This is a genomic window from Edaphobacter dinghuensis (assembly GCF_014640335.1).
In the GTDB taxonomy this organism is placed as follows: domain Bacteria; phylum Acidobacteriota; class Terriglobia; order Terriglobales; family Acidobacteriaceae; genus Edaphobacter; species Edaphobacter dinghuensis.
The window spans coordinates 230,687-454,838 of record NZ_BMGT01000004.1; the positions used below are offsets into that span (position 1 = coordinate 230,687).

At 56.4% G+C, this 224,152-nt stretch carries 180 protein-coding genes and 6 tRNA genes (1 of these 186 only partly in view); 107 read left to right on the plus strand and 79 right to left on the minus strand.

Annotation, left to right across the window (positions count from 1 at the left end):
- The 3 genes from IEW09_RS17270 to IEW09_RS17280 form a co-directional block, all read left to right on the plus strand.
- Positions 1-846: the 3' portion of a bifunctional 5,10-methylenetetrahydrofolate dehydrogenase/5,10-methenyltetrahydrofolate cyclohydrolase gene (locus IEW09_RS17270; protein WP_188555675.1), read on the plus strand. Its footprint begins 102 nt before the window's first position; only the last 846 of its 948 coding nucleotides appear in the window; its start codon lies beyond the left edge, outside the window; it ends in the stop codon at positions 844-846.
- A 4-nt stretch (positions 847-850) separates the two neighbouring features.
- Positions 851-1,504 carry a dephospho-CoA kinase gene (coaE, locus tag IEW09_RS17275; RefSeq protein WP_188555506.1) on the plus strand — a complete coding sequence of 218 codons (654 nt, stop codon included), beginning with the start codon at positions 851-853 and terminating at the stop codon, positions 1,502-1,504.
- A gap of 104 nt (positions 1,505-1,608) precedes the next feature.
- Positions 1,609-2,829 (plus strand): S1C family serine protease, encoded by a 1,221-nt coding sequence (locus IEW09_RS17280; RefSeq protein WP_188555676.1) that lies wholly within the window; start codon positions 1,609-1,611, stop codon positions 2,827-2,829.
- A gap of 9 nt (positions 2,830-2,838) precedes the next feature.
- Here IEW09_RS17280 and purN read toward each other — a convergent pair whose 3' ends face one another.
- Together purN and purM are read right to left on the minus strand one after the other, a co-directional pair.
- The gene (purN, locus tag IEW09_RS17285) at positions 2,839-3,447 is read right to left on the minus strand and encodes a phosphoribosylglycinamide formyltransferase (RefSeq protein WP_188555507.1); all 609 of its coding nucleotides are present in this window, start codon (positions 3,445-3,447) and stop codon (positions 2,839-2,841) included.
- Between the two features lie 101 nt (positions 3,448-3,548).
- A complete protein-coding gene (gene purM / locus IEW09_RS17290) occupies positions 3,549-4,742 on the minus strand; it encodes a phosphoribosylformylglycinamidine cyclo-ligase (protein ID WP_188555508.1) in 1,194 nt (397 codons plus the stop codon).
- 140 nt (positions 4,743-4,882) lie between these two features.
- On the opposite strand from purM, the gene hemL reads away from it, so the two are divergent.
- A complete protein-coding gene (gene hemL / locus IEW09_RS17295) occupies positions 4,883-6,175 on the plus strand; it encodes a glutamate-1-semialdehyde 2,1-aminomutase (protein WP_188555509.1) in 1,293 nt (430 codons plus the stop codon).
- Positions 6,176-6,262: 87 nt separating this feature from the next.
- The gene (locus IEW09_RS17300) at positions 6,263-7,669 is read left to right on the plus strand and encodes a glycerate kinase type-2 family protein (protein ID WP_188555510.1); all 1,407 of its coding nucleotides are present in this window, start codon (positions 6,263-6,265) and stop codon (positions 7,667-7,669) included.
- Between the two features lie 59 nt (positions 7,670-7,728).
- Here IEW09_RS17300 and IEW09_RS17305 read toward each other — a convergent pair.
- A tRNA-Ile gene (locus tag IEW09_RS17305) sits at positions 7,729-7,804 on the minus strand.
- A 180-nt stretch (positions 7,805-7,984) separates the two neighbouring features.
- The gene (locus tag IEW09_RS17310; protein WP_188555511.1) at positions 7,985-9,004 is read right to left on the minus strand and encodes a LacI family DNA-binding transcriptional regulator; all 1,020 of its coding nucleotides are present in this window, start codon (positions 9,002-9,004) and stop codon (positions 7,985-7,987) included.
- A 393-nt stretch (positions 9,005-9,397) separates the two neighbouring features.
- On the opposite strand from IEW09_RS17310, the gene IEW09_RS17315 reads away from it, so the two are divergent.
- From IEW09_RS17315 to IEW09_RS17370, 12 genes are all read left to right on the plus strand, one after another.
- Positions 9,398-12,913 carry an outer membrane beta-barrel protein gene (locus tag IEW09_RS17315; protein WP_229739412.1) on the plus strand — a complete coding sequence of 1,172 codons (3,516 nt, stop codon included), beginning with the start codon at positions 9,398-9,400 and terminating at the stop codon, positions 12,911-12,913.
- Positions 12,914-12,923: 10 nt separating this feature from the next.
- The gene (locus IEW09_RS17320) at positions 12,924-14,111 is read left to right on the plus strand and encodes an outer membrane beta-barrel protein (protein WP_444542334.1); all 1,188 of its coding nucleotides are present in this window, start codon (positions 12,924-12,926) and stop codon (positions 14,109-14,111) included.
- Positions 14,112-14,422: 311 nt separating this feature from the next.
- The gene (locus IEW09_RS17325; RefSeq protein ID WP_188555514.1) at positions 14,423-17,218 is read left to right on the plus strand and encodes an SLBB domain-containing protein; all 2,796 of its coding nucleotides are present in this window, start codon (positions 14,423-14,425) and stop codon (positions 17,216-17,218) included.
- Between the two features lie 11 nt (positions 17,219-17,229).
- Positions 17,230-18,402, plus strand: coding sequence for a GumC family protein (locus IEW09_RS17330; protein WP_188555515.1), 1,173 nt, complete (start codon positions 17,230-17,232; stop codon positions 18,400-18,402).
- Between the two features lie 6 nt (positions 18,403-18,408).
- A complete protein-coding gene (locus IEW09_RS17335; RefSeq protein WP_188555516.1) occupies positions 18,409-19,713 on the plus strand; it encodes a hypothetical protein in 1,305 nt (434 codons plus the stop codon).
- A gap of 76 nt (positions 19,714-19,789) precedes the next feature.
- Positions 19,790-20,914: a dTDP-glucose 4,6-dehydratase gene (gene rfbB / locus IEW09_RS17340; protein WP_188555517.1), complete on the plus strand. Its 1,125-nt coding sequence runs from the start codon at positions 19,790-19,792 to the stop codon at positions 20,912-20,914.
- The gene (rfbA, locus tag IEW09_RS17345; RefSeq protein ID WP_188555518.1) at positions 20,911-21,786 is read left to right on the plus strand and encodes a glucose-1-phosphate thymidylyltransferase RfbA; all 876 of its coding nucleotides are present in this window, start codon (positions 20,911-20,913) and stop codon (positions 21,784-21,786) included. The genes rfbB and rfbA overlap by 4 nt, the downstream gene beginning before the upstream one ends.
- Positions 21,786-22,721 (plus strand): dTDP-4-dehydrorhamnose reductase, encoded by a 936-nt coding sequence (gene rfbD, locus IEW09_RS17350; protein WP_188555519.1) that lies wholly within the window; start codon positions 21,786-21,788, stop codon positions 22,719-22,721. The genes rfbA and rfbD overlap by 1 nt, the downstream gene beginning before the upstream one ends.
- Positions 22,722-22,853: 132 nt before the next feature.
- Positions 22,854-23,762 (plus strand): glycosyltransferase family 2 protein, encoded by a 909-nt coding sequence (locus IEW09_RS17355; RefSeq protein WP_188555520.1) that lies wholly within the window; start codon positions 22,854-22,856, stop codon positions 23,760-23,762.
- Positions 23,763-23,807: 45 nt separating this feature from the next.
- On the plus strand, positions 23,808-24,623 hold the full coding sequence (locus tag IEW09_RS17360) for a 2OG-Fe(II) oxygenase (protein ID WP_188555521.1): 816 nt from the start codon (positions 23,808-23,810) through the stop codon (positions 24,621-24,623).
- Between the two features lie 104 nt (positions 24,624-24,727).
- Positions 24,728-25,795, plus strand: a complete 1,068-nt coding sequence (locus IEW09_RS17365; RefSeq protein WP_229739413.1) for a glycosyltransferase family 9 protein — start codon at positions 24,728-24,730, stop codon at positions 25,793-25,795.
- The gene (locus IEW09_RS17370) at positions 25,792-26,340 is read left to right on the plus strand and encodes a D-glycero-alpha-D-manno-heptose-1,7-bisphosphate 7-phosphatase (RefSeq protein WP_188555522.1); all 549 of its coding nucleotides are present in this window, start codon (positions 25,792-25,794) and stop codon (positions 26,338-26,340) included. The genes IEW09_RS17365 and IEW09_RS17370 overlap by 4 nt, the downstream gene beginning before the upstream one ends.
- Before the next feature lie 10 nt (positions 26,341-26,350).
- On the opposite strand, the gene IEW09_RS17375 is transcribed toward IEW09_RS17370, so the two are convergent.
- The 6 genes from IEW09_RS17375 to IEW09_RS17400 all read right to left on the minus strand — a co-directional run bounded on the left by IEW09_RS17375 (position 26,351) and on the right by IEW09_RS17400 (position 30,747).
- Complete coding sequence (locus IEW09_RS17375; RefSeq protein ID WP_188555523.1) at positions 26,351-27,076, minus strand: polysaccharide deacetylase family protein; 726 nt, start codon at positions 27,074-27,076, stop codon at positions 26,351-26,353.
- Between the two features lie 33 nt (positions 27,077-27,109).
- The gene (locus IEW09_RS17380) at positions 27,110-27,592 is read right to left on the minus strand and encodes a peroxiredoxin (RefSeq protein ID WP_188555524.1); all 483 of its coding nucleotides are present in this window, start codon (positions 27,590-27,592) and stop codon (positions 27,110-27,112) included.
- Positions 27,593-27,650: 58 nt separating this feature from the next.
- The gene (locus IEW09_RS17385) at positions 27,651-28,652 is read right to left on the minus strand and encodes an ACP S-malonyltransferase (protein ID WP_188555525.1); all 1,002 of its coding nucleotides are present in this window, start codon (positions 28,650-28,652) and stop codon (positions 27,651-27,653) included.
- A 132-nt stretch (positions 28,653-28,784) separates the two neighbouring features.
- On the minus strand, positions 28,785-29,645 hold the full coding sequence (locus tag IEW09_RS17390; RefSeq protein WP_188555526.1) for an FkbM family methyltransferase: 861 nt from the start codon (positions 29,643-29,645) through the stop codon (positions 28,785-28,787).
- Between the two features lie 121 nt (positions 29,646-29,766).
- Complete coding sequence (locus IEW09_RS17395) at positions 29,767-30,036, minus strand: hypothetical protein (RefSeq protein WP_188555527.1); 270 nt, start codon at positions 30,034-30,036, stop codon at positions 29,767-29,769.
- Between the two features lie 63 nt (positions 30,037-30,099).
- Positions 30,100-30,747: a DUF4230 domain-containing protein gene (locus IEW09_RS17400; protein WP_188555528.1), complete on the minus strand. Its 648-nt coding sequence runs from the start codon at positions 30,745-30,747 to the stop codon at positions 30,100-30,102.
- 236 nt (positions 30,748-30,983) lie between these two features.
- Here IEW09_RS17400 and IEW09_RS17405 point away from each other — a divergent pair, with 236 nt between their 5' ends.
- Positions 30,984-32,450 carry a metallophosphoesterase family protein gene (locus IEW09_RS17405; RefSeq protein ID WP_188555529.1) on the plus strand — a complete coding sequence of 489 codons (1,467 nt, stop codon included), beginning with the start codon at positions 30,984-30,986 and terminating at the stop codon, positions 32,448-32,450.
- Between the two features lie 40 nt (positions 32,451-32,490).
- Here the strand turns inward: IEW09_RS17405 and pyrG are convergent, their stop codons facing one another.
- Complete coding sequence (pyrG, locus tag IEW09_RS17410) at positions 32,491-34,131, minus strand: CTP synthase (protein WP_188555530.1); 1,641 nt, start codon at positions 34,129-34,131, stop codon at positions 32,491-32,493.
- A 93-nt stretch (positions 34,132-34,224) separates the two neighbouring features.
- Positions 34,225-35,040, minus strand: coding sequence for an AraC family transcriptional regulator (locus tag IEW09_RS17415; RefSeq protein ID WP_188555531.1), 816 nt, complete (start codon positions 35,038-35,040; stop codon positions 34,225-34,227).
- Between the two features lie 82 nt (positions 35,041-35,122).
- Between IEW09_RS17415 and IEW09_RS17420 the strand changes: the two genes are divergently transcribed.
- The 11 genes from IEW09_RS17420 to IEW09_RS17470 all read left to right on the plus strand — a co-directional run bounded on the left by IEW09_RS17420 (position 35,123) and on the right by IEW09_RS17470 (position 50,963).
- Positions 35,123-36,748, plus strand: coding sequence for a DHA2 family efflux MFS transporter permease subunit (locus IEW09_RS17420; protein ID WP_263369209.1), 1,626 nt, complete (start codon positions 35,123-35,125; stop codon positions 36,746-36,748).
- Positions 36,749-36,750: 2 nt separating this feature from the next.
- A complete protein-coding gene (locus IEW09_RS17425; RefSeq protein ID WP_188555533.1) occupies positions 36,751-38,589 on the plus strand; it encodes a hypothetical protein in 1,839 nt (612 codons plus the stop codon).
- A gap of 20 nt (positions 38,590-38,609) precedes the next feature.
- Entirely contained in the window at positions 38,610-39,077 is a 468-nt protein-coding gene (locus IEW09_RS17430) for a YraN family protein (RefSeq protein WP_188555534.1), read from the plus strand.
- The gene (locus IEW09_RS17435; protein ID WP_188555535.1) at positions 39,068-39,559 is read left to right on the plus strand and encodes a DinB family protein; all 492 of its coding nucleotides are present in this window, start codon (positions 39,068-39,070) and stop codon (positions 39,557-39,559) included. The genes IEW09_RS17430 and IEW09_RS17435 overlap by 10 nt, the downstream gene beginning before the upstream one ends.
- A 69-nt stretch (positions 39,560-39,628) precedes the next feature.
- Positions 39,629-40,099 (plus strand): hypothetical protein, encoded by a 471-nt coding sequence (locus IEW09_RS17440; protein ID WP_188555536.1) that lies wholly within the window; start codon positions 39,629-39,631, stop codon positions 40,097-40,099.
- A 129-nt stretch (positions 40,100-40,228) separates the two neighbouring features.
- A complete protein-coding gene (locus IEW09_RS17445; protein ID WP_188555537.1) occupies positions 40,229-42,904 on the plus strand; it encodes a glycoside hydrolase family 2 protein in 2,676 nt (891 codons plus the stop codon).
- A gap of 9 nt (positions 42,905-42,913) precedes the next feature.
- A complete protein-coding gene (locus IEW09_RS17450) occupies positions 42,914-44,221 on the plus strand; it encodes an MFS transporter (RefSeq protein ID WP_188555538.1) in 1,308 nt (435 codons plus the stop codon).
- Positions 44,222-44,428: 207 nt separating this feature from the next.
- Entirely contained in the window at positions 44,429-44,905 is a 477-nt protein-coding gene (locus IEW09_RS17455; protein WP_188555539.1) for a MarR family winged helix-turn-helix transcriptional regulator, read from the plus strand.
- A 79-nt stretch (positions 44,906-44,984) separates the two neighbouring features.
- Entirely contained in the window at positions 44,985-46,796 is a 1,812-nt protein-coding gene (locus IEW09_RS17460) for a chloride channel protein (protein WP_188555540.1), read from the plus strand.
- 133 nt (positions 46,797-46,929) lie between these two features.
- Positions 46,930-48,744, plus strand: a complete 1,815-nt coding sequence (locus IEW09_RS17465) for a chloride channel protein (RefSeq protein ID WP_188555541.1) — start codon at positions 46,930-46,932, stop codon at positions 48,742-48,744.
- 461 nt (positions 48,745-49,205) lie between these two features.
- The gene (locus IEW09_RS17470) at positions 49,206-50,963 is read left to right on the plus strand and encodes a class I mannose-6-phosphate isomerase (protein WP_188555542.1); all 1,758 of its coding nucleotides are present in this window, start codon (positions 49,206-49,208) and stop codon (positions 50,961-50,963) included.
- An 8-nt stretch (positions 50,964-50,971) separates the two neighbouring features.
- Here IEW09_RS17470 and IEW09_RS17475 read toward each other — a convergent pair whose 3' ends face one another.
- Positions 50,972-51,796, minus strand: a complete 825-nt coding sequence (locus tag IEW09_RS17475) for a DeoR/GlpR family DNA-binding transcription regulator (RefSeq protein WP_229739414.1) — start codon at positions 51,794-51,796, stop codon at positions 50,972-50,974.
- Positions 51,797-52,093: 297 nt separating this feature from the next.
- Between IEW09_RS17475 and IEW09_RS17480 the strand changes: the two genes are divergently transcribed.
- From IEW09_RS17480 to IEW09_RS17505, 6 genes are all read left to right on the plus strand, one after another.
- Complete coding sequence (locus IEW09_RS17480; RefSeq protein ID WP_188555543.1) at positions 52,094-55,489, plus strand: TonB-dependent receptor; 3,396 nt, start codon at positions 52,094-52,096, stop codon at positions 55,487-55,489.
- A gap of 91 nt (positions 55,490-55,580) precedes the next feature.
- Positions 55,581-59,138, plus strand: a complete 3,558-nt coding sequence (locus IEW09_RS17485) for a glycoside hydrolase family 38 N-terminal domain-containing protein (RefSeq protein ID WP_188555544.1) — start codon at positions 55,581-55,583, stop codon at positions 59,136-59,138.
- 143 nt (positions 59,139-59,281) lie between these two features.
- Positions 59,282-61,048: a CRTAC1 family protein gene (locus IEW09_RS17490; RefSeq protein WP_188555545.1), complete on the plus strand. Its 1,767-nt coding sequence runs from the start codon at positions 59,282-59,284 to the stop codon at positions 61,046-61,048.
- Between the two features lie 19 nt (positions 61,049-61,067).
- Entirely contained in the window at positions 61,068-62,273 is a 1,206-nt protein-coding gene (locus IEW09_RS17495) for a tetratricopeptide repeat protein (protein ID WP_188555546.1), read from the plus strand.
- A gap of 101 nt (positions 62,274-62,374) precedes the next feature.
- Positions 62,375-63,067, plus strand: coding sequence for a GntR family transcriptional regulator (locus IEW09_RS17500; RefSeq protein WP_188555547.1), 693 nt, complete (start codon positions 62,375-62,377; stop codon positions 63,065-63,067).
- A gap of 80 nt (positions 63,068-63,147) precedes the next feature.
- Complete coding sequence (locus IEW09_RS17505) at positions 63,148-65,295, plus strand: DUF5054 domain-containing protein (protein ID WP_188555548.1); 2,148 nt, start codon at positions 63,148-63,150, stop codon at positions 65,293-65,295.
- Between the two features lie 74 nt (positions 65,296-65,369).
- Here IEW09_RS17505 and IEW09_RS17510 read toward each other — a convergent pair whose 3' ends face one another.
- The 4 genes from IEW09_RS17510 to IEW09_RS17525 all read right to left on the minus strand — a co-directional run bounded on the left by IEW09_RS17510 (position 65,370) and on the right by IEW09_RS17525 (position 69,087).
- Complete coding sequence (locus IEW09_RS17510) at positions 65,370-66,398, minus strand: L-rhamnose/proton symporter RhaT (RefSeq protein ID WP_188555549.1); 1,029 nt, start codon at positions 66,396-66,398, stop codon at positions 65,370-65,372.
- Complete coding sequence (locus IEW09_RS17515) at positions 66,395-67,498, minus strand: mannonate dehydratase (protein WP_188555550.1); 1,104 nt, start codon at positions 67,496-67,498, stop codon at positions 66,395-66,397. Before IEW09_RS17515 ends, IEW09_RS17510 begins: the two co-directional genes overlap by 4 nt.
- Positions 67,499-67,507: 9 nt before the next feature.
- Positions 67,508-68,284, minus strand: a complete 777-nt coding sequence (locus IEW09_RS17520) for an SDR family NAD(P)-dependent oxidoreductase (RefSeq protein WP_188555551.1) — start codon at positions 68,282-68,284, stop codon at positions 67,508-67,510.
- A 110-nt stretch (positions 68,285-68,394) separates the two neighbouring features.
- The gene (locus IEW09_RS17525; RefSeq protein WP_188555552.1) at positions 68,395-69,087 is read right to left on the minus strand and encodes an RraA family protein; all 693 of its coding nucleotides are present in this window, start codon (positions 69,085-69,087) and stop codon (positions 68,395-68,397) included.
- Positions 69,088-69,367: 280 nt separating this feature from the next.
- Between IEW09_RS17525 and IEW09_RS17530 the strand changes: the two genes are divergently transcribed.
- Positions 69,368-70,342, plus strand: coding sequence for an ROK family protein (locus IEW09_RS17530; RefSeq protein WP_188555553.1), 975 nt, complete (start codon positions 69,368-69,370; stop codon positions 70,340-70,342).
- Positions 70,343-70,560: 218 nt separating this feature from the next.
- Here the strand turns inward: IEW09_RS17530 and IEW09_RS17535 are convergent, their stop codons facing one another.
- Together IEW09_RS17535 and IEW09_RS17540 are read right to left on the minus strand one after the other, a co-directional pair.
- The gene (locus IEW09_RS17535; RefSeq protein ID WP_188555554.1) at positions 70,561-76,095 is read right to left on the minus strand and encodes a DUF7948 domain-containing protein; all 5,535 of its coding nucleotides are present in this window, start codon (positions 76,093-76,095) and stop codon (positions 70,561-70,563) included.
- A gap of 176 nt (positions 76,096-76,271) precedes the next feature.
- A tRNA-Pro gene (locus IEW09_RS17540) sits at positions 76,272-76,348 on the minus strand.
- A gap of 312 nt (positions 76,349-76,660) precedes the next feature.
- Here IEW09_RS17540 and cysD point away from each other — a divergent pair.
- The 3 genes from cysD to IEW09_RS17555 are packed head-to-tail and all read left to right on the plus strand — an operon-like array spanning position 76,661 to position 79,932.
- Entirely contained in the window at positions 76,661-77,593 is a 933-nt protein-coding gene (gene cysD, locus IEW09_RS17545) for a sulfate adenylyltransferase subunit CysD (protein WP_188555555.1), read from the plus strand.
- Entirely contained in the window at positions 77,594-79,240 is a 1,647-nt protein-coding gene (gene cysN / locus IEW09_RS17550; RefSeq protein ID WP_188555556.1) for a sulfate adenylyltransferase subunit CysN, read from the plus strand.
- Positions 79,237-79,932 (plus strand): phosphoadenylyl-sulfate reductase, encoded by a 696-nt coding sequence (locus IEW09_RS17555; protein ID WP_188555557.1) that lies wholly within the window; start codon positions 79,237-79,239, stop codon positions 79,930-79,932. The genes cysN and IEW09_RS17555 overlap by 4 nt, the downstream gene beginning before the upstream one ends.
- A gap of 266 nt (positions 79,933-80,198) precedes the next feature.
- Here the strand turns inward: IEW09_RS17555 and IEW09_RS17560 are convergent, their stop codons facing one another.
- Positions 80,199-81,101, minus strand: coding sequence for an OmpA family protein (locus IEW09_RS17560; RefSeq protein ID WP_188555558.1), 903 nt, complete (start codon positions 81,099-81,101; stop codon positions 80,199-80,201).
- Between the two features lie 245 nt (positions 81,102-81,346).
- The gene (locus tag IEW09_RS17565; RefSeq protein ID WP_188555559.1) at positions 81,347-81,919 is read right to left on the minus strand and encodes a DUF2393 family protein; all 573 of its coding nucleotides are present in this window, start codon (positions 81,917-81,919) and stop codon (positions 81,347-81,349) included.
- Between the two features lie 171 nt (positions 81,920-82,090).
- Here IEW09_RS17565 and IEW09_RS17570 point away from each other — a divergent pair, with 171 nt between their 5' ends.
- On the plus strand, positions 82,091-82,261 hold the full coding sequence (locus IEW09_RS17570; RefSeq protein WP_188555560.1) for a hypothetical protein: 171 nt from the start codon (positions 82,091-82,093) through the stop codon (positions 82,259-82,261).
- A gap of 77 nt (positions 82,262-82,338) precedes the next feature.
- On the opposite strand, the gene pelA is transcribed toward IEW09_RS17570, so the two are convergent.
- Complete coding sequence (pelA, locus tag IEW09_RS17575) at positions 82,339-83,649, minus strand: pectate lyase (protein WP_188555561.1); 1,311 nt, start codon at positions 83,647-83,649, stop codon at positions 82,339-82,341.
- 59 nt (positions 83,650-83,708) lie between these two features.
- Positions 83,709-85,094 (minus strand): CCA tRNA nucleotidyltransferase, encoded by a 1,386-nt coding sequence (locus tag IEW09_RS17580; protein WP_188555562.1) that lies wholly within the window; start codon positions 85,092-85,094, stop codon positions 83,709-83,711.
- On the opposite strand from IEW09_RS17580, the gene tsaD reads away from it, so the two are divergent.
- Positions 85,093-86,310, plus strand: coding sequence for a tRNA (adenosine(37)-N6)-threonylcarbamoyltransferase complex transferase subunit TsaD (gene tsaD, locus IEW09_RS17585; protein ID WP_229739415.1), 1,218 nt, complete (start codon positions 85,093-85,095; stop codon positions 86,308-86,310). The two genes, IEW09_RS17580 and tsaD, sit on opposite strands and share 2 nt — an antisense overlap.
- A 110-nt stretch (positions 86,311-86,420) precedes the next feature.
- A complete protein-coding gene (gene cysS, locus IEW09_RS17590) occupies positions 86,421-87,902 on the plus strand; it encodes a cysteine--tRNA ligase (RefSeq protein WP_188555563.1) in 1,482 nt (493 codons plus the stop codon).
- 12 nt (positions 87,903-87,914) lie between these two features.
- Here the strand turns inward: cysS and IEW09_RS17595 are convergent, their stop codons facing one another.
- The 5 genes from IEW09_RS17595 to IEW09_RS17615 all read right to left on the minus strand — a co-directional run bounded on the left by IEW09_RS17595 (position 87,915) and on the right by IEW09_RS17615 (position 93,472).
- A complete protein-coding gene (locus tag IEW09_RS17595) occupies positions 87,915-88,598 on the minus strand; it encodes a MarC family protein (RefSeq protein WP_188555564.1) in 684 nt (227 codons plus the stop codon).
- Between the two features lie 79 nt (positions 88,599-88,677).
- On the minus strand, positions 88,678-89,640 hold the full coding sequence (locus IEW09_RS17600; protein WP_188555565.1) for an EamA family transporter: 963 nt from the start codon (positions 89,638-89,640) through the stop codon (positions 88,678-88,680).
- A 171-nt stretch (positions 89,641-89,811) separates the two neighbouring features.
- Entirely contained in the window at positions 89,812-90,261 is a 450-nt protein-coding gene (locus IEW09_RS17605; protein ID WP_188555566.1) for a MerC domain-containing protein, read from the minus strand.
- Positions 90,262-90,400: 139 nt separating this feature from the next.
- Entirely contained in the window at positions 90,401-92,965 is a 2,565-nt protein-coding gene (locus IEW09_RS17610; protein ID WP_229739416.1) for a TonB-dependent receptor, read from the minus strand.
- 141 nt (positions 92,966-93,106) lie between these two features.
- A complete protein-coding gene (locus tag IEW09_RS17615; protein WP_188555568.1) occupies positions 93,107-93,472 on the minus strand; it encodes a DUF2946 family protein in 366 nt (121 codons plus the stop codon).
- Between the two features lie 146 nt (positions 93,473-93,618).
- On the opposite strand from IEW09_RS17615, the gene IEW09_RS17620 reads away from it, so the two are divergent.
- A complete protein-coding gene (locus IEW09_RS17620; RefSeq protein ID WP_229739417.1) occupies positions 93,619-94,677 on the plus strand; it encodes a hypothetical protein in 1,059 nt (352 codons plus the stop codon).
- A 327-nt stretch (positions 94,678-95,004) separates the two neighbouring features.
- Here the strand turns inward: IEW09_RS17620 and IEW09_RS17625 are convergent, their stop codons facing one another.
- The 7 genes from IEW09_RS17625 to IEW09_RS17655 form a co-directional block, all read right to left on the minus strand.
- On the minus strand, positions 95,005-96,084 hold the full coding sequence (locus IEW09_RS17625) for a GGDEF domain-containing protein (RefSeq protein ID WP_188555569.1): 1,080 nt from the start codon (positions 96,082-96,084) through the stop codon (positions 95,005-95,007).
- Positions 96,085-96,179: 95 nt separating this feature from the next.
- Complete coding sequence (moaA, locus tag IEW09_RS17630) at positions 96,180-97,202, minus strand: GTP 3',8-cyclase MoaA (protein ID WP_229739431.1); 1,023 nt, start codon at positions 97,200-97,202, stop codon at positions 96,180-96,182.
- A gap of 198 nt (positions 97,203-97,400) precedes the next feature.
- Positions 97,401-98,372, minus strand: a complete 972-nt coding sequence (locus IEW09_RS17635; RefSeq protein WP_188555570.1) for an electron transfer flavoprotein subunit alpha/FixB family protein — start codon at positions 98,370-98,372, stop codon at positions 97,401-97,403.
- Positions 98,369-99,133, minus strand: coding sequence for an electron transfer flavoprotein subunit beta/FixA family protein (locus IEW09_RS17640; protein ID WP_188555571.1), 765 nt, complete (start codon positions 99,131-99,133; stop codon positions 98,369-98,371). Before IEW09_RS17640 ends, IEW09_RS17635 begins: the two co-directional genes overlap by 4 nt.
- Positions 99,130-101,127 (minus strand): (Fe-S)-binding protein, encoded by a 1,998-nt coding sequence (locus tag IEW09_RS17645; protein WP_229739418.1) that lies wholly within the window; start codon positions 101,125-101,127, stop codon positions 99,130-99,132. The genes IEW09_RS17640 and IEW09_RS17645 overlap by 4 nt, the downstream gene beginning before the upstream one ends.
- Positions 101,128-101,206: 79 nt before the next feature.
- Positions 101,207-101,491: a hypothetical protein gene (locus IEW09_RS17650; RefSeq protein ID WP_188555572.1), complete on the minus strand. Its 285-nt coding sequence runs from the start codon at positions 101,489-101,491 to the stop codon at positions 101,207-101,209.
- 169 nt (positions 101,492-101,660) lie between these two features.
- Positions 101,661-101,933, minus strand: a complete 273-nt coding sequence (locus IEW09_RS17655) for a hypothetical protein (protein WP_188555573.1) — start codon at positions 101,931-101,933, stop codon at positions 101,661-101,663.
- A 113-nt stretch (positions 101,934-102,046) separates the two neighbouring features.
- Between IEW09_RS17655 and IEW09_RS17660 the strand changes: the two genes are divergently transcribed.
- The 8 genes from IEW09_RS17660 (at position 102,047) to IEW09_RS17695 (ending at position 107,773) form a co-directional block, all read left to right on the plus strand.
- The gene (locus IEW09_RS17660; RefSeq protein ID WP_188555574.1) at positions 102,047-102,229 is read left to right on the plus strand and encodes a hypothetical protein; all 183 of its coding nucleotides are present in this window, start codon (positions 102,047-102,049) and stop codon (positions 102,227-102,229) included.
- Positions 102,226-102,951: an SIMPL domain-containing protein gene (locus IEW09_RS17665; RefSeq protein ID WP_188555575.1), complete on the plus strand. Its 726-nt coding sequence runs from the start codon at positions 102,226-102,228 to the stop codon at positions 102,949-102,951. Before IEW09_RS17660 ends, IEW09_RS17665 begins: the two co-directional genes overlap by 4 nt.
- A gap of 25 nt (positions 102,952-102,976) precedes the next feature.
- Entirely contained in the window at positions 102,977-103,774 is a 798-nt protein-coding gene (locus IEW09_RS17670) for an acyltransferase (RefSeq protein WP_188555576.1), read from the plus strand.
- A 39-nt stretch (positions 103,775-103,813) separates the two neighbouring features.
- Complete coding sequence (locus IEW09_RS17675; protein ID WP_188555577.1) at positions 103,814-104,113, plus strand: BrnT family toxin; 300 nt, start codon at positions 103,814-103,816, stop codon at positions 104,111-104,113.
- On the plus strand, positions 104,097-104,393 hold the full coding sequence (locus IEW09_RS17680; RefSeq protein ID WP_188555578.1) for a hypothetical protein: 297 nt from the start codon (positions 104,097-104,099) through the stop codon (positions 104,391-104,393). Before IEW09_RS17675 ends, IEW09_RS17680 begins: the two co-directional genes overlap by 17 nt.
- A gap of 37 nt (positions 104,394-104,430) precedes the next feature.
- Complete coding sequence (locus IEW09_RS17685; protein WP_188555579.1) at positions 104,431-105,132, plus strand: site-2 protease family protein; 702 nt, start codon at positions 104,431-104,433, stop codon at positions 105,130-105,132.
- Between the two features lie 84 nt (positions 105,133-105,216).
- On the plus strand, positions 105,217-106,800 hold the full coding sequence (gene trpS, locus IEW09_RS17690) for a tryptophan--tRNA ligase (protein ID WP_188555580.1): 1,584 nt from the start codon (positions 105,217-105,219) through the stop codon (positions 106,798-106,800).
- Between the two features lie 10 nt (positions 106,801-106,810).
- Positions 106,811-107,773 (plus strand): segregation and condensation protein A, encoded by a 963-nt coding sequence (locus IEW09_RS17695; protein WP_188555581.1) that lies wholly within the window; start codon positions 106,811-106,813, stop codon positions 107,771-107,773.
- A 65-nt stretch (positions 107,774-107,838) separates the two neighbouring features.
- Here the strand turns inward: IEW09_RS17695 and IEW09_RS17700 are convergent, their stop codons facing one another.
- Positions 107,839-108,747, minus strand: coding sequence for a DMT family transporter (locus tag IEW09_RS17700; RefSeq protein WP_188555582.1), 909 nt, complete (start codon positions 108,745-108,747; stop codon positions 107,839-107,841).
- Between the two features lie 158 nt (positions 108,748-108,905).
- On the opposite strand from IEW09_RS17700, the gene IEW09_RS17705 reads away from it, so the two are divergent.
- The 11 genes from IEW09_RS17705 to IEW09_RS17755 all read left to right on the plus strand — a co-directional run bounded on the left by IEW09_RS17705 (position 108,906) and on the right by IEW09_RS17755 (position 125,802).
- Positions 108,906-111,218 (plus strand): TonB-dependent receptor, encoded by a 2,313-nt coding sequence (locus tag IEW09_RS17705; RefSeq protein WP_188555583.1) that lies wholly within the window; start codon positions 108,906-108,908, stop codon positions 111,216-111,218.
- Between the two features lie 263 nt (positions 111,219-111,481).
- Entirely contained in the window at positions 111,482-112,888 is a 1,407-nt protein-coding gene (locus IEW09_RS17710; protein WP_188555584.1) for a multicopper oxidase family protein, read from the plus strand.
- A 59-nt stretch (positions 112,889-112,947) separates the two neighbouring features.
- Positions 112,948-114,042, plus strand: coding sequence for a c-type cytochrome (locus IEW09_RS17715; RefSeq protein ID WP_188555585.1), 1,095 nt, complete (start codon positions 112,948-112,950; stop codon positions 114,040-114,042).
- A 48-nt stretch (positions 114,043-114,090) separates the two neighbouring features.
- Complete coding sequence (locus IEW09_RS17720) at positions 114,091-115,650, plus strand: acido-empty-quinoprotein group A (protein ID WP_188555586.1); 1,560 nt, start codon at positions 114,091-114,093, stop codon at positions 115,648-115,650.
- Positions 115,651-115,846: 196 nt separating this feature from the next.
- Positions 115,847-117,106, plus strand: coding sequence for an efflux RND transporter periplasmic adaptor subunit (locus IEW09_RS17725; protein WP_188555587.1), 1,260 nt, complete (start codon positions 115,847-115,849; stop codon positions 117,104-117,106).
- A 22-nt stretch (positions 117,107-117,128) separates the two neighbouring features.
- On the plus strand, positions 117,129-117,845 hold the full coding sequence (locus IEW09_RS17730; protein WP_188555588.1) for an ABC transporter ATP-binding protein: 717 nt from the start codon (positions 117,129-117,131) through the stop codon (positions 117,843-117,845).
- Positions 117,846-117,858: 13 nt separating this feature from the next.
- Positions 117,859-120,261, plus strand: a complete 2,403-nt coding sequence (locus IEW09_RS17735; protein ID WP_188555589.1) for an ABC transporter permease — start codon at positions 117,859-117,861, stop codon at positions 120,259-120,261.
- Positions 120,262-120,375: 114 nt separating this feature from the next.
- The gene (locus IEW09_RS17740) at positions 120,376-121,080 is read left to right on the plus strand and encodes an ABC transporter ATP-binding protein (protein WP_188555590.1); all 705 of its coding nucleotides are present in this window, start codon (positions 120,376-120,378) and stop codon (positions 121,078-121,080) included.
- Positions 121,081-121,082: 2 nt separating this feature from the next.
- Complete coding sequence (locus IEW09_RS17745; protein WP_188555591.1) at positions 121,083-122,957, plus strand: TolC family protein; 1,875 nt, start codon at positions 121,083-121,085, stop codon at positions 122,955-122,957.
- Positions 122,958-122,972: 15 nt separating this feature from the next.
- A complete protein-coding gene (locus tag IEW09_RS17750) occupies positions 122,973-124,370 on the plus strand; it encodes a sigma-54-dependent transcriptional regulator (protein WP_188555592.1) in 1,398 nt (465 codons plus the stop codon).
- Positions 124,371-124,671: 301 nt separating this feature from the next.
- Positions 124,672-125,802, plus strand: coding sequence for a sensor histidine kinase (locus IEW09_RS17755; protein WP_229739432.1), 1,131 nt, complete (start codon positions 124,672-124,674; stop codon positions 125,800-125,802).
- 34 nt (positions 125,803-125,836) lie between these two features.
- On the opposite strand, the gene IEW09_RS17760 is transcribed toward IEW09_RS17755, so the two are convergent.
- Positions 125,837-126,892, minus strand: coding sequence for a hypothetical protein (locus IEW09_RS17760; RefSeq protein WP_188555594.1), 1,056 nt, complete (start codon positions 126,890-126,892; stop codon positions 125,837-125,839).
- A gap of 76 nt (positions 126,893-126,968) precedes the next feature.
- Between IEW09_RS17760 and IEW09_RS17765 the strand changes: the two genes are divergently transcribed.
- Positions 126,969-129,026 (plus strand): C1 family peptidase, encoded by a 2,058-nt coding sequence (locus IEW09_RS17765; protein ID WP_188555595.1) that lies wholly within the window; start codon positions 126,969-126,971, stop codon positions 129,024-129,026.
- Positions 129,027-129,091: 65 nt separating this feature from the next.
- Positions 129,092-129,400 carry a protease inhibitor I42 family protein gene (locus tag IEW09_RS17770; RefSeq protein ID WP_188555596.1) on the plus strand — a complete coding sequence of 103 codons (309 nt, stop codon included), beginning with the start codon at positions 129,092-129,094 and terminating at the stop codon, positions 129,398-129,400.
- Positions 129,401-129,561: 161 nt separating this feature from the next.
- Here the strand turns inward: IEW09_RS17770 and IEW09_RS17775 are convergent, their stop codons facing one another.
- Positions 129,562-130,743, minus strand: a complete 1,182-nt coding sequence (locus IEW09_RS17775) for a glycoside hydrolase family 27 protein (RefSeq protein ID WP_188555597.1) — start codon at positions 130,741-130,743, stop codon at positions 129,562-129,564.
- A 122-nt stretch (positions 130,744-130,865) separates the two neighbouring features.
- Here IEW09_RS17775 and IEW09_RS17780 point away from each other — a divergent pair, with 122 nt between their 5' ends.
- On the plus strand, positions 130,866-131,345 hold the full coding sequence (locus IEW09_RS17780; protein WP_188555598.1) for a DUF4188 domain-containing protein: 480 nt from the start codon (positions 130,866-130,868) through the stop codon (positions 131,343-131,345).
- 10 nt (positions 131,346-131,355) lie between these two features.
- Here IEW09_RS17780 and IEW09_RS17785 read toward each other — a convergent pair whose 3' ends face one another.
- Positions 131,356-132,021, minus strand: coding sequence for a Dph6-related ATP pyrophosphatase (locus IEW09_RS17785; protein ID WP_188555599.1), 666 nt, complete (start codon positions 132,019-132,021; stop codon positions 131,356-131,358).
- A gap of 414 nt (positions 132,022-132,435) precedes the next feature.
- Between IEW09_RS17785 and IEW09_RS17790 the strand changes: the two genes are divergently transcribed.
- From IEW09_RS17790 to IEW09_RS17810, 5 genes are all read left to right on the plus strand, one after another.
- Positions 132,436-132,732 (plus strand): YXWGXW repeat-containing protein, encoded by a 297-nt coding sequence (locus tag IEW09_RS17790; protein WP_188555600.1) that lies wholly within the window; start codon positions 132,436-132,438, stop codon positions 132,730-132,732.
- Between the two features lie 127 nt (positions 132,733-132,859).
- Positions 132,860-133,063 carry a cold-shock protein gene (locus IEW09_RS17795; protein ID WP_020712649.1) on the plus strand — a complete coding sequence of 68 codons (204 nt, stop codon included), beginning with the start codon at positions 132,860-132,862 and terminating at the stop codon, positions 133,061-133,063.
- 501 nt (positions 133,064-133,564) lie between these two features.
- Positions 133,565-134,146 (plus strand): KdsC family phosphatase, encoded by a 582-nt coding sequence (locus IEW09_RS17800; protein WP_188555601.1) that lies wholly within the window; start codon positions 133,565-133,567, stop codon positions 134,144-134,146.
- Between the two features lie 72 nt (positions 134,147-134,218).
- Positions 134,219-138,610 (plus strand): DEAD/DEAH box helicase, encoded by a 4,392-nt coding sequence (locus IEW09_RS17805; RefSeq protein ID WP_188555602.1) that lies wholly within the window; start codon positions 134,219-134,221, stop codon positions 138,608-138,610.
- A gap of 2 nt (positions 138,611-138,612) precedes the next feature.
- Positions 138,613-138,783, plus strand: coding sequence for a C1orf53 family protein (locus IEW09_RS17810; RefSeq protein ID WP_188555603.1), 171 nt, complete (start codon positions 138,613-138,615; stop codon positions 138,781-138,783).
- Here the strand turns inward: IEW09_RS17810 and IEW09_RS17815 are convergent.
- From IEW09_RS17815 to IEW09_RS17830, 4 genes are all read right to left on the minus strand, one after another.
- Entirely contained in the window at positions 138,780-139,691 is a 912-nt protein-coding gene (locus tag IEW09_RS17815) for a tetratricopeptide repeat protein (protein ID WP_188555604.1), read from the minus strand. The two genes, IEW09_RS17810 and IEW09_RS17815, sit on opposite strands and share 4 nt — an antisense overlap.
- Before the next feature lie 64 nt (positions 139,692-139,755).
- Complete coding sequence (locus tag IEW09_RS17820; protein ID WP_188555605.1) at positions 139,756-141,972, minus strand: VWA domain-containing protein; 2,217 nt, start codon at positions 141,970-141,972, stop codon at positions 139,756-139,758.
- 49 nt (positions 141,973-142,021) lie between these two features.
- Positions 142,022-145,402: a TonB-dependent receptor gene (locus tag IEW09_RS17825; RefSeq protein ID WP_229739433.1), complete on the minus strand. Its 3,381-nt coding sequence runs from the start codon at positions 145,400-145,402 to the stop codon at positions 142,022-142,024.
- Positions 145,403-145,584: 182 nt separating this feature from the next.
- Entirely contained in the window at positions 145,585-146,364 is a 780-nt protein-coding gene (locus IEW09_RS17830; RefSeq protein ID WP_188555606.1) for a DUF5666 domain-containing protein, read from the minus strand.
- A gap of 142 nt (positions 146,365-146,506) precedes the next feature.
- Between IEW09_RS17830 and IEW09_RS17835 the strand changes: the two genes are divergently transcribed.
- The 3 genes from IEW09_RS17835 to IEW09_RS17845 all read left to right on the plus strand — a co-directional run bounded on the left by IEW09_RS17835 (position 146,507) and on the right by IEW09_RS17845 (position 149,839).
- Positions 146,507-147,232 carry a VIT1/CCC1 transporter family protein gene (locus IEW09_RS17835; protein WP_188555607.1) on the plus strand — a complete coding sequence of 242 codons (726 nt, stop codon included), beginning with the start codon at positions 146,507-146,509 and terminating at the stop codon, positions 147,230-147,232.
- Positions 147,233-147,364: 132 nt separating this feature from the next.
- Positions 147,365-148,681: an ergothioneine biosynthesis protein EgtB gene (gene egtB, locus IEW09_RS17840; RefSeq protein ID WP_188555608.1), complete on the plus strand. Its 1,317-nt coding sequence runs from the start codon at positions 147,365-147,367 to the stop codon at positions 148,679-148,681.
- A 102-nt stretch (positions 148,682-148,783) separates the two neighbouring features.
- Complete coding sequence (locus IEW09_RS17845; RefSeq protein WP_188555609.1) at positions 148,784-149,839, plus strand: cytochrome P460 family protein; 1,056 nt, start codon at positions 148,784-148,786, stop codon at positions 149,837-149,839.
- A gap of 8 nt (positions 149,840-149,847) precedes the next feature.
- Here the strand turns inward: IEW09_RS17845 and IEW09_RS17850 are convergent, their stop codons facing one another.
- Positions 149,848-150,531, minus strand: coding sequence for a DsbA family protein (locus tag IEW09_RS17850; RefSeq protein ID WP_229739420.1), 684 nt, complete (start codon positions 150,529-150,531; stop codon positions 149,848-149,850).
- A gap of 231 nt (positions 150,532-150,762) precedes the next feature.
- On the opposite strand from IEW09_RS17850, the gene egtD reads away from it, so the two are divergent.
- Positions 150,763-151,776, plus strand: coding sequence for an L-histidine N(alpha)-methyltransferase (egtD, locus tag IEW09_RS17855; protein ID WP_308420568.1), 1,014 nt, complete (start codon positions 150,763-150,765; stop codon positions 151,774-151,776).
- Between the two features lie 5 nt (positions 151,777-151,781).
- Here egtD and moaC read toward each other — a convergent pair whose 3' ends face one another.
- The 10 genes from moaC to IEW09_RS17905 form a co-directional block, all read right to left on the minus strand.
- Positions 151,782-152,264, minus strand: coding sequence for a cyclic pyranopterin monophosphate synthase MoaC (gene moaC, locus IEW09_RS17860; protein WP_188555610.1), 483 nt, complete (start codon positions 152,262-152,264; stop codon positions 151,782-151,784).
- Positions 152,265-152,292: 28 nt separating this feature from the next.
- Positions 152,293-153,516: a molybdopterin molybdotransferase MoeA gene (locus tag IEW09_RS17865; protein WP_188555611.1), complete on the minus strand. Its 1,224-nt coding sequence runs from the start codon at positions 153,514-153,516 to the stop codon at positions 152,293-152,295.
- Positions 153,517-153,602: 86 nt separating this feature from the next.
- Positions 153,603-154,784, minus strand: coding sequence for a tetratricopeptide repeat protein (locus IEW09_RS17870; protein ID WP_229739421.1), 1,182 nt, complete (start codon positions 154,782-154,784; stop codon positions 153,603-153,605).
- Between the two features lie 111 nt (positions 154,785-154,895).
- A complete protein-coding gene (gene queC / locus IEW09_RS17875) occupies positions 154,896-155,591 on the minus strand; it encodes a 7-cyano-7-deazaguanine synthase QueC (RefSeq protein WP_188555612.1) in 696 nt (231 codons plus the stop codon).
- Positions 155,578-155,871, minus strand: coding sequence for a putative signal transducing protein (locus IEW09_RS17880; RefSeq protein ID WP_188555613.1), 294 nt, complete (start codon positions 155,869-155,871; stop codon positions 155,578-155,580). Before IEW09_RS17880 ends, queC begins: the two co-directional genes overlap by 14 nt.
- 11 nt (positions 155,872-155,882) lie before the next feature.
- A complete protein-coding gene (locus tag IEW09_RS17885) occupies positions 155,883-156,632 on the minus strand; it encodes a DUF3108 domain-containing protein (protein ID WP_229739422.1) in 750 nt (249 codons plus the stop codon).
- A gap of 78 nt (positions 156,633-156,710) precedes the next feature.
- The gene (locus IEW09_RS17890; RefSeq protein WP_188555614.1) at positions 156,711-157,271 is read right to left on the minus strand and encodes a methyltransferase family protein; all 561 of its coding nucleotides are present in this window, start codon (positions 157,269-157,271) and stop codon (positions 156,711-156,713) included.
- 9 nt (positions 157,272-157,280) lie between these two features.
- Positions 157,281-158,360 carry a glycosyltransferase family 9 protein gene (locus IEW09_RS17895; RefSeq protein ID WP_229739423.1) on the minus strand — a complete coding sequence of 360 codons (1,080 nt, stop codon included), beginning with the start codon at positions 158,358-158,360 and terminating at the stop codon, positions 157,281-157,283.
- 127 nt (positions 158,361-158,487) lie between these two features.
- On the minus strand, positions 158,488-159,522 hold the full coding sequence (gene lpxK / locus IEW09_RS17900; protein ID WP_188555615.1) for a tetraacyldisaccharide 4'-kinase: 1,035 nt from the start codon (positions 159,520-159,522) through the stop codon (positions 158,488-158,490).
- Complete coding sequence (locus IEW09_RS17905; RefSeq protein ID WP_188555689.1) at positions 159,519-160,829, minus strand: 3-deoxy-D-manno-octulosonic acid transferase; 1,311 nt, start codon at positions 160,827-160,829, stop codon at positions 159,519-159,521. Before IEW09_RS17905 ends, lpxK begins: the two co-directional genes overlap by 4 nt.
- A 64-nt stretch (positions 160,830-160,893) precedes the next feature.
- On the opposite strand from IEW09_RS17905, the gene IEW09_RS17910 reads away from it, so the two are divergent.
- Both IEW09_RS17910 and IEW09_RS17915 read left to right on the plus strand, forming a co-directional pair.
- A complete protein-coding gene (locus tag IEW09_RS17910) occupies positions 160,894-161,583 on the plus strand; it encodes a hypothetical protein (protein WP_188555616.1) in 690 nt (229 codons plus the stop codon).
- 48 nt (positions 161,584-161,631) lie between these two features.
- A complete protein-coding gene (locus IEW09_RS17915; RefSeq protein WP_188555617.1) occupies positions 161,632-162,132 on the plus strand; it encodes a GNAT family N-acetyltransferase in 501 nt (166 codons plus the stop codon).
- An 80-nt stretch (positions 162,133-162,212) separates the two neighbouring features.
- Here the strand turns inward: IEW09_RS17915 and IEW09_RS17920 are convergent, their stop codons facing one another.
- On the minus strand, positions 162,213-162,983 hold the full coding sequence (locus IEW09_RS17920) for a PEP-CTERM sorting domain-containing protein (RefSeq protein WP_188555618.1): 771 nt from the start codon (positions 162,981-162,983) through the stop codon (positions 162,213-162,215).
- 379 nt (positions 162,984-163,362) lie between these two features.
- Between IEW09_RS17920 and trmFO the strand changes: the two genes are divergently transcribed.
- Both trmFO and IEW09_RS17930 read left to right on the plus strand, forming a co-directional pair.
- Positions 163,363-164,841 carry a methylenetetrahydrofolate--tRNA-(uracil(54)-C(5))-methyltransferase (FADH(2)-oxidizing) TrmFO gene (gene trmFO, locus IEW09_RS17925; RefSeq protein ID WP_188555619.1) on the plus strand — a complete coding sequence of 493 codons (1,479 nt, stop codon included), beginning with the start codon at positions 163,363-163,365 and terminating at the stop codon, positions 164,839-164,841.
- Between the two features lie 43 nt (positions 164,842-164,884).
- Positions 164,885-165,769 (plus strand): PEP-CTERM sorting domain-containing protein, encoded by an 885-nt coding sequence (locus tag IEW09_RS17930; RefSeq protein WP_188555620.1) that lies wholly within the window; start codon positions 164,885-164,887, stop codon positions 165,767-165,769.
- Positions 165,770-165,797: 28 nt separating this feature from the next.
- On the opposite strand, the gene der is transcribed toward IEW09_RS17930, so the two are convergent.
- Positions 165,798-167,603: a ribosome biogenesis GTPase Der gene (der, locus tag IEW09_RS17935; protein WP_188555621.1), complete on the minus strand. Its 1,806-nt coding sequence runs from the start codon at positions 167,601-167,603 to the stop codon at positions 165,798-165,800.
- 126 nt (positions 167,604-167,729) lie between these two features.
- Here der and yoaA point away from each other — a divergent pair, with 126 nt between their 5' ends.
- Positions 167,730-169,802 carry a DNA repair helicase YoaA gene (yoaA, locus tag IEW09_RS17940; RefSeq protein ID WP_188555622.1) on the plus strand — a complete coding sequence of 691 codons (2,073 nt, stop codon included), beginning with the start codon at positions 167,730-167,732 and terminating at the stop codon, positions 169,800-169,802.
- A gap of 12 nt (positions 169,803-169,814) precedes the next feature.
- Here the strand turns inward: yoaA and IEW09_RS17945 are convergent, their stop codons facing one another.
- A complete protein-coding gene (locus IEW09_RS17945) occupies positions 169,815-171,248 on the minus strand; it encodes an MFS transporter (RefSeq protein WP_188555623.1) in 1,434 nt (477 codons plus the stop codon).
- Positions 171,249-171,302: 54 nt separating this feature from the next.
- Between IEW09_RS17945 and IEW09_RS17950 the strand changes: the two genes are divergently transcribed.
- From IEW09_RS17950 to IEW09_RS17960, 3 genes are all read left to right on the plus strand, one after another.
- On the plus strand, positions 171,303-171,551 hold the full coding sequence (locus IEW09_RS17950; protein WP_188555624.1) for a hypothetical protein: 249 nt from the start codon (positions 171,303-171,305) through the stop codon (positions 171,549-171,551).
- A 120-nt stretch (positions 171,552-171,671) separates the two neighbouring features.
- Positions 171,672-172,049: a 6-carboxytetrahydropterin synthase QueD gene (queD, locus tag IEW09_RS17955; protein WP_188555625.1), complete on the plus strand. Its 378-nt coding sequence runs from the start codon at positions 171,672-171,674 to the stop codon at positions 172,047-172,049.
- An 11-nt stretch (positions 172,050-172,060) separates the two neighbouring features.
- Positions 172,061-172,744, plus strand: a complete 684-nt coding sequence (locus IEW09_RS17960) for a 7-carboxy-7-deazaguanine synthase QueE (RefSeq protein WP_188555626.1) — start codon at positions 172,061-172,063, stop codon at positions 172,742-172,744.
- A 12-nt stretch (positions 172,745-172,756) separates the two neighbouring features.
- Here IEW09_RS17960 and IEW09_RS17965 read toward each other — a convergent pair whose 3' ends face one another.
- From IEW09_RS17965 to IEW09_RS17975, 3 genes are all read right to left on the minus strand, one after another.
- Positions 172,757-173,245, minus strand: a complete 489-nt coding sequence (locus IEW09_RS17965) for a DUF1440 domain-containing protein (RefSeq protein WP_229739424.1) — start codon at positions 173,243-173,245, stop codon at positions 172,757-172,759.
- Between the two features lie 195 nt (positions 173,246-173,440).
- Positions 173,441-174,007 carry a hypothetical protein gene (locus tag IEW09_RS17970; protein WP_188555628.1) on the minus strand — a complete coding sequence of 189 codons (567 nt, stop codon included), beginning with the start codon at positions 174,005-174,007 and terminating at the stop codon, positions 173,441-173,443.
- Positions 174,008-174,061: 54 nt separating this feature from the next.
- On the minus strand, positions 174,062-174,844 hold the full coding sequence (locus IEW09_RS17975) for an enoyl-CoA hydratase/isomerase family protein (RefSeq protein ID WP_188555629.1): 783 nt from the start codon (positions 174,842-174,844) through the stop codon (positions 174,062-174,064).
- A gap of 44 nt (positions 174,845-174,888) precedes the next feature.
- On the opposite strand from IEW09_RS17975, the gene ribH reads away from it, so the two are divergent.
- Positions 174,889-175,773: a 6,7-dimethyl-8-ribityllumazine synthase gene (ribH, locus tag IEW09_RS17980; protein ID WP_188555630.1), complete on the plus strand. Its 885-nt coding sequence runs from the start codon at positions 174,889-174,891 to the stop codon at positions 175,771-175,773.
- A complete protein-coding gene (gene nusB / locus IEW09_RS17985; RefSeq protein WP_188555631.1) occupies positions 175,773-176,195 on the plus strand; it encodes a transcription antitermination factor NusB in 423 nt (140 codons plus the stop codon). The genes ribH and nusB overlap by 1 nt, the downstream gene beginning before the upstream one ends.
- A 57-nt stretch (positions 176,196-176,252) precedes the next feature.
- Here nusB and IEW09_RS17990 read toward each other — a convergent pair whose 3' ends face one another.
- The gene (locus IEW09_RS17990) at positions 176,253-177,938 is read right to left on the minus strand and encodes a S53 family peptidase (RefSeq protein ID WP_188555632.1); all 1,686 of its coding nucleotides are present in this window, start codon (positions 177,936-177,938) and stop codon (positions 176,253-176,255) included.
- 268 nt (positions 177,939-178,206) lie between these two features.
- On the opposite strand from IEW09_RS17990, the gene IEW09_RS17995 reads away from it, so the two are divergent.
- The 5 genes from IEW09_RS17995 to fucP all read left to right on the plus strand — a co-directional run bounded on the left by IEW09_RS17995 (position 178,207) and on the right by fucP (position 184,006).
- Positions 178,207-179,505, plus strand: coding sequence for a DUF3863 domain-containing protein (locus IEW09_RS17995; protein ID WP_229739425.1), 1,299 nt, complete (start codon positions 178,207-178,209; stop codon positions 179,503-179,505).
- Between the two features lie 64 nt (positions 179,506-179,569).
- A complete protein-coding gene (locus tag IEW09_RS18000; protein ID WP_188555634.1) occupies positions 179,570-180,634 on the plus strand; it encodes a YVTN family beta-propeller repeat protein in 1,065 nt (354 codons plus the stop codon).
- A 116-nt stretch (positions 180,635-180,750) separates the two neighbouring features.
- Positions 180,751-181,587, plus strand: a complete 837-nt coding sequence (locus IEW09_RS18005; RefSeq protein WP_188555635.1) for an amidohydrolase family protein — start codon at positions 180,751-180,753, stop codon at positions 181,585-181,587.
- A gap of 53 nt (positions 181,588-181,640) precedes the next feature.
- Positions 181,641-182,642, plus strand: coding sequence for a zinc-binding alcohol dehydrogenase family protein (locus IEW09_RS18010; protein ID WP_188555636.1), 1,002 nt, complete (start codon positions 181,641-181,643; stop codon positions 182,640-182,642).
- Positions 182,643-182,677: 35 nt separating this feature from the next.
- Positions 182,678-184,006 carry an L-fucose:H+ symporter permease gene (gene fucP, locus IEW09_RS18015; protein WP_188555637.1) on the plus strand — a complete coding sequence of 443 codons (1,329 nt, stop codon included), beginning with the start codon at positions 182,678-182,680 and terminating at the stop codon, positions 184,004-184,006.
- Between the two features lie 65 nt (positions 184,007-184,071).
- Here fucP and IEW09_RS18020 read toward each other — a convergent pair whose 3' ends face one another.
- The 4 genes from IEW09_RS18020 to IEW09_RS18035 form a co-directional block, all read right to left on the minus strand.
- Entirely contained in the window at positions 184,072-184,800 is a 729-nt protein-coding gene (locus IEW09_RS18020; protein ID WP_188555638.1) for a hypothetical protein, read from the minus strand.
- Between the two features lie 82 nt (positions 184,801-184,882).
- Positions 184,883-186,097: a hypothetical protein gene (locus IEW09_RS18025; RefSeq protein ID WP_188555639.1), complete on the minus strand. Its 1,215-nt coding sequence runs from the start codon at positions 186,095-186,097 to the stop codon at positions 184,883-184,885.
- A 100-nt stretch (positions 186,098-186,197) separates the two neighbouring features.
- A complete protein-coding gene (gene treS, locus IEW09_RS18030; protein WP_188555640.1) occupies positions 186,198-189,575 on the minus strand; it encodes a maltose alpha-D-glucosyltransferase in 3,378 nt (1,125 codons plus the stop codon).
- Entirely contained in the window at positions 189,572-191,617 is a 2,046-nt protein-coding gene (locus IEW09_RS18035; RefSeq protein WP_188555641.1) for an alpha-1,4-glucan--maltose-1-phosphate maltosyltransferase, read from the minus strand. The genes treS and IEW09_RS18035 overlap by 4 nt, the downstream gene beginning before the upstream one ends.
- Positions 191,618-191,778: 161 nt before the next feature.
- Here IEW09_RS18035 and IEW09_RS18040 point away from each other — a divergent pair, with 161 nt between their 5' ends.
- The 5 genes from IEW09_RS18040 to IEW09_RS18815 all read left to right on the plus strand — a co-directional run bounded on the left by IEW09_RS18040 (position 191,779) and on the right by IEW09_RS18815 (position 202,577).
- On the plus strand, positions 191,779-193,596 hold the full coding sequence (locus tag IEW09_RS18040) for a glycoside hydrolase family 15 protein (protein WP_188555642.1): 1,818 nt from the start codon (positions 191,779-191,781) through the stop codon (positions 193,594-193,596).
- A 101-nt stretch (positions 193,597-193,697) separates the two neighbouring features.
- Positions 193,698-196,409: a malto-oligosyltrehalose synthase gene (gene treY, locus IEW09_RS18045; RefSeq protein WP_188555643.1), complete on the plus strand. Its 2,712-nt coding sequence runs from the start codon at positions 193,698-193,700 to the stop codon at positions 196,407-196,409.
- Positions 196,402-198,150 carry a malto-oligosyltrehalose trehalohydrolase gene (gene treZ, locus IEW09_RS18050; RefSeq protein ID WP_188555644.1) on the plus strand — a complete coding sequence of 583 codons (1,749 nt, stop codon included), beginning with the start codon at positions 196,402-196,404 and terminating at the stop codon, positions 198,148-198,150. Before treY ends, treZ begins: the two co-directional genes overlap by 8 nt.
- 246 nt (positions 198,151-198,396) lie before the next feature.
- Complete coding sequence (locus IEW09_RS18055; RefSeq protein WP_229739426.1) at positions 198,397-199,581, plus strand: DUF5666 domain-containing protein; 1,185 nt, start codon at positions 198,397-198,399, stop codon at positions 199,579-199,581.
- Between the two features lie 98 nt (positions 199,582-199,679).
- Entirely contained in the window at positions 199,680-202,577 is a 2,898-nt protein-coding gene (locus tag IEW09_RS18815; protein WP_188555645.1) for a TonB-dependent receptor, read from the plus strand.
- Positions 202,578-202,644: 67 nt separating this feature from the next.
- Here the strand turns inward: IEW09_RS18815 and IEW09_RS18065 are convergent, their stop codons facing one another.
- Complete coding sequence (locus tag IEW09_RS18065; protein ID WP_188555646.1) at positions 202,645-204,024, minus strand: NAD-dependent succinate-semialdehyde dehydrogenase; 1,380 nt, start codon at positions 204,022-204,024, stop codon at positions 202,645-202,647.
- Between the two features lie 125 nt (positions 204,025-204,149).
- On the opposite strand from IEW09_RS18065, the gene IEW09_RS18070 reads away from it, so the two are divergent.
- Complete coding sequence (locus IEW09_RS18070; protein ID WP_188555647.1) at positions 204,150-204,623, plus strand: nucleoside deaminase; 474 nt, start codon at positions 204,150-204,152, stop codon at positions 204,621-204,623.
- 3 nt (positions 204,624-204,626) lie between these two features.
- Positions 204,627-205,937 carry a homoserine dehydrogenase gene (locus tag IEW09_RS18075; protein ID WP_188555648.1) on the plus strand — a complete coding sequence of 437 codons (1,311 nt, stop codon included), beginning with the start codon at positions 204,627-204,629 and terminating at the stop codon, positions 205,935-205,937.
- 111 nt (positions 205,938-206,048) lie between these two features.
- On the opposite strand, the gene IEW09_RS18080 is transcribed toward IEW09_RS18075, so the two are convergent.
- The 5 genes from IEW09_RS18080 to IEW09_RS18100 all read right to left on the minus strand — a co-directional run bounded on the left by IEW09_RS18080 (position 206,049) and on the right by IEW09_RS18100 (position 210,776).
- On the minus strand, positions 206,049-207,632 hold the full coding sequence (locus IEW09_RS18080) for an ArnT family glycosyltransferase (protein ID WP_188555649.1): 1,584 nt from the start codon (positions 207,630-207,632) through the stop codon (positions 206,049-206,051).
- A gap of 127 nt (positions 207,633-207,759) precedes the next feature.
- Positions 207,760-208,983, minus strand: a complete 1,224-nt coding sequence (gene moeB / locus IEW09_RS18085) for a molybdopterin-synthase adenylyltransferase MoeB (protein WP_188555650.1) — start codon at positions 208,981-208,983, stop codon at positions 207,760-207,762.
- A gap of 100 nt (positions 208,984-209,083) precedes the next feature.
- The gene (locus tag IEW09_RS18090; RefSeq protein WP_188555651.1) at positions 209,084-209,365 is read right to left on the minus strand and encodes a MoaD/ThiS family protein; all 282 of its coding nucleotides are present in this window, start codon (positions 209,363-209,365) and stop codon (positions 209,084-209,086) included.
- Between the two features lie 11 nt (positions 209,366-209,376).
- The gene (locus IEW09_RS18095; RefSeq protein ID WP_188555652.1) at positions 209,377-209,835 is read right to left on the minus strand and encodes a M67 family metallopeptidase; all 459 of its coding nucleotides are present in this window, start codon (positions 209,833-209,835) and stop codon (positions 209,377-209,379) included.
- A 5-nt stretch (positions 209,836-209,840) separates the two neighbouring features.
- A complete protein-coding gene (locus IEW09_RS18100) occupies positions 209,841-210,776 on the minus strand; it encodes a PLP-dependent cysteine synthase family protein (protein WP_188555653.1) in 936 nt (311 codons plus the stop codon).
- 87 nt (positions 210,777-210,863) lie between these two features.
- On the opposite strand from IEW09_RS18100, the gene IEW09_RS18105 reads away from it, so the two are divergent.
- Positions 210,864-211,277 carry a hypothetical protein gene (locus IEW09_RS18105; RefSeq protein ID WP_188555654.1) on the plus strand — a complete coding sequence of 138 codons (414 nt, stop codon included), beginning with the start codon at positions 210,864-210,866 and terminating at the stop codon, positions 211,275-211,277.
- Between the two features lie 113 nt (positions 211,278-211,390).
- Here IEW09_RS18105 and IEW09_RS18110 read toward each other — a convergent pair whose 3' ends face one another.
- The 3 genes from IEW09_RS18110 to IEW09_RS18120 all read right to left on the minus strand — a co-directional run bounded on the left by IEW09_RS18110 (position 211,391) and on the right by IEW09_RS18120 (position 214,299).
- Positions 211,391-212,236 (minus strand): SGNH/GDSL hydrolase family protein, encoded by an 846-nt coding sequence (locus IEW09_RS18110; RefSeq protein ID WP_188555655.1) that lies wholly within the window; start codon positions 212,234-212,236, stop codon positions 211,391-211,393.
- A gap of 83 nt (positions 212,237-212,319) precedes the next feature.
- Positions 212,320-213,189, minus strand: a complete 870-nt coding sequence (gene rsmI, locus IEW09_RS18115) for a 16S rRNA (cytidine(1402)-2'-O)-methyltransferase (protein WP_188555656.1) — start codon at positions 213,187-213,189, stop codon at positions 212,320-212,322.
- Complete coding sequence (locus IEW09_RS18120; protein WP_188555657.1) at positions 213,190-214,299, minus strand: CBS domain-containing protein; 1,110 nt, start codon at positions 214,297-214,299, stop codon at positions 213,190-213,192. It abuts the gene before it with no gap.
- A 38-nt stretch (positions 214,300-214,337) separates the two neighbouring features.
- Between IEW09_RS18120 and rsmD the strand changes: the two genes are divergently transcribed.
- Complete coding sequence (gene rsmD / locus IEW09_RS18125) at positions 214,338-214,940, plus strand: 16S rRNA (guanine(966)-N(2))-methyltransferase RsmD (RefSeq protein WP_188555658.1); 603 nt, start codon at positions 214,338-214,340, stop codon at positions 214,938-214,940.
- A 6-nt stretch (positions 214,941-214,946) separates the two neighbouring features.
- Here the strand turns inward: rsmD and IEW09_RS18130 are convergent, their stop codons facing one another.
- Genes IEW09_RS18130 through thiL form a run of 3 tightly spaced genes read right to left on the minus strand, consistent with a single transcriptional unit; the run spans position 214,947 to position 217,657 of the window.
- A complete protein-coding gene (locus IEW09_RS18130) occupies positions 214,947-215,504 on the minus strand; it encodes a hypothetical protein (RefSeq protein WP_188555659.1) in 558 nt (185 codons plus the stop codon).
- On the minus strand, positions 215,501-216,622 hold the full coding sequence (locus tag IEW09_RS18135; RefSeq protein WP_188555660.1) for a cystathionine gamma-lyase: 1,122 nt from the start codon (positions 216,620-216,622) through the stop codon (positions 215,501-215,503). The genes IEW09_RS18130 and IEW09_RS18135 overlap by 4 nt, the downstream gene beginning before the upstream one ends.
- A gap of 30 nt (positions 216,623-216,652) precedes the next feature.
- Positions 216,653-217,657, minus strand: a complete 1,005-nt coding sequence (gene thiL / locus IEW09_RS18140; protein ID WP_188555661.1) for a thiamine-phosphate kinase — start codon at positions 217,655-217,657, stop codon at positions 216,653-216,655.
- Positions 217,658-217,916: 259 nt separating this feature from the next.
- Between thiL and IEW09_RS18145 the strand changes: the two genes are divergently transcribed.
- Entirely contained in the window at positions 217,917-218,939 is a 1,023-nt protein-coding gene (locus tag IEW09_RS18145; protein ID WP_229739435.1) for a M23 family metallopeptidase, read from the plus strand.
- A gap of 117 nt (positions 218,940-219,056) precedes the next feature.
- On the opposite strand, the gene IEW09_RS18150 is transcribed toward IEW09_RS18145, so the two are convergent.
- Positions 219,057-220,058 carry a hypothetical protein gene (locus tag IEW09_RS18150; protein ID WP_188555662.1) on the minus strand — a complete coding sequence of 334 codons (1,002 nt, stop codon included), beginning with the start codon at positions 220,056-220,058 and terminating at the stop codon, positions 219,057-219,059.
- A 141-nt stretch (positions 220,059-220,199) separates the two neighbouring features.
- Between IEW09_RS18150 and IEW09_RS18155 the strand changes: the two genes are divergently transcribed.
- On the plus strand, positions 220,200-221,084 hold the full coding sequence (locus tag IEW09_RS18155) for a Dyp-type peroxidase (RefSeq protein ID WP_188555663.1): 885 nt from the start codon (positions 220,200-220,202) through the stop codon (positions 221,082-221,084).
- 9 nt (positions 221,085-221,093) lie between these two features.
- Here IEW09_RS18155 and IEW09_RS18160 read toward each other — a convergent pair whose 3' ends face one another.
- The gene (locus IEW09_RS18160; RefSeq protein WP_188555664.1) at positions 221,094-221,909 is read right to left on the minus strand and encodes a TIGR03435 family protein; all 816 of its coding nucleotides are present in this window, start codon (positions 221,907-221,909) and stop codon (positions 221,094-221,096) included.
- Between the two features lie 140 nt (positions 221,910-222,049).
- Between IEW09_RS18160 and IEW09_RS18165 the strand changes: the two genes are divergently transcribed.
- From IEW09_RS18165 to IEW09_RS18195, 7 genes are all read left to right on the plus strand, one after another.
- A complete protein-coding gene (locus IEW09_RS18165; protein WP_188555665.1) occupies positions 222,050-222,652 on the plus strand; it encodes an HAD family hydrolase in 603 nt (200 codons plus the stop codon).
- 146 nt (positions 222,653-222,798) lie between these two features.
- Positions 222,799-222,874: transfer RNA gene (locus IEW09_RS18170), tRNA-Thr, on the plus strand.
- Between the two features lie 194 nt (positions 222,875-223,068).
- Positions 223,069-223,155, plus strand: a tRNA-Tyr gene (locus IEW09_RS18175).
- A 254-nt stretch (positions 223,156-223,409) separates the two neighbouring features.
- Positions 223,410-223,484, plus strand: a tRNA-Thr gene (locus IEW09_RS18180).
- 45 nt (positions 223,485-223,529) lie between these two features.
- Positions 223,530-223,604 (plus strand) — tRNA-Gly (locus tag IEW09_RS18185).
- Between the two features lie 32 nt (positions 223,605-223,636).
- Positions 223,637-223,954: a hypothetical protein gene (locus IEW09_RS18190; RefSeq protein ID WP_188555666.1), complete on the plus strand. Its 318-nt coding sequence runs from the start codon at positions 223,637-223,639 to the stop codon at positions 223,952-223,954.
- A gap of 75 nt (positions 223,955-224,029) precedes the next feature.
- The coding region (locus IEW09_RS18195) for a GTP-binding protein (protein ID WP_229739126.1) at positions 224,030-224,152 on the plus strand (123 nt) is incomplete at its 3' end.

Consider the following 224,152-nt stretch of genomic DNA (forward strand, 5'->3'; position numbering starts at 1 on the left):
GGAATCACGCCGGGGCTGGCAGTAATTCTTGTTGGCGAGGTGCCTGCCTCTCAGATTTACGTTCGCAGCAAGGTAAAAACCTGTGGCGAGCTGGGAATCTACAGCGAAATGCTGACTCCGCCGGAGAGCATCACGACAGACGAGATGCTTGCCCTGGTTGCCGAGCTGAACGCGCGTGAAGACATCGACGGCATTCTCATCCAGTTGCCTCTGCCCAAGCACGTCGACACCAAACGCCTGCTCGAAGCCGTATCTCCCGACAAAGATGTCGATGGCTTTCACCCCGTAAATGTAGGCCGTCTGCAAAGTGGCCAACCCGGCCTGGCACCCTGCACTCCCGCCGGAATCATCGAGATACTGAAGCGCAGCAACCTGCCTGTAGCCGGACAAAATGCTGTGGTTGTGGGCCGTTCCGACATCGTAGGCAAACCCGCAGCGATGATGCTGCTCAACGCTTCGGCTACGGTGACGGTCTGCCATAGCAAGACGAAGAACCTTGCCGAGTTCACGCGCGAGGCTGATCTTCTGGTCGCGGCGATTGGCCGCCCAGGCTATGTCACCGCAGAGATGGTGAAGCCGGGAGCGACGTTGATCGACGTAGGCATCAATCGTGTAACCGATGTCGCCGAAGTCGAAGAGTTTTTCCCCGGCGATGCAGCGCGAGCGGCCACCTTGGCCAAACGCGGCTCGGTTGTCGTCGGCGACATCCATCCGGCAGCGTTCGCCATCTCTGGAGCGTACACGCCGGTTCCGGGAGGCGTAGGAGCGTTGACCATCGCGATGCTGATGAAGAATACGGTCACAGCAGCGAAGCTGCGCCGTGGCCTCTCGGCAGAGAAGGACTAGCGATATGCTGCGCGTTGGTCTCACCGGTAGCCTGGGAAGCGGCAAATCAACTGCTGCAAAGTTATTTGCCGCGCACGGCGCGCAGGTGCTGCACTCCGATGCAATCGGGCGCGAACTGATGGCGCCGGGGCAGGCTGTCTACGCAGAGATTATTGCTCACTTCGGTAACAGTGTGGTGCTACCCGATGGGCGGCTCGATCGCCCGGGACTGGCGCGTCTTGCCTTTGCCGAGGGTAGAGTCGACGAGTTAAATGCAATCATCCACCCGGCGGTGATCGGGCATCAGCGAGAGCTCATTGAAGATATTGCGCGGCGCAATCCTGCTGCGGTTGTTATGGTCGAATCGGCATTAATCATCGAGGCCGTGCACGGCGACGGTGCGGACTGGCAACGGCGATTTGACCGTCTGATCCTTGTGACTGCCCCCGAAGAAGTGAAGATTGCGCGATTCGTACGCCGGTGCGTCGGCGATACAAAGGCGACCGACGAACAGATCGCGGAGTTCGAGGAAGAAGCCCGGCGAAGACTGGCTCGCCAGATGCCGGACGAGCAAAAGATGGCCCTATGCGATTACGTTCTCACTAACGATGGCGCTGTCACCGAGTTGGAGTGGCAGGTCGACCAACTGTGGCCTATTCTCCGCATCGCCGCTCGCTGAAGATATATCGCACCGATCACAAGTTGCGCTGAACCAGCCGCGCCTAGCTACAATGACAGCAGACGGCCGATATGCTCGGCATTAAGGATTCAAGGGTCTCCATGATGAAACTGCGTCCCGTTCTTCTGGTCATTTTGTTGCTCTCCGGCTTCTACTACCTGACGACGCACCTTGCGCCCTCCGGGACCTTCGCGCCGTGGGTGCACCACGTCTTCACCAGAGCGACTGCGCCCGACGTGAGCCCGTCCACGGTGCGAGGACCCATGGGGACGCTCGAGTTGACGGAGGCTGCCGCAGCTCCGGCCTTCGATAGTGAAGAGCAGCAGAACATCGCCGTCTACAAAAAAGCCCTGCCGTCCGTCGTCAACATTACTTCCACCGCGGTCGCCTTCGACTTCTTCTACGGTGCAGTCCCACAACAGGGCCAGGGTTCAGGCTTCGTCCTCAACAAAGACGGCCTGATCATCACCAACTACCACGTCATCAGCCTGAATCCTCAGCGAGTCGAGGTGAAGCTCTCAAACAAGCACACCTACAAGGCCAAAGTCCTCGCAGTCGACAAAGGGCACGATCTGGCTTTGCTGAAGATCGACAATGCACCCAATTTGGTCCCGGCAACGCTCGCCTCTTCGCAGGGATTGGTCGTCGGGCAGCGCGTCTATGCCATCGGCAACCCGTTTGGCCTTCAAGGAACGATGACGCGGGGAATCATCTCCGCTATCCGCTCCATTCGCGGGCCGGAGCAGAATCCGATTGAGGACGCCATTCAGACCGACGCTTCCGTCAATCCCGGCAACTCAGGCGGTCCGCTGCTGAACTCACGCGGCGAGGTCATTGGAATCACCACCATGATCGCAAGCAACGGCGCGGATCAAAGCTCCGGTGTCGGCTTTGCCATTCCCATCGATACGGCAAAGGCGGTGCTCAGCGATTTTGAGAAATACGGCTATGTACGCCGTCCTTCGCTTGACATCGTGACCTTGCCCATCGGTCCCGATATCGCTCAGCAACTTGGCCTGCCTGCGGACTACGGCATCCTCATCGACCACGTCTTGCCCGGTGGTGCGGCAGCACGTGCAGGACTTCGCGGAGGCAATCAGCGCGCCTATATGGGCAACATCCCGGTAATGATCGGCGGCGATCTGATTGTAGGTATGGATGGGCAGGACATCGCCAACGCGCAGGATCTCTCCGCCGCAATGAATAGCCATCACGCCGGAGATGTCGTCACGCTGACAATCTTCCGTGGTCAGAAGCGCATGGATGTCAAGGTCACCCTAAGCGACGCAAAAGACCAGCAGACTCAGCAGGGCCAACAAGCGTAACCGGCAGCCCTATTTGTTGCGATGAAGGTAACGCCGCTCGCTGATGGCGTATTCGCCGCTGAGCACGCGCGCAATTGCCTCAGGATACGCAGCATGTTCCTGCTGGAGCACCCGCGCCGACAACGTCTCGACAGTGTCCTCGTCTTTGACGGGCACGGTCTTTTGCAGAATGATGACACCGTGATCCACCGCCTCGTCGACGAAGTGCACGGTGCAGCCCGCGACCTTCGCGCCGTACTCCAGCGCCTGTCCCTGCGCATCGAGCCCCGGAAACGCAGGCAGAAGCGACGGGTGAATATTCAAGATACGGTCAGGAAAGGCGCGCACGAAGTCCACTGTCAGCACGCGCATGTAGCCTGCCAAACAGACTAGATCGACCTTGTGCTGATGCAGCCGCGCCACCATCTCTGCATCATGCTCGGCCCTTTTGCGCCCGGCTGAAGGAACGCAAAACGCCGGAATCTTCAGTTCACGCGCCGCATCCAGCCCACCTGCATCTTCGCGGTTCGAGAGCACCACGGCGATCTTCGCACCCAACAGGCGATGGTCGTTGATGGCCTTTGCAATCGCGAGAAAGTTCGACCCACGTCCGGATAGCAAGATTCCAAGCCGCTTCACTCCAAGCCCCTTTTATCTGGTTGCGCTGCGTAACGGACAATGCAAGGCAACTACACCTATAACGTTGGATGCCGCTCCCTGTGCCTGCGCTGTACTCAACCCTAGTTGTAGCTGACCTTACGTTCGCCGCGAACGACGCGCCCGATGATGACATGACGCTCGTTGGCGCGGTTCAGAATCGCCTTCGCCTTCTTGATCTTCTCCGCCGGAATCACGGCAATCAGGCCAATGCCCATGTTGAACGTGCGCAGCATCTCGTCCTGATCGACATTGCCCAGCGCCTGCAAATGCTCGAACAGCGGTGGCACCTGCCACGAAGCCAGATCGACGACAGCGCCCATCCCCTTCGGCAGAATGCGTGGCAGATTCTCTGTAATGCCGCCGCCGGTGATGTGGGCCATGCCGCTAACAACCTCGGCTCCCGTCAGCTTCTTGATGATCGCAAGATAGCTGCGATGAGTGCGCATCAGCGCCGCTCCTGCCTTGTCCTTCAATTCGTTGACATAGTGGTCGGGCGCGTACTTTGCCACTTCAAACAGCAGCTTGCGCGCCAGCGAATAGCCATTAGTATGCAGTCCATTGGACGGCAGTCCCACCAGCACGTCTCCCACTTGAATCGTGTCGCCGGTAATGATCTTGTCGCGGTTCACCGCGCCGATAATCGTTCCTGCCAGATCGTACTCGCCGTCGGCATAGAAGCCTGGCATCTGTGCCGTCTCGCCGCCGATCAGGGCGCAGCCATTGGCGCGGCACGCCTCGCTGATGCCTTGTACCACGGTCTCGATAATGGCGTTGTCGAGCTTTCCGGTGGCGAGGTAGTCGAGGAAGAAAAGCGGCGTCGCGCCCTGCACAGCAATGTCATTCACGCAGTGATTGACAAGGTCCTGCCCTACCGTGTGGTGAATGCCCAGTTCAAAGGCAACCTTGAGCTTGGTGCCCACGCCATCGGCACTCGATACCAACACCGGATTGGGGTACTTTGCCAGATCGAGTGCGAACAGGCCGCCGAAGCCACCAATCTCGCTGAGCACCTGCCGGTTGAAGGTCTTGCGCGCCAGCATCTTGATGCGCTGCTTGCTGCGCTCGGCGCTGGTGATGTCGACACCCGCATCGGCATAGCTGACGCTCTTCTTCGCCGTCGAGATGCGCTTGCCTGCGACGTCTGTCCCTTTGGCGGATTTCTTTGAGGTCGTGCCTCGCTTGTTGTCTGTTGCGGCTGAGGCAGAAATTTCGTTTGCCTGGTCCGCTGAGCGCTGGTTCGGCGCGGTTGCATCCGTTAGTTTTGTGGCGTGCATAGGGAAAGTCTCATCCTGCAAAGTCATGCTCCATGAATATTATCGCTTGAATAAGAAGAGTTTCAGTCTAGCAGGATGAGGATAAGTCCCCGTAAACGGCCTTTATTTCCTCCTCCGATTTGGCTTTTATACTGAAGCAGATGCCCCTTTCTCACGCCAAATCCCGCCAGTTGCAGCAACGAGCAGAAAAACTTCTCCCCGGCGGCGTCGATTCGCCCGTCCGCGCCTTTCGCGCCGTAGGCGGCGAACCTCCCTTCGTCACTCGTGCCGAAGGCGCTTATCTCTTCGACGCCGACGGCAACCGCTACCTGGACTTCTTCGGCTCCTGGGGCCCGATGATCCTCGGCCACGCCTTTCCGCCGGCGGTCGAAGCCATCCAGCAGGCAGCAGCCCGCGGGGCCAGCTTCGGCGCGTCCACAGCGGCGGAGGCCGATCTGGCCGAGCTGGTCACGCAGTGCTTCCCCTCAGTCGAAAAGCTGCGCTTTGTCAGTTCCGGCACCGAGGCCTGCATGTCCGCCATACGGCTGGCAAGAGGATTTACCAGGCGTAACTTCATCATCAAGTTCGAAGGCTGCTACCACGGCCACTCCGACGCCATGTTGGTCAAGGCCGGCTCCGGGGTAGCGACGCTCGGCATTCCCGGCTCCGCAGGCGTCCCGGCAGAGACGGTACAGCATACGTTGGCGCTGCCTTTCAATAATCTGGCTGCGGTCGAAACCGCGTTTGCTGCATATCCCGATGCCATCGCCTGCGTCATCGTGGAGCCGGTCGTCGGCAACGCCGGAACCATCGCCCCGGCACCGGGCTACCTCGAAGGCCTGCGAGCGCTGACCAGCAAATACGGCGCGCTGCTCATTCTCGACGAGGTGATGACAGGCTTCCGCCTCTCACTCGGCGGAGCGCAGCAGCTTTACAACATTACGCCCGACCTCACCACCCTGGGCAAGATCATCGGCGGCGGCCTCCCCTGCGGAGCCTTCGGCGGCCGCGCCGACATCATGAACTATCTCGCACCCCTCGGCCCGGTCTATCAGGCCGGAACCCTCAGCGGAAATCCGCTGGCAATGGCAGCCGGAATTGCCACTTTGCAGCAGCTGATCGCAAAGAAAGATTCGATCTACCCATTGCTCGAAAAAACCACAGCCGCCATCGCCGAAGGCGTCGCCGCCATCTCACACGAAGCCGGGATCTCGCTCACCGTAAATCGGGTAGGCTCGATGTTCACCTGGTTCTTCACGCCGAACCCCGTCACCGACTTCGCCAGCGCGGCAACCTCCGACACCGAAGCCTTTGGCCGTTTTCACCGAGCCATGATGGAGCAGGGAATCTGGCTGCCGCCCTCGCAATTTGAAGCGGCATTTCTCTCCACTGCTCATGACGAGGCGGAGATTGCCATGACATTGGCGGCAGCCCGCAGAGCGTTTGGTCTTTAGGATAGTTCAGGGTTTGTCGGGATATCTCTGAGAGCTTATCTGGTGTCCGGCAGCTGTTCTTATCAGCTTCGAGGGAGCTTTTCTAACGTGACGAACTCAAGGTTGCGAGATAACGCCCAGGAGATCTTCCGGCAATCGCTTGCGGACTGCAGCATTGAGAGTGCTTTTACGAGGGCTATTCATGTCAGCAATGAAAAGGGCTCTCCCCGGCTGGTGATTCATGGGATCGAACCAATTGAGCTCATTTCTCTAAAACATATTCGAGTTGTCGCTGCCGGTAAGGCTGCAGGGGCCATGCTGTCTGCGTTGCTGAGATGCCTGGAGCCGTGTGGCCAGCATGATGTGTCCGGCGTGCTGATCGCTGCCGAACAGCCATCAGCTATACCGCCGGGCTTCCAGTTCTTTCAGGGCGGTCATCCGCTGCCGAATGAAGCTTCCTTGGCCGGAGCACAGGCGGCATTCGATATGCTGGGGGATTTGCAGGAGGATCAAACTGCCGCCACTGAGACCCTGGTTGTCTTCCTCATCAGCGGCGGCGCTTCTGCCATGATGGAGCTTCCTCTCGATCCATCTATCTCACTGGAGGATCTAAGGAACTTCTACCGCGAGCTTGTTCACAGCGGCGCGTCCATCGCTGAGATCAATTGCATTCGTAAGCATTTTTCGGCAGTAAAGGGAGGACGGCTCGCTTTGGCAGCGCGAGGAATTGCAAGTCTTTCGATGCTGATCTCAGATGTTCCGCCCGAACATCTGGACGCTCTCGCCTCAGGCCCAACTCTTCCTGATACCTCGACCGTCGAGCAGTGCCGCGAGATTTTGGCTCGGTATGAGCTGCAAAACCGGTTTTCTCCATCCGTGCGGCGATTTTTTGAGCGCCCGGATCTTCCAGAGACTCCAAAGCCTGGAAGCTTTACTGCAAGGACAATCACCCTGCTGACCTCAGACCATCTAGCCGAAGCTGCGCGGAAACGAGCGGAAGAGCTGGGATTTCACGTAGCTATCGATAACACTTGCGACGATTGGGACTATCGCAAGGCGGCAGAGTATCTGATCGATCGCGTTCGCAGCCTAAGGAGTATTTATCCGCGTGTCTGTCTGATCTCTTCCGGAGAGGTAACGGTAAAGCTGCCCAGCGCGAATGTCTCGGCCAAGCTAGATTCATCCGGGATTGGCGGGCGTAACCAGCACTTCAGCCTCTATGCGGCAACTCTGCTGGAGGAGGCAGACGCTTCAATGGTCGTTCTCTCGGCAGGATCGGATGGCATCGATGGCAATAGTCCGGCGACGGGAGGCGTCGTGGACGAGCAGATGCTGAGATGCCAGACGCAGACGCGGAATTGCGATGTGTCTGAAGAAGTGAGGGATGCGGCGATGAAGTCATTACAGAAATTCGACTCGTATACCTTTTTGGAGAGTATGGGAGCGACGATTGTGATAGGCCCAACCGGTAATAATCTCCGCGATTTACGAATTCTGCTTAACGTAACCAACTAAAGGAATCATTCGTTGCTTAGAAATGATGGTAGCGGATGTCTATGATCTGTCAGGCGTTATGGTGGGCCCGGAGGGATTTGAACCCCCAACCAAGGGATTATGAGTCCCCTGCTCTAACCGTTGAGCTACAGGCCCCAGTTCCAGACGCGCGGAAACAAGTCTAAGCCCAGGCAGGCTTCGGTTTCTGCGTTGGATAGCAGGGTGGTTTTGGCACTACTCCTGTGATGTCCAGTGGTGCAGTGCCTCTTTAGTCTCGCATATCAGTTCGTAGACGACCAGTTGGTGAAGCGGGGTAGGAAATTCTTGAGTTTGGTATTAGCTTCGGTGACATCCACAGGACTCGCGAACCATCAGGGTGACCGGAAGAACGGTTCTGGCGCTGGAGGTAGAAGACGTGCTCCTGATCTTTTGCAGAAGGAGACGTGCGGAGGTGCGTCCTAGCTCAGCGGCCGGCTGGCGAATCGTGGTTACGGGAGGATTGAGCAGCGTATAAAAGTCGACATCGTCGAAGCCAACCAGCAGCACGTCCTTGGGGACCTCAATTCCTAACGTTCTGAGGGTCTTAATAACGCAGATAGTGCAGGCGTTATTTGCGGTGAACAGTGCGTCCGGGCGATCGGGAGAATCGAACAGTGCCGACAAGACCTTTTGTGCGGTAGCTTCATCCGATAACGTTACTTTTCTGCGAGGCAGATTTGCATGTCTTAAGCACTCCTCGTACCCGGCAATTCGCTGCCTGACGGGCTGCAGGTGAGAGTTCATCACCATGCAGGTAATCTTTTTGCAGCCGTGACTTATGAGGTGTTCGACTGCGATTCGGGCACCTGCCCGGTTTTCGACCTCGACTGAGTCCGTCACGGCTCCCTCAATGGGGCGGTCAATCGTGACAAGCGGCGTCGATCCGGTGGCAACGGTCTTTAAGTACTTGCTTTGGCTGTTGGCCGGGACAAGCAGGATGCCATCGACGGGATGGTGCGTCATCTGCTCGATTTGGGCCTCTTCAATGGATGGATCGCCATTCGAGGCCGCCAGCCATGCCAGATATCCGGCCTCGCGGGCGGCTTCCTGGACGGCGTGGCTGACGACAGAGAAAAAGGTGTCTGCCAGGTCTGGAACGATGAGGCCGATCGCCTTTGACAGTTGGCCGGTTAAGATTCGGGCTGCGTGGTTTGGACGGTATCCCAGTTGACGGATCGCCGCGCGAACTTTTTTCGCGGTTTCGTTGGCTACATAGGGGTGGCCGTTGATTGTGCGGGAGACGGTCATGGGGCCGACACCGGCTGCCCGTGCCACGTCTTCCAAAGTCGCTTTTTTCTTCGGTAGTAGCTTGCTCACGTGCACCTTTTTGACCGTGTTTTATGAGAGGGCTAACACATTATTCACAATACTCAGTCTCAATATAGTTCAGCCATAACATCTTTTTGGTTGACAGGTAAAATTTGATAGCGTAAATCTGGTTCGCATTGTGATAGCGCAATCACGCTCAGTTGAAAGTTGAACAATAAATCAAAAGTTTAAAGATAAAGATTCCCCCCAACTTTGAAGGAGTCCGAGATGCTAACAGATAAATTCAAATATCCAGCCCGTTACAAAACTGAGAATCCAACTTCATCGGAAATATGCGTTGTGAAGTTTGACGCGCCTTCGCCACGTCTTGTTTCACGCCCGTTTTTGTTTCATTTGGCAGTAATATGGATGTTTTTGAGACATTACCCCTTGAGGACGCTTGTGTTGAGGACGCTTTTTGCAGCCTCACTGGCAATTCCACTTGCGATCACCTTCGCTCCAGTCAGTGCTATCGCTCAGTCTGACAGTTCCGCAGTATCGGGTACGGTTACCGACCCATCCGGCGCTGTGGTGGCCAATGCGCAGATCATCCTGCGCAACGAAGGCACCGGCGTCGAGAACACGGTTACCAGCAATGAGAGCGGCCAGTACACTGTTCCTAACGTTCGCCCTGGCACCTACACCGTGACGGTGGAAGCCGCGGGATTCCAGACGTACAAGACCAGCGGCGTACAGGTGGACCCCTCGATCGCCAAGCGCGTCGATGCGCCGATGAAGGTGGGCAATACCTCGAGCAGCATCGTTGTAGAGGCAAACTCCAACTCGGTGCAGACGGAGAGCGCTGTGCTCGGTCAGCTCGTAACCCAGGAGCAGGTCAAGAGCATTCAGCTCAACGGCCGTAATCCGATGTACCTGGCCCAGATGGAGCCGGGCGTCGTGCGTAATGCTCCGATGGCAAACTTCAACTTTGGCCTGGACAACGGTCTGAACATCGGCGGCTCGCGCAGCCAGGAGAGCCTGCTGACACTCGACGGCGCTCCGATGGTGCGTACCCGTTCCAACGGTACCAGCGTCGGTGTGGCTGACGTGGACACGACCAGCCAGGTACAGGTGCTGACTGGCAGCTACCAGGCCGAGTACGGACGCTCCGACGGCGGCCAGGTTCGCATGGTACCCAAGAGCGGCACCTCCGACTTCCACGGAGCGGCGTACGAGTATCTCCGCAACAACTTCTTCAACGCCAATGAGTGGTATCGCAAACTTCCATCTAATCCGATCGCGACTCAACAGCACCCCCAGGCGTTCCGCTACAACCAGTTTGGTTGGAATATCAATGGCCCCGTCTATATCCCGGGTCACTGGAACAAGAACAAGGAAAAGCTCTTCTTCCTCTTCGGACAGGAGTGGGTGAAGTACAACGTAGGTGACGTCGTAACACGTGTTGTGCCCTCCGTCGCCATGCGTAACGGTGACTTCAGCGAGTTGCTTGGCTCTAATGCCGGTCTGTATGGCTATGCTGTCGGGACCCAGGTGTATCACCCCGGCACCACTACACCGTATGCTGGCAATATCATCCCGAAATCAGATCTGAGCGCGAACGGAGTTGGCCTGCTGAATGCTTTCCCGGTGCCGAACGCGGCAACCGCCAGCTACAACTGGATCGATACCGCTCCGGCTCCGCAGACCCAGCGCAAGGATACGATTGTGGTGGACTGGGTTCCAGCCGATGCTCACCGCATCCGTCTGACCATCCTGAACTATACGTTCCACCAGACGTCGCCGCACAATGGCAACTTCAACCTGTTGCCGCAGAAGTGGAGCCGTCCGAACCAGGTTGCCGTTCTGCACTACTCGTGGAACATCAACCCAACGATGGTAAACGAAGCGATTGCCTCCGCTGCCTCCGACCACGTGACCATCGGTGTAGATACCTCCAGCGGTCTGTATGACCGCACCAAGTACGGCATCAATTATCCCTACCTGTACGGCGCTGCAACCAAGGACCTGCCGAACAAATACCCAACCATTCAGCTTCCGGGCAGCTTCAGCTTGCTGGACGGCACACCGTATCCGTCGAAGTCCGGCGGTATTGTGTTCACCTTCGCCGACAACCTGACCAAAGTATGGGGTAACCACACGGTGAAGGTCGGTGTCTCCGCTGAGTATTCCGGTGAAAACAATAAGGACCAGATCACCGTTTCGAACACGCCCGGTTCCACCAATAACCAGAACGGAAAGTTCGTGTTCACCGATCAACGCATTGGAGGTGCTACTTCCAAGGTGGGTGTCGCCAACGCAGCCCTGGGTCTGTTCGATACTTACGGTGAGATCGGTCAGCGCTCCTACACACTGTATCGCGCCTGGGCTTACGAAGGGTTTGCGCAGGATAGCTGGCACGTAACGCCAAACCTGGTGATCGAAGCCGGCATGCGTTACAGCTTCTACAATCCGTACTACGCCAAGTGGGGCAACCAGTCGGTCTTCAGCCAGAAGGACTACAACGCCGGCAGTGCGGCCGTCGTAAGCCCGATCAATGGAACCGTAAGCGGCACCCCAGAGCAGTTGTTGAACGGCGTGGTCATCCCAGGCAGCGGCTTCCCCTCGAGTGCAAAGGGCCACGTAAGCTCGGACATTCTGGCGAATGGGTACTCCTTCCTGTTCCGCGGATATGACCGTCAGTACTCACCCACCATCAAGACGAACTTCCAGCCCCGCGTCGGCATCACCTACCAGGTAAGGCCGGGAACTGTGCTTCGTGCAGGTGGTGGCCGCTACATTCAGCGTCTCGGCATTACGGACAACGTCTTCACCGGCGGCAACACGCCGTTCCAGCCTTCGTCTTCCGTAGCGCTGGGCAACGTAGACAATCCGGGCGGCGCCGGTACCTCCGCGAACTATCCGTTGCTGTACTCCTCGCAGGCCTATAACTATCCCAGCCCCGAGTCGTGGAACTGGAATGTGACGGCGGAGCAGGAGCTGAAGAGTGTGGGTATCCTTACCATCTCTTATGCCGGCCGCAAGGGTGTGCATCTGGAAGAGCTGTTGAACATCAACCAGCTTCAACCCGGAACGTTGTTTCAGCCGCAGAACCTGGGCGTGAAGTATGCGGATACGCTGCGTCCTTACCAGGGTTTCTACGCCATCAATCAAGCAACGAACGGAGGCGGATCTATATATCACGCACTGCAGGTTAATCTCCGTCGCCGCTTGGTGAAGGGGTTGCTGTTCGGTGTGGCTTATACCTGGTCCAAGTCGGAGGACTTCGGCTCCAGCAACGGCACCAAGCTGCCCAACACATTTGACAGGAACATTATGTGGGGACCGAGCGACTTCGATCACCGTCATGTGTTCGTGACAAACTTCGTTTACAATATCGACCAGTTCAACCACTCTCCGAATATGTTCAGCCGTGCCACCTTGGGCCACTGGCAGGTCTCCGGAACCTTACAGGCACAGACCGGCAGTCCTCTGAGTGTCACCACGGGCACAGACTACGCGGGTGTAGGCCCGGGTTCGGGAGCCCAGTATGTCTGGATGAAGCATGCCACGAAGACTAATAAGTCGTTTGCAGGTCAGACTGGTACTTCGAAGTGGTTTGATACTTCAGCCTATGTCACTTCGGACAGCGTGCTGACCACAACCTACGCGGGCAAGTTCCAGGCCCGTGGAGCTCGTGGTGTGATCACAGGCCCTGGTTTTCAGAGCTATAACGCGGCTCTCAATAAGAGCTGGGTTCTGATTCCAGGCCACGAGAACACGGCACTCACCTTCCGTGCTGAGGCGTTCAACTTCCTCAACCACCCCACGCCGGACAACCCCAACCTGACATACACCTCTAGCCAATTTGGTCTGAGTACAACCAAGGGTGGCGCAAACGGGAATGGTGGCGGGCAGTCAGCCGGAAACGGCTATGAAGCGGCCCGTCAGTTCCAGTTCAGTCTGCGAGCGTCCTTCTAACCTGAAACAAATGCTGCAACCCTCACGGGCTCCGCTTCGGTGGAGCCTGTTTCCTTGTGCTCAAAAGCATGGGACATTCCGATGGTTGAGCGGGTTTTCCATTGCGCAGCCTCGCGCCCCAGGCAACCTGACTTCATTGGTTGATAATCCAGGAGCTGCTTTGAACGCAACTGTTGCCGCTCCTTTGACTATCACCACACTGGATAAACATCTGAAGTCGCCGGTGAGGTGGAACTGGAACGTGACGGTTCAGCAGGAGCTTCCTTTTAGCTCCACGTTGTCAATCGCCTATGTCGGAGGTCGGGGTCTTCACAATTGGAGAACCTTTGATATCAATCAGCCGACTGTCGCCGCTTTGCAGGCGAACCCTCATATAAACGTCAATTACCTCCGCCCCTACCGCGGCTTTGCTGCGATTCAGCAGGAGAAGAGCGACGGCAAGTCCAACTACAACTCGCTGCAGGTGGCGTGGAACCGGCGGTTTTTGAAGGGGCTCATGGCTGGCTTTAGCTATACCTTTGCCAAGAGTATGGATGACAGTTCAAACTACCGAGACATCGTTCCCGATACCTATAACACCAGCAACCTCTGGGGTCCTTCAGAGTACGACACCCGGCACGTTGTGGTTATTAACTACCTCTACGCGTTACCGTTCTTCCCCAACCAAAATGCGCTTACCGGAAAATTGCTTGGTGGTTGGCAGTTGAGCGGCAATACTCAATTTCAGACTGGCACACCCTGTGGAATCGGAACGAATAACGACTCGGCAGGCGTCGGAGAGGTTGGCAGCTTTGGGTGCGGATCGGAAGGTCAGTTCTACGTAAAGAATGGAACTCCAAGGATCCTCAAGCAATTTGCTGGTTACCCCGGCCACACAGGACAGTACTTCGCAACAACAAACCCGGATGGTTCGTCAGTCTTCACGGTACCGACCGCTGGCACCTTCAACCTTCAGAAGGGCGTGCGCGACTCTATCTACCAGCCCGGTTTCCAGAACTGGAACTTGTCCATGAAGAAGAAGTTCCCGATCAATGAAAGAGCCGGTTTTGAGTTCAACGCTGATGCCTACAACTTCATCAATCATCCAAACTGGTCGGGGCCGAACCTTAGCCCAACCTCGGGTCAGTTCGGACAGGTAACTGGAAAGTCAACCAGCAACCCGAGGAACATCCAGGTTGGATTGCGGCTGTTGTTCTAAGTATTTGAATATTCAGAGCCCCGCCCATAGTCTATGGAAGGGGCTCTGGGCATTAAAGAAGGTCTCATCATCTTTCCCTCAGATTAATCTGATAGCCATCGCTGATCGATAATCAGAGATCCTGAAGATATTCGGTTTGGTCTTTCAAGCCGTCCAGTGTCGGTTCACGTCTATCGCTATAGCTATATATGTTGTTAAAGTGCTCATTGGAGCGCCTGAGCAGGTCGCAGCCTCTTTTTCGGCAAATTGGCGTAAAGTCCGGTAAGCTGTAGTGAGATTTGTAGATCTGCGACAGAGTGTTTCAGTTTCCTATGAGCAAAGACGAGAAGGGCGAAAGACTTACAGGCGTGAAAACAGCATTTGTGAAATATCCTCTTATCAAGATTGGCCGTTGGCCTGTCAGCCTTCTGATTCTTACTCTTCTCTTTGCAGGTAGTGGAGTACGGTACGGTGTTGGGCAGGAACAAGGGACATCCACGGATCAGGGACAGACGCCTGACTTGATGCCGCAATTGTTTCCTCTGAATACTTCCACTGGTTCTACCGGTTCAGCTTCTTCCGTTGTCACATCGACTGGCTCATCGGTAAATACAAATAATGGCGACCTGAACAGCCCATCAAATACCAGTACCACGCAAAATTTGACTCAAGCGCAGCGGATTCAACAGGAAGCACTTCGAAATCAGCAACGTCTTTTGAGGCTACGGCAAAAGCCAGCCCTGACAGAGTTTCAACAGATGGTGGCAGCTACAACTGGACGAACGCTGCCGATCTTTGGAGCCTCAGTCTTCCGAAATGCTCTTCCTTCGACCTTCTCTCCGGTTAGTGATGTACCTGTCACGCCTGACTATGTGATCGGTCCAGGAGACGAGTTGCGTTTGCAGATCTGGGGTCAAGTCAATTTAAAAAGCTCCTTTATCGTGGATCGAACTGGATCGATCGCGTTACCTGGGGCAGGTACGATTCATGTTGCTGGAATACGGTTTGATCATTTGACCGATTTTTTGCGTTCACAGCTCGAAAGGGTTTACCGCAATTTCGATCTGAATGTAAATATGGGTCAACTACGGTCGATCCAGGTGTTCGTGGTAGGCGAAGCGAATATGCCCGGTAGCTATATAGTAGGCTCGCTAAGCACCTTATTGAATGCTCTGTTTTATGCGGGAGGGCCGAAGCCTCAAGGAAGTCTGCGCGATATTCAATTGAAGCGTGGCGGAAAGACCATCCTTCATTTTGATTTGTACGATGTGCTGTTGCATGGAGATAAAACTAATGACGTGCAGCTTGCATCGGGAGACGTCGTTTTCATTCCGCCTGCTGGGAAACAGGTTGCGGTCGTCGGCAGCGTTAACAATCCTGGAATTTATGAACTGCGGAATGAAACAACGATTGAACAGGTTCTTCAGCTGGCTGGCGGTCGAACAAGCATAGCTGTGAATTCCAAAGCGCGTGTGGAACGCATTTACGACCATGCAGTGCGCAGCATTATGGAAGTGAATCTGTCGGAGCCTAGCGCCTTTCAAGTGCAGGACGGCGACATTGTTACGGTCAATGCCATTGTCGATCGCTTCAAAGATGCTGTGACTTTGCGCGGGAATGTCGCCAATCCTGGAAGGTATACCTGGCATCCCGGAATGCGGGTGAGTGATCTGATCCCAAACAAAGATGCACTGATCACACGAAGCTACTGGCAACACGAAAACGATCTCGGGCACATGACCATGAACTACGAACCCGAGCCCGAGCGAGATGCTCGAGGGGTGCTACAACGGCCATATAATCCATACAATTCATATAGTCCGTACAGATCATCGACTCAAGCTGGTTCTATGCAGAACTTGAATGGCACAGGGCTGCAGCAATCGAATGGATCGCAGACTCAGGCTGGCATGAATCAGGATCAATATGGCAACGAGCTGGAGCAATATGGTGCCGTGCAAGACCAGTCCAGCCTTGATCAATATGGTGCTTTCCAAGGACAATCCAGTACTGCTCCAGATCAATCGCAGACGACTGGAGGACAACCCTCTTCTTCGTCAACCACAACGCCGACAGGGGGTACAGCACAGGCATCTTCAGATACGAGCGCTGGAGGAAATTCGGTTGGGGCGGCCTTGACTGGCAGTATTGGCCGATTCCCCATCAAAACAACCGTGGTCCTGAGTGCTCCGGATATTGATTGGAGCTACGCCGTGATCGAGCGGCAAAATAAGGAGACTCTAAAGACCTCGCTCCTGCCATTTAATTTAGGCAAAGTTATTTTGGATGGCGATCAATCGCAAAATCTCGAATTGCTTCCTGGCGATGTCGTAACCATCTTTTCGACTGCTGATATTCGGGTACCAATCTCACAGCAAACCCGATTTGTGCGGCTGGAGGGTGAGTTCGTGGGGTCTGGAGTATATAGCGTGAAACCCGGAGAGACCCTGAGACAGTTGTTGAGGCGTGCTGGCGGTTTTACCCCTGACGCTTATCTCTACGCATCGGAGTTTACAAGAGAATCTACGCGCCGGGTTCAGCAGCAAAGATTGAATGAGTACGCAGATCAATTGGAGATACAAGCGGCGGCGGCGGCTGCCGCTGGTAATGCAGCAGCGGTTAATGCTCAGGATGCGGCTGCAGCTACTGCTGCTGCTTCGGCCGCGCAGGCCTCGATTACCCAATTGAGACGGGCGCGACCTAATGGCAGGATTGTGCTCCAGTTGAAGCCGGATAGTCGTGGGATTGACAGTGTTCCAGATTTACCCCTTGAGGACGGCGATCAGTTTGTAGTGCCGAAGGTTCCAGCAACCGTTAGCGTAGAGGGAGAAGTTTATAGTGCAAACGCCTTCATCTTTAGGCGCGGAGAACGTACGATTGATTATCTTCGCGAAGCAGGCGGCCCTGACCGGCAGGCAGATATGAAGCATGCATTTGTACTGCGGGCTGACGGATCGGTTTATAGCCAGCAGTATGGAAATATCAAGAAGGCTACGATCTTTCCAGGGGACACAATTGTGATTCCGCCGCAGCTTCAGAAGCTTTCAATTATGCGTCAGCTAATCGATATTGGGACAGTGGTAAGTCAATTCGGTATAGGTATCGCAGCAGTCAATCTCTTAAAATAATGAGTAGCTCAGTGACCGCAAGAGTTTCAGAAAATCCATTGCCTCCTGTCCATGATGAGAGTATTGACTTGCTCAAGCTCGCGGCTACTTTTTTAGCGGAGTGGAAGCTAGGATTTATTGTCGCAATCATTGTTTTTTTGTTGGGCTTGATAATCACGTTTTCAATGACTTCGCTTTTTGAAGCTACGGCTAGCTTGCTTCCTCACGAAAGTATGGTGCAGACAAATAGTCTTGCAGCGATGTTTTCTGCAAAGAGCCCTGAAGATATGTACCTCGGTTTGCTGGAGAGCCGAAGTGTTGCCGATCAAGTAATCGATCGAACGGATCTTATGCGCATCTTTCATGCAAAGAACCGCACTATGGCTCGTGCAAAGTTGAAGGATGCCAGTAAGTTCACCATCGGAAAAGAAGACACTCTTGTCCATATACGCGTCAGAAATGCAGATGCTAAGAAAGCAGCTGATATTGCGAATGCCTATATTGATGCTTTGCAGAGTCAGCAAGAGTCAATGTCCGAATCGCAAGCGAGGATCCGGCGCATTATTTTTGAAAAGGAGATGGAAGAAGAGAAAGAAGCCCTTACCTCTGCCGAGATTGATTTAAAGAAAGATCAAGAAGCATCTGGTCTTGTGCAGATCACATCTCAAACAGAGCTTGGGTTGACTGCGATTGCAAGCGTAAGAGCCCAACTAACAAGTTTGCAAGTTCAACTGGCGGCACTTTTGACGAGCTATACAGAAGACAGCCCTCAAGTAAAGACGCTAAGGTCGCAAATCATGCGACTAACCGAGCATGAACGCGAATTGGAATCGGGAGCAAACAATGTGGTAGGAGCTGCCTTGCCGACGGGTAAAATGCCGGAAGCCAACCTTGAGTATCTACGGAAATACCGTGAAGTTAAATATCACGAGGCACTTTTAACTGCGCTAGCAACTCAATATGAGACTGCTCACTTTGCCGAAGATAATTCGATTACACAATTCCAAGTAGTTGATCGAGCTGCTGTCCCCGAACGAAAATCTTGGCCGCCGCGGCTAATTTTTCTTTTTCTTTCCTTGATTTTTGGTGGAATTATAGGTTCAGGTGCAATTGTGCTGAGAATATTAGTCCGTCGAATATATGCGGATCCTATTCAGCGTCAACATCTCCATGCCATTCGAGAAAGTTTTCGTTTTGCTAAATAAGATCGTATGAGGTTATCGATCGGTATTCGACGGCATCCGATTGCAGCAGTAGTGTCCTGGCTATTGCTTACCTTTCTTGTCCTCTTGCCAAAAGGGGGAGTCAAAGCGGGAGATACGCCGCTAACGTGGGGATATCTTATCCTTGGTATCACAGCGGTTCCGCTGTGCCTTGTACGATTACTCACCTCACCGCTTAAATTCTCGCCGCGAGTAATTTTTGCGATGGCATCGATTGTGCCATTTCAGGCCGTATACATTTTCAGTTACTTCGTAAATGGCGTTGATGATCTTGGATACGCGATTAGTATCTTTGTTAGTTTTTTTGTGCTTCCTGGAGTTTTCTTTTTCATCTATCCACCATTTCTTCCTTGTATCGATCGATCGCGGTTTGAAAGATATCTGCGCACTTGCATCTTATGGGCTGCGATTTATGGTATTTTTTTGTTCTTTTGGCATCCTCTCACAGGCAATTTTATAGAGATACCCTATCTAACGATTAATGCTGCTGATTACGGCCTTCTTGAGACAACTAAAAACATCGCTCGTGGTGATTTTTTCAAATTAATTGCCACCTATAACAATGGCAATCTTTATGGCGTTGCTACTCTGATTCTGTTACCGCTTTATAATTTGTTAGAGCCTAAGCTCTGGCGGCGGAATGTGATGAAGGTTGCCCTTGTCTTAACGCTCTCCCGCACAGTGTGGGCTGGTCTCATCGTCGATCAAGTTCTGTCACTCCTTTGGTTGCTTCGAAAGAATATATTTACGTTTCCACGTCTTTATCTTCAAGGTGCCGTGGCTCGTGTTGCAGCTGTGGTGGTCATGATAGGGACAGTACTTTCGGCGTTGCTCTTTAATGCAAAAACGATTGCCTTTTTGTTCGATCCCACTTTGGGTGGGCGTTCGGGGGAATCGGCTGCATTTCTACATCCGACCTTTCTACCCGATATGCCAGTGGCAGGATTTGCCGAGATGCTCTATAGCTCTGCTCTAACGGATTATGGGATTATTGGGTTTCTTTCGATTCTGCTCATATTTTTGGGGCCGATTTTACTTTTTGTGACAGACACACGAATCGTAAACTCGCCTGTTCGAATGGCAGCCTTGAAGGGACTAATTTTGTATGCTATTGTCGCTACGATCGATGGAGCTACGAATCTAATTCCAGTGATGGCATTTTACTGGTTCGCTTATATGACATTTCTTTTCGGGTTGCCTGGGAAGAGCCCGGAGATAGTTTTAAATGGAAAGCAGGAAATGCCTGAGACGAAAGCATCCATTAATAATAACGAACGATTAGTGTGTGATTAATTTACTCCACTCAAGCGGACGGCAACAGATGTTCCTTGATTTCATGCATTGATTGACAGACAGAGAGGGTTATATTTTGAGCGAACTGCAACCCATTTTGATTAGTGGCGGAGTTGGATTTATTGGCTCGAATTTTGTGCAGCATTGGTTCTCGAAAGGTTTCGGACCAGTGGTCAATCTGGATAAGTTGACCTATGCGGGAAACCCCGAAAATCTGGCTTCGATAGAAGGTGATCCAGCTTACACCTTTGCGCATGGCGATATCTGCGATGCGAAGTTAGTAGCCCAGTTGATGAAACAGCACCACCCGCGTGCAGTGGTTCATTTTGCGGCTGAAAGCCATGTTGATCGTTCTATCGCAGGCCCAGAAGCGTTTCTAAGAACAAACATCGATGGCACATTTACATTACTGCAGGCTGCGCGCGAATATTATGCGACCTTGACTGGCTCCGAACGAGAGAGTTTTCGCTTTCTTCATGTGTCAACCGATGAGGTGTACGGAACTCTCAACCCGGATGATCCTGCATTTCATGAAGAGACACCTTATTCGCCGAATAGTCCTTATGCTGCATCCAAGGCGGCAAGCGATCACCTGGTGCGCGCCTGGGTGCACACTTACGGTTTGCCGGCGATCATTACAAATTGCTCGAATAACTACGGGCCGTATCAATTTCCTGAGAAACTTATTCCACTCATGATTGCGAATGCGCTTCAAGGAAAGCCTCTTCCCATCTATGGAGATGGTCAGCAGGTAAGAGACTGGCTTTTTGTGCTGGACCATTGCCGGGCTCTTCAAACTGTTCTAGAACGAGGTCGTGTTGGGGAGACATATAACGTTGGTGGAGGAAATCAACGAAGCAATCTGGAGGTCGTGACGACACTTTGCGCTTTGTTGGATGAGTTGGTTCCCGAGTCGAAGTTCAAGCCACATTTCCAGCTCGTAAAGTATGTCACTGACAGGCCGGGGCATGATCGACGCTATGCCATTGATGCGCGAAAGCTCGAGACGGAGCTTGGCTGGCGGGCGGAAGAGAGTTTTGAAACCGGGCTAAGGAAGACGGTCGAATGGTATCTTGCGAACTCGGCTTGGGTGCAAAATGTCACCAGCGGCGCTTATCAGCAATGGGTCGCGCAGAACTATGACAGTCGAGCTGTGTCAGAGAACCCGGCAAGCAGGACAACGGCCAAGGAGGCTCTGTGAAGGGGATTATTCTTGCAGGTGGGTCCGGTACCAGATTGCATCCGGTAACGCAGGTGGTCTCAAAACAGCTTTTACCGGTCTACGACAAGCCGATGATTTACTATCCGCTATCGGTGTTGATGCTTGCAGGCATTCGTGAGATATTGCTCATCTCCACTCCGGAAGATACGCCTCGCTTCAGGCAGCTCCTGGGATCGGGGGAACAGTGGGGTATCAAGATCGAATATGCCGTACAGCCTTCGCCCGATGGATTAGCGCAGGCGTTTCTGATTGGCAAAGAGTTTCTTGCCGGAGATGGATGTTGCCTCGTGTTGGGTGACAACATCTTTTATGGGCACGACTTTGCGGCAACGCTTCAGCAGGCGGCTGCGGGTGGACCGGGTGCAACCGTTTTCGCTTATCCGGTACTGGATCCGGAGCGATATGGCGTCGTGGAGTTTGATAAAGAGGGGCGAGCCATATCCCTTGAAGAAAAACCGCTTAAGCCGAAGTCGCGATATGCGGTGACAGGAATCTATTTTTACGATGCTCAGGTAGTTGGCATCGCCGAGGGGCTTAAGCCCTCTCCGCGTGGCGAGCTTGAGATTACGGATGTCAACCGATGGTATCTGGAACGCGGGCAGCTGCGAACTGAGCTTCTAGGCCGCGGAATGGCATGGCTGGACACGGGCACGCACGATTCATTATTAGAAGCGGCGACGTTTATCCATACGATTGAGCAACGCCAGGGTCTGAAGGTGGCATGTCCTGAAGAGATTGCCTATCGTCTTGGTTACATCGATGCAGAACAGATGAAAGCGCTCGCGGCGAAGATCGCAAAGAGCACTTATGGACAATACTTGCTGCGTCTGCTCGAAGATACGGTGTATTGATGCACGCCGAAGCTGCTTCTAAGGTAGATGGGCCGATTCTTGTCACTGGAGGAACAGGGCAGGTTGGCGGCCAATTGGTAAAGATGCTTGCACCGTGGGCAGAGGTGGTTGCCCCTGGACGAGCTGAGTTGGATCTCACGAGTGCCGAAAGCATACGCAGCGTTATTCGAGCGATACAGCCTCGTTGGATTGTGAATCCTGCGGCATATACGGCAGTGGATAAAGCAGAAAGCGAGCCAGAACTTGCCTACGCCATCAATGCTGAAGCAGTGCGCGTGCTCGGCGAGGAAGCACGGCAGATCGGTGCGGCAGTAATCCATTTTTCAACGGACTATGTCTTCGATGGGGTAGGTTCTGCTCCATATAAGGAGACGGATACAACGACTCCGGCAAGTGTATACGGAGCGAGCAAGCTGGCAGGAGAGCAGGCACTCGTGAACAGCGGCGCTGCCTACATGATTTTTCGTACTAGCTGGGTGTACGGATCGCAAGGCAAGAACTTCTTGCTGACGATCTTGAAGCTGGCACGCGAGAAGGAGACGTTGCGTGTGGTTGCCGACCAGCATGGCGCACCGACCTGGAGCCGCGATCTGGCAGAGATGACGGCTCATGTAATTCGTCGTTGTGAGGAGAGAGCTGGTCAGAACCGCAAGCAGCCGCTCGAAGCATTAGCCCGGTGGGGAGGTCTTTACCATGCAGCGGGCTCAGGCGAGACCACATGGCATGGATTTGCTCAGGAAGCGGTTCGGTTGCAGCAGATGCAGGAACCTGAAAAGAAGTTTGCAGAGATCGTAGCGATCTCGACGGCCGAGTATCCTACTCCTGCACGTCGTCCGGCAAATTCGCGTCTGAGTTGCAGTAAGTTACAAGAAAATCTTGGATGGCGGATGATGGATTGGCGTGAGTCTTTGCAAAAGGTGATGACTGAGCTGTAGTGCAGCGACTAGGCGCATGCATATACATTAGGTGCCGTGTCTAAGGGGTAGTGCGACAGGAATAAACATTTAAGCTTCGAGATCTAAAAAGAGACTTGTAGACTCTAGATGTGCCGTTCGTTAAAGGATGCTGTGACCGAGCTCTCCATGTTGGGAAGTGCTGCTGAGATGAATCCCCGGGTCATTTGTGTGGTGGTGAACTGGAATGGCTGGCAGGATACGATAGAGTGTCTTTTTTCATTGCGTCAGCAGGATTATGACAGGTTGGAAGTTCTCGTCGTTGACAACGGTTCCACAAATGATTCATCCCAACGGATTTTGGATGCTCATCCTTGGGTTACGTTGATTCAACTGAAAAACAATGTCGGTTTCCCTTCGGGCTGCAATGCGGGTACTCGATTGGCAATACAAAGAGGTGCCGATTATGTTTGGCTACTGAACAACGATACGATTGTTCCCGCAGATACTGTTCGAAAACTTTTGCGTGTAGCTTTATCTAATCCTCAAGCTGGAGCAGTTGGTGCGGTTCTGTATTATATGTACAGTCCGACTAAGGTGCAGGCTTGGGGTGGTGGACGTATCAATGTTTGGACGGGCTTTGTCACGCATTTTGAACAGGCAACCAGTTTTGAGGGGAATACATATTTAACGGGAGCGTGCATGCTTCTGCCTCGAAAGGTATGCCAAGAGGTCGGCATATTTTACGAAGGATTTTTTATGTATTGCGATGACAGTGATTTTTGTCTTCGTTTACGTAGTGCGGGGTATGAACTGTCTATCGCTAAAGATACCGCGATCTTGCACAAGGAAGGTGCAAGTAGTCCGAAACGCAGCCCACTCATTGACCGCTTTGCAACCACATCGGGGATGCGGTTGCTCAAAAGACATGCTCCCCTGCCATTTATCTCCATTACGCTTTTTCTTCTCCTCCGAATGGCAAATCGTGTGCGCCGGATTGAATGGAAAAATCTGTACGCTGTATGGCAGGGCATTGTGGTCTATCTGAAGGAGAGGCATCTCAAGTTTACGGATCAAATTTGACCAAGCTTCCATTATCTTGTTGTCAACGGATAGAATGCTGATGTCATGTCACTTATCTCTCCTCTTAGTTCTCCTTCGGTTTTTGATACGTTAGTTTCTCAATTTCGCGCTGCCGAACCCTTCCATCATGTTGTTGTCGATAATTTTCTTTCCGCTGAGGTTGCAGAAGCAGTGGCTAGCGAATTTCCGGCGTTCGATGGATCTGTGTGGAACGAGTACAACAACGCTATCGAGATAAAGAAGGCTTGCAATCACTGGGATCGCTTTCCACGAGCGACATATCAGTTGTTCCGTTATCTCAATTCCGAAGAGTTCGTGGGTGAAATGAGTAAGTTGGCAGGTGAGCAGCTTTATGCGGACCCAGGATTACACGGTGGTGGCTGGCATTCACATGCAACCGGTGGCAAACTCAACATGCACTTGGACTACTCAATACATCCTAAGACCGGCTTAGAGCGGCGGTTGAATCTGATTATCTACATGCAGCCAGGGTGGCAGTTAGAATGGGGCGGCGCTTTGGGGTTCTGGAAGCATGACGAAGCAAAGAATGCTCCAGGAGAACTAGTCACCCAAATTCCCTGCCTGTTTAATCGTGCTGTTATTTTTGACACGTCGCAGAATTCCTGGCATGGCCTGCCTGACCCTGTTGCATGCCCTCCCAATAAGCCTCGTAACAGCCTTGCTATTTATTACCTTTGCAAGCCACGGCAGTTTGCTGCTGAGAGGGGACGTGCTCTATTTGCACCAAGCAGTGAACAGGCGAATGATCCAGAGGTACTGGAGCTCATCAAATTGCGCAGTCAGGTTCAAACTTCAGGTTCGGTTTACCGGCAAGAAGATAATCATAGACACAAGAAATAGTCTGTAACTATTGTTAGGTTGCCTTCTGTTGTGTGGAATGATACATGTGACTGTTCCTCAGAACATTTAAGCTGTGTTTCACGGGGACAGATGCTTGGTCGCGCATGATGCAACGAGTTCTTATCATTAAATTTGGAGCTATTGGCGATGTCGTCATGGCGGTTCCCGCTGCATACGCATTGCACCTTGGCGGTGCCGAGATTGATTGGGTATGTGGGCCAGCGGTTGTTCCTCTATTACAGTGCTACCCGTGGATACGAACGATTCCTGTAGACGATCAGGCAATGTTCAGCGGAACGATAACTGAAAAATTGATCGCGCTGGCCGCGTTGTGGCGGGCGATCGGTTGGAAAAAGTATGATCTTTGCGCAACGCTTTATTATGATGCGCGTTACCGAGTCGTAATGTTGCCAGTGCATGCGCGCCGGAAAATAATGCTATCGCGAAAGAATCGAACGTGGATGCTCTTGGCGGGACGGCATCACACAGATGAGTATGCGCGGATTCTACTGCGACTGGAGGATGGAGAGCGTCCCTTAGGATTGGCTCCGGTGCGTCCAGAGAACTTGCCTGAGTCTCCACTGATTCGAGTAGATACACGTTCGCGAGTGGTGTTGGTTCCGGCAGGAGCCAAAAATATGATTCGTGACGATGCGCTGAGACGTTGGCCGGTAGAGAATTACGTTGCCTTGGCGTCGGCTCTTATAGAGCGTGGTGTGGAAGTGATACTCGCTGGTGGCCCAGGAGATAGATGGGCCATTCCTTTCTTTGAAGGAATGGCAGTTACCAATCTGATTGGAAATCTTGAACTGCCTGAGATGCTTGCATTGCTGGACGACAGCGATGTGATCGTGACGCATGATACAGGCCCTTTGCATCTTGCGGGAGTTACGAAAGTAGGTATCGTGAGTATCTTTGGACCAACAGACCCCCGAGGACGATTGCCACAGCGGACGAATACGGTGGCGTTATGGGGTGGTGAAGGATTTGCTTGCAGGCCTTGCTATGACGGACGGGACTTTGCTCCATGTCTGCATAATGGATGCATGAGGCAGGTTTCGGTGGAGATGGTGCTTCGTGAGGTGTATGCCGTGCTGGAACAGCGGCAATCGGGACGATCGATGCCACCGCGGATTATAACTCCAGTGAGTACGGTGGTAGCAGAGTTATGAGCCGACGTGCATTATTTTTAGACCGGGATGGGGTGATCAATCACGAGGTAGGGTATCTGCACCGGGTGGAGGACGTGCGGTTTGTGGATGGCATCTTTTCTCTTTGCCGGACGGCCGCCGGGCTGGGTTATCGATTGATTGTGGTGACGAATCAGGCTGGAATTGCACGAGGTTTTTACTCGGAGGCGGACTTCGACGCTTTAATGGTTTGGATGAAAGACGCTTTCCGAGCTGAAGGAGTGGAGTTAGATGCGGTGTATCACTGTCCTTTTCACCCCGAGCATGGAGTCGGTGAATATAAGCGGGAGCATGAAGACCGCAAACCAGGAACGGGCATGTTGCGCCGTGGGGTGCGGGAGTTTGGAATTGAGCTGGACGCGAGCGTCATGGTAGGTGATCGCTGCAGCGATATTGCAGCCGCAAATACTGCGGGGTTGCGGCAGGCTTTTTTAATCAGTGGGACGGAGACCGAGAGATGCAGCGGCGAATATCTCGCGGTGGACGGACTGATCGAAGTGGAACAGTGGCTGACCGAGCGCGACTAACGCAAATAAGTCAGGCCCACTTGGCTACTGTGACGAATCGCATTCCGATGGGTTTGTAGCGCTGCAACAGAAGATCAGTGGCTTCGACCGAAGGCATACGAGGCTGGCCGATACCAAGATGTCCGCCATCGTGGAGCAGGACGTTAGAAGAGCGCTTACGGTTATGGTTGTGTTCGATACCACGCGTAATGTTGCTCAGAATTTCCGCTGCGGAAATAGGGTTCCAGTCGAACGCTGTGATGTTCCACTGAACGGCGGTGATGCCGAGTTCGCTCGCGATCCGTAAGACAACCGGACGGCGGGCGCCATGTGGCGCGCGGAAGAAGCGGACCGGTGCTCCCAGCGTATCTTCAAGCACGGCGTTGCAGCCTGCAAGCTCCTGGCGAATGCGTGCCGTCGACTGCCACGAGAGCCATGGGTGAGTCATCGTGTGATTGCCAACGACATGACCGGCAGCAGCAATCGACCGCACCAGCGCTGGTCGCTGGCGAACAAAGTCGCCGATCAGAAAAAAAGTAGCGTGTACCTCGTGGCGGGCAAGAACTTCAAGCAAACGTTCGGTAGCGGTGTCGTTGGGGCCGTCGTCGTAGGTAAGAGCGATTTCATTTGAATCGGAGCCTGCAACCAACACGCGTCCAAAGAGCTGAGACTGCGGCCAAAGAGCTGCATAAGCGGCAGCTCCGGCAACGGCGGCGGTGGTAAGAGCAGCAGCGGCAGCCAGTTGGATTGATGTCATCTTCCGTCCCTCTCTGGCCGTCGCTCGGCTGGCTTAGGCGTGGGTCGGCGTGGCGTGCAGCAGTTCCAACACCTCTTCGGCGTGGTTCTCTGGCTTCACCTTGGGAAAGATGTGCAGCAGGCGCTGGCCGGAGCCGGTGTCAGGACTGATGATTAACGTAGTTCTCTCGACGCCTTTGACCAGCTTTCCGTACATGCTCTTGGGGCGGAGCAGGTCATAGCGCTTAATGAGGATCATCTCCGGGTCGGCGAGCAGATCATATGGAAGGTTGTATTTTCGCTGGAAGTTCTTCTGTGCCTTTGGTGTATCACGCGAGACGCCGAGTACAATGACTCCGGCCTGTTGAAGCTTCTGGAAAGCATCGCGGAAGCCGCAGGCCTCGATGGTACAGCCTGAGGTATTGGCGCGAGGGTAGAAGAACAGTACAACCGGCTTGTCGGCGAAGTCGGTGAGATTGACGGTCTGTCCGTCCTGGTTCTGGAGGGTAAAGTTTTCTACTTTATCGTTGATCTGCATTGCAATCCTCTGGCGAATTTTAATGAACAGCTCACGGTCTTTGGCGTGATAAATACAGTCATGAAGCGATCAAGGCATCGATGGTCTTCTCAAGCGATGCCGAATCCTCGACGTTGAGTGTGCTCTGGCTGCGGTCGATCTGGCGCATGAGGCCTGTAAGTACCTTGCCGGGGCCAACCTCGATGAAGTGGGTGGCGCCCTGAGCGATCAAAAGCTGAATGCACTCGACCCAGCGAACAGAGCCGGTGACCTGGCGGACGAGGCAGTCGCGGGCTTCGGCACGACGGGTAATGAGTCGGGCATCGACGTTGCAAGCGATCGGGAACTGGGGATCGTTGAAGATAAGGGCCTCGAGATCGGTAGCGAGCGCCTTCTGTGCGGGTTGCATAAGGGCGCAATGGAAGGGGGCGCTGACGGCAAGCATAACGGTGCGCTTAGCTCCCGCTTGCTTGCACAGATCGGCGACGCGATGGACAGCCTCAGTTGCGCCCGAGATGACGGTCTGATCGGGAGAGTTCAGGTTGGCCGGTGAGACGACGGCGCTGTTGGGCGAAAAGGCCTGCGCTTGGGGGCTGGTGATATTGGCGGTGGGTAGCGGGGTGAGATCGTCGGAGACCTGGGCGCAGATATCGTTGATCAGGTCTGCGGACATCCCAAGAATGGCAGCCATCGCGCCCTCGCCCGGAGGGACGGCCTGCTGCATATAGCGGCCACGATTACGGACGGTGCGGACGGCATCGGCAAATGAGAGGGTTCCGGCGACAACGTGAGCGGAGTACTCGCCGAGAGAGTGGCCGGCGGCAAAGGCCGGCATGATGCCCTTGCCTGCAAGGATGCGCGCAGCAGCGACGGAGACGGTGAGGATGGCGGGCTGCGTGTGCTCGGTAAGTTTGAGCTGATCTTCCGGTCCTTCGAAGATGAGTTTGGAGAGAGAGAAGCCGAGGGCTTCATCCGCTTCGTCGAAGATGGCCCGGGCGGCGGGAAAGTTTTCGTAGAGATCTCTGCCCATGCCGACAGATTGGGACCCTTGGCCGGGGAAGAGGAACGCTGTTTTCGTCATTGGACTTAATGGTAAATCAACCGAGGCCTGAGAGTTGATTGCAGGCAAAGACATTTGGAGGGTTTCGCCGGTGGCTTGAGGAAAGATCGGACCGCCCTAGATGTCAGTTCTCGCTTCTTCGAGGCGTTCTGATTATCCCAGAGAGGATTGGGACTGAGAGATTTCTTTGAAATTAATGGAGGCGATATTCTCGTCCTTTATGCAGAACTCCCTTCCGCTTGCACTATGAAAGCGGAAGAAGGGAAGCGACGAGCCCTGCCCCGGCAAAAGCCAGTCGTGAGGTTCCATAATAATGAGAGGAAAGCGGTTAATGTCAGAACAGTCACCAGAGAATAACGATTCTTCGCCGCCTTCGACATCGATTTTGAGAATAAAAGGAACGAAGCGATCTTCGGGTTTCGAGGCGAGCAGACTTGCCATGGTCACCATGGCGATCTCGGGGCCCTGTTCGGTCTCTACTGTCCGGTAAGCCATGGTGCCCCAGCCGGCGTCGGCAAGATGTGAGATACCGTCGGTAGCGCCAATCCCGGCCTTCCGGAGATCTACATCTAGCCCGGTGCAATTTCTTTGCAATAGCGAAAAGTTATCTGGTGCAGGCTCGACGGCGAGCACGTGAGCCTCGGGGTACCGGGCCGTAAACCAGATCACGCTGGCCCCGATGTTGGCTCCGCAATCGATGATTAAGGGCCGCTTCCCCGAGGTAAGAATCTTCTGGTAAAAACGCTCAATCAGAACGCCATGATCTCGTCCGGGCATGTCGTACTGATTCTGCTCGAAGCATTGGCTGATCGCGGTCTTATCGGCATAGGTGCGCCTGTGGAAGATCGCTAGGCTTTTGCCGCGGAAGGTGACCTTGCAGACGCCAAGACTTGTGGGAATGCTGGGATGGACGATTTTGCGGGTTAGGTGCAAGGTTCGGCGAGCTGCCTGATAAGCAATCCGACCGAGAGAAGTCGAGTTCAGTGTTTCAGTGGCTTCAGCTTGAAAGCTCATGGGAAATGCCCCAGTAACTAAGTCAGTCCGATTGAACCTCAGAACATATCACGCACAACTGTAGGTTCACATCCTTTATATGAATCAGATGCATATTTTCCAAGGCTGAATGCCTCGGATGCTAGATGCCGAGGCCGAAGTCTACGTCTTCCTCATCGCCGGCGTGGGCGTAGAAATCGTAGGGAGTGCGATGGTTGAACTTGTAGCGGAGACGAAGTTCGCGGCCCACAAACAGACCCAAGGCTACGGCCCCAAGACCGGCCGAGATCCAGCCGATGGTCTTGATGAGTGCCGATTCCTGCTCATCTGCAGCTACGACATCCTCGGCAGCAGGGGATGAAACCTCTGCGGGATTCTTGCTAACGCTGCGGGAGTGAGAACTGAACCTCATATTGTGGATGATAGCGCAGGTTTGCCACGGATGGGAGGGGGGTATTGAATTGGATGCCATTGGTTACATTACCTCGACATGTTGAAAACCTAGACCGTACAGCAGGGTGGTAATCGTTGCGCAGGCATTCTTGCGAGCGGCGTCGAGGATGCCGTCACTGAGAGCATCTTTCTGCAACTGGTCCTGAGCGTGGGCACGCGTCTCGGACTCCAGATTCTGGTCGGCTGAGGTGAGCAGGCCGGTGGAACGTGCATAGACCCGGGTGTGTTGATTGTCGATTGTTGTGACGAAGAGTTCAGAGGGCGGAAGGGTGACGCGGATTGATCGGCCGTCGATGTGGACGTCTTCGGGATGGAGCTTGGAGAGGTCGACTCCGGCGATGGACTGGCCGTGAACGATTAGCAGGATGCGATCGCCGGCGAGAAGGTCAGGCAAAACTGCGCTTGACTTCGAACCTTCGACGACGGTATCGAGCGAGTAGACGACGGTTTCGAGGCGATCGAGGCGCTGGATCTTCTGAACGATGGCAGGGACCGAGGTGTCGAACGTTGTCGTCGTACGGCCGGTCATCGCGGTAGCAAGCTGGGAGAGCACTCCGGTAGTGGCATGGCGGAGGAAGACAACCATCACCAACGCTCCCAAAAACAAGGCGAAGAGGAAGACAAGAATAGCGCCGGAGAAGCTGCGGCGGGAGTTATGTTCAGTCGTCATAAAAGATTGGATGCCGACCGAAGGCAGATCAGCATCCACTCTAGCGCAGAGAGGTGCAGAGGGATTGCCTCGTAAATATTAGTTTCATCTCCAACCGAAATGGTAGACCGGCTACCCCGTTTTTGGGAACTATTTTTCTATTGATATAGCGATGAAGAATTCATTATGCAATGGCAAATATATGGGAGTTGATATCGTGATATCAGTCGGAAGTGATTGAGGAACAAGGTGAAGCGATGATTCTGCAGAGAGCCGCTTTGATTTGTGGGGTGCTGGCAATCTTCTGCATCTCTGCGGTGCATTCCGCTATCGGTCAATCGCCCCGTGCGCAGTCGGGGCATACAGCTTCTGCTCTTCTGATCAGCGATATTCACTTTGATCCGTTCCATGATCCGGGCAAGGTGGCGAAGCTGGTGAAGTCTCCTGCGAGCGAATGGGAGAGAATCCTGGAGGAGCCAGCCTCGGCGGATCAGCCGACGGCGTTTGCTGCCTTGCAGCAGCGATGCGGTGTGCGTGGCGTCGACACTCCTTACGAATTGTTTCGCTCTAGTTTGCAGGCAGAACGGGGCGAAGCACCTAATGCAAAGTTCATTACCTTGAGCGGAGATCTGGTGACCCATGGATTCAGTTGCAAATATGCGGCGCTGGTCTCTGCGAAGACGCTGAGCGACTATGTTGCCTTTGTCGCCAAAACGGTGGAGTTTGTGACGGGCCAGTTGCGTAAGACTTTTCCGGGGATGCCCCTCTATGTGGCGTTGGGCAATAACGACTCGGGCTGCGGCGACTACCGATTAAATGAAGCAAGCGATTTTTTAAAAGCGACAGCAAAGAGCGTGATAGCAGGATTGCCGAAGTCCGCGGATCGAAAGAAGGCTCTGGCGGACTTTATGGCTGGCGGTTACTACAGCGTGATGATGGCTACCCCGATGAGCAATACGCGGCTGATTGTTCTGGACGATATCTTCATGTCGCAGAAGTACGCGACCTGTGGCGGCCAGAGAGATGCTGCTGCCGCGGTAGCGCAGATCGCATGGCTGCAAAAGGAATTGGCCGAGGCCAGACAGCATCGGCAGAGAGTCTGGGTCATGGGGCATATTCCACCGGGAGTCGATATCTACTCGATCTTTATGAAGATGCGGAATGTCTGTGCAAACGATAAGCCGGAGATGTTTCTCTCTTCCGACCAATTAGGCGATGCGCTTGTGAAGAACGCCGATGTGATACGGCTGGGGATTTTTGCCCACACACACATGGACGAGCTGCGTTTGCTGGAGCCTGAGCATGGCACCGAGGGTAATGGCGAGGTTGCGATCAAGATGGTCTCGTCGATCTCGCCCATCAACGCGAACAATCCATCCTTTACCGTGGCCAGCATCGATGTTGCTGCGGCCACGCTGGCAGACTATCAGGTCTTTGCCGCTTCGAATCTGACTGGCGTGAATGCCTCGTGGTCAAAGGAATATGACTTTGCGCAGTCTTATGAGGAGACGGAATTTTCCGCTGCTACGGTAAAGACGCTGATTGAGGAGTTTCGCGTCGACCCGGATGCAACGACCAACGCGAGTCGATCGTATATCGGCAATTTTTTTCCAGGCGACCACTCATCTTTAATCAAGCCGCTTTGGCCGCAGTATGTGTGCGCTTTATCGCACTACACAGCCGAAGGGTTTGATCGTTGCGTGTGCGACATGGCAAACAAATAAACTGGCCGGACGATATGCGAAACATCCGGCCAGTCGAGGTTTATTCGCTCTTGGCGGCTACAGCCTCGCTGCCGACTGGCTGGGCAATACGATTGCGGTAGCTGGCGGCGACAAAGTCGCGGAAGAGCGGATGTGGCTCCAGTGGCTTCGATTTGAACTCGGGGTGGAACTGGCAGCCGAGGAAGAATGGGTGGCCGGGAATCTCCACGATCTCGACATAGGTAGCGTCGGGGGTGGTTCCGGTGATGCGCAGGCCAGCTCCCGTGAGTAGGGCTTCGTACTCACGATTGAACTCGTAGCGATGACGATGGCGCTCTGAAATTTCAGTTGTCCCGTAGGCCTGAGCCGCCAGAGAGCCAGCCTCCATCACGCAGTCCCATGCCCCAAGGCGCATGGTGCCACCCATCTCCTCCACGCCCGTAAGCTCGCGGAGCTTATAGATGATGCGGTGCGGTGTGGCAGGATCGAACTCGCCGGAGTTAGCCTCTTTGAGGCCGCAGACGTTGCGGGCATACTCGATGCAGGCGGTCTGCATGCCGAGGCAGATACCGAAGTACGGTGTGCCGCTCTCGCGTGCATAGCGAATAGCGTTCAGCATACCTTCGATGCCGCGCTTGCCGAAGCCGCCGGGGACGAGGATGCCGTCGAAGTCCTCAAGCTGTGTCGCATAGTCGTCGGATTCAAGGCCTTCAGCTTCGATCCAAGTCACCCGAAGCTTCAGATTGTGCGCGAGCGCGCCATGAACCAGAGCTTCCTTCAGAGATTTATAGCTGTCCTCATACTCGACGTACTTGCCGACGATGCCGATGGAGACCTCATCCTTGGGGTTGTAGGCGCGGTGAACAATGTCCTGCCACTTGGAGAGGTTAGGCTCCTTGGCGTCGATGCGGAGGTATTTCAGCGCAAGAGCGTCTACCCCTTCTGCGGCGAAGGTCAACGGAACCTCATAGATGCTGGCGACGTCGCGTGCTGCAATGACAGCAGGCTCTTCGACGTTGCAGAAGAGGGCAATCTTGCTGCGCATCTCGCGGGGGACTGGGCGATCGGAGCGGCAAAGCAGAATGTCAGGCTGGATACCGATGGAGAGCATCTCCTTGACGGAGTGCTGGGTGGGCTTGGTCTTAAGTTCCTGAGCAGCGGCAATCCACGGGATTAACGTGACATGCACGAAGACGGTATTGTCGCGGCCAAGGTCCTGGCGCATCTGGCGGATCGCTTCGAGGAAGGGAAGCGACTCGATATCGCCCACCGTTCCGCCGATTTCTACGATGGTCACCTCGGTGTCGGCGGCGACCTTGCGCATGGCGTTCTTGATCTCGTTGGTGACGTGGGGAATGACCTGCACCGTCTTGCCGAGATAGTCACCGCGGCGCTCCTTGGTGATGATCTGCTCGTAGATGCGGCCCGTGGTGAGGTTGTTGTCGCGGGTCAGCTTAGCGTGGGTGAAGCGCTCGTAGTGGCCAAGATCGAGGTCGGTCTCTGCGCCGTCGTCGGTGACAAAGACTTCGCCATGCTGGAAGGGCGACATGGTGCCGGGATCGACGTTGAGATAGGGGTCAAACTTCATGAGGTTGACCTTGATGCCGCGGGCCTCAAGAAGGCAGCCAATAGAAGCTGCGGCGAGACCTTTACCAAGGCTGGACACAACTCCGCCGGTAACAAAGATGTACTTTGCTGACATTAATGCGACCTCTTCAATTGTTCGTGATGGGCGTGCTCGGTGTGCACAATCAAGTATCGCAGGGTTAGGGGCATCGAGGCAACTGGAACATTTTTAACGCGATGATTGGCTGTCTGGGCGAAGATTTCTAAGATAATGCGAGGGCGGAATGCCCAGCGATTTGCGAAACATCGCTGAAAACGCCGCGTGGCTGTCGTAACCGAGGGCCTTTGCAATGCGCGAGCTAGACTGTCCCTGCGCCAAGCGAATCTGCGCTTCAAGCAGCAACAATTGAAGCCGCCACTCCTGGAAGCTCATCTTCAACTCTTTGCGAAAGAGCCTCGACAGTGTGCGGCTGCTGATGCCCATCTCTGCGGCCCAGAAGTCCATGCTTCCGGTGAGGCTCGGCCTTCTCTGCATCGCCTCGCATATCTTTCGTAGTCCTGGGTCTTTCGGCCAGGGAAGATGCAGAGGCAGCGTGTGGGTAAAGCGCAGTTCATTGCAGATGAGAGCGGCCAGATGCGCGGCGCGGCCATCGGGTGGATAGGCTCGCGGTTCGCTCAACATGCTCACGATGAGCTCGCGCAGGAGCGGTGACACCTCGACGACGGCGCAGCCCTTCGCCGGTCCGGCAACGGTGTCGTCAAAGTAGGCCGAACGCATCCGCAGTCTGCTCCGCATGCGTATCGAGTGCCGCATCTTTGCCGGTACCCATATCGCGCGAGTCGGCAGCAGAACCCACTGGCCCTCCTGCGTAGTCACCGTCATGGTGCCTTCGATGGCGTAGATCAGCTGTGCCTTGGCATGCTCGTGCATCGGGATGCGATCCCCAGCGTCATAGTCGTAAGCCAGCAATGCGACGGGACGATCTACATTGAGGCACTCTTTTAATGCTGCATCTGTCCGCTTATCGATAGGTTCTGTCTGCATATCGCTTTCATGACACTCTAGCCTCCCACTATAAGGGAGGAAAAGAACGATTTTACGGAAGCACAACATATGGTTTATCGCGATTGCCGCGATTATCGCTCCTTTTATGGAGGTGCTCGACACTTCCATTGCGAACGTCGCCCTTCCTTATATTGCGGGCAACCTGTCCTCGTCCCTGGATGAGTCGGTTTGGGTGCTCACTTCCTATCTGGTGGCGAATGCCATCGTCCTGCCAACCAGCGGATGGATCTCCGGAAGAATCGGGCGAAAGCGCTTCTACCTGATCTCAATCTTTCTCTTCACCCTCAGCTCGTTCTTCTGCGGCATCGCGCCCAACCTTACGGCGCTGATCTTCTTTCGTATCCTTCAGGGGTTGGGCGGTGGCGGGTTACAGCCAACAACACAGGCGATCCTTGCCGACGTCTTCCCCAAAGAACGCATTGCCTCTGCCTTCACTCTGTACTCCATCGTCATCGTGCTTGCCCCCACGCTTGGCCCGGTTTTGGGCGGATGGCTCAGCGACAACTGCGGTTGGCGCTGGATCTTCTTTCTCAACATCCCCTTCGGCATCGCAGCTTATTTTATGAACCGCGAGCTACAGCCGGAGACGGAGATCGTTCAGCCCAGGGGCAGCCAGATCGACTACCTCGGGCTCTCCGGTGTGGCACTCGGTCTTGGCTGTCTGGAGTACGTGATGGACCGCGGCGAGCGCTCCGACTGGTTCGCCTCGCCTGCCATCACCGTCTGCGCAATTATCTCCGGCGCGGCATTAACTCTGTTGGTCTATCACCAGCTCTACCGGTCGAAACATCCGATCCTGCAACTTCGCCTGCTGGCGAACAGAAATTTTCTGCTGGCAAATGTCATGATCTTCTTCACTTACTTTGCCCGCTACGCCAGCACCACGCTGCTGCCGGAGTTTACGCACGGAATGCTGAACTACACCGCGACCGACAGCGGCCTTGTGCTCTCTCCCGGCTCGTTCGTTCTGCTGCTGTTCCTGCCCCTGGTGACGTGGCTCATGAAGCACGTCGATCTTCGCATACTGATCTTCAGTGGCCTTATGGTGACTAGTTTTTCCTTCTACCGCTTGAGTTCACTCTCTCTCGCTGTGGACTATTCGATAATCGTTAAATTCCGCATCTTAGAGAGTTCAGGAGTTGCGCTTTTTCTAACGCCGGTAAGCGTCCTTGCCTACTCGCAACTGAAGTCAGGCAAGAATGACGCAGCGGCTTCGTTATACGGTCTGTTCCGTAATCTCGGATCGGCGATTGGTATCTCCACCGTAAACACCATGCTCGTGCGCAGGGCACAGGTTCACCGAGTCTACCTCGGTGCCAACATCACTTCAGGTTTGCCGATGCTTCGAGAAGCATTCGCTGCTCCGCTTTGTATCTTGCAAACTCATGGCGGAGATAGCTTCAGCACTGCGGCCATGCGATCGTTGGGCTTGCTCAATGAAGAACTGAATCGGCAAGCGACCATACTCACCTATATGGACTGCTTTCGGTTGTTGATGTGGATTTCGATATGTCTGTCTCCGGTGGCGCTATTTTTCACAATTCAAAGGAAGCAGAAGCCAAAGAGCCCATCCAGAGTCTTTTCAGTGAAGCGGGCGTATCGATTTGAAGATACGAATAACGAAAAAATGAAGACGAGACATACACTGGAGGAATTACCCGAAGAAGAGACTCTAGAGGGAGTTTGAAGATGAAGTCTGGTGATTGGCTGCTGGGAGCGTTGATTCTGCTCTTGAATGTTATCTCTGGAGTCGCTCAGGTAGACGTATTGACGCAGCACAATAACCTCGAGCGGACCGGCGCAAATCTGCACGAGACCGTTCTGACGCACGAGAACGTCAACGTGAAGCAGTTCGGCATGCTCTTCAAGCGTGTGGTAGACGATCAGGTTTATGGCCAGCCGCTCTATGTATCGCACGTAAAAGTGGGCGGCGGTTTTCACGATGTGGTCTACGTGACGACTGTGAACAATAGCGTCTATGCCTTCGATGCCAATGACGCGGGTGCATCGACTCCAATTTGGCATGTAAACTTCGGCGCACCGGCGGACTTGCATGACGCAAAATTCGGCTGCCTCGATATCAATGGCAAGATGGGGATCATCGGAACTCCGGTGATCGATCGCCAGAGCGGTACGTTCTATGTTGTGGCGCTCACGCGCGTGGGTGGTGGTTTCATGCAGCGGCTTCATGCTCTGGATATTGCGACCGGCGCGGATATGCCGGACAGCCCTGTGACTATCACGGCGAAAGACTTTGATCCGCTGATGGAGAATCAGCGACCTGCTCTTCTGCTCTCGCATGGGGTGGTGTATGTGGGCTACGCCTCGCACTGCGATAAGGAGCCGTACCACGGCTTTCTGATGGGTTACGATGCGAAGACCCTGCACCAGACGGCTGTGCTGAACACATCACCGACAGGCTCTGAGGCGAGTATCTGGCAGTCTGGCCAGGCGCCGGCCGTAGATGCGGAGGGCAATATCTATGTGGTTACGGGGAACGGTTCGTGGGACGGCAAAGTTAACTTCAGCGAGAGCTTTCTGCGGCTCAGCCCGGAGTTGAAGCTGCTGGACTGGTTTACCCCGACCAATCACCTTGAGCTGGATGCGAAGGACATGGACCTTGACTCCTCCGGTGCGACGCTCATCCCCGGAACAAACCTTGTGCTGGGCGGCGGCAAGCAGGGCGTTCTGTATGTTCTCGACAAGCGGCACCTTGGACATCTCGGTGATGAAAATGCGTTACAGCACTTTCAGGCTGGTAAATCGCACCTGCACAGCTTCGTTTACTGGAAGAGCGACAGCAAAGGCTCTCTGCTCTACCTGTGGGGACAAACTGACCGATTACGCGTCTTTGGATTGAACGGAGATAAAGTAACCGAAACTCCAGTGATGACAAGGTCTGAGGTAAACCAGGGACATCCAGGTGCCATGCTGTCGATTTCGGCTAACGGCGGCAAAGAAGGAATTTTATGGGCTGCCATTCATGCGACCGGAGATTCATGGCACGAGTCCCGGCCCGGAGTTCTTCATGCCTACGACGCTGACGATATCAGCCATGAGCTTTGGAACTCGCTTGAAGACCCTGCGCGCGACGACTGCAACAACTACTCAAAGATGGCTCCTCCTACGATTGCGAACGGCAAGGTATACCTCGCCAGCTTTGGCACGGAAAACATAGGAACGGGACAGTTCTGCGTCTATGGGTTACTGCCGGATGGGCCACCTCCCGCAGCTCCCGAGGGGCTTCGTGCCAGTGTGCAGGATGGTGTAGTCTCGCTCACCTGGGTTGCTGTGTCGGGAGCGAGAACTTATACCGTAAAGGCTTTGAATACCGCCAACGGCGAACCGAACACGCTTGCCACGGGCTTAGTCTCAACAGGATTTACCGGAATTACGCCATACGAAGGAACGTCTACTTACGTCGTCACAGCATTGAACTCAAATGGCGAGAGCATTTCTTCCAAGCCTGTTACCGTTGATCTGCGACACGCTGCCGCCGTTCAGCGAAGCCATGTAATGATGCACTGATGTTCAAGGGGACGCGCACCATGAGAACCGCTATCGGACTCGATTTGCAGGTATGGGCCCTGCGGCGTATGGACACACTGAACAGGCGGTTCCGGCGCACGCCGTCCACGGCAGAGCATCTTGCCACAGGCCTGCGTGGCGAACGGGAAGCACTCTTTCATCTGCGAACTCTCGGCTACACCGTCGTAGCGCGACGATGGAAGAGCGCAAAGCTACGCGGTGACGTCGACCTGATCGGCTGGGATGAGGACTGGCTCTGCTTCATTGAAGTTAAGACGAGGACAGGAAGAGATCCGCTGGCGCCTGCCGAGTTTGCCGTAGACGCCGACAAGCAGGAGATGTTGCGAAAGATGGCACGCGCTTATCTGCGCAGTTTTCCCGAGAAGTTACGGCGTGAGGTTCCAGTGCGTTTCGATATCGTTTCGGTGTATTTGCAACAGGCTACGGTCGAGTTCGACGTATACAAAGGAGCATTCGGATGGGAGTGACTTACACGCAGGGAACTAAGTTAGAACTGCTCGATCCAATTGAGCTGGGTAAGCAGGTGACAGCGGTAGTGCGGCAGGCTCTGCCATGGCTGCAAACACTTACAGAAGCTTCGGCCAGTCGTCCCGAAAAGACAGGTAAGTGGTGTGCGAAAGAGGTTATTGGTCACCTGACCGATTCGGCGATCAACAATCACGCAAGGGTGATGAGGTTGCAGATTGAGACCGAACCAAACCTGCGCGGCTATGAGCAAATGGCCTGGGTCGATCTGCAGCGCTATGCGGACCGGGAATGGAGCAAAGTGCTTGAGAGTTGGGCCATGTTAAACGAGCATTTTGCCTGGGCGGTCAGCCACGTTGACAAGGCGCACCTGACAAATATGGGAACGATAGAGGGAGACGAACTGACCCTCGGGTTTTTGATCGAAGACTATATCGCGCACATGGAGCACCATCTGCGTGCATTGAAAACCTGGACGATATAGCGAGTCCATGCAACATCCATTTTTGCGGCGGCGGTGTCTAATATAGGTGGATACCGAGGTGAAGAGACGATGACGCTGCTGAATGCTCCGCAATATAACGCCCACCGCGAGGCGCGAAACCGTAATTTATTGGTAGGTGGCGGAGTTTTGATCGTGGTATTGGTAGTGCTCTACTTGGGTGGCTATATGCTGGGGCACGGATGGTTCTTCTCGAACCTTCCGGTCGAGCACAAGATCAATACGTTTATGACCGATCTCCAAAATAAGGATTACAAGACGGCATATGGCATCTGGATGAATGACCCCAAATGGGAGCAGCATCCGCAGAATTACGATTACAAGTTGCAGCGGTTCATCGAGGATTGGACGACCGCCAGCGACTGGGGTCCCATCACATCGCATCACGTAGACATCTCCAAGCGTGACGGCTCTGGCATCATCATCGCGGTGACCGTGAACAACAGCCCCAAGAAGTTGTTTCTTTGGTACGAGCGATCGAACGGAACGTTGACCTACTCGCCGCGCGAACTACAGTATTAGCGCGGCTCCGGCGTCACTGCGTGCAATGCGAAACGAAGACCATGTAAAGTTCTCCTACGCTCTTTTTAAAGAAAAGTCGGGGAGATCAGTCCATTGCGTATACGATTTCAGCGGTCAGTACTATCCTGCATGGTTGCCGGAGTTTTAGCTTTGTTCAGCACGCCTCCTGCCTCGGCAAGTTCTGCTCTCCCCGCGCCTGTCGTGGTCTCTTCCGGCTGGCAGTTGCAGGATGCCGCTAAAGTCTCGCAATCCGGAGACGCCGTCTCACTCCCTACCTTCACTCCGCAGAACTGGTATGCCGCAACCGTCCCCGGTACAGTGCTCACCAGCCTCGTCAATAATGGCGTCTACCCCGAGCCGCTCTACGGCGAAAACAACCGTCCCGACAAAATTCCCGAGAGCCTCTGCCGCACACCCTATTGGTATCGCGCCGTCATCACTGTGCCGAAGTCTTACGATCACCATCAAACGTGGCTCAACTTCGACGGCATCAACTACGCCTCTCAAATCTGGCTGAACGGCAAACAGATCGGCACCACCAAGGGTGCCTTCATCCGTGGAACCTTCGACATCACATCGCTCGTCAAGCCGGGCAAGCAAGCTGTACTGGCAGTGCTCGTCTCGCCGCAGCCACATCCCGGCGTTCCACACGAGCACACCATCCGCAACGGCATGGGGCTGAACGGCGGCATCACTGCCATCGATGGACCGACATTTCTCTCCACCATCGGCTGGGATTGGATTCCTGCTATTCGCGACCGCGACACCGGTATCTGGCGTAAGGTCTACCTCTCTGCAAGTGGGCCTGTCGTTATCAAAAATCCCCGAGTAGAAACCGACTTGCCTCTGCCCAAGTTAGATTCGGCGGATGTCTCTATCCAGACCACCGTCGAGAACACGAGCGATCAACCCCAAAAAGGCAGCCTCAAAGGCAGTTTCGGCGGCATCAACTTTCAGACAGAGGTAGAGCTTGCACCGCACGCCTCAACGCTCGTTGCGCTCGACCCAAAAAACATGCCGGTGCTGCGCGTCAGCAATCCGAAGCTCTGGTGGCCAAACGGCTACGGCCCGCAAAATCTCTATAACCTTCACCTCAGCTTCCAGATCAAGAAGCAGATCTCCGACACGAGCGATGTCAGCTTCGGCATCCGCAAGATCACCTACTCTGTTCCCGACTCTGAAAACCTCACCGTCTCCGTCAACGGTGTTCGTATCTTCATCCGCGGAGGCGACTGGGGCCTCGACGAGGCGATGAAGCGCATTCCCCGCGAGCGCCTCGAAGCTGAGATTCGCATGCACAAAATGGCCAACATCAATCTCATTCGCAACTGGGTCGGCCAAAGCACGAACGAGGACTTCTACGAGCTATGCGACAAGTACGGCATCCTTCTCTGGGACGAGTTCTTCCAGCCCAACCCCAGCGATGGCCCCAACCCTACCGACCTGCCAACGTACATGGCCAACGTCCGCGACAAGATTCTCCGTTTCCGCAACCATCCCTCCATCGCAATCTGGTGCGCGCGCAACGAAGGCTATCCACCTAAGGAGATCGATGATCTGCTGCGTCCTATGATGGCAGAGCTCGATCCCAACCGCCTCTATCAGCCCAGCTCCACCGCAGGCCACGGTGTCTTTTCGAGCGGTCCGTACCATTGGCGCACACCGCGCGAGTTCTACGACTTCAAGCATGCCTTCAAGACCGAGATCGGCAGTGTCTCCATTCCTACGCTCGAGTCCATCCACGGCATGATGCCGCAGAAGGACTGGGAGATCATCAACGACGACTGGGCCGAACATGATTTCGCCCGCGGCGCCTCCGGCGGCGATACCTACCGCAATGTGATCGAGGCTCGCTACGGCAAGCTGGCCAATCTCGCCGACTTCGTTCGCAAGGCCCAGCTCGCCAACTACGAGGCCTTCCGCGCCATGTATGAGGGCCGCAACGCCAAGCTCTTCAACCCCAGCACCGCCATCATTACGTGGATGAGCAATCCGGCGCAGCCGAGCTTCGTCTGGCAGCTCTATCACCACGACCTCGAGCCCAACTCGTCTCTCTTCGCCGTTGAGAAGGCAGGCGAGCTCCAGCACATCCAACTGAACGAGAGCAACGGCGACGTTCAGGTCATCAATAATCTCCCCATCGCATTGACGGGTGTCACCGCGCACATCTCCATCTATAACCTCGACGGCTCCATCCCTTATCAGCACGACTTTAACGTCACCGCTCCACCCAGTGTCGCCACCAGTCTTGGCATAGTGCCGTGGCCTGCGAACCTGTCGGCCGTCCACTTCGTCAAGCTCGACCTGCACGACGCCTCCGGCAAACTTCTCTCCACCAACTTCTACTGGCGCGCTCTGCCCGAGCATCAGGACGACCTCACCGCTCTCAATCAGTTACGCACCGTTACTCTAGACGCCAAGGTTGAGCGCCACGACGCCGACGGCAAATGCCTGCTCACGGTCACGCTGCACAACCCCGGTTCACAGGTAGCGTTGATGGCTCACCTGCAACTGCGTCGCCAGCACTCAGGCGAGCGCGTCCTTCCCGTCTTCTATAGCGACAACTACGTCTCGCTCGTTCCTAACGAGACCAGGACCATCTCGATTGAAGCCAGCGCAGCCGATCTCAAGGGCGAGACGCCGTTGGTTGTCCTCGATGGTTGGAACATCGCAGTCACGCCATCCTCATCATCCGCTGCCGCCATTGCACTCAACGTCGATGCCCAGGTCAATCACTGGCCCGTCACCGGCATTCCCATGTACGTTCCGCCTCCGGTACCCGCGGCCTCGGGACAGACAAACTAAAGTGGAGTAATGGTGCAGGCAGTGGAATCAGTTAACGGCAGGGAAGTCTACGCGAAGATCACGCTGCGGCTTATCCCGTATCTCTTCCTGCTCTACATCGTGGCGTATCTTGACCGCGTCAATGTCGGCTTCGCCGCCATGGACATGCAGCGCGAGCTGCACTACAGCAACACCGTCTACGGAACCGGCGCGGGCATCTTCTTTATTGGCTCCGCGCTCTTCGATCTTCCCAGCAACCTCATGCTGGCCCGCGTCGGCGCAAAGGTCTGGATCGCACGCATCATGATCTCGTGGGGCATCATCTCCACCTGCATGATGTTCGTGCGCTCGCCCGAATCGTTCTACATCCTTCGTTTTCTTCTCGGAGCCTGCGAGGCCGGATTCTTTCCCGGCATGATCTTCTATCTCACCTACTGGTACCCTTCGCACGAGCGCGCCCGCGCCGTAGCCAAGTTCATGACCGCAACTTCGCTTGCCGGTGTAGTTGGCGGCCCGCTCTCCAGCGCCTTGCTGCGCCTCGACGGCTTCAAAGGATTGGCGGGCTGGCAGTGGCTCTTCCTCTCCGAAGGCATACCAACCATCCTGCTCGGCATCTCCGTACTCTTCCTGCTAAAGAACAAGCCCGAAGAAGTTCATTGGCTCAAGCCGGAAGAGAAGGCATGGCTCGCCGACGAGTTGCAGCGCGACCGCATCCGCTACGGCGCAGCGGAGCATCACGCCCTGCGCGACGCCATCCGCCTGCCCATGCTCTGGCTGCTCGCCGGAGCCTACTTCGTCAGCCAGGTCGGTGTCTACATCGTCAACCTGTGGATGCCGCTCATCCTCAGCACGTTCTCCGGTGGCGCGCATACGGCCAGCGTCATCGCACGTTATGCCACGCTGCCGTATCTCGCTGCAGCCATCTTTACCGTGATCGTAGGCTGGAACTCCGATCGCACCACCGAGCGCCGCTGGCACATCGCCGGCTGCCTGCTACTCGCCGCAACCGGCTTCGCGTGGACGGCGGTTGCGCACAACATCGTGGTCGCCATTGTCGCCATGACCTTCGCCGCCATGGGCCTGTGGAGCATGATGGGCCCCTTCTGGACGTTGACCACCAGCGTCCTCGGCGACGCAGCAGCAGCGGCAGCCGTTGCCATTCTCACTACCATCGGCGGTGTAGGCGCCTTCCTCGGCCCATACTCCATCGGCAGAATCCGCGACATCACCCACAGTTTTCAAGGCGGCCTCTACGCCATGAGCGCACTGGCAGTCGGCGCCGCGTTGCTGGCTCTTGCCGCAAGATCAGGGAAACAGTCGCCCAAGACAAAATCCTGATTTTCAGAGTGGTCGAATGTAATGAAATGGTTTAGTTCTAAATAGTTGAATGAGTAAATAGTTTAGTATCGAACTATTTGCTCATAGGCAAATGCTGATTCCTTGCGTTCCATTTTTGACATTCCGTAGTCCATTTCGATGTTTCTGCGGTCATTTAATACATCATGTTGAGATGTAAATTGAATCTCGTTGCGATATACTATATTCATGACGCCGCAATCTTCCTACGAGGCGCTTCCATCCGCTACGGCCCAGACTCAAGCCGATGATGCGATTCGGAACCTTGCATGGTTTCGCTATAACCTCCGCAAATTTTTGCGATTCAGCGAGAAGGCTGCGCGGCAATGCGGAGTCACGCCGCAACAGCATCAACTGATGCTGGGTGTTGCCGGATACACCGGACGAGGAACTGCGACCGTTTCAGAGCTGGCCGAATTCCTGCAGGAGCGTCACAACTCTGTAGTGGGATTGGTGGAACGTGCTGCACAGCGCGGCTTGGTCCGTAAGGAGCATGACACGCAGGATCGCAGGTTTGTCCTGGTTTCGTTGACTCCGCAAGGAGAACAGATTCTTGCACGGCTGACGGAGCTGCACAAGGAAGAGGTAAAAGCTGCGCGAGAGGCCCTGGTCAAGGTGCCGAAGGTGCCTGCACAGGTACTTGAAGTAAAGAAAAAGGCCGTGTGACGCGAAGATCGCTCACAATGGCTAGGTTTCGAAAATATCCAACAATCTTGGAACGGCAAAGGCAAAGACAGTCGATCAAATGGACCGGACGCAAACCATCAAGACGAGAAGAGATAACTGGGTGCTGAGGCATCCTTTGTTACGCAAGTACATGCCGCTGGTGCATGAAGATCTTACCGCGACGTATTCGCGCGACCTGCATAAATGGCTGATTATTGCTCCTATCATCGGCGTAACCACTGGGTTGGCCATTACCTCGATCGCTATTGTCGTGTTGGGCAAGGTGTGGCCGGTTGTTCTGGGCTACTATCTGGGGCATCACTGGGCGATTGTGCCCGGACTGGTGGCCGCTTTTGCGGTGACTGGTTTGATCATGCAGTTTCTGACACCCGATCCGGATGAGCATTCCACCGAAGAGGTCATTCGGTCTTATCACGAGCATCAGGGTGACATTAACATGCGGCCGTTTCTGCCGAAGCTGCTGGCGGCCATTACAACGGTGGCCTTTGGAGGCAGCACCGCGCTGGAAGGACCAAGTATCTATGGCGGTGCGGCGATTGGCTCGTGGCTATGGGCTAAGCTGCGGTGGCTGCGTTTGGATAGCCGAGATCGTCGCGTCATGCTGATCTGCGGCGCAGCGGCAGGTATGTCGGCGGTCTTCCGCGCGCCTTTGACTGGTATCGTCTTTGCGCTGGAGATGCCTTATAAGGACGATCTGGCGCACGAAGCTCTGGTGCCGTCGCTGATCGCCTCGGTGATCTCCTACATCACGCTTAGCTCATTTCTTGGCGGAGCGCCGCTGTTCGACTTTGCCAGTTCGACATCGTTCACCGGGCGGGACCTTGTGTGGTGCGCCTTGCTTGGACTGGTAATCGGGCTCATCGCAATGGCATTTGTAATTACCTTCCGCCGGATGCGCGTGTTCTTTGTGAAATCTTCTCTTCCGCACTGGGTGAAGATGGCGATCGGCGGGTTGTTGACTGGTCTTTGCGGCCTGACCTTCCTGTACTTCTATCATGGGACGCTGGTTCCGATCGGTCCCAATTATGAAGCTGTAGGAATGATTCTCGGCATACACCACAGCACGCTCGAGCTGGTGACCTTTGGTGTCCTTAAACTTGCGGCCAGCGCATTTACGCTGGGTGTTGGTGGCGTCAGCGCTCTGTTCGTTCCGTTATTTTTGTCGGGCGGCAGCTTTGGCGTAGCCTTTGCACAGGCTGTTGTTCATAGCTCTTCGATTGAATTGTATGCAGCGGTGGGCATGGCTGCATTTATCGCTGCGGGTTATAAGACGCCGCTGGCGGCAGTGGTGTTCGTTGCTGAAGCTACTGGTGGCCATGCGTTCATTATTCCTGCGCTGATCGGCTCGGCGGTGGCATATGCGGTGTCCGGAGATGCATCGGCATCAGGAGATCAGCGGATACATGAAGGCGTCAGGGTGCAGGAACTGCGGCATGTGATTGTTGGCAGCGTGATGCAGCAGAAGGTGATATCAGTGCAGGCATCATTGACGCTGAGCGAGTTTACCGAGTTGCTCTCTCCTCACTATCATCACTCGACGTTTCCGGTGTTCGAAGAGGATGAGCTGCTTGGGACTGTCGATGTATGGTCGGTCGCGAAGGTGCCCACACAAAAATGGCAGACAATGCGGATCCGAGAGCTTACGGACCGGCACATTGCGCGGATTCCTTTTGACTGCGATGTGACGGAAGGTCTGCGCCTGTTGATGAGCGAGCACCCGCAACATATGTTGCTGGTGACCTCCGCTGCCGGCAAGCTGGAAGGCATCGTGACGAAGACGGATATTTTGCAGGCCTTGAAGACGCGCAGAGATGCGCCGACGCAAGCAAGTCTTGAGACGGTATCGAGGGAGCCGAGCTTGGTGGAGTGACATCGCGATAGGATTTTGAGATCGTGCCGCCGAGAACCTGGCTGGTCATCAGGGCTGCTCTCTGCATAAGAGTTTTGCCGGATCGATGCAGTGATCGATCCGGGATGCTTGAGACGAAGTGCGGAGGTTTCCGATGGCCGATTATCCATTCACGGAAGTGACGACGCCGAACCCTGATAGCAAGCCTCAGAAAAAAGGTCAATTTGGTGTAGCGCTCGAGCCGGAGGTCATTAAGATATGCGGCTATGCATTGCTGATTGGACTCATCGGCGGCCTGGTGGCGGAAGGCCTGCTGGAGCTAATTTACCTCTTCACCAATTTATTTTTCTATGGCAAGGTCTCGTTTGCAATTACGAACCCTGCGTATAACCATCTGGGCTGGTGGGTGATTCTGATTCCGCCGATTGGCGGGCTGCTGGTAGGCATCATGGTGCATTACTGGGAGCCAACGCTGAAGGGGCATGGGATTCCCGAAGCGATGGAAGCAGTGTTGTTTGGTCACAGCCGAATGCGAATTCGCGTGGCACTGCTGAAGCCATTAGCTACCGCACTGGCGATTGGTACAGGCGGCCCGTTTGGAGCAGAGGGCCCGATCATTCAAACGGGTGCAGCCTTCGGATCGCTGTTCGGACAAGCAGTTGGTTTAACACCGTACTACCGACGCGTGCTGCTTGCATCAGGCGCGGCTGCTGGTATGGCTGCTACTTTTACCGCCCCACTCGCAGGGATTCTCGTCGCAATTGAACTGCTGCTGTTCGAATTGCGAGCACGCTCGTTTATTCCTGTGGCGCTTGCAGCCGCAGTTGCTACTGGAGTGCGCATTCATTTTGTAGGATGGGCTCCGTTATTTCCGACGCCAGCTTTTAAGCTGACCAGCATGAATGAGCTTTGGCTCTTCGGCCTTATGGGAATCCTGATGGGGATCGTTGGGTTGGCAATGATTCGTGCATTGGCATGGACAGAAGATTTCTTTGACGAGATTCCTCTCAAACATGCTCTGATCTGGTCGCCCGCAATCGGCGCATTAATTCTTGGTGTGATTGGATATTTTTATCCTCAGGTCTTCGGCACTGGCTACGACACGATTCGCGATATGTTGAATGACCGGCTGACGACAAGCAAGCTGCTAGGCATCTCAGTAGCAAAGTTTTGGGCGTTGGTGATTTCTTTAGGATCGGGAACGACGGGAGGTGTATTCGCGCCTTCGCTGATTGTAGGCGGTGGTATTGGTGCGACGTTTGCCATTGGCTTTCAACATGTTTTTCCGCATCTGGTCAGCAATCCGGCGTTCTATGCGTTGGTGGCGATGGCAGCGGTATTTGGGGGGATTGCACGCGCTCCGTTTACGAGCATCGTATTTTTGTTTGAGCTAAGCCATAACCCCAATGCGCTGCTTCCGCTGATTGTCTGCGTCATGGTTTCAGATGGGTTTGTGCGGCTGTTCAGTCGGGATTCGATCATGACTGGGAAGCTGGTCAAACGAGGGTTGATCATTCTGCAGGACTACTCGGTGCCGGTACTGATGCGCGCACGAATCGACCAGATCATGCAGAAGCAGTTCACGACGATCGATGCGGATGAGGAGTTGCGGACGGTGCTGACGACGCTCACTCCAGGCAGTGGCATCGGGCTAATGCCAGTAGTGGAGAAAGATGGATCTCTGGTAGGCATTGTGGAGGCGCATGATCTGCTGAAGATCGAACCGCCGGACCACCACTTTAAAATGCGCGAGCTCGCACGGCAAGACTATGTGCTGGCCTATCCGGAAGAGGCCGTCGATCAGGTGAACCGCGACATGCTGCTGAAAAATATCGAAAATGTCGTTGTGGTGCAGTCGCATGGGTCGCGCAAACCGATTGGAATTGCGCGAGCAAATGACATTTTGCAGTTGCGCCGCTGGCTGATGGAAGAGGAGACTCGCGAAGTCGTAGCCAAGAGCAAGGCTTAATGTGTTGTTATTACACAAAAACTCCCGCCGTTCGATTTCGACGAGCGGCAGGAGTTCTAGCGCCTGATGCTTATAGGCTGCTGCCTGCTTTTTAGAGGTAAATCTTTGCCGCATTTCTCCTTGACGTGCAGCGTTCAATGCCGAGCTGGTGGTTCCTGCTGAAAAGGTATCGATGTTTGTTGCTGGAACTGCGAAGGCTGATTCGCTATATTTGGCAGATACTAAATGAAATTTAGATCGCAATAAATGATTAATATCAATGATAAAATCACAGATAATGATCGTAAATACCTATTTTTATGGCATTAATAAGAAGGTTTACTAATATGCTGGAGCGTGTTGAATGAGGTAAGTATTGACTCCTCAGGCTTTAGTTACTAATTATTTGTTGTTTTTTAGTTGGAGGTTGCGATGGGTGTTCTTACAGCGGATTCTGATGGTTGTTGTGCGGGGGGACAGTTATGAGGGGGTTCCATAACTACGATCTGAACCCAGTGATTTACCTGCCAGCTTATGGAGAGCGGGATTGTCTTGAAGGCTGGAGTGAAGTTACGGCCCGCATCCAGGAGTGCCTTCCGCCGACAGGTAAGTACACGATTGCGATTGAGTGCTATCCGGGAGTGATGCTCGATGCGCTACAGAGAAAAATTGCTGCGGCATTCCCCCAAAGCACCATTCTGAATGTAGAAGATGCATATAGCGATGCAGCGGTTTTGAGAGAACAATTTCAGGAGACATTCACAGCGGACCCAGTTTTCGGGAGGATGCGCCTCTGGCCGATGGCGAGCTATTTTGATGAGCATCGCACAGCGGAGTTGAAAGCCAAAATTGCGCAGAGTGCATCGGTGGTATTTCTTGTTGGTGCGGGTACTCAACAGGTCGTTACGAATCCGGATCTGCTTGTTTATGCGAACGTAACGCGCTGGGAGCTGCAGAAGCGTCAACGCAGCAAAAGCATTTGTAATCTCGGGCTCCAGAACTATGAGGATTCTGCGCAGCTCTTGTACAAGAACGCATACTTTCTCGAATGGAGAGTTGCGGACGAGATGCGTCATGCTCTCTATGGAAGGGTTGTTTACTTCCTCGATCTGGACGACCAGGAAATTCCCCGAATGGTGAAAGGCGATGTACTCCGGGATGCTATTTCGACGGTAGTCAGGCAGCCTTTTCGGGTGGTGCCGTTTTTCGATCCGGGACCGTGGGGAGGCTCCTGGATGATGCGGACCTTCGATCTTCCGCAAAATGTCCCGAACTACGCATGGTGTTTCGACTGCGTTCCGGAAGAAAACAGCGCCACGCTGGGCTTTGGGCCCCGGCGATTCCAGCTTCCCGCAATTCTGTTAGTACACGAGCAGCCAATTGCGTTATTAGGAGAGGCTATCTATAGATATTTCGGGGCAGAATTCCCCATCCGCTTTGATCTACTAGACACAGTTGGGGGCTCGAATCTCTCCTTGCAGGTGCATCCTCTGCGCGAGTATATCCAGCAGCATTTCGGAATTCCTTACACGCAGGACGAGAGCTACTACATTCTTGATCAATGCGGTGATTCTCAGATTTATCTTGGGGTGCGTACCGGAACGGAACGCGATGACATGCGCAGGGACCTGGAAGAGGCTCAGGCAGGCGGACCGCCTTTCCCGGCTGAACGCTATGTCAATCTATTGCCGACCCATAAGCATGATCATTTTTCCATCCCGGCTGGGACGATTCATTGTTCGGGCAGCGATAATTTGGTACTTGAGATCAGTGCCACGCCCTATATTTTTACGTTCAAGCTATGGGATTGGGGCCGCTTAGGATTGGACGGCAGGCCGCGTCCGATCCATCTTGAGCATGGCCTTGCCAATATCCAGTGGAACCGCAACACGGAATGGGTGAGAAGGGAACTGCTGAACCAGACCGAGCCTGTTGCAACAGGCGATGGTTGGCGCGAGGAACGAACGGGGCTCCATCACACTCAGTTTCTTGAGACGCGCCGCACATGGTTTACAAAAGCAGTGACGCACAATACAGAAGGGAATCTGCATGTCTTGAATCTTGTCGAAGGAGAAGCTGTCAGTGTGGAAAGTCCTGACGGCAAATTTCCGCCGATCGAGATCCACTATGCAGAAACCTTTATTGTGCCGGCCTCGGTTGGAGCGTACACCATTCGGCCTCTAGGCAAGACGAATGAACCGTTGGCAATTATTAGAGCGTATCTGCGCAACATGGATTAACGATAAGCTCAAGCCAATATTACGGAGATTCCGAGTTTTTCAAACGGTGCAATCGCTTCTGCGGTTGCACCGTGGTCCGTGATCAGACAGTCGATTTCCTCTGTTTTGCATAGAAGCCATTTGCTGACTGTGCCCAGCTTGCTTCGATCGGCAACGACGACTTTCTTTTTAGAATGCTGAGCCAGTTTGCGGAGCACCTCGGCTTCAGCCGGATTCGTGCAGGTCAAGCCCTGTTGCGCATCAATCCCGTCCACTCCGATAAACATAATGTCCGCAAAGAGCATTTCGGTTGCCGCATTCGCAAGAGGGCCGAGCAGGGTAAACCAGTTTCCGCGAAGGATGCCTCCGGTAACAATGACTTCGATGTCCTTACGGTTGCTGAGCTCCATCGCGACATTGATTGTATTGGTGATGATTGAAATATCGCTGAGCACCTTCAGGCTTCGAACGACCTCGGTAGTTGTTGTCCCGCCGCTCAACGCAATGGTTTGGCCTGTTTGAACCAATTCTGCTGCGGCACGTGCGATGCGGCGTTTTTCTTCTGCGAAGCTGGCAATCTTGTCCTGGAAGGATGCGTCGTGGCGGAAGGGCTCGTAGAAGAGTGGCCCGATCGGTATAGCACCTCCGCGAACGCGCTTGAGCAGCGACCGGTTTTCCAGATCTTCAAGGTCGCGCCGTATGGTCGCAATCGAAGCTCCCAAAGCAGAACAAAGATCATCAATCGAGACACTACCAGTCGCTTGAAGGTTGCGAAGAATGAATTCCTGCCTTGCAACCAAATTATCTGTCTTATTCCCCATAAAGGGAGCATACCAAAGGGCAATTGCGATCAAACCTTGGATACTCGGGGCCAATGTTTCTGCACTTTAACAGGATCAGATCTCGCGCAACGCGAGCAGATTGCCAGACAAAGAATCTATTGAAGCGGTGGATGCCCTGGACATGCAGATGCCAATTTTGGGGGAAGAATAGCGTGCAACCCGTTGGCCGGTTGATATATATGAGTTTTAAATCATTAAATATGATTGCAATATGGACAATCAATCTTTTGATGGAGTAGTATTCGTTCGTATTTGATATTGGAGTATTAGTGCAGGTGAATTTAGGAATGGCCAAGAGCGAAAAATCACTTGAAACTATTGTATACAGTATGCAGGCGGGCTATTGAGATACAGAGATTCGTGCGTAGCGAAACTCGAAATTATGGGAGGCATCAGATGATGAAAAGAGTTGCTCTATTAATTTTGATTGGGTGTTCCTTCGTGCTCTGTGCGCCAGCGCAAACCACGAACGGACTCATAACAGGCACAGTGACAGACCCAAGCGGGGCGGTTGTGCCGAATTCTCAAATTGAGATCACAAACCAGGGAACCGGTATAAAGAGAGCTACAGTAAGTGGGGCGGATGGGCACTATATTGTGCCTCAGTTGGCTCCGGGAATTTACGACATCGTTGTAACGACGGCGGGGTTTGGCCAGCAGAACCAAAAGAACGTTCAGTTGGAGGTCAACCAAAGCCTTACGCTGGATTTTAAGCTTGGGCTAGCGTCTGCTGCTCAGACTGTGCAGGTCACGACCGCTCCTCCCATGCTGAACACGACTTCCGCGACTTTGACTAATGTTGTGAATCATGAGGAAACCGTTGATCTGCCGCTGAACGGGCGCGAATTCACGCAACTGGCATTGCTGTCTCCAGGAGCATCGCCCGTAGAAAATGGCCAGCAAAGCGGCTTTGTGGTCGCACTTGGTGCTGGTGGAATCAGCCCATCCATGAATGGACAGCGCGGCGAACAGAACAACTTTACGATGGACGGTATTCTGAACAACCAGATTTACACGAATACCTGGGTGATTGCGCCTCCTCCAGATGCCATCCAGGAGTTCAATGTCCAGTCGCACATCACAGACGCACAGTTTTCTATCAGCAGCGGTGCGAACATCAATGTTGCAACGCGTGCCGGTACAAATACATTTCACGGTGCTGTTTGGGAGTTTTTCCGAAACGATGCACTCGATGCGCAGACCTACCCCGATACAAGCCGGTTGCCTTACCGGCAGAATCAGTACGGTGTTTATTTTGGCGGTCCTGTGATGCTGCCGAAGGTGGTCAACGGGAAGAACAATACCTGGTTCTCCTTGTACTGGGAAGGGTTCCGCTCTGCTAAAACGACGTCCTATTTAGCAAGTGTTCTGACTCCTAATATGATCGCTGGGAATTTTGCGTCTGCCTTAGGTAGCCAGATAGGAACAGATAGTCTGGGACGACCTGAATATTCAGGCGAAATCTATGATCCGGAGACCAGCAGACCAGATCCGAACAATCCGGGAGAATCTCTGCGCGACCCCTTCCCGGGCAATGTAATTCCCTCTGGTCGGATCAATCAGGCCAGCCTGCTCTATCTACAGAAGTACTATCCAGCACCGAATCTTAACGTTGCTGACAATGTTTTTCCCAATTACCAATTTTCAGGAGCAAATAACACCGCCAGCGATATATTTGGAATCCGACTGGATCACCAGCTTACGCAAAATGACATTATCTTTGCACGGTTCAATCGTTCGAAGCAGACACTGACTACGCCGGAAAGCCTGCCGACATATTCGCATCTGCTCATTAACTATGGGCAGCAGGCAGCGCTTGGATATACCCACGTCTTCAACCCCAAGACGATTTTGAATTTCCGATACGGCTATTCCTACATCAACTATGACGATACGGACGAGGCCGCCGGAACCGCCTTTGCTCAATCGATCAATTCGACTGAGGCCTTCCCGGTTCACGATGGTGTACAACTGGCTCCGGCGCTGAGCATCGCAAACGGATTTACCGGAACGAGTCAGTTCGCGGTTCCTCTTGGTCCCATGGAAGCGATGGACTATCACGTCGATTTATCAAAGGTAGTCTCGAATCATACTTTGGGCGTGGGAGGGATGTACTATCACCTTCGCAGTTACGATGATGGTTGGACGGCTGGTGCAAACTTCACACAGAACGCTACCTCTCAGGATGGTACGGCAGGACCGACAGGCTATGGCGCAGCCAGTTTCCTGCTTGGAGCGCTCGATAGTTATACCCCATGGCTTGGAAACACCGGAGCAGATCAAACCGTAAACTGGTACGGCTTCTATGCGCAGGACCAATGGCAGGCTACGAAGAAACTCGTACTGACTGCGGGAATTCGCTGGGACTACGTCAGCCCGCCGAACTATCACAAAATTGTTTCCGGCTTGAACGTCTTAAATGGGCAGTTTATTGTTACCGGGGCTGTGCCTCCCAGCGTTACTGAAGCTAATGGGCCTCGAGGATTCTTCAATCCCCAATACAACGGTTGGGAGCCACGCTTTGGGCTCGTGTATCAGTTTACGGACCGCACAGTCCTGCATGGCGCATTTGCAATGCTGGATGATCACAACAACACACTTATCCAGGAAAATCAGAACATTCGTTTGTCCTGGCCCAGTGGCGTTGCGGCGAATCTGACCAGTTTGGATCTTGGGATTCCGAGTACGTATTTGAATAATCTTCCACCTGCATCGTCATTGCTGGGAGGTCTCGCTCCTTATGCGAGCTACGGAGCCGACCCCGACAACAAAATCCCATATGTGTTGGAGTACAACCTTGGAGTGCAACAGCAACTATCAGCGTCAACTACGTTGAAGTTGGATTATGTTGGTTCGCTGGGTCGACATCAATACATTGTGCCGGAAGCGAATACGGCACTTTATCCGGGAGCTGGACCAGTGCTGGCCCGGGAACCCTTCCCCCAATATGGAGGTCCGTTCTCGTTCTCATGGAATGAAATGCCTTCGAGCTACAACGCTCTTCAAGCGCAACTGCAAAAGAGCTTAAGTAATGGGCTATTTTTACAGGCGTCCTATACGTGGTCGAAGTCTATGGACTGGCAATCGGATCCATACACTAACTCAGAACCGAATTTCTATAACCTGCACATGGACTGGGGGCCTTCGGACTACAACAAGACGAACATGGTTGTTCTGACCGAGGTCTATCAATTGCCTTTCGGCCAAAACAGAACATATTTGCGTGGAGCCAATAAATTAGTGCAGGGCGTGGCAGGTGACTGGATGCTTGGCTCGATCGTGACGCTGAACTCCGGCGCGCCGTTCAACGTATTCGCCGGTGGCGATATTGCCAATACCGGCTCACCGGGACAGCGTGCAGAAAGAACAAGTGCTGCTCCGTATGCTGGCTCGGGCTTTGTACAGTCACGGACAGATTGGCTCAATAAGCTGGCATTTACTCAGCCTGCGCAATATACGTTCGGAAACGAACATCGAAATGATCTTGTTGGTCCGAGGTATGACAACTTCGATGTGAACCTCTCGAAAAACTTTCCGCTTTTCGAAAGTTCAACCCTTCAATTCCGGTCGGAGTTCTTCAATATCTTCAATCACACGAACCTCTCCAACCCTGACAACACTATTACTGATGGATCGTTCGGCAAGATATTGAGCGCTGCGGGTTCCGGGCGGGAGATTCAATTTGCGCTGAAGATATTGTTCTAACTGCAATTGGGCCGTCTTCTATAGGCGGCCCTTCACCTTTTGCCAGTCGCGAGCCTATTCGTGAAAAGAAGTAGTAGAGAGATCGGTGGCCATGTTCAATAAGAAAGCAGTTACAGGTTTTGTTCTGTTTGGGGTGTGTTTACTGGCGGGGTACAGTGCCTTTGGAGACACGAACGAGAGTAATCAGAATGCAGTCGTCTTTAAGCTTGGAAGTTTCGACCGCTCTTCATTCGAGTTCGCATCGGACAGCCCGAAGCAGCCAGTGAACTTTATTGTTGGCCAAAGCAATCCGGCAAAGGATTGGTATGCAACGCAACCGGCGGTGTTGAGTTCCGCTTCCGGGCAGACAAGAACGGATGTAGCCTCCGCACCCAGAGCAATCCACTTTTCTATCGATAGTAGACCGGAGGATAGGTATCGGCTGCGCGTATCCTTATTAATTGAAGCCGCTAGTGTGCCTGCTCTCCGCATCGATATTAATGGACGGCGGGGCATGCTTTATCTCCATCCCAAGCTCGATTACAGCAATGGCGATCAGGGCGACTCTTTTTATCCCGCATATTCACATGCTGAAACTACATTCGAATTTCCTGCCGGCTATCTGAAGCATGGCGAAAATTCAATTGCGTTCCAGGCGGTTGAGCAGGCAGATCAGGCTGTACCAGACGCCAGTCTTACTTATGATGCGATCGAGCTTGATCGTGTGACTGGTGTGGGTACTCCGAATGCCTCTTCAGCTTTGGTTGTGCCTACGATCTTCTTCCGCCAAGAGGGCGGTAGCATCAAGGAACAGGTCGACGCCTTTATCCAGTCTGCAAAGCCATTTAAAGCCGGTGCCGAAGTTGAGCTGGCGGTCAACGGCAAGACCTATCACCAAAACGTGCAAGGCAGTCAGGACTTCGGCGAAGAGAAGGTGAGCTTTTTAGTCCCTGAGTTTACGAAAGATACGCATGCTCAACTTACCTGGAAGAGTGTGGGGCGTCCGCAACACAGCGATCAAACCATCAGTCCACAAAAAAAATGGACGATCTTCATCGTGCCTCATATCCACGTAGACGTGGGTTACTCAGATTACCAGCCCAAGGTAGCGGCAATTCAGAGCCGAGATATTGATGAAGCGTTGGACATGATCGATAAAAATCCCAGCTTCAGGTATAGCCTGGATGGGGCATGGGATCTGGAGCAGTTTTTGAAGACACATACTGCTGCCGATCAAGCTCGTGCGATCAAGGCCGTGCAGGAACAAAAACTCTATGTGCCCGCGCAGTATGCGAATCTGCTGACGGGATTCCCAACATCTGAAACACTGATTCGCTCCCTCTATCCAAGCGCAAATTTCAGCCGGGAGCATGGATCACCATTCAATTACGCAAATATCACCGATGTTCCTTCCTATTCGTGGTCCTATGCTTCGGTCTTGGCTGCTGCAGGAATCCACTATCTTGCCGGCGGGAGCAATAACTATCGCGCTCCTGTTCTGCTTCAGGGAAGATTAAATGAGAATTCGCCGATGTGGTGGGAGGGACCGGACGGAAACAAAGTTCTACTATGGTATTCGCGTATTTATCAGCAGATGCAGATGCTCTTTGGATTGCCTCCGGTACTGGATGCCGGTCGCGACACACTGCCATTGTTCCTGCAGATGTATGAGCATCCGGGCTATGTTGCCGATGAGACGATCATGTACGGCACTCAGGTAGAGAACACGGATCTCTTTCCGCAGCAGTCGGAGCTAGCGCAAAAGTGGAATGAAACCTACGCCTATCCGCATCTGAAGTACTCCGGCTTTCACGACGCTCTTCAGTCGATTCAGCAGCAGTTTGGCAACAACATTCCCAGTATTCGCGGCGACGGTGGCCCCTACTGGGAAGATGGTATTGCATCGGATGCTTATTATGCCGGTATGGAGCGCTGGAACGAGGGCCGAGCTCCAACAGCGGAAAAGTTCGCCACGCTCACTTCGATCGTGAATCCGCGCACGCGAGCCGATAAGGCTTCTCTCGATCGCATGTGGAGAAACATGGTCTTGATGGATGAGCATACCTGGGACTCGTACAACAGTACTTCTGATCCGACCAGTATGGAAGCGGTTAAACAGCTAGCCGTGAAGGATCAGTATGCCGTGAACGCGCAGGCTTTGGCTGATTTCATCACACAGAACACCATGGCAAGTCTGACCAGTGCCATTCCGGTTGGGGCAGGGAAGGTGATCATCTTTAACAGTCTCAATTGGAAACGGAGTGGATTAGTTTCGATTGATATCGACAAAAAAACCGAGCTGGTTGACACAACAACCGATCAGAAGGTCCCGTTCAAAATTCTCCAGAGCGGCCCCAATTTCGATCACATTCAGTTTGTGGCTACCGATATCCCGGCCGTTGGATACAAGGTCTACAAGATGCAGCCGTCAACATCTCCTGCACCGAGTACAGCAACGCAACAGAACCTGACGATGGAGAATTCTTATTATCGAGTGACACTTGATCCATCAACTGGCGCAGTCAAGAGCATCTATGACAAGCAGTTGAACCACGAGTTGGTAAACGAAAGCAGCCCGTATCGCTTTGGGCAGTATCTGTACGTCACCGGGGGCGACAAAGCTTCGAACACGGTTCTGCAATACAGCCATGTTTATCCGAAGCCTGCACTGGAAGTCCATCCTGCAGAGGGCGGCAGCTTAGTCTCCGTCGCTCAGACGCCTTATGGGTGGGTTGCGCGCATGCGGAGTCACTCTGTTAACACTCCTGCTATAACCAGCGAGATTCGGCTCTTTGATCGGACCAAGAAGATCGAGTTTGTAGAGGATGTGGAGAAGAAAGATGTCGACACGAAAGAGGGCGTATATTTTGCATTCCCGTTCGCGATGGGCCATCCGAAGTTTGAATACGAGATTCAAAATGGAGTAGTCAACCCGGCGAAAGATATGTATCCGGGTGCAGGTCATGAGTGGTTTTCTGTCCAGCACTGGATTGCATTGCAGGAAGGCGGCGTTTCTGTCGGTCTGCTTCCGCTGGATGCAGGCTTGGCAACGTTTGGCGACATCAATCGAGGACAATGGCCGGATCATTTTGGAGATCGCCCAGGTTCTGTCTTCTCTTACATCATGAACAACTATTGGGACACGAACTATCGAGCCGGGCAAGGGGGACACTTCAAATTTCACTACGTCCTTACAAGCGCATCTTCCACCAATGCGTCTGAGCTGAGCCGTCTGGGATGGGAGGAGATCACTCCGCTGGAAGCGGACATCGTCACAACTCAGGACAAAGCTCTCTCGTCACCCGAGGGAGAAGATCACGGCGCCAGTCCCTCGAATTCGGTTGCCGGTGCCGGTTCGCCGTGCGTTCTAGATCCGAAGGAAGACAGTTTTCTAAACGTGGACGATCCTAATGTTCTATTTGAGACCTGGAAACCTGCAGAAGACGGCAACGGCACTATCCTCCGTTTCCTTGATATAGGAGGCGATCAACGAACGGTAACTGTTCATGTCCCGCTCCTGCATATTGAAGAGGCATGGCAGAGCAATGCAGTGGAAAAGGATGGAGAGAAGCTTTCTCTTTCGGGAGATCATGATTTCAGCTTTGTCATCCACCCACATGAAATTGCCTCAATTCGGATCGTCGGGTCCGATGCATGCAAGGCCAATTGAACGGACTAGCGGAGTATATGGAATTACGTGTAAAAGGTATGTGAAAGGGGCTGCATGGACTTGCGTTTCAACTGGGATTGAGTGTCCTTCGATCCTTCGTCTGAAGCGTCCCAATGAGCCATTGGAGGTATTTTCCTTCACGCATGAGCTTTTCTCGTCGCAGCTTTCTCTACTTATCCGGTAGCGCATGGGGCATGGAGCTCCTTGGACAGGTTGCAACAAGAGGCCTGAAGCAAGGAGCTCTTTCCGCACCGTCGGGGCGTCCGTTCGACGCTCATTTTGTCGACGTGGCGGCAAGTGCAGGATTGATATCTCCGACCATCTATGGAGGTGTCGATCATAAGAAGTACATCCTCGAAGCAGATGGATGCGGCTGCGCCTTTATTGACTATGACAACGATGGATGGATGGACATTTTTATCCTTTCGGGCATGCGTCTGAATGGTGTTCCGGAAAATACCGGCAACCGGCTCTATAAGAACAACCGCGATGGAACATTTATGAATGTCACGGAAAAGGCTGGCTTGAGCTCATCCGGCTGGGCGATGGGCGTGTGTGTGGGGGACTATAACAACGACGGCTTTGAGGATTTGTTCTGTACCTATTACGGACAAAACAAACTCTATCGCAACAACCGCGATGGAACGTTTACAGATGTGACACAGCAGGCTGGCCTGGCGTTGTCGGCCAATCCTCCTGCCTGGGGAGCTGGATGCTCTTTTATTGACTACGATCGTGATGGAAATCTGGACTTGTTCCTCTCCACCTACGTTGAGTTTGATCTGAAGACTACGCCTACAGCGGAACACGATGTGAACTGTAACTGGAAAGGGATTCCCGTGAACTGTGGGCCTCGTGGCCTGCCTCCGAGCTTTCCTGGAGCGCATGTGCTCTATCGCAATAATGGCGACGGAACGTTTACCGATGTGACGAAGCAGGCCAAGATCGACGGGCCGCGACGTGCTTATGGAATGACCGTCGTCGCGGCGGATTTTGACGAGGATGGGTGGCAGGACATCTATGTGGCGTGCGATTCCACGCCAAGCCTCCTCTATATGAACAATCACGATGGAACCTTTCGCGAAGAGGGGCTTTTCCGCGGAGTTGCATTGAGTGAAGATGGAGGGGAACAGGCCGGGATGGGAGTCGGCCTGGGTGACTATAACCGCGACGGGCACCTCGATATCTTCAAGACAAATTTTTCAGATGACACAAGCGATCTCTATCGAAACGACGGTCACGCTAATTTTCAAGATGTATCGCGAGCCAGCCGGATTGCGGAAGAGTCGCGTTACACAAGTTGGGGGACGGGGATCGTCGACTTAGACAATAATGGGGACCCTGATATTTTCCTTGTTACCGGCAGTGTCTACCCTGAAGTAGAAAAAAAGCTTTCCCAATATCCGAATAAAAGCCCAAGGCTTCTGTTCAGAAACCTGGGCGATGGCACATTTGAGGAGATTGGCCAGCAGGCGGGTACAGGAGTTACGACACCTCATTCCAGCAGAGGCTGTGCCTTTGGGGATTTTGATAATGATGGAGATCTCGACATCCTGATTGTGAATATGAACGAGCCGCCATCGTTGCTGCGGAATGACATAAAAGGCAACTATCACTGGATCAAGGTAAAACTGATCGGCACAAAATCGAATCGAAGCGCGATCGGCGCACGGGTAGTGGCTCACTACGGCGGAAAAAGCAATGTTCAAACTTTGGCCAGCCAGTCGAGTTATCTTTCTGCAAATGATCCACGGCTCCATTTTGGACTGGGTGACGCACAGCAGGTAGATGTCGACATATTCTGGCCCAGTGGAGAGGTTGAGCATCTGAAAGCAGTCAAGGCCGATCAACTGATTACAGTGCAGGAAGGCAAGGGGATTATTGCCAAAACACAGTTTCGTAACACTTAGAGCAGGAATGGAGAGCTGCATGATGCGGCGCAGTCGGCAGATAATTTGTCGAGTCTGCCTCACTCTGACTTTTATCTTCATTGCCGGTGCCATCAGTCCGACTTGGGCGCAGAGTAGCGCACAACAAAACGAGAATGTTTGCGATGTGCACAGCACACTGCACCGTGTCGACGGACTCTTGAAGCTGCATCGGGAAGCAGAAGCGCAGCTTCTACTTCAGAGGGTAGTGAAATGTTCGCATCTGTCCCAGATCGAAACTTTTAATATTGCCTGGTCTTATGGCAGAATGCATGACTTCAAGACAGCTCTCAGGCTCTTTGCTACCGTCGATGCGAATGTGCCCGACCTGCAAACGCATGCTTATGCGGTTGCACTCGGCCAGTTTGAGATGAGCGATTATCCGTCGGTGATTAAAACTCTCAAAACAGTGCAGGATAAACAAGCGCTAAACCCTGACTGCGTGAATCTTCTCGCTGTATCGTATGCGAAACTGGGCCAATATCAGGATGCATACGTGCTTCTTCAGGGACAGATTCAGGAGCATCCGCGGGATTTATTTTCCTATCTGAACCTGATAACGCTGTTGACCGATGCTGGCCAGTTTGCTGAAGCGCAAAAGGTGGCGACCGAGTGTGTTGCGGTTTTTCCGCAAAACTCGGAGGTGTTTGTTGTCCGGGGCGCCACGGAGACCTTGCTGGGGCAGTTGGATAAGGCACGCAGCGACTTTGACAATGCGGTGAAAATTTCACCCGAAAAGAAGGATCCTCGATTCTTTTTAGCACTAACTGACTACAAGTTAAGCAACTACGCAGCGGCGGTCGCTGATCTGAGAAGTGCAATGCATGCTGGAGTTATCAGTGCGGATTTAGAGTACCTGTTGGCTGAATGCATGCTGAAACTCGATCCGACGAAACCGGCCGATGCACTTGCCGAACTGGATATGGCAATCCGGCTTGATGAAAATTCCGCGCCTTCCCGCACACTGCGGGGCAAGCTTCTTTTAGAAGAAGGGAATCCGAAGAAAGCGGTTGCGGATTTAGAGATCGCTCACAAGATCGACCCTGCGATGCGGAGTGCTACCTATAATTTGGCTCGCGCGTATTTTGCCGTCGGCAAACAAAAGGAAGCGCAGACTCTTTATCAGCAGTTACAAGAACAGACAACGGACACGGTTACAGAGTTGAGTGATCGGAGAATTAAGCAAGTTCTGGCGGGAGGTCCGTAAGTTTGCATTATGTGAGATCGAACAATGATCCGAGAAGTATATTGTATACTGTAAACTCTGCCTATAATCGACATTTATGTTTGAAGGAGAGCTGTAACTGAATGCCGCCCACAACCCAGCTCTCGGAGCTTCCCGTAGCTACCTTGAAGACTCATGTCGTCGAGCGAATCCGCAATGCAATTCTGACGGCTGTCTTCAAGCCTGGTGAACGACTCAATGAAACTCATCTTGCACAGCAATTTGGAGTAAGCCGGATTCCGGTGCGTGAAGCTTTATTTCAGCTCCAGGAGCAGGGGTTGGTGATGAACCATCCTCGCCGCGGCATGTTCGTTGTCATGCTCAGCGAGGAGGATGTGCAAAAGATCAACAGCCTGCGGATTGTCCTTGAGGCTGAGGCCATCAAATTGTGTCGCGCGAATCTAATACCCAGCTACGAAAAGCGGCTTGAAGCGCTGGTGGAAAAGATGGAGAGCACGACCACAGAGTCTGACTTCGATGCTTCAAAGTTGGATCTGGAATTTCACCGGACAGTTTGGGCGGTATCTGGAAACTCCTATCTGGAGAAGACGTTGAATTCCTTGGTGACGGTACTGTTCTCGCATCAGGCGCTTGCTTATATGACAGCACATGATCCGCTTCATTGGCCGTTGCGTCATCACCGCGATCTTCTGGATGTGATTCTAGGCAAGTCAAACATGAGTCCGGAGGCCGCGATTGTGAAACATCTTCGTCATCGCTATACGAATCCAGAGCGCTATTCCAGCCTGGCCCATACGCAGGTTACCCTCACCTAAGCCTGTGGCATGCAAGCGCTACTTATAGGAAAGAAGTACGTTCATTATTTCTGTATACAGTATGCAAATAGGAGAAAGATATGGATCGCCGCGACTTTCTGAAGGGAATGACTATCGCTTCCATTAGCCCGCTTGCTGCTCATGCAAGCGCACTGGAGGCTCAATCGCAGGAGACGGTGAATACCGTATATGTCGTTTCCAAATGTCATCTCGATATCGGCTTTACGGACATCGAGCGAAATATTTTACTGACGTATTTTGATGACTATCTTCCGCGCGCAATGGACCTGGCAGCAACTTTCCGCAACTCACAGGGAGAAGAGCGTTATGTATGGACGATTGCGTCATGGATGATTTATCAGTACCTGGAGCAGGCATCGACGAAAGATCGCAAGCGAATGGAAGATGCCATCCTGGCCGGTGACATCGCCTGGCATGCGATGCCATTTACATGGCAGTCGGAGATGTTGGACCGCTCCTTGATCTCATCTGCATTGAAGATCTCTGCTGTCCTTGATCAGAGGTTCGGTAAAAAAACAATTGCGGGCAAATTAACTGATGTGCCAAGCCATACCCGCGGGTTGATTGCTCCTGTAGTAGAAGCGGGCGTTGAGTTTTTGGATATTGGCGACAATCCAGGATGCAGAGCTCCTGATGTGCCTTTCCTTCCTGCGAGTGGCACGGCTGCTCGTTCAGCAACGGAGGGTGCCGAACCGCTGGAGCCTCACTGCCACTTGTTCAATTGGCGCAATCCAGAAGGGCAGCAGGTCATGGTGCTTTATCATCCGCTGGGATATGGCGGTACGGTGGCAGTTCCAGGAACGGACATCGCAGTTTCAATCCGAGTTGCGATCGACAACTCCGGTCCTCATACTGCACAGCAGGTGAAAGAGTATTACGCAGCCTTACGTAGCCGCTTCCCCGGAGCGAGAATTGTTGCCACGAATCTGAGTACGGTTGCCACTGCGCTGCGTAAGGTGCGCGATCGTCTGCCAGTCGTTACGCAGGATATAGGAGACACCTGGATTTATGGCCCGGCGAGCGATCCGGGCAAGGTTGCGCGGTATCGCGAGCTATGCCGCTTGCGGCAGGAATGGCTGACCGCGGGACGACTCCATGCTGGAGATGCGGTGGACATGGCATTTACGTCTAGATTGATCCTGATGCCCGAACATAATTGGGGACTCTCTACAGGGCAGTATCTGAAGAACCCAGAGATCTATAACGTCAGTCAGCTTCGCAAAGCGAGGATTGAAAAACCTGAATTTCAAAAGATGGACGATGAGTGGGGTGCTAAGCGGCGCAACGTGGATATTGCGGTCCTGACACTTCCTTCTGCACTGCAGCAAGAGGCAAACTCCAGACTGGAGACTCTCAAGCCCAGTCTTCCTGATCGGCAGTCGCTAAATGAGTTCAACCCTGCGAGTAATCTCCAGACATCAAATTTTGATGTCTCTCTCGATCCTGCGCATGGGGCGATCGTAAAGCTGAGAGACAGGAAGACTGGTCGTGAATGGGCATCCTCAGAGCATCCGCTCGCTCTTTTCAGATATCAGACATTTACAAGCGCGGACTTTGCTCGTTTCAATGCCCAATACAATACTCAGGAATTTGCCTACAATGATTTTGGCAAGCCGGGGATGAATCAGTATCGTGCCGAGAGCAAAACTTGGGAACCGGAATTGCAGCAGTGTAGAGCTGGAGAGGATGCCAAGGGGCACCGTATCGTTGTAGACCTGCAGATGCCGAAGCCTGATCCATCGTTAGTAGATTTAATTGGCTGGCCAGAACATTCGACGGTCGAACTGTCGTTTCCCTCCGACGAGCGTGCTGTGTACATCACCTTACAATGTTTTCGAAAGCGCCCCAACCGCATGGCAGAGGCGATGTGGTTTTCCTTCTCGCCGAATGCTCCTGACCCCAATGGATGGCAGTTTGAAAAGGTGAATCAGTCGATATCGCCGCTGGATGTAATCGAAAACGGCAATCGCCACTTACATGCGGTTACAAAAGACGTTAGCTATCGCGATGAAAAGGGAAGTTTCACGCTGGAAACGCTGGATGCACCCCTTGTGGCTCCCGGCCAGAGATCGCTGTTGGACTTTAATAACAAACAGCCGGACATGCGCGAGGGCGTGCATGTAAATCTCTACAACAATCTTTGGGGCACCGCCTTTCCGCAGTGGTACGGAAGTGACATGCGGTTTCGTTTTGTAATTAGGCTGTGACCTGGGTGGACTGCAGATAGGACAAAACAACGCTCTTCGGTACATTCATGAATGCACCGAAGAGTCTTTACTGTCTACCGATAGTAATTGCCGATGCATATTAGGACCATCGACGAAAGCAGGCATGCGAGGCTTCCGGTAAGCGCTGTCCATGCGCTTGTGCCAGCCTGCTTCCACTCGCCTTGAAACAGGCCGGCAGCAGTAGAGCTCAGAACAATCATGCCGACGAATAGGGCCCAACCAACCGAAGAGCCTAAAGCTCCAAGCAGCGAAGGGGAGATTGCCATCCCCCAAAGTGCGACGCTCGCTGAGTAGAGAATCGCCATTGCAAGAACAAGTCCCCAGTAAAGATAACTACGATTTATCTTGTAATGACGGCAGGTGCGATTCTTCCATAAGAGGTATATACAGTAGCCGCAATTTGGAATTGCTCCTCCAAAAAGAATCAGGGACAGTACGGCATTCGATGCTCCAACCGAGGATGCGCTGCCATAGTGAATCGCAGAGTCGAAAAGACGATGTTCCCAGGGCATTGCCATCGCAACAGGCAAAAATCCGGAAAGTATTCCTCCGAGCACCGCCAGGATTGAACCCAAGATACGTTTTGAGGGAGCCTGAGATACATCCACCTGAGTTTTTCTGTTCCATTTGCCGGCTAGAAATCCTAAAACGACAGAGAGAGTTGAAAGTGCTACGCCAGCGAGAACAAGCCAGTCACCTGTCGAGCCCAGCAGAGAACGGTTGAACAACAGCCGAGGGACCAGAATGCCGACAGCATTCATGGATCCGACAAGCAGGGCAAAACTCAAGGTAAGACCGGCGTAGACGATAGAGATGCCAAATAATAGTGATCCTGTATAAACGAGCACACCACAGGCTATTGCTGCAGCCATGTCAGCAAGATGCGCATGCCGACATGCAAGCAGGAGCTGAGGCACGGTATACCAGGCGATGATTCCAGGAAAGAGCGCGAGAGATAAAAAGCTAAATGGGAGCCAGTTGTTTTCCCACGCCCATACCTTGTTAGCTTTCATCGGCAGTGGAAACAATCCGTTCATCACCCCGGCGATAGAAGCAATTGCAATCCCGGCGCTGATATTCACTGGTTTGTTCCTGGCCGATGAGAGAGATGTTCTCTTTCGAGATTCATAAGCGCCGCGCGCATGAATCCCAGTGTGTGCGCCATGCCGGCATGCCAGGGAGCAGTACAACTCATCTGCGGAGTGTGGTCGGGAATAAGAACGCCATCAAATCCGTTGTGATCGAGGATGGACAGGATCCTGAGCATATCGATATCGCCGTCGTCGATAAAGGCTTCTTTGTAATTTGGAACCTTGCCGCGAACATTGCGGAAATGAATGTAAGCGATGCGATGCTGCTTGCTATATCGATCAACAGTGCTATAGATATCACCTTCGCTCATTTCAGCAAGCGTTCCCAGGCAAAACTCAAGGCCGTTTCTGGAGCTGTGATTGATGTCTATCAACCTTTGATACATATCTGGTTGATAGACCAATCTAGGCTGCTGACGCATCGTTGGCAGAGGCGGATCATCGGGATGGGCGGCAAGCGTTACGCCGGCTTCTTCCGCAACAGGAAGAACCTCTTCGAGAAATCGCTCGAGTCTCGTCCATAGTTCTTCGTGTGAAATAGAGGTAAGTGTGCCCGCGGGAGCATGCTGATCGTAAATCATGTTCCAGACCATGCCGTTTGGAATGGGTGTCTCGACAGGTCCATCGAGACCCACAGACACGGCACCACCTCTTGCGAATGGTCCCTGGATACGTCCGCAGACACCGGCCAGACTGAAGTTATAGCCGAGGATCGGGATTCCGGCTTCTCCCATTCGGCGAATGATGGTTTTGACATTCTCAATATGAGCAGCCCGCTTGGGGCCGTCGAGCAAAATATCGTGCCAATGGGCTGGGTCGAGGTTTTCGATTGCTTCAAGGCGAAGCCCGAAAGCTTCTATCTCGGTCTTTAAGCCGCTAAGCTCTTTTTGTGTCCAGATATGCTCCGGATCTCCGGCGATTCCCCACGGGCTATCTTTTCCACCTGTAGGTTGATTGTTGGCCGGGTTAGAAGCACCGCCCTTGAAGTAATCAACCAAGTGGACGACGACGTGAGTACATCCTGCCTGAGCAGCGAAGGCATAGTGCTCGGGGGTTAACATGTGGCGATATAAGCCAAGACCAAGTTTCATATCTAGGAATCATCCAATCTTCGGGATGCTGACGCCGAAATCTACTCGGAGTATCTGACCCGTTATCTCCCCTGCCATCTCGGAGCAGAGGAATACAAATGCATCCGCAATTGCTTCTGGCGAATTGCGCTTTCCCATCGGAGCAACGCGAAGTACGAATTCTCGATACTCCTGGTCCTCTTCAAAGACCTTGAGCGAACTACCTGCAGCCACATTCCCCGGAGAGATCGCGTTGACCCGTATGCCCGCCGGGGCATATTCAAGGGCGAGGCAGCGGGTAAGGTGCTCTAATGCAGCCTTTGCTGTAGCGTAGGCCGGTATCCGGGTATGTGGAATTTGTGCCACATAGGACGAAGTGAAGATCAGGTGGCCGGTAACTTTGCGGCGCACCCATTGCGCAAGGAAAGCGCGCGCCAGATAAGTTTGTGCAAAATAATTGAACTTGAAGATGCGATCAAAGTCAGCTTCTGCTGTTTCGGCGAACGGATGAAGTCCACATCCTCCAGCATGGCCCAAAACAGTGTCCAGGTTTGAGTAGCGACCCATCATGTCATGGACGATTGCTTCTACTTCAGATGAATTTGTTACATCCATCTGGTGATAGACGTACCTTGAAGGGTGAAGCTTCCAACTCTCGATTACAGAAAGAGCCTCTGCATTGGATTTTGCGTCAGTGAGAATAAGAAAGGCGCCGGCTTCTTCGAGCTTGCGGACGATATGTTCGGCAATCGCACCAAGAGCGCCTGTAATCAGGATGGATTTTTGCCGCAGGTCGATGTTGATCATGAGATTCACCTTGCTGTTGTACTGAGAATTTCAGTGCTCCACTGTAATCGCGTCTTTAATGTCCGCAGAGTAATGGAGAACTATTCCGTCCAAACCCAATCGAGAGCCCTTCACATAATTCCGTGTTCGGAATATGCGGCAACTGCACTTAGTCCAGCTTCAAGGGATTTCTTGACCAACTTTTCGCCACGAGCTTTTTCAAGAGCCTTGCTGAAGACTTCTCGCTCTGCTTCCTTCGGAACAATGCAAACGCCATCAATATCGCCAAAGATAATATCGCCTGGGTGAATCCTGACAGCTCCTATCTCAATAGGCACTCGGAAATCGTGCACCTTATAGCGAGGGGCAGAGTCCTGACCGTAGGAGCCATAGCCAAAGGTCGGAAAATTCATTCGAATCAATCCCTTTGTGTCCCGGTAATAGCCGTCTAAAACCGCTCCTCTTGCTCCCAGTTTTGTGGCTCGGGTCGCCATCATTTCACCCCATGTGGCATTTCTCGGAGCAGATCCGGTGCAGATATAGACTTCGCCTTTTTGCAAATCATCGACGGCCTCAAGCATCAGTCCGAAAGGCTTTTCCATTAGCCGGTTTGCTGAGCCCGGAGATGACTCCTCAAAGACGTTTCCGCCTAAGACGGGCATCGCGCGGCCTATAACAATCGCCTCATTGAGGATGGGCCTGATTTGAGGAGGGAGAAATTGATGGAAGAGGCAGAGTTTGTCCATGATGTCGCCGACGACACAAGTAAACAATTCACGTTCTGCAAGCGTAAAAAGTTCGTCATCTGTACTCCAAGCAGTCATGTGCTCTCCTTGCTTGCCTATGGTCAGAAAAAGAAGCAAAGCTATAGCTATACTTTTTCGATAATGGCATACTGTATACAATATGTCAAAATATAAAATCTCAAATTATGATTCTATAAAGCATATTAAATCATTTAATGTGATCTTATCTTCATAATAGAGGTTGCTTGGCATGCTTGAGGACTTGCAGATGTAGAAACCGGTAATGAGCGTAAGAGTACGTGCGGCTATGACGGTTACGAATCGGCGAAGTGCATGAGGGGCCAGACGGGAAATCTTAATGCTTGCTTTATCTCTTGATATGGGTGGAACACATATTGGTTGCGCGGTGGTGCGCGACCAGAAGATACTTGCCTGCTCCTCGCTTGCAACCGAGAGTGCTAAGGGGCTCGGTTCCATACTTCCCCTGATTGCACAGACCTTGCAGCGTCTTCTAGACGAGTCCGGAGAGAATCTGGATGCGTGCTCTGGTCTCGCTGTCGGCTTTCCGGGAATCATCGATGCTCGAACCAACTGCATCCTTTCCACGTTGAAGAAGTATGAGGACGCGAAGGAGTTGGATCTCGCTGTATGGAGCAAAGAGGTTCTTGGTTTATCTCTGCGTATGGAGAACGACGCACGCATGGCTCTGCTCGGAGAGCAATTTGCGGGAAGCGCTCAAGGGCTAAACGATGTGGTCATGATGACACTGGGGACAGGCATTGGTGGAGCAGTGATGATTCATGGCAGGCTGTTGCGCGGTGCACATGCACAGGCTGCCTGTCTCGGCGGCCATTTGCCGGTTCATTACCGGGGACGGCTTTGCAAGTGCGGCAATATCGGCTGTGCCGAGGCGGAAGCGTCCGGTTGGGCTTTACCGGGAATTATTCGGGAGCATCCAGCGTTTGCAACCAGCCTCCTTGCCCTGGAGCCGGAGCTGAACTTTCGTCAGCTCTTTGATATGGCTAACCGGGGAGATCGGGTTGCCTTGGATGTACGGCAGCACTGCCTGGAGGTTTGGGCTGCGAACACAGTGGCATTAATTCACGCTTACGATCCCGAAGTTGTGATCATGGGAGGTGGAGTCTTGGGCGGCGCGGACGTCATATTGCCTTTCGTGCAGAACCACGTCAACAAGCATGCTTGGGCTGCATGGGGAACGCCTGTCATACGTGCCGCGGAGCTTGGCGAGAATGCCGCTCTTCTGGGGGCAGTTCCGCTGCTGGCGGAAGAACGCTCATGTGATGAGAAAGCTACCGCGACTGTAAGGGCATAGTCGCCTCTCTTTTTTACAGAATCTTCCCTTATTTCCTATCTCATCCACATAGCTGATCGATCATTGTGTCTTTGAATGTTGGTGCTGGCTAAGAGCCATATCTCATGGAATACATCATCGAGATACGACCCGGTGCCGAAAGCTCAGAGCGTATTCGAACTCGCGAAATGAGGCATGGTTACATCTTATAGTTCAAGACTTTACACCTGATCAGGTACCTATTGAACGATAACCACCGCATTGGCGGAGGTTGTAATGCTCGAATTAGCCGAATCCACCCCTGTCAGGGTAAACGTATAGGTACCTGCCGTGGTCGCCGGAATACTAGAGCCGCCTGGACCAGAGCCCGAACCGCCTGAGCCGGAGTTCGAACTGTCGCTTCCAGCGCATCCAACTACACCTGCGACAACAACGATTAAGAGAAGTGCCAACATTGGCATCCAGCGTCGCCTGCGAGCGGGAACTCCGATCAGAAATAGACCGGCCAAAATCGTTCCACCGCCAAAACCAAACAGATTCATCCGAGTGGGAGCGATGAGTGCCGTAGTTGATGCTGCTTTTGTCTGCACGGTCAGCACAGTCGCTCCAGTTCCCCCGGTCGCGATTTTCACACTTGTTGGATTGAGGCTGCACGTTGGCAGACTTTGTGCGCCTGCTGGTGAGCCGACGAGGGTACAACTCATATTCATCGTGCCGGAGTAGGTACTGCCGGCAGAGAGAGTGACGTTCGTTGTTGTGCTGCCACCGGGCGGAACTCCAGCTGGTGTGAGCGTGGCAATTACAACTTGTGACACCGTGATGTTTGCGGTTCCGCTTGCCCCTGCATATGTTTCATCACCGGAATATGTGGCTGTCAGCTTGTTGGCGCCACTGCTCAGCGCTCCAGCAGGAATGGTAAAACTTGCCGCGCCGGTTGCAAGTGTCTGCTGTGCATTATAAGTGCCACTCATCAGTGTCACTGTTCCAGTGGGACTCGGTTGGCCATTTAAACCTGCAACGGTAATAGAGACAGTATTGGTTTGCTCATTGGTGATCGTAGACGATGCAGGTGTCATAGTTACTGCTGATGCACTCTTTACTGCAGTCGTTACGGTTACCGATGCTGCTCCGGTTGCGCCGTTATATATTGTCGAGCTAGCGCTATCCGGTGTGTAGGTAACAGCCAGGGGATCCACTCCAACTGCAAGCGAACCTGCGGGGATGTTGATTGTTGCAGTACCACTGCTAAGTGCTGCAGCGGCAGTGAAACCTCCGCCGCTAAATGTAACTGAACCCGTAGGAGTTGCCTTGCCGCTTCCACCACTGACAGTAACTGTAGCCGTCAACGACTGTGCCGTCGTAATGGCGGTTGCAGATGGAGTGAGCGTCACTGTGGGGTTCGTCTGTGGCGGAGTATCGATCGATACGTATGCGTAGTCGGAGGTGCCGCCACCCGGCGCCGGAGTGGTCACTTGCACGTTGAGTTGGCCGGTCGCAGCGATGTCAGAGTCCAATACCTGGGCAGTAAGCGAAGTGCCGCTGACGTAAGTGGTCGCGCGAGGGCTTCCATTGATCAGCACGGTGGATGCGTTGGTGAAACCGCTTCCGGTCAACTGCATGGAATATGTCGGTCCACCGGCGTACACCTTTGCCGGCGAGACGGAGGCCAGGATTGGAATCGGCGTAATGCCGCTGGAAGTTACCAGATCGCTGGTGACAATCACAATCTGGTTTGCGCTTGGATTGGTTCCGGTTGTATCAAGAAGACGGAAGGCAAATCCGTTGATACCCCAGCGCATGAGATCAACCGCACCGGTCGAGTTGAGTCCCAAAAATGGAACAGCGCCTATTAGAGCCTCGCTTGCCTGATCATAGACATCGATACCAAGCGACTCATATTGGGCGTACTGTGCGAATCCATCCAGAAAGTATGTATGCCCGTTGGCTGTGTCGGGAATGACGCTGCCTGTGTAGGTCAATGGATTGCCATTTGCTGCGAGGTACGTTCCCAATAGCTTTTGTGTTGATGGCTCCCAAACCTGGCCGGTGTTTGTGTAGAGCAGCGCGCCGTCGGAGCGCACGATCGAGCCCGATTGTTGAGGAGGTTGTCCGGACATCACTCCGCCCGCCATGCGCGAGAGGCCCGAAGGGCTGACCTGAATCTCTGCAAAGAAAGTGCCGCCGGTTGGGGCGACTGGCAAGCCATAAATGATCGACGGCGAGGAAGTAAAGGTGAAGGTGTCGAGCCAGAAAATACTGTTCCCTCCATTGACCAGACTCTGGCCGGGAATCCAGTTGACCAGGCCCGAGTCGTTGTAGAGCGCCGCTCCATCTTCGGCAGGGTCTACATTGGCAAACAGTTCGACGACGATCGACTGCGGGGAGCCGGGAACAACGTGCATCTCCTGCACATAGGTCTGTCCCCATTCCGAATCTACGGGGAGATTGAAGGTCTTTTCGATAGCTAGTGTCTTCAGGTTGATGCGCTGCAAGACGCCGGTCGATGCTACATAGAGTTCGCTGCCGTCGTCGGAGACAGCCAGGGCACGCGGCCCTGCCGCTACCGTGATGGGTGTCATCATAGCGCCGGTGGCGGGATTGATGGGAATGATGGTATTTGGATTTTGCGATGCAGTGGCAGGAATAGCGGCGTAGAGCAGACCGCCAACCGGGTCCACGGTCAACGCGCTGGCCGTCAATGGAAGTGAGCGATAGCCGATGAGCGGATAGGAGGAGCTGCTGCCGCCGCCTGGCGTGGGATTGACCACCGTAACCGGGATCGCACCGACTGTGTTCACGACAGAAGGATCGAAGGTGACACTAAGGCTGGTGTCGCTCTGGTATGTCGTCGGCTGGGCAACGCCGTTGATGTAGACGACGGAGGCTGCGAAGAAGTTGGTCCCCTTCACGGTCATTGTGATGGGGGTTGTTCCGCCGATCGGATAGGACGGGTTAAACAGCGCGGTGATCGTGGCAATCGGATAGGAGGCGTAGGCGGTACCTTGCAGAGGAGCACTGATTGTCGGATGAGCAGGATCGCTGCTTGAGACCGAGAGGGTTCCACTGAACGTTCCAGGTGCCTGAGGCGCGAACTGTACGACGATTGTACAGTATTGGTGAGCTGCCAGCGTGCCGGTGCAGTTGCTGCCGGGCGCTAAGACGAAGCCGTTGGAGACGGCAGTCTGCTGCGGATAAATGGTGAGTGGAACCATGCCGCCGTTGTAAACGTCAACATACCTGATTGGACTTGTTTGTCCTACCAGCAGCGACGAGAAGATCGTTGTTGAAGCACCCTGTGACCCGAACTCCGCAAGCGGTTCTGCGCCGTTGCCGCTGAGTGGTATTGAAGTAGTAGTGATCGAGGCATTGGAGGTGAAGGTCAGTTGGCCTGCATAGGCTTGTACCGCCGTGGGCGCAAATTCGACACTCACGTCGCAGGAGCTTCCAGCCGCTAACGATCCGATGCAACTGTTAGTGCCGGCCGGCACGGTGAAGGCTGCATTGTCTGAAGTAATTGAAGTGAAGTCGAACGGCGCATCGCCGCAGTTGGTGACGTGCTCGATGAGCGATGCCGTCGTCTGGGGCAGAAGGTAGTTGAAGGAAAGCTGTGTGCTGGCTAAGCAGAGTGTTCCACTGGAGACAGCAGGGTCGATGAGTGCGACGTAGGCGTAGGTTGCGCCGCTATATCCAGGACTGGGAGATGGGACCGAACCCGCGTATACACTCGGTGTTGTATACATTCCATATCCCGCGGCGCCGGAGACGTGCGCTTTATGGTTGGCGCCAACTGCGACGCTGCTGGCGTATCCTGAGGCGCTCCCGCCGAGAAAGGTGGAGAACTTCAATGTCTGACCGGTGGGATCAAACTGATCGAGGGTTGAGGCAAGCGCCGGGAAAAGAGTTGTCGGAGGAAAGATTGCTTGAATAGGGTGAACCAGCGGGAACTGAGGGTTCGAAGTTTGCCCGGCCAGCCAGATATCGCCATCGGGATCGAGTGCCAGCCCATTGATTTTGTATGATGTGTCGCCGAAGACCGTGGAGTAGTCGAGGGCCGATCCGTCGGCGTTGAGCTCGGTGAGGAATGCGCCGCTATTCCCAGTGTTTTGCTGATAGGCGTTCGCTGTCGTCGGATAGGTTGTGGCTGGACTGTTGCCTGCGACAAACACATCACCCGTGGGCAGAGCAGCGATGCCGGTTACCACGTAGGCATAGTCCAAATAGGTGGAATAGAGAATGCTCTTCGCATCCGGCGAAACCTTCGTCACAAACGGGGTCGCATACGGCATCGACCCGGTAATTTGTTTTAGGTATGCATTGCTGGAAATTGGCCATAGCGTTCCGGCCTGACCGGCAACAAAGGCATCACCGGCGGCGTCGACGGTGATGCCTGATGCCCCAGTTGGGCCTCCTCCTCCATTTTGCGGGTCTGCCGTTCCCAGCACCGCGCTGTAGACAAGAGTCCCGGTTGGACCGAACTTAGCTAGAAAAATGTCGGAGCTGTTGCGAGACATGCCTACGGCCGTCTGATCGAGCGCACCTGGCGAGATGAAAAAACCGTCTCCGGTCTCGCCGGTGACATAAGCATTTCCCGACGAGTCGACAGCGACGGCTGTTGCATAAGTTGCCGGGACCGGTGAAACGGAAGGCGCAGTTCCCAGCATTGTCCCGTAGTTCAGAGAAGACCCATCAGCCGAGAGCGAAATGAGAAATCCGTCATATGCATTAATCGTTGTGGCAATCGTCTGCCCATTCTTGGTTGGAAAGTCAGAGGCACCCGTCCAGCCGGATACAAGCACGTTTCCATTGGCATCGACAGCAATGCCTGTCGGTTGAGCGAAGCTATTGCCTCCAAGCACGGTGGAGTAGATGAGGTTCTTGCCATCGGCGCTCAGTTTGCTGATAAAGGTCACAACAGTGTTCGTTGTACAGGTTGTGCATCCTGCAAACGCACCGGGAGTCACCGGAACTCCGAAAGTTCCATATCCTGCGACATAATTGTTGCCGCCGGCATCGGTCGCAATCAGATTGGCATTTGGAGCCAATGGAGAAAGATAGGTGGAAAAAGAGAGGACAGGATCGATCACCAGCTTTTCCGACGTGTCATAGTTGCCCAGTTGGAAATGGATCGTTCCCTTGTGATCGACCATAAAGGCGGCGTCCACATCGCGCCGTACGCCTGCCACAGTCTGGTAAGCAATGGGCCGCCGAAAGGCGATTGCTCCGCCAGCTAAACTGACCTGCAGGTTACCGTTCTTATCTAAAGCTACCTTCTCTGCCCCATCGAGCCGAAAGGAGATCTGCTTGGGATTTGCCCCGGGCTGCACCTCGAAATCGTGCTCCAGAGACTCGCCATTACCGTAGAACACAAGATCCGTTCCGGGATAAATCCGGCTGTAGCGCACCTTTGTATAGTTAGGCAATCCGCGTAGCCAATGAGCAGGGTCGTTACCCACCAGATAGTTCGTGTGCCCTTCGAGCGCGTCACCACCAGTTATCACAGTATCTTCACGCCCACCCACCAGACGCATCTTCACCTGCGAGGTAATCTTCTTGCCACCTGACAAACTGAAGAGAACGCCATCTTTCTCGAACCCGCCCGCTAATGTGCCTTCGCGCAGAATGTACTGAACCTCTGCAGATGCCTGGCCTCTGTTTGGCTCAAAAACCAGTGGTAACCGGGCTGTAATCGATTGAGCGGCAAAAGCCGATGTGGAACAGAGGAGAAGAACAGCAGGCAGAAATAGCAACCAACCACTTCGGTTGAAGAGTCGCACAGAGGCTCCATTGGAAGACCAAGTTATCGAAGAGCTATCACTATACAACACCCTGCACTTCTGTCTTGATCTCTAGGCAGTGAAGCGATCATAAGTCTCACCCAGGGACACTGCATCCTTTTTCACACAGATTGTTGCCCCTTCCTAGTCATCTTCAAAAAGTCCAAATGGAAGAATGGTCGGGGCGAGAGGATTCGAACCTCCGACCCCCTGGTCCCGAACCAGGTGCGCTACCAGACTGCGCTACGCCCCGAATGTACTGCGGTGAGATGTCAATGGAAGGAACGCTTCATATTGCTCAAGCACTTGGGTAGGCTTGCTGAACCGCCGTACTGACTGACTTAGTTTAGCAGATAATTGTCTGCGGTTGCGGCTAGTGTGGGTGCCATTTATAGTTATATGTATGGCGTCTCCTGTCATCTGCGCGTGTTGTTGTTGCCGGATGGTCTTTGCGTGCTGTCCACGCTAGTGACCCATACCCCCTTTCCACAATCCAAACCCTTTGCTTAGAAGCCCTCGGTTTGTGGCCTTTGAGATTTAGCCCTTTGGGAGACATACAACTCTAATGATTGCTACGGATATAGAAGCGGTAAGCCAGCCGGCTCAGTTGAATCATCTGCAGGCGCTCGAGGCAGAGAGCATCGCGATTATGCGAGAGGCGGTGGCGGAGTTTGCCCGTCCGGTCATGCTCTATTCCATCGGCAAAGACTCGTCGGTGATGTTGCGGCTCGCGCAGAAGGCATTCTATCCCGGCAAGATCCCGTTTCCTCTGCTGCACGTCGACACCAGCTACAAGTTTCCCGAGATGATCAAGTTTCGCGACGAGTACGCAAAGGAGATCGGCGCCGATCTAATCGTGCATCGCAACGAAGAGGCGATTGCCGCGGGTGCCAACCCTTACACACTCGGAACGCAGAACTGCTGCGGCCTCTTGAAGACTCGGAGTCTGCTCGACGGCCTCGAAGAGGGTGGTTTCGATGCCGCATTCGGCGGTGCGCGCCGCGATGAGGAGAAGAGCCGGGCCAAGGAGCGTGTCTACAGCTTCCGCGATACGGCAGGGCAGTGGGACCCGAAAAATCAGCGGCCCGAGCTGTGGAGCCTCTATAACTCCCGGCTGCGCAAGGGAGAGAGCATTCGCGTCTTTCCTCTGTCGAACTGGACGGAGTTGGATATCTGGCTCTATCTCTACGCCGAAAAGATTCCGATTGTGCCTCTCTACTTCGCCAAAGAGCGCGAACTGATACGTCGCGGCGGCGCATTGACGCTGTATCGCGAAGGCATGAAGCTGTTGCCGGGCGAGAAGGTCGAGACGATGAAGGTTCGGATGCGCAGCCTGGGGTGCGCTCCCTGTACAGGAGCCATGCCCAGCGAAGCGGACACGCTGCCGAAGATTATTGAAGAGTTGATGACGTTCCGACGAAGCGAACGGGAGAACCGGGCGATTGATCACGACGAAGAAGGCTCGATGGAGACGAAGAAGCGGGAGGGCTACTTCTAAATGGCAACGCATACTGTGATACCCGAGTCGTCTGTACGCTTCGAAGAGTTTTTGGACGCGCATCTTGAGCAGGAGATGCTGCGCTTTACCACCGCAGGCAGCGTGGACGATGGCAAGAGCACACTGATTGGGCGCCTGCTGCACGACACTAAGAGCGTCTATGAGGACCAGCTTGCGGCAGTAGCGAAGAGCCGCGTGAATCGCGCTTCAGGCGGACATGTGGACTTTTCGCTGCTGACCGACGGCCTTAAGGCCGAGCGCGAACAGGGCATCACCATCGACGTGGCTTACCGTTATTTTTCGACGTCGAAGCGCAAGTTCATCATCGCCGATACGCCGGGTCATGAGCAGTACACCCGCAACATGGCGACCGGTGCTTCGACGGCGGATGTCGCCATCGTGTTGATCGACGCCAAGGCTTATCTGAAGCAGGGAAGTCTGTTGCCGCAGTCGCGCCGCCATACCTACATCGCCTCGCTGCTGGGAATTCCGCATGTGGTCGCTGCGGTCAACAAGATGGACCTGGTGGGCTATTCGGAGGAGACCTTCGCGGCGATTCGCGGGGAGTTTCTGGAGCTGGCCCGACGGCTTGGGCTCAAGAGTGTTGAGGCGATCCCGGTGAGCGCGCTCGAGGGTGATAACGTCGTCACTTCCAGCCAGAAGACGCCGTGGTACTCCGGCCCAACGCTGCTCGAGTATCTGGAGACGGTGCCGCTGGGTGCTGGCGAGGTCAATGGTCCGGTACGCTTCCCGGTGCAGCTTGTCTTGCGGCCCGATGCCAACTTTCGCGGCTTTGCCGGTCAGGTAGCACGTGGAACGCTGCGCGCTGGCGAGCGTGTCATTGCACTACCTTCAAGACGCGAGACGACGGTCAAGCGCATCGTGACCTACGATGGCGATTTGGATGCCGCAGCCTATCCGCAGAGCGTGACCGTCGAACTCGAAGATGAGATTGACCTGAGCCGTGGCGAGATGCTGGTTTCGGCCTCGGAGGCCGAGGATGCTCTGCCGCAGATCAGCAGACACTTCCGCGCCATGGTGGTGTGGATGCACGAGGACCCTCTGGTGGTCGGGCGCACCTATGTCGCCAAACACACCACGCGGACGGTACGTGCCACAGTGCGCGCTATCCGTCATCGCGTCGATGTTGGCACGCTGGAGCAGGTCAATGCCAGCCAACTCGAGATGAATGAGATCGCGGAGGTTGAGTTCGAGACCAGCCTGCCGCTCTTCTTTGACTCCTATGCCGACAACCGGGGAACAGGCGCACTGATTCTGATCGATGGCGTGACCAACGCCACAGTTGGCGCGGGGATGATCGTCGCTGCGATGGAGACTTCGGCAGAGACGGCAGCACGTACGGTGTTGGTGTGGGTTCCCGAGCAGAAGCCGCTGGCAGCTCGGGTCGTCGAGGCTTTGCAGCTTCGCGGGGAGCGAGCTGTGCTGGTAGATGATGCTCTGATTCCGGATACAGCCTTGGCAGGCGCTGTGCGCGCGCTGCAACTGACTGGCGTTATTGCGGTTACGGCGCGTTCGTTGGATGTTGATGCGCTGGCTCGCATTGAGGGCTTCGCCGAGGACGGCGTTTTGCTGGGCGAAGGCCGCGATGAGGACGAGATTCTGCGGTTGGCAGGAGTGAGCGAATGAGCGTACTTGAAGCGGGTATCGATTACGAAGCATTGACGGCTGAAGAACTCATGGCACAGGTTCTGCGCGATTCGGCAGGAAAGAATGTCTGCCTCACCAGCAGCTTTCAGACCGAGGACATGGTAGTTCTGCATCTGCTGCGCCAGCATCTCCGCGACGTCCCGGTCATCTTTCTGGAGACGGGGTATCACTTCAAGGAGCTGATCGCCTATCGCGATCGGATGGTCGCGGAGTGGGGACTAAACCTTATCAATGCGATGCCCCTGACCACGCTCGAAGAGCACGAAGCGAAGTACGGTCTGCTACATATCGTCCAGCCGACGCAGTGCTGCCAGATTCGCAAGGTCGAGCCGCTGATGCGCTCGCTGGAGCCATTTGACTGGTGGTTTACTGGACTGAGACGGGAACAGTCGCCCACACGGGCTGGCCTGAAGAAAGTGGAAGACCATAAACTGCCCACTGGCAGGCACTTGAAGAAGGTGAGCGTTCTGGCTGACTGGGCTTGGGACGATGTCACCCGCTATGCAGAAAAACATGGCATTCCAGAGTTGGAGCTTTATGCCCGTGGCTACACCAGCATCGGCTGCGAGCCCTGCACGGCGATTCCCGAAGCAGGCGCAGACGCCCGCAGCGGTCGCTGGGGAGGCAAAAAGCTGGAGTGCGGGATCCATACTTTCTCCGAGAAAAGCTAACGTCGCTCATCTTGTAGCGATGAAGAGGGAGGCCCTGGCCTCCCTCTTTTATTTGCAGTCACACTCCTTAAGTAGATCTTCCAGGTCTTCAAATAGACCTTCCGGTACAGAAATTTATTAAAAAAAACGGCCCCTCGTTAGAGGGGCCAATCTGCCTTGGTTCTCTCTGGTTAGGAGAGGTTTTTGCGAGCGCGATCTTTGTCGCTGACTCGGCAAACTTGCGGGTGGCATGGATAAGTCTTTCCCATGCCACCCTTAGGGGAGGGCTACTGCTCCGGAGGTGCGCTGACACCCGTCGTCGCTGAAGCTGCGGGTGAGTTAGGCACAACGTTGCTTGCTGAGTTGGAGTTCATGGTAGCCAGGCTGTTATGCATCAGAGCGACCTTTACGCCGTTCGAGATGCCGCCATCTTCCGCAGTATTTCTGCCCATACCGGTGCGATAGATGCGATAGACAGGAACCTGATGCTCTTCAACCAGGTAACGGACAACCGAGTCAGCCATCGCCTGCGAAGTCTGCACTCCACCGCGGCTATAGCCCTGTACTTCAACGATATAGCCCTTCTGACCGGCCAGCTTCGTGGCCAGATCGTCGAGGTCGGCCTTACCCTTCGGTCCCAGAGCTGTGCGGCCCTTGGCGAAAGGAATTGAAGCTGAAGTCACTTCTGAGTACTGGTCGAGGTTGCCGACCGTGGTGTTCAGAGCATCTGTCCGGGTGCTGGCCGTATTGGCCAGAGTTTGTGCGGAGTTAGCAGTGCTTGCTGCGCTCTGCGCATGCTCATCGGCGGTGTTCGCAGCGTCCATGGCACGGTGAATGCCAGCCTGTGCCCTGGTGTCTACGTCGCGGATGTCGTTGGCGTTCTTCGCCTGCAACTGATCCAGTTCGTTATCGCGGTCCCGGATCGGGTCGAGCTGCCTCTTTACCCACTTCTTACGGGCAAAGGGGTTCATGTGACCCCAGAAGCCTTCCTTGGATTGCATCTCCAATGGCTTGCCAGTGGCGTAGGTGCTGTTGTCCGACGGGTTCATGTTAGCCGTGCTTGCGCTAGCCGCCGTATTGTCTGTGGAGGTCTGAATGGTTGGCGTATTCGACTGCGCGAGTGCAGCCACGCCCATCGCGCCACCTAAGATGAGAACTGAGAGGCCAAAAGTGCTGCCAGATTTCATCATCGTTTTGCTCCTTATGTACAGTCCTGCGTCTGTTTGGTCAAACGTCGACACTGTGACTAGAGCAAACGCCATGCCAAATCGAAATATCCCCATAAATCATTCAAAATAAATAGATTATTGGAATCGATTGATGACGTGCTATCTGGACAAATTAGAGCCTCTGCAAGCAAAATCTTCCGGTCGGCAGGTAACTATTGCTGACAGCGCACGTCACCGCTAACCGGAAGATTTTGTGTAATCCCGATTTACTTTGTCTCTACACTGACTACCCGTACTTCGGGCATCTCCATATTCCAGTTCTCTGGAATGGATTCGAAGATCAGACGGAAATCGCGTTCGTCGCCCGGCTTCAGCGGCGATGACCCCACGGACTGGGTATCGATATAAGGCTGCCTGGTGCGAATCAAGGTCAGCGGCAGCGTGTCAATCGTCGGCGATGATCCTTCGGCGTTGCCGAAGAGCACCTGTACGGTAATTCCGGTCACCGTTGCGCTGCCTGTATTTTTGATGTGCCCATCCACAAAGGTAGATTTTCCCCCGGAGATGCTCGTCGATTCGCTCATGGCAAGCTGCGAGAGAGGAAGACTGCCCGCATAGGTCGCCAGGGGCTGGATACTATTGGTCGGAGTCGCGCGTCCTTTTCCTCGTCCGGCCATGATCATGCCAACGATTACCAGCACGACCACCAGTGCCGCAACCACCCATGCGACCATCGGTATTCCGCCGCTTGCAGGAGGTTTGGTTCCGAAGATCGCCGGTTCACCCGCGCTGCGCGCCGTATTTGCCGGTGTATTTTCCGTCTGTTTTAGATCGCTCATAAGCCGAGATTTTATACTTTTGCCGGGAAATGTTCCCCTCACAGGAACCAATCCAGTGTCCAAAGTTTGTTCTTCGCATAAATTTCATCAACAAAACGGAACTTATCGGTGCATCATCGCGTTAGAACCAGCATCTACTTCTTCATATAGGAGAAGCATCAGGAGAAGCACATGAACTCCCCCAATGAAATATTGACATTCTCCGCGCCAGTGACTCTGCCAGGACAGCAAGCAACAGATCCTCCTTCTTTAGAGGAATCTGTGCTTCCCGTCCCAACGGAACGCCTGTATCAGGTTGCGGCTCTTGCTGCCGGAATTATTCTGCTTGTAACAGCTTTCTAAAAGCTGAGGCCGCCTTGAAAAACTACAAGGTCGGCGCCATCCTTCTTGTCTGTTCCCCTTCGATAATCTATTGAAAATCAGCGCGTTGCGGTGGAATGGTGCGTGCTCCAGACGACATACGCTTCAAGCGCCTGCTCCGGTCCAGAGCCATACCATGCGTACCCGTTTCGGCGTTCCAACGATAGATCGCTTACGGTGTCGTGAATGGTCTTATCGCGGTCGCCGAAGATAGGCTTCCCGGTGGTGATGCTGTAGTAGCGCGCCCAGAGAGGACCGGCTCCAGCCTGTGGCTCAAGATGACGTCCGCCCGGGGTGTCGCGGCCGCCGATCCAGACCTGACCATGAATAGCAGTAGTTTTGAGCCACGCAATGCCAGCCTGGACCGACGCAACGACGGCGGGGGAGGGATGCGGAAGCTCCATGAGGTAGAGCAGGATGTCTGAGCTCTCTCCCGTAGCAAGGGCTACCGGCTCGAAGTTTCGGGCGGAGACTGGAGCTAAGGTAAGCGTGTCATGCTGCTGCGCCCAGATAGTGCGCTTGCCGTCGACAACGATCTGTGTGGCCAGAATGCACTCGAGCGCGCGATGAGCAGCTTTACCCGACTCGCGGCGAAGGCCAACGGGAACGAATGCATAGTCGCTTCCTCCTTCGGCAACGGCCGTTAGCACCTCCGCCGACTCGGTAACAGCGTTGTCGTTGTAGGTGATGGCGTCATGATAGCCACCCTCGAGTGGCCAGACCTGCGGCCAGCCTCCGTTGGGAAACTGAGCGGCGAGCAGATAATGGATGCCCTTGAGAAAGCTGGCACGGTAAGGATCGCCGTCCTTGCCCGGAGTGGCGGCAGAGACCAGCGCAAGGAAGTGAAGCTCCGTGTTGGTGGCATCGTTGTCCAGCGTTCCGACGTAGTTCCAGTGCGGGTCTTTGGGGGCGTCGAAGTCGTCCGGCCCAAGGTGCTTGGAGAGATTGTCGGTGGTATAGCTCTGTCCGCGCAGACGAGCAGGGCCGCTCATATCGAGGTTTTTGCTCCATCCGCCTGCAGGTGTCTGAAAGCTGACGATCACATCGGCTATGTGCCGCGCCTCCGGCGTTCCATACCAGACAGCATCGCGGTGCAGCGGCATACTGCGTGCGCTGAAGCTCTCCTTCGGCAATGGCGGCTCAGGAGTATCTGGTATGCGTTCAGCCGCAAGCGTAGCGCGGTCGATGCGCATCTGCTGTTGCGAGCGATCGAGATAGGCAGTCCACGCGGCGCGATCTTTCGCTGGAAGTTGGGCGATCCGCTCTGCTGTGATCGACTGCGCCGGTTTGCTGGTGCCGATGACTGCCGCATGCAGCGGAGTAAACACAAGAAGGCTGGCAAGGAGAAAGGGAACGTGCGTTCGATGCATTAGTGGTCTGACCTTTAAGGGTTAGACGACCGATGTTTCTCTTTGGACGCAGAAGGGAATTAGCTCGCCGGCTGCCCGAATTGTTCCTTCACGACGGCTAGCGCCTCCGCGTGTGTAGTGGCATGGCCTTCGAGCTGAGCATCTTCTGCAGCTTCGAGCATTGCCTTGAACTGCGGGCCGGGGCGGTACCCTGCGGCGATGAGATCGCGGCCTGTGACGAGCAGCTTCGGTTGGATATGCTCTGCGGGGGCGGTCTCATATTGCTGTCGAGCGAAGTTGTAGAGCGTAAGATCGCCGTGGCAGGAGGTGCAGTCGAGCCAGTGCAGAGCGAGATGCTCGTCGAAGCGCGGCAGACGGAGAAAGCGCTTCAGCGTCGATTGCCGCATCTGGAGAACGTCGCCGAAGCGCATGTGATTTTTGACCAGAGCGACAACCTGCGCGGTGTCTTCGTTGGAGAAGCGCAGGCGGCCAAGAATCTCTTCGGCGATGCGGACACCGACTTCGACATGACCATTGAAGCGGATGCGGTCGTTTGGGTCGTTGGGATTTGGCGCACGATAGGTCGCTGGCTTGCCGATGTCATGCAGCAACGCTCCCCAGGTTAAGGTCACGGAGGCTTCCGGCTGAAGTTTTTCGAGCAACAGCATAGTGTGCGTCCAGACATCGCCCTCGGGATGAAACTGCGGAGGCTGCTGAACACCGTGCATCCGCGTGGCTTCGGGTAGAACCTGCTGCAACAGGCCGGTGGTGTCGAGCAATTCAAAGGTGCGCCGGGCATGGCCCTCGGTCAGCATCAGCGTCAGCTCATCGCGGATGCGCTCGGTGCTGACCTGGCCAATCTGTGCGGCTGTATTGCGAATTGCAGCCATGGTGCGGGATTCAATTTCGAGGTCGAGACGCGCAGCAAATCGTACAGCCCGCAGCATTCGCAATTTGTCTTCGGCAAATCGCAGCGACGGCTCACCGATAGCACGCAGGATCTTTGCCGCGAGATCTTGGCGTCCTCCTACATAATCGAGAGTCGCCGACGATGCATCGCCGTTCTCTTCGAGGGCGACAGGATCGAGCAACATTCCATTGATGGTGAAGTCGCGTCGTAAAACATCTTCACGGGCGTCGGTCGAGAATCGAACCGCGTCAGGCCTGCGGCCATCGCTGTAGGCCCCGTCGTGACGAAAGGTTGCGACCTCTGTCGTTATGCCATCTTCTGAGCAGACAAGAATGACGCCGAAGTGAGCGCCAACCGCAAGTGTCTTCGGAAACATCTTCTGCACAGCGTCCGGTGTCGCGCTGGTGGCAACGTCAAAGTCTTTCGGGTCAAGACCGAGCAGAAGGTCGCGCACGCATCCGCCTGCGAAGAAAGCCTGATGGCCGGCAGCGCGCAGAGTAAGAACGATGTTGCGAGCTGCGATGTATCCCGGGTTTGCGCTGATGGAGATGGCCATGGCTCTCCCCTATGATAAAGAGATGCGCGATCACAACAGAACGGCCCTGATCCTTGGCATCGAAAGCTCGTGCGATGAGACAGCGGCGGCTGTGGTTCGTGCAGGCAGCGAGGCTCTATCGAATGTAGTGGCTTCGCAGATGTCGCTTCACGCCAACTATGGCGGCGTCGTGCCTGAGCTGGCCTCGCGTGAGCATCTTCGCAACGTCGTTCCAGTGGTGCGCGAGGCGATGGCGCAGGCAGCCGTAAGCTTTGATGATCTAGCCGCCATTGCTGTGACCGAAGGCCCGGGGCTGGCTGGTGCGTTGCTGGTCGGAATTACCTATGCCAAGGCGCTTGCGTTTGGACTGGGTAAGCCGCTGATTGGTGTGAATCACCTTGAAGGCCATATCCACGCTGTCTTAATGGAAACACGTCAGCGCTCCGAAGCCGCCATGGAGTTGCCACTGCTGGCGCTCGTCGTCTCGGGCGGCCACACGCATCTTTATCTGGCGCAGCAGGGCGAGCAGGGAGCGTGGAGCTATCGCAATGTTGGTCGCACCGTGGACGACGCAGCAGGCGAGGCTTACGACAAGGTGGCAAAGCTCCTTGGCCTCGGCTACCCCGGAGGCCCCTGGATCGACGCTCTTGCTCGACGCGGAAATCCCCGCGCAGTCACCTTCAACTTTGCGCAGATCAAGTCTCGGCCACATCGCGAAGGAATCTCGATTCCCAATAAAAAAACGCCTCTATCCACAAGTGGACCCGGTTTTGACTTTTCTTTCAGCGGAATCAAAACCGCCGTGCTTCGCTATATCGAAACGCACGACATGCGGCAGAGCGTCGAAGCACGGCGCAAAGCGATTGCCGCAATGGGCGACGCGAAGCCGGATATCGACGCTGTCGCTGCCCTCTGCGATGCGCAAACGCTCGATCTGATCGCATCGTTTCAATACGCTGTTGTCGGCAATCTTCTTCGCCAGACCTTCGCTGCGGCAGAGTCGTTCGGAGCCCGCGGCATCGTTGTATCGGGTGGTGTGGCGGCAAACAGCGAGCTTCGGCGTCGGCTTCAGGCAGAGGCTGATCGGCGTGGGCTTCCCATTGCCTTTCCGTCGCTGGCGTTATCGACGGACAATGCCGCCATGATCGCGGCTGCGGCGTGGCCGAAGTTTTTAGCCGAAGATTTTGCACCGGAGGACCTCGCCGCGACCCCGCAGCTCCGGCTGGGGCAGTCATAAAGAGTGCGGCTGCCCGAAAATACCCGGCTATCAGATAAAATCGACAGGGATTCCAAGGAGAGCAGTCTGCACCGCGCTACGCGCTCGGCTGCGGCAGGGTAGAGCGTTACGTGGCAACGATAGAACTCTTTAATACTTTGAGCGGAAAAGTTGAAGCACTGGCACCGGTAGGCGCGCCCGCGCTGCGAATGTATTGCTGCGGCCCCACTGTCTACGACTACGGCCATATCGGCAACTTCCGCACCTTTCTGCACGTCGATGTGCTGCGCCGCTTTGTTCGCCAGCAGGGAATCGACACCAAGCACGTCATGAACGTTACTGATGTGGATGACAAGATCATCCGCAACGCTGCCTCGGCAGGCGTTCCCATTGCCGAGTACACGGCCAAGTACGAGCGGGCATTTTTTGAAGACCTCGATGCACTTGGCATTCAGATGTCGGAGCACGTCGCCCACGCTACTAGCTGCATTCCCGACATGGTTGGCCTGATCGAAAAGCTGGCCGCCAAAGATATTGCCTACCAGACGGAGGATGGAAGCTGGTACTTCCGCATCGCCCGTTTTCCGGAGTACGGCAAGCTCTCGAAGAAAGACTTTGAGGGCATCGAAGACGGTGCTCGCGTTGATGTCGACGAGTACGAGAAAGATGCCGCACGCGACTTCGCCTTGTGGAAGGCGGTCAAACCCGGCGAGCAGCATTGGGAGACGCCGCTGGGTTCGGGACGTCCGGGCTGGCATATCGAGTGCTCGGCGATGGCGACGAAGTTTCTGGGAGACTCTTTCGACCTCCACGCCGGCGGCGAAGACCTGATGTTTCCGCACCATGAGAATGAGATCGCGCAGTCGGAATCAGCCAGCGGAAAGACCTTCGCTCGCCACTGGATGCACGTTCGCTTTCTGCTGGTTGAAGGCAAGAAGATGTCGAAGTCGGAGGGCAACTTCTACACACTCCGTGATCTTCTGCTCAAAGGCTATCGTGCCTCAGCGATTCGTTTTCTGTTGATCTCTGTGCCTTATCGGCACCAGATGAACTTTACCTTCGAGAGCCTTGCCGAATCGACCAATGCGATTGAGCGTCTGCGAACGTTCCATCAGCGCATGTTGAAGGGCGGCTTTGCAGACGGTTTGGATGCAGACATCGCCGCGGCGACTGCAAAGGCGGAACAGGGTTACACCGCATCGCTGGCCAACGACCTGAATACGGCCGAGGCACGGGCGGCGATCTTCGATCTCGTACGCACGGCCAACTCTGCTGCCGACGCTGGAACGCTTCGCGCCGGCAATGTCGCCGAGATTCTTCGCGTGCTGGATCTCTTCGATGGCGTATTTGCTGTGCTCGAAGACCGTGACGCAGCTCTCACCCGCGCTGCGCTTGCGTGGGCGGAGTCGGAAGGCCGCCTTGGCGAAGTCGCTCCGGAGCTCCTGAATAACCTGTCACTTAGCGATGCGGAGATCGACGCCCTTGTTGCGGAGCGTACGCAGGCCAAGAAGACCCGCAACTTCGCACGCGCTGATGCTATTCGCAACGATCTTCTCGCCAAGGGCATCCTCATCGAGGACTCAAAAGACGGAGTTCGCTGGAAGCGGAAATAAGAGACGGGCCTGTTATCGATGTTGAAGAACGGTAGCGAGCAACGCGGACGCTCCGTTCCAGGCGATCTGAACGCCGATGCAGAGCAGAAGGAAGGCCACCACCCTCAGGATGCCGTGAGCGGTTGAGGGCGATATCTTGCTTGTGATCTGCGGCGCATAGGCGTAGCACACATAGACGAGAGCGCTTAACACAATCACCGCGAGCAGCAGGCCAACGTGCGCCAGCACATTGTCGCTAATCGTCTTTTTTGAAGCGTGCGCGCTCAGTGTCAGCATCACGACGATACAGCCAGGACCAGCGGTGACGGGGAAGGTGAGCGGATAGAAGGCTCCCTGCTCAAGGCTGTTGCTCTTGGCCTCCTCGTCGCTTTCTACCTCTTCGTGCGCTTCTTCGACCGTAGCTTGTGGGTCCTTTTCGTTTAAAAGAGACCAGCCCATCGCGGCCAGAACAAACCCTCCCGATACCTGCACGATGGGCAGCGAGATGCTGAAAAAGCTGAGCAGTGCAGAGCCAAGCAGCTCAATAATGGCGAAGAAGAGGATTGTGTTAATCGCAATGCGACGCGCAAGCGAGCGATAGATCTTGGGTGAGACAACGCCCACGAGTCCAAGAAAGACCAGCGCTGAGCCGAGCGGGTTGACGACCGGCAACAATGCGCTGAACCCAAAGGCAAAGAATTTCCAAAGCAGAACCATAGCTCTTGCTCCAAACGTAATCCAGCTCTGTAGCTTTTCTTGAACGATAGTCTATAGGGACATGGGCCCAGTGGTGCTCTTACGCCTTGCGTCCGACGGCGATATCTTTGACCTCGGCCGGAAGCGCTCCAGTCTTCAGCTTCGAGCTTGTAACCAGAAAGACTGCCAGCAGGATCGATGCCATCCCGATATATTCCACCATCACGAAGCGTTCATGAATAAAGATTGCCCCAAGAATAACGGCAATGACAGGGTTGACGTAAGCATAGGTTGTGACCTTCGAGACGGCTACATGGTTCAGCAGGTAAATATAGGCCGTATAGCCGGTCAGCGAGCCGAAGATCACAAGGTAGAAGATGGAGGACCATGCCTCCACATCCCAATGCGAGCCGCGATAGCCGCCTGAGGCGAACATGATGCCGGTATTGAAGATGCCCCCGAAGAGCATCTGCCAGCCTGCTGCCGCAAACCCGCTGATTGCCATGGTCGAGCGGCGCGAGATGATGGAACCAGCCGTCCAGCAGAACGCACCGGTAAGAATGATGACTGTCGCAATAATCTGCCGCGAGTCGCCATGGAAGCTGTTACGCAGGCTAGGAGAGACCAGAAACGCCAGGCCCAGAAAGCCGATGATGATTCCGATCCAACCGCGGGAAGGAAGACCTTCGCCATTGGGAAGAAACATCTCGATCAGGGCGGCAAACAGTGGGATTCCCGCCACCAGAAGAGCAGCCAAACCGGTTGAAAGATAGAGCTCCGACCAGAGAACAGCCGAGTTGCCGCAACCCAGCATGAGCACGCCGATGATTGCCAGCAGGCCGAATTCGCGCAGGGTTGGCCACATCCGCACCCTGCGAATGGCGCAGATAGCAAGCAGGATGGAGCCGGAGATCAGGAAGCGGGTGCTGGCTATGACGAATGGCGGTAACTCATTCAATCCATAGCGAATAGCCAGGTAGGTCGAACCCCAGAAAAAGTAAACACAGATAAAAGAGACGAGGATTCGTGTGCTATTGGACGAGCTTTGCGTAGAGGGGAGCACATCTCTATCCTACGACGCGGGCAGCATTGGCCCGCTTATTTTCGTCAGCGGCCATTGAGGTAGTAAAGTGCCGGTTCCTCTTTTCGGAACAAGTCTCTTCTGTGCAAAGGACTGGTCCTGTCCGGCGGAGAAAGGCGTTACATCCTCTCCGCCGGACAAGCGCTGCAGCGATTAGAGGTGCGGTTGTACTTGCTCGACGTCGGTGGTTTGGCAGGTGTTCGGCGCTTCTTTGCAGATTCGGCACTGGTGGCAGAAGCTGCGATTCAGCAGATGCGCTGTAATCAGCAGCATTGAGCCGCCTATGCTAAGGATGAGTTCCGTTGCAAGGTGAAGGGTTTCGCCCTTCCACGCGACGAACAGGATGAGGAACATGCCGGCTGCGATCAGAGCAAGCAGCGGTTTGCGCCGATGCACCCTATAGCCGGGAACGAATCCGGCAAATCCAAAGAGGACGATGCCGATGGCGAGCCAGCGATGAAAGGATGCGTCTCCGGGAAGGTAGGGAATGATGTCTGGAAAAAGGCTGATGACGACAGGAGTGAGCAGGCAATGAACCATGCAAACTGCCGAAGCGGTAGCACCGGCGATGTCTGCATGACGATGCAAGCGAGAGAGGGACACAGATGAAGATGCGATGACAAGCTCCTAAATACGTTCGGTTCAGGTGGAGTAATAACTGGAAAATGGAAGCTCAGAAAAAACACAGCTTGGCGAGACGGCTGACCTGTCCATGGTCCAGCCGTCTCACGAGCCTTGTTTTTTAGAAGTTGAGCGTTACCTGTCCGCTTACCGTTCTTGGCGAAACGAAGTGCGTTCCGCTGAACGTCGAGAGGAAGTTGTACAGCGCATATTTATTGGTCACATTCACCGCAGTCACGCTCAGGTTGGTCTTGAACCGATCGCGGCGCAGAATGTTATCCCATCCGGCAGCCATGTCGAACATCGTGCGCGGAGCGACACGCGGTGGATTGCGGTCATCGTTCTCTGTTCCCGGCTTGGGCAATGACAGCAGAGGCGATGAAAGCTCTCCTGTCGGGCAGCTTGTCAACGGCGCGGTGCGGGTAGCCTGCACATTACCGCAGCGCAGTAGAATCTGCGACTGCTGATCCGCCGTCAGGTATGTCAAATCAGTAGGAGTTACACCATTATCAATCGGTGCATTGCCTGCCACCAGGCCGCTCTCATATCGCCACGTAATTCCATACCAGGGCCCTTGCGGCTTTGGCTGGTACTGCATATGCGTGGATTGCTGAAATGCCTGATCGTGATCGATGCGGAACGGTACGCCAGCAGGCACAGGAGATTGGTTGAACAGAATGCCGCCAACCTCCGGCCCGAAGAAGCGCGACCGCGTATGGCCAAGCACCGAATAGGCCGAGATTCCATGCGTCGTGGGAACTGTGACCTTGATGCCAAAGCCATCGATCTTCGACTTCTGCCACTGGATGGGAAATGCCAGCGGCGTATTCAGTAGAACGTCGAAGTCGTAATCGCGGTCAGTGTACTTCCAGAAGTATTCTCCATTCACGACCAGATGCTTGCCGAAGCCCTGCTCGAACCCTGCATCGTACTGATTGCGTGCCGCGGGCTTCAGTGCAACTGCTGCGCCCGCACCTTCCAAGCCGCCAATACCGGTTGAGCTTGAGACGATCAGGTTCTCGTTATAAGGAGTCAGGAAGAGCTTGCCATAGCCGAGCCGTAGCACAGTGTTCGTAGATTTCACCGTGTAGGTTCCGCCTACCCGCGGCTCAACCATCGATCGGCTGCTCAGGCCGTTGTAGTTATCCGCGCGGCCGCCGAGCAGGAATGTCCAGTTCTTCCAGATGATATTGTCCTGCAGGTAGACCGCTTCCTGCTTGATGTCCGTGTGACCGTTGAAGTGATACAGCGATCCGCCGCGCGTCAGGTCATAGGGCCCTGTGCCCGAGTTGTAGTTTGGGTTCGTCGTGTCCCCAACCGGGCAGTTGTTCGGATCGTTTGCATCTGGATTTGTATCTGGAGCACCACTTGCGTTCAGGCACGGCGCATTGAACGTTGGGTCAGTAATGCCGAGAGAGAAGCCTTCGTTCAGGAACGTATGGTAGAACATCGCTCCCACTTTGAAGCTGTGGATTCCATGCGAGTAGCTGTAATCCACCTTCAGGCCGGCGTTCTGTAGCCGTCGCGATTGCGCCAGCGTCGCTGGTGTATCGCTGAAGGGGTCCTTGCTCGGGTAGTAGTGAAAGTTATCCTGCCGCAGATAAGGATTGACCGCGATCAGGCTATTGGTACTGATGATGTGTGTCCACGAGGGCGCGACGTTGTAGCTGAAGATCTCTCCTCGCTGGTCTTGTCCGAGTGCCTGCTGATCATACTGGTTCGGGTTCTGGAACCAGCTTCGCGAGGCACTCAGGTTTAGTTGCAGAGAGTCTGCCTGTGTGGGGTGATAGTCGATGCGGTCGAAGAAGTTCTCATTGTTGCCATGCGCGTGCAGCGGCTGATGTTCCGGTGTGTCGAGATACCGTCCGCTGTCCACTGCGTCGAAGCTGCTGAAGTTTCCCATCCGCTGATTTCCGAATCCCAGCGCCGCGCTTCCGTTCGATGTTCCGAACGAGCCATAGTTCAGGGAGAGCGAACCGGTCGGGTGCGGCAGTCCAAGTCCAGAGCGCGTTGTTGTTTGCACTACCAGCGATGCCTTGTCGCCATATTCAGGCGGTGCAATTCCATCGATCACGTTGATCGACTGAATCGCATTGAGCGAAAGCTGGTTGCCAAAGACGCGGCTCTGCTGGTCGCTCACCGGCTGGCCATCAATCGAGTAGGTTGTGTCCGCATGCTCGCCCATGGGATGAAACAAGCCGTTCGAGTCTGAAGCGATCCCTGGCGTGCTCAACGTAACCAACGAGCTCAGCGGAGCGCTTGTGCTCTCGGTTGGCAGCTTCGTAAACAAGGAGCGATCTACCGCGGTTGCTGACGTTGGATCGTTGTTCACCATGTCCGACGCATCTGCCTCCACGGTGACACTCTGCGAGCTGGAGGCAACTGCCAGTTGAAAGTTAACGGTTGTATTCGATGCAGACCGCAGTATCGCGTCTTTCGTCGTTGGTTGAAAGCCTCCAACAACGACAGACATGTGATAGCGGTTGAAGGGAAGGTTGTCGAAGTGATACTGTCCGCTCGCATCGGTGTGGGTCGTCTGCTTGTATCCGCTGAGGGGGTTCTGAACGGTAACGACTGCGCTGGATATCACCGCGCCTGTGGTGTCGGTTACTGTTCCTGTGATATTGCCGCTCGTTCCCTGTGCGAATGCTCCGGCGACCAGCAGAAAGAGGGAAAAAGCTATCAAAGAAAGTCGAAATGGAATGCTTCTGTGCATAATAGGCCGATTCCTGATGCCTCGTAGGCATCATTTTAAAAAGCGCGATGACGCGCGAGCGCGTGTTTTGCGGACAGAAGATTTAAATGAAGGAAACTTTTCTGTCGCTGCCTAGACGAACAAGGGATTGCTGTGGCCGGCAGGGGGACCACGGCTCGCCATCTCGAAACGCCAGTTAAAGGACCGCAGCGTATCGGAGGCAACCGCGCTCAGGGGTTCGATCTCCAGGGTCGGTGCCGGAGCCAGATGCAGAGTGGCCGGCAGCGCAGAGTGCATCGCCATGCAGACCGGGCAATGGTCTTCCTGTGGTGCCTGGTTATGATGCGAACTTTGCTTGAGCGAAGAGGTCTCGGCATGAGTGTGGCAGGCTTGCGCTGCACTCATGAACGTGATCATCAGGATGCAAAGCGCGGCGATCATCCGCATCCATACCACTGGCTGCCGGGTGTTCTTTCCGCGTTGGAGATAGCTTTGCATCGATATTCGCGCTTTTATCTGTTTAGCACATCTCGGGTTGCAGGCCAAACAGCGGCAGCAATCCCCGCGCCCTCGGACGCGTCTAAAGCGGTGGTACTACACTGTCGAAACTGACCTTTATGACTAAGACGCAACGACTGTCCGTAATGTCTACTTTCGCGTGGATTTTTCTCGTCGTGGGCTTGGCAGTCTTCGCCGTACGGCCCGGAAATGCAGTCCCGACTTCGCAGAAGACCCTGCCCGCGACGGACTCCGCCACCACGCCTCACCGCACCCGTCTTTATCTCAAAGACGGCAGCTACCAAATTGTGATGAGCTACCGCATCTCCGGCAAACTCGTTCATTACATTAGCGCGGAGCGGGATGGCGCAGAAGAAGAGGTTCCTCTGTCTCTCGTGGATCTCGATGCCACACACCGCTGGGAGAAGGAGCATTCTCCCGATCAGGCAAGCGATACTTCCGCCAGCCCTGAACCTCCTGCTATCGACCCTGAGTTGCTCAAAGAAGAGGCCGATCGCGCTTCTCTCACGCCTGAGGTTGCTAAAGATCTTCGTCTTCCTGAGCAGGACAGTGTTCTCGTCCTCGATACCTTTCATGGCGCTCCGGAACTCGTTCCGCTCTCGCAGAACGATAGTGACCTCAACCGCAACACTGGCCATAACATCCTCCGGGCTGTCATTAACCCCCTCTCCAGCCCCCATCAGGTGGCGCAACTCAAGGGAGAGCGGAGTGATGTGCAACTCCATGTAGCTTCACCGGTCTTTTACATCCGCGTCGGCGACGACACCGTTCCGCCCACGGGCGGGACACCTCTTACGGTCGATACTCATGGTGCTTCCAATGCCATAAAGACCGATCCTGCAAGTAGCTCGGCCAGCGATCAATACGTCATCACTCGAGCGGACGTTCGCACCGGCGTCCGCGACATCGCGAGCTTTCGGATTGGACTGCTCGGTACTGGCCAGTCGCAGGAAGATATCGTCGAAACCACCTCTGAGGTTCTTCCCGGCGGTCACTGGATGAAGCTAACGCCGAAACAGCCGCTCGATTTTGGCGAGTATGCGCTGATGGAGGTCATCTCGGACAAGGTGGTGAATCTCAGTGTCTGGGACTTTGGTGTTCACCCTGTTGCTCCGGAGAACCGCGACATTATCAAGCCTGAGCCTAAACGCCCGCTCACTCTCGAACGCCGCCGCCCCGAGTAAAGGGCCGCTGAAGTTGGATCGTTGTCCTGGCCCTCCCCCGGGGGTATTTTGTTTACAAAATCTATCGATTCAACAGCTTATGCTGGTAATTGCTCGCAAAAAATTGATTTAACATGGTTTTCGGGTAAATATTCATTTTAAAAAAAGTTAAGCCCAGCGATGCCGCTGGGCTTTTTGTTGATTTCGATGCTGTTTCTAGTTTAGCGAATTGGGCCTAACTGTTTTGCAGCTTTTCGCAATTTATTTTCAACGCGATAAGTTGTTTATTTCTATCAGCTTGCCGGATTTTTCGAGATGCTTTTCAATGGCCTTGGGGCTTGACAGGAACTAGCGCTCGTCGCGCACGCCGGCGAGCGCAACACGCTCCATCAACAAGCCCTTGCCCATCACAGCGATGTTGTTGCGGGTCGACTTAGCTTCGTACATCATCGTGTCGGCTGCCCGCAGAATTGTAGGCACTGTGTTGCCGTCTTCGGGATAGGTAGCGAGCCCGAAGCTGCCTGTAAGGCGCAATGAAAGGCCGGCACCCTCAAGAAAACGCGAAGAGAGCAGATCCTGATAGATGGTCATCGTGGCTGCTGTCGCTGCAGTCTTCGTCAATCCTGGAAACAACACTACAAACTCGTCTCCGCCATAGCGGAAGGCGGCGTTGTCCGGCCCGATGGAGCGCTTCAGCAGGCCTCCGGCTTCAGCCAGAAGACGACTTCCTACGAGATGGCCATGGGTATCGTTGATGGACTTGAAACGATCAAGGTCCATGAACATCAAGCTGAATACCTTTCCGATTGCCACCTGCTCGTCGAGCATGGTGTAGAGATGCCGCGCATTGAACAGGCCGGTAACGTCATCAGTAATGGTGAGTTCCTGAATCAAAGTCACCGACTTCGCATTCTGAATTGCGATCGCAGCATAGTCGCACAGAATGCGCAGAAATGAGATCGAATACTCCGACATCAGATCGAGCTTGCTGTTCAACAACTGGATAACGCCGAGCGTCTTGTCGGCTGCGCGAACAGGGATGCAGGCGATGGACTGGATTCCCAATTCGGGATGGGCTGCGGCAAACTTTGACCATTGAGGATCGAGAACAACGTCCGGCACGATCAGTGGATTGCCGGTTGCGGCTACCCATCCTGCGACGCCCTCACCCATCGGCACGCGCAGCCCCTTCAGACTTGCGGCATCCTGGCCTACCGCGATGGCGTAATACAACTCGTTCGATGTTTCGTCGACCATCATCATCGACCATCGCTCCGGCCCGAAGAACTGGGCCATCTTTTCCATGATGGCTCCCAGGATCTCTTCAAGCTCCAGGCTGGTCGTCAGCGAACGAGCGACATCATGGAACACCCGAAGGTGGTCGAGCTGTCGGCTTTCGATCACTTCAAACTTCCGCTTGTCTCTCACTCACTGCACCTCAAGAGAGCACACCATTTTCCAGAAGTAAATCTGTCAGCAAAATATTAATAAGGCTTGAGCACTTCATCGTATAGAGAATTCCGTCATCCGCCAATGTGAACCATATTCCTTGAAGGTTTCTCAAAACCGGGTTCGCCAATATGATGACGTTCTTCTTTTCGCATCACTACTTTGCGGATATACGCATCGAGTTCTTCATCGGTTCCACCTCGTAACATTTCTCCGTAAAGATCATGATCGCTCTGCGAAAAGAGACAGGTTCGTATCTTGCCGTCCGACGTAAGCCGAACTCTGCTACAGTGCCCGCAGAAGGGGCGGGACACTGGCGCGATGATTCCAATCTCGCCCAGTCCATCGTCGAACGTAAATCGCTTTGCAGTCTCACTTGCGGCATTCGGTGCAAGCTCTACCAGCGGACGGTATGCATTCAGGCGCCCTACTACCTCATTCATGGGAACTACCGTCTCCGGCTTCCAGGTACGGTCTTCCTCAAGCGGCATGAACTCGATAAACCGCACGATGACGTCTTCCCGGCGCGAGAACTCTGCGAACTGCTCGATCTGGTTGTCGTTGAAGCCGCGCAGCAGAACACAGTTAACCTTTATGGGAGCCAGTCCGACGACCTTCGCCTGTCGTATCCCAGCCATCACGCGGTCGAAGCTGCGAGGAACACGTGTAATGGCAGCAAACGTCTCAGAATCCACGGCATCCATGCTGACTGTAATTCGATTGAGTCCGGCATCCTTCAAAGGCCTAGCCAGCCCTTCCAGCAGGTGTCCATTTGTGGTCAGTGCGATATCGAGGGGATGGGAGCTATCTTTATGCGCCCCGTCCGATAGATAAGGAGTCCGCATCTTTGCCAGTTCGCTGACCATCTCCACGAGGCCATGTCGCAGCAGCGGCTCGCCACCGGTCAGTCGAATTTTCTCTATCCCCAGGGCGACAAACCGACGTACCATGCGCAGGTAATCCTCGATGGCAAGTTCGGAGTATTGAGCGCCTTCGTTCCCGGTGCGGCAATAGACGCATTTGTAGTTACATCTGTCGGTTACCGAGACACGAAGATCGGTGATGGCGCGGCCAAATTTGTCCCGTAGTCTGCCCATAACCTGCTGAGCGGCCTTGTCCCGGTCTTCTCCAGTCCGCTCCAAAACTGAGGTAGCGGCATCGCTAATCGTTCTATAGGACATGTCAGCCATCGACTTCGTTGCAACATCGGTTAGATGCATTCACTTGGGGAGGGAAGCAGACAACCAGATATTCCCCAGTATAGTCATGGGACAGCGGACGCATTACAAGCGTGACTAACTTTTTGCCGCGCGGACTGCTTTGGTGAGAGCGGGAACGATCTCGAAGAGATCTCCGACGACGCCATAGTCGGCAACTTCAAAGATGGGGGCGTTCTCGTCCTTATTGATCGCAATCACGGTTTTTGAGCCTTTCATTCCGACGAGATGCTGAATCGCTCCGGAGATGCCGACGGAGAGATACAGCTTAGGCGAGACGGTTTGCCCGGAGCTGCCGACCTGACGCTCCATCGGCAGCCAGCCGTTGTCGCAGATGGGACGCGATGCGGCGAGTTCTGCTCCGAGTGCTGTGGCCAGCTCTTCGACGATGCCGATGTTCTCCTGCTCGCCGATGCCGCGCCCGACGGAGACGATGAGTGGTGCAGCGCTGAGATCGACCGTCTGCGCAGCTTCGCGGAAGGGTTCGCCCGGCTTGTTGCGAATCTGGCTGGCTTCGAGTTGTGGAGTGAAATCTTCTGCGGTTGCGGTGCCGGCTTCGACGGCTTCGGCGCGGAATGTTCCGGCCTGCACCGAAACGAAGCATGGGCCGGTGCCAGCGTGTCTGTAATCTGCATTCAACTTGCCCTGCAATAACTGACGCACGAAGACCGGACCGTCATGAACGGCGATGACATCGCTGATGAGAACCTGCCTGAACCGCGTCGCCAGAGCTGGCGCAAAGTCCCGCACCTGGTAGGTGTGCGGCAGCACTACATGCGTTGGGCCGACTTGCTTTACCAACTGCTCGAGTGCGGTGACATATCCATCCGATGTATAGGTATGCAAAAGTGCATGTTGCACGTTGAAGACCTTTGTCAGCTTTTTCCCGGCTAGCTCCGAGGCAAGCGTGGCGGCTCCTTCACCGATTAAAGCGGCGGAACACTCTGTGCCCAGCTTTGCTGCCAGTTGCTGTCCGGCGGCAAGGGCCTCAAAGCTCATGCGGTTCCACTTGCCGCCATGCTGTTCCATCAGAACGAGAACACCGCTCATATCGCCCTCACTTCAAATTTCAGTTTCTCCACCAGTTTGTCTGCGATCTCGGCGGGTGTTCCGGTCAGCATCTCGGTCTTCTTCTGCTTCTCGGGAAGATAGACGCGCTCGAGAGTAATTGCCTGAGCGGTTGCGGCGGCAGCAGCCTGAACGGTCTTCGTCTCTTTCGTCTTTGCTTTTTTTATTCCCATCAACGTGGCGTAGCGCAGCTTGTTACCGCCGGACTGAATGGTGAGCAGCGCGGGCAGCGGCATCTCGACGTGTTGGAACCAGCCGTCTTCAAGTTCGCGCTTCACCTTCAAGCCACCGCTGATGACCTCCACCTGCATAATGATGGTTGCGTGGGGTATCCCTAACAGTTCAGCGAGGACTACGCCTGTCTGGCCAAGGCCAAGATCGTCAGATTGTAACCCTGTCAGTATCAGATCGGGCGACTCGTCTCTGGCGGCGTCTGCGAGCAACTGCGCGATGCCCAATGTGTCGCGCTCACCGAGATCATCGGCTTCGATGTGGATGGCACGGTCTGCTCCTTTAGCCAGAGCTTCGCGGAGAGTACTGGTGACGCGCTCCGGCCCGGCACACAGCACAACGACTTCGCCGCCATTTTTTTCTCTTAGCTGCAATGCCTCTTCGAGCGCGTAGGCGTCGGGCTCGTTGATGGTATAGCTCAAGCCGCTCTCGTCGATCCACTTGCCGTCAGACGTGACACTGATCTGCGCGTCGCGCTCCGGCACCTGCTTGATTGCCACCAGTATCTTCATTGTTCTCCTGTCCTAATCTCTGATGCCGGTAAGGCTCTCGCGGCCAATTGCGCGATGTCCAGCAACTGCGGCGGTGCTTCGCCCATCGCCGATAGCGCATCACGAAACATGGTGTTACAGAACGGACATGCAGTGCCCACAACCTGTGCGCCTGTGCCGGCAAGCTCTGCGGCGCGAACATGGCTTACGCGCTCGCCGCTCTCTTCGCCGAGAAAGGCCAACCCTCCGCCGGCGCCACAGCAGAAGCTACGCTCGTGCGAGCGGGGAGCTTCCACTAACTTGCCTGTCATCGACACGATCTCACGTGGCTCTTCGTACACATCACGATAGCGGCCGAGATAGCAGGGGTCGTGATAGACAATGCTTTCGCCGGAGTTTTGCTTCGGCAGGCGATCTTTGTGGCGCGCCATGAATTCGCTGTGGTGTTCGATCTCAGGAGCGATGCCGTACTCGCGCCAGTCATTTGAGATCGTGCGTACGCAATGCGGGCAGATGGCGACGACCTTTTGTACCTTTGCTGTCTCGAATGCCTTCAGTCCGAACTCCGCCATGGTTTGAAAGACGAGATCATTCCCCAATCGTCGTGCGGGATCGCCTGTGCACTTTTCTTTTTTTAATACGCCGAAGGTTGTTCCGAGATGCTGCATCACGCGCGCGAAGTCGGCGATGATCTCGCGTCCCTTGGGATCGTATCCGCCCATGCATCCCAGCCAGAGGCAATACTCCTGCGTCCCGTCGAAGATGGGGAAGGCCTGCTTCTGAATAAATTTGTCGCGCTCCGTTGCACTCAGGCCAAGCGCGTTCCCTTGCTTCTCCAGCGCGAGAAATAGTTTGGTGCCGTGTATGTCTTCCCATGCACCGGTGTTGGTCGCGCCGCGCCGTAAGCCGATGATGATGGGCAGATGCTGAATGCCGACGGGACACTGGTACTCGCAGCTTCCGCAGGTGGTGCACTCGAAGGCCGCTTCCATGCTCATGTACTTCGCAGTGGAGTCGGTGGGAGGAACTTCGCGTGTATCGGTGAGCAGGGAAGTCTCGGAGGCTGGACCGAATTCGTTGAGGTACGAACGCGTTCCGAGGATGATCTCTTTCGGGTTCAGGACTTTTCCGGTGTTCGATGCAGGGCAGTGTTCGGTGCAGCGGCCACATTCGACGCAACTATAGACCTGCAGCGAGATCAGCTGGGTCACGTCTTTACCTGCTACCAGGCCGAAGTCTTCGTCGCCGTTGAGTGGAGGAATTTTTGAGAAGCCGTCGCGTTTAAGGAAGACCGTAAAAGGGCTGATCACGAGATGCAGATGCTTGGTGTGCGGAATCAGCGGAAGGAAGACCAGCAGCGTCAGGGTGTGCGTCCACCAGAGGAACTTCACTGCTGTTCCGCTGGCGTCTACAAAGAATGCGCCGAGATAGCTCACCATCAGAAGGAAGATGAGGAACGCAATCACTCCCGACTCATACGAGACCTTCTTCCCGAGCCAGATAGGGCGAACAAAAAAACGGCGCACGAACAACGCCGTGATTGAGACAGCCACCAGCAGCGCCCAGATGGCGGCAAAGAGGAAGTAGAAGTTGCCGATGTAACTTGCGGGGTTTAGAAAGCCCAGTCCCACGGCATTGGCGATGTGATTCAGGCTGACCAGTGCAAAGGCGAGAAATCCCCAGAAGACGAAGGCGTGTGCCAGTCCCGGTAGTGGCCGCTGACGGATAACCTTGCCCTGGCAAAGTACCTCCCAGAAGAAGTCCCATACTCTTCGCCCAATGGGATGAAGAGTAAAATCCGTATCTTTTTTCGAGCGAAAGATGGTGCGGAGAATCGGACCGAATCGCCAGAAAAAAAGAACCAGCGATATCGCCATGCCGACGAGCAGAAGCACAACTTCCAGCGCGGAAAAATGACCAGGTTCAGCCAGGGTTGCATAGACGTGTAACCCGGAGATGAAGGCTGCGTCCATCGAGCGGGTACCCACCATCGCTACGCGCGCTACAGCAACCATCTGAACCCATCCGCGGGCGGCGCTTCACTCAGCACGGCCCGCATCGTTACAGCAGGTGGCACCAGTGGATCGTCAACAGCTAATAGCTGATGAACTCCGTGCTGCCGCGGCGCAGACGAACACCGGCGACGCCAAAGAAGATCGCTGCGGCGAACATAATTGCATCCCAGTACACCATAGGATGATGCCATCCCGGTGAGAGCGTCCAATCCTGCCCGGCCCAAAGCGTTACCAGGCATGCCACGATGGTGCATTGCAGGCAGATGGTCAGAAAAAGCTGACCGCGACGGCGGCGCCTATCCAGTTGTTCGACCTGATCGGGTGTCAGATTTCGCTCTTCCACGGGCAGCAAGGTGTTAGCCATCAGCGTGTTCGTCTCCTGCGTCTGTTCCAGTTCAAGGGTTGTGTTGCCTTTAACGACCCATCCATTAAATCACAGCATTCGGCTACTGAAGTTGTGAGGGAAAAGAAACTTGCCCCACGCACAGCCGAAGCATATATGAATGTCTATTCATTCGTAAAGGCAGCAAAATTTAGATAAACGCGACTGACTGAATTCCGGCCACATCGAACCGTTTTCGGCAGCGTACGTTTTTGCAACCCACCATGTCGTCGCGCCGTACCATGTAGCTCTGCGCCTTGGCAAAACGCGCGCGATCGCGGTCGTCGGCTCCTCGCGGCAGTTGGCTTTTTTTACGCCGTACCAGCCAGCTCAGTTGATATTCGTCCTGCTGTCCGCAATGGGGACAGGTCATCATATGCGTACGCTGTTCTGGCCGTTCATCGAAAAAGTCTCGCTCTTCCATCGGGCACCTCGTCGGGGTCGGGACGGTTACTTCGCTGCAATAGACCGCCATGCTGCCCTTGCGAAGAGAGTATTGCATAATCGGTGTGGGCTTTGCAGCCCGCAGGTGCCGAAATGAGCAAGGCGAAAAAGCAGGTTTTTTCCAAAGTCAAGGCGGTCAAGGCGAATGCTCGGGCTCGCGTTGGTACGCCGCCGCCCGAGCGGGTTCTCCCCGATCCGAAACAGAAGCTCGCAGCCAAGCCGAAACACAAGCTCACCATGGCCGATCTGATCGGCTCTAAAGGAGATGAAGAATGAATATCTTTCGTGTTACCGCCATCGCACTTTGCAGCGCAGCTATTGCCGCCTCCGCGCAGACGATTCAGGTCAGCAGGGAGAACCGCACGATCTCTGTCACGGCGACCGATAAGGTAACTGCCTTGGCGGATATCGCCACCGTTCATGTCGGGTTCATCGCCTATGGTCCGGATAGCGATGCTGCCTACGCCAATGGATCAAAGACGTCGAACGCCATCATCAAAGCGCTGACCGATGCCGGAATTCCTTCGTCCTCCATCGAGAGCGAGAACCAGTCGGTCACCCCGGTGCAGAATTATCAGGTGGAAAAGCTGTCGGATGCCGAGAAGGCCCAGCGCCAGTTCCAGGTGACGCAGAGTTGGACCGTCCGAACCAGTGCCGACAATGCCGCCAAGGTTCTCGACCTCGCCGTCAAGGCAGGTGCCAACCAGAGCGGGCAGATCGATTGGAGCTTCAAGGACGAGAATGCTCCCGAGGCCCAGGCCGCGGCGAAGGCCCTGCAACGAGCTCGCTCCCAGGCGGAACAGATGGCACAGAGCCTCAATGCCAAACTTGGCGTGCTGCTCTACGCTAGCAATGAAGTGCAGGCAAGCCCGATTCGCCCCATGATGATGCGGGCCATGGCTGCTTCCCCAGCGATGGAAAAAGTTCAACCGCTGGCCATCAACCCGCGAGAGATTGAGAAGTCGGCCACCGTCACGGCGATTTTTGCCATCGAATAAGTTTTGAGAACAAGGGAGCGACTCAATGACCGTTCAGACTTATCGCGAACTCAAACCCACTCCTGAGGCAGAGGCGACCTATCTCAAGTGGCTCGCACAGCTCAACGAGGATTTTACGCGCTGTCAGTCGGTCGATCGTCGCTCCGAGATCGTTCGCGATGAGCTGTATCAGCTCTATCTTGGCCGGATTCATGGCGCTCACAAACAATCCACACTCACGATCGAGCTTGCGACCAGCGTTCTGGCAGAGTCTTTCGACCCGCGTAATGTCACGCTGGAGCCGGAATACTACGGTGACGTCGATGCCGAGCAGTACGCTGTGCGCAAGCCGCTCATCTGGTTCTGGCAGATGTTCGATCGATCACCGCTGGGGCTCAATCACTGGCTGGGCTTTCGCTTTCGCTGCATGCTAGGACGGCATATCTTCAAGCATCTCGGCAAGCATGTGAAGATCTTTCACAACGTCGAATTTACCTTCGGCTACAACCTGACCATCGAAGACAACTGCACGATCCACAAGAACGTGATGCTCGACGACCGGGGCGGCCTTGTTCTGCATGAAGGCACCAGTGTCTCGGACTATGCCAACATCTACAGCCATACGCACGACATCAACAAGCAGGCCGACGTGACTAATAAGCCGACGGAGCTTGGCCCGCGAGCGCGGGTTACCTACCACGGGACTGTGCTTGCAGGGGCCAAGGTTGGCGAAGACGCGATGCTGGGCGCAATGGCGGTAGCGACGCGCGATGTACCTCCGTCCAGCGTCTCCGTAGGAATTCCCGCACGCGTGAAGCGTGAGAAGACGAAGCCTTCTTCGTAATATCTTGATCTTCGTATACGCAACGTATATACATATTTCATGGATGTGATTTACCTCCATCGTGGGCTCCGCTTTGTCTGGAACGCCGAGAAAGCGCGGACAAACAGTGTGAAACACGCAGTGACCTTCGAAGAGGCGTGCGAAGTATTTTTCGATCCCTTGTACCTGTCCGTTGACGCCACCGAGGGCGATGAAATGCGGGAAGCTGCAATCGGCGTCACGATTGCGCGACGTCTATTAGTCGTCGTTCATCTAGTCGTCGAGGGAAATTCCATTCGGATTATCTCGGCACGCACAGCTACAAGCCAGGAAAGGAGACAGTATGAAGACGACATCTGAACGCATTCTCGAACGCATGACAAAAGGCCGTCCCATGACGACCATCAGCATTCGAATGCCTGAAAGCGTTATCGAAGATATGAAGGAGATTGCTCCGACGCTGGGATTTTCGGGGTATCAGCCTCTCATGCGAGCTTATATCGGCGAAGGTCTGCGTAAGGACCTTGAGCGGCTCGATCAGTCGCAAGCGCAGGCATTGACGGAGAGCCTTCGCAAGCATGGGGTGGACGATCAGGTTATCGCCGAGGTGCTTACAGAGACGCGCCTGCGAACCGCTTGATGCAACGCGGCACCGTTGTCTCCGATAAGCTAGAGGTATGAATCAGGAAGTTGTTCTTGTTCTTTTTCAAGTAGTTGTTCTTGTGCTTGCCTTCAGCGTGCATGAGTGTGCGCATGCCTGGGTGGCGTGGAAGCTGGGCGATCCGACGGGCAGGATGCTGGGGCGGGTGACGCTCAACCCGCTGAAACATCTGGACCCATTGGGCTCTGTGTTTATGCCGCTGCTGGCGCTGGTCTATCACTGGCCGCTGATCGGCTGGGCCAAGCCTACGCCGGTGACGGCGCGCAACTTCAAGAACTACAGGAGGGACGACATCCTGGTGACGCTCGCCGGGCCAGCCAGCAATCTTGCCATGGCTACGGTGGCTCTGGTGCTGCTGATTATCCTCAAGCATGTCATTGCGGGTGGCTTAGCCGCAGTGGCGACAGCGGTAGCGCTGGCCTCGAATATCAAAGGAATCTCTACGGCGAATCTTCCGACTTTGTTTCCCGTGGCTTTGTTCCTTTATTACGTCATATTTATCAATCTCTTGCTGTTTGTTTTCAACCTAATCCCAGTCCCCCCATTGGATGGAAGTCATATTCTGCGACACTTCTTGCCTTATCGCGCGGTGCAACTGTACGACAGAATGGGCATGATTGGATTGATTATCCTATTTCTTATTGGAGGGGGCATTATCTTCAATATGTTCATCTACCCTCTTGTGGGCGTTTTCAATCACCTTCTCTTCGCGCTCTGATCTCGCAGTTTTGCTGCGTGGAGTTCTTCAGCCCCGGCTCTGCCTCCTTCGCTGCCTCATCATGTAACCTTGGTTTTGATCGCAATGACTGAAAATACATCGAACACGCCGCGCCGCCGCGTCCTCAGCGGTATGCGTCCCACGGGCCGGTTGCATCTCGGCAACTACATGGGCGCGCTCTACAACTGGGTCAAGCTCCAGCATGAATATGAGTGCTACTTCTTCATCGCGGACTACCACGCACTGACGACCGACTATGCCGATCCCAGCCAGCTTAAGCAGAATATCTTCGAGATCGCGCTCGATTTTCTCTCCGCAGGACTTGATCCTAAGCTTTGCACTATTTTTGTGCAGTCGCATGTCCCCCAGCACGCCGAGCTTCATCTGTTGCTGAGCATGATTACCCCGGTAAGCTGGCTGGAGCGTGTGCCTACCTATAAAGACCAGCAGGAGCAGCTTCGCGAGAAAGACCTGGCCACCTACGGGTTTCTCGGATACCCTCTGCTGCAGTCTGCCGACATTCTTGTTTACCAGCCGGATTTTGTGCCTGTAGGGCAGGACCAGGTCGCACATGTGGAGCTCACCCGCGAAGTGGCGCGACGCTTCAACCACTTCTACAGCCCGAAGCGGATTGTGCCGGGAGGAAACGGTTCATCTGCAGCCGTTGAGCCTGATCCCAACTATCTGCTTCTTCCTGAGCCCGAGGTGCTGCTGACTCCTTCGCCTAAGCTGCCGGGTACGGATGGACGCAAGATGTCCAAGAGCTATGGCAATAGCATTCTGCTGTCTGAGCTCGATGGCGATGTGCACGTCAAGCTTCAGGGGATGAGCAATGGCGGCCAGCGGCCAACCCAGCATGACCCGGGCGATCCGGACATCTGCCCGGTCGGCGATATGCACCGCCTCTTTAGTGAACCCATAGTGCTCGAACACATTACGACAGGGTGCCGGACGGCGACCATTCGTTGCGATGAGTGCAAGTTTGCCGCGGCCAACTCAATTAACCGGCATCTTCATCCCATACGGCAACGCCGCCAGGAGCTTGAGGAGAACCCGGACAAGGTATGGGAGGTGCTCGATCAAGGCGCGGTTCGTGCCGCTGCGCGGGCGGAGCAGACGATGGTCGCCCTGCGCGCGGCCACGGGTCTCTCTCGTGACCGTTCCGGTGTTCGTATGGATAGGTCGGCAACGCGGCCTGAGGACCAGAAAGATATTCGTGACCTTGCCGACTTCAAAGACTGGTGGGGACTTGCCCCTGCACTTTTAAGCAGAAACCTGCGTGAAGTGTGGCGGAAGAATATTGTTCCAGTCGGGACGGCGCTCAAGCAGGACACCGAAGGCGTCTGGCTTACGCTCAATAACCGTCGTGTCTTTGTGGCGGTGGCGACTCAAAATGCAGGCGAAGAGTCGTGGGCTTTCTCGGTCAAGCCGAAGTCGTACGAGATCCTTGTGCTTCTCTGCTGGCAGGAAGACTTGCAGATTCGCGATTTCGTGATTCCGCAAAAGCTGTATGTCGCTCCATGGACATCTGCTAAAAAAGCGGCTGGCAAGAACAACATTAATTTTGAGGTAGCACGCGTAGAAGGCCGATACGTGCTGCAACTTCCTGACTCTGCCGCTATCGACATTACAGATACCGAGGCAGAATATGACATCATTGGCAACTAAAGACCTCCCCATGCCAGACGAGACCCCAATTCCGGAATCCATTGAGAACCCCGAACCGAATGAGTCGGTCGAGGAGAAAGATGCTGCTGCCTCTTCTCCTGCTCCAGAGGCCCATGAGCCGTTTGAGCTGCAGCCGAAGCCGGTCCCGCCGCCGCCGCCCGAGCCGAAGCGGCCCTCTGCGGCCAAGGAAGAGGCTTCGCAGTCGCCGTTCTCAGTGACCGTAGGGCAGGTCTACGACGGGCCGCTCGATCTTCTGCTCGACCTGATTCGCAAGCAGAATATCGACATCTACGACATCCCCATTGCGCGGATTACCAGCCAGTTTCTGGACTACACCCACCAGTTGAAGCAGACCGACGTGGACTCGGCGGGCGAGTTTATCTACATGGCCTCGCTGCTGATTCACATTAAGTCGAAGATGCTCTTGCCGCGCGACCCCAGCGATGTATTGGGTGGCGATGCGGAAGACCCGCGTCGCGAGTTGGTGGAGCGGCTGCTGGAGCACGAGCGCTTCAAAGCCGCGGCGCAGATGCTGATGCAGAAGCAGCAGATCGAAGAGGCGACCTGGACGAATCCGGGGATGCGCGAGTTCAAAGAGACCGCCAATGCGGATCGCGAGATCGCAGCCGATACGGTGGATCTTGTGCGAGTGTTCCAGGATATCCTGAGCCGCCTGCGAGAGCGCCCCATCCTGAATGTCAACGAGGAATCGGTGACAGTGGCGCAGATGATCGATTATGTGAAGCGCCGCCTGATGATGGAGGACAAGCCAGTAAGCCTGCGACGTCTGCTCCATAACACGCATACGGAGCGAGCGCTGATCTGCATGTTTCTGGCGATGCTCGAGCTGGTTCGCTTACAGGCGGTATTGCTGCATCAGCCGGTTATCCAAGGCGACATCCTGATCAAGAAGACGGACAGCTTCGATACTGTCTTTGCCGATCAGACGCAGCCCCGTGACGACTGGCGGTAGAGCCAGCGCGGACAAAGAGCAACCTTCGGTGACTTAGGCGCCGTTCTAATGGCGTTATATAGCGCTTATACGGGCAACTGTTCGCGTACACGAGTTCGCGAGCGGGTTGTCAGCAGAATCGCTGCGCCGAGGATAAGCGCGCCCCCGGTCCAGGCGTCGGGGCCGAGATGCTCGCCGAGCACAATCACGCCAAGCAGGCTGCCGATCAGCGGCTCCATGTTGAGCAGAACGCCCGCCTGCGATGCCGGAACCTGGGTCAGCCCCCAGTTCCACAGCAGTGTCGTGGTGGCAGTGCAGAGCAGTCCACTGCCAGCTAGAGCCAGCCATACCTTCAACGAGATGTGCGCCACTGGCGGCAGGCCATACTGCAAAGGTACCCAGACCAACAGCATCGCCGTGCCCAGTGCCAGTCCATAGGTCGTGATGACGATGTGAGAGTGGCGCTCCATGAGCTGCTTGTTGAAGAGGATCCAGAAGAGAGCGATGAAGAGGGAGGCGACGATGAGAAGGTCGCCCGCCAGCGATGAGCTGCCTGCGTGGCGGCCGCCAAGAGCGATCAGTGCGGCTCCGCAAGTAGAGGCGGCCATGGCGATCCAGCCGGTACGATCCATGCGTTCATGAGCGAAGATCGTAGCGCCTACGGCCAGAATGACGGGCATAGTGCCGACCATCAGCGCAGCGTGGCTGACTGTGGTCATGGAGAGGCCATAGAATTGCAATAGAAACTGCAGCGGCACGCCGAGAAAAGAGGCTGCAAACAGGACTCCCCACTCCTTGCGGTTGAGGTGCGGGCGATGCGTGGCGAGCAGGGGAGCGAGCGGGACCATCGCGAACAGGAACCGGTAGAGCACCATGTGGGCGAAGTTCATCTCGGCCAGGGCGATCTTGCCGAAGAAGAAGCCGCAGCCCCAGAATGAACTTGCCAGGGTGCAGGCTGCAAAGCCCAACGCTCGTTTCTGGGTTGCATGGGGCATACTCCACTTTCGCATATTCCTGCGAGGAAGAAGAACGTGATTTCCCGCGGCGTGAAATCAAGAAAGAGCCATTTTCAAATAGACTTTTTGCGATGCACAAAATCGAATTAAATCGAGGTAGATTCAGCCGTTTTGGCGTAGTCCTTCTTTCAGCGAGGATGAAGGCCTTTTGTGGACTTCTGCTTTTGGGCGCGATGCCTGTGTGGGGACAGGTGAATTACGGCGAGGTGCGCCTGAAGGTGACCGATCCTTCCGGCGTCGTGGTTAAGGCTGCGGTGCGACTGGTCTCAGAGGCCAACGACTACGACAAATCGTTTGTCACCAATGGCTCGGGTACGCTTGCGGTCGAAGAGGTTCCCTATGGCATCTATCGGGTAGAGGTGCAGAAGCCGGGATTTACCGTGTCTTCGAGTACGTTGCAGGTGCGCTCCGCGTTGCCGGTCGAAGACACGGTTCAGCTCAGCATTGCGTCACTAGTTACGAAGGTCGATGTAACGGATATGGACACCATGATCGATCCTTATCAGCCTGGATCGGAGATGCAGATCGGAGCGAAGCAGATCAGCGAACGGCTGTCGTCGTTGCCTGGACGGTCGGTGCAGGATCTGGTCAATTCGCAGCCCGGATGGCTGTACGAAGGAAATGCCGTTCTACATCCGCGCGGCTCGGAGTATCAGACCCAGTTTGTCGTGGATGGAATTCCGCTGACGGACAATCGCTCACCAAGCTTCGGCCCCGAGGTGGAGGCCGACGATCTGGATTCGATCCGAATTTATACCGCGGGCTACCCTGCGGAGTATGGCAGGAAGATGGGGGGCGTGGTCGAGTTGAATACGCATCGGCAGACTGCCTCCGGGGTGCATGGGCAACTGGTTCTCTCCGGTGGAAGTTATGACACGGCTACCTCATACGGACAGATGCAGGATGTGTGGGGAAAGAATGCTGTGGATGTGAGTGCTGCCGGAAGTATGACCAGCCACTACCTGAATCCTGTGGTCCCCGAGAACTACACCAACAAGGGAACGATTGGAGATTTTTCAACCAGGTATGAGCGCGATCTTACCGAGAACGATCGACTGATCTTCAGCGTGCGCCACGAGTTTTCGCGCTTTCTCATTCCCAATGAGCTTGTTCAGCAGCAGGCCGGGCAGATTCAAAATGGGGATAACTTCGAGACCATCGGCACGGTGAACTATCAGCACATCTTTTCCCCCGACAGCCTGGGCACGCTGGCCGGAATGGTGCGGGACAATGCAAACAATCTCTACTCGAACGCCAATTCAACGCCAATCATCGCCTTTCAGCACAATTATTTTAGAGAAGGATATTTCAAGAGCACCTTTTCGCTTCATCATGGCCGACACGAGTTCAAGGCCGGGATAGAGTCGGACAATACCTTTCTGCACGAGAAGTTCAATTACTTCATCACCGACCCTGACCAGTTCGATGACGATACGCCGCAGACGCTGAACTTCGCGGCCCAGCGCCCCGATCTTGAGCAGTCGGCGTTTGTCGAAGATCTGATTCGACTGGGCAACTGGACGGTCAGCGCAGGTTTGCGATGGGACCACTACCAGCTTCTTCTGAATCAGAATGCGTTCAGTCCCCGACTTACGGTGGGACGCTATCTGCCATCGCTTAAGATGGTGCTGCACGCCTCTTACGACCGCATCTATCAAACGCCGTCGTTTGAAAATATCCTCATCTCCAGCTCGCCTCAGATTGACGCACTCAGCGACCAGTTTTTGCGGCTGCCGGTGCAGCCATCGAGAGGGAATTATTACGAGGGCGGCATCACCCAGGATGTCTCCACCCGCATGCGCGTCGATGTCAATTTCTATCGCCGCGATGTGAGGAACTACGCCGACGATGACCAGCTTCTCAATACCGGTGTCAGCTATCCCATTGCATTCGATAAATCGGTCATCTATGGAGCCGAAGGAAAGCTCGATCTGGTTCGGCTGCAGAAATTGACCGGCTTTGTCAGCTATTCCTACATGGTAGGAAACGTCTGGTTTCCGGTTACCGGAGGACTATTTCTCGGCGACGATGTGAGCAATGCGCTCTCTCAATTGAGCGGCCACTTTCCTGACTCGCAGGACCAGCGAAATACGCTCAGGACGAGATTTAGGTATCAGCTTATGCCGCGGGTTGACGTTGCTGCCGGGGCGTCCTATGGTTCCGGTCTGCCGTTTGAATACACCGGCGACGAAGCTGACGCGTTGGCTCAATATGGTCCGGAGGTCATCAGTCGTATCAACTTCGACCGCGGACGCATTCTCCCCTTGCTAGCGGTGAATGCCTCTCTGGGAGCTGACATTTATCGCAGTGAGAGGGTTAAAATGCGCTTTCAAATCGATGGAGATAATTTGAATAATCGTCTCAATGTCATCGATTTTGGCGGCCTTTTCTCCGGCAATGCAATCGGGCCGGCACGTAGCTTCGCTGTGCGCATGAATGCAAGTTTTTGATGCCGTATCTCCTTTTAGCTTCAATAAAATTCGAAATGAGAGCGCTTGCCGAGGTGCAAAGAGATCACTCTGTGGTTTAGAGTGGTTACCGTCACTTGGATAGAGTTGCAGCATCACGCCAGGGAAGTCCACATCCTGAATGAAGGGTTTCATCAGGAGAGAATTTAGCCCCCGCATGGGGGACTAGAACGGACTCGTGCTCTTGTTCAAGCGCAGATTGCAATTATTTAAAATGCTCTACAAAATGACAGGGCCGAAAATCAATGAATCGTAGAAGCTTTATCTCGTCAGCAGGCGCGTTGCTGGCGAGCAGATCACTTTATGCCGCACTTCCTTCGCAGGTGAAGCAGGATAAGTCTTCTTTCGCAGGGAAGGCAGATCACGCCATCCGCATTGAGCCTTGTACGCTGGAGATCAGCCCCGGCGTCAACATTCAGACACTCGCATACAACGGGCAGGTCCCCGGACCGCTCCTGCGGTTGCGCGAGGGCGTGCCCGTCACCATCGACGTGACCAACTCCTCTCAGAATGCGGATCTGGTCCACTGGCATGGTCTCGCCATCGATTCGCTGAACGACGGCGCGATGGAAGAGGGATCGCCGATGATTGCCGTGGGCGAGACGCACCGCTACTCGTTTACGCCAAAGCCTTCAGGCACGCGCTGGTATCACACACACGCTGCTGCGTACGACAATCTTGCGATGGGCACCTATACCGGGCAGTTCGGCTTTCTTCTGATCGAAGGTCGCGAGCAGCCTGCGCGCTATGACAAAGAGATCAATCTCGCCATCCATCACTGGGGGCCTTCGTTTGTGCCTATGGTGGAGACGATGCGTGAGCAGTCGTCCAACATGCCGCTGACCACCGGGTCGGATGTCGGATATAAGTACGCCACCATCAACTCGCACCGGCTTGGTGCGGGCGAACCCATCCGCGTCAAACACGGTGAACGCGTTCTGATGCGGCTTCTGAACGCGAGTGCGACAGAGAATGTCGTGTTGGCGTTGCCGGGCCACAAGTTCACCATCATGGCAATGGACGGCAATCCCGTGCCGAACCCGAAATCGGTCGAAGTGCTTTCGCTGGCCGTGGCAGAGCGCGTCGACGCGATTGTCGAGATGAACTCGCCGGGTGTCTGGGTACTGGGCTCTACGCTAGCCAAAGAGCGTGAGATGGGCCTTGGCATCGTCATTGAGTATGCGGGAAAGACAGGCACGCCGATGTGGACAGATCCTGCCCCAGAGATATGGGACTACACGCAGTTTGCCAACGCGTCCGCATCGCCGCATACACCGGATGAGATCTTTGAACTCACCTTCCGCGACTTCGGTCCTAAGCCAGGCTCCAAGTTCGATACCTGGACGATCAACAAGAGGTCGTGGCCCGACATCGATCCTCTGATGGTCCAGCAGGGCAAGCGATACCGTCTGGTATTTCGCAATGGCAGCGGCGACCAACATCCGATGCACCTGCACCGGCACACCTTTGAAGTAACCCGTATCGGCAAGACGAAGATCAGCGGATTGATGAAAGATGTCATCAACGTCATGCCGCTCGATACGGTGGAAGTAGAGTTCGTTGCCAATAATCCAGGTGACACGTTGATGCACTGCCATCAGCAGCTCCATATGGATTATGGGTTCATGCAGTTGATTAAGTACTCAGTCTAGGCTTTATCGTCGCCGCGTTTGAGTACGATCTACCTCAGTTGGATGAGAGTTAACTATCTATGCAGAGATTTCGGTATGCACTACTTTTAGCCGCAGGAGCCGGGTTCTTTCTGTTTCAGGCAAGGCCCATATCTGTCTATGCCGCTTCAAGCGTTCAGCCTGCGGCCCAATCGCAGGATGCAACCGGTTCAGCGAAGCCGGGCGCCACTGCCTATGCGAACCACTGTGCCATCTGTCACGGCGAGCAGCGTGAAGGTATTCTGCCGGCATTTCCGCCGCTGGTGGGTATTCAACACCAGATGACTGACCAGCAGATCATGACTCTGATTCATACGGGCAGGGGACGCATGCCCGCGTTTCCGAAGGTGCAGGGAGAGGAGCTGACGGCGCTGGTGCATTATCTGAGCACTCCCGCCATGACCGTCTCCGATGCGGCATCGGATGTAAACGGTAACTCTTCTGCGGTTCATTCTTCGGGCTTGGTTGAAGCGGGCAAATCCCTGTTTCAACAGAACTGCGCCTTCTGTCACGGTCGCGACGCGATGGGCGGCGAGACCGGTCCGGACCTGACTCGTTCGAAGCTCGTGCTCGCTGATGTTGGAGGCGACAAGATCTCGGAGGTCGTGCGCGACGGGCGGCCCGAGAAGAAGATGCCTGCGTTCAATTTCTCCAGTCAGGAAGTATCGAGTATTGCAGCCTTCGTTCACTCACAGGAGAAAAAGGCGTCGTCGATGAAGGGCGGCCGCCGCGGTGTTGATGTCTCCGATCTGCAGACTGGCAATGCAGCGTTGGGCGAGAAGTACTTCAATGGTGCAGGCACCTGCGCGAAGTGCCATTCCGCAACGGGAGATCTGGCCGGAATCGCCAAACGGTATGAGGGACTTCAGTTGGAGATGCGGATGCTCTATCCGCATGGGGCGAAGAGCAAAGTAGTTGTGACCCTTCCTTCTGGAGAAAAATTGGCTGGAACGCTGGTGTATCAGGATGAGTTCGTTATCGGCATGCGTGACGAGAGCGGCACCTATCACTCCTGGAAGACCAGGAATGTGAAGTTCCACGTTGACTCGCCGGTGGACGCGCACGTCGAGCTCTTCGACAAATACACCGATGCTGACATCCATAACCTGATGGCTTATCTGCAAACGCTGCGTTGATTTCATCCGCGCTGCATGACGCACTGACAGAGGAGATGATCTGCCGATATGAAGTTCCTGAAGAATGCATTTGCTGTGGCGATAGGCGTATTGACCTTGGGCGCTTTTCCTTGCTCACTCATGGCACAGAATGTCGATGCGTCCATGTTGCTTCATCCGCCGGCTGACAGTTGGCCCAGCTATCACGGCGATTACACTGGCAGGCGTCACAGCAAGCTGACGCAGATTACTCCCGCGAATGTGAATCAACTGACGCTGGCGTGGGCCTTTCAGACGGAACGCAGCGGCACTATCAAATCTTCTCCGTTGCTGGTCAATGGAGTGCTGTACTTCACGATTCCCGACAACGTCTGGGCGGTGGATGCACGCTCCGGCCAGCAACTGTGGCACTACACCTATCCTCCCAATAAGGGCGATCACATCGGCCAGCGCGGCGTAGCGATCTATAAGGATTGGCTCTACTTTGCTACTCCCGACGCACACCTTGTCTCTTTGAACGCCAAAGACGGAACGGTGCGCTGGATCGTACAAGTGGCCGACGTTGAGAAGGGATACTGGTCGACAGAAGCGCCGCAGATCGTAGGTAACCATGTGATCGTCGGCGTAGGCGGCGATATGGACAATCTCCAGACCTTCATCCGGGCAGTCGATCCGGAGACGGGCAAGACACAATGGCAATTTGATGTAACTGCTCCTGCAGGTACGCCGAATACCGCTACCGGTGGCACGACATGGATGTCCGGAAGCTACGATCCGGAGTTGAATCTCATCTATTGGGGAACAGGCAACCCGACGCCGGTTCTTACCGGCTCGACGCGACCCGGCGATAACCTCTACACCTGCAGCATCGTCGCTTTGAATCCTGATACCGGCAAGCTTGTGTGGGCGTTCCAGCCCTCGCCGCACGACACCCACGATTGGGATGCCGTCGAAATACCCGTGCTGGTGGACGGAACCTTTCACGGCCAGAAGCGAAAGATGCTGATGCAGGCCTCTCGCAACGGCTACTTCTTTGTGTTGGATCGAACCAACGGTAAGAACCTGCTGACAGTTCCCTTTGGGCCAGTGAACTGGGCGTCGAAGATAGACGAGACTGGCCGCCCCATTCCCAATCCCAAGAAGGAGCCCTCCCCGGACGGTGTTCTGATTGCGCCTGATGAAGGTGGATTGACCAACTTCCGTTCACCCAGCTTCGATCCGAAGACTGGCTTGTTCCTCGTGGACGCGCACCCAAGCTGGAGCCTCTACTTCGCCAAACCCGCGGACGGCACCTACGGATGGGCCGGTGCGGACTACGGCCTGTGGGGCAAAGGTGTCCTCGAGGCGATTGACTACCAAACCGGAAAAATTCGCTGGAGCCATGAACTTGGCCCTGGCGGAGCAGGTGCGGGAGTTTTGACGACAGATTCCGGCCTCACCTTCACCGGCGATGCTCATGGAAACTTCCTCGCACTCGATACAGCTACCGGGAAGACGTTATGGCATGCGGGAGCTGGAGCTTATATCGCCAGCTCTCCGATCACCTACAAGCTCGATGGCGATCAATATGTTCTGACCAGCGGCGGCGGAGTTCTCTTTGCCTGGAAGCTTCCGAGCGCTAGCCGCTAACAAAAATGCGGAACTCTGCTGAGATGGATTAGCGTATCTTCGCGTATCTTCGCTCCACAACCGCACAACCGCAAAGAGGTGTCCATATATGGACACCTCTTTGCGGTTGTGGACAGTCGAGCTTGGGTTAGTTGTCTCAAGTGCCTGAAAATAATTGAGATTGATTGGCCTTCCATGTGCAATTCTGTCATGCGTCATGGATATCTCCAGACCTGATATCAAGCAGAAGAGGTTGCGCAGGCAGTGGGTTACTGCCGCATGCGTAGTGTTAGTGGTGGGTGCTGCTGCGTTCTTTGTAACGCGGCTGAAGCCGGCTGCTCCCGAGGTAGAACGTGCGACGGTCTGGACGGACACCGTGAAGCGCGGGCCGTTGCTGCGACAGGTCCGTGGTCCGGGAACGCTGGTCCCTCGCGAAGACAAGATTCGTTTGATTCCCGCCGAGACCGAAGCCACCGTGGTCCGGATTCGCGTGCTGCCTGGAGCCAAGGTGCAGCCGGACACCGTGCTGATGGATCTGGTGGATCCAACCCTGCAGCAGGAGCTGCTCGATGCGCAATTGCAGTTGAAGGGCGCAGAGGCGGACTACATCAACACGCGGGCAAAGGTAGAGAGCGACCTGATGGATCAGAAAGCCGCAGGCGCTACCGTGAATGCGGACTATAGCCAGGCGCAGTTGCAGGCGAAGACAGATAAGTCGCTCTATGACCTGGGAGTGATCAGCGGATTGACGTATAGCGCGTCGAAGGGCAAGGCCGATGAGTTGGTGACGCGCAACGATCTGGAGAAGCAGCGTCTGACGCTGAATGAGAAGGCAATCGAGACGCAGCTCTCCGTGCAGCAGACGAAGGTCGATCAGGCAAAGGCGCTGCTGGCATTGAAGCAAAAGCAGCTCGATGCGCTGAGCGTTCGTGCTGGAATTAGCGGCGTGCTGGTCGAGCTCGATCATCAGGTGGGTGAGCACGTGACGGCAGGGACAACGCTGGCCAAGGTGGTACAACCCGACCAGCTCAAGGCCAGCCTGAAGATCGCCGAGACCCAGGCACGCGATATTCAAATCGGGCAGCCCGCGGAGATCGACACGCACAACGGGGTGATTGATGGCACCGTGATGCGAATCGATCCGGCGGTATTGAACGGAACTGTGACAGTGGACGTAGAACTGGCTGGTGCTCTGCCGCAAGGAGCGAGACCGGACCTGAGCGTCGATGGAACCATCGATCTGGAGAGGATGAAGGACGTGCTTTATGTTGGCCGGCCGGCGTTCGGAAACGAGAACAGCACCATCAGCCTCTTCAAACTGAGCGCTGACGGAAAGACAGCGGTACAGGTCCCGGTCAAGGTAGGTCGCGCTTCGGTGAACAGTATTCAGGTGATTGAAGGATTGCAGGCAGGGGATACGGTCATCCTCTCGGACATGAGCCGCTGGGATGGTACGGATCGAATTCGGCTGGACTGATTTCTGAAATAGGAGAGATGGAATGGCGGAAAACATTATCGAGATCGAGGATTTGACGAAGGTTTTTTATACCGATGAGATCGAGACGCATGCGCTCTCCGGTGTCCACCTGAACATCAACCGTGGAGAGTATGTGGCGATGTCGGGCCCATCCGGTTGCGGAAAATCTACGCTGCTCTCCATCATCGGGCTGCTGGACACACCGACCAGTGGGCGGTACACGCTGAACGGAAAAGAAGTCGCGAATTTAAATTTCGCCGACCGTTCGCGCATTCGAAATCAGGAGATAGGGTTCATCTTTCAGAGCTTCAATCTGATCGGTGATCTCACGGTTGCGGAGAATGTCGAACTGCCGCTGACGTATCGGGCAGGAATGCCCGCTGCCGAACGAAAGCGGCGGGTGCAGGAATCTTTGGAGCGTGTCCATATGGCGCACCGCATGCGGCACTATCCGGCACAACTCTCCGGCGGCCAGCAGCAAAGAGTCGCTGTGGCACGTGCGCTGGCTGGCTCCCCTTCGATCCTTCTTGCCGACGAGCCAACGGGAAATCTCGACTCGAAGAACGGCGAAGCAGTGATGAAGCTGTTGCAGGAGTTGCACGAAGAGGGTGCGACGATCTGCATGGTGACGCACGATCCGCGGTTCGCTGCTCACGCGGAGCGGCAGATTCATCTGTTCGACGGCAAGGTAGTGGCCGAGGGAGAACTTAATCGGCTCTTGGCGGAGATACAAGCGTAGCGCAGGAGGGCAAATGAGCCAATGGATGCAGGATGTGCGATATGCGCTGCGCCAACTGCGCCGATCGCCGGGATTCGCGCTGACATCGGTATTGATGCTGGCTCTGGGAATTGGCGCGACGACGGCGATGTACAGCGTCGTGAGCGAAGTATTGTTGCAGCCGCTGCCATATCCCGATCAGGGACGGCTGGTAGGAGTCGCATTTACGTTCCCGCAGGAAGAGCCGAATGCGGAACAGACTGGCCAGACGGCGGACTTTTTACTGGCACACAGCAAGAGCTTCGCCAGTATGGGCGTGGCAGACGATAGCGCGCTGGGTGCGAACTTTTCGCTTGGCAACGGCAAGCCGCGATCTATCCGCTCGCTGCGCGTGTCCTCTGGATATCTGCCCACGCTGGGAGTGGCCCCCATGCTGGGGCGATGGTTCACGCGGGAAGAAGACCAGCTGGGAGGCGCGCCGCTCGCGGTGTTGAGTTACGGACTCTGGAAGACCGCGCTGAATTCTGATGCGAATGCGGTGGGGCGCACGGTCGAGGTCAATGGCGATGTGTACACCGTGATAGGAGTGATGCCCGAGTCATTTGTCACGGCAGAGTCGCCGGACCTTTGGCAGCCGTTGCGGCTGGGGCCGGCAGTCGCAGGATACGATGGCACCAACTTCATGATGGTGGCCCGGTTGAAACCCGGTATATCGCTGGAGCAGGCGCAGGCAGAGTTGAAGACGCTGACCCCGGTGATCTATGAGCAATATCCGTACTTCTGGCATTGGTATCCGAAGGGACACGCGCTGCTGGAGCAACATGTGTGGCCCTTGCGGGATATCGTCGTCAGCGGCGCGCGGACGAGTCTGTTGAGCCTGATGGCTGCCGTGGTGATGGTGCTGCTGGTAGCGTGCCTGAACCTGGCGGGATTGATGACTGCGCGAGCGTTTGGGCGGCAACGCGAAGTAGCTGTGCGGATGGCGCTGGGAGCGTCGCGTGGGAACGTCACTCGGCTGCTGATGATAGAGAGCTTATTGGTGGCGATTGCGGGGTCCGCTGGAGCTGTAGGTATGGCGCGTGGCCTCAGGATGTTGATGCATGTCATCTCGCCAATCGCGCTACCACGTTTGAATCCGGGCGCTACAACAACGATCGGTATCTGGGGAATGCTGTGGTTTGCCCTGGCGGTGGGATGCGGGACGGCGCTGGTGTTTGGGTTACTGCCTGCGATGGGATTGTTGCGCCATGATGTGACGGGGTCGCTGGGAGGCGGCCATGCATCGGGCACCCCGGTATCCACGCACAAGACCGGAAGACTGCTGATGATTGGGCAGGTGGCGTTGGCAACGATGCTGCTCTCCGCCGGAGCCTTGCTGCTAGGGAGTTTTCTCAACATGCGCTCGATTCCAACAGGTGTCGTGGCGAAGCGGCTGGACGTGTTGCAGGTATACCTGAAGGGCGACAAGTATGCGAGCACGTTGCCGACTGCGCAGTTCATTGGCCGCGTTGAAGATGGTCTGCGAAAGATTCCAGGAGTCGCGCAGGTGGGGGCAGTCAACGGGCTGCCTTTGGATAGCGGATTGAACAACGACGGCTGGCCGGTGAAAGGAGGCAAGGAGCTGAGCCGCAACATTGATATCAGATTTGTGACGCCCGGGTTCTTTCACGCCGTAGGAACGCCGCTGTTGACAGGGCGGGATGTGACGATGGGCGACCGCGCGAATGGCGCTCCGGTAGCGCTGGTGAATGAGGCAATGGCGCAGTTGTGGTGGCATGGTCAGTCGCCGATTGGCGAATATGTGGTCAGGGAAGACGGCCAGCCGCGAGAGATTGTAGGCGTGGTTGCTGATTCGCATGACCGGGCGCTCGCTGGTCCGATCCGGCCGACGATGTATGAGCCGTTTGCGCAGGTGGATGACGCGACCATGAAGGCGATCAACGGTTGGTTCCCAACCTCGTTTGTGATTCGCGTAGCGGGAGATATGCCGATTGCTACAGACGTAGCGCATGCTCTGCATGATGCCGATCCCGAGGTGCCGGTAGGCAAGTTCGCCAAGATGCAGAGCTTTGTGGACAAGGAAGTGGCAGCCCCGCGGTTCTTCTCGTGGATGGCAGGCGGCTTCGCAGGTTTTGCGCTGCTATTGACGATGGTGGGACTGTTCGGCCTGCTGAGTTATCAGGTGGGTATGCGGACACGGGAGATCGGCGTTCGTATGGCTGTGGGCGCGGGACGCGGGTTGATTCTCCTGCTGGTCTTGCGGCGCGGCATTACGTTGACGCTGATTGGTTTGGGCATAGGGGCTTTGGGAAGTCTGGCACTACGTCGCGTTGTGGTCAGCGTGCTTATCGATACAGTCATACGCGGGGCAGAGATCTCGGCGGTGTGCTGGCGAGCGGGACGTTGGCCATTGGCTGTGCAGCGGCGGCCCTGTTGATCGCGGCACTGCTGGCGAGTTATTTGCCTGCACGAAGGGCAGCTTCGATTGAGCCGACACAGGCCTTGCGGGCGGAATAGGCTGATAAGAGCTTTCAAAGATGGAGACAGGACGATGATTGAGCTGAATCAACTGGAGCGCAGTTATAAAACAGGGCATACCGAGACATGGGTGTTAAGGCGAATCAAGTTGTCGATTCGCGAAGGAGAATTTGTAACCATCATGGGGCCATCGGGTGCAGGGAAATCATCGCTGCTGAATGTGCTCGCCATGCTGGATGACCAGTGGCGTGGCGAATTTGCGTTTAGCGGAATCGAGGTTCAGTCTCTGAACCGCAAGCAGCGAGCGGAACTGGCCAGGCAAAAGATTGGGATGGTCTTTCAGAGCTACCACCTACTGGATGACCTTACCGTGGCAGAGAATATTGACCTTCCCTTGTCGTACAAAAATATCCCCAGGTCAGAACGCCAGGCATTAGTTGCGGACACGCTCGATCGCTTCAATATTGTTGGCAAGAAAGACCTGTATCCAAGCCAGCTTTCCGGTGGACAGCAACAGTTAGTTGGCATCGCACGCGCAGTCATCCATCGGCCTTCGTTGTTGCTTGCCGATGAGCCGACAGGCAACCTGCAATCTGCGCAGGCAAAGGAGATTATGGAGTTGTTTCGACAGTTGAACGAAGAGGGCGCGACCATTGTGCAGGTAACGCACTCGGACGTGAACGCGCGCTATGGGACGCGAACCATTGAGTTGCGCGATGGATGGATCTCCTCGGATAGCGCAGAGGTTGGCGCAGGCAAGCAAGAGGTGCAGCTGTGAAGATGTCTACCTTCTTGTTCGCATGTGCAGCGACAGCGGTATTTGCGGCTTCCATATTGCAGGCGCAGGATGCTCCTCAACCCGCTCTACGATTGGATATACCTCACTCCGATAATCCGTTTAATGCGTATCATGCGACGTTAGCGCCATCACCGAATCTGGCAAACTCGGCAAGGCTCGATACCCTCATTCATAATGGCGTGCTGGATTTAAGTTTGAAGGACGCAATTGAGCTGGCTCTCGAGAATAACCTCGATCTTGCGATTGCAAGATATAACATTCCGATTGCTGAGGCAGATATTCTGCGAACACGGGCTGGAGGATCATTCCGCGGGGTAAACACAGGTGTTGTTCAAAACACGCCGGGTGGCGGAGTTGGCGGCTTCGGATCTGGATCGAATGGCGCTGGCGCGGGCGGAACGTCGGGCGGAGCAGGCGGTGCAGGTTCGGGCGCATCCGGACTGGTTCAATCGACACTTGGTGCTGGAACGAACGTCTCGTCATACGACCCGATGCTCACAGGATCGTTGAACAATGAGCACTACACCCAGCCATTATCCAATACCTCCATCTATGGCATCCAGACTCTGCAAGAGAACACGACCAACGGCAACATCGGGTACTCCCAGGCATTTCCAACGGGCACAACGTTGTCTGCGATCTTCGACAATAGTCGGGGTGCGACAAATAGTCCGAATAGTTTTCTGAATCCTACTCTGAATTCGTACTACCACGTTGCGCTACAACAACAGTTGCTGGCAGGATTCGGCTTTGGGCCGAATCTTCGATATCTGCGGATTGCGAAAAACAACCAGAAGATTTCTGATGCAGCCTTCAAATTGCAGGTGGTGACAACGATCACGCAGATCGAAAATATGTATTGGGATCTTGTTGCCGCGTATGAAGATGAACAGGTAAAGACACAGTCATTGGAGTTCGCGCAGCGGACACTGGACATTGGCCGCAAGCAGCTCGTGCTCCAGGCAATTCCTGCAATGGAAGTAATGAAGGACGAGGGCGAAGTTGCCAACTGCGAGCAGGATCTTACGATTGCGAAATCAACGCTCCAATTTCAAGAACTGCTAATCAAAAATGCACTAACGAAAAATTTGGATGACCCGGTTCTGGAAGCGATGCCTGTGCATCCTACTGACTCGAGTGCGATACAGCCTGATACGACAACCGGATCGACAGAAGATAGCACCGCGCTGGCTCTTCGTGACCGCATCGAATTGAAAGAGTCAGACATTGATCTTCAAAATCGAAACATAAGTCGAGATGCGGCTCGAAACGCTCTGCTGCCAACGGTCTCACTGATGGCGTACTACGGTGGCACCGGCCTGGCCGGTCCTCCTAATCCAGCATCCAATATTACTTCCACAGCCGAGACAAGCTGGGGTGGCGCAGTGCAGCACGCATTCAACAACACGGCTCCCGACTACTATGTGGGCGTATCGGTAAATATTCCGATACGCAATCGCGTGGCGAAATCGGATCAGTACCGCGCAGAGCTTGAGATGGGGCAGGCTCAACTTCGACTACAGCAGTTGAGAAAACAGATCCGCATCGAGGTGCGTAATGCACAGTACGCGCTGGAGCAGAGCAAGGCGCGTGTTGAATTTGCTACGAAGGCGCGCGACCTTGCGAAGAAAACCTTCGACATTACAGCGAAGGAGCAAGAGCTTGGCGCGGGATCGAGCTATCAGACACTAACTGCCCGGCACGATCTGGCCGAAGCGCAGTCCACGCTGGTGGCAGCGATGACGGCATATCAGAAGTCCAAGATTGAATTAGGGCGTTCTATAGGTTCGACGTTGGAGGATAACCAGATTTCGATAGAATCAGCGAGGACGGGCGTAGTCCCGGGCGAGCAGTAACGGGAGAACGCTGGTATGGTGTCGGAATCTAGAGCGAGCGATGTGCAATCAGGAAACGAGACAGCGTGCAGACTGCTCATTGCTGATGATCAGCCCCACATCCTCGAGGCACTGCGCCTGCTGCTCAAACCGGAGGGCTATCAGCTTGAGATGGTGCGTACACCAGCGCTTGCTCTTGAAGCATTAGCGCATGAAAGTTTCGATGGCGTTCTTATCGATCTGAACTACACGCGCGATACCACTTCCGGGCTTGAAGGGCTTGATCTGGTGACGCGTGTGAAGGAGCTGGATGCGCAGTTGCCGGTAATTGTGATGACGGCATGGGGAAACATCGATCTCGCTGTGGAGGCTATGCGCCGAGGCGCCGGAGACTTTATTCAGAAGCCGTGGGAGAATGCTCGCCTGCTCAACATCCTGCGAACGCAGATGGAGTTGCATCGCAGCCAGAAGCGAACGCAATGGCTCGAAGCGGAAAATCGCATCCTTCGTGCCCATGGTGTTCCGGACTTCATCGCATCGGCTGCAACGATGCGTCCCGTAGTCGAGATGATGGCTCGAATAGGACCCTCCGATGCGAACGTATTGGTGACAGGGGAGCATGGCACAGGCAAAGAGGTGGTTGCTCAAATGCTCCATCGATTGTCATCGCGTGCAGATCGCACGCTGGTAGCGGTCAATACAGGCGCGCTGCCGGAAGGAACCTTTGAGAGTGAGTTATTCGGCCATGTGAAAGGTGCCTTTACCGATGCACGCGCAGACCGGATTGGACGTTTTGAGCTGGCGAGCGGAGGAACACTCTTTCTCGACGAGATTGCGAACATTCCGGTGCGCCAGCAGGCTAAACTTCTGCGTGTGCTTGAGACCGGTGAAATGGAGCGAGTCGGATCTTCAAAGACGCAAACGGTAAATGTGCGCATGATCTCTGCAACCAACGCCGATCTGCGAGCAGAGTGTGCCGCGGGACGTTTTAGGGAAGACCTGCTTTTTCGTTTGAACACGGTCGAGATTAGCTTGCCGCCGTTGCGAGAGCGGCGCGAAGATATTCCAGCCCTGGCAGGATATTTTCTGACTCGATATGCGGCGCGCTATCGAAGGGCAATCGTAGGGCTGGAGCCGACGGCCTTGCAGATGATGATGCGTTACAGCTGGCCGGGCAATGTGCGGGAGTTGGACCATACCATCGAGCGCGCTGTTCTTATGGCCAGAGGTGACCGCATTGAAGCGCCAGATCTTGGATTGCAGGCGCAACCGGTTTCTGCGCAGAGTCTCGATGATATGAGCCTTGAAACGGTAGAGGCAATCCTGATTCGCAAAGCGTTGGCGCGCTTCGATGGCAATGTTAGCCACGCTGCCGATGCACTGGGCCTCAGCAGGGGAGCGCTCTATCGGCGCATAGAGAAATATGGTCTCTGAGCAAAGGTCGAGCAGCCCAACTCGACGTAAGCGGTTGCCGCTTGGCGCTTCGAGACATCGGCTTAGCTTTGAACGACGGTTACGCATCTGGCTTTATCGGCTTAGCTTTGAACGACGGTTACGCATCTGGCTTTATCTGCTTGGCTTGCCGGCTCTTATATTGTGCTGGGTTTTGCTATGGCAGCATTCTGTCGATATTTCGATTCAATGTCTGCTTCTGCTGGTATTTGCAGCTGGTTGGGCGCTTGCAGTTTCCTTCTTAACCGAGCAGATTATTCGTCCCTTGCAAACCTTGTCGAATGTGGTAGCAGCTCTGCGCGAGGACGATTATTCCTTTCGCGCTCGTGGCGGGCGCCGAAACGATGCTCTCGGTGATCTGGCATTGGAGATCAATGCGTTAGCAGCGATGTTGCAGAGTCAGCGGGCAAGTTCTCTCGAGGCTATGGCTCTTGTGGAGCGGGTGATGAGTTCTATGCAGTCGCCCATGCTTGCCTTTGATCCCGAAGGCAGATTGAAGTTATTGAATACAGCAGGTGAGCGTGCATTTGGCTTGAGCGTCTCTACGGCGCTGAATCGCTCTGCAGAGGTGCTCAAGCTAACGCATCTTTTGAAGGCAAGCGACGACGATCTGCTCTCTCTTGATGGAGCGCAGCCGACGGCGCGTTGGGTCGTCAAGCGATCGAGCTTTCGCCTGCGCGGAGTGCCTCATACGCTGCTTGTGCTCTCTGATGTCAGTGCAGCGCTGCATGAAGAGGAGCGCACCGCCTGGAAAAGGCTGATCCGGGTACTTGGTCATGAGATAAACAATTCGCTCACGCCAATCAAATCGATTGCTGGCAGTCTACGCGGAAGGTTCACTTCTTTGCAGACGAGCAATATAGACCGCAGCGATTTTGCGAGTGGCCTTGAGGTGATTGAGAACCGCGCCGAATCACTGAACCGCTTTCTGCAAGCCTATCGGCAGCTCATGGGGCTCCCTGCTCCGAAGCTGGCCCCGGTATCGGTGACGATGATGGTGGAGTGCGTGGCGCGGTTGGAGACACGGATTAATGTTGCCGTAATGAGCGTGTCCGATGTGGAGCTGAAGGTGGATGCAGACCAGATTCAGCAAGCTCTTATCAATTTGACGCGAAATGCTGTAGAGGCGGCGTTGAGTGTTGATGGAATGGCCGACGAAGAACCCAGAGTAGAGATCGCGTGGGAAAACAGCGAGAGTGAAATCGTCATCTCCGTTCTGGACAATGGTGCGGGGTTGATGAATGCGGAAAATCTCTTCGTCCCGTTTTATACAACCAAGCCCTGCGGTACTGGTATTGGATTAGTGCTCGCCCAGCAGATTGCGCAAGCCCATAAGGGCACCGTGCATCTTGCCAATCGTAACGATGGACAAAGCGGCTGCAGGGCAGAGCTAAGACTGCCGCATCGGTCATAAAGCTGCTTCATGACGCCATGTGTGGCTTTTCCGCTCACAGTTCCTTGCCGGAGTACCAGCGAAAAGGGCGTATCTCCTGAGGATGAGAACGCACATAAGACAGAATATGGTGACGCTTTTGTGGGCCGCGGTACGAGCTCCAGCTTTGCTCGCGGTGTCCCGGCACAAGTGTAGGTTGTACCTCTGCAACTCTCTGAAATAAGGAGAGCCAGCGTTTTTTTATCGAAGCCAGCGAAAGATTCATCCGAGCCGCCAGCTCACTGTCCGATCCTCCACGAAGGGATTCGGCAAGTAGATGCTTGTCAGTCTCATGCAGATGAAGAATAGGCTCCTGATACTGAAACAGAGCGGCTGCAACTGAGCCGGAGACCGATAACGCATCTTTCCGCGTCATGATCGAAAGGCCGCGATCTTCCTGCGCGTAGGTTTCGACTGCGCGCCAAACCCCAGAGGAATGATGGAACTGACGTTGCGTTTCACCAGTCCACTCGATAAGTATCCGGTTCAGGCGATACCCAAGATGCGCTTCCATAAAGGTGAAGGGCAATAACATGTGAACTTCATCGAGCTCATCCTGGCTGAGAGAGTCGTTCAGGTAATCGCCGTTCAAAACGACGAGATCCACAGGACAATGAATATCTTCGCCACATAATACTGACTCAGGCAAGATGACAGATCTTTTCGATGCAATGCTGGCAAGGATCCGGCTGTTGAGATACGGTCTTGGTCGCTCGAGCTCCTGCGTCGCAAAATCGGGAGTAACAAATACGCTCGATCCCGATGCGACAATCCGCTTCATGTGCTTGGGCGTGGAAGATTCGATGACGACAGAGTTAAAACATCGGCTTCGAACCAGCAATCTCCATATCTTTAATGCAGGCTCGTACCCAACAATCTCCGCACCCATGTGCCGCGGTTCAATATTGAAGCAATCGGTTAGATCAGCTTCGCACATCTCACGCCAGGTCATAGCATCCCCCTGTTTTGCCGGGGCCCCAAAACTAGAGAAGTAGCCTTTTAGGATATTGCAACTCTCTGCAAAATTGTCTAACTTTTTGCAGATTCGAAAGCCGGCAATGCTGTCGGCCAACCCCGTTTTCCTATCGTCTTACCGGGCCCGCACTCTTGCTGCGTTACAGCGGCCATCCTTTCGTCGAGGTAAGAACATGGCAATCCCTTTGGCTACACTACAAACGCAAATCTCCGCCTTAGGACTGCGCTGGCGTGCCGCAGTCACCGTCAACTCAAACCATACGCTCGAACAAGCCAAGAACAGAACAGGATATGTTCCTGGACCGGGCAAGCCCTCCTTGCAGGATCGAGAACAGATTTCGCTGAAGAATCTGACAGCCCTGGCACAACCAGTGGCGCCGTCGCCCGCAGCAGGGGCAACCACAGCGGTGAAGCCTGACCTGCAGAAGCTGCCGATTGAACCGATCAAGCCCATTCCAATTCCAATTCATCCAATCATTCTTGTGCCCTCTGCGTTTGATTGGCGCAGCCACAACGGCGGAGACTACGTTACCCCCATCGTCGATCAGGGAGGTTGCGGATCATGCGTAGCCTTCGGCAGCATTGCGGCGATGGAATCGTGGATCCGCATCGTGTGGCAAAATCCGACACTAGCCGTGAAGAAGTCGGAGGCGCACCTGTGGTTCTGTTACGGACCGGCGGCCGGTGCAGGAGCCTGTCCAGGCGGCGGTTGGTGGCCTGATCCCGCCTATAGTGCCATGCAGCAGGGAATAACCGATGCTTCATGCTTTCAGTACACCAGCGCCAATCAGCCGTGCAACCTGTGCTCGAGCTGGCAGGAGACGCTAACCCATACGTCGGGCTGGCATACGATCGGCAGCGGTGTGTACGACATCAAAGCCTATATCGCAGAGCATGGACCGGTAACGACATGCTTCACCGTGTACGAGGACTTCTATTATTACTACTCGGGTGGCGTCTATACCTATAACGCGCAGACCTCCGGGTCAGTGATCGGCGGTCACTGTGTCTGCATCGTCGGATACGACGACGCGGAGGGCTGCTGGATACTCAAGAACTCATGGGGAAGCGGATGGGGCGAAAGCGGCTTCTTCCGTATGAGCTACGGAAGCTGCGGCATCGACGCAGAGGTGTGGGCGATTGAGGGAATCATCGTTCCGGCGACAGTCGGTCGGGGCAGCCATATCGATGGCTATCAAACCTCATTCAATAACCAGCAGCATGTGAACTTTATTGGCACTGATAGTCATGTTCACGAACTGGTGTACACCGACCATTGGGCGCATAACGATCTGACCGCGGCAGCGGGCGCACCAAATGCCGCAGCCGGAAGCCCGCTCGATGGATATGAGACTGCATACAGCAGCCAGCAGCACGTGAATTACCTTGGCACTGATGGCCATGTTCACGAGCTGTATTACACCAACCGCTGGGCACACAACGATCTGACGGTCGTTGCAGGTGCTCCTGCTGCGGCTTCGTGGAGTTCGCTCGATGGATATGCGACAACGTTCAACAATCAACAGCACGTCAACTTCATCGGCGCAAACTGCCATGTCTACGAACTGGTCTACACCGATCATTGGGCGTGCAACGACCTCACTCAAATTACCAAGGCGACAAACACCGTTGTGGGCAGCCCGTTGGATGGCTACCAGACGACGTTCAACAACCAACAGCATGTGAACTATATTGGCGAAGACGGCCATGTGCATGAGCTGGTCTACACCGACCACTGGGCGCATAACGACCTCACCAATGCCGCCGGTGCTCCCGGTGTCACGCCAGGAAGCGGGTTGGATGGCTATCAAACTTCGTTCAACAATCAGCAGCACGTCAACTTTATTGGCCCCAATAACCATGTCTACGAACTCGTCTATACCGATCACTGGGCGCATAACGACCTTACCCAGATAACCGGTGCCCCTGTCACCGCTTCGCAAAGCGCACTCGATGGCTACCAGACGACGTTCAACAATCAACAACACGTCAACTACCTTGGTGCCGACAATCATATTCATGAGCTTGTCTACACCGACCACTGGGCACACAACGACCTCACCAGTGCCGCCGGTGCACCGGGTGCCATGGCGCGAACTCCGCTCGATGGTTATCAGACAACATTCAACAACCAGCAGCATGTGAACTATATAGGCGCAGACGGACAGATTCACGAGCTCGTCTACACCAACCATTGGGCGGACAACGATCTGTCCGAGGTTTACCATTAGTGTCTCCGCAGGTCCGTATATACGGGCCTGCGAGAACACTTCCGTCATGTCGTTGGAGCCAATCTATGTCCGAAACACAGCTGCCGGATCATGTCGATCTGCAAGTGAATGAGGAAGTCTCCATCGTCCTGCCGAGTGTAGGTCTTTCAGGTTATGTGTGGCAGTTGCAGCAGAGCGGTAACTCCGGCGTAGCGGAGGCCGCTCTGCGACGCGAGAAGATTGAGGGTGCCGGCATAGGCCGTGCCGCGCCGGAGAAGCTCGTCATCCATGCTGCCGCTCCAGGCAAGCTCACGCTGAACCTTGCGTTACGACGGCCGTGGGAACACGATTCCGCTCCATTGCAAAGTCATACGCTTGAGATAGACGTCACCTGATCGCGACTCTCCGTAGTCTGTTCTACTACCGCGCCCAAAGGACGACGGCTCAGTAATAGAACCCAAGCGTCCCGCCTTTGACTGCGAAGCTCTCAGCGCTGGCCGTTGCCCACACGCGTTAGGTGTGTAACGCGCAACTAAATTGCTGGGCGGTGCACCGTTTACTTGCTGACGATGAGCAGCGCCGCTCCATGCTTGGGAAGAGTCTCCGTGACGACTCCCTTGCGCTGGCCCATGTCCTTCTGCTCCCAGACATCGCGCACATTGCCGCCGTTGCGAAATCCAATGGCAGCCAGATCCACGGAGACCTCGCGAACGCTCCAGCTCCGATTGAACAGCCCAACCGCCACGCGTCCACCGCTCAGCGGCTTTGTCCACACATCCAGATCGCCGCTCTCGTATAAGCGATCGCCCTGCTTGCCCAGTGAATCCTGATCGATAGCGATGGCGTCCTTGTTCATCAAAATGCTCTTGTCGCTATCGCTCATCTTGCTCAGATCGTTGCCCGCAAGCAGCGGCGCAGCAAGAATCACCCACAGACTCATGTGAGTCTTGTATTCATCCTCAGTCATCTTGCCGTTGCCGACCTCGAGCATGTCCGGATCGTTCCAGTGCCCCGGTGCCGCATACTTCGACAGACCCGCCTGGCTGAATCCAATCGCGATCATGCGCCCATACGAGTCGTCGATGTCGTCGGTGGTCCGCCACATGTTCGCGCCCAATCCCGGTCCCCACTTCCACGGCTGATCGACCCCATACTGGCAGAGGCTATAAAGAATCGGCCTTCCTGTCGCCTTCAGCGCATCGCCCATCTTGCGATAAGCCGCAATCATCAGATCCTTCGCTGCATTCGGATCGTTCGGATGCTCGGCCTTTGCCTGGTTCATATTGTCCTGAAACGAGCACAGATCGTACTTCAGAAAATCTACGCCCCACGAGGCGTACATCTTTGCATCCTGGGCCTCATGGCCAAGGCTGCCTGCATATCCGCCGCAGGTCTTCGCGCCCGGTGAAGAGTAGATCCCAAACTTCAGCCCCTTGGAGTGGATGTAGTCGCCCAGAGCCTTCATGTCCGGAAAGCGGCTGTTCGTATGCAGAACGCCCTGCGCATCGCGCTCGCCCTGCCAGGTGTCATCTACATTGACGTAGACGTAACCTGCATCGCGCATGCCCGTGCTCACCAGCTCATCCGCCGCTGAACGAACATCGGCATCGGTCACATGACCGGCAAAGTGGTTCCAGCTATTCCATCCCATCGGCGGCTTGGCGGCAAGGCCATTCTGGCCAAAGGCAGAGACAGAACAGAGCAGAAGGGCACACGAAAAAGAGGCGAGTGTTCGCATTTTGAGAAGGCTCCTGAAAGCGGTTACAAAGTCGCGTCTAAGCATACAACGTTGAACCCTTCTTTAGCCGCTGTCATCCAATAACTCGTCTCGTTGTCACAAAGCAGCTCGCGGGAGTTCCTATGAGCAAAGTCTTTCCAGGGCGCTATACCGCCCACATCGAAGGCTCCTTTGTCGTCTTCCTTATCGGCATGCGCATCAATCGCCTGCTGGCCTTCCATAAGTGGATACCGACCTCCACAGCGATGGGACCCATGCTCCGCGAGCTCTATGCCAATCCCGAATCCGGCTTTCTTGGCGCGCATACCTCCGTCTACTGGCGCGGAGTTATGGTCACGCAATACTGGCGCAGCTTCGACCATCTCATCCGCTACGCCCAGAATCGCGACGCGAACCATCTTCCTGCATGGACGGCCTTCAACCGCCGCGTCGGTACCGATGGCACCGTCGGCATCTGGCACGAAACCTACCAGGTTGCCGCCGGGCAGTACGAGTGCATCTACAACAACCTTCCACGCATGGGACTTGCGCTCGCCGGAAGCCACATCCCCGCCACCGGCCATCTCCGAGAAGCGCGCTCCCGCATGGGAAGCCAGAGCTAGTTAGCACGCTTCATATCTTGTCTACCAACTCCGCATAGACAAACCCATCCCGCTCCACCCACTCTCCGGCTTCCACCGGAATCTCCCCGGAAAACATAGGCCCGGCGCAACAAAAAGTATGGAACTCCCCGTTCTCTCCACACGAATCAACGCCATCCGGCAACTCGGCCAAAAGGGAAGCATCCCACTCCCGCCCCGCAAACTTCGCCGGAACTTTTCTCGGATCGACGCACGTCAGCCTCGCACGCAGGCCGCCTGCCATCATCTCCTTCGCCAGCCGGTCCGTTGGAATCCCCCATACCGGAAACACCGGCTCCAGCCCCGTCCCCGCCAGCTTTGCCACCCGGTAGGCTCGAATCTCCTCCAGAAACAGATCGCCAAACGCTACGCCAGTAAATCCCTCCTGTACCGCCCGCTCGCACGCTACCGCCATCCGCGCCTCGTACTCCTCATTCGAGCAGGGGAACGGCAGGTCCACCTTCCACAGCGGCAACCCGGCCCGCTCTGTCTGCCTATCCAACAGCTCCTCGCGAAACCCATGAATCGCCACCCGCCGAAACCGCTCATTCACCGTAGTCAGCAGCCCACCTACTTCAAACTCGCCTTGCTGCCGCAACCGGTGCAGAGCCCACGCTGAATCTTTGCCTCCGCTCCAGCTCAAAAGGATCTTTTTCATCCTCCTATCAAACCATGCAAAACATCCTCCGTGCCGGTTGCCCCAGCTCTCACCTTTGACTGTCCGGCTTGACGCCGCTGTTAGAATTAACCCAGAGAATAAAGAAGGCTGCACGGCAATCGTCGCTGCAGCCTTCTTTATTTAACCCAGAATTAGTCATTTAGAATCAATATTTTGAAGGCAAGTTATTTGTTATGAATACTTTGCAAAATAAAGCATTTGTTTTGAAGACTTTGAGTACTTTGGTAGAGGGGGTAGGGGGTACTTTCATGCCACCGGCGGGGAGACCACCGATGGCTGGCTCTCGGTAAAACTGCATCAGAAATAAACGAGAGGGGTCTGTACCTTTCCACCGCAACTCGATAACTTACAGTTGTGTTGAATCCCGCAGTACTACTGAAGGAGAAAAATAAGATGAAGAGATTCCTGCTCCCTACCATCTGCGGCCTTTTACTTACTGCAGGTATTGCTCCAGCTCAAATCGCCATCCGCATCGGTCCGCCGCCGCCACGGCGTGAAGTCATCCCTCCTCGCCCTTACGCTCATCGCGACTGGGTTTGGCAACCGGGCTACAACCGCTGGGACGGCCAGCGTTATGTATGGGTTCCCGGTACCTATGCTGCACCTCCTCGTCGCGGGGCCCGCTGGGTTCCCGGCCACTACCGCCACACTCCCCGGGGCTACTTCTGGGTTGAAGGTCACTGGCGCTAACCCTCGGCAGGCCCTCCCAACCGGGAGGGCCGCCTTATCTGGCATTCTTTGGATTTTCCACTTAACTCTCTGTGTACCTGCTACCATCAGGATGTCGGCGAATATCGCCTGCAATCAGGAGCATCAAATGGCAAACGGAACAGTAAAGTGGTTTAACGACGCAAAAGGCTTTGGTTTTATCACCCCCGAAGATGGCGGTGAAGACCTCTTCGCGCATTATTCGGCAATCAACTCAAGTGGCTTCAAGTCCCTTCAGGAAGGCCAGCGCGTTACCTTCGACATCACCACTGGCCCCAAGGGCAAGCAGGCTGCCAACATTCAGCCCGCCTAAATGACGGTTTTACATTCAGGGATTTAACTACAAAGGCTGCAGGCTGCGTGAAGACGCTATCTGCAGCCTTTTGTAGTGTAAGAAGCACATTGCCGCAATAAGCACCGAGCATGACCTGAATCAGTCGTGCGTGAGGATCGTTGTTGCGGACTCAGGATCTACCGATAAATGTTCCTTAATTCGGAACAAATCTGGCGAGTATCCATAAAATGTGCATATAATTGCACACGTTATGCAGAGCCGATCTGAGATTCACTGCAAAGAATGTTATTCCACCAATACCACCCGCTCTACCCGCAAATCATTTTTTGAGCGCGTGATTCTTCGCCGTCTCGGCTTCCATCCGTGGAAATGTCTCACCTGCAAACACCGGTTCTTTACCCGAGATCGTGGCTCAAAGAAACAGGGCCGTCCCAATACGCAACCGGTTGGCTAAGTTCTTGCAGAAGTGAGAGAAGCTGTCCCAGCCATCGCACAGGTTCTGCAAGGTATCATCGTTAGATGACTGCTGAAGACCGCGCAAAAAATATCAAAGTCCTCATCTTCGATGTCGACGGTGTGCTCACCGACGGCCAGATCTTCGTCGTCCCCAACTCTGAAGGCCATGGAATTGAAGTCAAAGGCTTCGCCGCTCACGATGGCCTCGGCATCTCGCTCGCGCGCCTCGCTGGCCTGCGCATCGGCATCATCACCAAGCGCCAGTCGCAGACCGTGGCCATCCGCGCCAACGATCTGAAGCTGGAGTTCATCTATCAGGGCCAGTCCCACAAGATGAATGCGATCAACGAAATTCTCGCCAAGGCTGGTATCACCATCGATCAATTAGCCTACGTCGGTGACGACATCATCGACCTGCCAGTGATGCGAGCCTGCGGCCTCGCCATTGCTACCGCGAATGCTCGCGAACAGGTCAAAGCTGTGGCCCACTTCATCACGCTCAACCCCGGCGGAAGCGGCGCAGGACGCGACGCGATCGACTTCATCCTCACGGCTCAAGGTTCGCTCGAAAAAGTCATCGAGCAGTACCTCGACGAGAGCAACGCCGCCGCTGCCGCCGCCGATGTTGGTACCGGTAACATGTAGATAAGCAAGGGACCTATAGCGAGCAGCCTGAAGGCGAACAAAGATCGAACGGATTCGCGCTACAATCTCCCCATGCTGCCCGCTGCAATCCCCGCCTCTCTCGCCTGGGCGCATCCCGTCACGGCAGAGTGGTTCATCAACAAATTCGGCACTCCAACCGAGCCGCAGGAGCAGGGTTGGCCCAGCATTCTCGCGGGCGAACCAACTCTCATCTCCGCGCCCACAGGCAGCGGAAAGACGCTTGCCGCTTTTCTTGTTTGCATCGACAGCCTCCTCCGTCAGGCCATTGCAGGAAAGCTCGCACCTTGCACGCAGATCGTCTACGTCAGTCCGCTCAAGGCACTCTCGAACGACGTCCAGAAAAACCTCGATCAACCTCTGCGCGAGATTCAGCAACTCGCTCTCGAGCGAGGCTATCTTTCGACCGAGATCCGCACCGCAGTTCGCACCGGCGACACGCTGCCCAAAGAGCGTGCCGCCATGCTCCGCAACCCGCCGCACATTCTCGTCACGACGCCCGAGTCACTCTACATCCTGCTCACCGCAGGCAAGTCGCGCGAGCACCTTCGCCGCGTCAACACCGTCATCGTCGATGAAATCCACGCCGTGGCCGACGACAAGCGCGGCGCTCATCTGGCGCTATCGCTCGAACGCCTCGAAGCTCTGGTCTGCGGCGAAAACAGGCTCTCGCCGGGAGCATTTCTCACCGGCCTCTCCACGCCGCCGCTAAGAATCGGCCTCTCTGCCACGCAGAATCCCATCGAACTCGTAGCCGGCTTTCTTACCGGAGTCGATGCCGCACGCAAGCCCGCAACCATCATTCAGGTAGGCCAGCGCCGCCAGCTCGACTTGGCCATCGAAGTCCCCAGCGACGAACTCGGCTCCGTCACCACGACCGCGATGTGGGAAGAGATCTTCGACAAGCTCGCCGCCCACGCCGAGAGCCACCGCTCAACACTAGTCTTCGTCAATACGCGCCGCCTCGTAGAAAAGATAGCCTTCGCCCTCGCCGAACGCCTCGGCAACGAGAACGTGGCTGCGCATCACGGCAGCCTGTCGCGAAATCTCCGTCTCGACGCAGAACAGCGTCTCAAGCGTGGCGAGATCAAGATACTCATCGCTACGGCATCGCTCGAACTCGGTATCGACATCGGCCACATCGATCTCGTCTGCCAGATCAGCACCACCCGCGCCGTCGCCGTTGCCATGCAGCGCGTAGGTCGCGCTGGTCACTGGCGCGGAGCCGTCCCCAAAGGCCGCTTCTTCGCCACGACTCGCGACGACCTGCTCGAACAAGCTGCACTCATTCGCAAGATGCGCGCCGGAGAGCTTGACCAGCTTGAGATTCCGCCGCAACCCATCGACGTCCTCATGCAGCAGATCGTCGCCTGCTGCGGGGCCGAATCCTGGGAAGAAGAAACTCTCTATAACGTCCTGCATCGCGCGTATCCTTACCGCGAGCTCACTCGCGGGCGCTTCGACGAACTCATCACGCTGCTCCACGAAGGCATCGAATCCAGTCGCGGCCGTTATGGAGCTTACCTGCTCCGCGACGGCATCCAGCGGCAGCTTCATCCACGCCGCGGCGCGCGCATGATCGCCATCTCTAACGGCGGCAGCATTCCCGACGCTGCGCTCTTCAGCGTCATCCTTCAGCCCGAGGGCGTGCAGATTGCTACGCTTGACGAGCACTTCGCCGTCGACTCCAGCCCTGGCGACGTTGTCCTGCTCGGTAACACAAGCTGGCGCATCCAACGCATCGAGGCCGCAGGCCGAGTCCTCGTCGAAGACGCGCACGGCGCATCGCCAACCCTGCCGTTCTGGTTCGGCGAAGCCCCGCAGCGCACCGCCGTTCTGTGCGATGGTGTCGGCGAACTCCGCGAACAAATCTCCGTTCGCACTCCGAATGTTCCGCCTGGCTACATCTCACCTGCTCAACCAGAAGTAGCTGCTGCCACAGCATGGCTCATGGAAGAGTGCGGCGTCTGCGCCAGCGGTGCGCAACAGCTCATCGCTTACATCGTCACCGGACGGGCCGTTCTCGGCGCTGTCCCCAGCAAGACCACCATCATCGCCGAGCGCTTCTTCGACGAAGGCGGCGGCATGCAGCTCATCCTTCACGCACCCTTCGGAGGCCGCATCAACAAGGCATGGGGCCTCGCTCTGCGCAAGCGCTTCTGCCGAGGCTTCAACTTCGAGCTACAGGCTGCAGCGACTGACAACGGCATCAATATCTCACTCGCCGAGCAGCACAGTTTCCCGCTCGCCGATGTCTTCCAGTTCCTCACCGAGCAAACAGTAAAAGAACTTCTCGAACAGGCCTCGATCGCATCGCCTATCTTTAAAACCCGCTGGCGCTGGGCCGCCGGGCGTAGCCTGCAACTGCTTCGTTTCTCCAAGGGCAAACGAATCGCTCCGCAGATCCAGCGCACGCGCTCCGAAGATCTTCTTGCGAACGTCTTTCCTCAGGCCGCAGCCTGCTTCGAGACCATCGTCGGCGACATTCAGATTCCGAATCACCCTCTCGTTGGCGAGGTCATGCAGGACGTGCTGCAGGAGGCGATGGATCTCGAAGGCCTCCTCGAAGTTCTCAAGGGAATCAAAGAGGGAAGCATCCATTGCCTCGCCGTCGATACTCCCGTGCCCTCGCAGTTCGCACACGAACTTATCAACGCCAATCCCTACGCCTTTCTCGACGATGCGGGGCTGGAAGAACGCCGTGCTCGCGCCGTATCGCTGCGAAGATCACTCCCAGAGAGCGTCCTCGAAGAAGCTGGCAAACTCGATCAAAACGCTATCGACGAGATACGCCGCGAGTGCTGGCCCGACATCCGCGACGCCCACGAGCTGCACGATCTGCTGCATGCGGTCGTCGCGTTGCCGCTCTCTATCCTCGATACAGGCGAGGCCCGTCACTGGCCCACGTTCTATGAGCGGCTGACTCAGGCCGGACGCGTTCAGACAATCGATTGCAACGGAATACCCTGCTGGATTGCAGCCGAACGCCTTCCTTATGCACTCGCGCTTTGGAACAGCACGAATAATAGTACCGATTTGGTTACAAAAGAGACTGCACTAAAGCAATGTGTTCATGGATGGTTACAAATATTAGGCCCGGTCACCGCTAATGCCTTTGCTCAGCGCCTCGCGTTACAATCTGCCGATGTCTTTCAGGCATTTCTCGCTATGGAGATGCAAGGGCTTCTCATGCGCGGAACCTTCGAGCATTCCAAGCCATCGACAGACCACGACATTGAGTGGTGCGAGCGCCGCATTTTGCAGCGCATCCATCGCCGTACCCTCAGCACGCTTCGCAAGCAGATCGAATCCGTTACGCCGGCTGTCTATATGCGCTGGCTCCTCAACTGGCAACATCTCGCGCCGCAGACGCAGCTCGCCGGTGAAGAAGGTGTCCTCGAAGCGCTTCATCAGCTCGAAGGCTTTGAAGCTCCCGCCATCGAGTGGGAGCGTACACTTCTGCCTGCTCGCGTCGCTAACTATGACTCTCGCTGGCTCGATGCGCTGTGCTTATCGGGCGCCGTCGGCTGGGGCCGCGTCTCTCCCCATCCTGCCTGGGCGATTGGAGACGGGACAGCGCCACGCCGCGTCATCCCCACCAACGCTGCTCCCATCACCTTCTACGTTCGCGAGTCCGCCGATTGGCTGCCCCACGCGCTTGCACAGCAGTGCGTCGAAGAACCCAAACTTCAACAGGCACTCAGCCCTGAGGCTCTGCAGGTCCGTACTCTCCTTCAGCAGCGAGGTGCATGCTTCTCCAACGATATTCAGCGCATCCTCAATCTCACGCGACCGCAGGCGCAGCATGCGCTCTGGGAGTTAGCTACTGCCGGTCTCGCAGCCGCCGACGGCTTCGACCAGCTTCGCGCCATGATGGACCCTCGCAGAAAATCTACGACTACGGACACTCCGGGCAAGCGCAGCGTCCGCAGCTCCGCCGGGCGCTGGTCGCTTCTCTCTGAAGAAGTTCACGCCGCACCAACCGCAATCGAGCAGGCCCGTCGCACCGACACGGCCCTTGAATCTGCCGCTCGAATGCTGCTTGCTCGCTACGGTATCCTCTTCCGCGACCTTCTCACCCGCGAGTCCAACGCTCCCAAGTGGCGCGATCTTCTCGGCATCCTTCGCCGTCTCGAAGCGCGGGGCGAAGTGCGCGGAGGCCGCTTCGTCTCCGGCTTCGGCGGCGAGCAGTTTGCCCTCCCCGCAGCAGTCGATTCGTTGCGTGCAACTCGCAGCCGCGATTGCCTTGTACCCATTACCGTCGCTGCTGCTGACCCCGCCAACCTCGCAGGCATTATCCTCCCCGGCGAGCGCATCCCTTCTGTTCCGGGCAGGCAAGTCATCTATTGCAACGGCAGTCTGCACTTTGAAGGTCAGGAAGAAGATGTGGCAGTCACTCTTCTTCCGGCTCCTGCGTCCGCACCACCCGTTCTAACATTGTTTTAGCAATGCCAGAGCCACTCAAGCCCGACGAGCCGGAGTCTGTCGAAGATTCTACGCCACAGCTCGCTCCGGAAGATTTTTATTACGAAGGTCCTTACCTCGTCTTCACCGCGACGTACCATCTCAAACGAGGGTACTGCTGCAACTCCAACTGTCGTCACTGCCCCTATCGCTAGTTTTGCGTTGGCGGCAAAGGTGGCAGGTCTGCCGTCGTAGCGGTCAACGGGGTATGGCCGCTGCGGATGGCCTCCGCGTTATGAACCAGCAGAATGACCCGAGGGTCCTTGCGATACTGCTCCAGCAGATCATCATGTCTCATGGCCTCTAATACGTCGAAGCCGCCTTCGCTTGCCGTCGTCAGGTAATGCAGCATGTTGGCTATATCTCCATGCTGCGCATACAGCCGTGCAAGCTCATAGCAGAACCGCGCATGGTCCGCCGGCGACAGCATCCGCATGGTGATGCCCCCCGGTCCTCCGCGATGCACCATCAGGTCCGGGTCGATCTTCAACGCGGCGTCGAACTCCTTGCGGGCACGCTCAAAGTCCTTTATCTGAAAGTACGCTGTGCCCAGGTTGGAATGAAATGATGCAGACCTCTTATCCAGCTTGATCGCTTTTTTGTAGTCGGAGATGGCGCTTCCGTTCTGGCCCTCCAGATACTCCACTGCGCCCAGATTGTTCCATCCTTCGGGGTCCTTCCGTTTCACATGCACCACGCGCTGGAAGAACGCGCGCGCAATCTCATGGTTCCCGATCTCAAGCTCTGTCACTCCCATCTTGTTCAATATCTCTACTTCGTTAGCCCCTCGCTTCATCGCATCGGCATAATAGTTCAGGGCGTCTTCGGGAAACCGTCGCGCTCGCAGCACATCGGCAGCGGTCTCCAGCTTTTCCGGAGAAGCCGTTGCCGGGTCAGGCAGGTGGGCTTGTATCGATGGCCACTGTGGGTCCTCATGTTCCAGCTCCACAGCGAGGTCGTGGCTTCGGACGTCTTTTTGCGCAGACAATCGTGCGCCGGTTACAAACACGGTAAAGAGGAATAGAAGGGAAGAGAGACGGAAGAGGCGGACCGGATAGCCCATGGCATACCTCCGCGAGGTACGTCCAAATCATCCGCCTCTCGAAAACGACTGTCAATAGGCAGAATTACGGCGTCGACTGTGTGCCTGCCGGTGCTTTTGTCAGCGCAGCCGTGGCCGCCGCAGCGGGCGGCGCTGCCTGCACCCGCAAAGCCAGTCGGGGAAAGCTGAAGCTCCCGCCGGCATCGTCGATCACGTTGATCTGGCAGACGTAGGTGCCTGGTTTCAATTGAGTTAGTGGAACATCGAACTGAAAACCAACCGCATCCCGCTCCGGAATATTGATCGCATCGGCGACCACCAGCGGCGTCTCGTACACCTTTACGCCGTTGCTCATAAACTCAATGCTGGTCAGCACCCGCACCGGCTTGCCCTCTCGCCGCTTCAACCCCGGAGCATCCGCCGCCGTGCTACCCTGCTGCTTCGCCGGGTCATACACCTCATACAGGAAGTAGAGGTGCTGGTCCTGTCGGAACACATGGGGAATATTCGGTATCCACTCCACGCCATCGCGCACCAGCGGGCTCGCTGCCTTCTTCGCCGTATTCGGCGTGCGCTGACTCGACAGCACAATGGAGCTCAGCTTCAACGGACTCTTGCGCATATCCGGAACCTGGATGTCCGTCTCAAAACTTCCCATCCGCCCGGTCTCGTTCTCGCGCACCACAAACTTCAGGTGATAGCGTCCCGGAGCTAGCGTGAACCCAGTCGAATACTGGATGTTCTTTCGTTGCACCTGCTGTGCCGAATCGAGCGCGAGCTTCACCGTGTCACGAACATTACCAACGATGATTCCCTGGGCGTCCTTCACCTGTCCCATGATGTCGATGTTCGCCTTGTCGCGGTCACCATTCTTCACAAAGGGAATCTGCGATCCCGGCACGATCAGCGACACCGGAACGAAGAACTTATTGTCTTCCAGCCGGAAGTACAGCGCCTGCAAGTACACGGCAACATCGGTCGCAGGCAGGTCGCTGCGCATCTGCTCTGTCAGCGCCTCTTCGCGGTCCTCTGTCTTCTGATGTTTGAAGTCAGCCGGCGCATAATACCCCGGGCGATAGTCCAGCTTCACATCGCTGCGATTCAGCTTCACCGTCAGGTGCCGATAGCTTCCATCCCGTGCAGTATTGGTCGAGTGGAAGCCAAGGATGTAGTAAGCCTCAGTGTCATGCTGAATCTGCTGAAATGCCGGAGCAAAGTCATTCGAATCAAAGAACGCCTTGCCGCCCGTATCGCTCGATAGAGTAGCCAGCGTCTCCTGCGAGCCGAAGTTCGCATCCAGATTGCTCTGCATCGCCCCGCCGCTATAAGCCGCCGTACCGCGCAAGCTGCCTGTGGACGCATCTCCTACCGGCGACAGCGCCTGTAGCCCCCGCGAATCCACGCTATAGATGGCCATATTTGCCTTCACAGCCTCATTGGTCGCCGCGCGCATACTGGCCTGATTTTCAATGCCTTGCCGCGTCACTCCACCGCTGAAGTACAGCAGGCTCTTTCGCTGGTCGACTCGCTCCAGCGACTTTGCAATCGATCGGATCGCATACAGCTCGCGATCAGTATTCAGTGCGTTGTACTCGCTGTCGTCTGCGGTAAAACTTGATGCATCGTCTGCAGTGCCGCCCGAGTTGCCGCCCTCGTTGCCGTTCGCAAAACCGGTGCCCTCGGTGCCGTTGTACTTGCCCACGCCCTTCAGCAGGGCGGCCTTGTCTGCCGTAAAATCCTGGTCAAGGCTAAGCCCAGTATCCAGGCTTACCAGCGCAACCAGATCGGCAGGCTGCCTCTTTTTGTTGATATAGTCTTGTGCTGCCTCAACTGCACGGTCGACATCCTCCGGCTGCATGCTGCTCAAATCGAAGAACATCACAATCAACCGATGGTCCTTCAACGCTTCCGGTGCCGCGGCAAAGTCGCCGTTCCCATTCAGCAGGTCGGCAATCGAAGCCTTTCCGCTTACGGTTGTCTTCTCATGCAGCACCGCCGCTTCGTCGACATTCTGATAGTCGAAGCTGGCAATCTTCTGCGGTTTTCCGTTTTCGAGAATCGTGAAGTCGCTGGCCTTCAGCCCTTTGACGACCTCGCCTGTCTTCTTGTCGCGCACCACTACATTGGTCAGCACGATATCGCTCTGCACCTTCAGCGTAAAGGTGCCGTCCGAAGCCTGCTGCTGCGCAACCATCGGCGTCCCCGCCATCATCCCAGCCAGCACCGCCGCCAGCGCAGGGCGCACCAACGCGATAAAACGATTGCCGGTTTTGCCCGTCGCATCTTCAAACCAAAGACTCATCGCCCGAACCCTCTTCACGTTCCTTACTCTCATCACGAACGACTGCCTTTCAGAAGCGATACCGCGCAAATACAGTCAGTGTGCGCATCGACGCCGCACCCTTTACTTGTCCAAACGTCGGCGAGTTCAGCGTTGTATCAATCCCCGAGTACTGCACGATATTCAATGCATTCGCCGCGGTGACGCGAGCTTCAAACGACCGCGTATCGCCAAGTTGAACCGTACGCGACAGCGAAGCATCGACCACGGTCGTTCCTGGCCCTTCGATGGAGTTGCGCGACGCCGTGCCAAACTCGCCCGTTGCAGGAGTCGTGAAAGCCGCCGTATTGAACCAGTTGCCGATGGTTCCTTTACCGGAGATCGGTACGCTGAAGTCCCGGTTGGGCCGCAGCGAATTGGTGGTGCCGGTTGCCGTCTCCTGCACCGTCAACTGATAGCTCGGCGTGTAGTATGCTCCCGATGAAAAAGTGAAGTCACCGGAGAGTGAGAATCCATCGGTAATCGTGGACCACAATCCACCTTTGGTAAAGAAGAGCCGGTTAGGCCCGAACGGCAGCTCGAATACCCAGTTGCCGGTCAGCTTATGACGAACGTCGAAGGAACTGTTGCTCTCCTCCGCGTTCAGATCGAGGTCGTTCTGCGCCACCGTCTGGACGCCTCCACCGATTGAGGAAGCATCATCGATCGAGTGTCCATATTGATACGTTCCCTGCAGAGAGATGCCCTTTGACATCCGCTTGCGCACGTTGATACGCAGCGCTTCAAACCGCGAATACCCAAGCGAGTCCTCATAGTTGAACGCCTGCGCTCCCGGAATCAGCAGGCCCGTGGCCGTTCGGTTCGGTGCGCGCACCATGTCGAGATTGCCGCCCTTTGATCCGTCGTATCCAATGTTCGCCACAATGCCCAGCGGCAGCGTCCGCTGAATATCGAGGTCCCATATCTGCACATGTCCGAGTCGATAGTTCAGGTTGGCGCTGAAGTTACTCTGCACCGGCGCAGTGGAGCAGTTGAACGCGCCCGCCAGCGTGAACTGTCCCAGCGTGCCGCAACTCTGTTGTCCGGCAATGTTCGTCTGCGTCACAGCGAAGGGCTGCTGGTTGGCCAACTGACGTCCGATCGTAGAGTACTGGCCGGTGTTGTAGTTGATTCCGTAGCCGCCGCGTATGACCGTCTCTTTCATAAACTTGAACGGTGGCCGATACGCAAACCCAAATCGTGGCGCATACATCGATCGGTCAGGATTCACTAGCGGCCGGGGAAAATCTCCGCTATAGGTGCCTCTCTGGTTAGGCTTCACAGCCTCCACCGCCGTAAAGTTCGCATTGTGGTCCAGGTTCACCAACCGGTTGTTCTTCTCGATGTAAGGAGAAAAATACTCATACCGCAGCCCGTAGGTAAGTGTCAGATTCGCCAGCACCCTCCAGTCGTCCTGCCCATACCAGTCATAGACGTTCGCCCGCAGATACGTCTTGTTCAACCCGGCTTGTACTGACGCCTGTTGCGGCATTCCCAGCAGGAAGTCGGCGAATCCCGATCCGCTCGCCGGCACCACCGGGCAGGTCGTGGTCGTCGAAGCCGTGCAATCGCTCGCAGGGTTCTGTGTCGCATATCCGGTAAAGCTGAACGATCCGAGAGGCGTAATCTGCGTTCCGCCAATCGAGTCGGCGTGCACCCGTCGAATATCTCCGCCATAGCGCATGTTGTGCTTTCCATAGCGATAGCTCACAAAGTCGCTGAACGAGATGGTCTGATTGATCGTGTCATTGGGAGCGGTATTGCTCAAGCCGGTAAAGGCGTTCGAGCCGCCGAACGAGATCGTCGGCACGCCGTAATAGAACCGGTTCGACTGGATCGTCGAATCTCCCACGAGCACGCCCGCCTGTAGCCCCGGATTGATCAATCCATTGGTGAAGTAGTTCTCCGTCGTAGCGTGCGAGCGGTTCCAGTTAATCGAGGCGTTATTCGTAAATCGACCATAACCGATGGTGTAGCCCGCCGTGATGCCATATCCATCGGAGGCCGTCGTCCCGCCCAGCGGCAGAAAGATATTGCGGCTGTCACTGGCGCTGTGCGCATAGCTCCCGTTGAAGTTGATGTTCTGCCGCAGCGCCTTCGGAGCGTTCGCTGCCTGCCGCCGTCCCATGCCGAATCCGCCCTGTCCGAAGTTCCTGACATAGCGCAGCGCAGCCGAGGTCGAATTCTGACCGGCGTTGGTCACAGTCTGATAGTTATTGCGCGGCCCCGCATTCGGAACATTCGGTGCCGGATAGAAGTTCAACAGCGCCAGCGCCTGCGGCGACATCGGGATCGAAGCGTTCTTAAGATTGTTCCCCGGAATCGGCAGCCCCGTATTGGGGTCATACAGCGTCTGTCCCAGCGCGGAGAAGTCTCCACTCCGCTCCGCCAGCGTTGGCACCGTGCCATTGAAGATGTCCGGGTTGATATTCCGCTGCCCTGTCACATTCAAAAACACAAACTGCTTCGAACTAGGCTTCACCAGCCCCGGTATAAAGGGCGACCCAACAAAGCTCACACCAAACCGGTTCGACATCGACGACGGCTTCACCACCTGCGCTCCGGGCTCTCCCAGCGCCGAAGCTACAGAGAACGGCGCAGCATTCAGAGCACCATTGCCACCCTGATAGAAGATCGCTCCATGCGGCTGCGTAGGATTGAACCCGCGGAACCCGCCGCGTCCGCCACCACCGCCGCCGCCGCGTCCGCCACGGCCTCCACCACCGAAGCCGCCGCCCGGGCCGCCCATCATGCCGCCCAACATCCCCACCACGGCATTCGCCATATCGCCCGCCGCTCCGCCCTGCTGGCGAGCACGCGCGACGGCATCCTCGATACGCTGGCGAATCTCGTCTTCGTTGAAGTTCGCCAGCCCATTCGTCTGGCCCATCTGCCCGCTCACTGCCACCGAGTCCGATGACGCTTCCTCTCCGCTTCCCATCCCCGAGAGCGTAGGCATCTGCGCGCCTGCATTACCGGTCCCCGCGCTGGCATCAGCCAGATCGCTATCTCCGGAGACACTCAAAGCCTGCGTCCCACGCCCCTGTCCCAGTCCCGAGCTTCGAGCCTGCTGTGCCTCTTCACGCGCCGCACGCGAGGCCAACTGCATCGCAAACGCCGCTACCTGCTCGGGCTTGCCGTCTTCCACCAGCACCTCTTTGGTCTCGACGGCAAATGCAGCCAGCTCCGCCTTTACGACATAACGCCCGTTGCGAGGAATCACCATCTCAAACGACCCGGTAATGTCGGTCGTCGTCGCATACTTCTTTCCTGTCAATGTATTGGTCGCGGTCACGGCCACACCCGGCAGCGGCACTGTCCCTGCCTTTACCGTTCCCTTGATCGTTCCCCCACTCGCCGCAGGAGCAGTCTGAACTGCCACCCCAGCCGGAGCCTGCGCCAGGAGCGCCATGCCAGACAAGCTGCTGCTCCCTGCCAGCATCACCGCACCCAACATCGTCCATCGACTCAATCTACGCACTTCTACCTCGCCTAAGCCCAACTAAAAATCGTTCAGTAAAAACCAAGGAAAATCGATCAATAAAATTTCAAAAATAGAGACAGTAAAAAATCAAAGGTATAGACCCGCAATTCCTACTGGGGACTCGCGGTGCTATTCCCATTGGTTGAGTCCGCAGGAGTTCCGGCCTCATGCCGCCGCCCCTGGCCTCGCGCCGACGCATCCATTACTCTCAACTCCGTCGGCACGAAGAAGCCATTCTTCACGGCACCTCGCCCCATCACCATGTCTCCCACCTTCACATCCGCCAGCGTAATGCTCTCCCCACCTGTACCTCCTGTATTTGCGCCCACGGCAGGCGCTCCCGCCACCGAAGCCTGCTCTCTGCGCCCACCCCGTCGAAACGAAGTTCCTTCATCAGCCTGAATCACCTGGCTCACATGGTCCGGCCGCATCACCGTCAGCTTGGCGTTGTCCATATCAATCGCGGTGATCTTCCCTGTAATGTAGATCTTGCCCAGCTCCTCCCGGGCCTTCTTCACCTGCTCCGCATCTATGACCGCGACAAACACTGCATGGACCGTCTTCGTCGGCGCATCCATCACGCCCATGGCGCCCACGCCATCGCCAGCCTTGATGTCCGCAACCTTAACCGGCTGCCTGTCCTTCATCACCCGTGTATTCGCGGACACCGCTACCTGATAGACATCGCCCTCTTCCGTCTTCACCGTGATCTGGTCGGCGCTCACCGCTGTCACCGTTCCGCGAACCATCTGTCCGCCGGCAAACGCTCCGCGTTCTCCTCCCGGGCCTTCCTGCGCCCGAAGTATTCCTGAACCTGCAAGCAATATCCCCACTGCCAAAGCCAGGCAAATCTGCCTCCACCCCAGCCTGCAACTCCATCTCTGTCTCATCTCGCACGCCCGATCTTCAGGTCTTCCGATCGTCCGAAAGCCGTGTTCATACAGACGTTGACCTCCTGCGAAAGACTCGCCATCCACATAAAAACCTCCTCCTTGCCGTGGCCTAACCTGCCGTCTGCACTACACTACGGCCATGCATCAAGTCGCTCAGAATTCCAACAGCCAACACATAGAAGGCCACTTCGAGTCCAGCGCCGTCGTCCGCGATATCGTCATCGGACTCTCCGACGGCCTCACTGTCCCCTTCGCCCTGGCCGCCGGACTCTCAGGCGCCGTCGCCTCGTCCCACATCGTCGTTCTGGCTGGCCTCGCCGAGATTGCCGCCGGATCGATCGCCATGGGACTCGGCGGCTATCTCGCTGCCCGCGGAGATGCCGAGCATTACATCTCCGAGCGTCACCGCGAAGAGCGCGAGATCGTCGATTGCACCGAGGACGAAGAGGAAGAGATCTACGAGATCTTCGAACGGTATTCGGTCGATCGTGCCGCCGCCGCACCCGTCCTGGCTTCGCTCAAACAGAACCCCGCACAGTGGGTCAACTTCATGATGCGCTTCGAGCTTGGCCTCGAAGAACCGGCCGCAAACCGCGCCCATCGTTCGGCCCTGACGATCGCCGGTTCTTACATCGCCGGAGGCATGATCCCGTTGCTCCCTTACATGCTGGTAAGCGACAACCTAGCCGCACTCAAACTCTCCGTCATCATCACCCTTATCGCTCTCGCCCTCTTTGGAGCGCTCAAAGGAAAGCTCGTAGGCACGGGATGGCTGCGAAACGCCATCCAGACCATCACCATCGGCGGAGCCGCCGCCGCCGTGGCCTACCTCCTGGCCCGCCTCCTCAACGGACACGCTTCCTGACCAACCACGAAATCACGTCATCTCGACCGGAACTGCGGGGTGCAAGCGCGGCGGCCACGCCATTAAAAATCCAACGCCCGGCCCATCCAGAGCATCCAATCCTAGTCTGCACGTCTTCAAGAGAGAAACGTCATGTCCTCCTCCACCGCAACACATTCTGCCGCCACAACTCTTCTTGCGCGTTACCGGGCCGTCCGCAAAGCCACTACCCAGCTCTGTGCTCCACTTTCGCCCGAAGACCTGATGGTCCAGTCCTGTCCCGAGGCCAGCCCAGTCAAATGGCACCTGGCCCATACCACCTGGTTCTTCGAGACCTTCGTCCTCCGCGAACATGTCGGCGCCTACAAACCCTTCCATCCTGACTTTCACTGGCTCTTCAACAGCTACTACAACTCGCTCGGCGATATGCCCGAGAAAAAGCTGCGTGCCTCTTTTTCCCGCCCCTCGCTCGACGTGATTCTTGCCTATCGTGCCTACGTCGACGCTGCAATCGACCGCTTCCTCCAGCAGCCCGTCGTCTCCGGAGCCATCCAGCGCATCACCCTTGGCCTGCATCACGAGCAGCAGCATCAGGAACTCATCGCCACCGATATCAAGCACGCCCTCTTCACCAACCCGCTCCATCCCGCTTACATGGACACGGCGACGGGCAAGAAAAACGATGTCATTGCGCCGCCGCTCGACTGGTCCCGTTTCTCTCCCGGCCTGACGGAAGTAGGTTTCACCCCGAGCCCTGCGGCGAACGATGTCTTTGCCTTCGACAACGAGACGCCGCGCCACTCCGTCTACATCGCGCCCTTCGCGCTGGCGAACCGGCTGGTCACCTGCGCGGAGTATCTCGCCTTCATCGACCAGAACGGCTACACCCGCCCCGAGCTGTGGCTCTCCGAAGGATGGACCGCTCTGCACAGCGAAAACTGGCAGGCACCGCTTTACTGGCAGCGCGACAGCGAGACCAAGTCCGGCTGGTGCATCTACACGCTGCACGGCTTTCAACCATTAGAAGACCTCAGCGAGACCCCGGTCTGCCATCTCAGCTTCTTCGAGGCCGACGCCTATGCCCGCTGGGCAGGCTATCGGCTCCCCACCGAGTTTGAGTGGGAGTACGCCGCCACCCACTCGGTTCCCGCCGCCGGCACAGAAGCCAACCTGCTCGAATCCGGCAACCTGCACCCCACCCCGGCCAGCCACGCCTCAGGGTTGCAACAGCTCTACGGTGACGTGTGGGAGTGGACGCAATCGGGTTACACCGGCTACCCCGGCTACAAACCCCTGCCCGGCGCTCTCGGCGAGTACAACGGCAAGTTCATGTCCAGCCAGGTCGTCCTCCGCGGAGGCTCCTGCGTCACCCCGGCGACCCATATCCGTCCCACCTATCGCAACTTCTTCACGCCGGGCACGCGCTGGCAGTTCTCCGGGTTGCGGCTCGCCAAAGACGTCATCAGATAGAATTACGTCCGCATGCTTTGCTGCCTTCACCACGGGCTTAATTGCAATCGTTCCAGACGCACTTAAATCGGGCTCAGAAACTTCTTTGCGAAGGAGAACACCATGCCTGAACTGATGAGGGAGTCTGCAAATCTGCTATGGATTGGACGGTGGGACAGAGCTAACTGCAGCGCAGCGCTAAAGCACAAACTGATGGTTGGTGTGGTCAGTGCGGCGCTGGGCGTGTTGCTTTCAGGCTGCACAGCGAATAAACAGCCATCTGAGCAGGAAGCCAGCCTGGCCAATGCAGCTAAAGATGTCACCATTCCATTGCAGGCAGGAAAGATGACGAACCCGCTGCCTGAGACGGACGAGATCGTCAGCCAGGGCCAGGAAGTGTTTCTTGGCTCGTGCGCCCAATGCCACGGTGCGGATGCGCGTGGTGACACGAACGTCGGACGCAGCATGTACCCGCCTGCCATGGACCTGACCTCAGCCCACGTGCAGCACTGGAACGACGCGGAGCTGTTTTGGATCATCCAGAACGGAGTTCGCCTCACAGGCATGCCTTCGTGGAAGGCGAGCATCTCCGAGAACGACACCTGGAAGCTTGCACGCTTCATTCACAGCCTTCCCCGCCGCGACGCTGCCTCCGCATCCCCAGCAGTCCCGTCACAATTGCAGGGCGCCACTTCCATGCAGGACAAGTACTCCCTCAAAATACCGAACGGCCTCGCATTCTCCGAGTTCAGAGGATACGAAAGCTGGCCAGTGATCGCCATCAGCCATAACGGAAATATGCTGGCTGCGATCCTCGGAAACCCTGTAATGATCAACGCCTATAAGACGGGAATCCCCGGTAACGGCAAGCCCTTTCCGGACGGAGCCAAAATGGCGAAGGTTCATTGGAACGCGAAGGTGAACCCTTATGAACCCGGTTCGCCGACGGTGCCAGGCACTCAGCATGACGTTGATTTCATGCTGAAGGACAGCAAGAGGTTCGCGGATAGCGGAGGCTGGGGTTACGGCGCGTTTGAATATGACGCGGCATCCAATACCTTCACGCCCGCCACGCTAAAAGACAAGCCGCCACAAGGGAACGACGCCAAATGCGGCTTCGCCTGCCACACGATCGTAAAGGCAAGAGATTACGTTTTTACCGATTACGGGCACAAATAAAGCGGTCTCTACCGGCGTGCCACAGCATGAGCCGCAGGAGCACTCTTCGTCTGCGCGATAGCGCCTTCCACCACACTGGCAAGCTTGGTTGGATCGTTTGGTCCTTCTGCGGTTCCGCCAACGACCTGATAGTTATTCCGAGTGACCACTACCAGGGTCGGCGTCCACTCCACATTCAGGCGCTTGCCAAGATCGTAGTCCGCCTGAACCTTAGCGGCCAGCGCGCCACCGGGATCGACGACCGTCGGCATCTTCTGCCCATGCTGCTGCATCCAGTGCTCGGTAAACTGCCGCAGGTCGTCTTTGCTCGAGATCGACATCTGCGCGACAAAGACGTCGCTGCGATACTCATCCGCAAGCTTAGGGCTCACCTTGTCCTGTAGATAGCGCGCATAAACCGCGCCCTGGAAAGTCCAGATATGTTGCGCCAGCGGAAAGTCATAGCGCACGAGCGGCACATGATACTGCGCGGCCACCTGCCTCTCGATCGGATGCGCCCGCGCACACGCCGGGCATCCCAGGTCCTCGAAGACAATGATGGCGACCTTGCTCCCGACGGGCGGCCTCAGGATGGTGGTGTCGCGAAAGTTGTCGCGTGGGCCGGTTCCAGCGAACTGGGCCTGCATGGCAGGCGTGGCCAAGGTCAGCATCAATCCGGCCGCGGCCGCTACGATCATGTTGCGTATGAACATCAAGGGATCTCCTGCGCACCGTGTACTTTGCAGGGCGCTGGTGCAATTTTAGACATTGGGCCGAGTGTCGTATAGGGTTTCATGCAGGGAGTAAGCCCTATCGTCTCCGGCTTTTAGCGATCGTTTCGCCCAAGCCGACAAAAACTGCCTTTGGCAATCATCATCTGACCCCCGAACTGCATCCAATCGTCAAAGCGGCCAGGCCGCACCTTACGGAGAGGAACTCCTCAAGTGCCATCTATCGCCGCTGTTCCCGAAACAGTTGATGCCACCAGCCATGCCGTTGCCACCGAAGTACGAGCTGGATTGACCGCCTCTCCCCGAACTCTCTCTCCCTGGCTCTTTTACGACGAGGCAGGCTCGCGCCTCTTTGAGGCGATCACCGAATTGCCTGAGTATTACCTGACCCGGACCGAGCGCGACATCTTTACCGCCCACGCCGACGAGATTCTATGGGAAGCTGCCAGCGGCGGCCGGCAAAAGCTGACCCTGATCGAGTTGGGCGCGGGGACAGCGACCAAGACCGGCATTCTGCTGGCTGCCGCCGTGCGACAACAGGGAAGCGTGGTCTATCAGCCGGTCGATGTCTCGGAGTCCGCGCTGGTGATGGCGAGCGAGAATATCAGCGCCAATATTCCCGGCGTTAGCGTGCGCTCGCAGGTGGCCGATTACACGACCCAGGCGCTACCGCTCGACCGGCTGGCAGAGTTTCGAACGCTGGCACTTTACATCGGTTCGAGCATCGGCAACTTCTCGCCCAGCGATGCGGTCGCTCTGCTCCGCAACGTGCGCGCACAGCTGTTGCCTGGAGATAAACTGCTGGTCGGCACCGATCTGGGGCCAGGCAAGCACAAGAGCGCGGCGACCCTGCTGGCGGCGTACAGTGATGCGGCGGGAACGACGGCTGCCTTCAATCGCAATGTGCTGGAGCGGCTGAACCGGGAGCTTGGAGCAGACTTCGACCTTGCGGCGTTCGAGCATAAGGCCATCTGGAATGAGAGTCATTCGCGGATCGAGATGCATCTGGAGTCGCGATGTCGGCAGCAGGTACACGTTCCGGCCAATTCTGCTGGAGGGGCTCTGCGGCTGAACTTTGAGGCGGGCGAGACCATTCACACGGAGAACAGCTACAAGTTCAATCCGGTCAGCGTCGAAAGGCTTCTGCGCTCGGCTGACTTCGCTATCAGCCGAAGCTGGCAGGACGATCAGGGACTGTTTGCTGTGACCTTAGCCACGGCAGTCTAAGAAATTCATGCAGTTTTTGAAGGCTCGCGGCGATAGTCGCCACTCTTGCCGCCGCTCTTGCTCTCGAGCACAACCTCGCGAATGCGGATGCCCTTGTCGAGGGCCTTGGTCATGTCGTAGACCGTAAGCGCGGCCACGGAAGCTGCGACCATCGCCTCCATCTCGACTCCGGTTCCGGCGACGGTGGCTGCGGTGGCCTCGATGGCGACTCCTCCAGCGACGACCGTGGCTTGTACGTCGACAAAACTTAGCGCCAGAGGGTGACACATGGGGATCAGCTCCGAGGTGCGCTTGGCGGCCTGTATTCCGGCAAAGCGTGCTACTTCCAGCGGGTTGCCCTTGGGGTTCTGCGGCAGCGCAGCCAGCACGGCGTCCGAAAGCTCGACGAAGGCTGCGGCGACGGCCTCGCGACGGGTCTGCGCCTTTGCGCTTACGTCGACCATGTGGGCCTGCCCAGCTTCATCGTAGTGAGAGAGCTTCTCGTTCATGGCTCAAGCCTACCGCAATAACCTTGAGCTACCGCAATAGAACCGTAATCACCTCGCCTACGGCAAACCGTTCCTTGTCCGCCGGCAGCACCACATAGCAGTTGGCGCGCGCATTGGCGGCCAGATCGCCTGACCCCTGCCACGCTACGATGCGGACCTGGGGACTCACGCGGTCGTACGTCAAATGGGAGGGCAGCACACGGGTCAGGCCCGGCTTGCCTGCGACGTCTTCGGCCAGCGTCGCCTGGGCGAAGCGCGGCGGCGAGGCGATGGCTCCTGCCATGACGCGTAGCATCGGAGCGACAAAGCAGTGGAAGGTAACCTGCGTCGAGACCGGATTGCCGGGCAAGCCAAAGAAATATTGTGCAGGGAAGCCGCCGCTGGCCGGGAGCCTGCCGAAGACCACCGGTTTGCCCGGCTGCATCTTTACGCCGGTAAAGAAGAACTCTGCGTTCATCGTGTGCAGCACCTCTTCAACCAGATCGTACTTGCCCATCGAGACTCCGCCCGAGAGCAGCAGCAGATCGCTGCTTCGTGCTTTGAGGATGATCTTCTCCAGATCGTCGCGCCGGTCGCGAGCTATGGGAAGGCGAACGGCCTCTGCACCTGCTTCTGCGGCTAGAGCGGCAAGGGCGTAGCTGTTCGAGTTTCTTATCTGCTGGTCGCCTGGGGTCTCGTCCAGCTCCACCAGCTCGTCGCCGGTGGCCACGATGGCCACGCGAGGTCTGCGGTAGACGAACAGCCCGGAGAGGCCGCAGGAGGCGGCGAGTGCGATCTCCGCTGCGGCGATTGCCGTTCCGCGTGCGATCACCATATCCCCTGCGCGGGCCTCGCTGCCGCGGGGGACGATGTTTTCGCCTGAGGTCAACGGTCTGCCTTCTGCCAGGCGCAGGGAATCGCCTTGTAGCTCAACGTGCTCGATCATGGCTACGGCGTCGGCGCCCGCGGGCACAGGCGCGCCGGTCATGATCTCGATGGCATTGCCGGGCTCAAGTGGCTGGCCTGACCAGCGCTCGCCTGCGCGTATCTGCCCAATGACTTTTAGTGTGCCGGTGTCTGCCGCGCGCAGGGCAAAGCCATCGCGGGTAGAACGATCGAAGGGGGGCTGGTCGCGGTCTGCCGTGACCGGTTCAGCGAGCACGCGACCGAGGCAATGGAGCAAGGGCTCTGTCTCTGTCTCCAGTTTGTGCAGATCGGCGGCATGGCGCTGCACCAGCTTCAACGCTTCGTCGAAGTCGAGGATGTGGTTCATGGCATCCGTCCCTTCTTGTCACTCAAGGTTAAAGTAAAAAGCCCCGGGCTGAATTGCCCAGGGCTTTCTTTGTGTTGTGCTGCTGGCTACTTCTTCTTGCTGCCGGGGGCGCGGTAGCTCGATTCGACCTTGGCTCCGATACCGGTAAGGATGCCCTTGATATCGGCGGCGTGGGGGCCGTCGGGAGCAAGCGCAAGATACTGCTGGTAGGCCTCGACGCATCCCGGAGGAGCGACGATCTTCTGCGTCTTGGGATCAACAGTCGCCTTCGGAATCAGCGCCTGGCCCTTGATGTAGTAGGCATCGGCACGCTTCGGATCGGCGGCGATGGCCTTATCAGCCGCGGCGCCCGCTTCGTCGAGCTTGCCGGAGTTGTAGAAGGTGGCAGCCTCGTTGAAGTAGTACATGCCGGCGTTGGCGGGATCGGCCTTGGCAGCATTGTCGTAGGCTGCGGTGGCGTCCGCCGTGTTTCCGCTCTTGCTCAACGCCTGACCAAGCTGGTTGTATGCCGCTGCCGCTGTCTGCGGATTGGGCTTCTTCTCGGCGGTGTTCAGATCGATGGCCTTCTTGTAGGAGTCGGCCGCGTCACCAAACTTCTTCTGCAGGCCCGGATCGGTGGCTGCGGTGCCTGACTTTTCCGCGGCATTGGCTGCACCAAGCTGCGCATCGCCCAGAGCGACCCAGAGGATAGGCTCGTCGGGTTTGGCGGTCGTGGCGCCCTGCATGGCGGTGATGGCAGCGTCGAAGTTGCCAGCCTTGGTGTCGGCGCGGGCCTGAACGAGTGTCTTGTTCAGGTTGGCGATCTTGGAGTTGGCCGCCATCGCCTCGGCGTTCTTCTTCTTGTACTCTTCGAGCTGCTTCTTCTCGTCGGGAGACATCTTGTCGATGTACTCCTTGCGGCTCATATCGAAGTTGACGAGCTTGTCGTCGTTGGCCAACAGCGCAACGCTGTCGTTGTAGTCGATGCTCTTGTCGTCGACGAAGACGACCGCGACGTAGTTGCCGGGGGCGATGCCGGTTCCCTTGTAATCGCCGTTCTGGTCGATGGGGAAGGTGTAGGCGTACTTGCGGCTCTTCGCGTCCGAGGTGCGGTCGGTGGTCAGCTTGACGTCGCCCTTGGTGATCGGCTGGTTGATGGGGTTGTTGACGTGGCCATGAATGCTGGCCGTCGTCTGCGCCATGGAGAGCGACGGACGCGCCATGGCGACGACCACCAGCAGCGCGATGGTCAGGGTGCTGATCTTGAATAATCCGAAATGCTTCTTCACTTTTCTCTTCTCCTGGCCCCTTTGGATGCAGGCGGATATCGTCGTTCTCGAGGTTGCTACACAAAATCTCGAAGTTGCTTCACAAAAACTTTGATGCTCATTCGGCCCTCATCAGGCGATGGCATACGGTATGGGATCTGTGGCTCCGGCTTCGCGAAAGGCACGCAGTCGCAGCAGGCAGCTCTCGCAGACGCCGCAGGCCACGGTTTCGCCGGAATAACAAGACCAACTTACATGGAACGGAGCACCCAGTTCAACTCCCAGCCGGACGATCTGGCTCTTGCGCAGCTCGATTAACGGGGTAACGATTCGAATATCGCCCTCTTTTGTCCCCATCTGGATGAGTTTGTTGAACGCCTCGTAATACGCAGGCCGGCAGTCGGGATAGCCGGAGCTGTCCTGCTCGACCGCGCCGATGAAGACCGTCTTCGCCCCCAGCACCTCGGCCCAGCTTACAGCCGCTGAGAGGAAATGCGCGTTGCGGAAAGGCACGTAAGTGACTGGAATCTCATGGCCGATGCTTGCCTCGTCGCCGCCTGTGGGAACGGCGATACTTTCGTCCGTCAAGGCTGACCCGCCGATCTTGCGGAAGAGGTCCATCTTGAGCGGAAGCAGCTCACGCACACCGGTAAGGCGAGCAATCTCCTCTGCGGAGCGCAGCTCACGCGCCTCGGTACGCTGGCCATAGCTGAAGTGCAGAGCATAAACATCGAAGTCGCGCGCGGCCAGGGCGGCGCAGACACAGGAGTCCATACCGCCGGAGAGGCAGACGACGGCGCGGGGTCGGGTTTGTTCAGGCTGGGTCATCTTGAGGGTCTGTGCTATCGGATGCGCGCTCTTCCGCTGCGGATGCGTCGTCGGAGTCCTCAGCGAATTCGAGGATCTCGCGGGCAGCCTCTTCGTCCTTCTGATGCACCTGCAACTGTGCCCAGAAAGCAGCGTTGAGCAGGCTATTGCCGTGCTCGCCTTCAAGGAAGCACTCAATGCCAGCCGATTCGAGCGCGCCCTTGGCCATCTGAGCGAAGACCGGTTCGATGAACTCGGCGACGGTGACGTACTCTTCAGGGTCCTGCGTCTTTTCAGCCATGCCAGCGCCTCCTATTTAGTGTCGTACGACTGCAGGTGAAAGGTGATCGTCCCCCAGAAGAGCTGGGCGCGAATCTGCACCGGGATGTGCCGCGGATCGTCCGTGTACCAGATCCAGATCTTGCCGCGATTCTTCACCACGCCCTCGTCCGCGGTAGGCTGCACGCGGATGGTCTGGAAGGTTCCCGCCGGTGTCTTGATCTCTTCGCGCGCCTCGACCTTCATCACCACAGTGACGGTGCGCATGGAGTCGGCCAGCGGAAAGCTGACCGTCTTGCCGATAATCAGCGGCTGCGAGGCGGCGTAGAAGATCGCTGAGAGAGAGTCGGTGACGCACGCGGGGATCGAGGCGGTCTGCGTCTTCGAGGTGCCTTTGACCAGATTGCGCTCCACCTGTGTCTGTTTGCCCTGCCCGTAGTTGAAGCTGAGGTCGCTTGAGACCTTGCGGCGGCCCTCCTGCAACTGTTTGCTGAATCCCGTGGAGCAGCCGGTACGGGTATCGAATCCCGACTGGAAGCGGTCGACGACCGGGAAGAGCATGGTCACCGCGCCTACGGAATCGGCAGTGGCGTTGACCTTTTGCACATTGCCCTCGCGGGTCAGATTGAAGACGGCTGTCCCAGCGGTGAAGACGCGCCAGTCGACGGTATAGCTCAGCGTCTCCTGCGTAGGGAAGGCATAGCCCGTCGGTGGCGGCTGCAGCGTCGGAATCGGGGTCTGCTGCTGCGCGAGCGCCTGTACCCCGCAGGGCAGGGCCGCCAACAGAAGTGTGGCAAAGGGGATAAGGTTCGATCTACGTTTAGACAGAGGCCGCTCGCTGGATTGAAATGGTTGAGTTTGCTACCGCTTTAAAAACAGCAGGCGCGCTGCCAGCGCCGCGTAGATGGCGATGGCACCCATGCTGGCATTGTACTCGCGGTGGTGCAGATAGAGCTTAGACGAAAAACTTCCGGAAACGTCTGAGGTCGGCGCGGCAGTCAGCCGGGGCAGCAGCCGGGGGACGTTTTTGGCGTACTCGTCGAACCCGGCAAAGTGCTCGCGCAGGTACATCTCTTCTGAGCGGATCGTAGGCAGATAAATTGCCGCGAACAGTGCAGCCAGCACGATCAGAATAATCCAGCTCGCCGCTGCCGCCGCAAAGCCGAAGGCAATCATCATGGAACCCAGATAGAGCGGGTTGCGCGTATGTGCGTAAGGGCCAGTGCGCGTCAGCTCAGCATTCTTGCGGACATATCCGGCGGCATAGGCACGCAGCCACACCCCCGGCACCACCAGCAGCAGGCTGAGCAGCATGGTGTGCCAGGTTGGCCGGGCAAGCCACAGGAAGACCGCGGCAAAGATAAATCCGAGGGGGACGCGGATACGACGGGCGATCCGCTGCCATTGTGTTCGTTCACTCACTGCTTTACCTTATCGCGTCGGCTGCAACAGGTCGAACGCCGCCGCGATGACCTCCTCCGCCGTGATCTGCATCAGGCCCTTCTCGGTGGCCGCGTGGCGGGTGTGATCTTTTTTGCTCGAAGCATGGCGCAACACCCGCGAAGCCGTCCCATAAGGCCCATTTCGCGCCGGATCGGTAGGCCCGAACAGCGCCACCACAGGCCGCTCCAGCGCCGCAGCCAGATGCAGCGGCCCGGTATCCCCGGCGATCACGAGGCTGGCGTGCCGGGTCAGCGCGATAAGCTGCCCGATCGAGCAGGGAACTACGACCGCCGCCCCTCCGCTGGCGTTGACGACCGCATTGGCGAGGATGTCCCCCGCAAAGACCGCATTGACCAGCGGCACATAGCCAGCCTGCGCCAGCGCAGCAGCAACCGCGCCGTAACGCTCCGCGGGCCACTGCTTCGCTCCCCATCCGGCTGAGGGTGCGATGAGCGCAAACTTCCTGCCCTCAGGCGCAACCCGCGCCAGAAGCTCATCCCGCCACGCCTCACTGGCCTGATCTGCCGGAAGTTCTATCTTCGTCGATGTCAGCCGCTCTCCGACAGCAGCCCCAAGCAACTCGCAGCCCTGCTCGATCACATGCGCCGCACTCATCGGTATCTTTTCGCCATACAGCCACCGCGCGGGCTGCTCACGAGGATCAGCCGGACCGGCAAACTTTCCCCCTCCCGCCATCCAGCCGATCATCGAGGAGCGTATCGAGCCCTGCATATCGACACAGAGATCGAACTGCTCTCCACGTAGCTGGCGTCGCACCGCGGCGATGCTTCGAAGCGTCTCCAGCGAAATGGGTCGGCGCTTCCACTGCCGCGTCGGCACCGCATAACAGCGATCCACCAGCGGCATCGCCGCGCCACGCTGCGATGTTGCGCTCGATTGCAGCAAGTCGCGCCAGCAGGGATCGATCGCCCATCCAATAAACCAGTCAGGATGCCGCTGCCGCAGCGCCGCCACGGCGGGCATGGCGTGCAGAACGTCACCCATGGCACCGATGCGGATGATCAGGACGCGGGGTGGGCGATCTCTGCTTGACGAGATAAGGGGCAACCTATTCAAACTGTAATCTTCTCAGAACTCATCTAAAACCAACTAAACCCTATCACCACGTCATCTCGACCGCAGCGCAGCGGAGTGGAGAGATCCCTGTATTTTTCTTGGAGACAAGGCCTCTGCCTCAGCGGTTCTGGCTGCGGCGGTCGAGGCGCTTCTCCATCGCGAGCAACTGCAGCAGCGCCGCCTGCTCGTCTACCAGCTCAGCGCTTAGCCGTGCTACCACCAACGGCCCCGCTGCCTCCAGATGTTCGCGCATCACTGGAGTGAGCTTCACGGCGTCCTTTTCGGTGGTCACAAATCCGTCCGCGCCATGCTGCCGCGCTGCTTCGAGCAGATGCTTGATATCGTAATCGGTGTAGGCGTGGTGGTCTGGATAGATGGTCGTCTCGACCGGGAGACAACCCTCCGCCAGCAGCATGTCGGTAAATCCTTTCGGCCTGGCGATGCCGCAGAAGGCCAATGGCCGCGCGGACAGCGGCTTCTCTGCATCGCCGTCAAGGCTAAGCCGCCGCCGTATCACCCAGACCGCAATCGGCTTCTTCTTTTGCGGAAGATCGGTGATGAAGTGCTGCAACCGCTCCGCTTCTTCTTCGCGCACGACAATCACATCGGCTTCACGCAGCATCGACAAAGGCTCACGCAGATTGCCTGCGGGCAGCAGCGTGTCCTCCACGTCTTCCTGTGTCAGCAGGACGACATCGATATCGCGAGCCAGCTTGCGATGCTGAAAACCGTCGTCAAGCAGATGCACGGCAATCTTTCCCGGAGCCTCGGCCTGTTCGGCCAGCAGACCGGCGCTGTAGCGGTCCGCACCTACAAACACAGGCACGCCGGTTCGCTGCGCCAGCAACACCGGCTCGTCGCCGAACCATGCGGCATCGCCGTAGGGCTCTACGCGCTCGACTGTTTTAGGAGCGCGGCCAAAGCCTCGCGTCAGAATCGTTATGGCATAGCCGCGCCGGCGCAGCATTCCGGCCAGCGCCATGACGACCGGTGTCTTTCCTGCGCCGCCCGCCGATACGCTGCCTACACTGATCACCACGCTGGCGAGACGCCGCTGCTTCAGCCAGCCGAATCGAAGCATCTGCCATTTGACGGCCAGCACCGCTCCGTAGAGCGGGGACAGCGGCAGCAGCAATGGTCTGCGGATGCTCATCGGACGCTCCCCACACTCCCCTTCGATAGCCCGGTTAACGCCAATGCAGTCAATGCCTGCACGGTACGCGCCGTTGCTCCGGCCTGCATGTCAAAGACGCTGCGCGCACGCGCGCCGATTGCATGGGCCTCGTCAGTATCACGCAGCAGGGCGATGGCCGTCTCGGTGAACGCTGTTGCTGAGATGATCCGAATGGCGTCATGCTTCTGCAAGACGTTTACGATCTCGCGAAAGTTTTCAAACGACGCTCCCGTCATCACTGCAACGCCAAATCGTGCAGGCTCCAGCGGATTATGTCCACCGGCCTTAACCAAACTGCCGCCCACAAACGCCACCGCACCCAGCGAGTACGCTGCGGCAAGGTCACCGATCGTATCCAGCAGAAAGATGCTGCCTGCCGTCAGCGGCGCGGGATGCTCCCGAAACTCGCTTGCGCGAAGCGTCGTAAATCCATCTCTGCCAATCATTGCAGCAACAGCAGAGAAGCGGTCCGGATGCCGCGGGGCCAGCACCATGACCGCATCCGGCTCAGCCGCGAGCACCGCCGGCCAAGCTGCCAGCAAAATCTTTTCCTCGCCATCGAGCGTCGAGCCGCAGACAACCACCCGCGCCTTTGCGGGCAACTGGTCGCGCAGCATCGCGACCAGTGGAGACTCACGGCCTTCGCGGAGATCGTACTTCAGGTTGCCTGTCACCTGTACCCGTTCGGCGGGCGCGCCAATCTGCACCAGTCGCTCAGCGGTCTCCTCGCTCTGAGCCAGAAACAGCGATATTTTTTCGAGCAACGGGCGCCAGAGCCGCCGCAGCCGCATGTAACGCGGGAAAGACCTGTCTGACACCCGCGCATTGACTACGGCCATCGGTACACCTGCTTTAGCGCATTGCAGGATCAAATTTGGCCAGAGCTCGCTCTCCATCAGCACAAGCAACTTCGGTTGCAAGACACGCAGATACCGCCGAACGACAAAAGCAAAATCGAGCGGAAGGTAGAAGACGGGAAGCTCCGGCAGTCGCTGCTTTGCCAGCCGCTGCCCGGTCGCCGTCGTCGTCGAGACGGCGATCAGCCACTCCGGCCGCGCTGCGCTCAACTCGCGAATCAGCTGTGTTGCCGCCATCACCTCGCCGACCGAGACGGCATGGACCCAAACCACCTCGCGTCCAGCGACTGCCGCCCGCAACTGCTTCGGCACAAATCCCAGCCTCCCGGCCAGTCCGGCGCGATAGCGTCCGCTGGTCGCCATGCGCAGCAGCCACCACGGAGCGCCCAACACAAGGGCCGCCAGCAGCAGCGCGCTATACACACCCATCGTCACTCTGTCATGCCCCTCGCTTTACCTTGTATGCCAGCGAAGATGATAATCAACACAGGCTATGAACTCCCACCGATATGAGTCATCTCAGGCAATAGTTTCACAGACTCTCGGAGTCATCGCCACCATCTGCATCCTCGCAAGCTGTGCCGTGGCCGCAAGTCACAAGGCCCCCCCGGTAAAACCGGCGAACCAGTACGCTGCCTTCGATACGCATCCTGCCGAACATGTCACCATCGGCATCGACCCCTGCAACGATCCCGACAAGTGCAGCTTCTTCCGCCTGCCCTACATCCAGCACGGCTTCATCCCGGTGCGCGTCATCATCACCAACGACGGCGATACCGCGCTCACGCTCAACGATGTGCGTATCCAGTTCATCTCCGCCGCCAACGATAAGATCCCCGCCGCCGATCTCGACGAGATCAACCGCCGTCTCTTCAATCTGAAAAAGAGCATGGGCACGCACCTTCCGCTGCCGATCCCCGTCACCATCCATCATCCCGCAGTCGACAAAAAAATCACCGAAGACGACACCGACTTCGGCTTCCAGAGCACCACCGTCAACGCGCACAGCAGTCTCGGTGGCTATCTCTTCTACGACGTTCGCGGCCTCGACGACCCACCACTCAAAGGCGCGCAGATCTACGTCAAGATGATCTATACGCTCGATCGCAAGCACGAGCTTTTTCCTTTTACCATTCCGTTCGACAAGTGGCTCGCCGCAAATCCATCAACATTGAAGCAATAGAATTTTGTGAGTGAAGCCCTACAACTTTTCGCATCGAGAAGAAAATCCATGCTCAACATCCGCCCCGCCACTCCCGCCGACGTCCCCCAGATCCTCGCCTTCATCCGCGATCTGGCCACCTACGAGCGCTACCCCGGCGCCGTCTACGCCACCGAGGCCGACCTCCACCGCGACGGCTTCGGCCCCACGCCGCGCTTCCACTGCCTCATCGCCGACTGGGACAACGCACCCGCAGGCTTCGCCCTCTACTTTCACAACTACTCCACCTGGCGTGGCCATCACGGCATCCACGTCGAAGACCTCTTCGTCCTCCCCGAGCATCGCGGCAGAGGCATCGGCAAAGCGCTGCTCACCCGCGTCGCCGCCATCGCCGTCGAAGAAGGCTGTCATCGCCTGCAATGGGACGTGCTCGAGTGGAACGCTCCTGCCATCGGCTTCTACGAGCAGATGGGCGCAACCATGATGAAGGAGTGGCGCATCATGCGCGTCCACTACGAATCGCTTCCAGCACTTGCAGCACAAAGTAATAGACTTGCACTGGACGCTTAGCCTTAAACAAAAGAGGCCATCGCCACCAAAATATCTTCGGTGACGACAGCCTCTTCAGCCAGCTCTTAGGTCAGCTCAAACTAGGCCATCAGCTTGCGCCGCAACGTGCCGACCAGTCCAACCATTCCTGTGCCCAGCAACAGCAGTGAACCCGGCTCTGGAACAGGCGAGGCGGTAAAGTTGACGCTCGTACCGGCAAACGGCTCTCCATAGGTGCTAAGCACTTTGCCATTGAGCGAATCGCCCGCGCCATAGCTCAAACCCAGCCCCGGCAATACACCGTTGCTCCACACATCGACGTTGTAGCCTCCCTGAACGTTGAAGAGCAGGCCATAGATGTCGAGCAGGCCGCCGCCAAAGGGGTACGGCGGGTTCGGATCGCCCGGACCCGGAGGAGGACATACCGCTGGCGAGTCACCCGCCGGATAGAACAGGTTGTCCCACGAGAAGCCATAGCCGTCTGCCTGACTCCCCGGCGGGACAAAGGAACCGGCGTAGGGCTGGCCGGGCGGCGTGATGTTCGTAGGCAGTCCGGTGGTCTGCAACCCTGTAATTGCCACGTTCGAAAGCCCAAGATTCGAGTCCGAGAAGCTGCCGCTAATGCCGGTCACCTGATAAGCGCCAGGTACGCCGGGAACTGTCGCCGATGAAACGTCGATCACACCAGAGGCGCTAAGCCCGCCGCCGCTGAACGAAAAGGTATAAGAGTCAGCCTTGGCTGCCGGAGCCAGGGCAACACTCGTTGCCAGCACCAGCAAAGCGGAAAGAATGACGTTGGAGCGGGAAGCAATGCGTGCCGATACCCACCGTGCAGCCGCGCACGATGGTCTACTGTCCAATGAAATGTTCATGGTGTTCTCCTCGGAAACAAAGTTGGGCCCTTTGTGATGTCGGGGAGGGAACCCAGAGTACCATGCTTTGTGTTAAGGGCAAGCCTTCAGCCGTGCCATAAGTTCCTCATTTGCAATACAGCCGCTGAGAGAGTCCGGTTGATAGCTGTTCGGCTTCGAGCCGACGCCCTTGACGCCCCTCGTATAATTGAAGAAGGGGGCAAGGCCACATCTCAACCACTTCTGCCACGGCGTCCGCGTCGTAGTGCGTATCTAAGTGGCTTAGATCGAAGACTTTGCGGACCAGGCTTGCGTAAAATCAGGACTTTGGCGACCTGGTCCAGACCTAAAGTATCTGTTTCGAAGACTTTGCAGACAAAAGTAGGGAGAGGGGGGTACCTTGGCAGAACGAGCTACAAAGCGAATCAAAGTCATCGGCGGAGGTCTCGCCGGTCCCGAAGCGGCGCTGCAAGCCGCCCGCTACGGCTGCGAGGTCGACCTCTACGAGATGCGCCCCACGCGCTCGACCGAGGCCCACCAGACCAGCGACTTTGCTGAGCTCGTCTGCTCGAACTCCCTCAAGTCCGAGTCCGAAAACACCGCACCTTGGCTGCTCAAGCAGGAGATGCGCCGCGCCGGTTCCATCCTCCTCGCCGAAGCCGATGCCTCCGCCGTTCCCGCCGGTCATGCACTCGCCGTAGACCGCATCGAGTTCTCCCGACGCGTAGCCGAACGCATCGCAGCCGAACCGCGCATCACCGTTCACCGCGAAGAGGTCACGCACATCGATGAGAACGACCCCAACACCATCACCATCCTCGCCAGCGGACCGCTTACCTCGTCCGCGTTAGCAGCGGAGTTGCAACGGCTCACCGGCTCAGACTACCTCGCCTTCTACGACAGCATCAGCCCTATCGTCGACGCCGGCACCATCAACATGGACCGCGTCTACTTCGCTGCCCGCTGGGACAAAGGCACGGCAGATTACATCAATTGCCCCTTCACCAAAGAAGAGTATGACGTCTTTCTCGACGCCCTCACCACCGCCGAAGCCGTAGAAGCCAAACCCTGGGAACAAATTCCCGAAGCTGCCTTTGAAACACGTCATCTCGACCGAAGCGAAACGGGTGCCCCAGGTCTCGATTCTGAGACCTGGGTTTCCAGTGAATCCAAGGGAAGTCAACCAACCCCCGAAAAGCTGCAATACTTCGAGGGCTGCCTGCCTATCGAAGAGACTGCCCGCCGCGGACGCGACACCCTCCGCTTCGGCCCCATGAAGCCTGCTGGACTCACCAACCCCAAAACCGGCCGCTGGCCCTACGCCGTCGTCCAGCTTCGTCAGGAAAACCTTCGCGCCGATAGCTATAACCTCGTCGGCTTCCAGAACCACCTGAAGTTCGGCGAACAAAATCGCGTTCTAAAACTCATCCCCGGCCTCGAGAATGCGACCTTCCTGCGCTACGGCCAGATTCACCGCAACACTTACATCAACGCGCCGACGCTGCTCACCGAGACCTTGCAGCTCAAGGCGCATCCCAGCATCATGATCGCCGGACAGCTCAGCGGAGTCGAAGGCTACACCGAATCCATCGCTTCAGGGATGCTCGCCGGACGCTACGCCGCCGCGCTCGCCCACGGCAAGACGCCCACTCCCGCTCCCCGAGCCAGCGCCAATGGCAGCCTCACTCACTACATCACCCACGCCGAAGGCAAAAAATTCCAGCCCGCCAACATCACCTTCGACCTGCTAGTTCCGCTCGAAGAAGAGTTACGCAAAAAAGTCCGCGACAAAAAAGAGCGCCATAAGATTCAATGCGGGCGGGCCTTAGAAGCATGGAATGAATGGCTTGCCAAGCCACATCTTCATAGCGCGTGCTAGAATTCCGACTCCTCCCCTACGTCTTTCGCTAACGAGGTTTCCCATGACCCGGCCCGCGAAGTTTTCTAAAAATCTCATCGTCCTTTCGATCATTGTGGCTCTGGCATTTCTTTGCCTTCAGCCCTCAACCGCACGCGCCGACAGCATTACTCTTTCTGCTCAGTATTTCGGCAACGCTGTCACCTTGTGTTCTAGCAGCGCGAACCCGGCAAACTGTACCGGCGCTCAGGCCACGGGTTCTCTTGCCACCGGAACCATCGGCGCTTCAGCCGGGTTTCCGCTCGGTGATTTGCCCTTGCCTGGCTTCGTAGGGCAGACCACAGACGAGGCGATCGCCAGCTCTGCTCTCCTTTACAACTTCACCAGCAGCGTGCCGAACGGAACCGCGGTCATCAATCTGCGCGTCACCGGCAGTTCTTCGGTCTCTACCAACGGAATCCCCAACTCCATCTGTCCGGCAGGAACACCTTGTAGAGCAGAGGCAGGCATCGGAATTGTATCCGGCGAATCCTTCGTTGGTGCAGCTCCCGGCACAACCGAGGACGTCCTCGCCAATATCCTCAACAGCGGCTCTGAAGGCGCACCAACGGGACCAATCCAGATAGTTGTGCCAATCAATGGCAGTGTCGCCAATCTTTCCTTTACTCTTACTGCTCTTGCGGAGTGTCCATCCCTCACGGCGCTTCAAATGTCGGAAGGTATCTCCTGCGTAGCAGTTGCCGACTACCTGGATCCGCTGACGATCTCGGGAGCGAGTATTTATGACTCGAACGGCAACCTGGTGCCCAACGCTACTCTGGTTTCGCAGTCTGGATTCAGCCTCACCTCAGCCGCTACGCCCGAGCCATCGTCAATATTTCTTTTCGGAACAGGGATCTCTTTGTTATGTCTGGCAAGCCGAAGATTGCGCGACAGGATCAGGCTGTAAATCCAGGTAGAAGGTTGTTGCCAAAACTCTACTCAACCTTTTTCTTATTGCGCGCCTTGATCTTGAACCAGATCGGCGATCCGATAAACCCGAAGTTATCGCGGATCTGGTTGGTCAGAAACCGCTCGAACGAGAAGTGCATCTTCACGTCCTTGTCGGTGAAGAGCACAAACGTCGGCGGCGCGACCGCAGCCTGCGTCATGTAATAGATGCGAATTCGTTTTGCCATCGGGACGGAAGCCTTCTGGAAGTCGACCTTCTCCAGAAAGCGGTTCATCTGTCCGGTGGTGACGCGCTTGCGCCGCTCTCGTGCAACCAGTTCCACCTTCTTGAAGACTGACTCGACATTCTTGCCTTCAGCCGCGGAGATGAACAGCAGCGGAGCGTAATCCAGATACTTCAGCGCATCACGCACCTGCTGCTCGTAGACTTTGATATCGGCAGGAGGCTTGCCGTCGGTGCGCGCCGTCGTCATCAGGTCCCACTTATTGACGACGATGATTACGCTGCGTCCGCTCTCGTGCGCGTAGCCGCCGATGTTCGCGTCCAGCGCGGTCACGCCTTCGACTGCATCGATTACCAGCAGCGAAACATCGGCTGCTTCGAGATGCTTTCGCGCCATCACGACGGAGAGCTTCTCGGCCATCAGCTTTGTCTTGCCCTTGCGGCGAATGCCTGCGGTATCCACAAAGCGGAAGCTGTGTCCGCCGCGTTCGACGACCTCATCGACCGCATCGCGCGTGGTTCCGGCAATCGGCGAGACGATAGCGCGCTTGCTTCCCGTCAGCGCATTCAGCAGCGTGCTCTTGCCGACGTTCGGCCTGCCGATGATGGCGATCTTGGTCTCCCTCTGCTCATACTCGCCGTGCGTGCGCAGCTTGCGGATCGGCTGCGGCCCGTCCTCATCCTCGGCCATCTCGTCTTCGGCAGTCAGCATGACCTCGGTCGGCTCTTCGTCCACCTCTTCAGGAGGCAACGAAGCGAAGACTTCGTCGAGCAGATCGCCGATGCCGCTGCCGTGCTCGGCAGAGATTGGCAGCACATTGCGGAAGCCCAGTCGGCGGAAGTTCTCCGCGCCGGCCAGCAGCTCCTGCGTGTCCATCTTGTTTACCGCGAGAAACACCGGCTTGCCGCCGCGAAGCAGTAAACGCGCCAGTTCTCTATCGGGCGAAGCCAGTTCGGTGCGGCCATCGACGACCATGACGATGGAGTCCGCTTCTTCAAGCGCGACCTGTGCCTGGCGGAAGATCTCGCTGGGAATCAGCGCTTCGTCGTCGGGAATGACGCCGCCGGTATCGACGATGCGCGCATCGCGGCCAGCCCACTCGATCTCGCCATAGATGCGGTCGCGCGTGATGCCGGGCTCGTCGCCGACGATGGAACGCCGCGAGCCTGTCAGGCGGTTGAACAGCGTGCTCTTGCCGACGTTTGGCCGTCCGCAGACGGCGATCAGCGGCAACTCCTGCGCTTCGGCGCTTTCGGTGACTGTGGACAACTGCGCGGCGATTGCCTCGGCCTCGCGCCAGTCATCCTCGCCGATGTTCTCTCGTCCGGCAATGTTGGAGGAGCGCGGCGTCTGACGGCCTGCGATTCTATCTGTGGGCCGTGTGCTTTGAGCTGGCCTTAATGTCTTCTTGGTCTCGAACTCGGGAGAGCGCTTCGACACCAGCTTGGCCTTGGCTGCCGCTGCCTTCTTTGTTGCCAGCACTTTGCGCTTGCGCGGGTCTACGGCTCCGGTAGTTGGAGCGACTCGCGGCGCTCGTCCCTTCTTGGGGCGAGTCTTTGCCTGTCTGTGTTTTTTGCCCAGCCGCTTCCTATCGTCTTTTTGAGCCACGGTGAATGTCCATCTTTCTCCCACACACCTGATAAGGCGGCAAGGCGATTACGCTAATTCTTCGCTACGCTTCTATTATAGAAAGCGTAGCTCGTCTGTGCCGCCCTATCTCGCGCAAACCATACATTGTCAACGACAGCTCCCATCTCGACCACGCCAGCCCTGCTGGAGAATCTGCCGAATCTGCACAGTTTCTTCTCCCCGGGAGGCACCCTGGCCCGCTCGTCGCTCGCCTTTGAGCACCGCAGGGGCCAGTACGAGATGGCGTGCGCCATTGAGAAGGCGTTCAAGGAGAAGCGGCATCTGATCGTCGAGGCAGGCACGGGAACGGGAAAGACGCTGGCATATCTGCTGCCTGCATTGCGACTTGCGCGGGAGCGGCAGCAACGGGTCATTATTTCGACCGGAACAAAAAATCTTCAGGAGCAGCTTTTTTTCAAGGATGTTCCTTTCCTTGAATCGCTGCTCGGCCCGCTGAAGGTCTGCTACATGAAGGGCCGCAGTAACTATCTCTGCCGCCACAAGCTTTATGCGCTGCGCGATAGTCCGCTGCTCAACGGTCTGGAAGAGATAAGTCAGTTTCACATTCTGGCGCAGTGGGAGAAGACGACCGAGACGGGAGACCGGGCGGAGATCGATGCGCTGCCTGAATCTTCTGCACTGTGGAGCAAGCTTGATGCTCGCACCGAGGCCTGCCTGGGACAAACCTGCCCCGACTGGGAGCGCTGCTTTGTCACCAACATGAGACGCAAAGCGCTTGAGTCGGACATCGTCATCGTCAATCACCATCTCTTTTTTGCCGATCTCAGCATCAAGCAGCAGGCCGCCAATGCTCCCGACGCAGGCATTTTGCCTGAGGCTGGAGCGGTGATCTTCGATGAGGCGCATGAGTTGGAAGAGGTTGCCTCGAACTACTTCGGCATCGGCCTGAGCACGCAACGCTTCGACGAGCTGACGCGCGACATCGAGACGATGCTCAAGAGCAAGGAGGCTTTTTCGTCTTCCATCGTCAACGCCAGCTCGAACGTCAAGGAGCGCGCTCATCGTTTCTTCGCTGCGCTGCCCAGTGAGGATGCGTTTGGTGCTCCGGCGATTGGGCGGATGCCGTTTGAAGACCGCGAAGCTTTTCTTGAGGAGAGTGGTGATACCTATACGGCCACGCTCAACGCGCTGAATCGGCTCGAAGGCGAGCTGGAGTGCGTTAAGAATGTCGAAGAGATTCCCGGCCTGCGCAAGCGAACCGCGGACATTCGTGCGCATCTGGCGTTTCTGCTTGAATCCTCCGATCGCAATACCGTCTTCTGGATCGAGCGCCGCGCAGGCGGAGGCGTGCGCAATCTTGCCCGTGGCGGTGCTATGCCTGCGGCGGTTCACACTCATCTGCAGGCCACGCCTATTGACGTCTCAGAGTTGCTTACTACGTCGCTCTTCGATAACTATTCGAGCGTTGTGTTGACTTCGGCTACGCTCACGGTTTCAGGAGGATTCGACCATATTCGCAAGCGGCTTGGACTAGTCAGCGCTCGTGAATTGATCGTCCCCTCGCACTTCAATTACGAGAAGCAGGCGCTGCTCTATCTGCCGCCGAACATGCCCGATCCGCGTGAGCCTGATTTTCCTGATAAGGCAACAGAGCGCATCCGACGCGTGCTTGAGATCAGCAAGGGGCGTGCCTTCTGCCTGTTTACGAGCTACAAGCAGATGCGCGAGACGCACGACCGCCTGCTGGCTGAGCTGCCTTATAAGCTACTGCTGCACGGCACGGCTCCGCGGCATGTGTTGCTGCAGCAGTTTCGTGACACGCCGAATGCTGTGCTCTTCGGCACATCGAGCTTTTGGCAGGGAGTGGACGTGCAGGGCGAGCAGCTAAGTTGCGTCATCATCGATCGGCTGCCTTTCGCAGTGCCCAGCGATCCTGTCGTCAAGGCGCGGATGGAGGCCATCGAAGCGCTTGGCGGCAAGCCTTTCTTCGACTATCAGATTCCTAACGCTGTTATTACGTTGAAGCAGGGGTTTGGCCGTCTCATTCGGTCGCTTGATGATCGTGGCGTACTGATGCTGCTCGATCCGCGCATCCAGCGTCAGCGGTATGGGCGCATCTTTCTTGAGAGCTTGCCGTCTTATCGGCTTACGCAGGAGATCACTGATGTTGAACAGTTCTTCGCGGGTTCGGGTGAGAAGACAAGTTCTCTCAAATAGACAACGGAAATTTTAGGCGGGGTTGACTTCTACTTCCAATGACTGTGGGCGATGGCCGCTGGTGGTGGCGCCTGCATCGTGCGGCAGGCCGATGCTGTTGAACACGGGGCCGAGAGCGAGAACGGCCATGAAGAGAATGGCGTAGTGAAAGTCACGGAGCTGCGGCGTCGCAGCGGAGTGGCCGTGTGCATGAGCAACCAGACGCAGCGTGATGGCTCCAACTGCGACGCCCATGCCCATGCCGAGCTGCATGACGGCGCTGAGAAATCCGTTGGCACGGCTCATCCGGTTGGACGGAATCTCGGAGTACGCGAGCGTCGTCATGCAGGTGAACTCCATGGACCGGCAAGCGCCGTGGAAGAAGAGGATGGAGACGATCAAGATCGGTGGCGTTGACGGACTCAGTGTCGCGCACAGGGCCATGGATGCTGCGGTAATCACACCATTGACGATGAGGATGTTACGAAATCCGAAGCGGCGAAGTCCCTGGATGACGAAGGCCTTCATACTGAGGTCTCCGCCGAAGAGCGCAAGGAGATAGACACCGGAGCGAAAGGCGTTCAGGCCGAACGAGATCTGAAACATCAGCGGCAGCAGGAACGGCAGCACGGAGACGGCGATGCGGAAGGCGCTTGCACCGTAGACCGAGAGCGAGTACGTCTTCATCTTTATCGATTCGAGATCGATCAGCGATGTCGCCGGGTTGCGGCGGGCGGCCACGATGGCGAATGCGCCGCTCAGCACGCTGAGCGCAAGGATGCCACCGGGAATCTCCCAGCGCACATCTCCGACGCCGAGCTTTTCCATTGCATAGACCGCTCCGGTAGAGGCCAGACCGGCCAGCAGGAAGGTGAGCCAATCGAAGGGGTGCCTCTCGTCGGTGCGAACATTTTCGACCCAGAGCATCGTCAGGATGAGAGCCAGGATGCCGAGGGGAAGGTTGAGAAAAAAGATCCAGTGCCAGCTCATGTAGGTCGTGATGAAACCGCCCAGAGGAGGCCCGATGACGAGCGCGGTCAAGCCTGGCCAACTGATGTACGCAATAGCCTGGGCGAGCTGGTCTTTCGGCGTGCTTCGCAGCACGACAAGGCGACCCACCGGCACCATCATCGCTCCGCCGATGCCTTGCAGGATGCGCATCAGCGTGAACTGAGTAAGCGTGTGCGATACGCCGCAGAGGAGGGAAGCCAGCGTAAAGACACCAATTGCTGAGGCAAAGACAGTTCGAGAGCCGACTCGGTCGGCCACCCATCCGCTAATGGGGATGAAGACGGCCAGCGTCAATAGATACGCCGTCATTCCGATGTTCAGGCTGACTGCGCTGACGTGAAAGCTGTGCGACATCTGCGGCAGCGCCGTGGCGATAATCGTGCCGTCCAGATTCTCCATGAAAAAAGCACCCGCGATGAGCGTGGTGACGTACAGCGGCGAGCGGACTTTCTTCATTTCTTTAGTTTACGAAAAGAAAGGTCCCGGTCGCCGTAAAATAGAGTCATCCATATGGGACGCAACCTTTACATCCTTGCCGGAACGTTGCTGATCTTCGCGATGGTCTCTTTCGGTGTCTCTTATACCAACATTGCGCAGCAGCCTGGCTCTCCGGGCGATACGTCTCTTTGGCGAACGATGGGCCTCGCGCTCTTCTTTATCAGCATGGTGGTTTCGCTTGCCGCTGTCCTCTCGTCGCTCTTCGAGCAGGCTGAGCGCCATACCGAGGAGCAGCGTCGTCAGGAGCGCAAAAAGCGTTAGGCCACTCGAAGACGGTACAATGAAGGTAAACAGGCTTTCGAGGACGTAAGCCACGCTGAAAGCCGCGCCGCCCCAGCTCCAAATCCAGCCTGATGCGGCGGTTGAAGGGATCGTAGAAACATGTTTGAAGTCACCGTAGAAGCCGGTTTTTCCTCCGGCCACTACCTCCGCAACTATCGCGGCAAGTGCGAGAACCCGCACGGCCACAACTATAAGGTCTTCGTTACGTTGATCGGCGCCGATCTTGACGAAGCCGGTCTTCTGCTCGACTTCAAGCTGCTCAAACAGGTCATGCGTCCCGTCGTCGATTATCTCGATCACCAGATGATCAACGACCTTGAGCCCTTCACGACGGTCAATCCGTCGGCGGAAAATCTTGCACGCTACTTTTATCAGGAGACGGCAAAGCAGCTTCATGAGATGACTGAGGGCCGCGTCCGCATCAAGGACTGCACTCTCTACGAGACCGATACCAGCTTTGCCCGCTACTACGAGTAAGCCTTCTCGAAATGTACTTAATCGAACTCTACAAATCCGTTCAGGGCGAATCTTCTTTCACAGGACTTCCCTGCATCTTCGTCCGTTTTGCGGGCTGCAATTTGCGCTGTGCCTGGTGCGACTCGGAGTACACCTTCACTGGGGGCAAGCCTTTTAGCGAGGATGAGGTCGTCGCCCAGATCGAAGCGCTTGCACCGTGCAAGCTGGTCGAGTTCACCGGTGGCGAGCCGATGCTGCAGGCGAAGGAGCTTCTGCCGCTGATGCAGCGACTGCTCGCGCAGGATTACACGCTGATGATGGAGACCTCAGGCGAGCGTCCACTGGCCGAGGTTCCGAAAGCGGTTCACAAGATCGTCGACGTGAAATGTCCGGGAGCAGGCGCGGCGGCTAATAGCTTTCGTCTTGAAAATCTCGATGCGCTCACTAAAGACGACGAGGTAAAGTTCGTCATCAGCAATCGCGAAGACTATGAGTTTGCCCGCGACTTTATTTGTCAGCACGATCTGAACAACAAGGCTGGAGGCATATTGCTCAGCCCGGCTTTCCAGCAGACGCCCAGCCCGCAGCGCACGGCGGACAATATGGCGCTCGATCCGCGCAAGCTGGTTGAATGGATGCTTGCTGATGGCCTCGATGCACGGCTTTCGCTGCAGATCCACAAGTTCATCTGGGAGCCGATGAAGAAGGGCGTCTAGCTTCTCTAAAAGCTATCGCAGAACCTTTCTCACCACTCGTCGCACTGTCTCCGTCACCACGCCAAATATCGCATGCGAGGCCATCTCGCTGGTGCGCTCGCGTGTCGTCTGTTGCTCCGGGGGAGCGGACAATCCCATAGCAGGTAGCGCTCCTTCGTGAGTCAATGAAGCGAGTGCCATGCCGAAGCCTGCGCCGTCTTTCGCTGTAGCGGCAGGGTAGAATTCTGCGAGCGCGCCATAGGCTGCTCCGGTCAGTGCGCCGAATCCCCAATGAATCGTCTCCGCGGCTACGGCTTTTTGATCTGCTGTCAGCTCATGTCCTGCCAGCTTTTCCGCGAGCACCGACGGAGGCTCGGGCTCTCCATGCGTGCGCGGGGGATAGACCCTCTCCGCAATACTTTTGGCCGCTGTAGCTACCAACCCACCGATGAGACCGGCAACCATGCCCTTGAGCAGCGACTTGGCAGGCCCAGTCTTTCGTTCTTCTTGTGTCTCACTCACTCGCTCACCTCGATATCCTCTCATTTCCTATCGTCTAGCGGTTGGATGCATTCCATCTCTCTCAGGCTGTGTCGGTGGACATACACGGTCTCATGCAAGTGCATGTGTAGTATGCAGATCGCCACTGTTTGTATTGAGAGTGAAGAAGAGCCTTCGTGTACTTGTCACTGAGGCGATTATGGAGAAGCCGGAGACTTAGCTCTTTCCCGAATCGCTCCAGTCGTATACCACAATGCCGAGATTGTTCAGTGTATTGACGACCGTCTCCATGTTGCGCCGTACCTGGGGCCGCGCATTGACCGGCACCTCGTGCGCCTCTTCGACTGCGATCACCCGGCCATAGGGCCACGATGTCTGCGGAATGGCATTGAGTGCGGCGGAGAGCTCATTCAGGCGCACATTCAAATCGCGACGCCGCGCGCCCATGGGACGCAGCAGGCCGCCTTTCCCAAGATCGCTGGTGTTGGCATCGGCGAGCATCACATGCACCGTCACCATGCTGCCCTGAACGGTCAGATAAGGGTTCTGCCAGAGGTTAAGGCTCTTGACGGCCATGTACTGTGCCTTCGATGGCAGCGGTATGGACTGCATCTCCTGCTTGGCCTGGGTAGCCTCCTCCTGTTGCTCGGCGGCGATCGCGCGCATCTCAGCCTGGCTTGGCGTGGAGGTATGGGTGCAGCCGGTGAGTATCACTGGAAGGAGAAGGGCTGGGAGCAGAGCAAGGTGGAGGATGGGTCGTGGGCTACGCACGAATACGAGCATATCAAGCGGGTACTCCTTCAGAAAAGTGCCAAAACGCAAAGTTTCCCCCTGTTTTTACCGTCCTGCCCATTTTGGAGACCGCTTCTCCAGAAACGCGGCTGTTCCTTCGGACTTATCGGCTGTTCCGCAGAGCCGCCCGAATATTGCCGCCTCCACCTTCATGGCGTCGTCGATCCCCAGCCCGTTCCCTCGCTCGACGGCCTCCAGGCATCCGGCCACGGCCAGCGGAGCCATTGCCGCGATTGCGCCGGCCAGCTCCTTTGCTCGATCCATTAATTGTTCGGGTGGCAAGACCTCGTCTACCAGTCCGATCCGGAGTGCCTCGGCCGCTCCAATCATCTCTCCTGTCAGCATCAGGCGAAGGGCCGACGACCGCCCGACAAGCCGCGGCAGGCGTTGAGTGCCACCGTATCCCGGCACCAGGCCGAGCTTTACCTCCGGCTGTCCCAGACGGGCTGTTTCGCTGGCGAGACGGATGGTGCAGGCCATCGCCAACTCGCATCCGCCACCAAGTGCGAAGCCGTTGATGCAGGCGATCACCGGCTTGCCGCAGGTCTCGATCAGCCGAAATACGCCTTGCCCTCGGCGCGCCTTGGCTTCGCCGGATATTGCATCGGTTGCTGCAAGCTCATTGATGTCGGCACCTGCTGCGAATGCCTTTTCCCCGGCACCGGTCAATAGGATCACGCGAACGGAAGAATCGCTGGCGAGGGCCGTAAAGACTGCTTCCAACTCGTCGAAGACCTTGGTGTTCAATGCATTCAGAACCTTGGGCCGGTTCAGGGTTACAGTCGCGATCTGCTCGTGGACCTCGCACAGCAGCGTCTCGTAGTTCACGGAGCTCTCCTTCGGGTTGCATCTCAGACGATACAATCGAACTTATGATTAAGGGAATTACGGTTGTCAGCGCCGTTTCTTCGGCAGATACGTTCGAGCGGCTTAACAGCCTGCTTGCCGCGCTGGGTTTTGAGCCGGGTAAAAGCTGGCAGGACAAGGACGGCAAGGGACACGGTTCCGAGCATCTCGCGCCTCTGGGGAACCTTGAGTTTGTCACTGGCAGATCGCCTTCGGTCCCGCCGCTGCTGATTGAGGTCACGCAGCTCGATCAGGTTCATGCCGCGGTAGAGAGGTGGATGTTGGCCTACTATCGCACCGAAGAGATTGAGCAGTTGCTCTCGGCGCCGGAGCTTACGAAGTGGAACAGCCGTCTGTTTACGGTCAGGATTGCGACCGGGGAAGCAGAGGCGCTGACGCTGGGCTTTTGGCAGTCAGAGAATCCGCTGCACAATAAGCCGCTTGCCATCGAAGGCGATCTGTCTGCCGCTGGAATGCGGTTTGCCATCGTGACTGCGCGCTGGAATGCGGTCATTACCGACCGGTTGTTGCAGGGATCGCTGGATGGGCTGTATCGAAGCGGTGCGGCTAAGGCCGATGTGGAGATCGTTCGTGTGCCGGGTGCGTGGGAGATTCCGTCGGCTGCGCGCACGCTGGCTGAGTCGAAGCGGTTCGATGCAATCATTACGCTGGGCTGCCTGTTGCGTGGCGAGACCGCACACTATGAGGCCATTTATACCGAGGTGGCGCGGGGCATCGGCCAGTCGCAGCAGGAGACGGGTGTTCCTCATGCCTTTGGTGTGCTGACCTGCGAGACGCTGGAGCAGGCGCTCGACCGGGCAGGCGTGAAGGCTGGAAATAAAGGGTTTGAGGCTGCGATTGCAGCGATTGAGATGGTGTCGATCCAGAAGAAGCTGGCGGTGAAGCGCTAATGGGAACTCGCCGTAAATCGCGTGAATTGACGATGCAGATGCTGTTTCAGGGCGATCTAGGCAAACAGAGCCCCGAGGAGGTGCGTAAGCTCTTCTGGCCCTCGCGGGACGATGTGGACGCGGAGACCCGTGGTTTTGCCGAAGATCTGTACCGCATCGCAACTTCGCGGCAGACTGAGATCGATGCCTTGATTGAAGCCCACGCGCAGAACTGGCGGATCGAGCGCATGCCGGTGGTGGATCGCAGCCTGCTTCGCACGGCTGTGGCTGAGATGCTGGGATTTCCTAATACACCGGCGGCGATCGTCATTAACGAGTCGCTGGAGGTAGGGCGGCGCTATGCTGCACCGGAGTCGATCCACTTTCTCAATGGCGTGCTCGATGCGATTGCACGCGACTTGATGAAGAAGCGACTGGCTTAGGTCTTATCCTTTCGGTAGGGAAAAGAGAGGCACCAGCTTAGGGTGCCTCTCTTTTTTTTATCGCTTCGGTTTTTTTGTGGACTTCTTTTTGGTCGGCTTTGGCTTAGAGGGCTTCTTGCCGGAGGTAGTGCCAGCGGCCAGAAGCGGGATGAGGGTGCTGGTGATGGGGGAGCCGAGACCGGTGCAGGCGTCCCAGCCGGGACCAGCGCTGAAGCTGCCATTATTGCCCGAGGTGATGTCGCGGAAGCCGGATTTGGCCTTGGCAGCGTAGATCTGAGGTTGAAGAAACCCTGCGGCTTTGCCGTTCTGTTGGTTAGCTACGGCGATGAGACCTGCCCACAGCGGAGCCACGGCGCTGGTGCCTCCAATGACCATTGTCTGGCCGTCGACGCGGACGGTGTACCCGGTGGCGGGGTCGGCGTCGCCGCAGACGTCGGGGACGCCTCGGCCTCCGGCGCTGTTGCTCGGCGCGGGCACATTGGAGTTGGCCTGCCAGGAGGGGAGAGGGAAGACGTTGCTGACGCCTCCGCCGGTGGCTCCCTCATTGCTGGCCTGCTCGTTCCAGACGACCTCGCTGGAAATGGTGCTTCCGCTGCCGGTGAGGGTGGTTCCTCCGCAGGCGAGCACGTGAGGGCTGGAGGAAGGGAAGTCGACGTTATTGCCAGTGCCGCCGTCGGAAGAGCCGTTGTCGCCTGCGGCTACGGTGATGGAGATGCCGAGGGCGGCGGCGGACTGGCAGGCGGAGTCAAGTGCGGTCATGGCCTGCTGTGTCCAGTTGGCCTCTGCCGAACCCCAGCTGATGGAGATGACGCTGGGCTTGTTGGTGGTGTCGTGGATGGCGGTGTCGAGGCCGTCGAGAAAACCCTGATCGGTGTTGGGGGCAAAATAGACGGCGATGTTGGCTCCGGGGGCTACGGCGGCGGCGACCTCGATGTCGAGCATCACTTCGCCATCAGCGCTGTCGGCGGTGGATGGGCTGTTCTTGGCTCCGTCGACGGAGACAGCCGTGACGTTGGGTGCGGGCTGGCCGAGAGTCTTGAAGTAGGCGGTCAGATCGGCGGCCCGGTAGCCTCCGCCTAGCTCGAGGATGCCGATGGTCTGGCCTGCGCCGCTGGCGTTGGCCGGGAACTGGTAGAGCTGGGCGACCTGGACGGGGGTGTAGGAGATGTCGGCCTGGGCCCGGACTTGGGGCGTGGCGAAGCCTCCACCCTGCCCGAGAGGGGTGCTGCTTCCATGGGCGATGCGAAAGTGGGGCTGGGCCTGGGGGCGGTTATCGAGGCCGAGAACGGCTTCGATCTTGCCGGAGAGCTCGGACGGAAGGGTGATGCTGCCTTCGCGGATGCGATAGGTTGCAGCCTCATTGGTCTTGTGCACAAGGGTGGTGCCGAAGGCTCTCTGCATGTTGGCGATAGTGCCGGTGAGTTTGAGGATGCAGCTGCCGGGGATGGGGGTACCGGCGACGGGGGTGAGTCCATACTCTTTGGCGAAGGCGCGGACGAGCTTGAGGGCGTTGGGGTCGGGGCCGTGGGACTGGCGAAACTGGACGCGGGTGAGGCGCTCTTTGCCCAGGCGATTTGCGGCTTTGAGCGGCGTCTTGCACTTCACCACGACCGAGACGGTAATTTGCCTGGCGGGAGGAACAGGTTTTTCGACGGCGGGTTGGATGAAGCTGGGCTTTTGGCTGCCGGGAAGGACGATGCGGCTCTGCGTCGTGAAGTTGGCTGCGGATTTTTTTATCGGCATGGAAGGAGGCTCCCGAGAGTGTGATGCTGCGGAGACCGTTACCGTATGTGGATTTTCCTTAAATGCTGTGAGGCGAGCCGCACGGATCTGCGCGGTGAGTGGAATACGGCTGCTAGTATGGCTCCTGCCGGGGAACGAACATCTACCGAAGCGGTGGCGGCAATTGATGAGATTGGGGTATAGGCCTTTGAGCAGCAACTGGAGCAGGCGGCATTTTCTTGAGGGAGCGGCAGGTTCGGCGGCATCTCTTGCACTGTGCGGAACGGGGGTGGGCACCCGTGCCCTGGCAGAAGGACTTCCTCGCTTGTCTCCTTTGCAGGGACGGTTTCTGACCCATGTTTCGGTTGTGCGCGTGAACCAGATTGAGGTAACTCCCACTCGCTCGATCGGTGAGGATGAGCATCTCGATAACAGCCCCGGCCATATCCGCTCGCGGCGAGAGGCCTTTGCTCGGGGATGCCCAAACGGGAAGATGACGTGGGCCATCAGTTGGCTGGCTTTAAAAGACGACCGGGATGAGTACAAGCAGGCGCGGAAGCTGTTGGCCTCGTACCACGACCGTTATGGTGACGAGATCACCTTTATTCCCGGCGGCTACTTTGCACCGATGTATGACACGCGCGACCACATCCGACAGACGATGCATGATGCTCTGGGGATCGTCTCCGACATGGTTGGCAGAGGCTATCGCCCGGAGTGTGTGGTGGCGGGCTTTATGGACGCCGAAAATCAGAGGCTGCTGTCTACTGAAGAGGGCATTCATGTGTGCCAGGGACAGATCTGGAGCCAACACGGCATCGATCACGGCGACGGCGATGGAGGCATCTGCTACCCCTATTATCCCAGCCGCGAACACTATCTAAAGCCCGCGCAGGGGCCCGCCGACTTTATCGACTGCGTCTGCCTCGATGGGTGGACCTGCGATTTCCTGACCGCGCGAAGAGATGGCTTTCAGGGAGGCTTCAATAGTCGGATGGGAGTAGGACCGATTGAGACAGTGGGCAATCTGGGCAAGGAAGTAGGCCGCAAAGAGATGATGGATACCACCGCCGTGCACTTCGATCGCGGCCACGCACTGAACGGCTTTGGTTGGGTAACGGGCATCTGGGAGGTATCGGTGGGCCACGACGAGGACCTGACCTACTGGCTGCAAAACATACACGACAGATGGCCGGATACGCAGGTCATCACCGAAGGCGCGTTTGGGTTGGAGTGGCGCAAGCATACGCCCAGCAATGCGTCGCTCAACTACCGGTTTGACGAGAAAGGGACCGGCGCGCCGGGTTCGGAGAAGAACCTCGAGATCGAGTGGTTCATGAACCGCGAGTTTCGGCTGGCGCTCTTGCACGACTGGACGAAGAACAGCCCCGCCATGGCGATCGACTTTACGCGGTATGACCTGAAGGCTGAAGAGCCGCAAGGGCTGCAACGGGAGTGGAGCCTGATGAATGTGCTCAACCAGAAAGGCATGCGGCCGCAGGATAAGCCGAAGCGACTGGGGCAACTGAGCGCCGAAGACCAGCGCATGATCTTTGAGCGGTATCCCGAGCTGAAAAGCCGAGCTTGATCAGGAGTTTATGGAGTGTCTTAATTTCTGGCGTTATGGCGAGGTTTAGGGGTACGCTCAACGCATGAAAGCTCTTGTTCACGCTTCTGTTCCCGTCGTCTATCTATGCCTCTCCGGTTTTCTCTATGGGCAGAGCAAACCTTCGGCATCGCTGCTGGTGCTCTCGAAGCAGGAGCACAGCTTGAGTGTCGTCGATCCTTCGAGCTTGCGTCTGCTCGCCAAGGTGCCGGTGGGCAATGATCCTCATGAGGTGATTGCGTCGGAGGATGGCAAGACAGCGTATGTCTCGAACTATGGCTTCGGCGCGTACAACACGCTCACCGTGGTCGATCTGGTAACGGATAAAAGAGTTAAGACGATAGACCTTGGTCCGCTGCGCGGGCCTCATGGACTTACGTTTGAAGAAGGCAAGACGTGGTTTACTGCCGAAGGCGCCAAGGCGATTGGCCGCTACGACCCCGCTACCGGTAAGGTCGATTGGATTCTTGGTACAGGGCAGAACCGCACCCACATGATTTATGTCTCGAAAGACGGGCAACGCATCGTTACGACCAACGTCAATTCGGGGACGGTAAGCATCATCGACCAGGAGCCGGTGCGGATGCCTGGGCCTCCGCCTGGAGTCCACGGACCTGGCGGAATGCCGCCACCACCGCCGGGTGGGCCTGGCGGCGCGGCTCGCACTGATTGGAACGAGACGGTGGTCCGTGTCGGCAATGGCTCCGAGGGCTTTGATGTCTCTCCCGATGGCAAGGAGATCTGGGTTGCCAATGCGCAGGACGGCACGCTCTCTGTCATTAATTTTCAGCAGAAGAAGGTCGTCGATACACTGGCCATCAACGTTCATGGAGCGAACCGGCTGAAGTTCACCCCTGACGGCAGGCGTGTACTGGTGTCGAGTGGGTCGGAGCTTGTCGTTCTGGATGCGAGTACACGCAAAGTGATCAAGCGCATTCCTATCGGTCACGGCTCAGGCGGTGTGCTGGTAGATCCCGATGGTACGCGAGCGTTTGCCGCGTGCGGCCCCGATAACTACGTTGCGATCATCGATCTGAAGACGCTTGCGGTGACGGGTCACATTGAGGCTGGCGGCGAGCCCGACGGTATGGCCTGGGCTGTCAGACGCTGACCTGCTTCTTGAAGAAGGATGCGTGCGGAGCCAGTCGTAGCGCGGCTGCGATAGACTGGGCTCGTGTTTTTTCGCGGTGATAGTTGCCGCCGAGCGAGCTGAAGGGGACGAAGAGAGTGGCAGAAAAGGTTGATGCGCATCACCATCTTTGGCGATATACGCCAAAGGAATATGGGTGGATCGATGACGAGATGACGGCGCTGCGCAGAGATTTTCTGCCGCAGGATTTAGTGCGCGAGATTGCGGCGGCGGGAATCGACAGCACGGTGGCGGTGCAGGCGCGGCAGACGATGGAGGAGACTCGCTGGCTGTTGCAGATGGCTGACGAGTGTGAGGCGATTCGCGGTGTGGTGGGATGGGCTCCGATTGCCGGGGAGGATTTTCCCGGGGTGATGGAGGAGTTCGAGTTCAGGCCGAAGCTGAAGGGGCTACGGCATGTGATTCAGGGAGAGAAGGACGAGAACTACATTCTGCGTGAGGACTTCAACTCCGGCATTCGTACGTTGCTGGGTAGCGGGCTGGTGTACGACATCCTGATCTACGAGCGGCAGCTTCCGCAGACGATTGACTTTGTGGACGAACACCCGGAGCAGGTGTTTGTGCTGGACCATATGGCCAAGCCGCTGATTCGCGAGGGGCTGCTGGAGCCCTGGGCAACACGGATGCGTGAGCTGGGCAAGCGAGAGAACGTTTGGTGCAAGGTGTCGGGTTTGGTGACGGAGGCGGACTGGAAGGCATGGACGCCGGAGTCGCTGCGGCCTTATCTGGATGTGGTGGTGGAAGCGTTTGGACCGCACCGGTTGATGGCCGGTTCGGACTGGCCAGTTTGTCTGGTGGGATGTGAGTACGGGCGCTGGTTCGAGGTGCTGCAGAGTTACTTCGCCGACTTTAGCGAGTCCGAACGGGAGGCCGTATTTGGCGCAACCGCGACGGCGGTGTATGGGTTGGAGTAGATTTTGTGAAAGACTATTTTCCTATTTGAAAATAGATTGATCGGAGTTTTTTGATGAAGGCGTTTCGGATGGAAGGGCCTGAGGCTGCGTCTGTGGCCGAGGTCCCGGAGGTTGCAGCACCGGTTGGTGAAGCTTTGCTGCGGGTGAAGATGGTGGGAATGTGCGGGACGGATCTGAACACGTTTCGCGGCCGTAACGCGATGGTGACGTTTCCGCGTATACCGGGACATGAAGTTGCGGCTGAGGTTGTTGAAGGCGGTGGTGCTTTTGCGGCGGGGACTCTGGTGACCATTTCGCCTTATACGAGCTGCGGAAAGTGCGCTTCGTGCAGGCGTGGAAGGGCGAACGCCTGTCAGTTCAACGAGACGATGGGTGTGCAGCGCGATGGAGCGATGACGGAGTACATCAGCGTTCCGGTAGAGAAGCTGTATGCGGCAAAGCTGTCGATTCAAGAGCTGTGCCTGGTTGAACCGTTGACGGTTGGATTTCATGCAGCGGCGCGTGGACGGGTGAATGCGGAGGACACAGTTGCAGTGTTTGGATGTGGTGGTGTCGGGTTGGGCGCGATTGCTTCGGCGGCGTTTCGTGGGGCGGAGACGATCGCGATCGATATGGACGACGCCAAGCTGGAGATTGCGCGCAAGGCCGGTGCGAAGCACCTGATCCACTCGAAGAACGAAGACTTGCACGAGCGGTTGAGCGCCATTACGGGTGGGCATGGGCCGGATGTGATGATCGAGGCGATTGGTCTGCCGCAGACCTTTCGTGCGGCGGTGGAAGAGGTCGCGTTCACTGGTCGCGTGGTCTACATCGGCTATGCGAAGGAGCCGGTGGCGTATGAGACGCGACTGTTCGTGCAGAAAGAACTCGATGTTATGGGTAGCAGGAATGCGCTGCCGGAGGACTTTCGCGAAGTGATCCGCATGCTCGAGGCTGGACGATTCCCAGTGGAGGATGCGGTGAGCGCAGTGGTTCCTCTCACTGAGGCAGGGCGGATGCTGGGAGAGTGGAGTGCGGCTCCCGCGAAGTTTACGAAGATTATGGTGGAGATTTAAAGCTTAGGAACAGAGTTCAGGATTGAGGGATTGAGATGCAGATTTCTACGCCGGTTGGCGGAAGTACGAAGGTTGATGATGGCACGAAGCACCCCATGTTTCCTGTGGGGCACCTGCTGCCGTTTATTTTTGTGACGGTACTGTTTTTTCTGTGGGGGATGTCGAATAACCTGACCGACATTCTGGTGCAGCAGTTCAGAAAGTCGTTCGAGCTGTCGCAGTTCAGCGCACAACTAGTGCAGACTGCGAACTTCTTCGGCTACTTCTGCATGGCGATTCCCGCCGCGCTGCTGATGCGCAAGTGGGGCTATAAGGCCGGAATGGTGACCGGGTTGGTCATCTTCGGGGCGGGAATGGTGCTGTTCTGGCCTGCGGCGGTGAGCGGGCAATACTCGCTGTTTTTGATCGCGCTGTTTACGGTGGGCAGCGGTGCCTCGGTGCTTGAGACGGCGGCGAACCCATTCATCGCGCAGTTTGGCGACCCGCACACTTCGGAGCAGCGGCTGAACTTCTCGCAGGCGTTCAACCCTCCGGGGACGATTACGGGAGTGCTGATCGGGACTTACTTTATCTTCTCGGGCGTAGAGCCGAACGCCGTGCAGATTGCAGCGATGAAGCTGGCAGGCACGTATCATGCCTATCTTCATAGCGAGATCATGCGCGTGGTGCCCACGTATCTGACGTTTGGTGTGGTGGTGCTGCTGTGCGCTCTGATTCTTTCGCGTACGAAGTTTCCGGTGATGACGTCGGAGCATGAGGGAGAAGGCGAGAACCACGGCAGCTTTGGAGAACTGCTGCGAGTTCCAGCGATCTGGATTGCTGTGGCAGCGAACTTCTGCAACGTAGGCGCGCAGATCTCTTCGTGGAGCAGCTTGATTCCTTATATGAAGCAGTACACCATAGTGAGCGAGAGGACTGCTGCACTGTATCTGCTGGCGACGTTGATTGCGATGGCGGCGGGCCGTTTTGTTTCGACTCCACTGATGCGCTTTGTGCGGCCTAGCCGAATGCTCGCGCTTTATGGTGTTGTCAACGCTCTGCTGATGCTGGTGGCAGTCAATCGCCCGGGGCTAATGGGGGCGTGGGCAGTTGTAGCCAGCGGATTCTTCATCTCGATCATGTATCCCACGATCTTCGCCCTGGGGTTGAAGGGGCTGGGACGAAACACCAAGATCGGCGGCTCATTGCTGGTGATGGCAATCGTCGGCGGAGCGATCTTTCCGCCGGTGGCTGGGCTGATTGCCCGGCAGACGGGAAGTGTGGCGCTCGGATATCTGGTGCCGATGGCGGGATTCTGTGGGGTGGCTCTCTACGGCTTCTACCAGTCGACGCAGCGAAGCTTGCTGTCGGGACCGGCATACTGAGAACATTGAACTAAATGGGGCGCGGCTGAGGCTGCGCCCTTTTTATAGACAACTAAGAGCGTGGCTTAGAAGTGGCGCAGCGGCTCGGATGACGTGGGGGACTCCGGAGTGGCTGCTGTAGCGTCGGTGCGCTCTACATTTTTTTCGAGAGAACGACTGACCATCTCGCGAGAGCCCAGACCGACAGCAAGGGCGAGCGTAAGCACGATGCCGCCGAAGAGGATGCCGAAGGCGAGCTCGACGATGGCTCCGCCGATCTCCAGGTGGTCGAGCACCATGGCTGCGGTGAGCACAAGAACCAGCCATTTGATACCAAGCGAGAGAAAGCGTGCGTACTGGAGGCGGGCATTGACTGCGCCGATGAGAACCGAACGCTCCAGAAACCGCGCAATAAGATTGCCGATGATGAGAAGGACGATAGCGCCGACGGAGTGGGTGAGGTAGGGAAGCAGGAAGGTCGAGATCTGCGATCCGTTGGAGGAGGCGTCGAAGGCTGAGATGCCGATGATGAAGCCCAGGACCACGCAGGCCCAGAAGACGATGCGTGCGACAAGCAGCGTGGGACTGCCGGAGGGAGACCAGTCGGAGAGCGCATCCGTGGAGTTGCGTGCGAGCCGCTCATCGAACTTGGCGGAGATAAGGATGCGGCGCAGAATTGCAGCCAGAACCGCACCAACCAGGGCAAGCACGATGACCGCGACGAGCAGGGCGAGCAGGCCGGGGAGGAAGCTCGCGAGTTTGAAGAGCACTCGGTGGGCGGACTGGCTTAGTGCGCTATGAACTTGTTGCCACATGGGGTCTTCTCCTTTGATGCCAGCTATCAGCATTGAGACATTCACTTCTAGCTGCTTGCTTATTTCTTTTGCCGGGGCGTCCTCATGGATTAAAACGGTCGGGCCAGCGCCAGCGGGATACGAGATAAGGTTTGTCGGCCTCGAAGGCGGCGGCGAGATCCTGAATATGCTTTTCGGGCGGCGTGCCATTGCCGGTGAGGACAAGATGGGAGGCGACCCAGGCAAGATAAAGCGGTGTTAGCGCACCGAGCAGGTGGCCACGGTTGATGGTGCGCAGGCGGTAAGCCAGGGCGAAGTCGTAGATGATGCGCGCCCACAGGCTGTCGGGCATGTTGAAGCTGGCCGCCGGTGTGACGGAGAGGCGCTTAAGTCCGAGCAGTGAGTTTGGCGGCAGGACGAGCGACCAGATCTCGTGCAGGTTAGCGTAAGCGAGATGGAAGGCATCGAGCATTGGCGCGATGTCTGGGGCTTCCGCAGGAGTGGTAGACGGGGCAAAGGGCCGTACGGGCTGCGCACCTCGCGCACGTTGCCAGAAGGCGGCTTTGGTGTCGATTTCGTTGAAGAGCGAGCCGCCGATCTGTGCAAGTAGTGTATTGAGATCTGCTGTCGCCGGTTGCGGAAGCGTGCGGAGGCCGATGTCGATTTCGGCGATGGTGTAGTTTGAGGTGGCAGCCTCCACCGAGGCCCACAGCAGAGCCTCATTCTGATTGGTGGATGTAAATCTTTGTGCAACTGCGGCGAGCCGCTCTGCCATACGCAGAGAGAGAGCTAGATCGATAGCGAGAGGAAAGCGAGGTCGAATGCAGAAGAGCGCACGAGTAACCGGATAGAGAATGGCGGAGTTGACGAGACCTTCGCGAGGGCCAAGGTTGTAGTGCGCCATGGCGAGGTCGGTGTTCGACCCTGTGACCGATGCAGCGAGAGCACGGATAGCCTCAGGGGCGAGCGATTGGCATTCGGCGCCGAGCAGAAGACAGGCGCCGGCCTGGGCTTGTTCAGCACCTTTGAAGGCGTTGAGATAGTCGGCTGCGGTAAGCACCCAGTTGGTAGTCGAGGTTGCCGCCGGAGTATAGGGTACAAGTTGAATATTGGCCGGCGGCGCAGGGAGTGTGCCGTTCGACGCAGCTACGGCAGTGGCGACAAGGACGGTCTGATTGGGAAAGGCGGCGGCAAGGTTCGCCAGCATCGCCTCGAACGATCCGTTGGGCAACGGAGGAAGGCTGACGAGGAGGTTGCCTGTGGTGATGGCGGCTGTCTGCTGTGTTGCGGCGTCGATATGAGTTGGGGTGGAGGCCATCGTAGGTTTCTATTGAATATTTCCCGGATACTTTCTTAGATATGTTTCAAATGCTTCAGCGGACGGACATCTCTCAGGTCCCGTAGATACGACAGTCAGCTTACGGCAAGTTGCCCTCGCGTGGAAGAGTGAGGATGCCGGTAAGCGGGATGCGAACCCACGCCGGGCGATTGTTGAGTTCGTAGAGTAGCTCATAGAGCGCTTTTTCAAGAAGATATGCGTTGAGCAGAATGTGCGCCTGCGGAGGCTTGGGGATGAGGTTTGGATTGACGTTGATGGTTTGGCGATAAGCGTGGAGAAATTCAGTAGCCACAGCGTTCTGCCAGAGTCGCGCCCATGCTTCGAGGTTGCGGGCGTCAGCTTCATTGTTGGGCGGCCGACGCTGAGTGAAGGCGCTAAGTCCGGCGTAGGCGGCGTAGCTGAAAGAGCGAAGCATCCCGGCAACGTCCTTGAGTGGTGACTGCTTGGCGCGGCGTTCGACGAGCGGGCGCGCGGGCTCGCCTTCGAAGTCGAGGATGACATAGTCGCCATGCGAGCGGAGGACCTGGCCAAGGTGATAGTCGCCGTGAATGCGAATGCGCTGGCCGGAGGCTCCGGGAGCCGACGAGGTGATGATGTTGGCACGAGCAAAGAGATCGATGCGGCGACTGAGGAGGAGGGCGGCGCTGTCGACAGTGGCATCGTCGGTGAGATGCGACATGCCACGTTTGAGGGCGTCAAGCGTCCGCACGATCTGCGCATCGATGCGGGTGGCGTCGGCTTCGAGGTCAGAGGGCGAGAATGGCTCGGGGGAGAATGCGGCGTCTTCGGTTGGGGTGGCGAGAGCAAGGTGCATCTCGGCGGTGCGGCGGCCGAGCAGAGCGGCGGCATCGAGATAGAGGCCGGCGTGTTCGTGAGCGATCTTGTGGGATGCACTCTCTGCTTCTTTCTCAAGTGGATCGAGAAAGGAGGGTTGTTTGCCGGTATCGTGTGGCGTGGGGTTGGTGGCAGCGCTTTCGTAGTAGCGTGAGAGCTCGTCGAGAGTCCACTGCCAGCCGTCGCCCTCATTTTCGACGAGACCTTGCAGCATCGCGACGGTGATGGGTTCGGAGTTCTCTGCGGTGAGGCGAATGTCGCCGAGGAAAGGCGCGATGCGGGGGAAGTGTGCAGTCTCAGTGAGGAAGCGGCCGATCTCGGTATCTGGATTTTCACCCGGCTGCAGACGACGGAAGAGCTTCATGATGAGCTTGGCGTCATAGAGAATGGAGGTGTTCGACTGCTCGGCTGAGCCGGTACGCGCCGGAAGAGGACCAGTGCCGCGAGTCGCTGCAAAGGCAGAGCTGCTGTGGCCTTGAATGGAGCCGTGTTGCGCAGGCATCTCGCTGTTGGCTTCGATGAGTTTGAGCAGAGATTGGCGCAGGTCTTCGCGAGCTACGGCGTCGTGCAGGATAGCGGGACCGGTGGGGGTGGTCAGCGTGGCGATGATGCTGCCGGGGGTCGAGCTACGAATATTCTCGACATCTTCTCCGGTGGAAATAGTAAGCGGAAGTTGATAGATGTCCTTGGCTTCGCCTTCTGCCTGATTTTCGTATGTGATCTCAAGGAAGACGAGGGCTGCGTTGATGTTCGGTAGCTGAACCCAATCGAGAACGCAAACGGTCTTGATCGTACGCGACTTGGCTCCGAACCAGCGTTGATGCGGCAAGTAGGTGGGCAGAATTTGCTGAAGTAGTTCGAGCCCGCTACCCGTGAGCAGGCCATCGAGTGTAGGACTGAGAAGCTCGAGCGTGCGCTCGCCTTCCTGAATGGCGATGGGTTCAGGAGCTTCGGCTGCTGGTTGCAGCTCGAGCCAGAGAAAAGAGTAGGGTGAGAGCGTGAGCGCGTATGGCTGTGCCGTGATGACAGGAAAAGGCACGTAGCCCAGCATCTCCACTGGAACCATATTGGCGAACTGCGAAAGATCGAGCGAGATTGGCTGAGCGAAGCGCGAGAGATTCGCAACGCAAAGGACGATCTCGGGAGGCGTGCCATCGTTGCGGTCATAACAGCGGATGTAGGCGAGGACCTTGCGGTTTTCCGGGTTGAGGAACTCAAGCGAGCCGCGTCCGAAGACCTGGAAGAGCTTACGCAACGCGATCATGTTGCGCGTCCAGTGCAGCAGAGATGACTGGTCGCTGAGCTGGGCTTCGACATTGATGGCCTGATAGCCCCATATGGGGTCCATGATGACAGGTGCGTAGAGTCGCGCTGGGACGGCGCGAGAGAAGCCTGCGTTGCGGTCGGAGGTCCACTGCATGGGCGTGCGGACGCCATTGCGATCGCCGAGGTAGATGTTATCGCCCATGCCGATTTCGTCGCCGTAATAGAGAATTGGTGTGCCCGGAAAGCTGAAGAGCAGCGAGTTCAGTAGCTCAATGCGGTGGCGGTTGTTGTCGAGCAGAGGAGCGAGACGGCGGCGAATGCCTACGTTGATGCGCATACGCGGATCTGCGGAGTAGGCGAGATACATATAGTCGCGCTCGTCGTTGGTGACCATCTCGAGCGTCAGCTCATCATGATTGCGAAGGAAGAGGCCCCACTGGCAGTTATCAGGAATGGCCGGGGTTTGCGCCATGATGTCGGTGATGGGAAGGCGGTCTTCCTGGCGCAGCGCCATGTAGATGCGCGGCATCAGGGGAAAGTGGAAGGCCATGTGGCATTCGTCGCCTTCGCCGAAGTATGGACGAACATCGTCGGGCCACATGTTGGCTTCAGCAAGGATGGCGCGGTTTCCATATTCAGCGTCGATGACAGCGCGAATTTCTTTGATCTTGACGTGGGTTTCAGGAACATTCTCGCAACTGGTGCCGTCTCGTTCGACGAGATAGGGAATGGCGTCGAGGCGAAGAGCGTCTACTCCGAGATCGAGCCAGAAGCGCATGGCTTTAAGGACTTCTTCCATGACACGCGGATTGTCGAAGTTGAGGTCGGGTTGATGCGAGAAGAAGCGGTGCCAGTAATACTGTTGTGCGACCTCATCCCAGGTCCAGTTCGATTTTTCGGTGTCGGTGAAGATGATGCGGACACCCTCAAAGAGCCTGTCGGTGTCGGACCAGACATACATGTTGCGTTCGGGTGAATCTTTGGGGGCAAGCCGTGCGGCCTGAAACCACGGATGCTGGTCGGAGGTGTGATTGATGACCAACTCAATCATCACCTGCATGCCGCGCTGGTGGGCGGCATCGAGAAACTGCTTGAAATCATCGATGGTGCCGTAGCTGGGATTGACATCGATGTAATTGGCGATGTCGTAGCCATCGTCGCGCAGAGGTGATGGGAAGAAAGGCAGCAGCCAGATGCAGGTAACACCGAGGTCTTGCAGATAATCAAGACGTGAGAGGAGTCCACCGAAATCGCCGATACCATCATTGTTGGAGTCGGCGAAGGCGCGGACATGCAACTCATAGATGACCGCGTCTTTGTACCAGAGAGGATCGGTGGCGCTGCCGGATTTCTTCACTCAGTTGTCTCCGCCTGTGCAGGTGCTGAGGTGAGTTTAGTACCGTTTCCGTTGTTCGGGTCACGTGTGATGCGGAAGACGTGTGCGGGCATCACATCGGGACGCAGAGCGACATAGTTACTGCGGCCATGCCACTGATAGTGGGTTCCGGTCAAAAGATCTTCTACATCAAAGGCCTGACCGTGGCCGATGGCGAGGTGCTTAAGATCGAGGTCGATCCAGCCAGCCTGCTCCTGTACAGGATCGAGGTTGATTGCGACCAGAATGAGATTGTCCTCCGTTATCTTGCTATAGCAGAGGATGTGCGGGTTATCGACTGGATGGAAGTGGAGGGAGCTATCGCTTTGCAGCGCCCGATTCTCTCGTCGAATTTGGTTAAGGCGCGTGATGAGGGGGGCAAGAGAGTGTTGAGCGTTGCGGTCCCATCGGCGAATCTCATACTTTTCGCTGTTGAGATATTCTTCACTGCCGGGTTTCGCGGGAAGGTTTTCACCCAGCTCGAAGGCGGGACCGTAGATGCCGTAGTTTGCGCCAAGCGTGGCAGCGAGGATGACACGCTGCATGAAGGCGGGCCGTCCGCCGGTTTGAAGCGTTTCGTGAAGGATATCGGGCGTATTGGGCCATAGATTGGGGCGGAAGAAATCGCTGATGGGCGGTCTGGTAATTTCTTCGAAATACTGCTGCAACTCGGAGCCGGTATTACGCCAAGTGAAGTAGGTATAGGACTGGGTGAATCCTGCTTTGGCAAGCGAGTACATGACGTGTGGGCGGGTGAAGGCTTCGGCGAGGAAGATGACCCCGGGATGCTTTTTATGAATCTCGCTGATGCACCACTCCCAGAACGGCAGCGCTTTGGTATGAGGGTTGTCGACGCGAAAGATATGCACATCGTGCTGAATCCAGTAATCGAAGACATTATGCAAAGCCTGCCAGAGCGAACGCCAACTGGAGGACTCAAAGTTAAGCGGATAGATGTCCTGATATTTCTTTGGCGGATTTTCTGCATACTGAATGGACCCATCGGGTCGCTTGATAAACCAGTCAGGATGCTCCGTGACCCAGGGATGATCGGGAGAGCATTGAAAGGCAATATCGAGCGCGAGTTCCATACCATGTGTGCGAGCGGCAGTGACCAAGTGCTCGAAATCGGCTAGCGTGCCAAGCTGCTGATGGATCGCTGTGTGGCCCCCATCTTTTGCGCCGATGGCCCACGGGCTGCCCGGGTCGCCTTTAGATGCGACAACGTTGTTATTGGGGCCTTTACGGAATGCTTCGCCGATGGGATGAATCGGTGGAAGATAGAGAACGTCGAACCCCATTGCCGCGATGTCGGGTAGAAGCGCTTCGACATCTGCGAAGGTGCCGTGCCGGGAGGGATCGGTGGAGGAGGAGCGAGGAAACATCTCGTACCAAGCGGAAAAACGCGCACGTTCACGATCGACCCAGAGCGAGAGCTTCTGTTCGTAGCGTGTGGCAAGGGTAAGGTCGGGATATCGATTGACGATGTCGATCAACTTGTCGTCGATGGGATTGGTAGCCAGATCAGCTTTGTTGGCACTCTGTTGAAGAGTAGTCAGAGCCCGGCCAATGAGTTTGGCATCCGTACTCTTGGCGCGAGTTGCAGCCTCTTCAAGCAGAATAGCCCCGGTGCGGAGCGCAAGAGGAATATTTTGTGCTGCTGAGACAGCATCTGCGTTTGGATCGTGTTGAGCGGCGAGGCGCTTTTGAAGGTCTGCAAACCATGTGCCGAAGTGGTCGATCCATGCCTCGATGCTATAGCTCCAGGCCCCGAGCTTGTCTACAGTAAACGTCGCCGACCAGAGATCGTTGGTCAGTGGTCTGAGCGGAACAGATCGCCATGCCCTGTCCTTCTCGTGACGAAAGAGCAGCCGTCCGGCAATATGGTCGTGCCCGTCAGCGAAGACCGCTGCGGTCACAGTGACGCTATCGCCCAGCGTTCGCTTGGCGGAATAACGGCCGCAGCCGACTTCTGGTTGAACATCTTCAATAATGACGCGCTTGCGACCCTCAACAGGTTTCATTCAACTCAATTCCAAAGTGTGTAGATGTTAATGATTCGTTTCGACAAATGATTGGCTCTATGCATCCTACCGTTTATGAGCGAACCGCTGACTAGAGAGATGCGATTGGCTCATGTGCGGTTGCTGATGATGAAGCGCTGCCGTCAAAGAGGAAGAGACTAATGGCACGACGGAAGAAAAAAGAGGAGTTACGCTTGCATGGCGCAAGAATTGAAGACTACTGCCTGATTGGAGATTGCGAAACGGCAGCACTAGTCTCACGCGAAGGCTCGATTGACTGGCTGTGCTGGCCGACGTTTTCATCGGGAGCATGTTTTGCAGCGCTGCTGGGGACGAGTGACCATGGCTTCTGGAAGATAGCCCCGGCTGGCAAGATAAAGACGATTCGGCGGCAGTATCGGGAGCATACGCTGATTGTTGAGACAACCTTTGAGACATCAAAAGGCGAGGTATGTGTCATCGACTTCATGCCACCGCGTGACGAGCACTCCAGCCTGGTTCGAATCGTACGCGGTGTACGCGGTAAAGTTGCGATGCGAATGGATCTTGCGATCCGTTTTGACTATGGTCGTACGACTCCCTGGGTGACAAGTGTTAAGGGAGAATTACGAGCTGTGGCTGGACCCAATATGGTCGTGTTGCAGACCAAGGCTCCCCTGCACGGCAAAGGGATGACGACGGTTAGTGAATTTACGGTGAAAGCGCATGAGTCTGTGACGTTCACGCTGACGAATCTCTCCTCCCTTGCGGAGGTTCCGCCCGAGATGCCGCCGGCCAGGGCATTAGCAGAGACGCAGAGACTATGGACCGAGTGGGCGCACCGCAATCAGTACAAGGGTCCATACAAAGAGGTCATTGAGCGATCGTTGATTACGCTGAAGGCATTGAGCTATCGGCCTTCCGGCGGAATCGTCGCTGCAGTTACCACTTCGCTGCCGGAAAAGATCGGCGGCGTGCGCAACTGGGATTATCGCTATTGCTGGCTGCGTGACACGTCGTTTACGCTCCTCATCCTTATGCTGGCCGGATATGAAGAGGAAGCAGTCGCCTGGAGAAGATGGCTGTTGCGCGCTATTGCGGGCGCCCCCGATCAGGTACAGACTATCTATGGAATATGGGGCGAACGGCAGATTTTAGAGTGGGAGGCGGAGTGGCTGCCCGGCTATCGAAACTCGCGGCCCGTACGCATCGGCAATGCCGCAGTCAATCAATTTCAACTGGATGTGTTCGGAGAGGTTGCGGCTGCACTGGCGAGAACTCCAGAACCTGAAGAGAGCATTCGACTGCCTGCAACAGCGCTGCAGGCTTCGCTGGTCGATCATCTATGTGATGTATGGCGACAGCCCGACGAGGGAATCTGGGAGACGCGCGACGGCAGAAAGCACTTCACTCATTCGAAGGTAATGGCGTGGGTGGCATTGGATCGCGCGATCAAGCATCACGAAAAATTCGATGGCGGTGGAGACATTAAGCGATGGAGAAAAGTTCGCAACGAAATTCATAAAGAGGTCTGCGCCAAGGGCTTCAATAAAAAGATGAACAGCTTCGTGCAGTCTTACGGATCGAAGGAGCTGGATGCATCGTGTCTGCGGATCGCGATGGTCGGATTTCTTCCGCCTGATGATCCGCGCATCCGTGGAACAGTGGAGGCAATCGAAAAGCACCTGATGAAAGGCGGCTTTGTGCAGCGGTATAACACAAGGACGAGCGATGATGGGTTGCCCGGAGGGGAAGGAGTCTTTTTGGCGTGCAGCTTTTGGATGGTGACCAATCTTTGGCTCATCGGACGCAAAGAAGATGCGATTGTGCTCTATGAGCGACTGCTGAATCTATGCAACGATGTCGGCCTATTGTCGGAAGAGTACGATCCTGTCGGCAAACAGTTGGTAGGAAATTTTCCGCAAGCTCTTACGCATATCGCACTTGTTCATGCAGCCTATGCGATCTCGGGAATGTGGCATCCTCAAGGCAGCAAGTAGAACCTGTGTTTGCAGACAGTTGGTACAACCAAATTGATCTTGAGAGCCTCTAAAAAGAGACTGCCAAAGCTGGCCATAACTGTCTCTGTTGAGGGTAATGTTTGCGTATTCCCGGCTCTACCTATCGTTTGCAACTGCACCAGGGTTTTACGTTTGATGATGCTGCAGGTATTGTGGAGTACCTTCGTGAGCTCGGGATAACGCATGTGTACTGTTCACCTTATCTGCAGGCAGCGCCCGGAAGTACGCACGGTTACGATGTCGTCGATCATCAAAAGGTAAACGAAGAGTTGGGTGGAGCAGAGGGCCATAATCGCTTCTGCACCAGGCTGAGAGAGGTGGGACTCGGACAGGTACTCGATGTTGTACCCAACCATATGGCGTTGGGCAAAGAGAATCACTATTGGTGGGATGTGCTCGAGAACGGAACCTCCAGCCGTTACACCTCGTTCTTCGATATCGACTGGCAGCCTCAGGAAGAGCGTTTGCGCGACAAGGTGTTGGTCCCGGTGCTTGCTGATCAATATGGAAGAGTTTTGCAGACGGGCGGCATCAAGGTCTTGCGGCGCGGAGGCAGGTTCCTGGTGGAGTGTGCGGGACAGACGTTTCCGGTTTCACCAACTTCTCTGCCTGTGATCCTTGCACGCGCTGCCGAGTATGCAAAGTCCGACACGCTGAATTTTCTAGCAGCGTCGTTTGGACGTCTCCCTATGCCTGAATATGTCGATCGAAGGACAACGATTACGCGCCATCGCGACAAAGTCGTGCTATTCACATTGCTCGATCGCCTATGCGCGGAAGAGCCGGGGGTGTGCAATGCGATTGATCGCTCCGTTGCGGAGTTGAATGGGAATTTGGACGCATTGGACGACTTTCTCAATCAACAGAATTACCGGCTCTCTTATTGGAAAACGGCGGACCAACAACTTGGATATCGGCGTTTTTTCGATGTGAACTCGCTGATCGGATTGCGTGTGGAACGCGAGCACGTGTTTGAAGAAGTTCATGCGCTTGTTCTGGATTGGTTGCAGCGCGGCATTCTGGATGGCGTGCGGGTCGATCATCCAGATGGCCTGCGTGACCCGCTGGAGTATCTGCAGCGCCTGCGCGAGCGTGCTCCCGATGCATGGATCGTTGGCGAGAAGATTCTTGAGCGTGGAGAGTTTCTGCGCGAGAGCTGGCCTATCGAAGGTACGACCGGCTATGACTTCTTGAATGCCGCTGCCGGAGTGCTGGTATCGTCGCAGGGAATGGAGGAGTTGAGCAAGGTCTATCAGAATTTTTTGGGGAGCGATTTCTCTGAAGAACTTACGAATTTTTCAGTCCTGGCGCACAACAAAAAAGTCAGTGTCACCCAGGAGGGCCTGGGGAGCGATGTCAATCGCTTGACCAGTATGTTCGTTGAAATATGCGAGGCCAATCGCAATCAGCGTGATTACACGAGGGCCGAGATACGGCGGGCCATCCGTGAGATTGCTGCCTGTTTTGCAATCTATCGTACCTATGTGGTCCCGGCACGGGATGAGATTACGGATGAAGACAGGGCGTATATCTCGCATGCCGCAGAGTATGCCAAGCAGGAGCGGCAGGATATCGATGGCGGTCTTTTCGACTTTCTTCGCGATGTGCTGACGATGAGGGTGACCGGCAAGCAGGAGAGCGAATTCTTGCTGCGGTTTCAACAGTTCACCGGCCCGGTGATGGCGAAGGGCGTGGAAGATACGGCTTTGTATTGCTACAACCGTCTCTCCGCGATGAATGAGGTTGGTGGTGATCCAGGCAGCAACGGATTGAGCGTTGCGGAATTTCATGCCTATTGCGCAAAGATGCAGGCGACGCATCCGTTGACCATGACGACTCTCTCTACCCATGACACAAAGCGCGCGGAAGATGTGAGGGCGAGAATCGAGGTGCTGTCGGAGATGCCGTCGAGGTTCAGTGCGGCGATTCACCGCTGGGCGCGGATGAATAACGGGTTTCGCACCGCAAGAGCAGGCTCAGGCGCAATGCCTGATCGCAATACGGAATACCTGTACTACCAGACATTGATCGGAGCATGGCCGCTGTCGGTCGAGCGTGCGCAGGCCTATATGTTGAAAGCGGTGCGTGAGGCGAAGCAGCAGACGACATGGACCGCGAACAATAAAGAGTTCGAAGATGCACTGGCCAGATTCATCTCCGGTACATTAGCGCATACGCCGTTCCTGAAAGACTTGGAGCAGTTTGTCGATAAGGTAAAAGATGCAGGTCGCGTGAATTCTCTGGCACAGACATTGATGAAATATACGGCGCCGGGAGTGCCGGATACCTATCAGGGGACTGAGATCTGGGACCTTAGCCTGGTCGATCCGGACAACAGGCGCCCCGTGGATTACCAGGAACGTATTCGATTGATGAAGGCGTTGAAAAAGCTGCACGGCGACAATATTGCGGCGCAGGTGATGGCGCGCTCCGATGAAGGCTTGCCAAAGATGTGGGTCGTTCATCATGCGCTGCAATTGCGACGCGAAAGGCCGGAGTGGTTCGGTGCAGATGCAGCCTACACGCCATTGCCTGTGGATGGGCCGAAGAGCGAGCACGCCATCGCCTATCTCCGCGGCGATTCGCTTGCCGTAGTAGTGCCGAGGTTGACGGTGAAGCTGGGTGGAGTGTGGAGAGAGGCAAGCATCGTGCTTCCTCGGGGCAAGTGGCTCAATCTGCTGACTAAGACGGAACTGAATGGGGGCAGAGTTGCGGTTAGGAGCTTGCTGAACAGTTTTCCGGTTGCGCTGCTTGTACGCAAGGACGACAACAAGGAGCAGGGCAATGCATAAATTTACCGTTTGGGCACCAGATGCAAAGAAGGTGTCGGTAAAGATCGGCGATGTTCTGCATCCTATGAGCGGACCGAACGATGCAGGGTGGTGGAGTGCATCGGTAGACGCAGCCAATGATGGCACGGACTACGCTTTTGTGCAGAACGACGACGCGACTCCTTACCCCGATCCGCGTGGCCTGTGGCAGCCTCATGGAGTTCATGGGCCGTCGCGTGTCTACAATCATGCTGCCTTTGTATGGAACGATAGCCGCTGGCAGGGGCCGCCGCTCTCGGGTGCTGTCATCTACGAGATGCATGTGGGCACGTTCACCGCTGCGGGCACTTTTGACGCTGCGATCGAGCGGCTCAACTATCTTTTTGAGTTAGGCATTACGCACATCGAGCTGATGCCGGTTGTTGAGTTTCCAGGCAGGTTTGGTTGGGGCTACGATGGCGTCGCTTTATTTGCGGTGAATGCTCAATACGGTGGCCCAGATGGGCTGAAGAGGTTTGTCGATGCGTGTCACTCGCGAGGCCTTGCAGTGCTGATGGATGTTGTCTACAACCACTTTGGGCCTGTGGGGAACTATACGACGAAGTTTGGGCCTTATCTGACGCACCGTCACAATACGCCGTGGGGCGATGCCGTCAACTTTGAAGAGGCGGGCGCGGATGAGGTGCGGCGTTTCTTCTGTGACAACGCGCTGATGTGGATGCGTGACTATCACGTAGACGGGTTGCGGCTGGATGCGGTGCATGAGTTCATGGACCGTTCGGCGATCCATTTTATGGAGCAGCTTTCGGCCGAGGTCGAGATACTATCTTCAACGCTTGAGCGGCAGCTGGTGCTGATTGCAGAGAGCGACCTGAACAATCCCAAGGTGGTAACGCCGCGTGAAGCTGGCGGCTATGGCATGGATGCGCAATGGAGCGATGACTTTCACCACGCGCTGTTCACCATCCTTAATGTTGAAGTAGAGGGCAAAGGCTATTACGTCGACTTTGGATCATTTGAACGACTGGCGAAGGCCCTCACTTCGGTGTTTGTCTACGACGGCATCTACTCCCGCTATCGGCGGCATACGCACGGCCGCCCTGTGCATGGCTTGTCAGCACATCACTTCATCGGATTCATTCAAAATCATGATCAGGTAGGAAATCGCGCAAAGGGAGATCGCCTGGAGCACATCGTAGGAATAGCGCGTGCGAAGGTTGCCATTGGTATTGTTCTGATGTCACCCTTCATTCCCTTGATCTTTCAAGGAGAGGAGTTTGTCTCCTCCTCTCCGTTCCAGTACTTTGCGGACCATGATGAGCCGGCGATGGCTACTGCGGTGCGAGAGGGAAGGAAGCGGGAGTTCGCTGCCTTCGGATGGAACGCTGATGAGATTCCCAATCCGGATGAGCCGGCGACCTTCGAGCGGTCGAAACTGAATTGGGATGAGGTTCATCAAGGTAAACATGGAGAGATGCTGGAATGGTTTCGGCAACTCATCCGTCTGCGGCATCAGACCCCTTGCTTGAACGATGGAGATCTGAATCACCTTAAGGTCAGGTTTGACGAAGAGAAGCGATGGCTGACGATGGACCGCGGCCAGATACGCGTCCTCTGCAACCTCGGCGAGGAACCTGTGGAACTCGAGAGCCGCAGTGGATATTCTCTGTCGCTGGTCTCTCGAGACGATATTGGAATCGCCAATGACAAGGTATTGCTGCCGCCCGACAGCATTGCGATTCTCTCCGGCAAAACAATCTAGAGACGGTAGACGAAAAGCTTTACCGAAATGCTTTTGCATTTAGTTAAAGGCTTGATTAAGCTTGCCTTAAGCCTTGGACGATATCTTCGTCTTGGCATCGCTTGTTCCCGGCGTGAAATCGCCTTTAATTTAGGAAACTTTTGAGTTACTGGTTCGTCTTCCTTTAGAGACAACAACTTCCCTTGGGCTGGCACAAGCCATCCGCATATTTTGCAATAGCAAGACACATTTATAAGGACGACCACTATGGTTATCAGGCTTGGAATCTTCCGGGCATCAATCTTTGGCGCGAGTCTGCTGCTTCCCGCAGTTGGGTTTATTCCCTGTTGTACGGTTGCTCAGGCGCAGGTTGCTGCCGGGCCGAAGATTGGTACGGTGACGACCATCTCCGGCTCCACGCTGACACTGATGACCGACAGCAAGCAACAGATCACCGTTACAGTTGCGGATGGCGCTCGTGTTCTTCAACTCGCGCCCGGCAGCAAGGATCTGAAGTCTGCACAGACCATTACCCTGGGCGACGTTTCCAAGGGCGACCGCATTTTGGTCTCGGGCCAGCCCGGCAGTGATGGCATTTCCTTCACGGCCTCGCGCGTCATCTTGATGAAGGCGCAGGACATCGCACAGGTGCATGCGAAGGAGCAGGCCGACTGGCAGAGCCGTGGAACCGGCGGATTGGTAAGCGCTGTCGATGATGGATCTGGAACGATTACTGTGTCGATCGGTGCCAAAAAGGTCGCCGTTCAGACATCAAGCGCTACAACCTTTCGTCGATACTCCGGCGGATCGGTGAAGTTTGAAGACGCGCAGCCGAGCAATCTCTCGGAGATTCATGCCGGCGATCAGGTTCGTGTGCTTGGCGCGAAGTCAGATGATGGCTCGTCCATCAAGGCGGAGATTATCGTCAGCGGCTCATTCCTGCATCTGGCCGGAATGATTGCAACTATGAACGCTGCCAACGGCACGTTTACGATCAAGGATCTCGCCACCAAGAAGACGATGACCGTCAAGGTAACGGCGGACTCGGATGTTCGCAAACTGCCGCCTCAGGCAGCGGCAAGGATTGCTGCGCGAGCAAAGGGCGCCGCCCCCTCTGCAGGGCATCCCGGAGCCGGCAATGCGCGACCAGCACAGGCAAGTGCACCGGCGCCCGAAGGTGGCGAGGAACAGCGGCGATCTGCCGGTATGGATCTGTCGCAAATGTTGAGCAGGCTGCCCACGCAGACGCTTGCCGATCTTAAGGTTGGCGATGCGGTCATGATTGTGGCGTCGCAGCCAGACACTGGCAGCCCCAATGTATCGGCGGTGACGCTCTTGTCCGGCGTCGAACCGATTTTGTCCGCGACCCCCAACGGCGCGGCGACCATGAGTCTCTCGCCCTGGCAAGTTGGTGGCGGCGAACCTGACGCTGGGGGCGGATCGTCACAGTAGTGACTTCGTTCAAGAGCGGCACGCGGTATTTTCTTCGAGGAGTAGTAATGTCATTTCGCTCAGTTTTGAGGTTTGCTGTACTTTTTTCATTCGCTGTTATGCCTATGGTTGCAAGCGCTCAGCAGAAGGGAGCTACGGTACATGGAACGGTTGCTGATCCGGATGAGGCCGTTATTCCCGGCGCAACAGTTACGCTGACGCCGGCCTCCGGCAAGCCGCTGGTCACGCAGTCGCAGAGTGATGGAAGCTATGTGCTTCACAATGTTCCGGCTGGTACTTATTCCGAGACCGTCACGATGCAGGGTTTCGCGCCATTCGCCAAGTTGGCCGTAAAGATCAATCCGGGGCAATCGCTTGCTCTCGATGTGAAGATGGACATCCAGGCACAGCAGCAAGAGGTTCAGGTCACCGCGCAGACAGCGCAGGTCAGTGTCGATGCAGACAGCAATGCCAGCTCCACGGTGATCAAGGGCAAAGATCTCGATGCCTTGTCGGATGACCCCGACGAACTCTCTTCGGAGCTGACGGCATTGGCAGGGCCTTCTGCAGGTCCTAACGGCGGTCAGATCTACGTCGATGGATTTACCGGTGGCCAGTTGCCGCCGAAGTCTTCGATCCGCGAGATCCGCATCAATCAGAATCCGTTTTCGGCAGAGTACGATCGGTTGGGCTATGGTCGCGTGCAGATCTTTACCAAGCCCGGTACCGACAAGCTTCATGGCTTCTACCAGATGTCTGGAAATACCTCCGCGTTCAACAGCGGTAACCCGCTCCTCAACGCCAATCTGAGCAAGGGACAGAATCCCGTGGTTCAGCCGCCGTATCACACGCTGTTCATGTTTGGAGACGTCTCCGGCCCTCTCTCTTCCATCGCTTCCTTCACGGTAGGAGGATCGCATCGGTCGATTCAAGACAACTCGATGATCAATGCGACGGTGCTTCCATCGCAGTTTCCGTGCGCTGCGGGGCAGGCCTCCTGCAACTACCAGTCGGCGGTTTCAACTCCCAATGTAAGAACGGATATCAGCCCACGTATCGATCTTCAGTTGGGCGAGAAGAACACGCTCACGACTCGGTTTGAATATGAGCAGAGCGATCTGTCGAACCAGGGTATTGGAAACCTCAGCTTGCCATCGACGGGATATAACGAGAGCAGCTCCGAAGTCACCCTTCAGATGACGGACACACAGGTTGTAAGTTCTCGCATCATCAACGAGACCCGGTTCGAGTATCAGCGCGACCATAGCACCGAAAATCCCCTGAGCAAAGCGCCTACTATCTCAGTATCAGGAAACTTCACGGACGGCGGCGCAAATAGCGGCACCAATACTGACACTCAGAATCACTTTGAACTGCACAACTATACGTCGATCCAGCTGAAAAAGAACTTCATTCGCTTTGGTGGTCGGCTGCGGTCTACGGCGGATCAAAATACTTCAACGGCAGGCAGCAACGGACTTTTCACTTATAACTGCCTATTGGATTCGAGTACGGGTTGCGAATCTAGTTCCAATAACCCCACTGTCTCTTCATATGAGAACGGACAAGCCAGCCAGTTCAAGATCACCGATATCGTTCACCCCACAGTGAACGCAACCATGGTGGACTTGGGCGTCTACGCAGAAGATGACTGGAAGCCGATTCAGAATCTCACCTTGAGCTATGGCTTCCGCTACGAGACGCAAAACTATCTAAGAGACCACCATGATCTCGCACCGCGCATCTCGTTTGCCTATGGCCTGGGTCGCGGCCAGAAGTCGCCTAAGACAGTGCTGCGCGGCGGCTTTGGAATCTTCTATGACCGCTACATGCTCGCCAATATTCTGACCACTGTTCAATACAACGGTCAGAATCAACTGCAGACAACCTTGGCGCTTCCGAATACTGCAACCTGCTCGCCTACTAACCTGAGCGGTTGCACTGCCGGTACGCCGGGTGGCAATACGACTATTTCCGCAGCTCCCAATCTTCGGACGCCTTACTCGATGGAGTTTGCCATTGGAGCGGACCAACAGCTTCTGCGCAATGCGACTCTATCCGTAAACTATCTGAATACCCGAGGCGTGCATCAGTTTCTGAGCCAGAACGTCAATGCGCCCACCGGCACTGACAGCAGCGGCAACTTTATCTATCCGATTGCTCCCGCACCGGGTCAGGATCCAGCCGTCATCCAGCAGTATCAGTCTGAGGGCGTATACCGGCAGAACGAGTTGATCGCGAATATCAATGTCCGCGAAAGGGCCTTTACTCTCTTCGGATACTACGTGCTGAACTTTGCGAAATCTGACACGGGCGGTATCACCACGTTCCCATCGCAGCCGTATAACATTGGCGCCGACTATGGCCGCGCAGTGTTCGATCGGCGGAATCGCCTCTTCCTCGGCGGCAACGTCTCGCTGCCCTATCACATCTCTCTCAGCCCTTTCATCGTTGCCTCCTCGGGAACGCCTTACAACGTAACGCTTGGCAAGGACTTGAATGGCGACAGCGAATTTAATGATCGGCCTGCCTTTGCAGTTCCTGGTTCGACCCAGGTAAGCACGATTGCAGGTTGCGGTAGCTTCACTACTCCTGGACCGGGCAACGAGACACGGATTCCGATCAACTACTGCACCGGTCCGGCGTTGTTCGTAACCAATATCCGCGCTTCGAAGACCTTTGGTTTCGGCCCCTCCACGGCAACACCTAATCAGGGTGGTCCGGGTGGCGGTCAAGGAGGTCCTCCAGGAAGTCACGGTGGTGGTGGTCATGGCGGCGGACATGGAGGTGGTGGCGGCGGCCGAGGTGGCTTCGGCGGCAGCAGAACGGACAGAAAGTACAATCTGACGTTCTCGGCTCAGGCCCAGAACCTCTTCAACAATGCCGATTACGCAACACCGAACTCGACGATGACCGCGGCGACGTTGTTTGGAAAGTCCACACAGTTGGCGGGCAATCCTTACACCAGCAGCTCAGCGCTTCGACGTATCTCCTTGAATGTGTCGTTCCAGTTCTAGGGGATAGCAACAACGAAAAGGGCGGCCAGCGATGGCCGCCCTTTTTTATTCCCTTTCAGTAGCGAAGCTACTCGCTATCCGGCCCTGCGATGACCACCGTCTTGCAGTTGAGGAACTCGCGCATTCCCGCAGCCGACAGTTCACGTCCGTAACCTGAGCGCTTGATGCCGCCGAAGGGTAGGCGCGGATCGCTTGCGACCATCGCATTGATGAAGACAGCTCCGCACTGCAGCTCTCTCGAAAAACGCCCTTGTTCGCTTGAGTCGCGTGTCCAGACTGAGGCGCTGAGGCCAAAAGGAGTGTCGTTTGCGAGCCGGATCGCCTCATCCAGATCAGCCACGCGAAAGAGCATGGCGACCGGGCCAAAGAGCTCTTCTCGATAAACCACCGAGGTACGCGGTACATCGATCAGTACCGTCGGCTCGAAGTAATTGCCCTCTCCGAGCATGCGCTCGCCGCCGGTCAGAATGCGTGCTCCGGCGCTGATTGCGGCCTTTACCTGTGCCTCAAGCTCATCGACGATACTCGTCGTTGCAAGCGGTCCAATGTCCGTGGTGTCCTTCATCGGGTCGCCGACACGCATACTCTCCATGCCCGCGACGAAGCGCGATTCGAACTCGTCGTAGATCTCGTCGGCGACGATAAAGCGTTTGGCGGCGATGCAGGACTGACCGCTGTTGACGCAACGCGCGCGAACGGCAGTCTCGACGGCAAGATCGAGATTGGCCGATGGCATGACGATAAACGGATCGCTGCCGCCGAGTTCGAGTACGGATTTTTTGATCAGCCAGCCTGCCTGCGCTGCCACGGCCCGGCCAGCAGGCTCGCTTCCGGTGACGGTGACGGCGGCAATTCGCTCGTCGTTGAGCACGGACTCGACCTGACGTGAGTCGATCAGCAGGGCCTGAAAGGTGCCTCTCGGGAAGCCCGCGCGACGAACCAGCGCTTCAATGGCGATGGCGCACTGGGGAACGTTGGAGGAGTGCTTGAGCAAGCCAATGTTGCCTGCCATCAGCGCAGGCGCAAGAAAACGAAAGACCTGCCAGAAGGGGAAGTTCCACGGCATAACGGCCAGGACAACGCCGAGCGGGTCCCAGCGAACGTAGCTGTCATTGCCGTCGGTCGGGATGCGCTCGGGCGCAAGAATGCGCGCAGCATTCTCCGCATAGTAGCGGCAGGCGGTCGCGCACTTCAGCACCTCCTGCCGGGCTGTGTGCAACGGTTTGCCCATCTCCTCGGTGATGACGATGGCAAGGTCCTCGGTCTCGTGCTCGAGGATAGAAGCTAGTTTTCTCATGCAGAGAGCACGGTGCTCAAGCGGGATGGTCTGATAGGACTGGAAAGCCTCGGCGGCGAGGCCTATCTTTTGACGAATCGCTTCGTCATCGAGCGGATCGAAGTGACGGAGGAGCTTGCCGTTAGCGGGATTGATGGATTCGATGGCCATGCGTATAGGAGCGTCTACACTGATGCTAGGTTAGCAAGGAGCGGTGAGGCAATGTGCCATAATTTGACTATCCCGTCAGTCTCTCCGTGCCAAATACGGAATGTGGAATAAGGATATCGAGCCGAATGCAGGGCAATCCAATCTTTATGGAACAAGCGATCGCTCTGGCGACGGAGAATGTCACCTCGGGGCGCGGCGGCCCTTTTGGCGCGGTGATCGTTCATGAGGGCAAGGTCGTTGCCACGGGAGTCAATCTTGTGACTGCAACCAATGACCCCACTGCCCACGCAGAGGTAACCGCCATTCGCAACGCGTCGGCAGCGCTGGCGACGTTCGATCTGGCTGGCTGCGAGATCTACACCAGTTGCGAGCCCTGCCCGATGTGTCTGGCGGCGATCTACTGGTCGCATTGCGACGCGATCTTCTATGGCAACACCTCGGCAGACGCTGCGGCTGCGGGCTTCGACGACGCGTTTCTCTATCAGGAGATAGAACGTCCGTTGGAGCAGCGCAGAATTCCCATTGTGAATCTGCTCCGAGAGCAGGCGATCTCTAATTTTGAGGCTTGGCGTAAATACGCTGGCAGAATTGATTATTAAGTTATGGCGACGAAGAAAAAACAGGTAGTGAAGAAGAAGCAGGTTGGTTCGACAGTAAAGGTAGCTCTGCTCGGGTTTGGAACAGTGGGCAGCTCGGTGGCGCAGGTGCTGGCTGCGTCGAAGTTTCCGGGAATAGAGCTGACCCACATCTTCAACCGCGATGTTCAGCGCAAACGAAGCTCTCCCGGAGCCAAGGCCGTTCCTGCGTCCGTTGTGTGGACGGAAGATATCAACGACATCCTGAACTCGAAGGTCGATGTCGTTGTCGAGCTGATGGGCGGATTGAACCCCGTTGAGGGCTGGCTGCGCAAGGCGCTGGCGTCGGGCAAATCGGTCGTCACTGCGAATAAGCAGTTGATCGCCTATCGTGGCGCGAGCCTGTTCAAATTGGCCGCGGCCAACAATGTTCATCTGGTCTATGGAGCAGCCGTCGCTGGCGGCGTGCCCGTCATTCCCGGAATGCTGCAAGGGCTAGGCGGAGACCAGGCGAGGCGGCTGAGCGGCATCCTCAATGGGACATGCAACTACATCCTCAACCGTATGGAAGGCGGCGCGGACTACGCCACCGTGCTGGCCGATGCGCAGCAGCTTGGCTATGCTGAGGCCGATCCTTCGGCGGATGTGGACGGCTTCGACGCTCGTGCCAAGCTCTGTATCCTATCGCGCATTGCGCTTCACGCGGAGCTCAATCCCGATGCGGTGACAACCCAGACCATCTCGACGATCGAAGCGATCGACTTCACCTATGCGAAGGAGTTGAACTGCACAATTCGGCAGGTCTCGCAAGCCGAGCGCAATGGCAAAGCCATTCATGCGCGGGTCGCTCCGATGCTGGTGCCGTTAAGCTCGCCGATGGCGTGGTCGCATGGAACACAGAATATGGTTGTCGTCAGCGGACGGTTCGGCGGCGATGTGGTCTTTTCCGGTCACGGCGCAGGCGGCGAACCGACGGCGGTTGCGGTCGTCTCCGACCTGCTGGCCGTCGCGCAGAATTGCAGTTCGGTTCAGTTGCCGGTACGCAAGCGTGAAGTGACCGGTGAGTTCATGGCTCCGCACTACCTTCGATTTGTGGTCGACGACAAGCCGGGAATCGTCTCTGCCATCGCCGGTGCGCTGGCCAAGGTCGGCGCCAACATCGATTCGCTATTGCAGACGCCGGGCCATCCTAAACATCGTCTCCCGTTTGTGGTCACAACCGAGCCTTCGTTGACCTCGACGATCGAGAAGGCCATGAAGTCGATTGCCAAGCTCGACTGCATGTTGGAGAAGCCTTTGTGTCTTCAGATTCTGGTGCCGGAAGATAAGTCCGAGTAGAGGTCTTCTATCGAACACCGAAGGCCAACGATCAACACTGCGCCCGCGTTTATATCATTACGACTGGCGCAGCGTTGATCGTTCTGGCCTGAATCAGAACGAACCAGGACATCAGTAGTAGAACTTGTACTTTGCCCAGTTCTGGGCAGGGCTCTGTGACTCCTGGCAGTCATGTAGCAGATAGATCTTCTTATGCTGTTCGAACGGCATCGCCAGCGGGTGATTCATGTTCCCGACGACCTGCACCTCACGACATAGGCTCTGAAAGTGCTGCGGCGGGTCGCCGGAGATCACGATAAGCACCTTGCCTCCGACGCCATGAGACCCCCAAAGCCAATAGTTGTTGTGGCCGCTGACGACCGGCGGAAGATCGTGACCGAGGAAGTCCAGTGCGCCCGCCTCTCCGTAGTTGTCTGCGATGATGCCCGCGTGGGCACGGTCCTCCGGGGAGAGTTGCCGCACAGCAGCCGTGATTTGATCAACCTCCTCCTGCCATCCAAAGCGGTCAGCGTAAAACTGTGGCAGCACCGCACGCTTGCCGTTCTCGCTGTCGCTGTTGGGCAGATGAAGCGTATGGGCGTAGCGCAGAAAGGTCGCCGGACGAAGGACAGGGTTGCTGGCAGGAATGAAGATGGCCGATATCACGATAATGACGACCGTGAAGATGGGCCACGCGATTGTCCGATCCATCTGCACACGAGGCCGATGCGCAAAGCGGCGCTGCCATGCGACGCCTCCAGCGGCAAAGAGGTATGGGTAAATAGGCGAGACATAATAATCTTTCGCGCCCATCGCCACCATGCCGGCAAGGAAGATGCAATACGTCAGTCCCAGCCAGCGGCGGTCGCGCTGTCGCAGAAGATGCACAAGCCCTGCGATCCAGACGAAGGCTCCGAGTACGCCAATCACGAAGATCTGATTAGCAAGGAAGGGCAGTGGAGCGAGCCGGGTATTTTTGCCATGCACACGACCGTTATGCAGAAACTCCAGCGTGGCCCAGTGATGGTGCATCTGCCAGAAGAGATTTGGCAACGCGATCAGCACTAGAAGGGCGACGCCCCACGCGGTATATCGGGTGAACAAAATCTTGCGTTGCGGTGTGAGTAGCAGGCCCAGCGCAAGCGCGATGAGGAAGAAGGTCATCGACGGCTTGTTGAGCAGTCCAAGGCCGGCAGAGACGCCGAAGACCGTCCACCACAGGCGTGGACTGCTACCACGTAAGATGAGGATCAGCGCCAGAATGCATGGCATCCAAAAAGCCGACTCCCAACTATTCATGGAGAGGAAGCTGTCGATGCCGAGATAGATGGGTGTGGCGAGGACGAGGAGCATCGCCAGCGCCTGCGCAGAGCGGCGCCCGCCGAGCGCCCAGCAGATCAGTCCGGTGAGGGCAACGCGGATGGCTCCGCCAAGCGCCGAAAGCAGGCGAATACCCACAAGCGAATGGCCAAAAAGCGTCTCGGCCACGCGGGCCTGTACCGCAACGACAGGGCCTTGATCGACATAACCCCAGGCCAGATGACGGCCGCAGATGAGGTAGTAGAACTCATCGCGAAAGTAGCCATAGCCGATATGCTGCTGCCACAGCGCGCTCGCAATATGGAAGACGAGCTTGATGGCAGCGAAGAGCAGCGCAAGCTGGAGTGCGGGCCGCAGGGTCGGATCTGAAGGCTGAACGACAGTCGTCCGGGTCATTATGAGCAAGATACGACAACTTGCCTGAAATGTTCCTCAGCCTTTTTGAAAGCGATGCGAATTTTAGAAATGTTAAATACAACACCCGAACCTAAATGGCTCGGGTGTTGTATGAGGTAATTGCTACTCAGTACTTGGGCAGCGACGGGTCGATCTTCTCGGCCCATGCAGTGATGCCACCGGTCAGATTGGAGACATTGGTGAAGCCCGCCTGTTTGAGCGCCACCGCAGCCTTCTGGCTGCGTGCACCGCTCTTGCAGTGGACGACGATCTCACGGTCCTTCTGCGCGGCCAGCTCGCCGATACGGCTTTCGATGGAGCCCAACGGAATCAGCGGTGCGCCGATATTCACGATCTGATACTCGTGCGGTTCGCGAACATCGAGGACAAAGACATCCTCCTTGGCATCAAGCTTCTGCTTCAGCGCTTCAACCGAGATCTGCGGAATGCCGTCGACGACAGGTTGATCGGCGACAGCCTTGTCGCGCGAGACCTCGAGCGGGCCTACCGAGGTAGGCTTCTCGATACCGCAGAACTGGTCATAGTCAATCAGTTCGGTCAATGTCGGATTGGCACTGCAGACCGGGCACTCGGGGTTCTTGCGCAGCTTCAGCGTGCGGAAGTTCATGCCCAAAGCGTCGACCAGCAACAGACGGCCAACCAGCGGCTCACCGATGCCGAGAATCAGCTTGATGGTCTCAGTCGCCTGAATGACGCCAAGCAGACCGGGCAGAATGCCAAGCACACCACCTTCTGCGCAGGAGGGAACGAGGCCCGGCGGTGGCGGCTCGGGATACAGGCAGCGGTAGCATGGGCCAAGCGGCGCGCCGAAGACGCTGGCCTGTCCCTCAAAGCGGTAGATCGACGCATAGGCGTTGGGTTTGCCGAGCAGGACGCAGGCATCGTTGACCAGATAACGCGTCTGGAAGTTGTCGGTGCCGTCGGCGATGACGTCGTAGTCCTTGAGGATGTCGAGCGCGTTGGCGCTGGTCAGCATGGTATTGTGCTTGATGACATTCAGGTCCGGGTTGAGGCCCTTGAGCATCAACTCGGCCGAATCGTTCTTCAACATGCCGACGGTGCGGGTGGAATGAATAATCTGGCGCTGCAAGTTGCTGTGATCGACGACATCGAAGTCGACCAGGCCGATGGTGCCGACTCCGGCAGCGGCAAGATAAAGAGCGAGCGGCGCTCCGAGGCCGCCGGTGCCGATGCAGAGCACCTTGGCTGCCTTGAGCTTCTGCTGACCCTCCATCCCGACCTCGGGCAGAATCAGGTGGCGGGAGTAGCGGGCAATCTCATCGTTACTGAGCTTGGGTAGTTGTACGGTTTCTTCAATGGCTGTGGGCATTGCGCTTCCTTCGGGCTTCTCGTGTCTCTGTCAATTCTAGATGCAGGAGCCGGGAGAAAGGCTCATCTGCGGGACGGACGCTTGTTGCTGGACCGTGGAATCAACAGCTTGTGCCGCCTGCGATGGAAGGGATAATGGTCAGCTCGTCACGGTCGGTGACGGCGGTGGCTTCCTTCTCCGGAAGATAGCGGAGGTCATCGTCGTTGAGGTAGACGTTGACGAAGGAGCGAAGCTTGCCCTCGGGGGTAAAGAGGTGCTGCTTGAGTTCAGGGTACTTGATGGTGAGCTGCTCGAACACCGCATTGACGGTCGCACCCGAGACGGTAACGGTCTCAAGGCCGCCCGTGTAGGTGCGCAACGGTGTAGGGATGTGAATGTTCATGCTTGACCTTTCTATTTTCCTGCCTGAGCTTCGGCGATTTCAATCTCGATAGCTTCGTCTTCGAACTTCTTGTCTTCCTCGGTGGTGCCTGTCAGCAGGAAGGAGTTTGTCAGCACCGCTTTGCCGTTGTCGACGCTGGTAATAATGTACGAACAGCCCAGCCAGTGCGCCTCGGCGAAGTCGGTCGGCGACCACTGCGCCGGGTGGTCCGGGTGCGAGTGATAGAAGCCGACGATATCGAGCCCCAGGCCGCGCGCCTGCCGCTGAATCTTCACCAGTTCCTGCGGAGCGATGTTGTAGCGGTTGTGGGCAGAGTCGGTGCGTGTGTTACCGGCGCGAACAAGCTGCTGGACACGGTTGCCCGTGCCTGGCTCATTCTTGCCCAGCAGGACGCCGCAGCACTCGTGCGGGTAGGTCTCCTCGCCGTGCGCGCGCAGCGCTTCATAGTTGGCATAACTGATCTGAAGCACTTCGGTTACTCCTCCTGCCAGAAACGTTCGCTCATATACTTTTCCGCCGAATCGGGAAGAATCGTCACAATGACGGCTTCGCGTTCGGCTTCGGCTTCCTGCTCCCCAATCTGGAGCGCTGTAGCGACAGCCGCGGCTGCGGAGATGCCGACAAGGATTCCCTGATTGCGAGCGAGGTCTTTCACCATTTTATAGGCAGTCTCGGTCGGCATCTCGATATTGGCATCTGCCAGGCTCGAATCGTAGATGCGGGGCACAATGGCGGTGGGCATAAACTTCAGTCCCTCCAGGCCATTAAACGGCGAATCCGGCTGCATGGAGATGCAGCGAATGTCGGGGTTAAGCTCGCGCAGACGGCGCGATGTGCCCATAAACGTCCCGCTGGTGCCCAGCCCGGCGACAAAGTGGGTGACGCGGCCCTCGGTCTGCTCCCAGATCTCGTTGCCGGTGGTGCGATAGTGGGCCTTCCAGTTCTCGTCGTTGGAGTACTGGTCGGCATAGAAGTATTTGTCAGGCTCGGCAGCGGCCATCTCACGAGCTTTTCGGATAGCCCCGTCGGAGCCGTCGGCAGGGTCGGTCCAGATGACATTGGCGCCATACGCGGCAAGGTAGCGTTTGCGCTCGGGTGATACATTCGAGGGCATGCAGAGGATAACCGGAAAGTCCAATGCCGCACCCAGCATGGCGTAGGCGATGCCGGTATTGCCGCTGGTAGCGTCGAGCAGGGCACGGCTGGCGGTCAGCAGTCCCCGCCGCTGGGCGTCGGTCACGATGGCCGAGGCCGCGCGGTCCTTGACGGAGCCTCCGGGGTTGGTCCACTCGGCCTTGCCGAGGATCTGAACACCGGGCAGGTGCGCGGAGAGGCGTTCGAGTCGCACCAGGGGCGTGTTGCCGATGCGTTCGAGGATACTGGTGCCGAGCGATTTGGTAAGAGTGATCATCTGTTTCCGTTTTTTGGCCCGTGCCTGCGTGTGGCGCAGATTGAAGGAGAAGACCGGAATGTGCGACAGTTAAGATGAGTCTAACTTATGGCAAAGAAGAGCCCGAAACGAAGCTTCAACGACGTCCTCTCCCTTCTGGGCAGTCAGCGATTTGATGTAGCGCCCGCACAGGAGGGTGCAAAGCGTACCCCCAACGCATTTCAGGTGCGTAAGAACGGCTGTGCCGCGGAGATCGCCGCTGCTCCCGATGGCACAGTAATGATGCTGTCTCACCCCGGCTGGGTGCTGAACGGCGAGATCTCGCGGCTGCTCGACAAGGGCTATCAGAAATTTCTGAAGACCAGCCACCTTGAGATTCCCGCTACGGCGGACAAGCTGCGTGCCCTCCACGAGTTCAGCGAAGAGCTCAACGAGGCCACCGGCGCGACCAGCCTGTACAACCAGTCGCTGGGAACCACCAGCGATGTGTACATGTACGACCGGGTCAAGGGACGAGCCTAGAACGCCCCCTTTAGTCCCGTGCACACTGCATGTCATCTCGACCGAAGCCACGCAGTTTTATCGCGCGGCGGAGTGGGGAGACCCCTGTATTTTGTCTTGCGTCTGCTCGCTTGTTATCGCGCAGCCTGATGCTCCAGCTCCTCATACAGCTTCTCCCCGACGGCCTTGTGAGTAGCCGTCGAAGGATGCCCCGAGTGGTAGTAAAAGTAGGTGTCGGGGCTGGCGCAGGGGGTAGTGTCTTCGTGGTGAATCTCGCGTCCGGCGCAGGCATCCGTCGTGTTGGTGATGCCGTACTGTGCAGGGTGAGCCATCACGTCGTCATAGAACGGTCCCCAATGGCTGAGCGATATCTGCGCTCCCGCAAGCTGGGGTGAAAGCTCATCAGGAATGCGGGCCAGCTCCGGATTGAGGCGTATGCCTACCGCGCTGAAGGCCGGGATGGCAGTGGGCAGCAATGCGACGGCAAAACGACGCGCGCCAAGGTCATAGAGTGCCTTAATCTCGCCGCTGAGATTAGCCACCGTTGTCGCGCTGGGAAGGTTGCGATCATTGAGCCCTCCGGCAATAAAGAAAAGAGTCGTCGCCGGATCGAAGACGATGGTGTGGGCCTTCACCCTGGCGGCAAAGTCGTCGACCTGATTGCGCATTCCGTAGCCGAGTAAGAAGTCACCGATCTTTTTCCCCACGCCACTGCCGGTCTGGGCTCCGCTGATCGCGAAGTCAAGGCTCTGGTTGGACGTATCTACCGCATTCGCGGGGGCGAGCGTGAAGCCGAGGTGCTGTGCCAGATAGGCAACCGCCGTTGGTCCATTCCCGTCGAGGTAACCCTCCCCGATGTCTGAGTAGCTGTCGCCGAAGACGTACATGCGATGGATAGGTGCAGGATCTGCGGCATGAGAGATTGCCGGGGAGAGCAAGGCTAAGGCTAGGGCGAGGCGAATCATCTTGAAACGGGGCATGACGATGATGTTCCTTAGAAAATATTTGCCATTGGAAACAGGGCAAGTATTCATGAGAGGACATACATTGTGCAACCGAAGCTCTAACGCAGTCGATTTTGCTCGCGTTGCAACTCGCGGTAGGCTTCGCTCTTGCCGATGCCGCGCTCACGAGCAACGCGCTTGAGCGCATCTTTTTCCGCAAGTCCTTCGGTCTGCATCAACGACGCGACCTCGGCGGCAATGCTCGATTTTTGCCTCGCAGTTTGTTCAGTCGCAGGGGAGAAGAGCAGAACAATCTCGCCGCGAATGGTGGCACGCGCGGAGAGCTGAGTACGAAGTTCGCTTACCGGGCCGCGCAAAAACTCTTCATGCAGCTTGGTCAACTCGCGCGCGACCACGACATGCTGGGCCGCTCCGAAGACGGCTTCAAGATCGGCAAGTGTCTCCGCGATGCGATGCGGAGCTTCATAAAAAATATGGGAGGCATTGTCACGCGGAAGCTCTTCAAGAGCTGTCCGGCGTTGTCCGGCCTTGGCGGGAAGAAATCCGTGAAAGGTAAAGCGGTCGGTGGGTAGGCCGCTGGCGATCAATGCACTGATGGCAGCATTCGCTCCAGGAACAGGGAAGACCGGAATACCGGCTGCGATAGCTGCTGCTGCGATCTGGCCGCCGGGATCAGCGATGCCCGGTGTGCCCGCATCGCTGACGATGGCGATCCGCGCTCCCTGCTTTAGCTCGGCCACCAGTTCTTCAGCGCGAGGAGCCTCGTTGTGCATGTGATAGCTGACGGTGGGAACGCGAATCTCGAAGTGGTTCAGTAGCTTTTGCGTCTGGCGCGTGTCCTCGCAGGCTATGCGGTCGACACTTTGCAGAACGCGCAGCGCGCGCAGCGTAATGTCTTCGAGGTTGCCGATGGGTGTGGCGACAAGATAAAGGCCCGGAGCCAGCGGCTCAAGTGGTCCGTCGGACATTTATTCCGCCGGTTGCCGCAGCCTGCGGCGCTGGTTCAGCAGGCTGAGAGCGTGGTTCAGGTTCTGCGGCGTGATGATGCCGACGATGCGATCGCCTTCGAGGATCGGAACCATCTGCGCAACCTGTCCCGTCATGATGCGCTTCAATGTCGATACCAATGAGTCGTCGGGCTGGGCGGTCTGGAACGAACGCGTCATCACGCCCTGCACATAGCCATTGCCGTCCGTTTGCAGAGCCTCAACGATGCCTTGCCGCGAGACGGCGCCGACCAGGTTCGCGCCGCGCACCACGGGGAAAACATCCTGTAGCGTATGCACGGAGCGCTGCAGCGCGTCTTCAAGCGTGTCCGAAGCCGACAACATGCTGAACTCGGTCAGCATAACGTCACGCATGCGAACAGCCTCGGTGTCGCTCTGCAACAGCAGCCCCTGGTTCTCCATGTTCGATCCGATCAGCACAAATCCGCCGATCATAATCAGCCACATATTGCTGATGATGAGCCCACCGATGACGAGAGCGAGAGCGATCATCTGGCCAAGGCCCGAAGAGGCGCGCGTACCTTTCAGGACGCCATGCGCCTTCGAGAACTCACCGCGGAAGAGCCGTCCGCCATCCAGCGGCGAAGCAGGAAGAAAGTTAATGGCACCCAGCAGCAGGTTGATCCACACCGCAGATCGCAGCAGGTGAGGAAGCGCAATCCACGGGCGCTCGACCAGGCTGATCTCCGGCGTAACCGTCAGCACGATGGCGGCGAGCAGCAGGCCGAAGCCGATGTTCGCCAGAGGCCCTACCAGGGCGAGGTGCTTCTGTACCTCTGGCGCATCGGCGCGTTCCGTTGCCTCGGGGGTGCTGAAGGTCATCAACGCACCGGTCGGCAGCAGCAGCAGGCTGCGCAGGTCTAACCCCAGCCACGCAGCCGCGATGGCACGCGCGACCTCGCGAACGGCGAGGGCGAGCAGCAGCAGCAGCCACAGCGAAAAGCCGCGTCCGCCGGTCGAGCCTGCAACCGAGCCGTAGCTGACGGCGACACCCAGCAACAGCACAAGGAAGGTGTGGATACGAATATCCACGCCGAGAAATCTGCCGATCGGAAATGACCACCCGCGCATAGCTACCATTGTATGCGCTGCCGTCATACCATCGGGAGATGCGCGTAATTGCAGGAACCTATCGCTCCCGTCAGCTTGCCGCTCCACGCGGGCTCGATACCCGTCCTACCAGCGACCGGTTGCGGGAGACATTGTTCAATATTCTTTCGCCAAGGCTCGAAGGCTGCCGCTTTGTCGATCTCTATGCCGGCACAGGCGCGGTCGGAATTGAGGCCCTGAGCCGTGGCGCGGCCCATGTATGGTTTGCCGAGAACGCCGATCCTGCACTCGCCTCATTGCGTGCGAACCTCGCAGCCTTGAAGATCAACAGCGGCTATACGATTGAGCCACGCGGAGTCGGCGCTGTTTTACAGAAGCTAGCCAAACTTACCCAGCCCATCGATCTCGTCTTTCTCGATCCACCCTACGAGGCAGAGACGGAGTATGCAAACACGCTGAGCTTCTTAGGCAGCGCTCGTGGCCGCGAACTGCTTGCGCCCGATGCGCTGGTGATTGCAGAGCACAACAGAAAGATGAAGCTCGCCGCGCGCTACGGTGCACTCGAACACACACGGCTAGTGAAGCAGGGCGACGCAATGCTCAGTTTTTTTGGTCTTGTGGCGAAAGATAAAGAGGCTGCTGAAGAGTCCGTGAAAGCCTAGGAAGCTTCACGGAAAACCCCCACCCTGATGTTGCCCCGTCAGCAGATCGACAGAGAAAGCGACCTCTTTGTCGGTCATCAGGTTCCAGCCGAAACCAAGCAGCATATTGCCCTCGACAGCAGTAATGCGGAGGCCCTCCCAACTGAGCCTTGCCGTCTGCCACGCCAAACCGTGCTCTCCCCAGGCGACGACGTTGTGAAAGCCCACAAAGAGCAAAAGGTTCTGTTCAGCCAGCGAGCGAACCTCGACCACCGGCTTCAGCGCGATGTGGGTACTGCGTTCTGGACGCGTTGTATCGATGATGTAGGCATAGCCTCCGGCAACTGCGCAAAGCTCAACAGGATTGGGGCAGGCAAGAACGTCGGTGGGCATGCTGGAGTCCACAAAGCCGAGGGCGCAGGTAGCCAGAAAGGCCCCACCGGTAGCTGGGCGAACCATCAGTTGCAGCGCGCCGCGGGCGAGCGCCTCCTCTTCGCCTGCAATCTGCTGCGGATAGGTGAACTGGCGTGCAGGCGCGATCTTCGGCGGCTGCGCCAGCACCTCGGCGCTCCAGCTTGGTGTCATCGAATCGTATCCAGCGCCTGTGCCATGTCTTCGATCAGGTCTTCAATCGCCTCGCAGCCCGCACTCATCCGAATAAATCCCTCAGGAACAGTGTCGCCGCCCCAGCGAGCCCGTCGCTCAGCAGTGGTAACGACGCCGCCGAAGCTGGTGGCCTCGGTGATGAGCTTTGCGTGAGCCAGAAATCTCTCTGCAGCCGCGCGATCGTGCAGGGTAAAGCTGAGCACCGCTCCGAAGTAGCGCATCTGCTTCGCCGCGATGGCGTGGCCGGGATGAGTAGTTAGGCCGGGGTAGAGAACGCTCTCGACCTCTTTGCGCGTTGTCAGGAACTCCGCGATACGCTGGGCGTTCTCGCAGCTTCGCTCCAGCCGCAGAGGCAGTGTGGCGATGGAGCGCAACGCGAGCCACGCCTCCATCGGCCCGAGGATGCCGCCCGTAAGCGTGCGCCACTGGTCGATCTTCGCAAGCAGCTCGCGGTCACGCGTAGCTACATGGCCCAACAGGATATCACTGTGCCCCGTCATGGACTTGGCATCGGAGGCGACAGAAAAATCTGCGCCGAGTGCAAGCGGACGCTGCCCCAACGCCGTGGCGGTGGTATTGTCCACGGCCACCAGGGTACCGGCACGATGCGCGGCTTCGCATAGCGCAGCGATGTCACAGACTTCCATGGTGGGGTTACTCGGGGTCTCGAGCCAAAGCAGCCTCGCCCCCTGAAGCAGCTCCGCCTGTGCGTTGCCGGCGCTAGGGGCAGAGCGCAGCTCGATGCCCATCTTGGTGAAGTACTCCTGCACCAGCACGCGTGCGGCGAAGTAAGCGTTCGAAGGCATCACCACAGCATCGCCTGGGCGCAGCACAGCTCCAAAGACCGAGGTGGCGGCAGCCATGCCCGAGGCGAAGACCAGCGCATTGGCGTTGTAGCCGGGGCCGGACTCCATTTCTGCGATAGCATGCTCCAGCTCCGTCCACGTGGGGTTGTGCGAGCGGGCATAGCTGTAAGCCGCAGCCGCGGGATCGCCGGGGGTATGGTACGGAGCGGCAAAGACCGGGCCCGAGTGAAGCGGAGCTCCGGGAGTGGCCGGGGTCAGGCCGGAACGGATGATCTTGGTGGAGTCGCGCATAAGCTTATGGATGTTTTAGCGATGCGGAGCTTAGCGGCCGGAGAAGTGCTCCCATCCTTGTGGCTCAAGTGTAGCGCGGCTGCCGTCTGGCTCAAGCAGAGTGATCAGCGGGCGTGTGGCCTGTCTGTGCCTGAACTGCCCGATGCGGGTGATAGGAACGCCGCTGAGTTGTCGAGGCATTCTCACCGATGCCGGAGCCGCGAAGAGCAGCTCGTAGTCCTCGCCGCCGTGCAACGCGGCACTGAGGGCTGCTGCAGGAGATAGCTTGCTGGCAAGTGGATGAAGCGGAATGGCTGCCTGCTCAAGTTCGGCGGTGACGCCGGAGGACCGACACAGATGGGCCAGATCGGTAGAGATGCCGTCACTGATGTCGATGCAGGCAGTCGCCAGCTTGCGTCGCAACAGCGCCTGGCCTACGCCGACACGAGGCTCAGGAAAGGTCTGGGGATGCTCTCCGGCCTTTGACCCCTTTGCTGGGTTGACGTTATGGGCGAGCATCGAGGAGAGCTCCGCCGCTGCTCCGCCGAGCGCTCCGGTGACGTAAAGCGCATCGCCGGGCTTGGCCCCGGACCTACGCAAAGCTCTGCCTCGAGGAGCGGTGCCGAGAAGAACAATGTCCGCGAGAATGGCGTCGGCGGGAGACTGAGCGGTGTCGCCGCCGGCAAGTGTAATGTCGTGCCGTCCGGCAAGAGATCGCAACCCTCTAAAAAATCGAGCGATCCATCCGCGCCCTTTGGCCGTCGTAACCAGATCGGCAGGCAGAGCAAGCGAAAGAAAGGCGGTCATGGGTGTCGCACCCATGGCGGCAAGGTCGCTGAGACCCCGGGCGAGGCAGCGATGGCCCACCGACTCAGGCGAGTGCAGGTCGCGGCGAAAGTGCCGGCCTTCGAGGGTAAAGTCTGTGGTAACAAGTACTTCGGTTCCTGCCGGAGGGCGCAGAATGGCGCAATCGTCCCCGATGCCCAGAGCAACAGCCCGGCTTCCAGCGGAGCCGAAGTCGCGACGAATTTGCTCGATCAGGGCTAACTCTCTCATGGTCTTCTAAATACAGCCGAAAAGTTGTATGTCGATGGTATATTGTGTGGCAAAACCAAGTTGTGCGGTATCCGGTGGTTTGTTAAGCTGTAAAGGCGTCTAAGTCAAACTGCAATTTCTGAATGCCGATTAGTAAATCTCATTTGCCTGGTTGAATTCGTGAGCCGAATTCATTGAGCTGAATTTATGAGCAGTGAAGCTTTGTGAACGGCAGTTGTAGTGTGGTCAAATTCATCTGGGTCTGGATCGTCGATTGAGCATTAAAAAGCGCTACTACATCATGTTCGTCAGCCGTGGCGAAGACGGAAGCCTGAACAAGGTTCCGGTGCCGCTGCACTACGCGTATATCTTCGTGGCGGCGGCTGTCATTGGCATGTTTACGATCACCGGGATGGCGGGATCGTACTCGCGGATGCTGATCAAGACGGCACGCTTCAACCAGCTTCGCCAGGACCACAACTCGCTGCAGAAAGACTATGCGCATCTCGAGAAGACGGCGCACGACAAGGACGTCGAGGCGGCATCGCTCGGCTCGCTGGCAAGCGAGGTCTCGGCCCTCTACGGCCTGACCGCAAGCAAGCTGACATCCACCGGCAAGGTAGTGACAACGACAGGGCGCCATGGGAAGTCATCCGGCACCGAATCGGTTGCGACGACTCCGCTGACCGAGGCCAGCAACAGCCTTACTGACGAGTCGTACTACAAGTCGCTCCAGTCTTTTTATGCCCTGCGTAACTCCGCAATGAGCGGATCGGTGACACGTGCGTTGAGCGGAATCGGCGGTCCTGACTACACCCCTTCAGGCAGCCTTGGTATGGACGACACCGGCAACCTGCAGATGGCCTCGTATGCTCCCTCGCTCTGGCCGGTCATGGGGCCGATTACAAGCAGCTTTGGTGAGCGTGAAGATCCGGTCAAGGGCAATGGCGAAGGCGAATTTCATAAGGGCCTCGACATCTCCGCACCCACCGGCACTCCGGTACACGCAACTGCCGACGGCGTTGTAAAGCTGGTAGGTATGGTGAATGGCTATGGACGCGAGGTGATCATCGATCACGGCCACGGCGTCGAAACCTGCTATGCGCACCTCTCGGCCTTTGCCTCGATCGTCGGCCAGATCGTCATTCGCGGCCAGGTGATCGGGTATGTCGGCCACAGCGGCCGGGTCACCGGCTCCAATCTTCACTACGAGGTGAGGATTCGCAATACCCCGGTCAACCCCCACCGTTACATGCGAGTGACCATGGCAAATCTCGGCAGCGACGCGGCATCCGGCAGCTAGTAGCCAAGTTCAACATCGGGAAACAGAAACGGGCGAGGACTACGATCCTCGCCCGCTTTTCTTCGCCGGGCAAATTTTCCTCTGTAAATCCCATGCTCTAACCCAATTGTCAAAACGTTATGGCTGAGGGCTGGCAGGTGCGGCAGTCAATTGCTTGAGCAGTTCAAGAGGGACGGTTCCGGTAAGGACGGTGCGGTCTTTGTGCTGCTCGATCTTGAGCGATGCAATCATGGCGCGCAGCGAGGCGTCCGCAGGGACGCGTGGCTGGCCCTGCTGGATGGAGCGGAAGAGGTTGAGCAGCGTGTTCAGTGTCTCGGCGGAGCGGGCGGCCTCGGCGTCGGTGGGAGCAATCTGTTCGACGCGCAGATGCAGCGTGCCCACATAGCGCAGGCTGGCAACGAAGGTAGTGTCCTCAGGCAGAGGAAGCTGTAGTCCAAGCACAGAGATGTAGCCGCGCTCCGAGAACGGAAGGCCGATGTGTCCGATGGCCCACGCGCTCGACAGCAGAGGCACATCGCCGTACCGCGCTGAGAGCAGGGAAGAGCCGGAGAAGGGTGATGCCGCTGCGCGATGGCGGTCCAGGATCGAGTGGATCTGCTCGGTCGTTGGCATGTTGGAGGCGGCGATCGTGTCGTAGTCGAGCTGGGCGACGCGAAGCTGGCGCATCGTGTGCGTTTTATTGTCGAGATCGCCTACAGGAATCGTGAAGATCGTGTGGCCGTCGTAGGTCTCCTGCGAGGTGGCGATGGTCGCAAGATAGGTGGCAAACCGTTGGGCGTCGAAGCGGCCCTCGAATACCTCGGAGTAACCGACCGGGCCATTCGGGCCATTGGGATCGTCCATGCGATGCAGCGCGAAGGCCGCGTCGTCGAGGTCGCGCTCAGGCACGATGCCGGTAGCGTCGATGAAGTGCTGATAGTCAGCGCTGCGCGTGACCGTCGTACGGTCAAAGTGCGTTGCCAGCCGTAGAGGCTTGAGGTTGAAGTAGACGATGGCATCGGACTCCGGCAGCAGGCGCGCAGCCTCAGGCGGAGCGGCCTTGCGCAGGAAGATGGCGACGGCCAGCGCGGCTACAAGCGCGAGCGCGATAAGAAGCGAGTAGCGGGTCGATTTGCGCATCCACTCTGTTTCTACTCTGTCCCCGAGCTTACGGCAATGTCTTCAGTTACTTTAGGGTGCCGGACGATGCAGAAACGGCTGCTGAACCCTGATGCGGTTCTCGTCTATATCCCTGAATTGCCGCCCAAATATAATGCCCGAATGAACACCCCACAGGCAGGAATCTTCGCTCTCGGAACAGCATCGCATATTTATCTGGAATTCGACGCCCTCGATCAACGCCACGAAGAAAAACTGGCCGCTGCAATATGCGCCTTGCGTGAGCCGAGAACCACCATCGGCGGAGTCAACCTCGTGGCAGGCTTCAGGCCTGAGCTGTGGCGCAAAGTCGCTCCCGACCATAGTCCTGCAGGAGTATATGGATTCAATGCGCCCATTGAAGGAATAGAAAGCTTCACCATGCCTGCCACCCAGCGCGACGCTGTCCTGTGGCTCTCAGGAAGCGCGCACGACGTATTGTTCGACTCGGCGCATGCAGCCATCGCTGCTGTAAAAGACCTGGCCACCGTTGGCGAAGAAACCTCAAGCTGGGCGTACCGGCACGATCGCGATTTGACCGGCTTCATCGACGGCTCGGAGAACCCAAGCCTCATCGATGCTCCCGACGCGGCGATCATCCCTGCGGGAACTCCTGGCGAATCCGGCACCGTCCTCTTATTGCAAAAGTGGAAGCACGACACCACCGCCTGGGAGTCGCTCTCAGTCAGTCAGCAGGAGCGCGTGATGGGGCGGACAAAGCCTGACAGCATCGAGTTCGAAGACAAGGCCGTGGACGCGCATATTGTGCGTACCGATCAGGACCAGTTCGGCAAGATCTTCCGCCGCAACATGCCCTACGGAACAGTCATCGATCACGGAACGATGTTCGTCGGATTCAGTGCCGACCAGAGCCGCCTCTCGACGATGCTTGAGAGCATGGCGGGCCTGCGCAACGGAGTTCGCGATGCGCTTACACGCTACACCACGCCGATCAGCGGAGCCTACTACTTCGTTCCTTCCACCGAGGGCTTGCGTCAGCCGAAATAATTGCCTGCGCTAGTTGGCTGAAGGACGTTCGATCTGATCAATGACGAGAGTTTCAACCGTGCCTTTGGCGGGTTGCAACTTCAGCCCAAGCTGATCCTTCAGAACAGTAAAGAGCGATGGATAAAGTGAGTCGGCAGTCTCCTCGGGCGACCATTCGATCTCGAAATCGAAGTCGCCCGTTAGGCCAGTGTGGTCCTCGACGGGGCGGCCAGCCTGGCGGCGAAGGCCAGCAGCAACGTCAGCCATGGACATCTTCGAAATCTTCATCTCAGACCTTGCGCCGTTGGAGTTGTTGCTCATATTGGCCTGCGAATCAGGCCCACTTGGCTTGAGGGCCGGGCCGAGCTTTCCAGGCTTATTGAGCTCAAGCCAGTAGACTGATCCTTCCTTTTGCTCGCGATGAAATTTGAATCCGAAGCGCTCTTCCAGTAACGAGAGAATGAGTTGCTGAAACTGCTCCGGGGTCTTGACCTCAGCGTGATCGGCAATTGTAGCGTTGATGTCGAAGAGCTCGTTGTCGATCCAGCCGGGTGCACCCGACATACGGTTATCGTCGAGACCAGAGGCGATCCGGATCAACGTGCGAACCGTGGTAGCCGTGGCGACAAAACGCCCGCCGGGAAGAATACGGCGGTTGGAAGGCTCATCGCCGGCGAACTTGTGTGGTCGAATCGAGGCAACCTCGAATCGGAGAGGCGGCTGCGCGGCAGTCGACGATTGCGATTGAGCAGCCAGATGCAGTGGCGCAAAGGCGAGCGGCAGCAGCATGGCGAGGCAATAACCGAAATGGCCGATACGCAGAGACTTTGTCCGCAGCGTTGTCATTATGTTTTTTCTTACGGGCATCCGCCGCAAAAGTTCCGCAATGCATCTGCGAAGCAAAACCCCAAGATGATTCAGGATGAGAAAATGAAGAATATCGCCATGAAATTGCAAAGCATCTGTGCAGAGAGAGGCAGTAGATTTTGAAGCTGAAATTACCCGAAGGAAACTTCAAAGCGTATTTGTTCGATTGCGATGGCACCATCGCAGACTCCATGCCGCTTCATTACGTCGCCTGGCGCAACGTGCTCGGCCAGTGGGGCTGTGAGTTCGATGAGGAGATCTTCTACGCCTGGGGAGGTATGCCGGTGTCGGAGATTATCTCCACGCTCAACCAGCGGCATGGGCTCGCGATGCCGGTCGAAGAGGTGGCAAAGCGCAAGGAAGAGGCTTACTATGCCGCTCTTCCGCACCTCAGGGCTGTACCCGAGGTGCTCGAACACATCGAAGATCAGTTTGGGCAAATCCCCTTTGCCGTCGTCTCGGGGAGTACCCGCGACTCCGTGGTCGCGTCGCTTGAATCGCTGAAGATTCTCGACCGGTTCGACACGCTGGTCTGTGCCGGAGACTACGCGAAGAGTAAGCCCGATCCCGAGCCATTTTTGATGGCTGCGCAGAGGCTCGGCGTCGCACCCGAGTCATGCCTCGTCTTCGAAGACACGGAGATGGGCATACAAGCCGCAACGGCAGCCGGAATGGCCTCGGTAAAGGTGCCTCCGCCATGGGAGCGGGTTTCGATTGCATGAACGGTTTTCAAGAGGCAGCCACGTTGCGACAGCGCTCCTGCTATGCTAAAGTTACGACTGCGGCGCACTCTGCGCAGGCACTGCTGCGCGTTCCGCGGTGGAGCTTACAGGGGGCTGATTGACAGAGGTAAAACAGGGCTGTTTGGGCTGGCGTAGCTCAGCTGGTAGAGCATCTGATTTGTAATCAGAGGGTCGGGGGTTCAAGTCCCTTCGCCAGCTCCAGTTTCAGGCAGCAGTGAGATGTAGCAGCGGTAGAAAGACGGATTTGGTTGTACTGCTTGCCGTTCTGGTCATGCAGGCCTCCTCAGACTTCTTCAAGGTTGAATCACCCGCTCGATTCGCGGAACGCGGTCGTTCGACGGGGCTTGATGGGTTGAGATCAGGGTTGTGTGTTGCAGAGAGGTTTCGCAGGATGTGCACAGGTGGCCGAGTGGTTAATGGCAGCAGACTGTAAATCTGCCACTCTTCGAGTTACGGAGGTTCGAATCCTCCCCTGTGCACCATTAGTTTTGGTAGTGGTACGAGTGGAGCGTTGTGGATTTAAGCCCTGCAGGCAGCGGACGGATGTGGATTGCGCTTGCTGTCATCGGGGTGTTGGCCTTACTTTCCTGGCATACGATGCAGCCAGGAAAATACCGGTCGCTGACGTGGATTTTATTGGGCTATTTTGCCTTCCGCGTTGGGTTAGAACGATACCGTTCGCGGTAAAATTGTTTTACCGTAGAAGAGTTTTGGCCGTTTGTTTCAGGTTTTTTATGCTGGCGTAGCTCAGTGGTAGAGCACTCCCTTGGTAAGGGAGAGGTCGAGAGTTCAAGCCTCTCCGTCAGCTCCAGAATTTTTGAGAAGTCCAGAAAGTGGACGACTTTGCAGTAGCAGGGCGGGAGTAACTCAGTGGTAGAGTCACAGCCTTCCAAGCTGTTGGTCGCGGGTTCGATTCCCGTCTCCCGCTCCAAACGTTTGCAGGCAATTCCGTAGGAGATTGCGTTGAGCACTTTACATGAGCAGCCTGTACTTCACGTCGGCGATCCCGAAGCATTCGGCGCGGTGAAGGGGGCGATCGAGTCCTCATTTTCTTTGGGGCATGTAGCGGCATTTCTGAAGACCCTCGAGCGTTCGGGGGTTCGCGTGCGTGACTTTCAGTCAGTGCTGGCCAAGGGATTGTTGGGCAAGGCCACGGCAACGCAGTACGGCCAGTTGGGTAACAGCGATCAGGGCCAGATTCGGGAGCTTTACCTTGCCAGTCTGGAGCGCGTCGCGCCGGAGTTGCGGCAGAAGTTTTTCAAGCTGTACGCGTACTACTGATCGGCATAGTTGATTTCAGCTTAATTTTTTATACCGCCGGTCCTAACGCCGGCCAACACGAGGAGACGAGTAGTCATGGGCAAGGAAAAGTTTGACCGGTCAAAGCCGCACGTAAACGTAGGGACGATTGGGCATATCGATCACGGCAAGACGACGCTGACGGCGGCGATTACGAAGGTGTTGTCGAAGCACAACCCG

Bases quoted from the DNA above. Each gene is read 5' to 3' on its own strand.
- IEW09_RS17465 (WP_188555541.1), top strand. From the start codon at position 46,930: ATGGCCGATTATCCATTCACGGAAGTGACGACGCCGAACCCTGATAGC.
- IEW09_RS17775 (WP_188555597.1), bottom strand. From the start codon at position 130,743: ATGCGAACACTCGCCTCTTTTTCGTGTGCCCTTCTGCTCTGTTCTGTC.
- IEW09_RS17635 (WP_188555570.1), bottom strand. From the start codon at position 98,372: ATGAGCGGTGTTCTCGTTCTGATGGAACAGCATGGCGGCAAGTGGAAC.
- IEW09_RS17740 (WP_188555590.1), top strand. From the start codon at position 120,376: ATGATTGAGCTGAATCAACTGGAGCGCAGTTATAAAACAGGGCATACC.
- IEW09_RS18090 (WP_188555651.1), bottom strand. From the start codon at position 209,365: ATGAACATTCACATCCCTACACCGTTGCGCACCTACACGGGCGGCCTT.
- IEW09_RS17640 (WP_188555571.1), bottom strand. From the start codon at position 99,133: ATGAAGATACTGGTGGCAATCAAGCAGGTGCCGGAGCGCGACGCGCAG.
- IEW09_RS17945 (WP_188555623.1), bottom strand. From the start codon at position 171,248: ATGAAGAAAGTCCGCTCGCCGCTGTACGTCACCACGCTCATCGCGGGT.
- IEW09_RS17790 (WP_188555600.1), top strand. From the start codon at position 132,436: ATGAAGAGATTCCTGCTCCCTACCATCTGCGGCCTTTTACTTACTGCA.
- IEW09_RS17335 (WP_188555516.1), top strand. From the start codon at position 18,409: ATGAGGTTATCGATCGGTATTCGACGGCATCCGATTGCAGCAGTAGTG.
- IEW09_RS18100 (WP_188555653.1), bottom strand. From the start codon at position 210,776: ATGATCACTCTTACCAAATCGCTCGGCACCAGTATCCTCGAACGCATC.
- IEW09_RS17850 (WP_229739420.1), bottom strand. From the start codon at position 150,531: ATGTTCATACGCAACATGATCGTAGCGGCCGCGGCCGGATTGATGCTG.
- IEW09_RS18070 (WP_188555647.1), top strand. From the start codon at position 204,150: ATGCAGGGCAATCCAATCTTTATGGAACAAGCGATCGCTCTGGCGACG.
- IEW09_RS17505 (WP_188555548.1), top strand. From the start codon at position 63,148: ATGGATCGCCGCGACTTTCTGAAGGGAATGACTATCGCTTCCATTAGC.
- moaA (WP_229739431.1), bottom strand. From the start codon at position 97,202: ATGGGCAGACTACGGGACAAATTTGGCCGCGCCATCACCGATCTTCGT.
- IEW09_RS17880 (WP_188555613.1), bottom strand. From the start codon at position 155,871: ATGGCTGAAAAGACGCAGGACCCTGAAGAGTACGTCACCGTCGCCGAG.
- IEW09_RS17645 (WP_229739418.1), bottom strand. From the start codon at position 101,127: ATGGTTGCTGTAGCGCGCGTAGCGATGGTGGGTACCCGCTCGATGGAC.
- IEW09_RS17375 (WP_188555523.1), bottom strand. From the start codon at position 27,076: ATGACATCAATCCAACTGGCTGCCGCTGCTGCTCTTACCACCGCCGCC.
- IEW09_RS17905 (WP_188555689.1), bottom strand. From the start codon at position 160,829: ATGGGTGTGTATAGCGCGCTGCTGCTGGCGGCCCTTGTGTTGGGCGCT.
- IEW09_RS18130 (WP_188555659.1), bottom strand. From the start codon at position 215,504: ATGACACCAAGCTGGAGCGCCGAGGTGCTGGCGCAGCCGCCGAAGATC.
- IEW09_RS17390 (WP_188555526.1), bottom strand. From the start codon at position 29,645: ATGAGCTTTCAAGCTGAAGCCACTGAAACACTGAACTCGACTTCTCTC.
- IEW09_RS18075 (WP_188555648.1), top strand. From the start codon at position 204,627: ATGGCGACGAAGAAAAAACAGGTAGTGAAGAAGAAGCAGGTTGGTTCG.
- IEW09_RS17495 (WP_188555546.1), top strand. From the start codon at position 61,068: ATGATGCGGCGCAGTCGGCAGATAATTTGTCGAGTCTGCCTCACTCTG.
- IEW09_RS17795 (WP_020712649.1), top strand. From the start codon at position 132,860: ATGGCAAACGGAACAGTAAAGTGGTTTAACGACGCAAAAGGCTTTGGT.
- IEW09_RS18020 (WP_188555638.1), bottom strand. From the start codon at position 184,800: ATGTGGCAACAAGTTCATAGCGCACTAAGCCAGTCCGCCCACCGAGTG.
- rfbD (WP_188555519.1), top strand. From the start codon at position 21,786: ATGCACGCCGAAGCTGCTTCTAAGGTAGATGGGCCGATTCTTGTCACT.
- fucP (WP_188555637.1), top strand. From the start codon at position 182,678: ATGCAGATTTCTACGCCGGTTGGCGGAAGTACGAAGGTTGATGATGGC.
- IEW09_RS17920 (WP_188555618.1), bottom strand. From the start codon at position 162,983: ATGAACATTTCATTGGACAGTAGACCATCGTGCGCGGCTGCACGGTGG.
- IEW09_RS18105 (WP_188555654.1), top strand. From the start codon at position 210,864: ATGGCAAAGAAGAGCCCGAAACGAAGCTTCAACGACGTCCTCTCCCTT.
- IEW09_RS17680 (WP_188555578.1), top strand. From the start codon at position 104,097: ATGAAGACGACATCTGAACGCATTCTCGAACGCATGACAAAAGGCCGT.
- moeB (WP_188555650.1), bottom strand. From the start codon at position 208,983: ATGCCCACAGCCATTGAAGAAACCGTACAACTACCCAAGCTCAGTAAC.
- IEW09_RS18035 (WP_188555641.1), bottom strand. From the start codon at position 191,617: ATGAAACCTGTTGAGGGTCGCAAGCGCGTCATTATTGAAGATGTTCAA.
- IEW09_RS18120 (WP_188555657.1), bottom strand. From the start codon at position 214,299: ATGCGCGGGTGGTCATTTCCGATCGGCAGATTTCTCGGCGTGGATATT.
- IEW09_RS17515 (WP_188555550.1), bottom strand. From the start codon at position 67,498: ATGAAACTTGGTCTTGGCTTATATCGCCACATGTTAACCCCCGAGCAC.
- IEW09_RS17990 (WP_188555632.1), bottom strand. From the start codon at position 177,938: ATGCCGATAAAAAAATCCGCAGCCAACTTCACGACGCAGAGCCGCATC.
- IEW09_RS17620 (WP_229739417.1), top strand. From the start codon at position 93,619: ATGTCTACTTTCGCGTGGATTTTTCTCGTCGTGGGCTTGGCAGTCTTC.
- trpS (WP_188555580.1), top strand. From the start codon at position 105,217: ATGACTGAAAATACATCGAACACGCCGCGCCGCCGCGTCCTCAGCGGT.
- IEW09_RS17500 (WP_188555547.1), top strand. From the start codon at position 62,375: ATGCCGCCCACAACCCAGCTCTCGGAGCTTCCCGTAGCTACCTTGAAG.
- IEW09_RS17730 (WP_188555588.1), top strand. From the start codon at position 117,129: ATGGCGGAAAACATTATCGAGATCGAGGATTTGACGAAGGTTTTTTAT.
- IEW09_RS17415 (WP_188555531.1), bottom strand. From the start codon at position 35,040: ATGCAGACAGAACCTATCGATAAGCGGACAGATGCAGCATTAAAAGAG.
- IEW09_RS17915 (WP_188555617.1), top strand. From the start codon at position 161,632: ATGCTCAACATCCGCCCCGCCACTCCCGCCGACGTCCCCCAGATCCTC.
- IEW09_RS17400 (WP_188555528.1), bottom strand. From the start codon at position 30,747: ATGACGACTGAACATAACTCCCGCCGCAGCTTCTCCGGCGCTATTCTT.
- queC (WP_188555612.1), bottom strand. From the start codon at position 155,591: ATGACCCAGCCTGAACAAACCCGACCCCGCGCCGTCGTCTGCCTCTCC.
- IEW09_RS17785 (WP_188555599.1), bottom strand. From the start codon at position 132,021: ATGAAAAAGATCCTTTTGAGCTGGAGCGGAGGCAAAGATTCAGCGTGG.
- IEW09_RS17725 (WP_188555587.1), top strand. From the start codon at position 115,847: ATGGATATCTCCAGACCTGATATCAAGCAGAAGAGGTTGCGCAGGCAG.
- IEW09_RS17670 (WP_188555576.1), top strand. From the start codon at position 102,977: ATGACCGTTCAGACTTATCGCGAACTCAAACCCACTCCTGAGGCAGAG.
- thiL (WP_188555661.1), bottom strand. From the start codon at position 217,657: ATGAGAGAGTTAGCCCTGATCGAGCAAATTCGTCGCGACTTCGGCTCC.
- IEW09_RS18150 (WP_188555662.1), bottom strand. From the start codon at position 220,058: ATGCGCAAATCGACCCGCTACTCGCTTCTTATCGCGCTCGCGCTTGTA.
- IEW09_RS18110 (WP_188555655.1), bottom strand. From the start codon at position 212,236: ATGCCCCGTTTCAAGATGATTCGCCTCGCCCTAGCCTTAGCCTTGCTC.
- IEW09_RS17700 (WP_188555582.1), bottom strand. From the start codon at position 108,747: ATGCCCCATGCAACCCAGAAACGAGCGTTGGGCTTTGCAGCCTGCACC.
- IEW09_RS18040 (WP_188555642.1), top strand. From the start codon at position 191,779: ATGGCACGACGGAAGAAAAAAGAGGAGTTACGCTTGCATGGCGCAAGA.
- IEW09_RS17595 (WP_188555564.1), bottom strand. From the start codon at position 88,598: ATGGTTCTGCTTTGGAAATTCTTTGCCTTTGGGTTCAGCGCATTGTTG.
- treZ (WP_188555644.1), top strand. From the start codon at position 196,402: ATGCATAAATTTACCGTTTGGGCACCAGATGCAAAGAAGGTGTCGGTA.
- IEW09_RS18065 (WP_188555646.1), bottom strand. From the start codon at position 204,024: ATGGCCATCGAATCCATCAATCCCGCTAACGGCAAGCTCCTCCGTCAC.
- IEW09_RS17405 (WP_188555529.1), top strand. From the start codon at position 30,984: ATGATTCTGCAGAGAGCCGCTTTGATTTGTGGGGTGCTGGCAATCTTC.
- rsmI (WP_188555656.1), bottom strand. From the start codon at position 213,189: ATGTCCGACGGACCACTTGAGCCGCTGGCTCCGGGCCTTTATCTTGTC.
- IEW09_RS17820 (WP_188555605.1), bottom strand. From the start codon at position 141,972: ATGAGTCTTTGGTTTGAAGATGCGACGGGCAAAACCGGCAATCGTTTT.
- IEW09_RS17385 (WP_188555525.1), bottom strand. From the start codon at position 28,652: ATGACGAAAACAGCGTTCCTCTTCCCCGGCCAAGGGTCCCAATCTGTC.
- IEW09_RS18160 (WP_188555664.1), bottom strand. From the start codon at position 221,909: ATGACAACGCTGCGGACAAAGTCTCTGCGTATCGGCCATTTCGGTTAT.
- purM (WP_188555508.1), bottom strand. From the start codon at position 4,742: ATGCACGCCACAAAACTAACGGATGCAACCGCGCCGAACCAGCGCTCA.
- IEW09_RS18815 (WP_188555645.1), top strand. From the start codon at position 199,680: ATGCCTATGGTTGCAAGCGCTCAGCAGAAGGGAGCTACGGTACATGGA.
- IEW09_RS17555 (WP_188555557.1), top strand. From the start codon at position 79,237: ATGAGCGTACTTGAAGCGGGTATCGATTACGAAGCATTGACGGCTGAA.
- IEW09_RS17485 (WP_188555544.1), top strand. From the start codon at position 55,581: ATGTTCAATAAGAAAGCAGTTACAGGTTTTGTTCTGTTTGGGGTGTGT.
- IEW09_RS17685 (WP_188555579.1), top strand. From the start codon at position 104,431: ATGAATCAGGAAGTTGTTCTTGTTCTTTTTCAAGTAGTTGTTCTTGTG.
- IEW09_RS17460 (WP_188555540.1), top strand. From the start codon at position 44,985: ATGGACCGGACGCAAACCATCAAGACGAGAAGAGATAACTGGGTGCTG.
- IEW09_RS17520 (WP_188555551.1), bottom strand. From the start codon at position 68,284: ATGATCAACATCGACCTGCGGCAAAAATCCATCCTGATTACAGGCGCT.
- cysD (WP_188555555.1), top strand. From the start codon at position 76,661: ATGATTGCTACGGATATAGAAGCGGTAAGCCAGCCGGCTCAGTTGAAT.
- IEW09_RS17780 (WP_188555598.1), top strand. From the start codon at position 130,866: ATGAGCAAAGTCTTTCCAGGGCGCTATACCGCCCACATCGAAGGCTCC.
- IEW09_RS18000 (WP_188555634.1), top strand. From the start codon at position 179,570: ATGAAAGCTCTTGTTCACGCTTCTGTTCCCGTCGTCTATCTATGCCTC.
- hemL (WP_188555509.1), top strand. From the start codon at position 4,883: ATGCCCCTTTCTCACGCCAAATCCCGCCAGTTGCAGCAACGAGCAGAA.
- IEW09_RS17810 (WP_188555603.1), top strand. From the start codon at position 138,613: ATGCCAGAGCCACTCAAGCCCGACGAGCCGGAGTCTGTCGAAGATTCT.
- IEW09_RS17565 (WP_188555559.1), bottom strand. From the start codon at position 81,919: ATGAGCGATCTAAAACAGACGGAAAATACACCGGCAAATACGGCGCGC.
- IEW09_RS17675 (WP_188555577.1), top strand. From the start codon at position 103,814: ATGGATGTGATTTACCTCCATCGTGGGCTCCGCTTTGTCTGGAACGCC.
- queD (WP_188555625.1), top strand. From the start codon at position 171,672: ATGTTTGAAGTCACCGTAGAAGCCGGTTTTTCCTCCGGCCACTACCTC.
- IEW09_RS17710 (WP_188555584.1), top strand. From the start codon at position 111,482: ATGAATCGTAGAAGCTTTATCTCGTCAGCAGGCGCGTTGCTGGCGAGC.
- IEW09_RS17745 (WP_188555591.1), top strand. From the start codon at position 121,083: ATGTCTACCTTCTTGTTCGCATGTGCAGCGACAGCGGTATTTGCGGCT.
- IEW09_RS17395 (WP_188555527.1), bottom strand. From the start codon at position 30,036: ATGAGGTTCAGTTCTCACTCCCGCAGCGTTAGCAAGAATCCCGCAGAG.
- IEW09_RS17845 (WP_188555609.1), top strand. From the start codon at position 148,784: ATGCCTGAACTGATGAGGGAGTCTGCAAATCTGCTATGGATTGGACGG.
- IEW09_RS17865 (WP_188555611.1), bottom strand. From the start codon at position 153,516: ATGAACCACATCCTCGACTTCGACGAAGCGTTGAAGCTGGTGCAGCGC.
- IEW09_RS17660 (WP_188555574.1), top strand. From the start codon at position 102,047: ATGAGCAAGGCGAAAAAGCAGGTTTTTTCCAAAGTCAAGGCGGTCAAG.
- IEW09_RS17455 (WP_188555539.1), top strand. From the start codon at position 44,429: ATGACGCCGCAATCTTCCTACGAGGCGCTTCCATCCGCTACGGCCCAG.
- rsmD (WP_188555658.1), top strand. From the start codon at position 214,338: ATGCGCGTAATTGCAGGAACCTATCGCTCCCGTCAGCTTGCCGCTCCA.
- IEW09_RS17450 (WP_188555538.1), top strand. From the start codon at position 42,914: ATGGTGCAGGCAGTGGAATCAGTTAACGGCAGGGAAGTCTACGCGAAG.
- IEW09_RS17525 (WP_188555552.1), bottom strand. From the start codon at position 69,087: ATGACTGCTTGGAGTACAGATGACGAACTTTTTACGCTTGCAGAACGT.
- IEW09_RS17950 (WP_188555624.1), top strand. From the start codon at position 171,303: ATGGGACGCAACCTTTACATCCTTGCCGGAACGTTGCTGATCTTCGCG.
- tsaD (WP_229739415.1), top strand. From the start codon at position 85,093: ATGGCTCTCCCCTATGATAAAGAGATGCGCGATCACAACAGAACGGCC.
- IEW09_RS17430 (WP_188555534.1), top strand. From the start codon at position 38,610: ATGAGAACCGCTATCGGACTCGATTTGCAGGTATGGGCCCTGCGGCGT.
- IEW09_RS17470 (WP_188555542.1), top strand. From the start codon at position 49,206: ATGAGGGGGTTCCATAACTACGATCTGAACCCAGTGATTTACCTGCCA.
- IEW09_RS17770 (WP_188555596.1), top strand. From the start codon at position 129,092: ATGTCCGAAACACAGCTGCCGGATCATGTCGATCTGCAAGTGAATGAG.
- IEW09_RS17815 (WP_188555604.1), bottom strand. From the start codon at position 139,691: ATGGGCTATCCGGTCCGCCTCTTCCGTCTCTCTTCCCTTCTATTCCTC.
- IEW09_RS17655 (WP_188555573.1), bottom strand. From the start codon at position 101,933: ATGGAAGAGCGAGACTTTTTCGATGAACGGCCAGAACAGCGTACGCAT.
- IEW09_RS17370 (WP_188555522.1), top strand. From the start codon at position 25,792: ATGAGCCGACGTGCATTATTTTTAGACCGGGATGGGGTGATCAATCAC.
- IEW09_RS17445 (WP_188555537.1), top strand. From the start codon at position 40,229: ATGGTTGCCGGAGTTTTAGCTTTGTTCAGCACGCCTCCTGCCTCGGCA.
- IEW09_RS17320 (WP_444542334.1), top strand. From the start codon at position 12,924: ATGCTGCAACCCTCACGGGCTCCGCTTCGGTGGAGCCTGTTTCCTTGT.
- IEW09_RS17560 (WP_188555558.1), bottom strand. From the start codon at position 81,101: ATGATGAAATCTGGCAGCACTTTTGGCCTCTCAGTTCTCATCTTAGGT.
- IEW09_RS17930 (WP_188555620.1), top strand. From the start codon at position 164,885: ATGACCCGGCCCGCGAAGTTTTCTAAAAATCTCATCGTCCTTTCGATC.
- IEW09_RS17960 (WP_188555626.1), top strand. From the start codon at position 172,061: ATGTACTTAATCGAACTCTACAAATCCGTTCAGGGCGAATCTTCTTTC.
- cysN (WP_188555556.1), top strand. From the start codon at position 77,594: ATGGCAACGCATACTGTGATACCCGAGTCGTCTGTACGCTTCGAAGAG.
- IEW09_RS17530 (WP_188555553.1), top strand. From the start codon at position 69,368: ATGCTTGCTTTATCTCTTGATATGGGTGGAACACATATTGGTTGCGCG.
- IEW09_RS17615 (WP_188555568.1), bottom strand. From the start codon at position 93,472: ATGCAAAGCTATCTCCAACGCGGAAAGAACACCCGGCAGCCAGTGGTA.
- IEW09_RS17440 (WP_188555536.1), top strand. From the start codon at position 39,629: ATGACGCTGCTGAATGCTCCGCAATATAACGCCCACCGCGAGGCGCGA.
- IEW09_RS17720 (WP_188555586.1), top strand. From the start codon at position 114,091: ATGAAGTTCCTGAAGAATGCATTTGCTGTGGCGATAGGCGTATTGACC.
- pyrG (WP_188555530.1), bottom strand. From the start codon at position 34,131: ATGTCAGCAAAGTACATCTTTGTTACCGGCGGAGTTGTGTCCAGCCTT.
- IEW09_RS17805 (WP_188555602.1), top strand. From the start codon at position 134,219: ATGCTGCCCGCTGCAATCCCCGCCTCTCTCGCCTGGGCGCATCCCGTC.
- IEW09_RS17580 (WP_188555562.1), bottom strand. From the start codon at position 85,094: ATGGCCATCTCCATCAGCGCAAACCCGGGATACATCGCAGCTCGCAAC.
- lpxK (WP_188555615.1), bottom strand. From the start codon at position 159,522: ATGAGCATCCGCAGACCATTGCTGCTGCCGCTGTCCCCGCTCTACGGA.
- ribH (WP_188555630.1), top strand. From the start codon at position 174,889: ATGATTAAGGGAATTACGGTTGTCAGCGCCGTTTCTTCGGCAGATACG.
- IEW09_RS17280 (WP_188555676.1), top strand. From the start codon at position 1,609: ATGAAACTGCGTCCCGTTCTTCTGGTCATTTTGTTGCTCTCCGGCTTC.
- pelA (WP_188555561.1), bottom strand. From the start codon at position 83,649: ATGCATCGAACGCACGTTCCCTTTCTCCTTGCCAGCCTTCTTGTGTTT.
- IEW09_RS17735 (WP_188555589.1), top strand. From the start codon at position 117,859: ATGAGCCAATGGATGCAGGATGTGCGATATGCGCTGCGCCAACTGCGC.
- IEW09_RS17435 (WP_188555535.1), top strand. From the start codon at position 39,068: ATGGGAGTGACTTACACGCAGGGAACTAAGTTAGAACTGCTCGATCCA.
- IEW09_RS17360 (WP_188555521.1), top strand. From the start codon at position 23,808: ATGTCACTTATCTCTCCTCTTAGTTCTCCTTCGGTTTTTGATACGTTA.
- IEW09_RS18135 (WP_188555660.1), bottom strand. From the start codon at position 216,622: ATGCGCGACTCCACCAAGATCATCCGTTCCGGCCTGACCCCGGCCACT.
- egtB (WP_188555608.1), top strand. From the start codon at position 147,365: ATGTCCTCCTCCACCGCAACACATTCTGCCGCCACAACTCTTCTTGCG.
- IEW09_RS17490 (WP_188555545.1), top strand. From the start codon at position 59,282: ATGAGCTTTTCTCGTCGCAGCTTTCTCTACTTATCCGGTAGCGCATGG.
- IEW09_RS17325 (WP_188555514.1), top strand. From the start codon at position 14,423: ATGAGCAAAGACGAGAAGGGCGAAAGACTTACAGGCGTGAAAACAGCA.
- IEW09_RS17365 (WP_229739413.1), top strand. From the start codon at position 24,728: ATGATGCAACGAGTTCTTATCATTAAATTTGGAGCTATTGGCGATGTC.
- IEW09_RS17570 (WP_188555560.1), top strand. From the start codon at position 82,091: ATGAACTCCCCCAATGAAATATTGACATTCTCCGCGCCAGTGACTCTG.
- IEW09_RS17800 (WP_188555601.1), top strand. From the start codon at position 133,565: ATGACTGCTGAAGACCGCGCAAAAAATATCAAAGTCCTCATCTTCGAT.
- IEW09_RS17750 (WP_188555592.1), top strand. From the start codon at position 122,973: ATGGTGTCGGAATCTAGAGCGAGCGATGTGCAATCAGGAAACGAGACA.
- IEW09_RS17970 (WP_188555628.1), bottom strand. From the start codon at position 174,007: ATGCTCGTATTCGTGCGTAGCCCACGACCCATCCTCCACCTTGCTCTG.
- coaE (WP_188555506.1), top strand. From the start codon at position 851: ATGCTGCGCGTTGGTCTCACCGGTAGCCTGGGAAGCGGCAAATCAACT.
- IEW09_RS18055 (WP_229739426.1), top strand. From the start codon at position 198,397: ATGGTTATCAGGCTTGGAATCTTCCGGGCATCAATCTTTGGCGCGAGT.
- IEW09_RS18155 (WP_188555663.1), top strand. From the start codon at position 220,200: ATGAACACCCCACAGGCAGGAATCTTCGCTCTCGGAACAGCATCGCAT.
- IEW09_RS17695 (WP_188555581.1), top strand. From the start codon at position 106,811: ATGCCAGACGAGACCCCAATTCCGGAATCCATTGAGAACCCCGAACCG.
- IEW09_RS17835 (WP_188555607.1), top strand. From the start codon at position 146,507: ATGCATCAAGTCGCTCAGAATTCCAACAGCCAACACATAGAAGGCCAC.
- IEW09_RS18010 (WP_188555636.1), top strand. From the start codon at position 181,641: ATGAAGGCGTTTCGGATGGAAGGGCCTGAGGCTGCGTCTGTGGCCGAG.
- nusB (WP_188555631.1), top strand. From the start codon at position 175,773: ATGGGAACTCGCCGTAAATCGCGTGAATTGACGATGCAGATGCTGTTT.
- IEW09_RS17380 (WP_188555524.1), bottom strand. From the start codon at position 27,592: ATGCAGATCAACGATAAAGTAGAAAACTTTACCCTCCAGAACCAGGAC.
- IEW09_RS17825 (WP_229739433.1), bottom strand. From the start codon at position 145,402: ATGGCGCTCCTGGCGCAGGCTCCGGCTGGGGTGGCAGTTCAGACTGCT.
- IEW09_RS17650 (WP_188555572.1), bottom strand. From the start codon at position 101,491: ATGGCTAACACCTTGCTGCCCGTGGAAGAGCGAAATCTGACACCCGAT.
- IEW09_RS17715 (WP_188555585.1), top strand. From the start codon at position 112,948: ATGCAGAGATTTCGGTATGCACTACTTTTAGCCGCAGGAGCCGGGTTC.
- IEW09_RS17665 (WP_188555575.1), top strand. From the start codon at position 102,226: ATGAATATCTTTCGTGTTACCGCCATCGCACTTTGCAGCGCAGCTATT.
- IEW09_RS17765 (WP_188555595.1), top strand. From the start codon at position 126,969: ATGGCAATCCCTTTGGCTACACTACAAACGCAAATCTCCGCCTTAGGA.
- IEW09_RS17425 (WP_188555533.1), top strand. From the start codon at position 36,751: ATGAAGTCTGGTGATTGGCTGCTGGGAGCGTTGATTCTGCTCTTGAAT.
- moaC (WP_188555610.1), bottom strand. From the start codon at position 152,264: ATGAACGAGAAGCTCTCTCACTACGATGAAGCTGGGCAGGCCCACATG.
- IEW09_RS17830 (WP_188555606.1), bottom strand. From the start codon at position 146,364: ATGAGACAGAGATGGAGTTGCAGGCTGGGGTGGAGGCAGATTTGCCTG.
- IEW09_RS18080 (WP_188555649.1), bottom strand. From the start codon at position 207,632: ATGACCCGGACGACTGTCGTTCAGCCTTCAGATCCGACCCTGCGGCCC.
- IEW09_RS17910 (WP_188555616.1), top strand. From the start codon at position 160,894: ATGAACTCCCACCGATATGAGTCATCTCAGGCAATAGTTTCACAGACT.
- IEW09_RS17705 (WP_188555583.1), top strand. From the start codon at position 108,906: ATGAAGGCCTTTTGTGGACTTCTGCTTTTGGGCGCGATGCCTGTGTGG.
- IEW09_RS18025 (WP_188555639.1), bottom strand. From the start codon at position 186,097: ATGGCCTCCACCCCAACTCATATCGACGCCGCAACACAGCAGACAGCC.